General features: G+C 53.9%; 148 protein-coding genes, 7 tRNA genes and 1 riboswitch. Of the genes, 65 read left to right on the top strand and 90 right to left on the bottom strand.

Translation table 11 applies throughout. The features are described from left to right. Nucleotides 1-193: 193 nt before the first annotated feature. The 5 genes from COO92_RS19590 to COO92_RS19570 form a co-directional block, all read right to left on the bottom strand. Nucleotides 194-487 (bottom strand): ETC complex I subunit, encoded by a 294-nt coding sequence (locus COO92_RS19590; protein WP_101304644.1) that lies wholly within the window; start codon nt 485-487, stop codon nt 194-196. A 146-nt stretch (nt 488-633) separates the two neighbouring features. Beyond that, nucleotides 634-710, bottom strand: a tRNA-Pro gene (locus COO92_RS19585). A 147-nt stretch (nt 711-857) separates the two neighbouring features. After that, nucleotides 858-1,304: a DUF192 domain-containing protein gene (locus COO92_RS19580; protein WP_101304643.1), complete on the bottom strand. Its 447-nt coding sequence runs from the start codon at nt 1,302-1,304 to the stop codon at nt 858-860. Next, nucleotides 1,301-2,449 carry an acetoin utilization protein AcuC gene (locus tag COO92_RS19575; protein ID WP_338063626.1) on the bottom strand — a complete coding sequence of 383 codons (1,149 nt, stop codon included), beginning with the start codon at nt 2,447-2,449 and terminating at the stop codon, nt 1,301-1,303. Before COO92_RS19575 ends, COO92_RS19580 begins: the two co-directional genes overlap by 4 nt. An 89-nt stretch (nt 2,450-2,538) precedes the next feature. Continuing rightward, a complete protein-coding gene (locus tag COO92_RS19570; RefSeq protein WP_101304642.1) occupies nt 2,539-3,135 on the bottom strand; it encodes a GNAT family N-acetyltransferase in 597 nt (198 codons plus the stop codon). A 226-nt stretch (nt 3,136-3,361) separates the two neighbouring features. Beyond that, nucleotides 3,362-3,473, top strand: a riboswitch (TPP riboswitch). Between COO92_RS19570 and COO92_RS19565 the strand changes: the two genes are divergently transcribed. From COO92_RS19565 to COO92_RS19545, 5 genes are all read left to right on the top strand, one after another. Then, entirely contained in the window at nt 3,464-4,261 is a 798-nt protein-coding gene (locus tag COO92_RS19565) for an ABC transporter ATP-binding protein (RefSeq protein WP_101304641.1), read from the top strand. It overlaps the preceding riboswitch by 10 nt. Continuing rightward, nucleotides 4,258-5,058 (top strand): ABC transporter permease, encoded by an 801-nt coding sequence (locus COO92_RS19560; protein ID WP_101304640.1) that lies wholly within the window; start codon nt 4,258-4,260, stop codon nt 5,056-5,058. The genes COO92_RS19565 and COO92_RS19560 overlap by 4 nt, the downstream gene beginning before the upstream one ends. An 83-nt stretch (nt 5,059-5,141) precedes the next feature. Then, nucleotides 5,142-6,107: an ABC transporter substrate-binding protein gene (locus COO92_RS19555; RefSeq protein ID WP_101304639.1), complete on the top strand. Its 966-nt coding sequence runs from the start codon at nt 5,142-5,144 to the stop codon at nt 6,105-6,107. 230 nt (nt 6,108-6,337) lie between these two features. Continuing rightward, complete coding sequence (locus tag COO92_RS19550; RefSeq protein ID WP_101304638.1) at nt 6,338-7,390, top strand: MBL fold metallo-hydrolase; 1,053 nt, start codon at nt 6,338-6,340, stop codon at nt 7,388-7,390. Nucleotides 7,391-7,480: 90 nt separating this feature from the next. Next, entirely contained in the window at nt 7,481-8,332 is an 852-nt protein-coding gene (locus COO92_RS19545; protein WP_101304637.1) for an EamA family transporter, read from the top strand. A 9-nt stretch (nt 8,333-8,341) separates the two neighbouring features. Here the strand turns inward: COO92_RS19545 and COO92_RS19540 are convergent, their stop codons facing one another. The 3 genes from COO92_RS19540 to COO92_RS19530 form a co-directional block, all read right to left on the bottom strand. Continuing rightward, a complete protein-coding gene (locus COO92_RS19540; protein ID WP_101304636.1) occupies nt 8,342-9,697 on the bottom strand; it encodes a flavin monoamine oxidase family protein in 1,356 nt (451 codons plus the stop codon). Further along, entirely contained in the window at nt 9,697-10,221 is a 525-nt protein-coding gene (locus COO92_RS19535) for a hypothetical protein (RefSeq protein WP_101304635.1), read from the bottom strand. The genes COO92_RS19540 and COO92_RS19535 overlap by 1 nt, the downstream gene beginning before the upstream one ends. Nucleotides 10,222-10,402: 181 nt before the next feature. Next, the gene (locus tag COO92_RS19530) at nt 10,403-11,716 is read right to left on the bottom strand and encodes an NAD(P)/FAD-dependent oxidoreductase (protein ID WP_101304634.1); all 1,314 of its coding nucleotides are present in this window, start codon (nt 11,714-11,716) and stop codon (nt 10,403-10,405) included. A 102-nt stretch (nt 11,717-11,818) separates the two neighbouring features. Between COO92_RS19530 and COO92_RS19525 the strand changes: the two genes are divergently transcribed. Then, on the top strand, nt 11,819-12,973 hold the full coding sequence (locus COO92_RS19525) for a trans-sulfuration enzyme family protein (RefSeq protein WP_165792408.1): 1,155 nt from the start codon (nt 11,819-11,821) through the stop codon (nt 12,971-12,973). Between the two features lie 31 nt (nt 12,974-13,004). Continuing rightward, nucleotides 13,005-14,093, top strand: coding sequence for a ChaN family lipoprotein (locus tag COO92_RS19520; RefSeq protein ID WP_240626528.1), 1,089 nt, complete (start codon nt 13,005-13,007; stop codon nt 14,091-14,093). Between the two features lie 52 nt (nt 14,094-14,145). On the opposite strand, the gene COO92_RS19515 is transcribed toward COO92_RS19520, so the two are convergent. The 5 genes from COO92_RS19515 to COO92_RS19495 all read right to left on the bottom strand — a co-directional run bounded on the left by COO92_RS19515 (nt 14,146) and on the right by COO92_RS19495 (nt 16,893). Further along, complete coding sequence (locus COO92_RS19515) at nt 14,146-14,688, bottom strand: Panacea domain-containing protein (protein WP_101304633.1); 543 nt, start codon at nt 14,686-14,688, stop codon at nt 14,146-14,148. Nucleotides 14,689-14,813: 125 nt separating this feature from the next. Continuing rightward, a complete protein-coding gene (locus COO92_RS19510; protein ID WP_101304632.1) occupies nt 14,814-15,260 on the bottom strand; it encodes a hypothetical protein in 447 nt (148 codons plus the stop codon). A 116-nt stretch (nt 15,261-15,376) separates the two neighbouring features. Beyond that, nucleotides 15,377-15,904 carry an adenine phosphoribosyltransferase gene (locus COO92_RS19505; RefSeq protein ID WP_022730527.1) on the bottom strand — a complete coding sequence of 176 codons (528 nt, stop codon included), beginning with the start codon at nt 15,902-15,904 and terminating at the stop codon, nt 15,377-15,379. A gap of 167 nt (nt 15,905-16,071) precedes the next feature. Continuing rightward, complete coding sequence (locus tag COO92_RS19500; RefSeq protein WP_022730526.1) at nt 16,072-16,296, bottom strand: hypothetical protein; 225 nt, start codon at nt 16,294-16,296, stop codon at nt 16,072-16,074. 330 nt (nt 16,297-16,626) lie between these two features. Then, a complete protein-coding gene (locus COO92_RS19495; protein WP_022730525.1) occupies nt 16,627-16,893 on the bottom strand; it encodes a hypothetical protein in 267 nt (88 codons plus the stop codon). A 254-nt stretch (nt 16,894-17,147) separates the two neighbouring features. Between COO92_RS19495 and COO92_RS19490 the strand changes: the two genes are divergently transcribed. From COO92_RS19490 to COO92_RS19480, 3 genes are all read left to right on the top strand, one after another. Continuing rightward, complete coding sequence (locus COO92_RS19490) at nt 17,148-18,860, top strand: methyl-accepting chemotaxis protein (RefSeq protein WP_101304631.1); 1,713 nt, start codon at nt 17,148-17,150, stop codon at nt 18,858-18,860. Nucleotides 18,861-19,228: 368 nt separating this feature from the next. Then, nucleotides 19,229-20,023 (top strand): motility protein A, encoded by a 795-nt coding sequence (locus COO92_RS19485; RefSeq protein ID WP_101304630.1) that lies wholly within the window; start codon nt 19,229-19,231, stop codon nt 20,021-20,023. An 11-nt stretch (nt 20,024-20,034) separates the two neighbouring features. Beyond that, a complete protein-coding gene (locus COO92_RS19480) occupies nt 20,035-20,727 on the top strand; it encodes an OmpA/MotB family protein (protein WP_101304629.1) in 693 nt (230 codons plus the stop codon). A gap of 92 nt (nt 20,728-20,819) precedes the next feature. On the opposite strand, the gene COO92_RS19475 is transcribed toward COO92_RS19480, so the two are convergent. The 3 genes from COO92_RS19475 to COO92_RS19465 all read right to left on the bottom strand — a co-directional run bounded on the left by COO92_RS19475 (nt 20,820) and on the right by COO92_RS19465 (nt 24,037). Next, the gene (locus COO92_RS19475) at nt 20,820-21,644 is read right to left on the bottom strand and encodes an MBL fold metallo-hydrolase (RefSeq protein WP_101304628.1); all 825 of its coding nucleotides are present in this window, start codon (nt 21,642-21,644) and stop codon (nt 20,820-20,822) included. 88 nt (nt 21,645-21,732) lie between these two features. Further along, nucleotides 21,733-22,479, bottom strand: coding sequence for an SAM hydrolase/SAM-dependent halogenase family protein (locus tag COO92_RS19470; RefSeq protein ID WP_101304627.1), 747 nt, complete (start codon nt 22,477-22,479; stop codon nt 21,733-21,735). Between the two features lie 151 nt (nt 22,480-22,630). Next, nucleotides 22,631-24,037 carry an SPOR domain-containing protein gene (locus tag COO92_RS19465; RefSeq protein ID WP_101304626.1) on the bottom strand — a complete coding sequence of 469 codons (1,407 nt, stop codon included), beginning with the start codon at nt 24,035-24,037 and terminating at the stop codon, nt 22,631-22,633. 323 nt (nt 24,038-24,360) lie between these two features. Between COO92_RS19465 and COO92_RS19460 the strand changes: the two genes are divergently transcribed. Beyond that, nucleotides 24,361-25,656, top strand: a complete 1,296-nt coding sequence (locus tag COO92_RS19460) for an EAL domain-containing protein (protein ID WP_101304625.1) — start codon at nt 24,361-24,363, stop codon at nt 25,654-25,656. A gap of 162 nt (nt 25,657-25,818) precedes the next feature. After that, nucleotides 25,819-27,186, top strand: coding sequence for a DNA polymerase IV (locus tag COO92_RS19455; protein ID WP_101304624.1), 1,368 nt, complete (start codon nt 25,819-25,821; stop codon nt 27,184-27,186). Nucleotides 27,187-27,284: 98 nt separating this feature from the next. Here the strand turns inward: COO92_RS19455 and COO92_RS19450 are convergent. The 7 genes from COO92_RS19450 to COO92_RS19420 form a co-directional block, all read right to left on the bottom strand. Further along, nucleotides 27,285-27,360 (bottom strand) — tRNA-Glu (locus tag COO92_RS19450). Between the two features lie 38 nt (nt 27,361-27,398). Further along, nucleotides 27,399-27,474 (bottom strand) — tRNA-Glu (locus tag COO92_RS19445). Between the two features lie 31 nt (nt 27,475-27,505). Then, a tRNA-Glu gene (locus COO92_RS19440) sits at nt 27,506-27,581 on the bottom strand. A gap of 233 nt (nt 27,582-27,814) precedes the next feature. Beyond that, the gene (locus tag COO92_RS19435) at nt 27,815-29,071 is read right to left on the bottom strand and encodes an MFS transporter (RefSeq protein ID WP_101304623.1); all 1,257 of its coding nucleotides are present in this window, start codon (nt 29,069-29,071) and stop codon (nt 27,815-27,817) included. Nucleotides 29,072-29,189: 118 nt separating this feature from the next. Then, nucleotides 29,190-30,086 carry a substrate-binding periplasmic protein gene (locus COO92_RS19430; protein WP_101304622.1) on the bottom strand — a complete coding sequence of 299 codons (897 nt, stop codon included), beginning with the start codon at nt 30,084-30,086 and terminating at the stop codon, nt 29,190-29,192. Nucleotides 30,087-30,195: 109 nt separating this feature from the next. Further along, nucleotides 30,196-31,992, bottom strand: a complete 1,797-nt coding sequence (recJ, locus tag COO92_RS19425) for a single-stranded-DNA-specific exonuclease RecJ (RefSeq protein ID WP_101304621.1) — start codon at nt 31,990-31,992, stop codon at nt 30,196-30,198. 111 nt (nt 31,993-32,103) lie between these two features. Further along, complete coding sequence (locus COO92_RS19420; RefSeq protein ID WP_101304620.1) at nt 32,104-32,640, bottom strand: peroxiredoxin; 537 nt, start codon at nt 32,638-32,640, stop codon at nt 32,104-32,106. Nucleotides 32,641-32,840: 200 nt separating this feature from the next. Here COO92_RS19420 and COO92_RS19415 point away from each other — a divergent pair, with 200 nt between their 5' ends. After that, entirely contained in the window at nt 32,841-33,161 is a 321-nt protein-coding gene (locus COO92_RS19415) for a hypothetical protein (RefSeq protein ID WP_240626527.1), read from the top strand. A gap of 142 nt (nt 33,162-33,303) precedes the next feature. On the opposite strand, the gene COO92_RS19410 is transcribed toward COO92_RS19415, so the two are convergent. The 7 genes from COO92_RS19410 to COO92_RS19380 all read right to left on the bottom strand — a co-directional run bounded on the left by COO92_RS19410 (nt 33,304) and on the right by COO92_RS19380 (nt 42,844). Beyond that, nucleotides 33,304-34,191, bottom strand: a complete 888-nt coding sequence (locus COO92_RS19410; RefSeq protein WP_101304619.1) for a hypothetical protein — start codon at nt 34,189-34,191, stop codon at nt 33,304-33,306. Beyond that, nucleotides 34,166-35,692, bottom strand: a complete 1,527-nt coding sequence (locus COO92_RS19405; RefSeq protein ID WP_101304618.1) for an MBOAT family O-acyltransferase — start codon at nt 35,690-35,692, stop codon at nt 34,166-34,168. The genes COO92_RS19410 and COO92_RS19405 overlap by 26 nt, the downstream gene beginning before the upstream one ends. A 137-nt stretch (nt 35,693-35,829) precedes the next feature. Continuing rightward, a complete protein-coding gene (locus tag COO92_RS19400) occupies nt 35,830-37,122 on the bottom strand; it encodes an Hsp70 family protein (protein ID WP_101304617.1) in 1,293 nt (430 codons plus the stop codon). Between the two features lie 144 nt (nt 37,123-37,266). Then, nucleotides 37,267-38,226 carry a class II fructose-bisphosphatase gene (gene glpX / locus COO92_RS19395; protein ID WP_101304616.1) on the bottom strand — a complete coding sequence of 320 codons (960 nt, stop codon included), beginning with the start codon at nt 38,224-38,226 and terminating at the stop codon, nt 37,267-37,269. Between the two features lie 279 nt (nt 38,227-38,505). Further along, nucleotides 38,506-39,810 (bottom strand): homoserine dehydrogenase, encoded by a 1,305-nt coding sequence (locus COO92_RS19390; protein WP_101304615.1) that lies wholly within the window; start codon nt 39,808-39,810, stop codon nt 38,506-38,508. Between the two features lie 125 nt (nt 39,811-39,935). Next, on the bottom strand, nt 39,936-41,177 hold the full coding sequence (locus tag COO92_RS19385; protein WP_022730507.1) for an LL-diaminopimelate aminotransferase: 1,242 nt from the start codon (nt 41,175-41,177) through the stop codon (nt 39,936-39,938). Between the two features lie 308 nt (nt 41,178-41,485). Next, nucleotides 41,486-42,844: an OmpA family protein gene (locus tag COO92_RS19380; protein ID WP_240626526.1), complete on the bottom strand. Its 1,359-nt coding sequence runs from the start codon at nt 42,842-42,844 to the stop codon at nt 41,486-41,488. A 331-nt stretch (nt 42,845-43,175) separates the two neighbouring features. On the opposite strand from COO92_RS19380, the gene COO92_RS19375 reads away from it, so the two are divergent. Further along, the gene (locus tag COO92_RS19375) at nt 43,176-44,978 is read left to right on the top strand and encodes a PHA/PHB synthase family protein (protein ID WP_101304613.1); all 1,803 of its coding nucleotides are present in this window, start codon (nt 43,176-43,178) and stop codon (nt 44,976-44,978) included. 59 nt (nt 44,979-45,037) lie between these two features. Here the strand turns inward: COO92_RS19375 and COO92_RS19370 are convergent, their stop codons facing one another. After that, nucleotides 45,038-45,898, bottom strand: coding sequence for a hypothetical protein (locus COO92_RS19370; protein ID WP_133125086.1), 861 nt, complete (start codon nt 45,896-45,898; stop codon nt 45,038-45,040). 143 nt (nt 45,899-46,041) lie between these two features. Between COO92_RS19370 and COO92_RS19365 the strand changes: the two genes are divergently transcribed. Further along, complete coding sequence (locus COO92_RS19365; protein ID WP_101304611.1) at nt 46,042-46,917, top strand: NAD(P)-dependent oxidoreductase; 876 nt, start codon at nt 46,042-46,044, stop codon at nt 46,915-46,917. A 2-nt stretch (nt 46,918-46,919) separates the two neighbouring features. On the opposite strand, the gene COO92_RS19360 is transcribed toward COO92_RS19365, so the two are convergent. The 4 genes from COO92_RS19360 to COO92_RS19345 all read right to left on the bottom strand — a co-directional run bounded on the left by COO92_RS19360 (nt 46,920) and on the right by COO92_RS19345 (nt 50,960). Continuing rightward, a complete protein-coding gene (locus COO92_RS19360) occupies nt 46,920-48,188 on the bottom strand; it encodes a cytochrome-c peroxidase (RefSeq protein ID WP_240626525.1) in 1,269 nt (422 codons plus the stop codon). Nucleotides 48,189-48,420: 232 nt separating this feature from the next. Further along, on the bottom strand, nt 48,421-49,320 hold the full coding sequence (locus COO92_RS19355; RefSeq protein WP_101304610.1) for a DMT family transporter: 900 nt from the start codon (nt 49,318-49,320) through the stop codon (nt 48,421-48,423). Between the two features lie 173 nt (nt 49,321-49,493). Beyond that, nucleotides 49,494-50,321 (bottom strand): substrate-binding periplasmic protein, encoded by an 828-nt coding sequence (locus COO92_RS19350; RefSeq protein WP_101304609.1) that lies wholly within the window; start codon nt 50,319-50,321, stop codon nt 49,494-49,496. Nucleotides 50,322-50,423: 102 nt separating this feature from the next. Next, a complete protein-coding gene (locus COO92_RS19345; RefSeq protein ID WP_101304657.1) occupies nt 50,424-50,960 on the bottom strand; it encodes a gamma carbonic anhydrase family protein in 537 nt (178 codons plus the stop codon). Between the two features lie 196 nt (nt 50,961-51,156). Here COO92_RS19345 and COO92_RS19340 point away from each other — a divergent pair, with 196 nt between their 5' ends. Continuing rightward, the gene (locus COO92_RS19340) at nt 51,157-52,002 is read left to right on the top strand and encodes a substrate-binding periplasmic protein (protein WP_165792407.1); all 846 of its coding nucleotides are present in this window, start codon (nt 51,157-51,159) and stop codon (nt 52,000-52,002) included. Between the two features lie 57 nt (nt 52,003-52,059). Here COO92_RS19340 and COO92_RS19335 read toward each other — a convergent pair whose 3' ends face one another. Further along, the gene (locus tag COO92_RS19335; RefSeq protein ID WP_101304607.1) at nt 52,060-52,935 is read right to left on the bottom strand and encodes a DMT family transporter; all 876 of its coding nucleotides are present in this window, start codon (nt 52,933-52,935) and stop codon (nt 52,060-52,062) included. Between the two features lie 109 nt (nt 52,936-53,044). On the opposite strand from COO92_RS19335, the gene COO92_RS19330 reads away from it, so the two are divergent. Continuing rightward, on the top strand, nt 53,045-54,448 hold the full coding sequence (locus COO92_RS19330; RefSeq protein ID WP_240626524.1) for an aminotransferase-like domain-containing protein: 1,404 nt from the start codon (nt 53,045-53,047) through the stop codon (nt 54,446-54,448). Nucleotides 54,449-54,522: 74 nt separating this feature from the next. On the opposite strand, the gene argC is transcribed toward COO92_RS19330, so the two are convergent. From argC to COO92_RS19315, 3 genes are all read right to left on the bottom strand, one after another. Beyond that, nucleotides 54,523-55,569 carry an N-acetyl-gamma-glutamyl-phosphate reductase gene (argC, locus tag COO92_RS19325; protein WP_101304606.1) on the bottom strand — a complete coding sequence of 349 codons (1,047 nt, stop codon included), beginning with the start codon at nt 55,567-55,569 and terminating at the stop codon, nt 54,523-54,525. A 156-nt stretch (nt 55,570-55,725) separates the two neighbouring features. Beyond that, nucleotides 55,726-57,009 (bottom strand): hypothetical protein, encoded by a 1,284-nt coding sequence (locus tag COO92_RS19320; RefSeq protein ID WP_240626523.1) that lies wholly within the window; start codon nt 57,007-57,009, stop codon nt 55,726-55,728. A gap of 196 nt (nt 57,010-57,205) precedes the next feature. Further along, nucleotides 57,206-58,141, bottom strand: a complete 936-nt coding sequence (locus COO92_RS19315; RefSeq protein WP_101304605.1) for a LysR substrate-binding domain-containing protein — start codon at nt 58,139-58,141, stop codon at nt 57,206-57,208. 94 nt (nt 58,142-58,235) lie between these two features. Here COO92_RS19315 and COO92_RS19310 point away from each other — a divergent pair, with 94 nt between their 5' ends. Continuing rightward, a complete protein-coding gene (locus COO92_RS19310; protein ID WP_101304604.1) occupies nt 58,236-59,147 on the top strand; it encodes a PhzF family phenazine biosynthesis protein in 912 nt (303 codons plus the stop codon). Nucleotides 59,148-59,238: 91 nt separating this feature from the next. Here COO92_RS19310 and COO92_RS19305 read toward each other — a convergent pair whose 3' ends face one another. Next, nucleotides 59,239-60,144 (bottom strand): GNAT family N-acetyltransferase, encoded by a 906-nt coding sequence (locus COO92_RS19305; protein ID WP_101304603.1) that lies wholly within the window; start codon nt 60,142-60,144, stop codon nt 59,239-59,241. Between the two features lie 379 nt (nt 60,145-60,523). Between COO92_RS19305 and COO92_RS19300 the strand changes: the two genes are divergently transcribed. Then, the gene (locus tag COO92_RS19300; protein WP_101304602.1) at nt 60,524-61,687 is read left to right on the top strand and encodes an alpha-hydroxy acid oxidase; all 1,164 of its coding nucleotides are present in this window, start codon (nt 60,524-60,526) and stop codon (nt 61,685-61,687) included. A gap of 191 nt (nt 61,688-61,878) precedes the next feature. On the opposite strand, the gene rpsI is transcribed toward COO92_RS19300, so the two are convergent. The 5 genes from rpsI to COO92_RS19275 form a co-directional block, all read right to left on the bottom strand. Next, complete coding sequence (gene rpsI / locus COO92_RS19295) at nt 61,879-62,370, bottom strand: 30S ribosomal protein S9 (RefSeq protein WP_022730487.1); 492 nt, start codon at nt 62,368-62,370, stop codon at nt 61,879-61,881. Next, entirely contained in the window at nt 62,370-62,837 is a 468-nt protein-coding gene (gene rplM / locus COO92_RS19290) for a 50S ribosomal protein L13 (RefSeq protein WP_101304601.1), read from the bottom strand. Before rplM ends, rpsI begins: the two co-directional genes overlap by 1 nt. A gap of 161 nt (nt 62,838-62,998) precedes the next feature. After that, complete coding sequence (locus tag COO92_RS19285; RefSeq protein WP_101304600.1) at nt 62,999-63,442, bottom strand: PaaI family thioesterase; 444 nt, start codon at nt 63,440-63,442, stop codon at nt 62,999-63,001. A 149-nt stretch (nt 63,443-63,591) separates the two neighbouring features. Beyond that, a complete protein-coding gene (locus COO92_RS19280; protein ID WP_101304599.1) occupies nt 63,592-63,879 on the bottom strand; it encodes a hypothetical protein in 288 nt (95 codons plus the stop codon). A gap of 335 nt (nt 63,880-64,214) precedes the next feature. Then, a complete protein-coding gene (locus COO92_RS19275) occupies nt 64,215-65,045 on the bottom strand; it encodes a hypothetical protein (protein ID WP_133125085.1) in 831 nt (276 codons plus the stop codon). A 199-nt stretch (nt 65,046-65,244) separates the two neighbouring features. On the opposite strand from COO92_RS19275, the gene COO92_RS19270 reads away from it, so the two are divergent. Together COO92_RS19270 and COO92_RS19265 are read left to right on the top strand one after the other, a co-directional pair. Continuing rightward, a complete protein-coding gene (locus tag COO92_RS19270) occupies nt 65,245-66,039 on the top strand; it encodes an enoyl-CoA hydratase (protein WP_101304597.1) in 795 nt (264 codons plus the stop codon). 65 nt (nt 66,040-66,104) lie between these two features. Then, nucleotides 66,105-66,740 (top strand): LysE family translocator, encoded by a 636-nt coding sequence (locus tag COO92_RS19265; protein WP_101304596.1) that lies wholly within the window; start codon nt 66,105-66,107, stop codon nt 66,738-66,740. Here the strand turns inward: COO92_RS19265 and COO92_RS19260 are convergent. Further along, nucleotides 66,712-67,593 (bottom strand): protein-methionine-sulfoxide reductase heme-binding subunit MsrQ, encoded by an 882-nt coding sequence (locus tag COO92_RS19260; RefSeq protein ID WP_101304654.1) that lies wholly within the window; start codon nt 67,591-67,593, stop codon nt 66,712-66,714. The two genes, COO92_RS19265 and COO92_RS19260, sit on opposite strands and share 29 nt — an antisense overlap. Before the next feature lie 211 nt (nt 67,594-67,804). Here COO92_RS19260 and COO92_RS19255 point away from each other — a divergent pair, with 211 nt between their 5' ends. After that, the gene (locus tag COO92_RS19255; RefSeq protein ID WP_101304595.1) at nt 67,805-68,248 is read left to right on the top strand and encodes a CoA-binding protein; all 444 of its coding nucleotides are present in this window, start codon (nt 67,805-67,807) and stop codon (nt 68,246-68,248) included. 91 nt (nt 68,249-68,339) lie between these two features. Here the strand turns inward: COO92_RS19255 and COO92_RS19250 are convergent, their stop codons facing one another. Continuing rightward, entirely contained in the window at nt 68,340-68,981 is a 642-nt protein-coding gene (locus COO92_RS19250; protein WP_022730478.1) for a hypothetical protein, read from the bottom strand. A 173-nt stretch (nt 68,982-69,154) separates the two neighbouring features. Further along, the gene (locus COO92_RS19245; protein ID WP_101304594.1) at nt 69,155-70,054 is read right to left on the bottom strand and encodes an OmpA family protein; all 900 of its coding nucleotides are present in this window, start codon (nt 70,052-70,054) and stop codon (nt 69,155-69,157) included. A gap of 226 nt (nt 70,055-70,280) precedes the next feature. Here COO92_RS19245 and COO92_RS19240 point away from each other — a divergent pair, with 226 nt between their 5' ends. The 3 genes from COO92_RS19240 (at nt 70,281) to COO92_RS19230 (ending at nt 72,477) form a co-directional block, all read left to right on the top strand. Continuing rightward, complete coding sequence (locus COO92_RS19240; RefSeq protein ID WP_101304593.1) at nt 70,281-71,276, top strand: mechanosensitive ion channel family protein; 996 nt, start codon at nt 70,281-70,283, stop codon at nt 71,274-71,276. A gap of 187 nt (nt 71,277-71,463) precedes the next feature. Beyond that, nucleotides 71,464-72,045 (top strand): DJ-1/PfpI family protein, encoded by a 582-nt coding sequence (locus tag COO92_RS19235; protein WP_022730474.1) that lies wholly within the window; start codon nt 71,464-71,466, stop codon nt 72,043-72,045. Between the two features lie 117 nt (nt 72,046-72,162). After that, nucleotides 72,163-72,477 (top strand): ribbon-helix-helix domain-containing protein, encoded by a 315-nt coding sequence (locus COO92_RS19230; protein ID WP_101304592.1) that lies wholly within the window; start codon nt 72,163-72,165, stop codon nt 72,475-72,477. 25 nt (nt 72,478-72,502) lie between these two features. On the opposite strand, the gene COO92_RS19225 is transcribed toward COO92_RS19230, so the two are convergent. From COO92_RS19225 to pyk, 3 genes are all read right to left on the bottom strand, one after another. Beyond that, entirely contained in the window at nt 72,503-73,453 is a 951-nt protein-coding gene (locus COO92_RS19225; RefSeq protein WP_101304591.1) for a hypothetical protein, read from the bottom strand. Between the two features lie 5 nt (nt 73,454-73,458). Next, complete coding sequence (locus COO92_RS19220) at nt 73,459-74,964, bottom strand: DUF2336 domain-containing protein (RefSeq protein WP_101304590.1); 1,506 nt, start codon at nt 74,962-74,964, stop codon at nt 73,459-73,461. 406 nt (nt 74,965-75,370) lie between these two features. Continuing rightward, entirely contained in the window at nt 75,371-76,786 is a 1,416-nt protein-coding gene (gene pyk / locus COO92_RS19215; protein WP_022730470.1) for a pyruvate kinase, read from the bottom strand. 286 nt (nt 76,787-77,072) lie between these two features. Between pyk and COO92_RS19210 the strand changes: the two genes are divergently transcribed. The 12 genes from COO92_RS19210 to COO92_RS19155 all read left to right on the top strand — a co-directional run bounded on the left by COO92_RS19210 (nt 77,073) and on the right by COO92_RS19155 (nt 86,525). After that, complete coding sequence (locus tag COO92_RS19210) at nt 77,073-77,546, top strand: deoxycytidylate deaminase (protein WP_022730469.1); 474 nt, start codon at nt 77,073-77,075, stop codon at nt 77,544-77,546. Nucleotides 77,547-77,830: 284 nt separating this feature from the next. Further along, complete coding sequence (locus COO92_RS19205; RefSeq protein WP_101304589.1) at nt 77,831-78,319, top strand: response regulator; 489 nt, start codon at nt 77,831-77,833, stop codon at nt 78,317-78,319. Nucleotides 78,320-78,355: 36 nt separating this feature from the next. Continuing rightward, nucleotides 78,356-78,877 carry a transcriptional regulator gene (locus COO92_RS19200; RefSeq protein ID WP_240626522.1) on the top strand — a complete coding sequence of 174 codons (522 nt, stop codon included), beginning with the start codon at nt 78,356-78,358 and terminating at the stop codon, nt 78,875-78,877. A gap of 221 nt (nt 78,878-79,098) precedes the next feature. Beyond that, nucleotides 79,099-79,175, top strand: a tRNA-Asp gene (locus COO92_RS19195). A gap of 368 nt (nt 79,176-79,543) precedes the next feature. Next, nucleotides 79,544-79,620 (top strand) — tRNA-Asp (locus COO92_RS19190). A gap of 183 nt (nt 79,621-79,803) precedes the next feature. Further along, nucleotides 79,804-79,880 (top strand) — tRNA-Asp (locus COO92_RS19185). Nucleotides 79,881-80,244: 364 nt separating this feature from the next. Next, on the top strand, nt 80,245-81,834 hold the full coding sequence (locus COO92_RS19180) for an ABC transporter substrate-binding protein (RefSeq protein WP_101304587.1): 1,590 nt from the start codon (nt 80,245-80,247) through the stop codon (nt 81,832-81,834). Nucleotides 81,835-81,850: 16 nt separating this feature from the next. Further along, nucleotides 81,851-82,918, top strand: a complete 1,068-nt coding sequence (locus COO92_RS19175) for an ABC transporter permease (protein WP_101304586.1) — start codon at nt 81,851-81,853, stop codon at nt 82,916-82,918. Nucleotides 82,919-82,922: 4 nt separating this feature from the next. Continuing rightward, a complete protein-coding gene (gene nikC / locus COO92_RS19170) occupies nt 82,923-83,846 on the top strand; it encodes a nickel transporter permease (RefSeq protein WP_022730464.1) in 924 nt (307 codons plus the stop codon). A 2-nt stretch (nt 83,847-83,848) separates the two neighbouring features. Beyond that, nucleotides 83,849-84,691, top strand: a complete 843-nt coding sequence (locus COO92_RS19165) for an ABC transporter ATP-binding protein (protein WP_101304585.1) — start codon at nt 83,849-83,851, stop codon at nt 84,689-84,691. A gap of 8 nt (nt 84,692-84,699) precedes the next feature. Beyond that, nucleotides 84,700-85,464 (top strand): ABC transporter ATP-binding protein, encoded by a 765-nt coding sequence (locus COO92_RS19160; RefSeq protein ID WP_101304584.1) that lies wholly within the window; start codon nt 84,700-84,702, stop codon nt 85,462-85,464. Nucleotides 85,465-85,475: 11 nt separating this feature from the next. Beyond that, nucleotides 85,476-86,525: a dipeptidase gene (locus COO92_RS19155; RefSeq protein ID WP_101304583.1), complete on the top strand. Its 1,050-nt coding sequence runs from the start codon at nt 85,476-85,478 to the stop codon at nt 86,523-86,525. Nucleotides 86,526-86,573: 48 nt separating this feature from the next. Here the strand turns inward: COO92_RS19155 and COO92_RS19150 are convergent, their stop codons facing one another. Further along, nucleotides 86,574-86,990 carry a hypothetical protein gene (locus COO92_RS19150; RefSeq protein WP_101304582.1) on the bottom strand — a complete coding sequence of 139 codons (417 nt, stop codon included), beginning with the start codon at nt 86,988-86,990 and terminating at the stop codon, nt 86,574-86,576. Between the two features lie 30 nt (nt 86,991-87,020). Beyond that, the gene (locus COO92_RS19145; RefSeq protein ID WP_101304581.1) at nt 87,021-87,446 is read right to left on the bottom strand and encodes an acyl-CoA thioesterase; all 426 of its coding nucleotides are present in this window, start codon (nt 87,444-87,446) and stop codon (nt 87,021-87,023) included. A gap of 315 nt (nt 87,447-87,761) precedes the next feature. On the opposite strand from COO92_RS19145, the gene parE reads away from it, so the two are divergent. The 3 genes from parE (at nt 87,762) to COO92_RS19130 (ending at nt 91,452) form a co-directional block, all read left to right on the top strand. Next, a complete protein-coding gene (gene parE, locus COO92_RS19140; RefSeq protein ID WP_101304580.1) occupies nt 87,762-89,744 on the top strand; it encodes a DNA topoisomerase IV subunit B in 1,983 nt (660 codons plus the stop codon). A gap of 86 nt (nt 89,745-89,830) precedes the next feature. Next, nucleotides 89,831-90,751 (top strand): glutaminase, encoded by a 921-nt coding sequence (locus COO92_RS19135; protein ID WP_101304653.1) that lies wholly within the window; start codon nt 89,831-89,833, stop codon nt 90,749-90,751. A 119-nt stretch (nt 90,752-90,870) separates the two neighbouring features. Then, entirely contained in the window at nt 90,871-91,452 is a 582-nt protein-coding gene (locus COO92_RS19130; protein WP_101304579.1) for a hypothetical protein, read from the top strand. Here COO92_RS19130 and COO92_RS19125 read toward each other — a convergent pair. Further along, on the bottom strand, nt 91,449-92,222 hold the full coding sequence (locus tag COO92_RS19125; protein ID WP_101304578.1) for an alpha/beta fold hydrolase: 774 nt from the start codon (nt 92,220-92,222) through the stop codon (nt 91,449-91,451). The genes COO92_RS19130 and COO92_RS19125 overlap by 4 nt on opposite strands. Further along, nucleotides 92,219-92,779, bottom strand: coding sequence for a hydrolase (locus COO92_RS19120; protein ID WP_101304577.1), 561 nt, complete (start codon nt 92,777-92,779; stop codon nt 92,219-92,221). The genes COO92_RS19125 and COO92_RS19120 overlap by 4 nt, the downstream gene beginning before the upstream one ends. 212 nt (nt 92,780-92,991) lie before the next feature. On the opposite strand from COO92_RS19120, the gene COO92_RS19115 reads away from it, so the two are divergent. Then, a complete protein-coding gene (locus tag COO92_RS19115; RefSeq protein WP_101304576.1) occupies nt 92,992-95,040 on the top strand; it encodes a DEAD/DEAH box helicase in 2,049 nt (682 codons plus the stop codon). Nucleotides 95,041-95,128: 88 nt separating this feature from the next. Here COO92_RS19115 and COO92_RS19110 read toward each other — a convergent pair whose 3' ends face one another. Next, on the bottom strand, nt 95,129-95,575 hold the full coding sequence (locus tag COO92_RS19110; protein ID WP_022730452.1) for an Rrf2 family transcriptional regulator: 447 nt from the start codon (nt 95,573-95,575) through the stop codon (nt 95,129-95,131). A 3-nt stretch (nt 95,576-95,578) separates the two neighbouring features. Beyond that, entirely contained in the window at nt 95,579-96,079 is a 501-nt protein-coding gene (locus tag COO92_RS19105) for a GNAT family N-acetyltransferase (protein WP_022730451.1), read from the bottom strand. Nucleotides 96,080-96,529: 450 nt separating this feature from the next. Between COO92_RS19105 and COO92_RS19100 the strand changes: the two genes are divergently transcribed. Beyond that, nucleotides 96,530-97,009 carry an Lrp/AsnC family transcriptional regulator gene (locus COO92_RS19100; RefSeq protein WP_022730450.1) on the top strand — a complete coding sequence of 160 codons (480 nt, stop codon included), beginning with the start codon at nt 96,530-96,532 and terminating at the stop codon, nt 97,007-97,009. A gap of 59 nt (nt 97,010-97,068) precedes the next feature. Here COO92_RS19100 and COO92_RS19095 read toward each other — a convergent pair whose 3' ends face one another. Then, nucleotides 97,069-98,406, bottom strand: coding sequence for an MATE family efflux transporter (locus COO92_RS19095; RefSeq protein ID WP_101304575.1), 1,338 nt, complete (start codon nt 98,404-98,406; stop codon nt 97,069-97,071). A 543-nt stretch (nt 98,407-98,949) separates the two neighbouring features. Here COO92_RS19095 and COO92_RS19090 point away from each other — a divergent pair. Together COO92_RS19090 and COO92_RS19085 are read left to right on the top strand one after the other, a co-directional pair. Beyond that, nucleotides 98,950-99,648 (top strand): alpha/beta hydrolase, encoded by a 699-nt coding sequence (locus COO92_RS19090; RefSeq protein ID WP_101304574.1) that lies wholly within the window; start codon nt 98,950-98,952, stop codon nt 99,646-99,648. Nucleotides 99,649-99,931: 283 nt separating this feature from the next. Continuing rightward, nucleotides 99,932-101,632, top strand: coding sequence for a methyl-accepting chemotaxis protein (locus tag COO92_RS19085; protein ID WP_101304573.1), 1,701 nt, complete (start codon nt 99,932-99,934; stop codon nt 101,630-101,632). Between the two features lie 91 nt (nt 101,633-101,723). Here the strand turns inward: COO92_RS19085 and COO92_RS19080 are convergent, their stop codons facing one another. The 7 genes from COO92_RS19080 to COO92_RS19050 all read right to left on the bottom strand — a co-directional run bounded on the left by COO92_RS19080 (nt 101,724) and on the right by COO92_RS19050 (nt 105,932). Beyond that, complete coding sequence (locus COO92_RS19080) at nt 101,724-102,311, bottom strand: YceI family protein (RefSeq protein WP_240626521.1); 588 nt, start codon at nt 102,309-102,311, stop codon at nt 101,724-101,726. After that, nucleotides 102,308-102,904, bottom strand: a complete 597-nt coding sequence (locus tag COO92_RS19075; RefSeq protein WP_101304572.1) for a cytochrome b — start codon at nt 102,902-102,904, stop codon at nt 102,308-102,310. The genes COO92_RS19080 and COO92_RS19075 overlap by 4 nt, the downstream gene beginning before the upstream one ends. An 81-nt stretch (nt 102,905-102,985) precedes the next feature. After that, complete coding sequence (locus tag COO92_RS19070; RefSeq protein WP_101304571.1) at nt 102,986-103,579, bottom strand: YceI family protein; 594 nt, start codon at nt 103,577-103,579, stop codon at nt 102,986-102,988. Nucleotides 103,580-104,028: 449 nt separating this feature from the next. Beyond that, nucleotides 104,029-104,481, bottom strand: coding sequence for a DUF2155 domain-containing protein (locus COO92_RS19065; RefSeq protein ID WP_101304570.1), 453 nt, complete (start codon nt 104,479-104,481; stop codon nt 104,029-104,031). Between the two features lie 8 nt (nt 104,482-104,489). Then, nucleotides 104,490-104,798 (bottom strand): hypothetical protein, encoded by a 309-nt coding sequence (locus COO92_RS19060; RefSeq protein ID WP_338063623.1) that lies wholly within the window; start codon nt 104,796-104,798, stop codon nt 104,490-104,492. Nucleotides 104,799-104,979: 181 nt separating this feature from the next. After that, complete coding sequence (gene mlaD, locus COO92_RS19055; RefSeq protein ID WP_022730441.1) at nt 104,980-105,432, bottom strand: outer membrane lipid asymmetry maintenance protein MlaD; 453 nt, start codon at nt 105,430-105,432, stop codon at nt 104,980-104,982. 137 nt (nt 105,433-105,569) lie between these two features. Next, entirely contained in the window at nt 105,570-105,932 is a 363-nt protein-coding gene (locus COO92_RS19050; RefSeq protein WP_022730440.1) for an NADH:ubiquinone oxidoreductase subunit NDUFA12, read from the bottom strand. A 1,018-nt stretch (nt 105,933-106,950) separates the two neighbouring features. On the opposite strand from COO92_RS19050, the gene COO92_RS19045 reads away from it, so the two are divergent. The 6 genes from COO92_RS19045 (at nt 106,951) to COO92_RS19020 (ending at nt 115,314) form a co-directional block, all read left to right on the top strand. Then, the gene (locus COO92_RS19045; protein ID WP_101304569.1) at nt 106,951-110,661 is read left to right on the top strand and encodes a vitamin B12-dependent ribonucleotide reductase; all 3,711 of its coding nucleotides are present in this window, start codon (nt 106,951-106,953) and stop codon (nt 110,659-110,661) included. Between the two features lie 96 nt (nt 110,662-110,757). Next, nucleotides 110,758-111,321 carry an isochorismatase family protein gene (locus tag COO92_RS19040; protein WP_101304568.1) on the top strand — a complete coding sequence of 188 codons (564 nt, stop codon included), beginning with the start codon at nt 110,758-110,760 and terminating at the stop codon, nt 111,319-111,321. A gap of 406 nt (nt 111,322-111,727) precedes the next feature. Then, complete coding sequence (locus tag COO92_RS19035) at nt 111,728-113,494, top strand: autotransporter outer membrane beta-barrel domain-containing protein (RefSeq protein ID WP_165792406.1); 1,767 nt, start codon at nt 111,728-111,730, stop codon at nt 113,492-113,494. A 150-nt stretch (nt 113,495-113,644) separates the two neighbouring features. After that, on the top strand, nt 113,645-113,854 hold the full coding sequence (locus COO92_RS19030; protein ID WP_101304566.1) for a DUF3185 family protein: 210 nt from the start codon (nt 113,645-113,647) through the stop codon (nt 113,852-113,854). Nucleotides 113,855-114,014: 160 nt separating this feature from the next. After that, complete coding sequence (locus tag COO92_RS19025) at nt 114,015-114,839, top strand: DODA-type extradiol aromatic ring-opening family dioxygenase (RefSeq protein WP_101304565.1); 825 nt, start codon at nt 114,015-114,017, stop codon at nt 114,837-114,839. A 52-nt stretch (nt 114,840-114,891) separates the two neighbouring features. Then, a complete protein-coding gene (locus COO92_RS19020) occupies nt 114,892-115,314 on the top strand; it encodes a secondary thiamine-phosphate synthase enzyme YjbQ (RefSeq protein WP_206186443.1) in 423 nt (140 codons plus the stop codon). A 15-nt stretch (nt 115,315-115,329) separates the two neighbouring features. Here COO92_RS19020 and COO92_RS19015 read toward each other — a convergent pair whose 3' ends face one another. The 3 genes from COO92_RS19015 to COO92_RS19005 form a co-directional block, all read right to left on the bottom strand. Beyond that, nucleotides 115,330-115,953, bottom strand: coding sequence for a TetR/AcrR family transcriptional regulator (locus COO92_RS19015; protein ID WP_101304564.1), 624 nt, complete (start codon nt 115,951-115,953; stop codon nt 115,330-115,332). Nucleotides 115,954-116,032: 79 nt separating this feature from the next. Continuing rightward, nucleotides 116,033-117,685 (bottom strand): phosphoethanolamine transferase, encoded by a 1,653-nt coding sequence (locus tag COO92_RS19010; RefSeq protein WP_276307575.1) that lies wholly within the window; start codon nt 117,683-117,685, stop codon nt 116,033-116,035. 351 nt (nt 117,686-118,036) lie between these two features. Further along, nucleotides 118,037-118,936, bottom strand: a complete 900-nt coding sequence (locus tag COO92_RS19005; protein ID WP_101304562.1) for a DMT family transporter — start codon at nt 118,934-118,936, stop codon at nt 118,037-118,039. A 251-nt stretch (nt 118,937-119,187) separates the two neighbouring features. On the opposite strand from COO92_RS19005, the gene COO92_RS19000 reads away from it, so the two are divergent. Further along, nucleotides 119,188-119,655, top strand: coding sequence for a RidA family protein (locus tag COO92_RS19000; protein WP_101304561.1), 468 nt, complete (start codon nt 119,188-119,190; stop codon nt 119,653-119,655). A gap of 137 nt (nt 119,656-119,792) precedes the next feature. Beyond that, entirely contained in the window at nt 119,793-120,758 is a 966-nt protein-coding gene (locus COO92_RS18995) for an NAD-dependent epimerase/dehydratase family protein (protein WP_101304560.1), read from the top strand. Here the strand turns inward: COO92_RS18995 and COO92_RS18990 are convergent. Next, nucleotides 120,742-121,068: a DMT family transporter gene (locus COO92_RS18990; RefSeq protein ID WP_101304559.1), complete on the bottom strand. Its 327-nt coding sequence runs from the start codon at nt 121,066-121,068 to the stop codon at nt 120,742-120,744. The two genes, COO92_RS18995 and COO92_RS18990, sit on opposite strands and share 17 nt — an antisense overlap. A 323-nt stretch (nt 121,069-121,391) precedes the next feature. On the opposite strand from COO92_RS18990, the gene COO92_RS18985 reads away from it, so the two are divergent. Continuing rightward, nucleotides 121,392-122,582, top strand: coding sequence for an FAD-dependent oxidoreductase (locus tag COO92_RS18985; protein WP_101304558.1), 1,191 nt, complete (start codon nt 121,392-121,394; stop codon nt 122,580-122,582). Between the two features lie 99 nt (nt 122,583-122,681). Here the strand turns inward: COO92_RS18985 and COO92_RS18980 are convergent, their stop codons facing one another. From COO92_RS18980 to COO92_RS18945, 8 genes are all read right to left on the bottom strand, one after another. Further along, complete coding sequence (locus COO92_RS18980) at nt 122,682-123,512, bottom strand: phosphodiesterase (RefSeq protein WP_101304557.1); 831 nt, start codon at nt 123,510-123,512, stop codon at nt 122,682-122,684. Nucleotides 123,513-123,532: 20 nt separating this feature from the next. After that, on the bottom strand, nt 123,533-124,630 hold the full coding sequence (locus COO92_RS18975) for an ABC transporter ATP-binding protein (protein ID WP_101304556.1): 1,098 nt from the start codon (nt 124,628-124,630) through the stop codon (nt 123,533-123,535). Then, complete coding sequence (locus COO92_RS18970; protein ID WP_101304650.1) at nt 124,627-125,445, bottom strand: ABC transporter permease; 819 nt, start codon at nt 125,443-125,445, stop codon at nt 124,627-124,629. The genes COO92_RS18975 and COO92_RS18970 overlap by 4 nt, the downstream gene beginning before the upstream one ends. A gap of 2 nt (nt 125,446-125,447) precedes the next feature. Continuing rightward, complete coding sequence (locus COO92_RS18965; RefSeq protein ID WP_101304649.1) at nt 125,448-126,251, bottom strand: ABC transporter permease; 804 nt, start codon at nt 126,249-126,251, stop codon at nt 125,448-125,450. Between the two features lie 105 nt (nt 126,252-126,356). Continuing rightward, nucleotides 126,357-127,361: an ABC transporter substrate-binding protein gene (locus COO92_RS18960; protein ID WP_101304555.1), complete on the bottom strand. Its 1,005-nt coding sequence runs from the start codon at nt 127,359-127,361 to the stop codon at nt 126,357-126,359. A gap of 17 nt (nt 127,362-127,378) precedes the next feature. Next, nucleotides 127,379-128,401, bottom strand: a complete 1,023-nt coding sequence (locus COO92_RS18955; RefSeq protein WP_165792405.1) for a LacI family DNA-binding transcriptional regulator — start codon at nt 128,399-128,401, stop codon at nt 127,379-127,381. A 289-nt stretch (nt 128,402-128,690) separates the two neighbouring features. Continuing rightward, nucleotides 128,691-130,079: an ATP-binding protein gene (locus COO92_RS18950; protein ID WP_240626519.1), complete on the bottom strand. Its 1,389-nt coding sequence runs from the start codon at nt 130,077-130,079 to the stop codon at nt 128,691-128,693. Nucleotides 130,080-130,087: 8 nt separating this feature from the next. Beyond that, the gene (locus tag COO92_RS18945; protein WP_101304552.1) at nt 130,088-130,747 is read right to left on the bottom strand and encodes a response regulator transcription factor; all 660 of its coding nucleotides are present in this window, start codon (nt 130,745-130,747) and stop codon (nt 130,088-130,090) included. A 208-nt stretch (nt 130,748-130,955) separates the two neighbouring features. Between COO92_RS18945 and COO92_RS18940 the strand changes: the two genes are divergently transcribed. Both COO92_RS18940 and COO92_RS18935 read left to right on the top strand, forming a co-directional pair. Beyond that, complete coding sequence (locus COO92_RS18940; protein WP_206186441.1) at nt 130,956-131,264, top strand: PepSY domain-containing protein; 309 nt, start codon at nt 130,956-130,958, stop codon at nt 131,262-131,264. A 127-nt stretch (nt 131,265-131,391) separates the two neighbouring features. Beyond that, the gene (locus tag COO92_RS18935) at nt 131,392-131,928 is read left to right on the top strand and encodes a cytochrome b/b6 domain-containing protein (protein WP_101304551.1); all 537 of its coding nucleotides are present in this window, start codon (nt 131,392-131,394) and stop codon (nt 131,926-131,928) included. Nucleotides 131,929-132,153: 225 nt separating this feature from the next. Here COO92_RS18935 and COO92_RS18930 read toward each other — a convergent pair whose 3' ends face one another. Then, nucleotides 132,154-132,747, bottom strand: coding sequence for a TetR/AcrR family transcriptional regulator (locus COO92_RS18930; protein ID WP_101304550.1), 594 nt, complete (start codon nt 132,745-132,747; stop codon nt 132,154-132,156). 130 nt (nt 132,748-132,877) lie between these two features. Between COO92_RS18930 and COO92_RS18925 the strand changes: the two genes are divergently transcribed. After that, on the top strand, nt 132,878-133,615 hold the full coding sequence (locus COO92_RS18925; protein WP_101304549.1) for an NIPSNAP family protein: 738 nt from the start codon (nt 132,878-132,880) through the stop codon (nt 133,613-133,615). Between the two features lie 176 nt (nt 133,616-133,791). On the opposite strand, the gene COO92_RS18920 is transcribed toward COO92_RS18925, so the two are convergent. Together COO92_RS18920 and COO92_RS18915 are read right to left on the bottom strand one after the other, a co-directional pair. Next, nucleotides 133,792-134,319: a sugar O-acetyltransferase gene (locus tag COO92_RS18920; RefSeq protein WP_276307574.1), complete on the bottom strand. Its 528-nt coding sequence runs from the start codon at nt 134,317-134,319 to the stop codon at nt 133,792-133,794. A gap of 160 nt (nt 134,320-134,479) precedes the next feature. After that, nucleotides 134,480-135,448 carry an alpha/beta hydrolase family protein gene (locus tag COO92_RS18915; RefSeq protein WP_101304547.1) on the bottom strand — a complete coding sequence of 323 codons (969 nt, stop codon included), beginning with the start codon at nt 135,446-135,448 and terminating at the stop codon, nt 134,480-134,482. Nucleotides 135,449-135,653: 205 nt separating this feature from the next. Here COO92_RS18915 and COO92_RS18910 point away from each other — a divergent pair, with 205 nt between their 5' ends. After that, a complete protein-coding gene (locus COO92_RS18910) occupies nt 135,654-136,316 on the top strand; it encodes a TetR/AcrR family transcriptional regulator (RefSeq protein WP_101304546.1) in 663 nt (220 codons plus the stop codon). 15 nt (nt 136,317-136,331) lie between these two features. Here the strand turns inward: COO92_RS18910 and COO92_RS18905 are convergent, their stop codons facing one another. After that, the gene (locus tag COO92_RS18905; RefSeq protein ID WP_101304545.1) at nt 136,332-137,420 is read right to left on the bottom strand and encodes a patatin-like phospholipase family protein; all 1,089 of its coding nucleotides are present in this window, start codon (nt 137,418-137,420) and stop codon (nt 136,332-136,334) included. Nucleotides 137,421-137,902: 482 nt separating this feature from the next. On the opposite strand from COO92_RS18905, the gene COO92_RS18900 reads away from it, so the two are divergent. Continuing rightward, nucleotides 137,903-142,834 carry a DEAD/DEAH box helicase gene (locus tag COO92_RS18900; protein ID WP_101304544.1) on the top strand — a complete coding sequence of 1,644 codons (4,932 nt, stop codon included), beginning with the start codon at nt 137,903-137,905 and terminating at the stop codon, nt 142,832-142,834. A 128-nt stretch (nt 142,835-142,962) separates the two neighbouring features. Here COO92_RS18900 and COO92_RS18895 read toward each other — a convergent pair whose 3' ends face one another. Further along, the gene (locus COO92_RS18895; protein WP_101304543.1) at nt 142,963-144,135 is read right to left on the bottom strand and encodes a LysR family transcriptional regulator; all 1,173 of its coding nucleotides are present in this window, start codon (nt 144,133-144,135) and stop codon (nt 142,963-142,965) included. 529 nt (nt 144,136-144,664) lie between these two features. Between COO92_RS18895 and COO92_RS18890 the strand changes: the two genes are divergently transcribed. Next, on the top strand, nt 144,665-147,718 hold the full coding sequence (locus tag COO92_RS18890) for an FAD-binding and (Fe-S)-binding domain-containing protein (protein WP_101304542.1): 3,054 nt from the start codon (nt 144,665-144,667) through the stop codon (nt 147,716-147,718). 140 nt (nt 147,719-147,858) lie between these two features. On the opposite strand, the gene COO92_RS18885 is transcribed toward COO92_RS18890, so the two are convergent. Continuing rightward, nucleotides 147,859-151,494 carry a YobI family P-loop NTPase gene (locus tag COO92_RS18885; protein WP_206186439.1) on the bottom strand — a complete coding sequence of 1,212 codons (3,636 nt, stop codon included), beginning with the start codon at nt 151,492-151,494 and terminating at the stop codon, nt 147,859-147,861. Between the two features lie 135 nt (nt 151,495-151,629). Beyond that, entirely contained in the window at nt 151,630-152,505 is an 876-nt protein-coding gene (locus COO92_RS18880) for a LysR family transcriptional regulator (protein ID WP_101304541.1), read from the bottom strand. A 126-nt stretch (nt 152,506-152,631) separates the two neighbouring features. On the opposite strand from COO92_RS18880, the gene COO92_RS18875 reads away from it, so the two are divergent. Next, nucleotides 152,632-153,948: an aspartate aminotransferase family protein gene (locus COO92_RS18875; RefSeq protein WP_101304540.1), complete on the top strand. Its 1,317-nt coding sequence runs from the start codon at nt 152,632-152,634 to the stop codon at nt 153,946-153,948. On the opposite strand, the gene COO92_RS18870 is transcribed toward COO92_RS18875, so the two are convergent. Beyond that, nucleotides 153,929-154,189, bottom strand: coding sequence for a SemiSWEET transporter (locus COO92_RS18870; RefSeq protein ID WP_022730396.1), 261 nt, complete (start codon nt 154,187-154,189; stop codon nt 153,929-153,931). The two genes, COO92_RS18875 and COO92_RS18870, sit on opposite strands and share 20 nt — an antisense overlap. Nucleotides 154,190-154,395: 206 nt before the next feature. On the opposite strand from COO92_RS18870, the gene COO92_RS18865 reads away from it, so the two are divergent. The 4 genes from COO92_RS18865 to COO92_RS18850 all read left to right on the top strand — a co-directional run bounded on the left by COO92_RS18865 (nt 154,396) and on the right by COO92_RS18850 (nt 159,845). Beyond that, the gene (locus COO92_RS18865) at nt 154,396-154,704 is read left to right on the top strand and encodes a Dabb family protein (RefSeq protein ID WP_101304646.1); all 309 of its coding nucleotides are present in this window, start codon (nt 154,396-154,398) and stop codon (nt 154,702-154,704) included. Nucleotides 154,705-154,917: 213 nt separating this feature from the next. Beyond that, nucleotides 154,918-155,931: an HlyD family secretion protein gene (locus COO92_RS18860; protein WP_101304539.1), complete on the top strand. Its 1,014-nt coding sequence runs from the start codon at nt 154,918-154,920 to the stop codon at nt 155,929-155,931. Beyond that, nucleotides 155,928-158,696, top strand: coding sequence for a ribosome-associated ATPase/putative transporter RbbA (gene rbbA, locus COO92_RS18855; protein WP_101304538.1), 2,769 nt, complete (start codon nt 155,928-155,930; stop codon nt 158,694-158,696). The genes COO92_RS18860 and rbbA overlap by 4 nt, the downstream gene beginning before the upstream one ends. A 3-nt stretch (nt 158,697-158,699) precedes the next feature. Further along, a complete protein-coding gene (locus tag COO92_RS18850) occupies nt 158,700-159,845 on the top strand; it encodes an ABC transporter permease (RefSeq protein ID WP_206186438.1) in 1,146 nt (381 codons plus the stop codon). Nucleotides 159,846-159,983: 138 nt separating this feature from the next. Here the strand turns inward: COO92_RS18850 and hydA are convergent, their stop codons facing one another. From hydA to COO92_RS18825, 5 genes are all read right to left on the bottom strand, one after another. Continuing rightward, a complete protein-coding gene (gene hydA / locus COO92_RS18845; protein ID WP_101304537.1) occupies nt 159,984-161,387 on the bottom strand; it encodes a dihydropyrimidinase in 1,404 nt (467 codons plus the stop codon). Between the two features lie 18 nt (nt 161,388-161,405). Next, nucleotides 161,406-162,668 carry a cysteine desulfurase-like protein gene (locus tag COO92_RS18840; RefSeq protein ID WP_101304536.1) on the bottom strand — a complete coding sequence of 421 codons (1,263 nt, stop codon included), beginning with the start codon at nt 162,666-162,668 and terminating at the stop codon, nt 161,406-161,408. A gap of 35 nt (nt 162,669-162,703) precedes the next feature. Continuing rightward, on the bottom strand, nt 162,704-163,441 hold the full coding sequence (locus COO92_RS18835) for an amino acid ABC transporter ATP-binding protein (RefSeq protein ID WP_101304535.1): 738 nt from the start codon (nt 163,439-163,441) through the stop codon (nt 162,704-162,706). Next, on the bottom strand, nt 163,441-164,109 hold the full coding sequence (locus COO92_RS18830; protein ID WP_101304534.1) for an amino acid ABC transporter permease: 669 nt from the start codon (nt 164,107-164,109) through the stop codon (nt 163,441-163,443). The genes COO92_RS18835 and COO92_RS18830 overlap by 1 nt, the downstream gene beginning before the upstream one ends. A gap of 79 nt (nt 164,110-164,188) precedes the next feature. After that, entirely contained in the window at nt 164,189-164,986 is a 798-nt protein-coding gene (locus tag COO92_RS18825) for an ABC transporter substrate-binding protein (RefSeq protein ID WP_101304533.1), read from the bottom strand. Nucleotides 164,987-165,161: 175 nt separating this feature from the next. On the opposite strand from COO92_RS18825, the gene COO92_RS18820 reads away from it, so the two are divergent. After that, nucleotides 165,162-165,851: a FadR/GntR family transcriptional regulator gene (locus COO92_RS18820; RefSeq protein WP_101304532.1), complete on the top strand. Its 690-nt coding sequence runs from the start codon at nt 165,162-165,164 to the stop codon at nt 165,849-165,851. The last annotated feature ends 73 nt before the right edge of the window (nt 165,852-165,924 follow it).

Genomic DNA, 165,924 nt, shown 5'->3' with positions numbered 1-165,924 from the left:
TTGCTCTATCCAGTTGAGCTAAGGGACCGCGGTGTGGGGTGGTTGTTGCCCCGGATGGTATTTGAGGGCATGGCATTGGGCGCCTGCCCGTCATTCATTTCAGGGTTTAACGTCCCCTGTCAGACGAAACGGGGCGGAAATCCGCCCCGGTGAATGGTCTTTGACGGTCCGTTATCCAGAAGCCCGCCCGCAATCAGACGACGCGTTTAAACGCGAAGTTATCGGCATAGGCTTTGATCTGGATTTTACGGCGCTTGGGCTGTTCGACATCAGCGATCAGCTTGTGCTTGGCGGCGAAAGCCTGCGCTTCTTCAAGCGTTTCGAAATACATTTTGACCTGACCGCGGGTATCGGTAGAACCGATCCATCCCATCAGCTGATCCGCGACTTTTTTCGCACCCGGTTCAAATTCCATAACCCAGTGCTTGGTCGCAGCCTGACCGGACTGCATGGCGTTCTTGGCAGGTTTGTAAACACGGACCTTCATCGGGACCCTCGTCTTGACCGTCAGGATAAGATGGAGATGGCAGTTAAACGGGTTTCTGTACCCCCTGCTATCACCCCATCTTTTACACCTTTTGCTGCCAATTGGAAATCCCATTGGAACTTCATAAAACAACAAAAGGGGAAAAGTGGTCGGGAAGGCGAGATTCGAACTCGCGACCCCCTGCTCCCAAAGCAGGTACGCTACCAGGCTGCGCTACTCCCCGAACGAGGGAGGGTTTAGCACCACACTTTGATGTGGGCAAGCCCGTATTATCGTTTTTATCGTAAAAACGTACAAAAAACCAAAGCCCGCAGATATCCTCTGCGGGCTTGCTATTGCTGATTGATATATGTCGTCCGAAATCCGGTCTTTAGCGCGGCAGGCCTTCGACCTTCTCGCCGACTTCAAATCCCATCCGGTCGGATGCCCCACCATTCAGCTCCAGCACAAAGCGCACCGGCTTTGGGCCCAGAATGATGGCTTCCGACTGTGGCACGGTGCGTTTTTCAATACCGACAATCGTGCCCTTGGCATCAATGAACAGCATATCGAGCGAGATGAATGTATTTTTCATCCACATCGAAATATCCGCCGCCCGGCCAAAATCAAACAACATGCCTGCGTTATCGGCCATTTCGGTACGATACATCAATCCACGCGATCGCTCATCGGGTGTGATGGCCATTTCCACATTGAAAACTTCGCCATCCACCAAAATGCGGGATCGTTCAAATCCGGTTGCCTTTGCATTCAGTCCGGCAACAACTGCTGCACTGACAAAGCACACAACCAAGACCATTTGAAAAAGCGACTTCATACCCCATACCCTCTTAGTCTTCTAACACGCTCACGGGTGTCCTCCCGGATCGTGCCACCCCGCCACGGATCGCAAAGTGTCGTAAACATCGTGTCGTCGGGCTGTCTTCCACGGCTATGCGTCCATTTTATGACACGCAGGATATTTTCCACTGTGATGGGTAGCACAGCGGGTATTTCGATCCCGTTAATGGTCGCCCACACCCCGGACCAACAGCGCGCCACCCCATACGGACTATATCCTCCGCCGCCAAGGACAAGGCTCCGTGGCGCCAATTTGGTCATCGTGCCAACGACTTCCCAGATCGACTGATTGCCCAACAGCTGCTTTGACAGAGGATCTTCTGCTAATGTATCACACCCACATTGTAAAACAATGGCTTGTGGTGCAAAACTTAATGCAAGAGGAATCAAATATTCATACAGGACATAGCGCATCTCATCATCGTTCATCCCAGCAGGCATCGGAAGGTTACGCGCCATGCCCCCGGCGATGTCATCAATCGCCCCGGTTTTGGGCCACAGGTCTTCCTGATGCATGGAAACCGTGAGAACCCGGTCATCTTCGGCAAAGGCGATCTGCACTCCGTCGCCATGATGGGCATCAATATCGACATACAACACACGATCCAACCCCGAATCGAGCAAAGCATAAATCCCCAGAACCGGATCATTGAAGTAACAAAACCCCGATGCCCGGTCGCGCAATCCATGATGTGTCCCCCCGGCAGGATGATGGACAATGCCCCCTTTCGCGATCATTTTGGCGGCAAGGATCGATGATCCGGCCGCAGTCGCCGGACGCCGGAAAATTTCCGGGTAAATAGGATTGCCGTTTTTGCCCAATCCGAATTTAACCATCATGTCTTCGGGAAGAATCTGATCGCGTTCGGCCTGCATCACCGCACGCACATAATCAGGATCATGAAACCGGGTGAGTTGTTCGGCTGTTGCCACCGGCCCGGTGACATAGCTGCTGCCGTCGACCCAGCCCAGCGCATGCACCATGTCAACAACCAACGACACCCGCGGGATCGCCAATGGATGTTTTGGGCCATAACTCGATCCACGATAAATCTCGGCGGCAATCATGCGCGGCGATGTATCCGGTGTGCGGTAATCAGGTAAGTTTTCAGGAAGCGTCACGGTGGGTTCAGTCAGCCAGGCAGTGTCAGAAGCCCCTAGCATTGCCTGCACATATCGCTCTGCACAAGGACTGTTTAATCAAACGTCCGCTATTTGACATCCCGATGCATGGTGGTTGCTGCCCTGAAACCAAACAGATACCGCAACAGCCCGATATCCTGTGTCCCGGTTGCGCGAAAACCGCATCGTTCATAAAGCGCACGTGCACGCGGATTGATATCAATCACATCAAGACGAACCTGTGATAGCCCGCGTTCCCGCGCCGTGTCGGCCACCGCGGCCAAAAGTGCCGTTCCAACCCCCTGCCCACGTGCAATCGGATCGACAAAAATACCATCCATCAAAAGCGTATTCGCCGCCAGATCGCGTTCAAGCAGATCAAGCAACAGCCCGCGCCACAATCCACCCCACGCACCATACACCGAACAGATATCGGACAAACCACCCCCGACGAAGGCGCCTGCCGTGGTTTTAAATCCGGCGACGCCCAGTAACCCGCCATCCTCACCAATCGCACTGATGGCATGGCTCGACGCCATCACCTGTTTTAAAAACGCCAATGCCTTGTCTTCGGGGTTCATCACATGGGCAAGCTTTTGACGGAACGCTTCCCAGAACAGGGCACAGGCCGCCTCGCGATGTTTATCGGCAATGCCGGGCTGAAGGGTAAATCCCTGATGCTGCATTTTTCTGTTCCACGCGCCTTTCCAACCACACCCAAACAAAAATAGACAACCCGTCTGAAATAACAACCACAGGCTGGGACCCAGCTCACCTTTTCAAATCATCAGACCAATGCATCAACACCCCAAACACAGGGGGAAAACCAAAATTTCACGCCGTGACATGCTAGGGCCCATTGCGATCAATTGTTACAAAACTTGACGCGGGTAAAATGTCTGCGCATAGTCCCGTCATCTCCGGGGGGGCCGATCGTAAATCGGCTGAGAGGTTTGGTGTTGCCAAACGACCCTTTGAACCTGAACCGGTTAAGACCGGCGTAGGAAGGATCGTATGACCGACACAGACATACCGCCACATTCGGCACCCAATCCAACCCAGTTCGATATTGACCTGCGTTCTGCCCGCGTGGCATTTGGCGGCGTTGATATTTTCCATGACCTTGATCTTGGTTTGCCTGCAGGCAGTTTCACCTGCTTGCTTGGGCCAAGTGGTGTGGGCAAAAGCACACTTTTGCGCTTTCTCGCCGATCTGGTCGAAGGCGATGTTAGCGGTAACATCACCTGTTCGGACGGCGTTCCACTTAAGGGGCGCATTGCCTATATGGCGCAGCAGGACTTGCTGTTGCCATGGCGGACGGTGCGCGAAAATGTTGAACTTGGTGCATCCCTTCGCGGGCAACGCCCTGATCATGACAAGGCCGACCGCCTGATTGCCGAGGTCGGGCTGAGCAACGCCGCCCATCTGCGGCCCGCCGAGTTATCGGGCGGCATGAAACAACGCGCCGCCCTTGCCCGCACCCTGATGGAAGACCGTCCGGTTGTTTTGATGGACGAGCCGTTTTCCGCCCTTGATCCGGTCAACCGGTTACGATTGCAAGAACTCGCCGCACGGGTATTGCGCGGCAAAACCGTCCTTCTGGTCACCCATGATCCGCTAGAAGCGCTTCGCCTTGGCGACTTTGTCCATGTTTTGCGCGGAAGCCCGGCCCGCCTGCAAGATGCCATCACCCCGGCTGGTCATAGCCCGCGCGACATCACCGATGCCGATATCTTGCGCCAACAGGCCCAATTGCTGCGCCAACTGGGCACCAATGAAACCGCAGCAGCAGTGCCGGAGAATGCCCAATGAGCACCCCGGTAAAGCGCACCCCACTGTCTGAACGGCGTCTTTTGAAAATTGCCCGCCCGATCATCATCATTGTTGCGCTGATTGCGACATGGCAGTTGACCGTGACCCTGACCGGGGCGCCAAAATATATGCTGCCGACCCCGGTTGATGTCTGGCACACCCTGATCACCCGCTATGCGGTGTTGTTTGATCACGCGCGATATACCATCGCCGAAACCGTGATTGGCCTGTTTGCCGGGGCGACCCTTGGCGCGCTGGCGGCCATTCCGATGGCGCTGTTTACCCCCGTCCGGTTCTGGTTGATGCCGATCTTGCTGGTGTCCCAAGCCATTCCGTTTTTTGCCTTGGCTCCGCTTTTGGTCCTTTGGCTAGGATTTGGCTTGGCATCCAAGATCGCCATGGCTGCGCTTATTATTTTCTTCCCGGTCACCGTCGCCTTCTTTGATGGCTTGGCCCGCACCGAACCCGGCTGGCTTGATCTGGCGCGCACCATGGGCGCCAGCCGGTGGCGGCTTTTGACCCATATTCGTTTGCCGGCCGCCCTGCCCGCATTTGCATCGGGCTTTCGCGTTGCCACCGCCGTAGCCCCGATTGGGGCGGTGATTGGCGAATGGGTCGGATCAAGTCACGGACTGGGATATTTAATGCTGCACGCCAATGCGCGGGTTCAGATTGATATGGTTTTTGCCTGTCTTTTGATCCTGTGCGCCTTTTCGATCACGCAATATTTCATTGTGGATCGCGTGTTGCGTGCCGCCCTGCCCTGGCAACCCGACAGCCTGACGCCGGTTCGATAAACCCCATCCGTCGTGACTGAAAATGGCCGCGACAGCAAAACTCATACAAATACGTAATGGCCCATCACAACAGAGGTTCATCCATGTCACGCCTGAAATCCATGATCAAAGCTGCCACCATTGGCGCAACATTAAGTGCCGCCGTTCTGGGTTCATCCAGCCCGGCCTTTGCGGCGGACAAACTGACCATCCTTCTTGACTGGTTCGTCAATCCCGACCATGCGCCACTAATTGTTGCCAAGGAAAAGGGCTTCTTTGCCAAGCATGATCTTGATGTTGAATTGATCGAGCCAAGTGATCCATCCGCCCCGCCGCGCCTTGTTGCGGCCGGTCAGGGCGATGTTGCCGTTAATTATCAGCCACAGCTTCATGTGCAGGCCGCCCAAGGATTGCCGCTAACCCGGATCGGGACGCTGGTCGCGACCCCGCTTAACAGCCTGATTGTCCTCAAAGACGGCCCGATCAAGGAAATCGCCGATCTTAAGGGCAAGAAAATCGGCTATTCGCTGGCCGGGTTTGAGGATGCGTTGCTCGGCACCATGCTGGGCAATCACGGGGTTTCGATGGATGATGTTGAGTTGATCAATGTGAACTTCTCGCTATCCCCGTCGCTGTATTCCGGGCAGGTCGATGCGATCATTGGCGGCTATCGCAATTTTGAACTGAACCAGATGGAAATTGAAGGCAAGCCGGGCAAGGCATTCTTTGTCGAAGAAGAAGGTGTGCCGCCCTATGACGAGCTGATCCTGACCGTGCGCAATGACAAAACCGATGACCCGCGCTTTGCCCGGATGCTGGCGGCCCTGGAAGAAGGCGTTCAGTACCTGATCAACCATCCCGATGACAGTTGGGATGCCTTTGTTGCCGCCTATCCCAACCTTGATGATGAGCTGAATATCAAGGCATGGGCCGATACACTACCGCGCTTTGCGCTGCGCCCGGCCGCCCTTGATAAAGCGCGCTATGCCTGCTTTGCCGATTACATGGTCAAACAGGGCCTGATTACCGATGCCCCGGCCCTTGAAACCTATGCCACTGTTATTGAGTGATTATCGCCTAACCAAACAGCCCCCCCTGCTTTCGCATTGCTTGTCCCGGTGAATGCGGAGGCACCCCGAAAGGCCGGAACAACTGGACCGTTCCGGCCTTTCTTTGTTTTCCCATGGGCGACACCAACCGTTGAAACCTTGCATCGCATCATCAGACGGTTACCTTATGGTCACCCCATAAAGTGCGAGATCTACAGCAAGCCGTATCAACTCATTGTCAGGACAGCCAAGTGCAAAGCAAAACCAAGCCTGCGCACCACACCGAAACCGGATTTGAAAACCGCCATGCGCTGCCCGATCCGGTAAAACGGTCGTTCTGGCGGTTTTTGAAACGGCGTTATTTTGGTGATGACGAATGGCCCAAAGCCAAACATCAGCACGGCAAAACCCCGGTCGAGGCCCCTGATCATGACGCCATCCAAAATCCTGATCCGACGCGTTTGCAGGTGACATGGATCGGCCATGCCACGGTTCTGGTGCAATATGACGGATTGAATATCCTGACCGATCCGGTTTTTTCCAACCGCGCATCCCCGTTCAAGCGTGTCGGACCAAAACGCTATAGCCAGCCGGGCCTGACGATCGATCAGTTACCCAAGCTTGATCTGGTGTTGCTGTCACACAATCATTACGACCACTTCGATCTTGATAGTTTGGCCAAACTTGGCAACACACCGCGCTATGTCCTGCCGCTTAAAAACGGCATCTTGCTGGAAAAGGCCGGAGTTACGTCTGATCGCTATGATGAACTTGATTGGGATCAGCAACTTTCCCACTCCGGCGTGACGGTCACCCATGTTCCGTCCAACCATTGGTCGAGCCGCACGACCAAGGACCGCAAGGAAATGCTGTGGGGTGGTTACATTCTTGAATTTGCCGATGGCTACCGGTTTTATTTCGTCGGCGACACCGGCTGGAACGAGGCGCTTTTTACCGAGTTGGGGGCACAATATGGCGGTATTGACTTTGGCCTGATCCCGATTGGGGCCTATGACCCGCGTGACTTCATGCGCAATGCGCACTGCAACCCCGAAGAAGCCGTTTCGATCATGCAAGTGATGGGCGTTAAGCAAGCACTTGCCATTCATTGGGGCACGTTTGTCTTGACCGCCGAACCGGTTGATGAACCGCCCGTGCGACTGGCGTCTGCCTGCACAGATGCGGGCATTGGACATGGTGACTTTATTGCCCCGCCGATTGGTGCAACCCGGTTCTTTGACGGTAAATCCGCCGCCCCACAGACAACATCGCAAAAGGTCGAGCCCACAGCGTCCCCGGCATAGCAGCCCCCATCAGATCGGTTTAGTGGTTATTCCGTCCCCGTGCTAAGCATCAGTGATACGTCACAAAACCGTAACACTGGTTGCTTTGCCATGAGCTTGACCGTCTTTCTTGCCGTTATGGGTGCTGCCCTGATGCATGCCGTCTGGAATGCATTGGTCAAGGGTGGCCCGGACAAACTGATGAACATGACCGCGATTGTGCTGGGTCATATTCCAATTGTTCTGATCCTGTTTCCCTTTGTGGACGTTCCCGCACGCGAAAGCTGGCCCTATCTTATTGGCTCGATCGGGCTTCATATCGGCTATCAGCTGTTTTTGATTTTGGCTTATCGCCTTGGTGATCTTAGTCAGGTGTATCCGATTGCGCGCGGCTCCTCACCCCTGATCGTGGCTGCGGTATCGGTTCTTGTGCTCGGTGTGACGCTTCAGGTCAGTGAATGGCTGGCGATTGTTGTCATCGGCTTGGGGATTTTAAGTATGTGCATCGTGCGTCAGGCTGATGGCATGCGCAACCGCAATGCCGCCCTTGCCGCCATTGTAACGGGCTGCTTTATCAGCAGTTATTCGCTGGTCGATGGCACAGGGGCAAGGCTGGCCGGAAGTGCACTTGACTATTATGCTTATCAGACCGTCGGTGACGTTTTGATCTTTGGCCTAATCGCCACGGTTATGCGGCCGCGCATCATTGTTGATATCGCCAAGCGCGGCAAAAGGATCTTCTTTGTTGGCGGCACGGCATCCTTTGTCGCCTATGCCACGGTGATGTGGGCCTTTACGCAAGCACCAATCCCGCTGGTGGTCGCCTTACGCGAAACCGGGATTGTCTTTGCCCTTTTTATCGGCGTGTTTTTCATGGGCGAGAAACTCAATCTTGTGAAAGTTTCCTCCACCATGATGACGCTGGGCGGCGCGATTATCCTGCGTCTGTCCAAAAGCCTTTAATCAGTTTTATCAGCCAAGTGCGGTGTGGATACGGGTTGCCACCAAGTTACCAGTTTCCATCGCACCGGCAACTTGCCCGTACCAACGCGTTGATGCTGCCTCACCTGCGTAGTAAATCCGCCCATGGATGAAGTCCTGCAACGCTTGGCGGCTTTGCCATATTCCGGGGTGTGTCGTCGAATAGGCCCCACCGATAAGAGCATCATCGCACCAGTCAAGGACATAGGCTGTGACCGCGTCAGGTGGATTATAGTGATCGTCGTCGCCATTGTTCAGTCGATTAACCGCACCAAGCAAAACGTTTGCGGCAAGTTGATGATTGGCTGACATCACGCGCGCAGTATCGCCAAATGCGTGCATATAGACCTGTGTGCCCGTCCCATTCTGGGTGATGATAAAATTGCTATACCCAGTTTCAAACGTAACCGTGACTTTCTTGCCCGGTGCCGGATGCGCAACATTGGCCAAGCCGGTCATTGCCATTTTAAGGTAACAGCCAAGCGGATTGGCGCGGAATGGGGCTACGTTCTGAAGAGATAAATCGGCAATAACAAGGTCGTTTTGCCCTGTCTGTTCTGCGCCGGACTTCACCCTGTCAGTTGGAACCGTGACAAGCACCGCGTCATAAAGTTCTGGGTCTTTGTTGAGGGCTTCGACCTTTACCTTGTTGTCGTCGGTATTTTCGATCCTATTGACCTTAACGTTTAAGACAACATTCTGCGCAATCCCTGCGGCCGTCGCCCATTTCACAACCCGGTATCCAAGTGTCTGATCAATCGCATAATCACCGCCTTCGGCATTGGCATTTTCCTGCACTGATCGGACGTGGTTATGAATAGATCCCCATGGCGGGTTGACCTCAACCGCATCGGAAATGACCTGCCAATTAGCAAATTGTTGCTGACGGAACGTTACGTCATCAGGCGTAACTTGCCCCAATCGCATGTCCACATTCCCAAAATAATCGTCGTTTTGCGTACCGTTGAAATTATTACTGACGGCATCAATATTGTTTTCAACTGTTGTGGTTTGTGCTGTTGGTTCTACTGCATCATCAGGCAATGGCGTAACCGCATCATTCTCGTCAAATGGCAAAATAAAAGTTCCGACATTGAAGTCCGCATCGACCGGCTGTTGGTCTATATCAGGATCGACGTGGGCAAAGAGCCACGCGGCAGCATCGGTTGTTGCCTCAATCGCCTCTGCACCCCAATCAAAGGCATTACCGCCAACCATTGTACTATATGTCCGCCCTCCAAGGATCGGGGCTGCTTCATAGATTGTCACATCATGCCCTGTTTCCTTTAATTGGATACCTGCACTTAATCCGGCAACACCAGCCCCGATGATCAAAACTTTTGCCATTAACCTGCCCTCGTAAGCGGCTTTAGGGTGACTTTCGTCTGCGACTGCTTAAGCGTTCCAAGCTCCGCCATGATTGCCTTGCGATAGTCCCCAGCAGCACTTTTGGATGGAGATGGAGATGGAGATGGAGACTGGAGCTTGATAAGTGCATCCACCGTATTCAGGCTTGTCAGGGTTTTCTTCAACAGAACAGAGAATGCCGTACTGACCTCTGTTGAGACTTTTTTCGATGTATTGAGCTGTCCTGTCTTGGCACTCATTTTCGCTTCACTGATATGAAGCTGTCCCAGTCCCGGCGAAATCGCAGCGATGGATTTTTCAATGCTACCCGCCATCGGTGACGTCATGCTCTTTGCCACAAGGACCGCATTCAGTTCCTTTTCCAGGACCATAGCGGTCGTCACCACATCATCGCCTGGCTTTACGTCACTTAAGTCCCGACGCGCCAGAATGGTTTTGCTGACATCGTCAACATTTTGCAATGCAGCCTGAATACTGTTTTGAAGATCGGGATCAAGTGCCATTGCCTGCCTCATTCATGCTTCATCGGGCAGGACCACGGAGCGACCTGCACCTGAATGACGAAAGCAGCAACCGTCTGTGAAAAGACCGGCAACACCCAAAGGCGATGCCGGCCTTAGCCGAAGTATCCTGGGCGGACATAATTGATCAGCTTGCAGGTTGTCTTATTCCAAAGCTCAATTATCAAACCCGCGAGCGTGGCCGCCGAACCGATCCGTCTTCAAACCGTGAAAGTTCCATCCCGGCCAGTGTGATCGATGGTTGTCCGGTGGTGATCCAGTCTGCCAGTACCTTACCCACCACCGGCCCCATGGCAAATCCATGGCCGGAGAAGCCGGTTGCGACAAAGAAATGCTTGGGATTGTCGAACTGATCAATCACCGGCACGGCGTCGGGAGTAACATCAATATCACCGGCCCATGTGTCGACGATGCCGACCTGTTTGATCTGCGGGAAAACCTTTTGCAGGTTGGCCATTGCATTGCTGACCCGCACTTTATAAGGCTCGGCCTGATTGGTGCGCCGTCCGATGGTTGGTTGTTTCGAGGCGTCCGATCCCGGCATGCGATCAACCAGATCGTCAAAGAACCGTTTATTGAGGTGAAACTTGAACGTCGCCCAATTATCAAACAGTCCCGGCGCAAAATCGCGCGCGAATTTAAACCGGCCCAAAGTCAGATCAATATCGGTCATGAATTCATCGGCGATATTCATCGACCCGTCGGTGCGTTGACGGAATGCAAGGCCCGCCGCCAAGGTTCCAGCAGCCGAAATATCGGGTACCGGGGTGGTGCGAATAACTGTCCCGCGCGTAGTTTGCTGGGGCAAACGACGGCCCAGTTTGGCAACGAATTTATGGGTGGCGGCCCCGGCGGCACAGATCACGTATTTGCATTTGATCTCGCCACGTTCAGACACAACCGAACTGATGGCACCACCTTGGGTTTCAATCGAAAGGGCGCCGCATCCCTCGGCGATGACGGCCCCCAGTTCAGATGCCCGTTTGGCAATGGCGGGTGCGGCTTTTTTCGGCTCGGCCTGTCCATCGGACGGGGTATAAATCCCACCCACCCCCGGTGTTGTGATGCCCGGCGTGATTTTCGCGATCCCTTTGGCATCAAGAACCTGTGTCTCAACACCAAATCCCTTGGTGTCTTCGATCCATTGTTCGTACTCGGCCATTTCAGAACCATCACGCGCAACAAAAAGAACCCCGCCCTGCCGCCATTCCAGATCGGCATTCAATTCCTTTTCCAGCCCCTGCCAGATGCGGTTACAGGCCATCATCAATGGCATTTCAACCGGATCACGCCCTTGTTGGCGGACAAACCCCCATGCCCGCCCGGACTGGTGCGATGCAATCGTGTCCTTTTCCAGAAGAACAACCTTCATACCCGCCTTAGTCAGGTAATAGGCACTTGATGCGCCATGAATACCGCCGCCGATCACAACGACGTCACATTCTTTGGGTAAGTCAATTTCAGGGTACTGCGTCATGTGGGGCCTTTTAATCGGGTTTCAGATGGTTTTCGGTTTGGTGTGTGGCGCGAACCAAGTTATGTTGCGCGCCAACAAATCTCAACAAAATCAGGTGCCACCATGTCTGATCAGACAAAAAAACAGTCTCCTGCCACCATCACAGCACAGGCGCTGGGCTGGGTAGATGACGCCACTAAATCTGTCACCCCACCGCTGTATCCGTCGACCACCTTCGAACGGAATACGGACCTGAGTTACCATGACGGGCGGTGCTATACCCGTGCCGACAACCCAACATATGATCAGACAAGTGCGGTTTTAAACGCACTTGAAGGTGGCACTGAAACCCGCCTGTTTGCATCGGGCATGGCAGCCGCCGTTGCAGTATTGCACGCACTTAATCCCGGTGATCATGTTGTTGCCCCCAAGGTCATGTATTGGGCACTGCGCAGCTTTATGCTCGACAGTGGTGTGCGTACTGGACTGACATTTGATTTTGTCGATAACGGCGACACCGCCGATTGGGCCAGGCACATTGTCGCTGGCAAAACCAAAATGGTCTGGCTTGAAACCCCGGCAAATCCAGACTGGCAGATCACCGATATCGCCGCCGTTGCCGAGGTTGCCCATGCGGCTGGCGCGCAGGTCGTGGTTGATAACACGGTGGCCACCCCGCTTTTGACCCGCCCGATTGATTTTGGCGCGGATATCGTCATGCATTCGGCGACCAAATATCTGAACGGTCATAGCGACGTTTTGGCCGGAAGCCTGACCACCGCCAAGGACAGCGAATTCTGGCAACGTGTGTGTAAGCAACACGCATCAGGTGGTGCGGTTCTGGGCGTATTTGAAACGTGGTTGTTGCTGCGCGGCATGCGCACCCTTTCGATCCGGGTCGAACGGGCCTCGGCCAATGCCATGGCGATTGCCAAACATTTTGAAAACCATCCGGAAATCGAACAGATCCAGTATCCCGGCCTTGAAAGCCACATCGGCCATGACATCGCGAAAAAGCAGATGACTGGTGGCTTTGGCGGCATGTTGTCAATCCGGGTAAAGGGCGGCGGCAAACGGGCTGTTGATTTCCACAACCAGTGCAAACTGTTCAAACGCGCCACATCGCTTGGCGGGGTTGAAAGCCTGATTGAACACCGCGCATCTGTCGAAGGCCCAACCAGTCCGGTACCTGATGATCTGTTGCGGCTGTCGGTTGGCATCGAAAACGGCGATGACCTTGTTAACGACATCGAAACAGCTCTGACCTTAAGCAAATAAGCCTTATTGTTCCATCATCGGGGATCTGCCTGTGACGCCATTGCGACTGACAACACCAGCATACAAATTGATATCCTTATGCGGCCCAATTGCCGCACGCCGATTGGGCGTTGTCACTGGAATTGTAACCACCGCAATTTTGCTTAGTCCGACGGTAAAAGCCGATGAAGCCCTTGCGAATGATCCGGCCAAAACAAACGATGTTAGCGCTAACATAGCGGTTACCGATGTCAGCCCGCTTCCCCCGGCACCGGGTTTGATTTTTGATGTTCGGGCCGGGGAATATATCATGCTCGGCGAACTGGTCCGGCGCATTGGCGACGCCAAATATGTCCTGATCGGGGAAAAGCATGACAACCCGATCCACCATCACCATCAGGCTGAACTGATTGATGCGCTGAGCAAATCGGGCAATCGCCATCGTGCGGTCGTTTGGGAAATGTTCACCCGTGATCAGCAGGCTTCCCTTGACCAAAACTGGCACGATTTGACTGTGGCGGATCTCGGTCTGGCCATGACGTGGGAAGATCGCGGCTGGCCATCCTGGCAGGATTACGCCCCGATTGCGCAAGCCGCACGCAACAATGATCTGGCAATGGTGGCGGGCAACCTGCCGGATGATATTTTGCGACCAATGATTGCCGATGGTGTTTCGGCCCTGCCAGATAATTTGGCAAAGGATCTTTCGCTTCCTGATATTCCCGCAGACATTCAGGTTCTGCTTGATCAGGAAATCGCCGAGGGACATTGCGACACGTTGCCAAAATCAATGCTTCCTGCCTTTTCAACCGTGCAATTTGCCCGCGATGCATCGCTTGCGCGTGCGATGTATGATGCAGCGAACAGTGACACCACAGATGGCGCCTATCTGATTGCCGGTGCAATGCATGTCCGCCGTGGCATCGCCGCCCCATGGCATCTACGCCGGTTTGATACGAACCTGACCGATCAGGATATCGCAGTTGTCAGCCTTATCGAGGCCGATGACCCAAGTGACGATCCCAGCAACATTGAAGATTACGCACTACGGTTTGGGCCGTCTGATGCGATTGATTTCATGTGGTTTACCAATGATATTGTGCGCGGAAATCCGTGCGATGACCTTAAAATGGGTCAGTAACGCACAAGATCGAGTTCCCCTCGTCCCGTAGGTTTTAGGACCATCTCACCGACTATTTCAGACGGCGCGGCAACCAGTCCGTTGTCGCGACCGGCTTGCCCTTGTGCGACTGCATGACACGCGGGCGCACGACTTCCTTGGCTTCTGGTGTGGTTGCAGATTTGCGAACCGACGCATAGAAATCGACCAGTTCCTGATAGGGGATGATGGTCCCTGTACCCGCCTTGTAGGCCTTGGTATAGGGCGGATGGTTACAGACCGTCATGCTGAGATGTTCGACCGTGTGGTGGCCAAATTGTGCCCAGATGCTTTCGATGAAATGCGATGTTTTCGGATCAACCGGTTTAAGCCGCACATCGGGGCGGCATTCTTCCATCACGGCATAAAGGTTTGGTTCAACCGGACCGAACTCCTCGGCGACAAAGATGGCGGGCATCAGCATGTTGCCGTGGTAATTCGCCCCGTAATAGGCTTGCGCCAGATACAAAAGCCGGTGCAGCTTTTGCGGCTGCAGATATTCGTTATCATTCAGCGCATGATCGATAAGCCTGAATGCTGCTTCGAAAACCGTATTGAGAACCGGCTTGTTCTTCATGCTGCGTCCGATGGTCTGACTAAGAATTAACGATGGGCAATCATACGGCCTATGGCAGACACCAACAAGCACCCACCAGCCCATTTTTCGAAATTTTGAATGATGATTGTTTTGCCAAACAGCGATCAGACAGACGTATCAAGATGCGTCCCGCGATAGCCCGCACCATGTACCACCGCATTCACCACGGCGTAAAAAGACGTGCCGCTGTTTGACGACAGATCGAACGGAATGCTGGGATCAAGCAGGCTTGCGAAATCAATGTCGCCCTGCGGTTCAATCGCGCCGTCCTTGTCACTGGAACGGCGTGCGGCCGACATGCCGCGTTGTTCTGTGCGTTGGTCTTTTTGCTCGCTAGAATGCCCCTGCCCCGATTGGCGTTTGTTTTTGCCATCGACATAGGCATTGAACAAAATGCCGTCATCGTCGGGGTTATATCCGAAATGCTGAGAAGATTCTTCGACCTGACTGTTGCGGTCAACTGTTGCCACACCGCGCGCGCCAGCAGCCATCAGTCGCCCGTACTGACTGACTTGCGTAACGGCCTGCGGTGTATTTACAGCAACAACCATTTTCCAATCCCTGCCGGCAACCGGCAACGCATTAAACTTTATTCAACTGTAACATTATACCCGAAAACGGTGAGAAACGGCAGAAAAATCGACAAAACGGCCTAATGAGGCCTGTTTTAATCGCCTTCGAATTCAACCAGATGGAATTCATCGACACCACGGTCGCGGATTTTCTGCGCGCCGCCAAGATCGGGCAAATCAATGATAAAGGCGCAACCGGCAACATCACCACCGGCCTTTTCAACCAGATCAATCGCACCCAGAGCCGTCCCACCGGTGGCAATCAGATCATCCATGATCAAAACGCGCTGGCCGGGCTTGATGGAATCCTTATGGATTTCAATCACATCCGAACCATATTCCAGATCATATTCGACACTGATGGTTTCAGCGGGCAGCTTGCCCTTTTTACGCACCGTGACAAACCCGATGCCAAGCGCAACGGCAACTGCCGGACCAATGACAAAGCCACGGGCTTCGATCCCGGCAATCACGTCGATGTTTTTATCCTGATATTCGGCGGCGAAACCGTCGATCACATCACGCAATCCGTCCGCATCGGAAAACAGCGTCGTGATATCGCGGAACATAATTCCCTTTTTCGGATAATCGGGAATGGTACGGATCAACGACTTAATCGACATGGGAAACTCCGCTTAGCAATCAGGCATAAAACGCTTTTTGAGATAAACGACGAACATTGTCGCAGCTTACCCTGCATAAGCATCACTTGATGCCTCAAACCGATTGCCTTGGCAAGGTCGATCACCCTGCCCGCTACTGAATCCGGTCGTTTATGTTTGCCACGTGATCAGGCTGCGTGGGCAATTGCCGTGCGCGGTACAGATGCGTTGGGTCGCGTGACAAAATCATTGGCAAGTTTCTTGCTGATTTCAGCCCGTATACCACGCGAAAGGCCGGTTTCGGCGGCTTGCCGATTGCCCCATACCGCGCGGTAAAGGCGATAGTCATGGTCATTGATCTGACCGAATACTTTTTCGACTTCCATCAGAGTTTGGACATAACTCTTTTTCATGTCAGCCATCCTGTTGCTCGTGCCGTTTCACGAGATATTTCGCGAAACAATGACGGGGCGTTGATGCCGCGTCCTTAGAGCAGCGATATAATCGGTGTTTGGCGGTCTCTCAACGTCAGGACGGTGACAACATCGGGAATATTTTGTGACACCCCGCCTTAATCGCAAAAGCCGCAGCTTTTCGGGCAATGCCGACTATAATATTTCCGTCATTTATCAACCGTTGCGAAACCAAAAACGCCTGTCTTCTCAAACGGAAAACAGGCGCTTCAAACTCTCGCGATATGTTTGGTTTCAGCCGCGCTCACGCATGCCTGACAGGTTTGGCTTTCAGTTCAACTTTTTGGCGGCCTCTGCCTGCTTGGCTTCCTGATCAATCTGCTTTTGCAACGCCTCGCCATATTCGCCGTAAATCCGGCCTTCAAGGGACAGCTCAAGGAACCGGATGTAATCGCGCTCATCTGAAATCTTGGCGCGCGCCACGGCAATCACGTCAAACGGACTGGCAGCATCAAGATCGTATTTCCGGATCAAACCCACCATTTCAGCGGTGATTTGATCGAGTTTTTTGCGCGTATCGCTATATGAAAGCGTCATCAAACAGTCCTGTCTTTCGAATGTATCTCTTGGCGTGGTTATGCCTGTTGATCGTAAAGCTGACAAGCCCCAGCCCGGCCTTTCCTGATCAATGCGCCGATTACCCTGTCTCGTCCCAACGACTTTAACTTGTCTTGACGCACATCAAAGCACGCAGCCCGCGTTCAGACGATGTTCGGTCCAACCATGAACCACAGGAAATCCGCGCGGGGCATCCGCATGGGTTGTCCGTTACCGCCACCCGGGGAAGAAATATGCGCATTCTGTCTGCCTTCAATGCCATGGGCATCCGCAAACGTTTTATGTGGGCGTCTGCGTTCGGTGTGACAACAACTGTGGTCATCGCGCTTTTGATGATGACCATCGTCGAAGAACGCGCCATGGATGCCAAGCTTGATCAACTTAGCCAGAATGAACTGACATCGCTTCATGCCCTGATCGTCAATGTTATGGCGGCCCGCCCCGATGATGTTGATGATATTGGTATTAACGTTTTCAACAACTGGTTTGACAGCCGCAACCAAGATTACCCCGGCGAACTTTGGTCCGCATGGGGGCCAACAACGGTCGCCTATATGCAGGAATATGGTGACAAGCCGATCAAAGCCCCACGGGACGCCATTGATATCGAGGCCATCCAAACCGGTAAAACCATCGGTCGCTATACCGATGATGGGACCTATCGCAAATCCATGCCGATTGTTCTGGGTGTGACCAAGGGGGCGGACCGCGAAGTTTGTTTTAGCTGCCATGGTGCGATGGACGCGCAAAAAGGCGATGTGATCGCAGTCCTGTCGTCCAGCCTGTCTGTGGCCCCGGAACAGGCCAAAACTAACCGCATCCTGATCGGCATCTTGATCGGCGGAATCGCGATTGCGATTGCCACCATCATCGGCATGCGCGTTTTGCTGTCACGTATCGTCACCGGCCCATTGTCCAACCTTGGCACCGATATGACCGCCCTTGCCAATGGCAATACAGACTTTGAAATCAATGCCCTGGCCCGCCGCGATGAAATCGGGCGCATGGCGCAATCGGTTGATGTGTTTCGCACCAACGCCATTGCCAAAAAGCAGATGGAGGCCGAACAACACGCCGCATTCCAACGCCGCGAAGAACGCATGGGCAAGCTCGAACACCATATTGAGAATTTTGATAGTCTGATCGCCAAAATCATCGATGCGGTATCGCATTCAGCAGGTGAAATGCAAACAACGGCGCGTGGTTTGGTGCAGGCCGCCGACCTCGCCAGCAAAAGTGCAACAACCGTCGCCGCCGCGTCCGAAGAAGCCACCGTTAATGTGCGCACTGTATCGAACGCTGCCGATCATTTATCCGCATCAATTTCCGAAATAGGTCAACAGGCTCAGCAATCCAGCCGCGTTGCGCAGGAAGCATCGCGCGAAGCCGAACAATCATCTGCCACAGTTGCGGGGCTGTCGGATGCGGCCAACCGCATTGGTGAAATTGTCGAGTTGATCAGTGACATTGCCGGTCAGACGAACCTTCTTGCCCTGAATGCGACCATTGAGGCCGCGCGTGCTGGCGAAGCTGGCAAGGGGTTCGCAGTTGTCGCCGCTGAGGTCAAAAACCTTGCCAATCAAACCGCGCGGGCGACCGATGACATCTCCGCCCAGATCGCTGCCATTCAGGAAGAAACTGGTAAAACGGTGACCTCTATCAGCGATATCGCCAGTGTGATCACGCGGATTACCGATATGACCAACACCATTTCGGATGCGGTTCAGCAACAGTCCGAAGCAACCGACGAAATTGCACAAAATGTAGAACAGGCGGCCATCGGCACACAGGAGGTCAGCTCCAACATCGAACGTGTTAGTGGCACCGTATCGGAAACCGATCAGGCTGCCCATCTTGTCTTGGCCGTTGCCGACGAACTTGGTGGACTGTCGGTTGATCTGCGCACCGAGGTCGACAAGTTCCTTAGCGACATTCGGGCGTCATAGAGCATTCACAAACCTTGATTAGATAACCTGAAGCCAAAGAAACCTTGTATTTTCCCATCGGCGGGCAAAAATAAAGGGATCGATTTGCGAGCAGATGGGACGCCTCCACTGATCTAAACGTCACGCGATACCTGATCAAACACCTTAAAGGGAGGGACGATCACCGAACAGCTTACTCAATACCCTGAGAACCCCTGCTCCCCTTAGACACCTGATCCTTCAAATCAGGCAATATCTCGCCCCAAGTTTTACCGAATGGCATCCATTGAAACAGCGATGCTAGCGCAAAAGATTTAGACTGTTTATAAAGACTGAAGTCATCGGTTGGGGAATTCCGATGCGTACTTTCTGGGGGAATGAGAGCAACCATGTCGTTTACGACAATTTTGGGCATCATGGTCGGGCTTGGGCTGTTTATCGGATCGATTTTTATTTCGACCGATAACTACCTTGTATTTGTTAGCCTTTCGAGCGCATTGATGGTTATCGGCGGCACACTCGCCGCGACATTTATTGCCTATGAAGCACGCTATGTACTGCTTGCCTTAAAACTGATTTTTAAGATTTTTCGCGCCCCTCAGATGGGCCGTGGGCAACTGACCGGCGAAGTCGGCCGTGTTGTCAAATGGGGATATCTTCTGCAAAAAAAGGGCATCAACGCGCTTGAGCAAGAAGCCGAGCGCGTTGGCAAGGACGAACCTTTTCTTGGCTGGGCAATGGAAGTGGTCATTACCGGCTACGACGGCGATGAAACCGCCGATATGCTCCATAACGCAATTGAAAATGCGTTTAGCCGTAATCTGGTCCCGGTCTCTATCCTTAAAAGCATGGCAGCAGCAGCACCGGCTTTTGGCATGATCGGCACACTGGTGGGTCTTGTCATAATGCTTGATAAAATGGCCGATGATCCGACGTCGCTGGGGGCTGGTTTGGCAATTGCCTTGATCACAACGCTCTATGGCATTGTTGCGGCCCGGTTTTTCTTTATGCCCGCTGCCAGTAAAATTCAGCAGCGCGAAGAAATCATGCGGTTTCGCAATTACCTGATTGCCGAAGGTCTGATCATGCTGGCGGATCGCAAAGGCCCACGCGCCATTCAGGACAAAATGAACTCATTCCTTGATCCTGCGATCCACTTCAACATCGATAAATCTGCGAAATAGGGAATATCGCCATGGCACGCCGCAAACCAGGCATGCAGCGCACCGAGGAAGAAGAGATCAAGGAGGATTGGCTAGTAACCTATGCCGACGCCATTACCCTTTTGATGGCCTTTTTCGTCATGCTGGTCAGCTTTTCCAAAGTCGAAATCCCGATCTTTGAAAAAGTGCAGGCCGGGATTGCCGAACAAATCGGCAAGCGTGAGGTTATCCGCCCGACCGAGGTGCTTGAAACCGATCTGAAAGACGTCGTTTTCAATATGGCGATGGACAGTGATGTCAAGGTGTCCACCGACGATGAAGGCATCCTGATGGAGCTTGGCAGTGGCGCGTTCTTCCAGCCTGGATCGGCCAACCTGACCCGTGATGCGGTCGTGTTCCTCAAAGACACAGGCGACCTGTTAAAGCAGCCGCGCTATTTGGGTTTTCAGATTGAAGTCACCGGCCATACCGACGACAGCCCCATCAACACGGCGCGATTCCCGTCAAATTGGGAACTGGCCGCAGGTCGGGCCATTGCCGTTGTGCGATTTTTGCATGCACTTGGAGTTGATCCCAATCAGAAACGCATGCGCGCGATTTCCTATGGCGACACCAAGCCAAAGCTACCCAACCGCGACGATTTCGGCAACCCGATCGAGGAAAACCGCGAGGCAAATCGCCGCATTGAAATTCGCATCTTCCCGAAATATTCCCGCGTTTTCTAAACACCAAATGCACCAAAGAGTGACCTGACGTTTCATCACGGCAATCACCACATCACGATACGTTACCGTGTCAGAAAACCGGGAAAATTCGCCTATTCGATCCTAAGAACCATTTCATCACGCGCGGCAAAGGAATCCGCCCAGGTTGATCTGGCTTTTTGTTCGATCACGGTCATGGCAGCATCATTATGGTCCGGGTCATGATGGAACAGGGCCAATCGTTTGGCATTGGCCGCCCGGCACAACCGAATACCTTCCTGCCATGTGGAATGCCCCCAACCGACCTTGGCGGGGAATTCTTCGTCGGTATATGTGCTGTCGTAAATCACCAGATCGGCATTTTGAATAAAGTCCAGAATGGCCTGATCGGGTGTATCGGGATCATGTTCGGTATCGGTGACATAGCACACCGAATTACCATCATATTCAACGCGGTAAGCCGTCGCCCCATTCGGGTGGCGCAAGGGTGCCGTTTTCACAACAATGCCTTCGCCCGGATGCAATTGATCACCAACATTGAAATCCTCAAACGTCAGTTTGGATCGCATGGTCGACAAGGGCACAGGAAATGTCGGGTCTGCCATCTGGGCTGAAAACACCCGTTCCACCCCACCCTGATTGGTTAAATGCCCTGCCATCACCTTAAACGACGCATCCGGGTTATAGGCCGGTACAAAGAACGGAAAACCGTTGATGTGATCCCAGTGGGTATGGGTCAAATAGATTGTAGCGTGGGTGATCTTGCGACGGATCATGTCCTTGCCAAGGTTGCGAATGCCGGTTCCGGCATCAAATATCAGAACCTGATTGCCAATCCGCATTTCAAGGCAACTGGTGTTGCCGCCATATACAACATGGTCCGGTGACGGGCACGCAATGCTTCCACGCACCCCCCAAAATTTGACCTCAATCGTCATTCAACGGACCCCGGCTGACTTCTGTTCGCATGATGCGAACCAATGATGAAATACCCTTGAAAGATATCACTTTTCCCAGACAAACCAATCACAGATTGTTGTCATCAAGGCGATGTTTTGCAACCGCCGTTCCGATCACAGCATCAAACTGCTGATCGGCACGGCCGCAATTAACCGCGATTTCACACAGACCGATTGAGTTGCGATAGTGAAATCCTTCTCCCAAGTTCACGTCTGAAAATGTGCGCGCCCCCGAGACAACCTGATTGTTGAGCACCAGTTGATCTGACATTTTTTGCGCCAGTAGTCCGGTCATCAGGTTGCCATATGCATCGACATAGATCACTTCCGCCAGCTCATCAGGCCAGCCTTGCGCCGTAATATTTCGATCTTTGGCCGCCATTGGGTGTGTTTCAAACGACGTATTGGTCGCAATCATCGCCGCGACTGGCGCAAAAATATCACGGCCATGGAAACTGGCCGACGGGTCATCTGGCATCCAGTCAATCGTGCGCATGGAAACGTCTTTGCCGCGACGCATGATGATTTCAAACAGCCCATTGTCCGGCCCGACAAATGACACCCCATCACTTTGCACAACCACCCCTTTTCGCGCACTGCCAACGCCGGGATCAACCACCGCCAGCACCACATCACCGGGTTTGAATTCGCAACAAAGGGCTGCCAGAAGATAACTCGCTGCCTTGGGATTACGATCAGGCGCATCCACCATCAAATCGCACATTGGTACTTTGGGTGCCATACGCATCACGACCGACCGCATGGTGCCGCTATAGGGTCCGTTAATGCCAAAATCGCTAAAGATAAAAATCATCACTTTGCACCGTTTTGGGGACAACTTGCTGATAGTCTTGCACAAACAATAACGTCGGCGGGCTACAAGATCACGAAGGATCAACCCACCGGCGTTATATTGAGTATCTTAGGCTTAAGGCCGTATATCCCAAAACCCTGCTGTGACAGCGTTACTTAACTTCGCAGAACTGACCGCGACGTTTAAGGTCAGCACACAACGATTTTGCAGCACTGTCACTAAGCCCCGTCGCCATCAGGCGATAATATGTGCCTTTGCCGGAAATTTCGGCGCGTGTCACACCATGCTGCAAGGATGCCAGTTCACCATAACGCCCCTTAAGAACTTGCCACCCTCGCTCGGCCTGCTGTTCATTGCGGTACGATGCAAGATGGGCGGAACGCCCGCCACTTGCCATCGGTGCGGTGTCTGGGGCCATTGCGTCAGCATCGCCGGGCTGAACCGCGCGGCTTTCGCCCGTGGCGACACGGCGTACCGGCTCACCGGAGTTCACGCGCATAACATTTGCCTGAGCTGGCTCGATAATCGCAGCCTCGATGGCGTCGCGTTCCCGTTTGAACTCATCGGCGGTCACAAGCTTCATCTGCGACAGGTCTTCGATCCGGGCAATCTGGCGGGCCGCATCCATCAAGCCTTGTGGTGCGGGTGCGGGTGTTGCACGCTGGCGTGGTTGGGCGGGCAACAAGGCATCCAGAATGGCGGTGCGTTCTGCAACATGTTCCTGAACCGTGATCGCACCGATTTGCAAGGCGCGGTTCAGCTGGTTCAACCGTTGTTCGACCTGCGACCCGTCTGGTGGCGGGCTATCAAGAAAGGCTGACGGCACCTGTTGGCTCATTGGCAACAAGGCGCCAAGGTTTGCGGAGCGCCGTGCGGAATATTCTTCGGGTGTGATCAGGCCGGTTGATTGCAGATCGCGCAAAATCCCGAACCGTTTTGCAATGGCTTCATCGCCCGCCGAAAGTGCAGCACCTGCCGGGATGTTCGCCGTCCGTGTCGCGGTCATGCCCGATTTTGCCTGTGGCATGCCATTACCCATGCCAGCCGGTGTATCCATGCCACTGTTCACATTGGACAACCCCGACGGCCCGGTGACAATTTGATCATTAATGCTAAGCGATCCGGGCAATCCGCGCTGCAAACGCATCAGGTTGAATTCGGCCGCATCGCGCAATGGGCGCGGCTGAGTACCGCTTGCCGTACTCATTAAAACGGTGCCGGGCGGGTTCATGGCGACCAATGTGTCATAGCCATCCTTCGCGCGGTCCGGTCGATTGGTATTTTGATAAAGAACCGACCGCCACAGCATCGCGTGACCGTCTTGCGGATTTTTGCGCAATGCCTCGTCAAACAACTTCTCGGCCGAGGCATAGTCGCCACTGGCAAGTTGCTGCAGACCAAGTGCAGTATAATTTTCATCTGCAAACGATGTTGCTTCGTCCCAGAAGTCCTGATCTAGCAGCGGCGCACAGGCCGACACCCATGAAACCATGCCGATTACAGCAAGCCCCTTGCTGATTTTCAGCCAGTTTGCGGTCCGCTTTGCGGATACCTGCATGGCGCCAATCCCCTATAATCTAAAGACAATTCGTAAAACCATACTGCATTCCCACCCGACAATTGGCAAAAAATTAGTATCGATTACCCCATATCACATTGATTTTGCACTCTGCTTGCCAAGAATTCGTTAAAGAAAAAACCGTAACTGTCATTCGGCTCCGACTTGCCCTAGGCAATAGATACTTCATATAAAAGAGACAGGCAGACCGGGGCGTTAACCTGAACTTCAGAAGAATATGATTTGCTCCGGCGTTGCTCGCCATTGTATGGAATGAGCCCATAACGATATAAAACTATTAGTTTCTCTTTCAGGGGTCGCTCGTGATTGAACCGCAGCAATATGGTCAGCAGGCGTTACAGGAATACCTGTTGCTTGATTATGTGCAACGGCTGGAAACCCGAAAATACGGGCATCGCGCGGTACATATCCATATGTCGCGGATGAAACCGTTTCATCGCCGTGACTATCACATCCGCGTTGCGACCAATACCTTTGAAAGCTATGTAAAACTCTATGTCGGGCGTATTTTTGTCCTGACCAACAACGATCTTATTTTCGTGTGGAAAGACAAATCAATCGCCGATGTTGAACCGGCGGTCGATACACTGCGTTATCTGTTCCGCGATGATCCACTGTCACAGGACGACAGCGAAGAAACCGGCTTTTGCACCTGGTACAACCTGAATACCGAGTTTCAGGAATTCCTGCTGCTGTGTCAGCATCTTGATGAACGCGCCAAAAAACTGCAGCAAAACCTCAACATGCGCGCAGCCCAGCAGCGCGACAAGGATGAAACCCTGCAGCCGATTGATGCAGAAAACCTTGCCCAGCTTGAAGAAACCATTCATTCCGCCGACCTTTCGGAACATATCCGTCAGCAACCCGTGTGCGTATTTGCCCATGGCGGGTCCAAGGAACTCCATCCGGTTTTCGATGAATTCTTTGTCTCCATCACCGATTTGCGCAATGCCTTGATGCCAAAGATCGATCTGGCGTCAAATCGCTGGCTGTTTCAGCACATGACCGAAGTCCTTGATAAACGCATGCTCAATTACCTGTGCAAGCGAACATTCAAGACACACGCCAGCTCATTCTCGTTAAACTTGAACCTTGGCACGCTGACGTCCAAGGATTTTGACAAGTTTGATGAAACCGTACGGCGCAAATGGCCGGGCAACGTGATCATCGAACTTAATCAGGTGGACCTGTTTTCCAATCTGGAAACATATCTGAAGGTGCGTGATGATTTTCATGAACGCGGTTATCGGATCCTGATTGATAATCTGACCGTGGAATCGCTGTCCTTTGTTGATCGCAAACGGCTTAAGGCCGATTTCATCAAAGTCGCATGGCGCGAAGAAATGACCGACAACGTCATCCGCAAAAAATACGGCGAGATGGACAATCTGGTGAAAAATTCCGGGCGTGAACGCGTCATCCTGTGTCGGTGCGACAGCCCAACCGCCATCAAGTTCGGTCAGTCACTTGGCATCACGCTGTTCCAGGGACGCTACATTGATCAAATGATCGCCCGTCAGCGCCGCGCAAAACGTGCAGCAAAGGCCGGGCAAAAGCCCGCAGCGGCAAAACCGGCCGCACCAAAACCAACAAGCTGAGAAAGTGCGCGGCCCCCATAAGACCAATGACCAAAGCCGGGCACATCCCCGGCTTTTTCTTTGCCCGACTTGCTGACAACACCTGTCAGCAAACATACAATTCAAACCAGCTTGGCCATTTCTGGACTTGGCAACAAAGGAACAAAAGAAGTACAAATAAGCATGCTCTATGCGCTTTGCACCGATTGCCAGCATAAATGGCGCCTGACCCTTGATCGACCGCTGCCCAAGGGCGGTGCGGGTTCCTATGTTGCCTGCTCATCCTGCGGCGCCAAACGCGCCATTGCGCACGCTGAATTGCCGGATCTTTTTATCGGCCACCTTGATTGCGATGCGTTTTATGCCTCCATCGAAAAACGCGACCGCCCGGAATTGATTGATCAGCCCGTGATCATTGGTGGCGGCCATCGCGGGGTTGTCTCGACCTGTTGTTACGTGGCGCGCAAATATGGTGTCCGGTCTGCCATGCCGGCCTTCAAGGCCCGTGAACTGTGCCCTGATGCGGTGTTTTTACCCCCCGACATGAAGAAATATCAGCGCGAAGGATACCGGGTCCGCGACATGATGCGCGCCCTGACCCCGGACATCGAACCGCTGTCGATTGACGAGGCCTTTCTGGACCTGTCAAACGCCCATGACATGCACGGCAAATCGCCTGCCGAATGCTTGGTCGAACTTCAGGCAAGCGTCCGCCAAGAGATCGGCATTACCGTGTCGGTCGGGCTTTCCTATAACAAATTCCTCGCCAAAATTGCCTCCGACCTCAACAAGCCCTTTGGCTTTTCAATAATAGGTGCGGCTGAGGCGGTTAATTTCCTGGCCGACAAGCCCGTGCGCATGATGTGGGGCGTTGGACCGGCGATGGAACGCAAGCTCCATGACGATGGCATCACCACCATCGGACAGCTTCAGGAACGCGATATCCATGCCCTGCAAGGCCGTTACGGCAGCATTGGCAAACGGCTATATTACTTTTCACGTGGAGAAGACAATCGTCGGGTCGAACAAAGCACGGAACGCAAAAGCCTGTCGTCGGAAACCACCTTTAACGAAGATGTCGCAGGCCTTGATAAATTGACCGAGATCGCCACCCGCCTGACCGCCCGTGTCGCCAGTGATCTGGCGCGTAAGGAAATCGCAGGGCATACCGTGGTACTGAAACTGAAATCATCGGACTTCAAAATCCGCACCCGCAACATGCGCCTGACCTATCCCACTTTACGCGAAGACGTCATTCTCGATACCGCGCTGACGTTGCTGAAAAAGGAAATCGACGGCACGAAGTACCGTTTACTCGGCGTGGGCGTTACCGACCTGTTTGCCGCCGATCAGGCCGACCCGGTCGATTTATTCGCCGAAACGGCAGCCGCCATCGCAACGGACAATGCCACCACAGAGGATCAAAAACCCGACCTGCGCAAAACCATCGAACTCCCCCGCCCGACGGCCGAGCAACTACGTGAAAGCCTGACGCGGCGATATCGCCTGCACAAAAAGAAAATCGTCCGCCAACACCGATTTCGCTTTTAAGGCTTCCGACTTTTTAGGGAGATTGGAAAACAAAAAATGCCCGCCGAACCATCGGACGAGCATTTGCTGGTAACACATTGATCCTGCGATCAGAAAAGTGGCGTCCCCTAGGGGATTCGAACCCCTGTTGCCGCCGTGAAAGGGCAGTGTCCTAGGCCTCTAGACGAAGGGGACGCAGATCGCAAAGCGATTTTATGTGGACTGTGTTTCGGTGGCGTCCCCTAGGGGATTCGAACCCCTGTTGCCGCCGTGAAAGGGCAGTGTCCTAGGCCTCTAGACGAAGGGGACACGGTCACCAAAAACAGTCTGTGTTAACGAGTGGCGTCCCCTAGGGGATTCGAACCCCTGTTGCCGCCGTGAAAGGGCAGTGTCCTAGGCCTCTAGACGAAGGGGACGCAGCGCGTTAACGAGGCCGGTTTTTAGCGATTGGGTCGGGTAAGGTCAAGCGGCTTTTTCGCCCCTGTGACGTTTTTTTTAATCCCTCACCCAAAATAGGGCCATAACCGGCCAAATCCCGGAAAAACCAAGCCTCCTTGTTTAACCGGGTGGTTTATTTCGCGTTTCGTCCTTCCAAATAAGGATTGAAGCATGTTGCGACAACCCAGCCGCATGGACGAACGTTTCGATATTATCCTTTTTTGCGCCGTGCACCGAACCAGAAACAGGTTCCCGCAAGACCAAGACCAATCCCAAGAAAAATAAACATCCAGCGATACCCGTCAGGCGCACCGGCATCGAACCGCCCGATGATCAATCCGGCAATGCCCTGCAGGACAAACAACCCGGCAAAGGTCGCGAGATTGATCGTCGTCAGGGCGCGGCCGATCTGATGTTCCGCAACAGCCTCACGCGAGGCGGCGTAGTTAAGCGTCGCACTGCTGCCAAGGAAACCATGCAGCAAAAGCAACAACGCGGCCACACCAATCCCCACAGGGCCCACAAACGCCTGTAGCAAACATGTCACCGCCCCGACCAGCACCGCAAAGACGATCAAGCCATGTGTCTTGCCCGCCCACTTGCGTGATAATTGCCCATAGGTTGGCGGCCCAAGGATCATACCAATCGTCATGATCAGAAGGATATTCCCAACGCCGACCGGCCCCAGATCAAACACATCATGCAAATAAGGGCCGCCCCAAAGCCCACGCACCGTCAGGATCGTCGGATAGCTGAAAAACGCCACGCCGCACAAAAGCCAGACCTGTCGATTTTTCCAGACCGAAACCATCCCGCGCAGGGCCTCAACAACGGTTTCGCCCTTCTGGTCGGTCTTGGCCCGGCCCGGCGGCGTATCGCGCACCAATAGGAAATCAAGGATCACGGCAAAAACGCTCAATCCCGCCAACCCGTAATAAACCATGCGCCAGCCATGGGTTTCGACCAAGGCGGCCAATGGTGTTGCCGATGCCAGAACGCCGAGCAAACTAAACGACACAATCAGGCCCGATGTGGCCGCAAACTTTTCCGGCGCGACCCAGCGTGCAGCCAGAACAAGGGCAGACATAAATGCCGCCGAGCACCCCAGTCCAATTACCGCCTGCCCGATCATCAATCCGACGACGCTTTGCGCATTGGCAAAAATCAAAACGCCAACCACCGTTGCCAACATCAGGCAACCGTTGGTCAACCGCGGGCCATAACGGTCCAGCATAACGCCAACCGGAATTTGCATCAGGGCAAAGGCAAAATGAAAACTGCCGGAAATCAGACCAAGCTGTTCTGGCGAAACCGTAAGCTCCACGCGCAGCGGTTCTGCGAGGAGTGCCTGAGCGGATCTGAAAAACTGACTGAGTGAAAATGCCAGAAGGATCGGGATCAAAACCGTCAAAAAGGCTTTGAGACCGTGAGAAGAAGATAAGGATGGCGTCGTGGGGTGCTGTGTCATGATGTGTCTGGCATAATCCCATCTTGAGATTACGGCAAGTCTTTGCCGCACAGGGCAAATATGCGCATCACGCTGTTTACAGAACGGATTTTATACCCGGCGGTTTATGGCCCGCCCCTTATTGGCCGGGTGCCAGACTACCCTCAAACAAAGGATGTTGATTTGTGGACACGCCGTATTGCGCCAAAATCCGGTCGAACTGCCCGCTTTCGACAATACGGTCGTACGCTTTTTGCCAGACCTTTACAACGGATGGCGGCGTTTGCTTTGAAAACGCCAGATACAAATCCGCGCTGGCAAAGCCATAAACCATCTGCAACTGGTCGCGCGTCACCGACGTGTCGCCGATCTGGCGGAACAGTTCGATGTCGGAAGACACCAGAAGCGCTATCCGGCCGGATGCAAGCATCAAAACGCCCCCGCGCGGGTTATGAATGGGCTCGAGGTTGTCAAACCCATAGGACCGCAACGCCACCTCGTCTGCACCACCGGCCTGCACCCCGATCCCCTTAGCACTCCGAAGATCATCAATAGAGCGCACCGGGTTGGGTTGGTCCACCAGTTGATAGATCCCCGCATTGGTGCGCACAATCGGCCCCACCCAGGAATACATATCTTCGCGCTGCGGGGTGCGTGTCATGGAGAACACGCCAATATTGGCGTCTTCCTCAAGCCGCAAAATTACGCGTTTCCATGGCAGCACTTCAATATGTCTGCCATAACCGATTTGCCCGGCCATCGCCTGAACCACTTCGGCACCAACACCGCGCAACTGGCCATTTTCAAGGAAATTAAATGGTGGATATTCCTCGGTCAAAAGCGTGACATCAAGCGCATCCACGATATTTGCCGGATCACTGCCATCAATCGACCCGGACTGTGCCCGGCCTGGCAATGCAATGAACAATGCCCCCAGAATCACGGTAAACAGCGCAACAAACCGACAGCACCAGCGACAAGCACGGCCCCCGTCGCCCTGGCGGTTTACAGACGTGCTATCATGTTGCTTTGGCATCACGTGCGGGCCATCACTTCCACCCTAAGGGATAGGTTCACCTTCCCTATTTACCAAGCATTCACCATCAAGGCAACAAAACAGCATATCTACTTGTATAGCATGTAAATTATCCCGGCAGGGAGACATCATCAATCATCAACTGAACACCTTCGCGCCCCTGCCAGCTATCGCGCCGCAAATGCCCAAGGATATGCAACGGACGCCCGCCATGCTTGATAAGCGTCTGGCCCATGTCGTTATCAAGACACCGAAATGCAATGGCCTTAAGCCGCCCCTTGCCGTTCGATCCGGTCAGGATACAGCGCACATGATCAGCCCCGACCACGTCAGCCTTGATCACCCGGCAATCAACAAAGACAAACCGGGGTTCGGCATTGCCCGCCCCAAATGGCCCCAGATTTTCAAGCGCCTCAACCAGATCAAGCGTCGCCCCTGCCGCATGAAGCGCACCATCGACCGTGATGGTCGGGCGAATATCATTTTCGGCAATGATCTTGGCAAAACGTTCTTCAAGGAACGCTTCAAACGCATCGCGCTTTTCAGGATCAAGGGTAAAGCCCGCCGCCATGCCGTGCCCGCCACCATTGATCAGAAGACCCGATTGACGTGCGGCAATGACCGCCGCCCCAAGGTCAATACCACGCACAGATCGCGCCGATCCCTTATAGACCCCATCGACCATCCCCATCACCAGGGATGGTACGTGATAACGGTCCTTAAGCCTGCTTGCGACAATGCCAATCACGCCGGGATGCCAATCTTCGCCGCCGACCAGAACCATTGATCCGACTTTTGACTTTCCTTCGGCGGCACTAATTGCCTGATCAAGGACAATATCCTCAATCGCCTTGCGCTCACGGTTATATTCATCAAGCTTGCGGGCGATATCCTGCGCCTCTGCGGGGTTTTCGCCTGAAAGAAGGGTTGTACCGAGGAAACTTTCGCCAACGCGCCCACCGGCGTTCACACGCGGTCCAAGGACAAAGCCAAGGTGATAGGCACTCGGTGTTTCATTGACCCCGGCGACATCGGCCAGTGCCGTCATACCAACATTGGACCGATGGCGCATGACCTTAAGCCCCTGCGTGACAAAGGCACGGTTAAGCCCGCGCAACGGCACAACATCACACACCGTGCCCAACGCCACCAGATCAAGCCAGCTCCGTAAATCAGGCGCACGAATGCCAGCCTTTTCAAGCCAACCCCGGCTGCGCAATTCGCGCAACATCGCCACACACAGCAAAAACGCCACACCAGCGGCACACAGATTACCAAGACCACTTTCATCATCCAACCGATTTGGATTGACCACCGCCACCGCAGGCGGCAATTCCGGCTCGGCCGCGTGGTGATCGACCACGATGACCTCGATCCCGGCATCCTTGGCTTCTTGCAGCGGGGCATAGGCCGTCACGCCGCAATCTACGGTCAGGATCAGGTTGGCACCGTTGCGCTGCAATTCCAGCAATGCCGGGGCATTGGGGCCGTAGCCCTCTTTCATACGGTCGGGAATATGGACGGGCACATCGGCGCCAAGGGCGCGGAAAAACCGTTTCAGCAACGCGGTACTGGTGGCGCCATCAACGTCATAATCGCCAAAAACGGCAAGCTTCTCGCCCGCTTCAATCGCATCGGCAATACGCGATGCGGCCTTGTCCATATCCTTTAACGAGGATGGATCGGGCATCAAATCGCGTAAAGTTGGCGACAGGAAACTTTTGGCATCATCAAGGCCAATGCCGCGCGATGCCATCACCCGCCCGACAATTTCGGGCACCCCGAACCGCTGGGCAATGGTAATGCCAAGCCGCTCATCCAGATCGCGCTCCCGCCACCATTTTCCGGTCGCGGATCGTTCGATCCCCATAAAAGTCTTTTCAAACGCATGATCTGTCATGCCCATGAAATAGCGCAATCTTGGGTCAGCTTAAACTGGATAATTTTTCGGCTCGTACAGTTCGGCCCAAATAATGGTGAAATCCATCAGCCATCACAATCGCCCGTGCGTCAAAGATCAGGCCGATGGATTGTCCCGGCACCATTTCAAAACGTTGTCGGCATCCTGTGCAGGTTCCGAAACCGGATAGAACACCTTGGTAATTTTGCCATCGTCCAAAACCATCGTCAGACGCTTGAACAGCCGCATACCTTCGACCTCAAAGTCCGGCATTGCCATGGCCTCCTTGAACCGATGATCGGCATCCGACAACAACGCAAACGGCAAATGAAGGCGCTCGCCCGCTTCTTGCTGGTATTGCGTGCTCTGGCTTGAAAGCCCAAACAGGTTGGTGACACCAATGGCTGCGAGTTCTTTGGCGTGATCGCGGAACGAGCAGGATTGCGGCGTGCAGCCCTTGGCGCCGGGAATTTGGTCCCACCCGGCGGGAGACGGCGTTCCCGGCTCAGCGGTACGTGGATAGGCATAGACAACCGTGCGCCCGGAAAGGACGGATAAATCAACCGACTGCCCGTTTGTTGCCGGTAAGGGAAGTGCGGGCACAATTTGCCCGGTTAGCCGTTCAACGACATGCGTGTCACTTTCCATACTCATCGGTCGTTCTCCCTGATCTCAAACGCGGACCTTCGCATGCCGTTGCCGACCGTGTCCGTTACGCATCAAGATAGGTGTGATTGCACACGCTGAAAAGAAAGGGCGATTGCGCATCGTGGAAAACATCACACAGCCCACAACGGATTGCATGCCGTCAAAAGTTGTGCACACTGGCCCCATAACAAAAATGGATACGCGCAATGACCCACAAAAAAGGCCTGAGAATCACCCTGACGATCATCTCCATCCTTGGTGCACTTCTGTCGCTGCCGATGGTGATGATGTCGCCAATGATGTTTGACGCACCGGGATCGGAAAACAATCCGATTACCCAGCTGATGTTTTACAGCCTTCTCGCCTTCCCGGCCCTGTGTCTTATGGGCGGCATTCTGCCATGGATCTTCAAACGCCATGCGATATCGATCTGGCTTTATGCGCTCAGCGGCTTGGCTGTTGGATTATTTTTCGCCGCTGTCGTGCTTTTGCAAATCCAGTGTGGTAGGAATTTTTCGTGTTCATAAAAATCATCAAATTTATCTACAGGTTAAAGAAGAAAACGCAAAAATTTCTTCATTTTCTGCAGTCAGCGCAAGTCAATGGGTCACGGATAAGAAATAATGCTGGCTGGTTAAATCTCCGCTCTCAACGAATTCGCTTCGCCTACTATATATTGCAGCGCTCCTTCACAAAGGCAGTGACCTCGCCTCTAGCAGAGTACGGCACATGATCAGGGTCATCAAAGATTTCATTTGGCAGGATTTCGGATAAGTCTACGTAATGCGCATTCAAGTTTGATGATACCGATTTAAAGAATTTTTCCGCATTTTCAAACCCATCCAACTTCTGTGCGGCGAGAAGGTAGTCATGTGAGACTGGGTATCTCACTAGGCAAACAGCCAGCCCATGTGCTTTCAATGCCTGCACCATTTTTCTGTATTGATCCGCCGCATCAAGATCAAAAATGTTTGGTACGGGCGTATGCAACTGCACCCTTATTGCAATGGTTCGGTTCCAACTATCGGCCTCCTCGTATTGTTCAGTTCGTTCATTTTCCCCGACAAAAAAATGTATTGGTTTTTGCACCAACGTCCAAAAGATCTTTTCCAGATATTGGCGATAACTAGGGTTGAGAATGAACAAACTAACCGAAGGATCTGACCGCAAAGCATCAATCCTGTTTTCTTGTTTTGCTGACAGGCGGTAGAACGAGAAAATTTGTGGATCAGCTGGCAGTATTACCCCTTGTAAACCGCCCCTCTGCAGCCTTAACGATACTTTATCCGAAATGGTTTCAAGGTTGTCAGACGCTTTTCCAAGATTGTCCAACCATGCAACAGAGAGCAAACCGCCCTCTACATGCGAATCTCCAAAAGCAACCCAAGGAGCCGTACCATGGAGGAAACGCTCACGATATTGCTTATCGCCAGCGCTGCCTGATGCCTGGTTACGAAGGAACAACTCCAACCCGAGAAGAATAAAGGCGAGTACTAGGAGCCCCCCCACGAGAACAATCACCAAGTAACGATCAGAATTGAAAGTAGATGAACTCACCAGCTTTTCCCTGCAAACCCAACATCCAAAGATAGGCGCCTAAAACCGCGACGACACATCCCGATGCAATGGAAGGCTTCCAACACATCCAGATGGGAACGGGTTTCGCCCGTTTTTCCAGCACCACGTCATATCGTCCCATGATCTGCTGCGTATTGGGTAGAACCCAGACAAATACCAGCAGCATTCCCAGAGATATTAATTGTGTCAACCCGCCGTAGACAGTAAGAGCAGAGAACGTAACACCAAGGCTTTCAAGCGCGTGCGCAGCAGCACTCGGCAGCAGTGCTTCATAGTGAACCGGCAGAATAATGCCATTCAGCCCAATCATCCCTTTCAGAACCAACACCGAAGCATCCCAAGTTTCCGCACGAAATGGAATCCAAGCAAAAACTACCGCGACAAACGTTATTAGAAACCCAACAAGTTTTGGAAGTATAATAAGTTTCTGCGATCCCCACAGATGGTTTATCAGCAAATATGTGCCGTGCAATCCGCCCCAAAGAACGAATTGCCAGCTGGCACCATGCCAAAGCCCCGCCAAAAGCATCACAATCATAAGATTGACATGTCGGCGCATCTGACCTTTACGGTTTCCACCAAGGGGGATGTAAAGATAGTCTCGCAGGAAACTCGACAACGTAATGTGCCATCGCCGCCAGAATTCAATGATCGAGGTCGCCTTGTAGGGAGAATTGAAATTCTCAGGAAGACGGATGCCCAACATTTTCGACAATCCAATCGCCATATCGGAATAGGACGAAAAATCAAAATAAATCAGCAGGGTAAAGGAGATGGCGCCAACCCAGCTGTCAACCAGACTTGGAGCAACACCATTTGCTGCACCATTAAAAACTGCGTCAGACCAGTAGACAACAATATCAGCAAGAACCAGCTTTTTGAAGAGACCGATCACAAAGATCGTAAACCCTACCGATAGATTTTCAGTAGCGTTAGTCATCTTCTGTGAAAACTGACTAATCAGACTTCTATGATGAACCAATGGCCCCGCAATCAGATGCGGAAAGAAAGTAACGAAAAGAAAATAGGGGGCAAATTTGTCACGAACAGTCTCACCCTTTGCGGCATCAACAATGTATGCAATTTGTAAAAAAGTGAAAAACGATATCCCTAGAGGAAGCTCTAACTGAAGCACAACAGGTTTGGCTGAAAAAGCATCCCCGATAATATCAGCAAAGAACCCCAAATACTTAAACACAACAAGTACCAGAAGGTTTGCCGCCACTCCCAAGAAAAGGAATGCCTTTTTCCGAGAGGCGTCCCGAGATTTAACGAGGAAATTACCCAAGAAATAGTTAGATACGATTGACATAACCAAAAGCGGCACAAAAACCGGGTTCCACCAACCATAGAAAACAAGGGATGCTGCACATAAAAAGTATATGAAAAGGGACTTATCGTCTTTACGCCCGGCCCAAATCGCAATCGCCATAGTTACAGGCATGAACACGTATAAAAACGCCAGTTCATGAAATAGCAAAGTCTCCCCCCCCCCTTAAATCACATGAGCATTCAGTTCACACCAAACCTGCCGTGTGTGTCTTCTAGTTCGAACTTCAAATGTCGAAAATGGCTTAAAGCACAGTTTCGTCCACGTCCATAAATTCGATCACCTTTTCAAACAATCCCCTCATCCGCCGCAATCAGGGCCAAGCCATGGGCGACCGACAGGAACGGCTGGCCGATTTCGATGCGGTCCTTACCAAAGCCATCTTCAAACATTTTGCGCACTGCTGGAACATAGGATGTGCCGCCAGTCATAAACACCTTGGACACGTCACCGGCTTTTAAGCCTGCCTGATCAAGGCAGTGTTTGGCGGCGATCTCAATCTCGGACATGTCTGGCGCAATCGCGGCTTCGAAATCAGCCCGCGTCAGGCGTTCTTCAATTTCCACCCCGCCGTGGGAAAATTGCAGTAAGGCGCTGTCGTTGTCAGACAGCTCAGCCTTGGCTTTCGACACGGTTTGATACAGGTGGAAACCCATTTCTTCTTCAATGATCGCCACCAGATCCTCGATATCATCGGGTTTGGTGGCCGAGCGGACCAGACTTTTGATTTCATTGATGGTTTTGGGCTGGTTCATCATGGCAAGTTCATGCCAGCGTGAAAATGCCGTGTAATATTGGCGCGGCACCGGAAGGGTCGCCCCCATCGATTTATAATCCGAGCCAAAGCCAAGGCGTGGCCAGACAGCCTTTTGGATGATGCGGTAATCAAACCGGTCGCCGGCAACGCCAAGGCCAGTATGCGCCAATGGTTGCACGCCACGCATGCCAAGACCCGGCGTAAAGCGGATCAGCGAAAAGTCACTCGTCCCACCGCCAAAGTCGGCAACCAGAACGGTTTCGGCCTTTTCAAGTTCCCGCCCGTAATAATAGGACGCCGCCAAGGGTTCAAACACCATGGCCTCAACGTCAAACCCGGCCTGTTCATAGGCACTGCGCAGGCGCATTTCGGCAAAATCATTATCCGGGTTACTTCCGGCAAAGGCCACCGGGCGCCCGGAAATCACCCGCTGGCCCAACCAGCCAAGGCTGTGCTGCGCGAAATGATGGATTTGCGTGAGGAACGTCGCGATCAAATCTTCGATCGAATAGGTCGTGCCAAAGATATCCGTGCCGTCAAAATCCTTGGATGCAAGGTATGACTTCATCGACTGGATCAATCGGCAATCGTGACTTTCACGAAGATACTCGGCAATTGCAAACGGGCCCGACCGGCTTTGCATATGGGTTGGTGCGCCCGGCGCGGTCAGTTCCTGTTCTTCCCAGAAATACAGGATGGTGCGGTAGGTATCAAAACTGTTGGCACCCACTTCGAACTTTGCCGATTGCACATTTCCCGCACTGTCGGCCACCGCCAAAACGGAATTGGTCGTCCCAAAATCAAGCGCAATAATTTCCGACATCTGGCGGGCTCCGGCGTTTTTTATGTTTTGAAGGGGCGCAGGATGTAACCCAGACCGCCCTGCCCTGCAAGCGATTAGAATACTGGTATAACGACAAAAGGGAGTGCACCGCACTCCCTTTTGACCATTCCGAAAAGACGGTGCTTATTTGTACCAGATTTTCCGGCTGAAATCGTGGACCGCACGGACATAGCGCACGGTGCCTGACTGGCTGCGCATCACGATGCTTTCGGTTTCCGCACCATTGGCAAAACGGCGTACACCGCGCAACATCGCACCATCGGTAACGCCCGTGGCGGCAAACATCACATTGCCCTTGGCAAGCTCGCCAAGTTTGTATTTGCGATTGAGGTCTTCGATCCCCCATTTTTTCGCACGTGCGATTTCATCGTCATTGCGGAAAACAAGACGGCCCTGGAACTGACCGCCGATACAACGAAGGGCGGCTGCGGCAAGAACGCCTTCTGGCGCGCCACCGGTGCCCATATAAAGATCAATGCCCGATGTTTTCTGCGAGGTTGCGATCACACCGGCAACATCCCCGTCACCGATCAACATGATGCGTGCACCTGCTTCGCGGGTTTTGGCAATGATGTCCTGATGGCGCGGACGATCCAGAATACAAACCACAAGATCAGCAACCGCACAGCCCTTGGCCGCGGCAAGGTTTTTCAGGTTTTCGGCCGGGCTGGCATCAAGATCAACAACATCGTCTGGCAAACCACCGCCAACAGCGATTTTTTCCATGTAGGTATCAGGCGCGTTCAAAAAGCCGCCCTTTTCCGCCATGGCAACAACCGCCAAGGAGTTCGGCCCGCCGGTCGCACAGATGGTCGTGCCCTCAAGCGGATCAAGCGCGATGTCGATTTCCGGACCTTCGCCCGAACCAACTTCTTCGCCAATGAACAGCATCGGGGCTTCGTCGCGTTCACCTTCACCGATGACGACCGTGCCTCTGATGTCCATGCTGTTAAGCGCATTACGCATCGCATCAACAGCCGCCTGATCAGCAGCCTTTTCATCGCCACGTCCCATCAGGCCAGAGCACGCCAGTGCTGCGGCCTCGGTAACCCGGACGGTTTCAAGCGCGAGATTTCGATCCATTTTGTCTTCCTTGTTTCGTGGTGCAGGGTCTGGGGGCCCTGTCTCGTTGTTGTCTTGCTTTATTGTTCTTGTCTTTTCCGCATTCCCCCACCGACCGGGGGTCTAACTGTAAAATCCTACAGTGGCGCGAAACCTTGATCGAAATATGTCTTTCTACAGGTTTTCTGTGACAGTCGCCTCAAGCCACGCGAACCCGCGTGATCATACCAGTCAAACGGCCTGCTGCAACAACGCCCCGCATCTTGACAGGTGCGAGGCGTTTATATCTTGTTTGTTTTATTAAGATGCGAAACTTTCAATCCGCATCAGAACCGGCGGCTGCGAATTGCTTTCAAACGCTGCGATGTCTTCGACCGCCCCCGACATGGCAGCTTCGGTTGTCTCATGCGCAACAATCACGACGGGCACAACACCACCTTCGGTTTCAGCCCGGCCATGCTGGATCATGGATGCCATCGAAACACCGTGCTGGGCAAGGGTTGCGGTCACCTTTGCCATAACCCCGGGACGATCCCAGACCATCAGACGCAGGTAATAGGCACCGACATGCTTTTCGAGTGACGCACGCACGTTTTTCTTAAGCCGTTCAGCGGGAACACCAAATACCGGTGCAGTGCGGCCCGCTGCAATATCGACAATATCGGCAACAACGGCGGATGCGGTCGGGCGTTCACCCGCCCCGCGTCCCTGCAGGACAACCGGGCCAACATAATCGCCTTCAAGCGCGACGGCATTAAACACGCCTTCGACCTTGGAAATCTGTGTTGAACGGTCCACCATTACGGGCGATACGCGCTGCTCAATGCCTTCTGGCGTCTGCTTGGCAATCCCCAGAAGCTTGATGCGGTATCCGAGTTCTTCGGCCAGCTGAATATCAAGCGCCGATACGCTGCGAATGCCTTCAACCGCCACCGCATCGAAATCAACCTCAACCCCGAAGGCGAGGCTCGCCAAAATCGCCAGCTTGTGGGCAGCATCAATGCCATCAACGTCAAAGGTCGGATCAGACTCGGCATAGCCAAGTTTTTGCGCCTCGGCCAGAACGTCGGCAAAATCGCGGCCCTGCTCACGCATGGTGGTCAGGATGAAGTTACAGGTCCCGTTCAGGATGCCGGTGACACGCGAAATGGCGTTACCTGCCAAACCTTCGCGAAGGGCCTTGACCACCGGAATACCGCCCGCAACCGCTGCTTCATAGGCAATGGTGACTTTGTTGGCATCGGCAATCTGGGCCAGCTCCGCACCCTTAAGCGCGATCAACGCCTTATTGGCGGTTACAACATGCTTGCCGTTTTCAAGGGCGGTCTTGCATACGTCATAGGCAATGCCGTCTGATCCACCGATCAGCTCGACCAGAATGTCGACGTCCTTGTCAGCTGCCAGATCACGGGCATCTTCATACCATGTCAGACCGTCAGTTGAAAAACCACGATCGCGAGTTCGATCACGCGCCGATACCGCTGTAACAACAATCTGGCGACCCGAACGGTCGGTCAGAATGTCGCGATGTTCACTCAGCAGTTTAACGGTTCCGGCACCGACCGTACCGAGGCCTGCCACACCGATTTTAACGACGTCTTTCACGATAACTCCTAAGCCCGTGGTTTAATCCGCAGGGACACAAATCGCATCATTTCATGCGTGCTGCATCCTGACAAAGTAACGCCCGGGACATGTCCCGGGCGAAACACAGAATGCTTTATGAGATATCAGACAGATTTCTTCAACAGTTCACGTGCAGAATCTGCATCCGGGCACTTGGAAAAGAACTGTTTGATGTTCCGGTTGGCCTGTCGGATACGGTGTTTGTTTTCCACCAGTGCAATCCGAACATGACGATCGCCATACTCGCCAAAGCCAAGCCCCGGTGCCACCGCAACGCCGGCTTCCTGCAAAAGCAACTTGGAAAAATCAAGTGATCCCAGTTCGGCAAAGGCATCAGGGATCGGTGCCCATGCAAACATAGTGGCCGCCGGGCTTGGGATTTCCCAGCCTGCACTTAATGCACCCTCGATAAAGATATCGCGCCGCTCGCGGTACAGATTGCGGAATTCCTCAACGCAATCCTGCGGGCCATTAAGGGCGGCGGTTGCCGCAACCTGAACAGGGGTAAACGCACCGTAATCCAGATATGACTTAATCCGCGTCAGGGCGTTGATCAGCTTTTTATTACCCGTGGCAAACCCGATGCGCCAGCCCGCCATCGAATAGGTTTTCGATAATGAATAGAATTCAACGGCGATATCCTTGGCCCCCTTGCATTGCAAGATCGAGGGCGGCGGATTGCCATCAAAATAAATCTCGGAATAGGCAATATCAGACAGGACATAGATTTCATGCTTACGGCAGAAATCGACAACTTCCTGATAAAACGCCAGATCAACCACAAGTGACGTTGGGTTGGCCGGAAAGTTCAACACAACCGCACTTGGTTTGGGTACGGAGTGTTTTACCGCCCGGTGCAGCTGTTCCATGAAACTTTCGGTGCTGAATGTGCCCTGATCATCATGGCCAATCGGGATGTGGCGCAATGCGGCACCGGCAATGATAAAACCAAAAGCATGGATCGGATAGGATGGGTTGGGCACCAAAAAGATATCCCCGGGGCTTGTAATCGCAGCCGCCAGATTGGCCAAACCTTCCTTGGAGCCAAGGGTCACGACCGTTTCGGTTTCCGGATCAATATCCACCCCGAAACGACGGCCATAGTAAGCCGCCAATGCTTTGCGAAGGCCAGGAATGCCGCGTGACATGGAATAGCCATGCGTACGCGGGTTCTGAACCGTTTCGACCAGTTTATCGACAATATGCTGTGGGGTGGCCGGGTCCGGGTTGCCCATGCCGAAATCAATAATGTCCTCACCCGCGCGCCGTGCCGCCGCCTTCATCGCATTTACTTCTGCGAATACATAGGGCGGGAGACGTTTTATGCGGTGGAAGTCTTGGGACATTATCCTACATCCTCATCAAATTGGCGATTTTCGAATTTTATGCGAAAAGCACATCCTCGAATTTACGAAAATTGCGTGGAGACACCTAAAAAAGGCGCTTCACAGCGTACAATTCGAAGGATTTACCTTTTCTGGGATAATGACTCAACGAATTAATGCACTTGAACCGTGCTTAAATTCAAAACCGGGCACATCCAGCCCCCTGAAACAACATCAGCGCGGAAAGGCATGCCCTTCCGCGCTGATGATATTCGTTCAGTCGACCCTGCGAACCTCTGTTCGATCAGGTGATACTTTTAAAGTCGCGATCAGTAATCGAGGAAGATTTCCACGCGACGGTTGCCTGCCTCACCGGCCGGAACACCTTCGTAATACCGCGGATCAGCCGAGCCGTCGGCCCCAACAAAGATCGCGCCTGGATTAACGCCGAGTGACAACAGGCGTGACACAACTGCCGACGCACGTTTTTCCGAAACGTGGCGGTTTGCCTGCATATGTTCTTCAAGGCTCATGTTTGCGGTTCGCATTGACGCATGGCCAATCACACGAATGGCGCCGCCAGTCTGCTGCCAGGTAGTGGCAACCTGTTGCAGGACATTGCCATCACTGCCGCCAAGGTTTGATGAACCATGGCCAAACTGGATTTGTGCAATCTGAACACCATTGACAGACGGACCAGCCTGATTGATCGACCGCACGCCAAGGCGGGATGCCAGCATGTCGTTGGTTTCCGACATATCCATTGTCATGGTGTCGCCACCATAAACCGGATCGGAACCGCCAAACTGGCTTTCATCGACAGTGACCGCACCATTGTCAGAATACATCGAATAGTCAAAGTCCTGACCCTGACCAACCGGTGCATACGATGCGGTCGGTTCATTGGCAAACTGGCCCTGACCTTCGGCAAGGCGGCGCTGATACTGATCCATCACCGGATCACCAGACGAAGGTGCGGGTGCGCTTGATTGTTGTGGCGCGGCTGTGTTACCGGCCTCTGCGGCCTGTGCGGCCTCATAGGCGGCCAACTGCTCGGCCTCACGCTCACTGGCGGTTGATGCGCCACCTGCAGCAGCCCCTGCTGCGGCACCGGCCACAACAGCCGGACGATCAGGTGCAGCTTCCGGGGTTGGAATCGGGCCGGAGGTTGGTGACTTTGCCGACCACTCATCGGCGATTTTCGACCCCGACTGTGCCGATGTAACACCACTGGTCGCAGCCGCAGTTGTTTTGGTGGCACTTGTGGTCGTCGCACTGGTCGCATCAGCCATTGCACTGCTGCTCACCGGGGTGGTGGGTGCAGGCTGGATGACGGGTTCAGATGCAGAAACTTCTGGTGCAGACTGTAACGCATTGACCGGATCGGACGTCTGACGACGGCCCCCTTGGGTATATTGCGCATTGGTGCGATCCGCAGCAAGGCCCGCAATCAGGGCATCGCGCTCTTGATCACCGGTCACAATGGGTTTGGCCGGCGTATCTGACAGGCTCGGATATTCGCCGTCTTCACCGGGAATGGCTTCTTCGGACTTGGCGGTTTCATCGCCTTCGCCGTCGAACATGTCACCAACGGATTTGCCCCACTCCACCGGATTGATCGCATCAGGAACCGAAGAACAGGCGCCCAGTGTCATGACCACCGCCAGCGCAGAACCGGTCTGCAGCAATAGCCGCAGCTTCCCCCTTGCAGTCTCCTGCCACGACCACTGCCCTGTCGTCGATTTCAGAACGCCCATTTGTTTTCGCTGCTCCAAACTTTGGTTTGATGACGCCTGCGTTGAATAAGCCTGCAAAACGTCACCTTATAATTCTTGTACTACCCCATACCGGCAAGCTAGGCTAAGACCATGATTAGCTTGTGATCAAGCAGAGTTTCAACCCGGCGCGCCAAATGGATAGCCGGAACATAAAACGTAAAAAGTCTTGCGATATTGCAAAGATGCTTACCACGTTTTTGTGTTACGCCCTATCCATCGCGGTATCATAAGGGAATGCCCCATGAGCGATCAACAGGCCAAAGAAACTGAACTCAATCACCCGGACCCCGAAAAACTGTCAGAAGCAATGGCAGAAATTGCCGAAAGAAGTCAACGACTTGTCGCAGACTTCCTCGCAAAACAGGCTGAAGACCCTGAAATTTCTGATCCTGACCCCCTTAATATCGGCTCGGCCTTTGTCGAATTAACCAGCCAGATCATGCAAAACCCGACCAAATTGGTCGAGGCGCAAATGGATTTGTGGCAGCAATATTATATGCTGTGGCATAACACAACGCTGCGCATGATGGGCGAAGAATCCGAACCTGTGGCGTCACCGCTGCGCGGGGATCGTCGATTCCGTGACGAAGCGTGGGAAAATAATGAAGTCTTTGACTACATCAAACAGTCCTACCTTCTGTCATCGCAATGGATGCAAAATCTTGTCCATGACGTTGACGGTCTGGATGACAAAACAGCCCAGAAGGTCGAGTTTTATACCCGCCAGTTTGCCGATGCGATTTCACCGACCAACTTCCTGATGACCAACCCGGAAGTTCTGCGCACCACCATCGAAAGTGGCGGCGAGAATTTGCTTAAGGGACTGCAAAATCTTCTGGGCGACCTTGAACGTGGCAAGGGCAAACTGCAAATCCGCATGACGGACCTTGATGCGTTCAAGATTGGCGAAAACGTCGCCACCAGCGAAGGATCGGTCGTCGGCAGAACCCCCTTGATGGAATTGCAACAATATACGCCAAGCACCGACAAGGTCGCCAAACGCCCGCTTATGATCGTGCCGCCATGGATCAACAAATATTACATTCTTGATCTGCGCCCGGAAAATTCCTTCATCAAATGGGCTGTCGATCAAGGACACACCGTGTTTGTCCTGTCATGGGTCAACCCCGACAGCGAACTGGCCGAAAAAAGCTTTGAAGATTATGCCAAGGACGGCGTACTTGCGGCTTTGGACATGATTGAGAAAGCAACAGGTGAAAGCGACGTCAACGCGATTGGCTATTGTCTTGGTGGGACGCTGCTAAGCTCCACGCTTGCCTATATGGCCAAAACCGGGGATGACCGGATTAAATCCGCAACATTCTTTACCACCCTGATGGATTTTGAAAAATCGGGTGAACTGTCGGTCTTTGTCGATGATGAACAGATCAAAAGCCTCGAAAACAAGATGTCCAAGGAGGGCTATCTTGATGGGCGGGACATGTCGATGTCGTTTAACATGTTGCGTGCCAATGACCTGATCTGGTCGTTTGTCGTCAACAACTACATGTTGGGCAAAGACCCCTTCCCGTTTGACCTTCTGTATTGGAATTCCGATTCCACCCGCATGCCAAAGGCCATGCACAGTTTTTATATGCGCAATATGTACAATAAAAACCTGCTGCGTGAACCCGGCGGAATTTCAATTCTGGGCGAGCCGATTGACCTGCGCGACATCAAAATCCCGGTCTATTTCCTATCGACCCGCGAAGACCATATCGCCCCGTGGCAGGCAACCTATGCCGGAACGCAGCTTATGTCCGGTCAGGTCAAGTTTGTGCTGTCGGCATCGGGCCATATTGCCGGTGTGGTGAACCCACCTGCGGCCAAGAAATATTGCTATTGGACCTATAACCGCACCCCGGAAAACCCCGACGACTGGATCGCCAAAGCCACCCAGCACGACGGATCATGGTGGACCGACTGGCAAAACTGGATCAGTCGTCGATCGGGTGGCAAAGTCGATGCGCGCAAACCCGGAGACGGCAAGCTCAAGGTCCTTGGCCCGGCACCGGGCGATTACGTCAAAGTGCGCTTGTCTTAAAGCCCACACCCTTTCAGGCACACAAAAAGACGCGCTGTGCTCATAACAGCGCGTCTTTTTCATGGGATCAAATAGGTTTCACACCCTTCAATCGGAAGATCCGTTTCATATATTTGTGCCTTGCGATCAAACCTGAAAACCGCATCAAAACTACATGCAAGGTCAGGCGCACGTACCATTTCCTGCTTGCTCAAAGGCGGTCGGACACTTGAGTCCGTGCCAAGATCAGCGTTTGGCGGGAACCGGCTTGCCCGTGCAACATACTGAAGCGACGGCATGTTGCCTTGCCCCGCGTCATCGCCATCAACCTGCGCGCCAACGTCCGATAGTGGCGTAATGCTGGCTTCAAAATCATATTCATCATGGCAAACCTGATGGCGGTCAATTGCATCCTGTTCGCTAAAGCAGGCCCGGATCATTTTGGACGCTTCCAGTGGCACCGTTGCAACCATGCCAAGTACGGGCGGCGTTCCTGTCGGACTATTTCCCGGCGTCGGGTCCACCCGAATGAGCGACAGCATTGCAACAGATGCGCCACCGCCTGAATATCCAACCGTCGTGGTCGTCACAATTCCCATAAGAAACGCACCACGGCGTTGCGGATCATGAAACCGGTGCGGCCAAATGCCGGTCTTGCGCCAACCGCCATTGCCGTCATGCCGTCTTTTCCCCAGAATGATTTCCTGACGCGTCACCTCTTTGCCGTCGCGCAGGACAAGAAGAAGCGGTGTGTGCCCCTCGCCGGCGTTACTGGGTTTCTGGGCAAGACCAAAACACCAGTCCATCGTCTCGTCGCAATAAAACTGGCCGCTGGGATCTGCCTTTAAGTCGCTTTTCCTAAAATCGGCCGATGCCGCAAATGGCCATAGCGTTACCGCCATCGCGAAAATCATCGAAAAAGAAGTTCTGATACCGGTCACGTCATTTCCCTGTTTTGGACTGCCATCATCACAATCGCCTTTATTCAAGGGCTTGGCATGGTACATTCATGGCAAATTGTGGCATCGCCAATCGCAAGATACCGCGCAAATTGCATAATATAGAATACAGGATAAACCACATCATGACCCAAACGATCGGATTTCTGGGAACTGGCCGCATGGCATCGGCAATGATCATCCGTTCCCTCAAGCAGGGTTATGCTGTTCAAGTCTGGAACCGAAGCACGGCTAAAACTGAACCGCTTGTTGCCTTGGGGGCCAAAGCCTGTGCCACACCGGCCGATGCGGTGCGCAACGCCGATATCGTAATCTCCTTTATGGCCGATGACAGCGGTGCAGAGGCCGTCTGGCTGGGCGTTGACGGTGCACTTTCCGCCATGAAACCCGAAACATTGGCGATTGAATGTTCCACCCTGTCGCATGGCTTCGTCCTGGAACTTTCCGCAAAGATCACAGCAGCAGGCAGCGCCTATATCGACGCGCCCGTAACCGGCGTTCCCGCTGATATCCAGGCAGGCAACACCGTCTTTCTGATCGGGGCGGATAATGCGGTTCTTGATCGCGCCCGACCGTTCATGAATGCCGTTGGTAAACAGATTGTTCATTTCGGCCCGATTGGATCGGGCACGGTGTACAAACTGATGCACAACCTTCTTGGCGCGGTGCATATCGCTGCGGCCGCCGAACTGGTCGCGGTTGCACAGAAGGCTGGTCTGGATGGTGATTTGGTCGCGGAAACATTCGCCAATGGTGCAAACGCCAGCATGTCAGGCAAAATCACGGTTCCCGGCATGGTCAGCGGCAACCATCACGAAGGCATTCATTTCACCACGGGCCTTCGCGCCAAAGATGCAAGCTATGCCATGCAACTGGCAACCGACATGGGAATGTCCCTGCCCGTTGGCCGGGCGGCATCGGATGTCTTTGTAAAGGCGACATCAGACGGATTTGGTGACCTGGCGCAAAGTGCGGTGATTGAGACGCTTAAAACCAATTAAAATCAGTTCTTTGCCGCTTGTTCTTCCTGATCTGCCAGAAGCGGTTCATACCGGGCATCGGTCAGCGTTTTCAAAAACGCGACAAGTGCATTGATGCGTTTGCTATCAAGCGCATCGCCCTGCTCAAGCTCGGTCAGTGAAATCGTATCGACCACTTCCGCATCGCCCCACGGCTTACCCGTTTCGGGGTTGGTCTGGTTGGCTTTCGCGCGGCTATTGTACTTGTTGTAGAACCGCACGACGGTCGAAAGATCGGAAAACACGCCGTTATGCATGTAAGGGCCGGTTACCGCAACATTGCGCAATGACGGGGTTTTGTATTTGCCACGATACCCCGCATCCTCAATCGCCGGGTTATCCAGCAACCCGTTATCGGTAAAAGCAACATCCTTGTCATTGGCGCCGCGTGTGGCAACATTGCGCGGTACGCCGATGTTGTGGAATTCGTAATTGGTGAAGGTTTCACCCTCTGCCGTTGGGCTGGTTTTCAACATGTGGCAGGTATTGCAGTTGGTAAACTGCTGCGAAAAAAACAACACCCGACCGAGCTCCTCCTGCGGCGTCATTTTGTACTCACCGCGCAGGAACCGGTCATATTTGCTGTCGAACGGGGCGAATTCATCGGTTTCCTCAAAGGCTGCTATGGCCTGCGTCATTGCACGATAGGCATCATCATCATCTGACCAGACATCATCGCCAAACAGCGCCTTGAACCCGGCAAAGTAATCTTCATCATCACGCAACCGTGCGATCAGGGTTTGCTTATCGACCATGCCCATTTCAATCGGGTTCAATGGCGGCCCACCGGCCTGCTCGGCCAAATCAGCCGCACGCCCATCCCAGAACTGCCCCCCGACTGCGACACCATCTTCGCGGACATGGAATGTCGGCGAAAACTTCGCATAGGCCGCCATCGGCGCATTCCGGTCGCCAAGGCTTTTGCCGTCATCACCTTGTGAAAACGCGCCGTCCGCCACATCAAAGCGCGGATCGCGAAACGCGGTTGATGGATCGTGACAGGTGGCACAGGCTTGCGTGCGGTTGGCCGAAAGACGGGTATCGAAATAAAGCGCCTCGCCCAATGCCGCCCGGTCTTCAAACGGACTGTCTTGCAGGCTATCGGTGGCTGCGGCAACTTCACGCACAGTCGGGTTGGTCGAAACGCCATGTGCATCGCCAACAAGCTTACGCAAGAAGTCTTGCTGCGTCGTGGTTTCAGAACCCTGCGCGCCACCAGCCATTCCTGCAGCCATCACCATGGCAACGGCCATGATGACCGCACCGGAACGGACAGGTTTGAAACAACGGCATTTTAAAACACGCATGGCGGGCACTTTTAACTTCTGCGAAACAGGGCGAAACAGTACATATCAGCATCGTAAATGATACTCATTTACACCCCAGATTTGCCCCCTGCCTTGATAAAAGTCAATGCATGCATCAACATCTTTCCATGGCAGGATAGCATCAGGCACATGCACCCGACATCAAGGCAGATTGCTTTTATACCGCAACGCGTGGGCGGCGGCGCATCATTGGCAACAGCTGCACACCAACGATTGCGGCCAAAATAACGCCGCAACCGGCATATTCCGCGGGTGCCAAACGTTCACCAAGGAACCACGCGCCCGCAATGGCGGCAAAAACCGCCTCGGCACTCATGATGATGGCGGCATCGGCGGCTTCGGTATAATTCTGGGCCACCGCCTGCAGGGTAAAGGCAATCCCGGCCGACATGATCCCGGCATAGAGGATTTCAAATCCGGCATTATAGATGTCGGCAAAACTGAACGTTTCGGTCATGGCTCCCATCGCCATCCCCAGAATACCGGTAATGAAAAACTGGGTTGCTGCGACCAAGGCCGGGGCGTTGGTACGATTGACCATCACACCGATCAAAACGACCTGTGCCGCCCAGAATACCGCACTGCCCATCACCCAGAAATCGCCCGAACCCAACGCCGAAAGGTTACCCCCGCTCAGCATATACGTGCCCAGAACGCACATCATCCCCCCCGGCCAAACCGACCAGTGCGGACGCGCCCGAAAAACGAAAAAGGCCAAAACCGGCACCATCGGCACATAAAACGCCGTCAGGAATGCCGCATTGGTCACGGTTGTCGAAATAATGCCGATTTGCTGCAGGATGCTGGCCAGATACATCGAAATGCCCGTGGCCACCAATCCAAACACATCAAGACGCGAAAGCGCCCCGCCACTGCGTTTGATTTTGCGCAGATCACGTAACGCAAACGGCAATACCGCCAATGTCCCCAACAGGAACCGCACACCCGTAAAATATTGCGGGCCGATGTTTTCCATACCGGTTTGCTGAACAACAAAGGTTGTGCCCCAGATCAGGGCGACAAAGACAATAACGGCGTTTGCCTGCCAACGAGTCATATCCCGGTTCCGTTTCCTGTGACCGGGCGTGGTGGCGCACGGTAAAGTTATATTATGAAGGGTTGCCGTCTTGCTACCGTATGACCAACCGACAGGCAAGCACATCGTGCCAATCACACCCACAATCGCATAAAACCTGAACATCCATGATCAGAGGCAATTGAGTTCAGCCCCTAGTTTCCCGACATTTCCGTCACCGCATCAATCCCGTAAAGTGCTTTATAGGCCTGCGTTTTAACGGCGGCATCAAGTGCGACATCGATGCGACCAACAAGTTCTTTCGAAACACTTTTTTTCGAATACATCAAATGAATTGGGTCTACGCCGAATTTAAACGGATGGGCCATTATCTGATCGGCAAACCCGACTTGATCCGCATATGCAAGGGTTATCGCAGGACTGCCGACCACCCCATCAATACGTCCATTCAACAGCAGATTAAGTCCGTGTTCGGCTTTGCTGACCTCAATCAGTTGCTTGTCCGCCCCCGGCATTTCCAGAAACGCTGCAAACAACGCGCCGCGATACGCCCCCCGAACATATCCAAGCTTCATATTATACAGAAAAATATCATCGACCGTTTGCAGCGGGAAACGCCCGATATCGCCTTTGCGAATAACCATTCCGGAAACCTCGTTCCGGTAGGGATGCGAAAACCGTGCAAACTCTTCACGCTCCGGGGTGATCGATGCGGACGGCAGAACATCAAGCTCGCCATTTTCAATACCGTGAAGCGCCCTTTTCCAAGGCATGAAGACAAACTCGAACCGACATCCCATTGATGATAAAATCTGGCGAATGAATTTGATATCAGTGCCAGATGGATCGCCATTGGCATTTTTCACACTGAATGGAAAATAGGTTTCCGCCACCCGCACAGTTAACGTTTGCCCACAGGAATCAGCCTGCGCAGGATATGCGGTCTGGGCGGTCGCCACACCACCGATCTGTGCGCCAACCAACAACCATGCGCCAAGCACAATGTGCCAGACAGTTCTCATTCATGTTCCCCTACAACGGCCAATCACACCCCATTTTTGCAGACGTATCACTTTGTTATGCGCGGACGATTTTGACGTTGTTTTCTGGCATGATCGATCATCTCAGTCATCTTGCCCAAGGTCGAGCGGAATAGACACCCGGTATTCCTGTGCAAGATCGGCATACCGATCAGCCGACACCTTAAAGAACTCAATTTCTTCCTGGGTCAGTTCGCGCACCTTACGGGCAGGAACACCAGCCCAAAGTTCACCAGCAGGAATACGTTTTCCCGGCGCCAGCAATGCGTTCGCGCCCAGCATCCCACCCTGCTCAATAACACAGCCATCCATCACGGTTGCCCCCATACCGACAAAGCTTCTGTCTTCAAGCGTGCAGGCATGAATGATTGCGGCATGTCCGATGGTGACATCATCGCCGATATATGTCCCGAATTTTCCCTTGGCGACATGAACCATCGTCAGGTCCTGAATGTTGGTGCGTGATCCAATGCGGATTTCATGCACGTCCCCGCGAATGACGCAGCCAAACCAGATGCCGGTTTCGGCCCCGATCTCCACATCACCAATGATTGTGGCATTGGGCGCAATAAAGGCGGTTTCGTCGATGGTGGGTTTAACCCCGCGATACGATAAACGCATGGTCACACGACCTTTCTTGAAATGGTGTTCGTTTTCAATGACGTTCCGGCTTAAGATCACAACCACACTGCCGTCACATACCTTGATATGCCAGTTTAAATTCTAATATGTGAAGTTGAAAATTTTTCTCTGAAAAATCCAGCACATGCACATTATCAAGACAAAACCTGCGTCATCCCAAATTACCGGAAAAACCGTGATTACAACATTGCGCAGGGCGTGCGCCATTGCCGTGTGCCTGCTGTTTTCCCATGCTGCTCTGGCCGACCACGACAATCAGGCACCTGTATCAGATGAGACAGGAACAATGATTGCCGCCTTTTCGGTATGGGAACCTTTTGCAATAGAAGATGACGACGGCGGGCGTCAGGGCATTGATCTGATGCTACTGCACGAAGTCGCAAACCGGCTCGGGCTGGAACTGAAATCCCAACCCTGCCCTTGGCGCCGATGCCTTAAGATGCTTGAACTTGGCGAGATCGACGTCCTGACAAGCTTTGCCTATTCCGACGAACGGGCGAAATTCGCCCAATATATTTATCCGCCCTATAGCCGGGTAAATCCGGTTTTCTATGTCAACAAGCAAAGCCCGGCATCGATCACGCAATATGCTGATTTGCGCGGACTTGCCATTGGTTCGGTGGTTGACTCGCGCTATTTCGAACCGTTCGATAGCGACACATCTCTTGAAAAATACGAAGCCGGTTCGGAAATCCTGATCCTTAGAATGCTCGAAGTTGGCCGGATCGACACCATCGTTGGGTCGGATGCCAACGCCGATTACCAAATTCGCAAGAACAACATGCAAGACAGCATCATCAAGGCCCCGTTTAGATCAGATGTTCACAATGACATCCACATGGCCCTGTCGCGCAAATCATCCCTGATCGCGCAGCAAGACCGCATCGAAAAAATCATGCGCGATCTGCACAAGGAAGGCTTCATACAGAAAATCCACGAACTCTATTGGCCGGATGTCATCCCGGTTGACCTGCCCCAACTTGACGAATTTCCAGTCACACCGCCGATATCAAGTGAATAAGAAAATATACGCTTCGCCCATGCCCTGGCGGCCAAACGCTTCTGACAACTAAACGCCTTAATGCGCAAATCTCTTTGCCCCGGCAACACAGGCCACCACCCCGACCGTCACGGCAATCATCGCCCAGCCAACCGGCTCCGCTAAAATAAGGGCTGCCAGCATCAAACCAAAAAACGGCTGAAGCAATTGCAATTGTCCGACTGCGGCAATTCCACCAACAGCCAGTCCACGATACCAAAAGAAAAACCCGATCAGCATGCTAAAGACCGAGACATAGCCAAGGCCAAACCAGGCGGGCATGCTGATCTCGGTAGAACTGTCTGGCATCATAACCGCACACAGGATCGCCATGGGAACCAGCGAGATCACCAATGCCCAGCAGATCACCTGCCAGCCACCCAGATGGCGCGACAATTTCCCGCCTTCGGCATAGCCCAGCCCGCAAACAACAATCGCACCCAGCATATAAAGGTCACCGCGCATCGCACCAGCATCACTGCCAATCGCGGCAAACCCGGCGACAAGCGCACTGCCAAGGATCGAAAACAGCCAAAACACCGCACGCGGTCGTTCCCCGCCGCGCAACAAACCAAAGATCGCCGTCGCCAGCGGCAACAACCCGATAAACACAATCGACCGCGCCGATGTAATATGCTCAAGCGCCAATGCCGTTAACAACGGAAAGCCGACCACCACCCCGAATGCCACCACCAAAAGCGATCCCCAGTCGGACCTCTGTGGCCGAGCGGTGCGGGTCATCAGCAAAATCACAAGTGCGATCATCCCGGCGATTGTCGCGCGCGCCACGGTCAGGAAAAGCGGATCAAAATCCATCACTGCAATCCGGGTTGCCGGAAGTGATCCACTAAAAATCAAAATCCCGATCAACCCGCTGAGCCAGCCACCCGTTGTCCGTTCCACTGCAATCGCCATCGTCGCCTCCGCTTGACTTGAAGACGTATCTTTCGCTTGCCTGTCGCGCGACCACCAGACACAATCAAATACAATTATACCAAACTGTATTGGTTACAGGAGCACTACAGTGACACTGGATCGGGCAGAAGCACCAACCGATGGCGGGACACTTGTCGCCCATGTCATGACCACAATCCGCAAGCGCATTGGCACACGCAATCTGTTGTCAGGGGATCGTTTGCCGTCGATCCGGGCCTTTGCCCAGCAAATGGGGGTGTCAAACTCCACCGTGGTCGAAGCATACGACCGGTTGGTCGCAGACGGCATCATTCAGTCACGGCGCGGATCGGGATTTTTTGTCTGTGCCCATACCGCCCCGCTCTCGATCACCCGCATCGGCCCCAAACTGGATCGCGCAATTGATCCGTTCTGGGTCTCACGCCAGTCGCTTGATGCGCGGCCCGACATGCTCAAGCCCGGCTGCGGCTGGCTTCCGGCAAGCTGGATGCCCGAAACATCGATCCGGCGTGCATTGCGCACATTGTCGCGCACCCGCACCGAAACCCTGACCGATTATGGAACGCCGCTCGGCCTTGCCCCGCTCCGTCAGTTGCTGTCACGGCGCATGGCGACATATGGCATTGATACCAGCCCCGATCAGGTCCTTTTGACCGATTCTGGGACACAGGCAATTGATATGCTCTGCCGGTTTCTAATCGAACCGGGCGATACTGTCCTGATTGATGATCCGTGTTATTTCAATTTTCAGGCGCTTTTGCGCGCCCACCGCGCCAATATCGTCGGCGTTCCCTTTACCGCGAATGGCCCCGATGTTGATGCCTTTGACCGCATCGTCAAGGACACAAAACCCCGTCTTTACATCACCAATTCCGGACTTCACAACCCAACCGGCGCATCCCTTTCGCCGATGGTTGCCCATCGCATTTTAAAAACCGTCGAACAGCACGACCTGATTGTGATTGAAGACGACATTTTTGCCGATTTTGAAAACACACCCGCCCCGCGTCTTGCGGCTCTTGGTGGGCTGGACCGGGTTATTCATATCGGCAGCTTTTCCAAAACCCTGTCCGCATCGGTGCGCTGTGGCTATATCGCCGCATCGCCTGACTGGATCGACGGGCTAACCGATCTTAAGATCGCCACCGGATTTTCCAGTGGCAACCTTGCCCCAGAACTGGTTTTGTCGATTTTAAAGGACGGCACCTATCGCAAGCATATGGATGCTTTGCGCACCCGCCTAGCAACGGCCATGACACGGGTGACGTCCCGATTGCAGTCGCTGGGGATCACCCCCGTCTCAACACCCGATGCGGGGATCTTTTTGTGGTGCAAACTGCCCGATGGCATGAATGCCGCCACGCTCGCACGCAATGCTCTTGCCGATGGTGTGGTGCTGGCACCCGGCAATGTTTTTAGCATCTCACAAACCGCCGATGATCTGATGCGGTTTAATGTGGCGCAATGCGACGATCCCAAACTGTTTGAAACCCTCAAACGCGCCATGGGCTAAACCATAAAAAAGCAGGCGCACCCGATGTGGATACGCCTGTTTTTTAATTGTATGAGGAAACCTTTTCCCGCCCCTTACGGGAACAGCGGCTCGATCTCAAGCCCCATGGTTTCGGGCAGGCCCAGCATCACATTCATGTTCTGCACCGCCTGACCAGATGCCCCTTTGACCAGATTATCCTCAACCGCGACAATGATCACGCGGCCCGGCACCCGGTCCTTGACGACGCCCATCAAAACGTAATTCGATCCGCGCACATGACGGGTTTGCGGCGTCACCCCAAATGGCAGGATGCGGACAAACGGCTCGTCGGCATAGCGTTTGGCAAGGGCGGCCTGAATGTCCTCGGCGGTCGTCCCATCGGTCATTTTGACATAGATGGATTCCAAAATACCGCGGCTCATTGGCATCAGATGCGGGGAAAAGTTGACGACTACGTCGCTTCCCGATGCCCATGCAAGCCCCTGCTCAATCTCGGGCGCATGACGATGCCCGCCCGTACCATAGGCATGAATGCCTTCGGTCACTTCGGCAAACAGGGTCATTTCCTTGGGCGAACGACCCGCCCCCGTCACACCGGATTTGGCATCAATGATGATGTCATCGGCATGCACCAACTTGCTTTCCAAAAGCGGGGTTAACGCCAATTGCACCGGGGTTGGATAACAGCCCGGATTGGCCACAACGCGGGCTTTTTTGATCTTTTCACGGTGCAGTTCGGTCAGGCCGTAAACAACCTCTTTCTGCAAATCCTGTGCGGCATGTTCCGCGCCATACCATTCCTGATAGGTCGCCGGATCAAACAAACGGAAATCCGCTGACAGATCGACAACTTTGACGTGATCTGGCAATCCGGCGATCACTTCCTGTGTCGTACCATGGGGCAGCGCACAGAAAATCAGGTCCACGGTTGACCAGTCGGCATCTTCGATCTTGATCATGGTTGGCAGGTTGATATGGGCAAGATGGGGGAAAACTTCCCCGAACGGACGTCCGGCGCGTCGGTCTGCGGTCAGCAATGTGATGATCGAAGCTTCATGGTGCGCAAGAATACGAACCAATTCCGCCCCGGTATATCCGCTGGCACCGAGAATTCCGACCTTGACCTTAACGTCACTCATTTCAAATCTTGCTCCTAAAGGCGTGCCCCAAAGTATATCAGGGCCTTAATAACGAGCGGATGTTGGCAAACAAGCCCCGGAGATGCAAGCATTTAGGCGACAAATATCCCTGACATCCGCGTAACCCTCCATGCAAGAATGACATGGATCACCCGACTATGGACGTCGTGCGCTCCGAACTGTCGATGGACAGGCGCGTTTGTCTTCGGGCAGCACGGTATAGAACTTTTCGATTTTCTCGTATCCCGTCGGGGCAGCAACCGGATAGCTAGCGACTTGGCGTTGATCCGACAGGCCAAAATCACTGGCTTTCAGCCCTGATCGTTGTTGCCACATGCGGCGATGGGCGTCTGATAAAATAACGTCCGGGTCATCAATCAGGAAAATCGCATCGCGCGCCAGCCGGTCATTGTATTTATGATGGGTCGGCAACCACGCGGCCAACTGTTTGCGAAGTTCCCCCGGACTGGGAAGGTTGCGGGTTCGGGTGGCAAAGCTTGTCATGCGATCAACAAGCTGGCTGATATCGCCCGGCGGTACTGATCCATGGGTTGCCCGATCAATGAAAAACGCCAGATCAATTTCAGTTGGATCGCGCTTGATGATCGGGCGGAGTGCCCCGTACAGCTTAAAAAACCGGGCGATTTTGCCGCCATCGGCATTGGCCGCGTCATAGACTTGACGATAGGCACGTTGTACTTCCTCGCGTGCGCCATATTCGGCGAAACGGCGCTTGAAATCTTCACGTTGCGCTGTATCAATCCAGATCGAACACAGGATATCAAAGGCCGCATCGTTATTGCCCAGTGCCAGCCTGTGCATGTCCTCGGTCAGTGGTCCGAATACGGATTGCAGCAACCCCGGATTGGCCCGTTCGGTGGCAAAGATAATCTGCTGTATTTCCGCCCCGGCCCCGGCGGTTGCCCCACGCGGCCCCCATGTCAAATAGGCGCGCGGATCATTTGTATGACAATATGGATCGCCTTCAAGGAACCGCTTGCCGCTGCGCGGGTTTTTCGACTGACAGAAGTTAAACTGGATGACGTCATAATCTGTCCCCTCAAGCGCAAAGGTCAGCTGATTGGCGCGCTCAATCGCATCGGGTGGCGATATGTCGGCGGGCATCAACAACCGCCAAAGCCCGACCGTGATCGCACCATACTGCTCTGCGCCAACAGCGGCCCGCACCGCTGAATTCAGGCAGGGTTGAAGATCAACAATCGCTTGGCGGGTTTTCGCCCCGACAATACCATCAGCCTTGCCATAGACCGCAACAGGACCATCTTTGCACCGCGCGGCTTCGACAAACAGCTTGCGCTGAAACCCCGATACCGACCCATAACGTCCCAGTGTCAGGGCGCGGTTTTCAAACCGATACAACACCTGATCAAGATTGTCCGCCTGCGCTGTACCGGCCCCCGTGACCCAGATCGCAAACATAACCGATCCCGCCAGCACCAAAACATATGTTGGCAGAAACGAAAGGCGACGGGACCAATGTAAAAGATGGTGTTTCAGGACGCCCTCAATCAAGCAGGAAATTTCAGCGCAAAAGCATCATCAAGCTTAACCGGGCTTACCGGCCACGCCAAGCCGTTGCCTCTAACGCAGCAGGTAACTTGTTCGTCTTTAACCGTCAGTCGATTGGTAAGTGCGGACTCGTGATGGATTGAATTTCTGTCTTGATCCACTGATGTAACGTTTCAAACCGGTTTGTTTGCGCAAAACTGGGTGAACAAACCAGCCAATATGCCGATTGCATCCGGACTGCCGGGCCGATTGGCTTAAGGTGCCCCGCCTTGATATCCCCCTCGATCAAAAGGGTTCTTCCCAATCCCACCCCCATGCCGCCGATGGCCGCCTGAAGCATCAAATCGGCGCGATCAAATTGGCCGCCCGGCATGATACTGTCGCGGTCCAACCCGCCATTGGATAGATAGTAATCCCAACTAAATTCCGAGCCATCCATTTCGCCGCGCCGGTCGGCAAGAAAGACTGTATCTGGGTGGCTCAAAAGCGTTTCAGGTGCAGGGTTATGTTCAAGATATTTGGGACTTGCGACAGGCTGCAACCAGCACTGCGCAAGATGAGATGAATGCAAACCGGGATACGGGCCCCGGCCAAACCGGATCGCGGCATCGGCCTCATTTGCCTGAAATTCGATGGCCTGCTCATTGACATCGACCGAAATATTCAGGCCCATTGCCCGGGCATTCGGCAATATCGGGATGAACCATTTCATCGCCAGCGACGACGGCATGGAAAGATGGATTAGGTTGGTCGACTGGACACGATCAAGCTTATCAAGTGCCCGATCCCACCCCGCAACGCTTTCGCGTGCCGCCCCACAAAGGATCCCGCCAATTTCGGTGAGCCGCAGACTGCGTGTGGTGCGATCAAACAGCGTATGACCAAGCGCCTCTTCAAGCGACCTTGCCCGATGGCTCACCGCCGACTGGTCGACGTTCAGTCGCTCAGCCGCCTTGGTGAAACTCATCTCCTCGCCAATGGCGGCCAGCATCGGCGCAGCTTGCATGAGCTTTGCGATGGTTTGTTTTCGATCAACACTCATGAATTCATCTCATGTATTTATGAGTACCCTGCCACAAGATCATACCTTAAACAGGCAATAAAGATAACTTATCTCTGACATTCCGGACAATAACATGAAACAGACTCACGCAAATACACAAACGATCACCGCCCAAGTCGTCAACGCCTTTGTCACCGGCAACGTTGGTGGCAACCCGGCGGCGGTCGTACTCGATGCCGACAATCTGAGCGATGCGGACATGCTGCGAATTGCGGCCAAGGTTGGCCTGTCTGAAACGGCATTTGTTTCGAAATCAAAGACACAGGCCTTTAAGCTTGATTTCTTTACGCCAAATCGCCGCATTGCCCATTGCGGCCACGCGACCATCGCGACCTTTTCCTACCTTGCCAAACTGGGACGCGTTTCCGAGGGGGAAACATCAAAGGAAACCGTTGATGGTCCACGCAAAATCGTCATTAAAAACGGTGCGGCCTATATGGAACAGCTTGGCCCCAGCTACCGCATGCCAAGTGATTGGGCCGACGACGGCGTCACTGCGGCTGACGCTTTGAAATCACTTGGGATTAAGGAACTCGATCTCGCACAAAACGTCAGTCCGGTTCTTGTCAACACCGGCAATAATTTTATCGTCGTTGCCGTGAAAGACGGCGCAACCCTTCGCAACCTGAAACCGGACTTTGACCTTATCTCGGACATCAGTGAGAAACTCGATCTTGTCGGATATTACGTTTTCACAACCGACAGGGACGCAACGGACAAGGATGCCACAACCCGGATGTTCGCCCCGCGCTATGGCATTGAGGAAGAATCCGCAACCGGCATGGCCGCAGGACCGCTCGCCTGTGTCCTGCACGACCATTTAAACATCAACAAAGAAACTCTGGTGATTGAGCAAGGCCGTTTTATGACCCCGGCATCCCCAAGCCTTATTACAGTGGAACTCACCGTTGAAAACGGCAAAATCCTTGGCTTGATGGCCGGTGGTCACGGCAAGGTATCAGAAAGCCTTACCATCGACTTTTAAACAAAACCGCCCCTGCCAGCAGAACAACAATACTGGCAGGGGCGAAATATATTGGCATCGATGTCAAAACGGGCACGACAGCCAACCTTGATCAAAAGGCGAGCTGTGGTTCCAAATGACCGTCAATTTTAACAGGGCATCCAAGCAACGCCAGGCGATAGCGGCCGATTTTGGCAAATCCAAGCGCCTCATAAGCCTTTGCCGCCGCTTCACTGTCGGTTGACAGGATGGCGTGCTTTACCCCGTTGGATCGCGCCGCCAACAGAGTTTTGGCGACCAGAATACGGGCGTAGCCATTGGATCGCTGCTCGACCGGCGTCCAGACAGGACCAACCTGCACCATCTCAGGCAGTTGGGCGTTAAACCCCGAAAGACTAACGGGCTTTCCATCGACAATCAGCCCCCACATGGTGCGCGCATCAAGCGCATGCACCAGTCGCGATGCGATCTTACTGTCAAGCAACGGGGTATCTTGTGCGCCAAGCGCCTCAATCTCGTAGGCGCGCAACCAGCGCAGCAAAGTGCTGCGATCCAGTTTTTCCGCATCGACCATCTGAAACCCATCAGCCCGGACATTTACCGGGACAATCAGATCAGCCAGATCAAGCGCATAGAGCACATCAGATGCATTAATCGCAAAATTCGCATCGCCAAGGCCAAGCTGATCAATCATGTCGGCGGCCTGATCGGCATCACCAAAGATACCCGCCACCGGGTGCGGGATTTCGGAACGGAATGCCTTGGTCAAGGCGTGCGGAATCGTTGCTTTCTCCCCGGCCTGAACAAACACATTGCCATTACCAAACTGCGAAACAATCGCCGAGACGTGTCCCGCTTCGGAAACTTCCCCGAAGTATGTGCCAGAAAGCGGATGACGGCGTCGCTCAATACCCGCAGTTCGCAAATTCCCGCGCAGAACCATGCTGGTCGCTGCATGATTGGCAAGGAAGGCGTTTGCGGCATCAAAATCGGCGTCGTGCAGCTTTCTGTACTGCATATCGGGGGTCCCTTTCTTTGGGGTTCAGGTCGTTGCCAACCTTTGGAATTGGCACAAAAAAAGACCGCTCCATTAGCGGCCCTTCACAAATAACGGGGAAATCCAACAGAGGTTCAAAAGTTATGTTTTGAAAATTCGTCGCATATTTCCCACCATCGGAACTCACCTTAAATTCAGAAATTATCTCTTTGAACTTTTGTTCTTATCACAACCTGCAGAATTTCCGATCCTTGTTTTTAAAATTCTTTCCCAACAAGAACATCGTCCCGTTTCCAACATGCGAAAACGGTCAGCAAGAAGCTGATTTTCAATTCGGTTTGCGATAACCTATGAAACTGGTATTACCATTACCGAGCATATTTTATTCGGAGTTGACCTCATGCCAGTGATTACCTGCGTCGAAGACCTGAAACGTATCTATAAACGGCGCACGCCGCGCATGTTCTACGATTACGCAGAATCCGGAAGCTGGACCGAGCAGACATTCCGTGAAAACACGACTGACTTTCAGGATATTCACCTGCGTCAGCGGGTGGCAATGAATATGGCCGGACGGTCAACCCAAAGCCAGATGATCGGTCAGGATGTCTCTATGCCTGTCGCGCTTGCGCCTGTCGGACTGACCGGAATGCAATGCGCAGACGGCGAGATAAAGGCCGCCCGTGCGGCTGAAAAGTTCGGCGTACCCTACACTTTGTCGACCATGTCGATCTGCTCGATCGAAGATGTCGCCGAACATACGTCCAGTCCATTCTGGCTGCAGGTTTACACGCTCAAAGATGACGACTTCATGAAGCGCCTGTTTGACCGGGCGAAAGCGGCCAAGTGCTCGGCAGCTGTCATCACCGTGGATCTTCAGATGCTGGGACAGCGACACAAGGATTTGAAAAACGGTTTGTCAGCCCCACCCAAATTGACCGCGAAATCCGTCGCGAACATGATGACAAAGGTACAGTGGGGCTTGGGCATGCTTGGCACCAAGCGACGTTTCTTTGGCAATATTGTCGGACACGCCAAGGGCGTTGGCGACCCTTCATCACTGAGCACCTGGACGGCAGAATCTTTCGACCAAGCACTTGACTGGAACCGTATTCGCGAGTTCCGGAAAATGTGGGATGGACCGTTGATCATCAAGGGGATCATTGATCCACGCGATGCGCTGGAGGCGCTGAATGTCGGCGCGGATGCCATCATCGTGTCCAACCATGGCGGGCGCCAGCTGGATGGCGCCTTGTCCTCCATTCGTGCATTGCCGGCCATCATGGATGCGGTCGGCGACAAGATTGAGGTCCATCTCGATAGTGGCATTCGCTCTGGCCAGGATGTTCTAAAGGCGCTCGCCCTGGGGGCAAAGGGCACCTATATCGGCCGAGCATACATCTATGGTCTGGGTGCGATGGGCGAAGCCGGCGTCACCAAGGCGCTCGAGCTCATTCACAAGGAACTTGAGGTTTCCATGGCGCTGTGCGGACATACTGACGTGACCAAGGTCGATCGCGACATTCTGATGGTCCCGCGCGATTTTTCTGACCGCTGGCAGTAACGCAGCAGACACCGTTACGTCTCTCAAAATCAAACAAAAAAGCGGCGTCTTTCACCTGAAAAGACGCCGCTTTTTTATTGGCTTTGCCGACAGGCAAAATCACGCCCGACTGAACACCCACAAACAGAAAAAGCGCCACTCGAAAGTGACGCTTTTCCAATAAAATGTTGGGCGTGCTGCCCGGAAACGAATTAACGTTTCGAGAACTGGAAGCTACGACGCGCTTTTGCACGACCGTATTTTTTACGTTCGACTGCACGTGAGTCACGGGTAAGGAACCCACCAGCTTTAAGCGACGGACGCAGTGCCGGCTCAAAGGAGGTCAGTGCACGTGAGATACCGTGACGAACCGCACCGGCCTGACCAGAAAGGCCACCACCGTTAACGGTGCAAACAACGTCAAACTGATCTTTACGATCGGTGACGGTGAACGGCTGGTTGATCACCATGCGCAGAACCGGACGACCGAAGTAATCTTCGAATTCGCGGCCATTGACGGTGACTTTGCCTGAGCCCGGTTTAATCCAGACACGTGCAATTGCGTTCTTACGACGGCCAGTTGCATAGGAACGGCCCTGTGCGTCGATCTTTGGTTCCGGCAGGGTGCCTTCTGCAGCTGCAGAAACGGTTTCGCCGCCCTGTGCCAGATCCTTGAGATCTTCAAGAGTTTTAGTTTCGGCCATTACTTAGCACTCCGCTTATTCTTTTCGTTCATAGCCGCAACGTCGAGGACTTCCGGCTTCTGAGCGTCATGCGGATGCTCGGTGCCTGCATAGACGTGCAACTTGGAAAGAACCTGGCTGCGCAGCGGGCCACGGGACATCATACGCTCAACAGCTTTGATGATCACGCGTTCCGGATGCTCACCGTTCAGGAGCTTGTCCATGGTGCGTTCTTTGATACCGCCCGGATAACCGGTGTGCCAATAGAACTTCTTGTTCTGAAGTTTACGGCCGGTAAGTTTGATTTTTTCAGCATTGACGATGACGATATGATCGCCACAATCCATGTGCGGGGTAAACATCGCTTTGTGCTTACCACGAAGACGATTGGCAACAACAGCAGCAAGGCGGCCAAGGACGACGTCTTCGGCGTCGACCACGAACCATTTGCGCTCAATGTCGCTCGGTGTCGCAGAGAAGGTTTTCATTATTTCTATACTCGAAAACTGGGTTCCACGGAGGGAATGGTCCCTCGTTGAAAGTCGGCGCATTATGCCAGTATTCAACAGGAAAACAACAGGAATATTTCGTTTTAAATCAATAAGTTAAATAACGAGGTATTATTTTACCACACTATTTTATCCGGTTTTTACGCCGGTGGCATCGCATAGGTGCCAATCACATGCGCGCACAGGCTGTCATCGACAGCAGACCTTATATGGCATTCCGCAATCAAAAGCCGCCTGCCCGCCTTAAGGATTTTGGCTTCGGCAATCAAATCGCCGGGCTTGGCCCCTGACAGGAAATGCACCGTCGCCTCGGTCGTTACCGCCAGATCGGCCTTGGGCACGACCAGCCACGCCACGGCATAAAGCGCAATATCGGCCAGCGCAAAAATCGCCGGGCCGGTCACGACATTGCCCGGACGTAAATACCGTTCGTTAAACGGCAAACGCAACGTGGCGCTATCATCGGTCAACCGTTCAGTGATCACCCCCATGTCCCCGACAAACGGCACTTTTTCACGCATGATGGCATCGAAATCGGCTGGCGTGATACCGGAACCTGCCGGAAAGGTCTGGGTGTGGGTCATTGGATCGTCTCCCTGCTGTGCTGTCTTGTTTGATACAGCATCTTTCATCATCAACCGGAAGACTGACATAACGTTTACGTTAACGTCAATATTTACAGGCACGCATTGCCTAACCTACGACCAAAGCACAACGCCCGCTGGACGGTACATTAATCCATCACAATACGGGCCATATCGGTATAGATCGTGGCAACAACACACAGAATGACAATCGCAACAATTGATGTTGCCCCGATCTTTGGAAGGTTGGCGCGCATCCATTCCCCCACCGATATCGACGGTCCGGTGTTCCGGTTACGCCGAAATCGGGCCCGGATCGGTCCACGCGTAACATCGACCACAGGTTTATCGACTTCATCATTGGATACCCAATGATGGCGGTTTTCGGGAAGATATACCGGACGGCGGTCTTCCTGACCTTTTACATCACTTGTCATAGCGACTTTACAGCGTCACACGCTGCCTCCGAACCAAGGGTTAACTCGCCCCCTCATCCCGGCCAAATTGTTTAGGCGGCCCGGATCACGAATGTTCACACATCCCCGCCCCATAATGTCCCAAGATCGCACGTAGTCTTTTTATATGGCAGGCTTTTCAGATGATCATAGGCCATGCCCCAAACATGCCTGACGTCTGCCACTGATGTTACGGCCCATCGACAACATTGATTGTCCAATGGGTCAACCGCCCATGCCAAATATCTTGCTTCGGCGCGAAACGGTTTAATATTCTATGACTGTATATGGTAATTACGGCAGGCAATGGGCAGTGTTTACTTAGCCAAAATCGCCGAGAACTGATTAAGCGTCAGAACCAGAACATAGCCAATACCAACAGCCGCAACCATATAGGCCGCGATCTTTGGCAGGACCTTGTTCCAGTTGATCGGTGCACCACCAGCAGATTTCCGCTTGGACCGCCGTGTCCCTGATTTGGGTTTTGCCGCACCGGCCCCGGTCATGCCGGGTGTGTTTTTACCCCCATCACGCGCCACCCAACTGGACGAATTATCTGGCAGATCAATGCGTGATTTTGTCTCTTCGGCCGATTTAAGATCATCCACCCGCCCCTTGATCGGGGCATCGTCGCCCCGCATGTGATCAAGCAATGTCGGGCCACCATCCAGACTGTCGATATAATCCTGATAGGCGTTGTTTTCGCTCGCCGTCTGCGCGTTGCCCGCTGTGCCGCCGTTTACGGGTGCCGCCTGATGAAGCTTTTGCGCCACACCACCCTGTACATGAACATGGCGCGATGGTTTGGCTGTTGATGCATTACTGGCGGCTTTGGCCGGTGCAAGCGGTGCGTTGTTCACCTTCGCCAGCGGGGCTGGCTTCGGGCCTGTCATAACATGGCTGTGAACGTCGCGCACTTCATCTGGATCAATTTCAGGGATATCCCCCTCTTCGTCCTCGCTGACTAGGGGTTTGGGCATAAGGTACGCGGGCACGTCGAATCCATTACGCAACAAACGTGCACGGGCGTCTGCACGATACCGTTCAAGATCGCGCTCCATTGCGTCTTTCCGGTCAAACCGCTTGATCGGTGTCGCTGCCACCGGCGCTTTGGGCCTGCGGGTTTCGATAATGGTCTTGGTCGTCACAAAACGACCTGGGGCCCGCCCCGGCTTCCGCATTTGATCTTTGCTCATCCACAACCACTCGCCTGATATGGCAGCAAGCCACCCCAACATGGCGTCCTGCAGGGTTTTATTTTTTTCCTGTTACGTACAATTCTACTACGACAATATGTATAAGAAAATAAGAATTACCGCTTGAGTGCGGTTGATAGGGAGTACACCAATGGTTGATGAACGCATCGAAACGCCACTTGCCACCCGACACGATCAAGACGGTGTTGCCACCGTAACCCTGACCAACCCGGGACGCCGAAACGCACTTTCCTGCGCGATGATGAAATCCTTGCACGATATTTTCGACGCCATCGCCACAGATCGCGATATCCGCTGCGTTATTCTGGCCGCCGAAGGGCCGGTCTTTTGTGCGGGTCATGACTTAAAGGAAATGAACGGGATTTCGGACTGCGACAAACACGCCGCCCTGTTTTCCCAATGCAGTGATTTGATGATGCGGATCGTCACCCTGCCCCAACCGGTCATTGCCAAGGTGCATGGCATGGCAACCGCAGCCGGATGTCAGCTTGTCGCCAGTTGCGACCTTGCGGTTGCCGGCACATCGGCAAAATTCGCCACACCGGGGGTCAATATCGGGCTGTTTTGCTCGACCCCGATGGTCGCCCTTAGCCGCAACATTTCACGTAAACACGCCATGCGCATGTTGCTGACCGGCGATCCGATCAATGCAGAGACCGCCCTTTCCATGGGGCTGGTATCAGACGTCGCCGCGGATGACGATCTTGACGTTGCCACCACAACACTGGCGCGCGGCATTGCTGCACGGTCGGGCATGACGGTTCAAACCGGCAAGCAGGCGTTCTACAAGCAACTCGAAATGCCGCTGTCGGATGCCTATGCCTATGCATCAAGCGTCATGACAGGCAACATGCAAAAACACGATGCGCGCGAAGGAATCGGCGCCTTTGTTGAAAAACGCCATCCGACATGGCGTCATGAATAGCCGGTCCATCATCATCAGATAAGAATATCCAATCTTTCAATATTCCAGCATTGCGGAGTTTCGATATGCCGATTGAAATCTGGCTTGCCTATGTTGTGGCCTGCTCCATTGTTCTGGCCATTCCCGGCCCGACCATCATGCTTGTGGTCAGTTATGCCTTGGGCAAGGGTCGCCAGACGGCATGGGCAACGGTTCCCGGTGTGGCGCTGGGCGACTTAACCGCCATGACCGTATCGCTTGCCGGTGCGGGTGCGCTGCTTGCAACCTCGGCCGATGCTTTTACCGTCCTGAAACTGTGTGGCGCGGGGTATCTGATTTATCTTGGGATAAAGATGTGGCGCGAAAAGCCGGGCGTGCTTGAAGACAACGCCGACGCCAAGCGCAACCGCCCATCACGGATGTTTTTGCAGGCCTATATCGTGACCGCACTCAACCCCAAGGGCATTGTCTTCTTCATCGCCTTTGTGCCGCAGTTCGTCACCGCAAGCAGCCCGGTCTTGCCGCAGTTCATCATCATGACAACAACCTTTGTCATTCTAGCAGCGGTAAATGTAACGATTTGGGCGGTGATGGCATCGGCCTTACGCGAACGGTTTCGCGATCCCGCTGCCATGCGCCGCCTGACCCGCACCGGTGGTGCGGTGATGATCGGGGCAGGTCTTCTAACCGCCCTTACCCGCCGCGCGAGTGCTGCGGCTTAAGCCGCAGACTGGCCATCACATTTGCGATCACAGTACGCGCAGCACCATCGCGTCCAAACTGGCAGACAACGATCATAAAAAGCCCGGTCAGGAAAACAGTCCAGGCCGGGCGCATCGGCCACATCCATTCAAGATTGGCGGCAAACACGCGATCTGCCGGAACACCGGTTGCAAGCGCATACCACGCATATTCAATACCCGCCGTTGCCAATCCGGCCACCACGGATACGGTAAGAAGCGGCATAAAACTGCGCAAGGACCACCCGCGCCAATGCGCAAAGCGATAAAGCATAAGCGCAACAAAGAACCCGGCCATCAGAGTCGCTTCGCTGACGTCGATCTTGGACTGCATAAAGAAATGCAATGCGCCCAAAATGGCAATGCCATAGCTTGCCTTGTGCAGGCGCGACCAGTTGGCGCCAAGCTTGCGCATGGCAGCCTTCGTCGATGTCGCAGCAAGGATCGACAGCCCGACAACCGCAGCAAACCCGATGGTGAGATAAATCCGCAAGAAAATCTCGCTTACGATTTTGCCAAGATCAAGGTTCTGGCTGATCGCATAAAGCGACAGATGAACCATCACATAGACAAATGCCGCAACACCGATCTGACGGCGTACTTGCACCAGCTTTGAAAACCGTGTGATCCGGCGAAGCGGCGTAATCAAGAGTGATATCAACAGTATCCTGATCGTCCAGTCACCGCTTTCAAGGATGGCTTCCTTGACCGGAATGGTCGCACCACCTTCAAGCACAACCGGCCAAAGCAACATGATGCCCGGCACAATCAGGGCCACAAACACTGTAAGCTTAAAGAACGAAAAGCGCCCCGAAGGATCAAGCCAAGGATACATGCAATAGATGTCCGTCAAAATGAACTGATATGCCACACAACCGCTTTTTAGAACGCGCGTCACCTAACTTGCTTTCAACTTTCCGCGAGGCCCCCGCGATCCATGATCACGTCACCGCCCCGAACACCCGTTGTTACCTGCCAGTTGCCAAGCGAAAAATATCATATAACTTCAAAGCAGTGATACATTTAACAAACAGCGGATGTGAGAGATGACCGAATTTTCAAATCCGGATGATGGCGGTGTTAAAACACTGCTATCGAACACAAAAACCATCGCCCTTGTAGGTGCTAGCCCAAAGCCGGAACGCCCGTCCAACGGGGTTTTAAAGTTCCTTCTTGATCGCGGGTATCACGTTATCCCCGTCAACCCCGGGCAGGCCGGACACCAAATTCACGGGCAGACGGTTGTGGCACAGCTTTCAGACATCAATGAACCGGTCGATATGGTCGATATTTTCCGCAACAGTGATGACGCGGCCGGTGTTATCGACGAGGCCATTGCGATTGGAGCCAAATCGGTCTGGATGCAGCTTGGTGTGATCAATGTGCCTGCCGCCGATAAGGCGGTTGATGCGGGACTGGTGACGGTCATGAACCGATGCCCGGCGATTGAAATACCGCGCCTTTTTGCATCCGATTGGCACGTCAGCTAAGCCATATTGCCATAAATCGCAAATCGACAAACAAAAAGGCACCGGGAATTCCGGTGCCTTGTATTTTTGATGTTACCGGTGTCGGTCGGAATTAACCGCGCCCGCATTTCAGCAGCAATTCAGGCATCAAGCCCTGATTGCCCATAAACACAGACTGAACAGCACTTGTAACGGTATAGGTGGTGGTCTGTTCGTCAACCAGCGGGTCATACAGGCCCGATGTCTCAAGAACCAGTGACATCACACCATCACGCTTGATCCGAAGGGCTGCGAAACCATTGGCGTATTCGCTGCGCGCACATTCTTTACCAAGAATCTGATCAAAATTTCCGACCAGCGCATAGCGCGGGTTTTCCATCAGATGGTCGCGTTTGACAACTGATGACGCCTTAAGGCCTACTTTGGGGATGTATTTGCCGAACCGGGTTTGTGACTGAACGATATAGCCATCCGGGAAATAGACCGCGACGTCTTCTGCCAGCAAGATGCGATCACCGATAACCTGACCGGATCGCAGCAATGCCTTGATGCGCTTGCCCGGAATTTCGCCAGAAAATGCGTTAAACCGCAGAAACTTTCCGTCACCGCGCTGATCAGCAAAATATTTCTCAAAGGGCATAACCGGCGTAACGTCAGCAGATTGCGCAACCCGCGGAGAAACAACCGCCATCATCGCCATACCCAACACGGCACAGCATGCACGTCGAGAAAAGACCAACTTCAAGGCCCCCATTATACGTCCCCGCCTTTAGCTCTTTGGTATAAATCTACAGCAGACATTATGCAGATTAGCGCCAATTTCAACTGCAATTACGCCAAAAAGTTTTTGTTTCCCAAAACCACATACAAAAACAACGAGGTGGCACTATGCCACCTCGTTGCCGAAGATTTGGTAAACGTCGTAGATTAGTCGACGGAGATCGTCACACGACGGTTACGAGGCTCACGAACACCATCCGGAGTCGGGATAAGGAGTTCACCCTCACCAACCGCATCGGTGTCAACAGAGTCACCTTTAATGCCGCGACCGGTCAACTCGTTCAGTGCTGCCGAAGCACGACGCTCGGACAGTTTCAAGTTGTAGGCTGCTGCACCGGAAGAATCGGCGTGACCAACAACATTGATGGTGCCCATGCTCTGTGCCCACTGCTCAGCAGCGGCATCAAGAACACGTTCGGAAACCGGCGTAATTGCAACGCTGTCAAAATCGAAGAAGATCGTGAACAGACGGCTTTCTTTCGGCGCGACTGCAGCAACCGGAGTTGCCATTTCTTCTTTACGAAGTTCAGCCATCGCTGCTTCGAAATCTTTCCAGCACTGGCTGATCAGGTCGTTCTGCCAGCCTTCTTCACTTTCTTCGATCCAGCAATCAAAGCGCGCCTGCGCGATTGCTGCGGTCTCAGGTTTTTCTTCGCGTTTGCCATCATCCAAAAGCGCGATCAGCTCATCACGAACTGCACGTTTCTGGGCGATCTCTTCATCAGAGAAACGCCAGTTGGCCGGATCTTCTGGAAGAAGTGTTTCGTTTTCTGCAACTTTGCCTGCTTTCTTGGCAAAGAAATCAGCATCGAAGAAGTCATACCATTCATCAGCTTCACGCTGCGCATAGGCAATGTATTCTGCCTTAAGCGCCTTACCAAAGCTGGTGGACGGCTCTTGACCAGAAATCGCGCTGGAAACAGAGTTACCATAGGTCAGTGGGTTACCACCGTAGGCAACTGCAGTGCCTGAGTTATCGACACTGCTACACGCGCTCAGCATTGCAACACCGCCGAGAGCGAAAAGAACGGAAGAACGAAACTGCATGTCTTACCCCTGTCGTTTAGGTTGTTATTAGATTAGCAATATATCACCAAAGATGGTTATATTATGACGTAAAACGCACGAAAACACGATCTGTTCCATAGCGATAGTTACATTTTGGTGTTCTTGGCTACTTTTCAACAGCCGCTAAACCTGTATTGTTGAGTATCTCATACAGACGTATGAGTAGCAACCAATACAACCATGACACGGAGCGGACGAGGTTCATATGCTTGAAACCGATGTTGCAACGATCACAGAAGCGCTGAAATCCTTCGCTTTGGGCTTCGGCCTGGATATTCTGGGCGCAATCATTCTTCTTATCGTCGGCTGGTGGGTCGCAGGACGTGCCGCTGCACTTGTCCGCCATTCACTTAAAAATGCAAAATTTGTCGACTCAACATTAAAACCACTGGCCGCAAGCATCGCGCGCTACACGGTTTTAATCTTTGTTCTCATCGCCGTTCTGTCGAACTTCGGCGTGCAAACTGCAAGTATCATCGCCGTACTCGGTGCTGCCGGTCTGGCCATTGGCCTCGCCCTGCAAGGGACACTGTCAAATATCGCCGCTGGCGTTATGATCCTTGTGCTGCGCCCACTTAAGGTTGATGAGTTTGTCGAGGCTGGCTCTGTTTCGGGAACCGTTGTTGAAATCACACTGTTTACGACCTTGCTAAAAACGCCGGACGGCGTCTTTATCTCGGCTCCGAATTCGCAGATCTGGAATAGTGCGATCAAAAACTATTCACGCAACCCGACCCGTCGCCTCGATATCAAGGTCGGTATTTCCTATGACGATGACGTCGATGCCGCCCTTGATTTCCTCAAAAACCTTGTCGCATCTGATGCACGCGTTCTCAAGGATCCCGAACCGATGAGCTTCGTCGCCAATCTTGGTGAAAGCTCGGTTGATCTGACCGCACGTGGCTGGGTCGCAACGTCTGAATTCTGGCCAACCTTCTGGGATCTTAGCCGCCGGTCAAAAACCGAACTTGAGGCCGCTGGCTTCTCTATTCCGTTCCCGCAGCGCGACTTGCACATCAAGGAAACGGCAGAAACGGCCAGTGCGGCAAAACCCGCCGCCAAGCCTGCGGCGAAGGCTCCTGCGAAAAAACCGGCACCGCGTTCAAGCGCCAGCACGGCGAAAACCGCAACCAAAACAGCGGCCAAATCGACAACGGCCCGCAAAACAGCAGCTTCGAAAGCAACACCGCCCAAAAGCTGACCTGTCTTTAAAATTTAATACTGAAAAGAGGCCCAACCGGGCCTCTTTTTTTATATCCATCTTTATGCCCGGCACCAGACATGGGCCCCGACATCGGCAAGCCGGGCAACGTAGTATCCCGCTGTTACCCGCACCCGATCAAACAAGCCTATAGTTCAAAGATCAAAAACCCGCGGGAGGATAAAAAATGTCTGCAAAGAAAATTCTGATGATCGTTGGCGACTATGCCGAGGATTACGAAACAATGGTTCCATTCCAGACCCTGTTGGCAGTCGGCCATCACGTTGATACGGTCTGCCCGGATAAAAAGGCTGGCGACAGCATTGCCACTGCCATCCATGACTTTGAAGGCGATCAGACCTACAGCGAAAAACGCGGCCATAACTTTGCACTCAATGCAGATTTCTCTGCGGCGCGTGCGGAAAACTATGACGCGGTCCTGATCCCCGGTGGACGTGCCCCGGAATATCTGCGCCTGAACGAAGATGTCATTCGACTTGTCCGTGATTTTAACGATGCCGACAAACCAATTGCCGCTGTTTGTCATGGCGCGCAACTTCTTGCCGCGGCTGACATCCTTAAAGATCGCCGTGTATCGGCCTACCCGGCCTGTGCACCCGAAGTAAAAATGGCCGGTGGCACCTATGCCGATATCGCCATTGATGACGCCTGTGTTGATGGAAACCTAGTGACCGCACCGGCATGGCCCGCCCATCCTAAATGGATGGCTGCCTTCCTTGTGGTTCTGGGCACCGAAATCAAATTGTGATCGCGTGTCGCCCAATCGCTGATTGCGCTTGGGCGACATTTGCCTGACCATGGCCCTGTAAAAAGAAAAGCTGTCGACCCAAGATAACCGACAGCACTTTCAGGAAAGGCCATCAATATGTGTCAAATATATTCCGGCACCGAACCCGAACTTTACCAATGCGTAAGCCGGTCTATTCGGATGAATGGTGTTGTCACCAGCCTGCGCCTTGAATTGCGCTTCTGGCAAATTCTCGATGAAATCGCCGCAGGCGAAGGATTTAGCACCCCACAGTTTTTGGGTAAAATCCACGACGAAGTCTTCACCCAACGCGGCGATATTCCCAATTTCGCATCCTTGATGCGGGTCATCTGTACGGTATATCTGGAAAAACAGGCTGGACTTCACACTGGCCCACACAACAACGCCGCCGAATCCCGGCTGGTTGGATAAACTGTGTTATTTGGAATAACAGACTCTAGTTCAGCCAGGACGACAATTCGCGTGAACTAAACCCGCCGCTGCTCATCATCGGTGGATTAACCGTGCGTTTTAAGGTCTGTTCTGCGGGTTTGATGATGCTGTTGCGACGGTGAAGGCCTGCCGCAACACCAAAATCAATTTGCGTGCCTGCCGCCATATCCTTGATTGGACGTGACGCTGCATTTATCGGCGTTTTAGGTGCTGGCTGCTTTTGCTTGGCTTCGTAAATCCAGCGCAGTTCCTGCTTTAACGTTTGATACTCCGGGGTATCGGGTGCGGAGTTAACCTCGTTAACAATCTGAAGCTTGACCATCTGCGGGAACTGATCAAGCCGCTCAAGCAGCATGAACTTGACACTTGGCCGCACTGCATCGGATCGCATCAATTTCATCACCAGACGGCGATATATATCGATGCGCAGATTGCCGTTAGATGCCAGTTCAATAAACTCTTCGACAAATTCACGCGCAACCATTTTGCCGTCAAGCAAGGCGCGAAGGTTTTCAGCCATCGCCCGGCGATAGGATTCACGAATTTCGACAACGTGATTGGATGCGCGCGTGCGCACCAGATGAAATGCTTCCGGGCTAAAGGCGTTCTTGGTCAGAAGCTTGGCGCAATCGGCCACCAGTTCGTGTTTGGTGGCATCAGAAACCACTTCAAACACGCCAGTAATCAGTTCTTTGCACTTTGCATGTGGCCCCATACGAATGGCCGCAGCAAGTGCCATCGGGCTTTCAGGATCACGGGTCGCAATCACTGCCAGTGCAATCGGATCATCATATTGCATCAAGGCCAGATCATTGCTCAGCAGGTGTTCAGGCATCAGCAAACGCAGCTGCTTGGCAGCGCCCATCACCGTAAGCGGTTCTCTGCTCTGATAGCTTTCCTTGATGTTGAGCGCGTATTTCAGCCCATCATAGGAAATGCCGTGATTGTTGCTCATGGCATTCAGTCTCCCTTTCGACCCTTGGGCCGACTATCAGAGACCAATCCTTCAATGCCACTTCCCTTGCGGGTCCGGCGGCTTTGTCCGACGTTTTCACGCGGCTTTGCTTCACGCGCGGCTGCATCAGGTTCTTTTTCGACGCGCGGCTTGGACACTGATGGCTTCATATCGTTAAAGAAATCGATATACCAATCCATATCCGTCGTCGCCAGGGCATAGCGCCCACCCGCAGCCGGGCTTTCGATACTGGCTTCCGGAATACCACTGCTAAGCTGCAAGACAACCGCAGACGGTGCGGTCATCCCCGAACGCCATGCCAATGCGGTAATTGCGCGCGCACTGCCTGAATCAAGAATTTTGGATACAACAACCACCGGCAGCTGGGCATAATGCCCCAGCGCCTGAACAACCAGCGCATCCTCGTTGCGCGACAGCGCATCAAGAACATACTGGTCAATTGTCATCTGGGTATTTGATGCGACTTCCTCGCTGTGGTCTTCCATCTGACCATCGGCAACGTCGACCATCATGCCATCGGCCGGATCGTGGGCCGGCATGCGGTTTTCAAACCGCGCCTTTTCGATCCGCTGGCGTACAGATTGGCGCATGGCGCGCGCAACTTCGGTCCGCATACGCCCCTGTTCAACCAATGTGTCAAACAGCGACGCCATGATAAAATGCGCAATCCGGCGTTGTGCCTGCCGCGAAATACGGTTTTGTCCGCCCAACAAATCATTTGCCGGTGCGGCTGGTTTCTTTTCAAGACGCTCGGCGAAATGCGGGGCCAGTGCCACGACATTACGCGGCGTTTCGTCAGATGACAGCAGACGGTTCAAAAGACCGCCCTTCTCTTTTTCGGATTTTTGTTCAATCAGACGCGCCTTTGCGGCGGCTTTCTGCTCGGAACGTGCCCGTTCCGAAGCGGTCTGAACAAATTCACCGCGACCGCGCATGACATCAAGGAAATCCGAATCGCTCAGAAGTTCGATATATTCCCCAATCGATACCCGGCCAATCGCCTGAATATCCTGACGCAGGCGCGTTGCGGCCTGACGGGTCATATAAGGTGTGTGGCCAAGTTCCTGATCAATCAGCGCAATGACCTGCGGGCGATAACAATCGCCCATATTGGCAATGGCCGCCACGAACTCATCAACCATTGTCAATCGTTCGGACGGGCTGACATCGGCAAGATGGCGGCGCAGGCGCCGGGCAACATCCATGCGAACGTCGCTGTCAAAATCCGGTGAGCTGTCTTCATCGTCTTCCGCGTCGGCCATTTCCGATGAAAGGCGCGCAGCATGTTCAAGTGCCGAAAGATTGGGAATATCGTCGGTGGACTGTTTTCGGGGAATCCGGCGCGCCTGTGCGTTGGCCTGATCTGCACCAAAGGCATCAGGTGCAACAGTACGGACCGTTTGTGCAAGGTCACGAAGCTTCGCCGTGGCTTTATCATCAAGCCCCGCGTCACCCGTATTTTTTTGCCGATTGAACATCCAACTCAGCATTGTCGCAGCAATTCCCCTGGTCCCGTGCCTTGCGGCAGGTCGGTGTTAACAAACGCCAACACCCTGATTTTATTATTGTGTCAGCGCAGTTTAAACAGAACTTGGCGCGCTTCACAACCTGACCGATCGTCTATCCTCGGCTCCCCATTTGCAACCATCACATATCATCAGATACATGCCTGATTACCGATCAACTATCGACGGAAAGACTCAAAAAAACATTAACAATACAGAGGCCTATACAACGACAGGCATAAAACCCCACGACCCGCCACGCCAAACCAGTTTTTCCAGCCTGTTTTAGACCACAGCACAACCTCGTCGCCCAAAAGCCAGACAAAGAAAAACGGGCGGCCTTGAAAGCCACCCGTTTTGGTAAATCGGCAAACAAACGTCAAAGACGCCGTTAGCTAACCCATGCAATGCGCAGGATGTTGGTTGCACCGGGCGTCCCAAACGGCACACCTGCGGTAATCACCAACGAATCCCCGACCTTGGCGAATTCTTCGCGCTGGGCAACTTCACATGCAATGCCAACCATTTCTGCGAAGTTCGTCGCATCACGGGTAAACACGGCATGGACACCCCAGCACAACGTCATCCGACGTGCGGTCTGGATTTTCGGCGTCAGGCCCAGAATTGGAACTTCCGGACGCTCACGCGCGGCACGAAGCGACGTCGAACCCGACGTGGTATAGGTCACAACAGCCTTGGCACCAATGGTCCCCGCCACCTGACGGGCAGCAGCACTGATGGCATCCGGGGAATTGTGTTCCGGATCCGGACGATTGGCATCGCGCAAACGATAATAAAGCTCGTCCTCTTCGACCCGGACCATAATACGGTCCATGATCGAAACGGTCTCAAGCGGATATTTACCCACCGCACTTTCCGCAGACAGCATCACCGCATCGGCACCATCATAAATGGCAGTGGCAACGTCGGAGGCTTCGGCACGGGTCGGGGTCGGGTTTGACACCATCGAGTCAAGCATCTGGGTCGCAACAATCACCGGCTTACCGGCTTCGCGGCACGCCTTGATGATGCGTTTCTGCAAGATCGGCACGTCTTCTGGCGGGCATTCGACACCAAGGTCGCCACGCGCAACCATGATGATGTCCGACAGATCAACAATCTCGGCAAGATGCTCAATCGCCTGCGGCTTTTCCAGTTTGGAAACGATGGCCGCACGGCCCTGAATGATTTTGCGGGCTTCGGCAACATCTTCAGGACGCTGAACGAATGACAGCGCAACAAAATCAACGCCCATTTCCAGACCGTAATCAAGATCGATACGGTCTTTTTCGGTCAACGGTGACATCGGCAACATGACGTCGGGCAGGTTAACGCCCTTACGGTTGGACAGCGGCCCACCGGTGATCACGGTACATTCTGCGGATTTGTCATCGCATTTTTCAACACGCATACGCAGCTTGCCATCATCGAGCAAAAGGTTTGCGCCCGGTTTCAGGGCTGCGTAAACCTCGGGATGCGGCAGGGAAACACGCTTTTTGTCACCCGGCTTTTTGTCCATGTCGAATTTGAACGTATCACCAGCCGCAAGCTCGATCTGCTCATCGGCAAAGGTCCCGACGCGAATTTTAGGACCCTGAAGGTCCATCAAAACCCCGATCGGACGGCCGAGTTTGGATTCTACAGCGCGGATTGCTTCGAAACGTTTTTGGTGTTCTGCATGCTCACCATGCGAAAAATTCAGCCGGAAAACATCTACACCTGACTTTACGATCTTCTCCAGCATATCTGGATGAGAGCTCGCTGGCCCCAGGGTTGCGATGATTTTCGCCTTACGTTGACGGCGCATCGGCTAATACCTCTTGTTATTTGGGTTACACATGAGCCCTTCCGCTTCGGCCTGCATCTGCGGCGAGGCGTCAAGGCGTCCTGATCTTTTCTGGGGGTACCCCCTTAATAGTCAATAAGCCCCGCTTTGAACAGGGACTTTTCACTAAATGCCTTTACAAAAATGTGATTTTTCACTGGACAATTACAAGGAGCACCTTCTTAAAAGACCTGATAGCATGCGCAGCGCTGCGTAAATGTGACACGCTGATTAATCTGATACACCTTTGACAACAGGGCCCCTTTTCATGAGCAAATGGCACCATCGCTTTCTTGGTCTTGCGGCACATATCGCAGACTGGTCAAAGGATCGCAGCACGCAGGTTGGTGCGGTTGTCATCGGCCCCAAAAAGGAAATTCGGGCTGTTGGCTATAACGGTTTTCCGCGTGGTGTCGATGACACAGTCGAACGTCGCCATCAACGCCCGGAAAAATACGCTTATACCGAACACGCCGAACGCAACGCCATTTACAATGCCAGTTATACCGGCACATCGCTTGATGGCTGCGCGCTGTATGTGACGCATTTCCCCTGCTGTGACTGCGCACGTGCGATTATTCAGGCGGGCATCGCCGAAGTTTTTGTTGATAAAAGCAAACTGACCGACGATTTTCTTGAACGTTGGGAACAGGATATGAAAATTTCGACCGAAATGTTTGAGGAATCGGGTGTTGCCGTACAGGTCATTGACGAAGAAGGCGCAACCGAACCCCTGAAATAAAACAGCCTCCCCCTTTACTCCGGGAACGACAGCCCAATATGATGGGCTGCTCTCTTGGGCACGAGCAAAAAAACACAAGAAACTGAAACGTCATTTGTTCAATACCTTCAACTGTCTGCGCGTCAGTATTTGTCAGAATTCAGCTCGGTTTTCCGATCTGTTTGCGCTTGCTGGAAACCAGACAAAGGTATAAGGGTTTAAGACCAACAGCACACTAAGGGGTTTGGTGCTGTTTCCCCTGAACACCGACGCATTTCGTGATGATGCTCAGGAAGCAAGGCTGGATGAACGCAAAAATCGACTTTAGTAAAATCAGTTTTCTGATTGTAGACGGGGATAAGATTTCAGCACAGGTTGTGTATGATACCCTCGCATATCTTGGTGCCAGTCATATTCAGCGGGTCAAGACGCCCAATGACGCCTTTGACGTGCTGCGTCGCGAACAGATTGACATTGTTGTCTGCGAATGGCGGCTGCGTGGTATGGACGGGCTGGAATTCCTTGATGTCATGCGCAATTCGACCAACTCACCAAACCGCTTTATCCCCGTGATCATGCTGACCGCACATTCCGAAATGAAGTATGTGACGACAGCACGCGATCTTGGAATTACAGAATTTCTTGCAAAACCCTTCAATGCCAAGGCACTGTATAGTCGCTTGGTTTCGGTCATCGCGCGACCACGACGTTTCATTAATACCGGAACGTATTTTGGTCCCGATCGCCGCCGTCGACAGGTACAATTCGACGGCCCTGACCGAAGGGAACTGTAACGGATGACACATTATGACTGGGGAAGCGGAGCAATCGTGACACCAGAAGAACCGAAGAAAAAGAAAAACGTACAGATCATTCCGGCTCAGACAGACCTGAAGCGGCGTGCTGTGAATTTCGTCAAGGGGTTCGACATTAATTTGTCCCCTGAACAGCTCGAAGAACTCGAAAATGTTGTTCAGCGCAGCACAGAGACCTTTGTGCGCGACGTCGGCAAGGAACTTATGGATTGCCGCAAAATTGTCATCGGCGCGCTGGGCGATAAATCCAGGCGCCCGGAGGCTGTTGCGGCCTGCGGTGACCTTGCCTATTCGGTAAAGGCCCTTGGTGGCACGTTTCAGTATCCCCTGATGACCCAGATTGCAAAATCAATGGAAAGCTTCGTCGCGGACCGCACAACGGCAAACGAAAAACAGCTTCTTGTTTCACAGCTTCATATTGATTCTCTCTATGTCATTCTGGCAAGCCGCGTCACCGGGTTCGGCACAACTGTCGAACAGGCCACCGTTGCCGCCCTGACCAAACTTGCCGAACGCTATGAACTGCCACGCGAATAACGATCCTGCGGACAAAGCCATATTGACCGCCCTGACACGCGATCAATCATCTTACTACACGTTATAAATAATTGTCTGGACTGGCGCACCAGAAACGGCGAAGGCGCATTTCACGGGTCGGGTTAAACTTTTGCGCGATACGGTAAAGAAAATTACTTTTCGCACTCAAAAAGCCCTTGCCACAGCGCACAGCCACTTATATAAACCGCGCCACACACCATGCGGGTGTAGCTCAGTTGGTTAGAGCGCCGGCCTGTCACGCCGGAGGCCGCGAGTTCAAGTCTCGTCACTCGCGCCATTCCCTCCCAATGGGAATGAAACAAAAAAGCACCACGGTTTTACCGCTGGTGCTTTTTTGTTTTTCAATGCCTGACGACGGTTCTTTGCAGTATTGATCACCTTCCGCACCAAATCCCCCTGCGCGCGTTCAAGACGACATCACATATGGTCGATCTTGGCTTTTCATCCCCCGCAATAGCGTCCTTAATCCACGCAATCTGACCGTCAAAAACATACAAAATTCGCCACGCAAGTTTGGCCCATAACACATTGAAACAAAGCAATATTTCCACGAAATCCCGGAACAGGGCCTACAAGGTTCATTTTTTTGCAAAAAAGCCCTTGCCACAGCGCACTGCCGCTTATATAAACCGCGCCACACACCATGCGGGTGTAGCTCAGTTGGTTAGAGCGCCGGCCTGTCACGCCGGAGGCCGCGAGTTCAAGTCTCGTCACTCGCGCCATTCCCTCCCAATGGGAATGAAACAAAAAAGCACCACGGTTTTTCCGCTGGTGCTTTTTTGTTTTTGGCCGATTTCATGCGCCGGTTCACACCAAAAGTGTCGGCATTGTTTTTCTTTGAAATTTCGGCCAGAAAACACTTGCCAGCAGACAGCGGTATTTATATAAACCGCGCCACACACCGCGCGGGTGTAGCTCAGTTGGTTAGAGCGCCGGCCTGTCACGCCGGAGGCCGCGAGTTCAAGTCTCGTCACTCGCGCCACTCTTTTAAAGAGTATGCAAAAGTCGCTTTTCAAAAGCGGCTTTTTTTGTGTCTGAATCCCCTCTTCCCGGCGGCCCTCATTTTTTGCGTCTGTCCTTTACGGGCCCGAACGCCAGAAATTCACAACCGATACGCGAACACATCTGAATTCACACCGCCATTGCGTGGAATTTAGGCAATCCTGACCGTCTGGTCATTGATTAATCGTATAATTTATGCTCAGCTTCGCGGACAACAGACAACGATCTCGCAGGCCGCCCCACTTTCAGGTGATGTGAATTTTTCAGATACAGTTTCATGCTGGTGTCTGAAACACGCATTGCTCAGGCCTGCTGTCCCACAACAACAAAACGGGAGGCGCATCATGCGCAAATTTATTGCAGGGCTGGTCATGGGGACCGCGCTCATAACGACGCCATTGGCAGCACAGGCCGACACGCCGAAAAACGCACTGGTCATGGCCTTCGCCATTGATGACATCATCACACTCGATCCGGCACAGATTTTCGAATTTTCCGGTGCCGAATATGCCGGTAACACCTATGACCGTCTGATCGGGTTCGATAATGATGACGTGTCAAAAATCTATGGCGTTCTGGCCGAAAGCTGGGACGTTTCCGAAGACGGTAAAACCTTCACCTTTAAAATGCGTGATGGCGTTGAATTCGCGTCGGGCAATGACCTGACTGCCGAAGATGCCGCCTTCTCGCTGCAACGTGTGATCCTGCTCGATCAGTCCCCGGCCTTTATTCTTGGTCAGTTCGGCCTTACCCCGGACAACGTCAAAGAAAAAATCCGTGCGACGGACGAGTCGACGCTGGTCATGGAACTCGACAAACCTTATGCGCCAAGCTTCGTTCTGTATTGCCTGACCGCAGGTGTCGGTGCAGTGATCGATAAGGAAGAAGTCCTTGCCCACGAAGTCGACGGCGATCTCGGTCATGAGTGGCTGAAAACCAACTATGCCGGCTCCGGCCCGTTCAAACTGAACAAATGGACCGCGGGTCAAAGCCTGAGCCTGACGGCGAACGAAGATTACTGGGATGGCGCACCTGAAATGAAGCGCGTCATCATCCGTAACGTCAAAGAAGCCGCTTCCCAGCAGCTCCTTCTGGAAAAAGGCGATATTGATATTGCCCGTAACCTCGAAGCAGATCAGTTGGCATCGATCAAGGGTGACGACGACATCAAGTTGATGTCAAAGGGTAAAGGTGCACTTTGGTATCTTGGCCTGTCACAGAAAAACGAATATCTGTCCAATCCGAAGGTCCGCGAAGCCCTGAAATACCTTGTCGATTACACGGGTATTTCTGAAACCATCCTCGCAGGTCGTTCCCAGATCCATCAGGCATTCCTGCCCGAAGGTTTCCTTGGGGCTTATAACGAAAATCCATACAGCCTGAACATCGAAAAAGCCAAGGAACTGTTGGCCGAAGCAGGCCTTCCCGATGGCTTCAGTGTCACCATGGATACCCGTAACACCACCGCAATCATGGCGATGGCACAGTCGATCCAGGCGACCTGGGCGCAGGCGGGCATCAATCTGGAAATCATTCCGGGCGATGGTAAGCAGACCCTGACCAAATACCGCGCGCGTCAGCACGATATCTATATCGGCCGCTGGGGCCCGGATTATCAGGATCCACACACCAATGCATCGACCTTTGCGTGGAACCCGGATAACTCCGACGATGCCACCGCAAAACCGCTGGCATGGCGTAATTCTTGGGACGCTGGCCCGCTGACGGCTGAAACGGATGCCGCCACCCTTGAACGCGATGATGCGAAACGTGCAGCAATGTATGTCGACCTTCAGAAAAAAGTTCTCGAAAGTGGTCCGTTCGTTGTGATGTTCCAGGAAACCGAAATTGCGTCCATGCGCAAGAATGTGAACAACTTCGTCCTCGGTCCGTCGTTCGATAACAACTATTATCGTTTTGTCACCAAAGACTAAGGAGACAACGGTCGTAATGTCCGCTGTTACACGCAAAAACCGGGACGGGCGCACACGCGCCCGTCTCTTTTCCGGCAAGGCAGGAAGCCTCCTGCGCCTTGTTTTTTCGCTGGCCATTACATTCTTCGGTCTGCTTCTGGTCACATTCCTGATTGGCCGCGTTTTGCCAATTGATCCGGTTCTGGCCGCCGTTGGCGACCGTGCTCCGCAAGCCGTCTATGACCGCGTGCGCGAAGAAATGGGCCTTAACCTGCCAATTTGGCAGCAATTCTTTATTTATATTTCCAATATCCTTCAAGGCGATTTCGGTACGTCTGTTTTGACGTCGAACCCGGTCCTTGAAGACATCAAACGCGTTTTCCCAGCCACCCTCGAACTTGCCACCATCGCCACCATTATCGGTGTCATTCTGGGCATCCCGGCGGGTGTTTTTGCCGCAATCAACAAAGGGAAATGGCCTGACCACGTTGTCCGCGTCATTGGCCTTGCTGGCTATTCGATGCCGATCTTCTGGCTCGGCCTGATGGGGCTTCTGGTTTTCTACATGAAACTTGATTGGGTTGCGGGGCCCGGCCGCCTTGATGCGTTCTATGTCGATTTCATCGAACCGACCACCGGTTTGATGCTGGTCGACACCCTGATCGAAGGCGACATGGATTTGTTCTGGAATGCGGTGTCACACATCATTCTGCCCGCCTCCATCCTTGCCTATTTCTCGCTGGCTTATATTGCGCGCATGACCCGATCGTTCATGCTTGAACAGCTCAGTCAGGAATACATTCTGACCGCACGGGTCAAAGGCATCTCCGAACATCGCATTATCTGGCGCCATGCACTGGGCAACGTCATGGTCCCACTGGTCACCGTGATTGCGCTATCCTATGCCAACCTGCTCGAAGGGTCGGTTTTGACCGAAATCATCTTTGCCTGGCCCGGTCTTGGTCTGTACATCACCAATTCACTGCTCAATGCCGATATGAATGCGGTTCTGGGTGGAACTGTTGTCGTGGGGGCCGTCTTTATCAGCGTGAACATGCTGTCTGACGTGCTCTATCGCTTCCTCGACCCACGGGCACGGAGATAACCCCATGACCACACAAATCTCCACTGCAAAACCCGGCCTGAAACAGTGGCTGACATCCGACACCCCGCAATCGCGCTGGCAGGCTAAATGCGGCCGCGCGTGGCTGGGCTGGATCAAGTTTTCCGAAAACAAACTGGCCATGATTGGCCTTTCAGTTGTGGTCGGCCTGATCCTTGTCACAATCTTTGCCCCGCTTCTGGCTCCCTATGACCCCCTTGCCGCAAACCTTGCCAACCGTATTCAGCCGCCCAGTGGCGACCACTGGTTTGGCACCGATCAATTGGGCCGCGATATCCTGTCACGCCTAATTTACGGCGCACAATATACTCTGCTTATCGTTGGGCTGGTCGCCATCACTGCCGCCCCGCTTGGCCTTCTGGTCGGCACCGCTGCGGGCTTCTTTGGTGGCTGGATTGATGCGGTCTTGATGCGCATCACCGACGTTTTTCTGGCATTCCCGAAACTGATTTTGGCCCTGGCCTTTGTTTCTGCCCTCGGACCGGGGATTGAAAACGCCATTCTTGCCATCGCGATTACCGCGTGGCCGCCCTATGCCCGTATTGCACGCGCAGAAACCATCACAGTGCGCAAAGAAGACTATATCGAAGCAGCCCGTCTTCAGGGCACCTCGAACTTTGCCCTGATCATTGGTCACATCACTCCGATGTGCATGAGCTCGCTTGTCGTGCGTGTCACCCTTGATATGGCAGGCATGATCCTGATTGCGGCCGGTCTTGGCTTCCTCGGTCTTGGCGCACAGCCGCCGATGCCTGAATGGGGGGCGATGGTGTCTGATGGGCGTCAGTTCCTGCTTGAACAGTGGTGGGTTGCCACCGTACCGGGGCTTGCCATCTTTGTTGTCAGTCTGGGCTTCAACCTTCTGGGTGATGGCCTGCGCGATGTTCTTGATCCACGCGGAGGGGATTGATCATGAGTTCCGAAACCCTTCTGACCGTCAAAAACCTTGAAGTCACGTTCAACACGCCAAAGGGCAAAGTCCATGCCGTACGCGGTGTGTCGTTTGACCTTGGTCGTGAGCGTCTTGGCATTGTTGGCGAATCCGGGTCTGGTAAATCCCAGACCGGGCGCGCCATCCTTGGGCTGACGGCGGCAAACGGCGCCATAACGGCTGACAAAATGCAGTTTCGCGATGTCGATCTTGCCAACCTGACGCCAAAGCAGTGGCGCAAGGTGCGCGGTGCCCGCATTTCCATGATCATGCAGGACCCGAAATACTCGCTTAATCCTGTCATGACCATTGGCGATCAGATTATCGAGGCCTACCGCGAACACCATAAGGTCAACGCCAAGGAAGCGCGCCTTCGCGCCCTTGAAATGCTCGAGGCGGTCAAAATCCGTGACCCGGAACGCGTGTTCAATTCTTATCCGCACGAAACATCGGGCGGCATGGGACAACGCGTGATGATTGCCATGATGCTGATCCCCGATCCGGAACTGATCATTGCCGATGAACCGACATCGGCCCTTGATGTGACGGTACAGCTTCAGGTCATGGCAATTCTGGATGATCTGGTGCGCGATCGTGGCATGGCACTGATTTTCATCAGCCATGATTTGCAACTGATCTCAAGCTTTTGCGACCGGGTTCTGGTGATGTATCAGGGCCATGTTGTCGAAGAATTGCGGGCATCCGAACTGCACAACGCCAAACACCCCTATACCAAGGGCCTTTTGAACTGCTTGCCGAAAATGGATGGCGATCATTCCGATCTGCCGACCCTTGAACGCGAAGCAAGCTGGGCAGAGGGTTAAAAAACACCATGATCGAGATTTCAAAACTCAACGCCTGGTTCGATGACAATCACGTGCTCAAAGACGTCGATATCAGCGTCCCCGCCAACGGATCATTTGGTCTGGTGGGCGAATCCGGGTCGGGTAAATCGACCGTCCTTCGCACCGTCACCGGCCTTGTCGATGACTGGGAAGGCACCATTACAGTCAAGGGTAAGAAACTTGGCCCCAAACGCGACAAGGATTTCTATCGCCTTGCGCAAATGGTGTTTCAGGACCCGTTCGGATCCCTGCATCCGCGCCACACCATCGACCGTATTCTGACCGAACCGGTCAATATTCACGGTCTGGGCAATTCCGATGCCCGCGTGGTTGAGGCCCTTACGCAGGTCGGGCTCGATAACGCGTTTCGGTTCCGATACCCCCATCAGCTTTCCGGCGGGCAACGTCAGCGTGTGGCGATTGCGCGTGCGCTTATTCTTGAACCGAAAATCCTGCTGCTGGATGAGCCGACATCGGCACTCGATGTGTCTATTCAGGCAGAGGTGCTCAACCTTCTGGGCCGGTTGCGCCGCGACCTTGGCCTGACCTATATCATGGTCAGCCACGATCTCGCCGTGGTGGCACATATGTGTGACGATATCGCCATCATGAACCATGGCCGCATTGTTGAACGGGCCACCGCCGAACAACTTGCCGAAGGCACGCTCGAACACCCCTATTCCCAGCAACTTTATAAGGCCGCTGGCGGATACGACCGTGCGGTTGTCGACACCTTTGTTGATTGGGACTGAACGGAGATACCATGACAAACGCCACCACCAACAGCTTTGCAACGCCCTTCGCCCCCGCAGACAGCAATCTCACCAATTACCAGCGCAAGCATATCCCGGCCTTCACCTGGGATGCGCATGCCTGCCTGCCGCTTGATGAAAAGACACCGATCAATCTGCTTGATACCTATGTCGCAGGCAAGATTGATTATGTCTGCGTCAATGTTGGCATGGATATGAACTCTGTTGCCCATATCCTGCGCGTGATTGCCGCCTTCCGCGCCAAAATCACCGCCCATCCCGACAAATACATGCAGATCGAAAAGTTCGAAGACCTCGCCACCGCCAAATCCAAGGGGCTGCTGGGCGTCGGCTTTGATCTTGAAGGATCGGTGATGCTGCAAGACATGCCCGACATGGTGCCGGTCTTTGCCAAGCTTGGCGTAAAGCAAATCCACTTTGCCTATAACCGCAACAATTCGGTGGCGGGCGGTTGCCACGATGTCGATATGCCGCTGACCGATCTTGGCCGCGAAATGGTCAAATCGGTCAATGCCAGTGGCATGATCATGGATTGTTCGCACACCGGGCGTCAAAGTTCGCTCGATATCATGGCTGTTTCAACCAAGCCCGTCGTGTTTAGCCACGCCAACCCCAAGGTGCTTGGCGGTCATGAACGCTGCATTGATGACGAACAGATCAAGGCCTGCGCCGATACGGGCGGGTTGATTGGCATTTGCGGCTTTCAGCGGTTTATCAAATCGCCCAACGCGCCGGAAGTCCCCGATATGATCAAACATATCGACTATGCGGTGAAACTGGTCGGCATTGACCATGTTGGCATTGGCCTTGATACCATGCCGTCTGTCGCCGGATGTGACGACTTCCCCGACGGTATTGATCGTTCCTATTACTGGCCCGCCCAAAGCGGCTATGGCCCCGGCGCAGGCGGTGCGGCGGTATTTGATCCGCGCAAACTCCCTGCCCTTGCCGATGGCCTGATCGCAACCGGCTATTCGACCGATGACGTCGATAAAATCATGGGTGAAAACTTCATCCGCGTGGCAAAGGCCAGCTGGTAAAACGCATTTACCAAACAGGGGCAGCATACGTTCAGCCGATGTTGCCCCTTACGGTGCTGTTGCAACATCGCCGATCTTCTCGGGCAGATCGATGGCAATCTCCTGACCGCCAAACCCATGCACCAAATCACGTGCGCGCACTGTCACCGATGTTATGCCGTTGGGGATCCCCACACCGGATAACGACCGGGTAAAGGGCTGCTCATTGACATGCGGGTGGGCCAGAATACGTTCGCCAAGCACCGCACCATCTGGCCCGATCACCTGCCACGCATCGGCATAATGATCCCAGCCCGTATCGGCATGCGAAACCGTGACAGAAAACCGGTATGTCGCATCGCTGCTTTTGCGGGCTTCAACGCCAACAACATCGGCCTGCCCGGCATAACTGGGCGTCGGGGCAACAAAAGCCCAGCCCAACAAACCAAACACCGTCCACAGGACTGCTTTACTGTGGTTCATCATGGCCGGGCTCCTTTGAAATACTGACCTGCTTTAGACCGCCACTTCATCCTTGCGCACCGGGCGCGGGCGGCCTTCGGCATCGATGGCGACGAAGGTAAAGGTCGCCTCGGTTACCTTGATGCGCGGCGGCTGATTGCGACGCAGCACCCATGCTTCAAGATGCAGCACCACCGAAGACGTCCCAATCCGTTCGATGTCGCCATAAACACAGACCGTATCCCCGACATAGACCGGGCGCAGGAAGGTCATGCCATCGACGGAAACAGTGGCAATACGCCCCTCGGCAATCTGGCTGGCCAGAACACCCCCGGCAATATCCATCTGCGACATCAGCCAGCCGCCGAAAATATCCCCACTGGGGTTGGTGTCGGCGGGCATCGCAAGCGTTCGGGTACACAGATCACCGCGCGGCATCGTGTGTTCAGGCATTTGTGTGTTCTCGTTTTCTGTCGCCATCAGGCTAACTCCTGTTAGGGGTACGTTGCTCTTGCGCACCAATTTTTTTATTGGACCTCCCGGTCACGGTTTTCTGCGCCATGCCGCATAAATTTTGGTCCCCACTCAAGACCACCGCTTGCATTGGACTTAAAAACACATTTTTATGGGTTCGATCTACCGACATATGGTACTCGTTTAGCGCCGAGGTATCCAACCTTAGAGTCCAACCAAAAGCGCCACCATGGAATTTTTGTTTGGGCTCGTGAATATCGATCAACAGATATGCGTTGCTGAGCCTTGTTTTAACACAAAGAAGAAGTGCGTTCCGGGGACATGACCGACCTATTTGAAGACTCAAACCAGTCAACAGACAATGCCTATTCCGCCAAAGACATCGAAGTTCTCGAAGGGCTAGAACCCGTTCGACGCCGCCCCGGTATGTATATCGGGGGCACGGATGATGCAGCCTTGCACCATCTGGTGGCCGAGATTCTCGATAACTCCATGGATGAAGCGGTCGCAGGCCATGCTGACTGGATCGAACTGGAACTGAGAACGGACAACACCGTTCTCGTCCGCGATAACGGGCGTGGTATTCCAACCGACCCGCATCCGAAGTTCCCTGACAAATCCGCCCTTGAAGTCATCCTGACCACCCTGCACTCAGGGGGTAAATTCTCGGGCAAGGCCTATGAAACATCGGGCGGTTTGCACGGTGTTGGTATGTCTGTGGTGAACGCCCTGACCGACATGTTCCGGGTTGAAGTTGCGCGTGACCGCAAACTGGTGTTTCAGGAATATTCCAAGGGCACCCCGCTGGGTCCGTTGCAGGACGGCGGTGCGGTCAGCAACCGACGCGGCACCACGGTCATCTTCCGCCCGGATCCGGAAATTTTTGGATCGCGCTTAAAGCTTAAAGCCGCGACAATTTTCCGCATGGCCCGCTCCAAGGCCTATCTCTACAAGGGTGTTGAAATCCGCTGGTCGGTTGATCCGTCATTGCTGACCAGTGACGACCCGACCCCGCAGCAAGAAGTCCTGAAATTCCCCAACGGCATCCTCGATTATCTTGAGATGACGCTAAAGGGGCGCGACCTTGTCACAGAACGTCCGTTCGCGGGCGAAGCCAAATTCTCCGACAGTGCCGGGCGCGTGGAATGGGCGATTGGCTGGCCCGAAACCGGCGAAGGCTATTTCCATTCCTATTGTAATACCGTCCCAACCCCGCTTGGTGGCACGCACGAAGCTGGTTTTCGCTATGCGCTGACCAAGGCAATCAAATCCTATGGCGACATGGTCGGTCAGAAAAAGGCATCGGCGATTACCGCCGAAGACGTCTTTGGTGGAGGCTGTGTAATGCTGTCGGTGTTCCTGCCTGATCCGCAATTCCAGGGCCAGACCAAGGAAAAACTGGGCACACAGGGTGCGACCAAACTGGTTGAAACCGCAGTACGTGACCATTTTGACCATTGGCTGACCGGGGATACCGAAAACGCCAAGCGTCTGCTTGAAAGCATCATCCTGCGCGCCGAAGAACGTCAGCGCCGCAAGGAAAAAAAGGAAACCAAACGTCAGTCGGCCACCCGCCGCCTGCGTCTTCCGGGCAAACTTTCTGATTGTTCGCGGTCTATCGCGGCCGGCACTGAAATCTTCCTGGTCGAGGGTGACTCGGCAGGTGGCTCAGCCAAGCAGGGCCGTGACCGTGAGACGCAGGCTGTCTTGCCGCTGCGTGGTAAGATCCTCAACGTGGCCTCGGCGACCTATGAAAAGATGATGGCCAATCAGGAAATCAAGGACATGATCGAAGCCTTTGGCTGCGGTTCAGGGAAGGATTTCCGCTTGGCGGACCTGCGTTATGAGCGCGTGATCATCATGACCGATGCGGACGTCGATGGCGCGCATATCGCATCCCTTCTGATGACCTTCTTCTATCAGGAAATGCCAGGCCTTATCGAAAACGGCAACCTGTATCTTGCCATGCCACCGCTCTATCGCCTGACACAGGGGGGTAAATCGATCTATGCGATGGATGATGCCGAAAAGGAAGTCATCCTGCATGGGGAGTTCAAAAACCCCGCCAAGGTCGAGATTTCCCGATTTAAGGGTCTGGGTGAAATGCCTCCGCAGCAGCTTCGTGAAACCACGATGGCACCTAAAAAACGCACCCTTCTGCGCGTAACCCTGCCCGATGCGGCCCTTCCCGATGAACAGGGTCAGACCAAGGACCTTGTCAATCGTCTGATGGGCAAAAAACCAGAACTGCGTTTCCAGTTCATTCAGGAACACGCCCGTTTCGTCGAAGACATCGACGTCTGATCAGAAATTTATGTTCATGAAAAACCCGGCCATGTGTGCCGGGTTTTTTGTCCATTTCCCCGTTCGCAACCAAACAGGATCGCATAATGTCGCACGATTATGCCGCCATCCTCGAACAGATTGCCGACCATGTTGCCACAGAAGACTTTGGTGACGCGCGCAAGGCTGATTACATCCCCGCCCTGTCGAACGTTCCTGACGATCACTTTGCCATGGTGATTTGTGGCACTGACGGACAGGAATTTACCATCGGTCAGGCAGACCAGTCGTTTTCAATCCAGAGCATTTCAAAAATGTTCGCCCTTGTGCTGGCACAGCGCGCCCATGGCGACCAACTCTGGCAGGCCGTGCGCCGTGAACCATCCGGGTCGGCGTTTAATTCCCTGATCCTGCTTGAACAGGAAAATGGCATTCCGCGTAATCCGTTTATCAATGCCGGGGCCATTCGGGTCGCCGACCTGATCACATCGCGTTACGCCAATCCGGATCGCTCGGTTGCGGAATTTCTCGGACAACTCTGTGGTAATCCCGATATCCGGGTCGATAACACTGTGTATCTGTCGGAAGATCAGCACGGAGACCGCAACCGCGCGATTGCCTATCTGATGAAAAGTTTTGGCAAACTCGACAACCCGGTCGAAGACGTGGTGCGTGCCTATTTCAAACAATGCTCGGTCGCAATGACCGCGCGCGAAATGGCGCGGGCGTCTTTCTTCCTTGCCAACAAGGGTGTGGGCATTGATGGCCAAACGGTCATTGCCCCCGAAGAAACCAGACGCATCAATGCCCTGATGCTAACATGTGGTATGTATGACGGGGTTGGCGATTTCGCCTTTACGGTCGGCATCCCCGCCAAAAGCGGGGTTGGCGGCGGGATCATCGGGATTGTACCGGGCGAATTTTCCGTCTGTGTCTGGTCGCCACGCCTTGATGGACGGGGCAATTCCGCAGCAGGCATACGCGCGCTTGAAATGCTGATCCGCGCCATTGGCCGGTCGGTTTTCTGATCACACCCTAACAGGTGCTTTTAAGGCTCTATTTCCATTGGTGCGACACGTCAATTTTGCAATAAATTGCCCACAATTGACGTGTAAGATACGCAAAACTGCCAAGAAGGAGGTCCCAAGTGACCACACGAAAACTGCGCAAATTATCCTCTATCGCGGCTTTGGGTGCGTTATCGGCGCTGACCGGGTGCGGGGCGGCTTTGGTTGAGGCCCCTTATTACAACGTCAGCGAAGTTCAAAGCTTCAAGGTCGCAGGTGCCCCAAGTCAGATCATGATGCTTGATATTGTTGATGCCAATGACACCCTGGATAATCAGACATGGGCCGATGCCCTCTCCAATCACGGCTACCCGCCGCGCCTGAATTTCGTCACCGATGCGACGGACATTTCCGATACACAAACGATCAAGCCCGAAAACCGTCTTGTGGTCGTGGTAAACCCGACCCAGACCACCATGCGTGGCACGCTGTGCACAGACCCGCAATCAGCCAAAAGCGACGGTACCTCTGATCGGGTAATTGTCCGGTTCGGATTTTGTGCCGGTGACGATATCATCTCGGAAACACGGGCGCGCTTGGTCCGCGACAAATTTGAACAACAAGTGATCAATAGCGCGGACACAATTAGTTATCAGCTGTTCCCACGTAACTTGAACAAAAACGATGATAAAAACTGCTCAGGCATGATGCCGATCTGCTAACGCCTCAAAAGCGCAATCAAGTCATCGGCAAACGGCACGGGCGCCTCAAGTGGTACATAATGCCCTGCCCCCGGCACAACGGCAAACGACGCCCCGGTGATGGCATCGGCCATCTCACGATGGCTTTCGGGGCTGATCACACGGTCAGCCTCGCCAACCATCACACTGCACGGGATGTTGATATCGACCAGAACCGCCGTGCTGTCGGGTCGCTCGGCCACGGCCTTGCTTTGGCATTTAAAGACATCCGGGCCGCAGTCATCGGCCATCGCGGTCAAAAGCCTGACCAAACCGGCATCCTTGCGGTTATCGGGATGGATCAAATCATCCAGCATGGCGTCATTCACCCCCTTAAACGGGGTATTTTCCGCCACCAGATGCGCGAGCAACATGCGCCGTCGCCGGATTTTAGGTGGGTCTTCAGTCGCGCGGGTATTGACCAGCATAAGGTGACTGACCCGTTCAGGGGCGCGGCGCAGAATGTCAAACGCGACATATCCGCCCATCGACATACCCACAAGTGCAAAACGATCCGGGGCGCGATCAAGGACGGCTGTTGCCATATCGCCCACGCTGTCTTGATCAAACAATTCGCAAAATACCGGTTCAATCAAATGCCCGGCATCACCGCACCCATTGGCCAACACATCTATGGTCGGTTGCCACATCCGTTGATCGGCCAGCATGCCCGATAAAAACACAACGGACACGCGATCAAATGATCCGTGCCCGTCTAGTTCTATTGCGGAACGTAAAGTATCGGCTGTCATTTAATCAGCGCGCTCAGTTCCTTGAATTCCGGGGTTCCCGCGACACGCAGCCATTCAAACATCACACTTTCGCGCGTCACGATCTTCGCCCCGGCATCGCGCATGCGTTCAATCGCAAAAATCTTGTCGTGCATGCTACGTGATGTCACCGCATCGGCGACAAGATAAACCTCACGCCCGCGCTCAATCAATTCCATCACGGTTTGCAATACGCATACGTGGGTTTCCATACCCACCACAACCACCTGATCGCGGCCGGTGTTTTCTTCGATCTTGTCGATAAAGCCATCTGCTGGCACAGCCGAAAACGCGACTTTGGAAATCACATTTCCACCCTCAGGCCCATCGCCGTTTTGCGCGACAAGCTCAAGGATTTCGAGTGCTGTATGTCCCAACCCCTTGGGATATTGTTCTGTCACCAGTACGGGAACGCCAAGCCGGTTGGCACATTTGACAAGAAAGCAGCAATTTGCCACCGTTTGATCCGGTTCCTGACACGCAGGATAGAGTTTCTCCTGCACATCGATTATAAGCAAACTTGCGCGCGTGGCATCCATCAGCACGGCATTTCTCCCCTGTTCATTCTCTGTTGTGTCAGGTTACGCTGCCAAACTGTTGCGAACAAGCCTCTCGACAGTCCCAAAATCGGTTTTCAACACGTTTTTTGCGGCGTTTTTCTTGACTTAATTCGGTCTTCGCTTTACGACCCAAACAGCTTTTATAGCACTTCCTTAACTTCAACGCATATCATTGCGGGAAAACGAACCATATGAATTTCGCCGATCTCGGTCTGAGCGAAGATATCCTCAAAGCCGTCGCAGACGCTGGCTACGACACCCCGACCCCCATTCAGGCACAAGCAATTCCGTCGGTGCTTATGGCACGTGACATTCTGGGCTGTGCACAAACCGGGACGGGTAAGACAGCAGGCTTCACCCTGCCGATGCTTGATATTCTGCATCACGGGCGCGCACGCATGCGGATGCCACGGTCGATCATTCTCGAACCGACCCGCGAACTTGCGACCCAGGTTGCAGCAAACTTCGACACCTATGGCAAATACATGTCGCTGTCGAAGGCTCTGATCATCGGCGGTGAATCCGCATCTGAACAAGGCAAAATCCTGGAAAAAGGCGCAGATGTCATCATCGCGACGCCAGGACGCCTGATCGATACGTTTGAGCGCGGCAAACTGCTTCTGTCTGATTGCAAACTTCTCGTGATCGACGAAGCCGACCGTATGCTCGACATGGGCTTCATTCCCGACATCGAAAAAATCGTCAACATGCTGCCAAAACAGCGTCAGACGCTTTTCTTCTCGGCGACCATGCCCAAGGAAATCCGACGCCTTGCGGACAAATTCCTGTCCAATCCAAAGGAAATCACCGTCTCCCCGCCCTCGACCATGGCGACCACTGTGGAACACAAGCTTCTTGTTCTTGACGACATGGACAAGCGCGAAGCCCTGCGCCACCTGATCCGTCAGGAAGACGTCAGAAACGCTTTTGTGTTCTGTAACCGCAAAAAAGACGTTGATATCCTGTTCAAATCGCTGACCAAGCACGGCTTTAACGCCGGGCGTATGCACGGTGATCTGGCACAAAGTGAACGGACCGAAACGCTCGCCAAATTCAAAACCGGCGAAATCACGCTTCTGGTCTGTTCCGACGTTGCCGCACGTGGGATTGACGTTGCCGATGTGTCGCACGTCTTTAACTTTGACGTGCCATTCAACGCCGAAGATTACGTCCACCGTACCGGTCGTACCGGCCGCGCAGGACGTGCGGGCAAGGCATATACCCTTGCCGTGCCAGAAGACGGCAAACTGGTCGCAGCAATCAACAAATCCATCAATCTGGACATCCCACTGACCGAGATTGAAGGCATCGAAACGCTTGAGCTGGACTTTACCGGCAAGAAACGCCGGAACAAGAAAAGCCGCAAACCGGCTGGCCGCGACGATAAACCATCGCGCGACAACCGACCGGGACGCTCGGCGCGTCCTGATAACCGTTCGGACAATCGCTCTGACAACCGGTCTGATGCGCAATCTGCTGGGAATGCTGGCAAGTCAGACACCAAGTCTGATGCACCAACCCCGCAGACACAGACCGCACAGCCCGCAGCAGCCCCCGCACAGGCCCAACCTGCTGCACCGGCCAAGGCCAAAGAAGCCGAAACCCGCAAACCTGCACAGCGGGATGCAAGGCCGAATAACGACCGTTACGAACGCAATGATCGGAACGACCGTAATAATGATCGCAACGATCGTCAGAACCGCAACAACAACCGTCGTGATCGGGATGACCGCGATGACAAACCGGTTCTCGGCCTTGGTGATCATGTTCCGGCCTTCTTGCTGACCCCGGTTCCGGCTTCAAGCCTTGCACGCGGCAAGAATGACATCGACGACGAACCGCAAAAAACAACTGCGGCCCGTAAACCGGCGGCAAAATCACCGCGTGCGGCCAAAACCACACGGGCGAAAACCCCGCGTCGTCCTGCCCGAAAAAAGGCTGACGACACTGGCACCGATACCGCCCCGGAAACTTCAGCTTCGGCAACACCGGCGACTACAGCACCCGTTGCGTCCAACGCATCGGACGCCCCGGCACATGATACCCCGGCACAGGACGCAAAACCGGCTCAGGCCGACGCCCCTGTTCAGGATCAGGCCGCTGCTGCTGAAAAGCCAAAGGCCGAAGCCAAGAAACCACGCGCCCCGCGCCGTCCACGCAAGAAACCAGCCCCCAAGGCTGCTGCGTCCGACAGCGCCGAAGGCGATCAATCCGCACCGGCATCATCTGGCGAAAGCTAAGCCAAGCGGATCAGCCCAATACGAAAAAGGCCGTCAGAACATTCTGACGGCCTTTTTGTTTGTCTGAATTTTGGTGCCTGTCCGGGGTTTAAACCGCGCGGAACAAACCAGTCGATGATGGTTTTTCCGGGCGTCGCTTGCGCATGAGTTTCAGCATGGTCTCAAGCGTAATCGACAGCAACGTCGCATGGGTGATTTCTTCGATTTCATCCATCACCTGCGACAAGGCCGCACCGGCATTGGTTTGCTGCACAATGCTGTTTGATGGACCAGTCCCGACCTCTTCAAACAGCTGCACCACATCCAAAAGCGTCGTGCGCTTGGCATTGCCACAGAAACGATATCCACCCCCGGCACCACGCACCGATTCAACCAAGCCCGCCCGGCCGAGATCACGCAGGACCTTGGCAAGATGGTTGGTGGAAATGTTGTAACGCTCGGCGATTTCCGATGCCGAAAGCTGCCGGTCGGTATCCTCGGCCAGCTCCAGAACCGCATACAGGGCAAACAGGGTTGCCTTTTGCAAAGACATCATGGCTTAAGCCCCCTCTTCCATATCGGTTTCAAGCTGGATAAACGGGCCAGCCATCATGCCCTGTGATCGGAAGAACGACATAAGATCGGTGGCATCGCGCGGGATCATGGTGCGCACTTTGGTCACGCCGGCCTTGCGGAAGCAGCGGCACATTTCATCATACAGAATGGTCCCGATCCCGCCCATGCGCAAATCCGGTTCGACACTGACCGTGCCAACCCAGCCACATGGCACCGAATTAAACTCCCACGACCGCACTTCACCGAAAATACAGCCAAGCAACGTGCCGTTTTCTTCTGCAATCAGGAAAAACCGGGAATCCTTGCGGTTGCCATAGCGGGTAAACAAATCGTCCCAATACTCGGGCTTGCGCAAACCTGTTGTCCGATCATCAAGATCAACAACATTTGGCAGGTCCCCCTGAACCGCCGGACGGATATTGATTTTATGCTCGCCAATCGTGACCAGGTTATATCCCGGTGTGTTTTGCGCAGCGTCCACCATGTGTGCCTTTCTATAACGCGGCTGGATCAACCAACCTCTCCCAGTCCCCGACAGGAGATTAACCGCATTCAAAATAAGTAAATTGGTACGATTATACTACACTGTCAAAACGCGTTACGGCAATGATAAGTTCCGCTGCGGGTGCGAGGAAACGGCGTCAAAGCAAAGCTTTCCAAGCAATTGAAGGACATAGCGATATTCCCATCCCCGTGCAAGCGCAAAGCAGTGTTATACGGTGTTGGGCCGCCACCTTATATTCACAGTTTAACAAGGTGAAAAATAACATCTGTTACCATGCAACGATTGACAGAAACGCGAAGTCATGGCTTATCGCGCAGCAGAAAACACGTACAGGCGGATTAAATTTTGGCAAGATTTACCCCCTGAAACCAGATATGTGCGGGCGGCTTTTACCCCCGCCTTTTATCGACCAAAGGAGTGTGGCACGCCATGGCGCGCAACGGATTCGACGCAATTGATCGCAAAATTCTTCGTGAAATTCAGGAAGACGGGCGGATTTCGATGGTCGAACTGGCTGATAAGGTTGGCCTGTCCGTCTCCCCATGCCTGCGACGCCTGCGCAAGCTCGAAGAAAGCGGCGTCATTCGCAAATATGTCGCCCTGCTCGATCCGTCGCATTTGCATCTGGGCGTGAACGTCTTTGTCACGGTGTCTTTGACCCAGCATGACGAACCATCTCTACGCCGGTTTGAAACCGCTGTTCAGGAACACCACGAAATTGTCGATTGCTATGCCATGGTCGGCAATCAGGATTACATGATGCGCATCATCGTGCCTGACCCGGCGTCTTATCAGCGCTTCCTGTCCGACGTCATGATGAAGCTCCCCGGTGTCGCCAACATGAAATCAAGCTTCACCCTGCATGAAGTCAAAAACAGCACCAAGCTTCCGGTCGCCGAAACCGACTGATTGCAGCACATCTGCCATCGCCCTCAAGACCAAGAGCAATACGGCGGCACGTTACCACCCTACCCAACCGCTTTCCGACGATCCGGGATGATGGTCGGAAACAGCAGCGCCAGCGTCACCCCGCGCAGCAGGAAGAACGCGTTAAACGCGGCCCACAGCATATGATTGCTGCCTGTCTCAACCGCCCACCAGGCAAACAGCCCATAAATCGCCACCGACAGCAACATCATGTTGCGCCACTGCTTGGTCTGCATGGCACCTAAAAACACGCCATCAAACTGAAATCCAAGCACACCGGTAATCGGCAATATCACCGCCCAGACCAGATACTCATAAGACGCGGCCCGCACTTCGGGAATGCTGGTCAGCCCATCAATGATCCACGGGCCCGCTGCGGCAAACAGGGCCGCCATAACAACCGCCGAGATGATCGACCAGATCGTTGTTTTGCGCACCGCCCACAGAAACTGTTTGCGCCGTTCCGCACCGTAAGCCTGCCCAACAAGCGTTTCTGCCGCATGGGCAAAACCATCAAGCGCAAATGATCCGAACATCAAAAAGTTCTGCAATACCGCGTTCGCGGCCAATGTCACCTCGCCAAACCGCGCGCTGAAACTGGTAAACAGCGCAAAGGCCGATGTCAGGGCAAGGGTGCGGACAAAAATATCACCATTGATTTTCATCAGTTTCGATAACTGTGCCCGATCCAGAATCCCAATGCCGCGCCATGTCCCACCAAGGCGCTTAAGATGCGGCTGCATCAAAAACCATCCCAATACGACACCGGAATAATCGGCAATCACCGTTGCCCCGGCCACCCCGCGCACATCCCAGCCAAACCCTTGGACGAACAGGATATCAAGGATGATGTTGATCGAATTCAGGACCACCTGAAAGATAAACACCGCCCGGCTGTCGCGCATCGCAAGCAACCAGCCCAGCATACAGTATTGCATCAGGGTCGCCGGCGATGCCCAGATCCGTACGGCAAAGTAATCGCGTGCGGATGCCTCAACTGCCGGACTTGGTGCGATCAACGACATCGCAAGTTCAATGATCGGGTATTGCAACACCATGACCGCAAGACCGGCCACAACCGCGATAAAGGCCGCACGGGCAAAAACCGCACGCACCCCATTGGCATCACGCCGCCCATGGGCCTGTGCGGCAAGGCCCGTGGTCGCCATGCGCAGGAACCCGAACCCCCAAAACACATAGGAAAAGATCAGCGCCCCAACCGCAACTGCCCCGATATAATGCGGGCTATCAAGATGACCGACGACAGCAGTATCGACAGCACCAAGCAACGGAACGGTGGCATTGGACAGGATAATCGGCAAGGTCAACGTCAGAACACGTCGATCCCCCTTGCCGAACCAGCGGCGCGTACGGTTCATCAGGGCCTCAAAATTTTATTCTTCGTGTGGGGCGGTCTGGCGGGACCGGACGATTTCTTGTGGCACAGAAAAGCGCGCGGCAAAAGACAGGTTTTAAACGTGGAATACCTCAAAAAATCCACACCGTTGAATTTCTGCCTTCCTCATGCCTACTCAGTCGAGGATTTTCGATTTCATTTTTGGTAATTTTTGAACCACTTTTGAAATACCAGATACAGCTAACCCCTTGAATATATCTGTAATACTTTGTTTTATATAAGATAAATTTGCATTCTGGGTTTATTGCGCTGCGGCCCATTTCACCCCTGAAAAACTATACCACGGCATAGGACGACCACACGTCAACCGGCCAAAACGGCGTACAATTGCAAAATTGGTCTTACGTAATCCAATCCATCCACACTTTTATCCACAGGCTGGCGGGATATATTTCATCCTGCACCGCAACGGTAAATCGATTAGCTGTCGTGCGGTGCAAAAAACACTGGTCGTCCAATCCATGGGTTGCTAAGCAGGGGCACAGGAATATTCAGGGAAGTCATAATGAGCACCGAAACATTATTGTCCGGTCCGACGTTGCCAGCAGCATCGGGCACCACCAAAAGCGTCGTCATCCTGCTGCATGGCTATGGCGCAGATGGCAATGACCTGATTGGTCTGGCCCCGCATCTGGCCCGCAAGCTTCCCGATACGGCATTTTATTCGCCAAATGCCCCCTACCCGTGCGAGATGTCACCATTTGGCCGCCAGTGGTTCAGCCTTGCCGAATATGATCCGGAATTTCTGCGCCGTGCGCCTGAAACCATGTCCGGCGCGCTTAAGGCCATGGCACAGGGTGCCGCCAAAAGTGCCGCCTATGTCGATGACTTTATCGACCATGTGATGAAAACCCACGGCGTGACCGCAGACCGCGTTGCCCTGCTTGGATTCTCGCAAGGCACAATGATGGCGTTTCAATCGGCCCCGCGTCGCCAAGATCAGATCGCAGGTGTAATCGGATTTTCCGGCGCACTTCTGGGCGAAGATGCCTTTGCCGCCGAAATCAAATCGCGTCCGCCGATGGTACTGGTCCATGGCACCGCCGATCCGGTTGTCCCGATCGAGGCATCCCGCCTTGCCAAGGAAACGCTTAGTGCGAACGGCATTGATGTTGCCCTGCATGAACGCGCAGGCCTGCAACATGGCATCGACGAAGAAGGCATCATGCTCGCATCAAAGTTTCTGAAAACACATTTCGGCTGACAGATTTTCGATACCGGGACATAAACCGGCATCCAACTGTCTTCTCGCTGCATTGACCAAAACGCCCGTCATCACGTTGATGTCAGGCGTTTTTTTGTCTCAAATTCACATCAAGCTCCTCTACCTCACATTGAAAGTTGCATTCTACGGCACCACCTGCGTTAAATACTACGCTTTGGTATAGCTTCTATACCAACACGTAGTAATCTCTTTCTATGGCTTTCATCATGAGCTGGGTCGCGAACCGCAATCACCCTAGCCTCTGTGCGGAGGAAAAGTCCGAATGCTGCAAAAAATAAAAATCGGTCGCAAGATCACCCTGATTTCCCTTATTGCTCTGATTGGCCTTATCGCGATTACGACCTTCGATATGATGAGCCTTCGTAGCTCCCTCCTCGAAGATCGTAAGGAAAAAATCCGCGCGGCGACCGAATTTGTCGTGTCTCTGGCCGATGAATATCAGGCCAAGGTCACCTCAAAGGAAATGGATCAACAAACTGCGATTGATGCTTTTTACAAGGTCGTCTCCGGCGGGAAATATGATGGCGGGATCGGCTACTTCTTTGCCCTGTCCAAAGACAACGTGATGGTCATGCATGGGGCCAATGCCGGTCTTGTCGGCAAGGACATGGGCGGCGTACAGGATCCCAACGGGGCCTATTTCATCCGCGATCTTATCACGGTCGGCAGTAAACCAGGCGGCGGCTTTTCGTCCTATTACTGGCCCAAACCCGGTGAACCCAAAGAATTGACATTCGAAAAACTCTCCTACTCGCATCTTCTGCCGTGGGGAGCTGTGATTGGCACCGGCATCTATATTGATGATGTTGATACGATCTTCTGGGAAAATGCGACAAAATCACTCGCAATCAGCGCCTTGATTATCGTGATCATTGCTTTGGTCGGCGTTGGCATTGGCCGCAACATTACAACAGGCTTGCGCAAACTGTCTGAACGCATGGCCCAAATTGCCGATGGCAATCTTGACGGACATATCGAAGGTCAGGAACGCGGCGACGAAGTCGGTGACATGGCCAAAACGGTTGTTGCCTTCCGCGAACAGGCCAAGCAAAACCGTGATCTTCAAGGCCGCCAGAAACAGCTTGAATCGGATGCGGACGATAAACGGCGTTCAGGTGTTCTGGAACTGGCCAACAGCCTCGAACAGCGTGTCAAAGGTCTGATCCGGTCGATTTCTGCATCGATCAACGAAATGAAGCAGGCAACCGCAAACATGCAGGAAGCCAGCAACACCAACAGCTCTCTCTCAGCTGCGGTCGCCTCGGCCACGACCCAGACATCGACGAATGTTCAAACCGTCTCATCCGCAACCGAAGAACTCACCGCATCATCTGATGAAATTGCCCATCAGATCGCCCAGTCGGCCGACATTGCCAATCAGGCCAATGAACAGGCAACCCGCACCAACCAAACCGTAACCGGCCTTGCCGACGCGGCACAGAAAATTGGCGATGTGGCAAAACTGATTGGCGACATTGCCGAACAGACCAACCTTCTGGCCCTGAACGCCACGATTGAGGCCGCCCGTGCCGGTGATGCTGGCAAGGGCTTTGCCGTGGTCGCATCTGAGGTCAAAAACCTCGCCAATCAGACCGCCAAGGCGACCGAGGAAATCAATCAGCAAATTCTCTCGGTGCAAAATGAAACCGGCGAAGCGGTTGAAGCCATCCGCCTGATTTCCGAAACCATCGCCAAGGTCGCCGACAGCTCAACCGCGATTGCCGCTGCCGTCGAAGAACAGCACGCTGCGATTGGCGAAATTTCGCGCAACGTGCAACAGGCCGCCGACGGCACCAGCGAAGTGTCCCAGCGGATTGAAACGGTCAATGAAAATGCCGGGCGCGTATCGTCAGGCACCAGCCAACTGGCCCAGTCGGCGGAAAAACTGGTCGATGAAGCCCGATCCCTTGACGAGGCGGTCGAAACCTTCCTTGCCGATTTGCGCGAAAGTGCGACCAAGTAATCTTCGCACGGCCCCACACAAAAAAGAAAAGCAGCCGTCATCTGATGGCTGCTTTTTTCATGCGCGTCTGGTGCGTCAGAACAAGTGACGCTTAGGAACGCGTCGCATTGATTGTAATGACAATCGTCACATCGTCGCCAACCTGCGATGTATCGGTCCACTGCCCCTGCCCGACGCCAAAATCTGTGCGCTTGATCGTAACCGATCCTATTGCAGCAGCCTGGTCGCCATCAATCGCCAATTCAAACGGCAACGTCACCTCGCGGGTAACATCCCGAATGGTCAGATCGGCAACCGCCTGATAGGTGCCCGGTGAAACCTCGCTAAACGATTTGGTTTCAAACTTTGCCGTCGGCCACTGGGCGGCATCAAACCAGTCGGGCGACACAATCTGGCTGTCGCGATCCCCGTTCTGGGTATCGACCGATGCAATATCGATCACAACCTTGACCGACGATCCAGAAAGATCATCAGGCGAAAACACGATATCGGCGTTAAACGCATCAAACCGGCCCTCGAAATCCGCGCCAAGCTGGGTGCCGACAAAGCCGAACTCGCTGTCGTCCTGCGTAACGGACCATGCATCTGCGGCCATCGCCGGGCTCGCAATGGAACTGCCAAGGACAAAGGATGCGGCGATCAAACTGCTGGCAATGCGCGATGTAATGTTCAAATTCAAAGCGAAGATTCCTTCTGCTTGTGTGCTGATGGTCGCGATGACGCATCTGATCCCGATCCGGGCAGCATGCGGCGCAAGGTCGCGTCACGGTCTATAAAATGATGTTTCAGGGCGGCGGCAATATGGGTTCCGACCAGAACCACAATCGTCCATGACAGCGCCCAATGCACAGTTCTCAAGGTTTCAAACAGTTCCTTGTCCGGATCAACAAGGTTCGGCAAGGTAAACAGTCCAAACACACTGACCGGGAAATTTGCCGCCGATGACATCATCCAGCCACTCAGCGGCATGGCAATCATCACACCATAAAGCCCCAGATGGCCAAGCTTGGCGGCACCGCGTTCAAGTTTGTGCGGGCTCAAGGCTTCGGGTGTCGGCTCACACAGCCGCCAGACAATGCGCAAGATCGTCAATGTCAGGATCGTCACCCCCAACGACTTATGCCGCGACATCCATTCAAGTTTTGCCATGCCCAGCGGCAGGAAATCCATATACCAGCCAATGGTAAAGGCGCTCAAAATCAAAAGCGCCATGACCCAATGCAGGCTTTTGGTCGCGAACCCAAATCCGTTTTTATGACTTTTGATCGCCATGGCAACCGTCCTTACACCCGTCAGACAAAAGATGGCAGGCGATACCCTAAGGACCGCACTGCCATCCATAACGTCTTGAAATTACTTCTGCTTAAGGAACTCAGACGAAATCTGAAGGTTGACTTCCGGGGACACAGCCGGAACAAGATATTCCATGCCATAATCCGTACGCGTTACCGTCCCGGTGGCCGCAAAACCAAGAACCTGGTCGCCGGTCATTGGATGGTCGCCTTCGCCGGTCAACGTCACATCAAGAACAAGCGGCTTGCTCTGCCCAAGGAAGCTCAGATCACCGGTAATTTTCGCGGTGTTATCGCCAGTCACTTCAACCGAAGTGCTGGTGAAGGTCGCGGTCGGATGATTTTCAACATCAAAGAAATCAGCCGATTTCATATGGGTATCAAGCGCCTCAACACCACTGTCGATCTTGGTCAGATCAAGCGTAATCACAGCCGAAGATGCCGCCAGATCGTCGCGATCAAGTGTCAGTTCACCCGATGCGCCGCCAAAACGGCCCTGATAATTGGAAAAACCAAGATGGTTGACGATGAAGATCACGCTGGTGTGGGTCGGATCCATTTTATAGGTATCAGCAGCCTGTGCAGAAAAAGCCGCACCAGAAAGACCCGCTGCGATGGTCAGCGCAAGACCAGCCTTTTTAATCGAATTAAACATTGTCACTTCCCTCATGTGAATGACACGGCGCGCCTGAACGGCACCGCGAATTAAGTGGGTGCACAGTGACAGCCTCGCGCGTGGCCCTCAAGCCAGTGCAGCGGCAACATTCTTATTCTATTTTGGAAACAATAAAAGATATCCCAGCCTTATTTCTGCCAGATTGCGAACGGTCATATGTAACCATGTGACGCTATTACAGATCATAATTCCGGACAAAAAACACACCTACCCCATTGTTTCTAAATGTTTTTTGGCGGGAATACCCCGTCCACTGTCAACAAATGCCCAATGTTTTTCAGTCTCGCGCATCTATGGTTTCGCCGCTGGGCATCTATGGCGGTCCACAAACACGATACAATCGGCCCAAATGACAAACCCCCGATGCACTGTCCGCATCAGGGGTCCTGTCGTTCAAACGCATAAAATGCGGGAAGTTTTAAGGGCGACTAATTGCCGTCAGGTGCCGGCTGAGCCTGCGGGGTTTGGTTCGCCGCATCTTCCGGGTTCAGGCATTCTTTCAGCCAGACGTCATAAACCGGATGCTCAAGCCCCGACAATCCGGGACTGGATGCAAACATCCAGCCGGAAAACAGCTCGTCGCGGCTTTCGCGGCCATCTTCATGAACGTCACTGATTTTCAAGAATCCGGCACTTTCAGGAAGCTCTTCGGGCGGCGTGCGATAGCAGGCATCAACCGTAATCTGCAAGGTGCCAAATTTTGCCATCTGCCCGACCGGTACATCAAATGTCGAAATGCGCGCGGTGATTTTATCAAGCCCCTGAAGCTGGGCAACCGGGGCGGGGCGATAATCAAGTGCCGCAGTGGCAACTGTGATGGTGGCGGCTCCGATCAGTGCACATGTCGAAAAAACAGCGGCAATCGCAAAAGATCGTTTCATCGTGTCATTCAGTCCTGTTTATCGCTTTGGTCACTTTGAGTAGTCTTGGCATCGCGCGCATCATTGCCGTTGGTAGTGTCAGCCGCGCTGTCGGACCCATAAGGATTGTGCATTTCGGCCACCAGATCGCGCATCACGGCGCGAAACTGTTCTTCGTCACAGCCCATCAAAAGCGCATCTTCAAGCGCATCCTGCATGATTTCGCGCAACTCGCCGAAATTATCATTCAGAACCTTGATCTTTTCCACGCACGACAATGGCGACCCATCCGGGGCCTGCCATGTTGGAAAATGTTGCAACGCGTCGGTCTTCTTCATCAACCGCTCCGATGATTTTGACGTGGGTCCTTCAGATAGAATCCTCAGATGGGCCAATAGACCCAAATCCGCAATTCCTTACCTGAAAAATCCAAATCACAACCTTGCTGGAAAAACCGGCAAAATAATGGCCGCCCGCACCCTTGCGCCCCCGGCGTCAGAAACACGTGCGACGGCGACGTTATTTGTCGCTGCTGGTCGATGAATAAATCACCTGACCAATCAGGTCTTCAAGGTTGACCGATCCTTGGGTGTATTCGATTTCACCACCGGCTTCGATCATGTCAATGTCTCCGCCCGGTTCAAGGGCCACGAACTTGCCCCCCAACAACCCGTCAGACGCAATTTTTGCCGAACTATCAAGTGGCAGGGACAAGTCCGCGCGCACCGACATTTTAACAACCGCCATAAAGCTATCAGGATTAAGGTCCTGCGCGGTGACCGTCCCGACCTTCACCCCCGAAATACGCACATCATTGCCGACACTCAAACCGTCAATCCGGCTAAAGTTGGCCGAGATTTCATACCCTTCCACCGTCCCGATTCCGGCACGTGAATAGGAGTACGCTGCAAATCCGACGGCAACGGCAATTACCGCAGCACCCGCAAGGCTTTCGACCAGTCTATTGCTCATAGGCCCTATCCGTTATGTATCTCTTTGATACGTATATTGTCTTGCGTCCGCACAAATTACAACCGCGCAAAACGCTCATAAAACACAAACGGGCGCGAGTTTCCCCGCGCCCGCCTGAAAAAACAGTTTATGGCCGATCAGCCTTCCGGCGACCAGGCCTGATAATCACCGGTTGCCTTGGCGCGCTGACCACCCTGATATTCATGGCCTGCCGGACGATAGGCATGCTTGGTCCCGGTCAGGTTCGGCAGATGTTCTTTCTGCCAGTCATAACGATCCTCAGCCTTGTCTGACAGCGGCGCATCAACAGTGTAATGCAGCCAGGCATGCCATTCAGCCGGAACCTTGGACCCTTCGACAATACCTTTATAGACCACCCAGCGACGGGTGCGACGGCCTTTGGCCGCTTTCTTTTCGGTATAATAGATATTGCCGAAACGGTCTTCGCCAACGCGCTTGCCAAACAGCGCAGTATAAATACGGGTGCCGACGGTGGCCATGTTGGGTCTCTCTCCAGATCTGGTTTGTCCGCCAAACGCGGCGCACGACACATACGCGGGGGTGCCCTGCGATCAACAAGGCTCTTATATGTCGTGATGTTCGGGCAAAGTCAATGTTTCAGGCAGGCAACACACCCCCATCACACCGCCTCATAACGGCACCTCAACCCAAACCGGAAACACCATCCGCCCGCGCTGACATTTATCGGTTCACGGCCAAGCCGCCTCATATCGCGTTATTCAACCGATTTGACGCCGCGAAACGCCCGTAATCCGGGCTTATCCGCACGGGAACCAATGTCACTATGCATTGACGGCAAACAACCCACAACTGCTTGTGGGGCGACGACTCATTGATCTGCATATGGTGTGGGGCTTTGTCCACCTGCTTATCCACAATATATCGTGCCCGTCCCCTGACATATCACTCGGGATACGACCAGATTTTTCACCGTAACAAAACAAACACTTTTATAGATATATCAACATGTTATATGTCGAAATCACGAAGACATTTACCGCAAACCAATAAGTTTTCAGCTTCGCACTGGAAATGCACCGCAATCAGGGGTAGCTTAGCTCCAGCTTGTGGCGGATCATCTCGTCTCGCCACTACATGTAGTCCGAGTCTTTCGACCGGCCTACAAAGCAGCTGCCACCAAAAGCGCAGTTTTCCGGGCCTCCCGGCCTGATTCAGAGATTATTAACGAGAATCCCCCGAGCATCAAATCAGCGAGACACCAACTGACCCACAACATGTTGTGATAAAAGTTGATGTCAACCACAAAGTTTAGTGGACTGAGGCCAGATTATGGCTTTATAGTTCCGCCCACGGACCGGATGGTTCCAAGGGGGGACCACACCACCAAATACAGAATTGCCGTTGATCCCGATAAGGTCAAAAAAAAGGACCAAAGGGGCAGCGTTTAGCCATTGAGCAAACTATATAGAATCAGGCAATGCCGGCGCATGTCCAGAGTAGCGCTGCGTTCATGTCTGATCAAAACCGGAGCAGACCATGCGGATTACCAGAAAGTGCACACAGGAAGGCGTTAGCCCATACGCCGACATCGATTTTCGCAAATCGTCCTGCGTTATCAAAAACCCCGACGGGTCGGTTGTTTTTGAAATGAAAGACATCGACGTTCCGGCGACCTGGTCACAGGTCGCAAGTGACGTTCTGGCACAGAAATACTTCCGCAAGGCAGGTGTTCCGGTTGCCCTCAAACCGGTTAAAGAAAAAGACGTTCCAAGCTGGCTGTGGCGTCAGGCACCTGATGTCGCCAAGCTCGACAAAATGCCGACTGAAAAACGCTACATCAGCGAAACCAGCGCAACCCAGGTTTTTGACCGCCTTGCGGGCACCTGGACCTATTGGGGCTGGAAAGGCGGTTACTTTGACGCCGAAGACGATGCGCAGGCCTTCTTTGATGAAATGCGCTATCAGCTCTCCCACCAGATGGGCGCACCGAACTCTCCGCAGTGGTTCAACACCGGTCTGCATTGGGCTTATGGGATTGATGGCCCGGCACAGGGTCACTCCTATGTTGATTTCAAAACCGGCGAACTGACCAAATCGGCCAGTGCGTATGAACATCCGCAGCCGCACGCCTGCTTCATTCAGTCTGTTTCCGATGACCTCGTCAACGAAGGCGGCATCATGGATCTCTGGACTCGTGAAGCCCGCCTGTTCAAATTTGGCTCAGGCACCGGGTCGAACTTCTCGAACGTTCGTGGCGGCGGCGAAAGCCTGTCGGGCGGCGGTCGTTCTTCGGGCCTGATGAGCTTCCTTAAAATCGGTGACCGCGCTGCTGGTGCGATCAAATCGGGTGGCACCACGCGCCGTGCGGCCAAAATGGTCGTGGTCAACATTGATCACCCCGATATCGAAGAATACATCGACTGGAAAGTCGTCGAGGAACAGAAAGTTGCCGCCCTCGTTGCCGGTTCCAAACTGGCCGAGAAACACCTCACCGCCGTGCTTGCAGCCTGCAACAACTGGGATGGTGCGGCGGACTCCGATGATCGTTTCGCCCCGCGTAAAAACCCGCAGCTCAAAGAAGCTGTGCTGTCTGCACGCGCTGTCATGATCCCGGATTCCTATATCAACAAGATCATCGAATTCGCCCGTCAGGGCTTCACCGAGATCAGCTTCAAAACCTATGACACCGATTGGGACTCCGAGGCTTACCTGACCGTTTCGGGCCAGAACTCGAACAACTCTGTCCGTGTTTCCAATGAATTCCTTCAGGCTGTTCTTGATAACGGCGACTGGGAACTGATCCGTCGTACCGATGGCAAAGTAGCCAAGACCCTGCCCGCACGTGAATTGTGGGACAAAGTCGGCGAAGCCGCATGGGCCTGCGCTGATCCGGGGATCCAGTACGACAGCACGATCAACGAATGGCACACCTGCCCGAATTCGGGTCGCATCAATGCGTCCAACCCGTGCTCGGAATACATGTTCCTTGATGACACGGCGTGTAACCTTGCATCGCTCAACCTGATGAACTTCCGTTCAGATGACGGTGGCGTTGATATCGAGGCTTACGAGCATGCGGTGCGTCTGTGGACCGTGGTTCTGGAAATCTCGGTTCTGATGGCACAATTCCCGTCAGATCGTATTGCCGAACTGTCCTATCGCTACCGTACCCTTGGTCTTGGCTATGCCAACATCGGCGGCCTGCTGATGAGCATGGGCATTTCATATGACAGCGACGAAGGCCGTGCGATTGGCGCGTCCCTGACCGCGATCATGTGCGGTATTTCCTATGCCACCTCGGCCGAAATGGCCGGTGAACAGGGTGCGTTCCCGGGTTATGGCGACAACGCCAACGAAATGCTGCGCGTTATGCGCAACCATCGCCGCGCTGCATACGGCGAACAGGACGGATACGAAGGCCTCGCCATCAATCCGGTTCCGTTGGTTGCCGCCGACAGCCCCTATGCCGATCTTCCGGTTGCCGCCCGTGCGGCATGGGACAAGGCGCTTGAGCTTGGCGAAAAGCATGGCTACCGCAATGCGCAGACCACCGTTATTGCCCCAACCGGCACCATCGGTCTGGTCATGGATTGCGACACCACCGGGATCGAGCCGGACTTCGCACTGGTGAAATTCAAGAAACTCGCCGGTGGCGGCTACTTCAAAATCATCAACCGCACCGTTCCGGTTGCTTTGGCAACGCTCGGCTATACCGAAAACCAGATCCGCGACATTGAAAAATATGCCGTTGGTCATGGCACCTTGGTCGGCTCGCCGTCCATCACCCATGATGATCTCAAGGCCAAAGGCTTTGACGATGATGCGATTGCCAAGGTTGAAGGTGCGCTGAAAAACGCCTTTGATGTTAAATTCGTGTTTAACAAATACACCTTTGGCGATGACTTCTGCATCAATCAGCTCGGCCTCGATGCCAAACAGATCAACAGCATGGACTTTGACATGCTCGCCGCCCTTGGCTTTGATCGCAAACAGATCGAACTGGCCAACACCTATGTCTGTGGTGCGATGACGCTTGAACAGGCCCCGCATCTGCGTGACGAAGACCTGTCGGTCTTTGATTGTGCAAATCCGTGTGGCCGTATCGGCAAACGTTATCTGTCGGCTGAAAGCCACATCCGCATGATGGCCGCAGCTCAGCCGTTCATCTCGGGTGCGATTTCCAAAACCATCAACATGCCAAGCAGCGCCAACATTCAGGATTGCAAAGACGCTTACATGCTGTCCTGGCGTCTTGGGGTGAAAGCAAACGCGCTTTATCGTGATGGCTCGAAACTCAGCCAGCCGCTGAGCTCCGCCCTCGTCGAAGAAGACGATTACGCTGATCAGCCAACCGCCACCAAGGCGACCGCAGCATCGCAGCAGATTGTCGAAAAAATCATCGAACGCGTCATCCGTGGCGACCGTCGTTCCCTTCCGGGCCGCCGCAAAGGCTACACCCAGAAGGCCACCGTTGGCGGTCACAAGGTTTACCTGCGTACCGGTGAATATGAAGACGGCAAACTTGGTGAAATCTTCATCGACATGCACAAGGAAGGTGCCGCCTTCCGCTCGTTGATGAACAACTTCGCGATTGCCGTTTCCATCGGCCTTCAGTATGGCGTACCGCTTGAGGAATACGTCGAAGCCTTCACCTTCACCCGCTTTGAGCCGTCGGGCATGGTGTCGGGCAACGATGCGATCAAGATGTCGACCTCGATCCTTGATTACATGTTCCGCGAACTGGCGATTTCCTATCTTGGTCGTAATGACCTCGCCCATGTTCAGCCGTCCGACATCTTGCCCGACGCGGTTGGCGAAGGTGTGGCCGAAGGCGATCTTGGCGAAGCCGCCAAGAAATCCGAAGATCAGGCGATTGAAACCATCCGTAAAGTCGCATCTTCCGGCTTCGTGCGTCGCAACCTTTATGTTGTCGATGGCGGTGCCCAAACCGAAGAACGCGTTGTCGAAGTCAAATCGACCGGCACGGACGGCCACAGCCACAGCCACGAGACAACCGCAAGTGCCGCAACCACAACCGCCACACCATCAGCACCGCAAAGCAACGCGATCCTGACGGCGGGCGAAGAAGTCTCGGCCAAGGTTGATGCCAAAATGGACCAGATCCGCGAAGCCCGAATGAAGGGTTACGAGGGCGATGGTTGCCCTGATTGCGGCAACTTTACCCTGGTCCGCAACGGTACCTGTCTTAAATGCGACTCTTGTGGTGCGACCACCGGTTGTTCCTAAGGGTCTAGACCCGAACGACGTCTGATTTAATCAGCACACCGGCCGGGATTAATTTCCCGGCCGGTTTTGTTTTGGTCCCCTACAAGGATTTTCCACATGCCCGCCTTTGGCAACGACACCGCCCTGATCGTCCTTGATGTGCAAAAGGCCATCGACGATCCGAAATGGAACAGCAAAAACAATCCCGGTTATGCAGATGTAATTGCAAAACTGCTGACCGAGTTTCGGGCAAAGAACCTGCCGGTGATCCATGTCCGCCACGAAGAAGCCAACCCGGCCTCAACCTTTTACGCAAACGGCCCCGGCCAACCGTTCAAGGATGAAGCCCAGCCCATCGACAACGAAACCGTAATTGCCAAACACCAAAACTGTGCTTTTGTCGGGACTTCGCTTGAAACACATCTGCGCGACCGTGGCATCAAACGTCTGGTCTTCACCGGTGTGGTCATTCACAACTCGATGGATATCACCATCCGCATGGCCCATTGCCTTGGTTTTGAAAACTGGCTGGTGCTTGACGCCACGACGGCCATTGATGTCACCGATACCAATGGCAAGACCTTCCCATCACAGGATGTGTTTGATCTTTATGCCGCTGTTCTTGCTTCAGAATATTGTGTACTGACTCGTAGTCAAGATGTGATCAACGCCTCGTCATAAACGACATTTACCCTGACCAGGTCGCACTTCAGACAACGCTCACTATCCACATTGCGCACCAAATATCCAATTTGCGCAAAAAAACGACATTCACCTGCCCGGTCCTGCGGGTTTACCCTTGATACCAATCGACTTTCCGGTGAACTTATACTCAACCGCACAAGGTCGGGTGCCAGTGATGGTGACTGATTTATGTGATTGATTTTTAACAAAAAATATCACCTTACGCGCAGGTATATTTTTTCGTTTTAAATCCACCTGAACGCGCACCTACTTTTTTCAAAAGCCATTGTCACCTATCCAGTCACTGGCCTTTAAGGATGATAATAGGCCTATGATTGACCTAGACGTTAGGCTCAAACAGCAACAATCTGCTTGTTCCTGTCTCACCGCTTGCAAGTTTCTGTTGAAAAAGGCGCTTTATGCGCTGGCGCTGACCGGGCTGTCGCTGCCCTTTGCCAACAGTGCCTTTGCGCTAAGCGCTGGCTGTAACAGCCTAAACAGTTTCTCTGGAACCTCGGATGGCGTGCAGTTCTCCAGCGCCTTTAGTGCGAACGAGATCGCCAAGATTACCTTCACACATGACAACCCCGCTGGGACAATCAACTATACCTTTACCTATACGGACAATATTAACGCCGGCAACAATCAGACGATCACGAGCGGCAGTTCTGAAAAAGGTGATACCATCACCCTGTCCTTCGAAATCCCAGAAGATACAACAAACGGCGTCCTTTTCTTTCAAGGCGTCGGCGCGACATATACCATGACAGGCGCATGTAGTCTTAAAGCAACCCCGTCATCGACATCCTCTACAAGCACCTCCTCCGCCGTTGTCAATGCTGTCTCACGCTCCCAGACCACCGTCATTCAGCAAAATATCGGGGCACGTATCGCATCGGCAAACGGCAATAGCACGAACACGGGTTTGGACAATTCCGGCATAGGCGGCCCCGGCACGGCCCAGACCGAGCCCGAGAATACCAATCTTGTCGGCATGTCCCCCAAAAACCGCACAAACAGCATCACCGACCGCAATGATGCGCTGCGCCGCATGGCGATGATGGGCAGTTTTGACAGTTCCACCGGCCAGGGCATGCAGATGCTCGGTCTTGGCCCGACCGATCAAGGTGACGTCGGCGGTGCCAGCGGCATTGATGGCCGTTCGGCCTTTGCCACCACCACACCCTTTACCGTTTGGGGCCATGGTTCCTTTACCTCGGTTGAGAGTGACTATGTCAATGGTGGTACGGACAATCGTTATGACGGCGATGTCTGGGGCTACAATGTCGGGCTGGATTACCGATTTGCCGATGCGCTGATTGCGGGCGTATCGCTTGGTTATAACGATACCGACCTGACCACCGCCTTTAACAGTGGCAGCTATCAGGAAACCGGCTGGGTCGCATCGCCCTATATCATTTACCGTCCACTTGAAAACCTGACCATCGCGGGCGAAGCTGGATATGGCATGGGCAACATTGATGTCACCCGCGACAACAATGCGGTATCGGGCACCACAGACTCCGACATGTGGTATGCCGCCCTGACCACATCCTATCGGGTTCAGCCACTTGACACGCGGCCACTGTCCCTGACCCCGTCTCTGGCCTTCATGGCTGCACGCAAAACCGTCGATGGCTATAACGAAAGTGACGGCACAACCAACGCCACCACCCGGTCCAACACCCGTCAAATCAAACCGGCCATCGAGGCCGCCTATGATTTCACGCCCACCCAAAGCCTGATCGTAACGCCATTCCTTGAAACCGGGCTGATCTATGATTTCACCGACGAAATCAACGATGACAAAACCGCGTTCAACATCGGCGCAGGTGTGCGCCTGTCTGATGCCATGACCGGTTTGAATGCAGCCCTTGAAGGCAACTATCTCGCCGGGCGTGCTGATTACACCGAATACACCATCGGCGGCACCATCACCTATGGCTTTGCGCTTTCCGATGATCAGGGGCGTGAATTGGGCATCCTCACCCCGTTTTTCACCAGCAACCTTAACGAATACGGCAATCAGCGCATGCGAACCGGATTTGGCTTTGATACCGGTCAATTCACCAGCCAGCTTGCCCTGAGCCACATGATGGCTATTGCCAATGACAATAATGACGACACCGACAGCAGCGCAGTTGAAATCACCATGTCGATGCCGTTCTGAGGTTTCAGCCAGACCGCAATCGGCCCTGACCAGACAAGATGTTTTTCCTTTGCCTTGGAACAACCTTAATCAAGCCGCGTTATCGTTTCTGTTCAATATGTTCAAAAGCATTCTTTTAGAAACAAAACATACAAGACAGGAGCAATCATCATGTCCATGGGTCGTATTCTTGGCGTTGTCATTCTGGTGATCGGCGTTGCCCTTCTGGTGACCGGCTATAATGCATCGGAAAGTGCTGTTGACCAGATTTCCGAAACACTGGTTGGTCGCTATACCGATGAAACCATCTGGTATCTGATTGCCGGGATTGCCGGTGTTGTCGGTGGCATGCTGCTGATGCTGTTTGGCCGCAAACGCTAAACCAATCTTTCTCAACATCTGTTGCCGGTGCAAAGCGCGATATTAACAAAGCGCCCCTTCACACAAGCATCGGCAACAGACTGTTGACGAACCGCATCTGGTCATCGCCGTCCCTTAGGATCATATTGACATCAAATGATGTCATAGACCGAGGTGCCCGATGACCAACGCATCCCTTTCCCCAAATACCGCCCAAAGCTTCGCACCGATTTTTATCTCGCATGGCTCCCCCATGCTGGTCGCGCGCCAAAGCACCCCGGCATTTGATTTCTTTGCCAAGGAACTCGATGCTCATTTTGACGGAGTGCGGGCCATCCTGATGGTTTCTGCCCATTGGCAAACCGACGTCCCCACCATCTCGACCGCGAAAACGCAGGACACCATTCACGACTTTTATGGTTTTCCCCAGCCGCTTTATGATCTGCGCTATGACGTATCCGGTGCACCCGCACTTGCCCGCGAAATCGCCGATCTGATCGGGGCCAAAACCGATGATGCGCGCGGTCTTGATCACGGGGCGTGGATGCCCATGATCCTTGCCCGTCCAACGGCCGATATTCCGGTGTTTCAGTTATCCATGCTCACCCACGGCAGCCCGGCGGATCATTACGAACTGGGCCAAAAACTGCGCAGGCTTCGTGATTTAGGGGTTCTTGTGATCGGCAGTGGTGCCATGACCCATAATCTTCGCGCGCTTGATCGCAACGAAGGCCCGATTGAGCCATGGGCACAGGACTTCACCAACTGGATGGTTGATAAGGTCAAAACCCACGATATCAATGCCCTGCTTGATTACCGTGCACAGGCGCCGCATGCGATCAAGGCCCACCCCGAAGACGACCACCTGATGCCGTTTTACGTCGCCCTTGGTGCTGCGACGGACGGTTACACACCTGACCTGATCCATGACAGCTATGAATTTGGCAACCTTGCCATGACGGCGTTACGCTTCTACGATCAGGACAACGCCAAAGCCGCTGCCTGACCGGACGCCAAAACCAAAGTCCCGTCCGGTGGTGCAAACCGGACGGGATGCCATGCTGTCACAAGACCAGACCACCCTTGAAATTCGCACCAATGGTCAGGGCCTGATTGAAATCACCGATATGGTTCAATCCTGGATCGGGCAAACCGGCATCAGTACGGGTCAGTTAACGGCATTTGTCCGCCATACCTCGGCCAGCCTGACGATACAGGAAAATGCCGATCCGGATGTGCGTCTTGATCTTGAAACGTTTTTTGCCCAATTGGTGCAGGAAAACCCCAGCCTCTATCGCCATACCTGCGAAGGGCCCGACGACATGCCCGCCCACATCAAATCAAGTCTGACCGATGTGTCGCTAACCATTCCGGTCGCTGATAGCTTTGCCATGCTGGGCACATGGCAGGGGATTTACCTGTTTGAGCATCGCCGCGCCGCACATCGGCGGAACGTCGTGCTGCATCTGATCGGCGAATAACAACGGCCATTGGTGTTATTCCGCCGCAAGAACCGGCTCACAGATCCAAAGCCCCGCCACCTGCGCCTCAAGCAATTCACGCAAGGTCGCGCACATGTCTTCGCAATCAAAACTTTGCAGGCTGATGTGCTGATGAATGGTGAATAAAAACAGCGCCATGATCGTCTTGCGAATCACGTTGACCGGGATGTCGGGGTTAAGTTCCCCGTCAAGCTGCGCATCCTCAATCAGGGCTGTGACCGCACACAAAAGCCCGCTTCCCTGCATCATGTCCTGCACCGCCCCTTTGCGCGGCGTAAACACAACCTGCTGCAAGATCACCTGCCAAAGCCCCGGCTGAAAGGCAATCTGGGCAAAGCGGTACGACGCAATATGCATCAGCTTGTCGACAAAGCACCAATCGGGCTCCATCGTATGAAGCCCCCGTTCAATCGCCTCGGCCAGATGCTCGCCAAGGCTGGCGACAACCAGTTCTTCCTTGCTCGGAAAATGGCTGAAAATCGTGCCCTCGGCGACCCCGGCCTGCGCGGCGATGGCGCGGGTGGAGGCCTTTTCAAAACCGAACTGGTTAAAACAACTCCGCGCCGCCTCAAGAATTTTCTGGCGGGTTTCTCCACGCTGCTTGATCCGTAAATTCATCGGCCACCCCGGTTATATGAGCAAACTCACTGAGCACACTCAACTAACCGGGATCACCTGCATCTGTCAAGGATCGATGCTATTGCACCTTGAGGCCATCATCGGCTTGCAGCTCCGCGTCCAGATCCGCGCGATAAATGCTGTCTTCACAACCGCCAAAGATATCAAGCTTTGGCTGATAGACATTGCTTTGAACCCGCATCACGCCAAGCACGGTGGAAAACAGATTGTCATGTGAAAAGCTGCCGTTTTTGGCCGCTGCGTCAAGGCAATCGGGTTGGACATTGCGCGCCGCGGCAAATCCCGGTGACATCCATGTAAACATCGGCACATGGGTCTGCTCGTCGGGGGCAAACATATAGGGTGCACCATGCAGATATATGCCACTTTCCCCCAATGATTCCCCGTGGTCTGACACATACAGCAACACGGTATTGAACCGATCCTGATAATCGGCCAACCGTTTGATCAGTTTCGCAATCACAAAATCGGTATAGCGGATTGTATTGTCATAGGTATTGATCAGTTCTTCCTGCGTGCAATTCTCGATATCGCTGCGCTGGCAATCGGGCGTAAAGAATCGATGCTCATCCGGATAGCGTTTGAAATAAGTCGGCCCGTGGCTGCCCATCACATGAAACGCCACCAACCGGTCGCCCGAAAGACGGGCAATTTCCTGATCGAGCCCCTCAAGCATCACCTCGTCACGGCAACTGCCATCGGCACAATAGTCGGGGAAATCATCAGGGTTAATGTCAACATGGTTGGTGCGGTCACACACCCCCTTGCATCCCTCGTCATTTTCCTTCCACAGCACCGATACGCCTGCCTTGACCAGAACATCCATCAGGCTTTCGCTATGGCGCGCGACGTCACCATCATAACTGTCATGCCCCATGGTCGAAAACATGCAGGGCACCGATACCGCCGTTGCCGTCCCGCACGACCGCACATTTTGAAAGGCCAGAACACCGGGAATTTTGCCGGTAAATGCCGATGTCGGCCGCCCATACCCATTGGCCTGCACACTTTGCGCCCGGGCTGTTTCCCCGATCACCAGAAACATCAATGTCGGCTTGCCATTGGCGACATTAACAACCTGATGGGCATCATCGCCCACGGTGCGAAACGCCATCGACGATGAAATATACCGCCGCTTGGTATATTGAATGGCCCCGGTAAAGTAATTCACCGGCGAAACTTCCTTGCCCAGAACCTTGTTGTTGCGACCGACCGATGCGTAATCCTTGAAATAAAGCCCGGCAAGCCCACCCAGAAAGACAAACGGGATCAGCATCATCGCAACCCGCTGCAAAACCCCGCGCACAATCGTCGCCGGGTAGCGGATCGGCATCAAAATCAGGATCACAACCGGCACAAGACCGCTTACAACAAACCACAGGACCGACTGCATATTCAGATATGAAAATGCCTCGGTGGTGTTGGTTTCGACAATGTTTTCAATCATGCTGCGGTCAAACACGATGCCGTATTTCACCATGGCATAATTTGAAAGTGCACCCGTGATCAGCAAAAGTGCAAAAAACGGCTTAAGCAGATATTTGAACGAAAACGGCGTGAAAAGAATAATCGACCCCAACAGCAACACAAACGGCGCGCTGATCGCAAAGCCGGGATCATAATCAACAAGCCCGCCCAGAATGCTGTAAAAATGCCCCAGCACTTTCCAGTTCAGGCCCAGCGCAAAATAAAGCGCCATCGCAACAATCACCCACCGGTAATCAATACCTGCCCACCGTGATGATACATTCCGTTTATCTTGGGATGAGGACCTGACAGGTAAACCGAACGGCACATTGGATCGGGGCATTGATACTCGCAAAATCTGGCGGACAACATGCCCCGCGCACGCCGTTGATGCTGTCACAAACATTGCACGAGCGGACCTAGGGCAACCGGCTCATCGAACCGGCCCCAAATCCTTATCGCCCCAACCTGACAGTAACCTGAACCCGCCCCACCCAAACCAACCTGCCCAAAAGCCAAAAGGCGGCGTCAGATGTGACACCGCCTTTTGCATTGCTTCGATAAAGTCTGTTGTCTGGCTTGCCTGTGCTGGCCCCTATTGGGCAGGCGTCGCGCGCAGCCTCCTGCCCGCCCGCATGCCCAGAATGCTATGCACAACAAGGGTCGTGATCACCACGGCCCCACAGATCAATGTCGTGCTGCTGGGCACTTCATGGATCACCACCCACACCAGAAACGATCCAAGGATCGCTTCATTGAGCATAATAAGCCCGACTTCGGCGGCCGGAATTTTGCGCGCCCCTGCTGAAATAAACAGGAAAGATACCGGCAACACCCAAAAACCCAATGTCAAAAGCCACAGCCAGTCAAGCCCATAGACCTCAGTCGGCTGCGCGCCGGGAACCATGGCAAGGGTCGCCATACAGGCACCAAACAGCATCGCCTTGACCGCATCAATTTCCGCACGCGCGCCAAGGACATTGAAAAACCCTGCCATGCAAAAGGCCGCACATAGCGCCAAAAGGTCGCCAAGCGCATTTTCACCGCCAAATCCGGCGCCGACAATCCCAACCAGCGCGACGACCACCACCACCGACGCCACCCATGTGCGCATCGGCTGGGCGCGTTTAAATACAAACACCCCCATCAACCCAGCCAGAAGCGGGGTTGCCGAAATGATCACCAACGTATTGGCCGCATCGGTATTGCGCACCGACAGGATGAAAAGCGCGCAGGTGCCGCCATAAAACATCCCGGTCAGAAGTTCGTACTTCCCCGGCAACACCGATGCCACGACACTGTCGCCGCGCCGTGCGCCCCGCCAAAGCGCGATCAACAGCAACGCCGTTGTCAAAAAGGCCAGCCGCCAGAATGTCGCTGTGATGTCGTCGGCCTTGATCAGACGGATCAACATCGCATCCGGCGAAATAATCAGAACCCCCAACAGGGCCAACCACCCGCCATGCAAATTATTCAACCGATCCCCAAATGACATGAATGCCGCCTTTTTTACGTGAGTGTTTTTGCCAGAACCGACATTCGGAACGCATAATATTCAGCATACAGTTGTGGAGGGCTTTGGCATCGATGGCAAATTCAAATTTCTCAATAATCTGAAAACCCTGCTCAGCCCTCCTCATCGGCCAAACACAGCACCGGACAAAAGAAACTGTTTTGTTCGAACGTCAAGATCGCTAAGTTTGCCGCAACATTCTTCGTCCCCACAGTAAAGAAGGACCCATCCTCATGGCTGGAAAAATTGACGCCCATCTTGCCGATCTTGGCATCACTCTTCCGACCGCCACCGCCCCGGTTGCCAATTACGTGCCCTATGTTATTGCGGGCAACCTTGTCCATATCTCGGGCCAGATCACCATGGAAAATGGCGAACTGAAGTTTGTCGGCAAACTCGGTAAGGATTATCAGGTCGAAGACGGCCAAAAAGCCGCCCGCCTCTGTGCGCTGAACTTGGTCGCACAGCTGAAATCCGCCATCGGTGATCTTGATAAAGTCACCCGCGTTGTCAAACTCAACGCCTTTGTGAATTCCGATCCGGCCTTCACCGATCAACCCAAAGTCGTCAACGGCGCGTCCGACACCATGGTCGAAATCTTTGGCGATGCTGGCAAACATGCCCGCTCAGCGGTTGGTGTTGCGTCCCTGCCGCTTGGTGTGGCCGTCGAAATCGACGGGATTTTCGAAGTCGCCAACTGATCCTGATCAGCACCTCCACATCAAAGCCGGGCAATCGCCCGGCTTTTTCATGCCCATTCATCGCAAAGCCCGCTTGACCCCAACCGTGGTTGAGGTCTGATAAATCGCGCATCACATCCCAAAAAGGAAAACCAACGATGCGCATTTTTATCACCGGCGGCACCGGCCTGATTGGATCGGCGATTGTTAAAAACCTGATCGCCTATGATCATCAGATCATCGCCCTCGCCCGGTCCGATGTCAGCAAGAACAAACTGATCTCAGCCGGGGCAACCCCAATCCCCGGTGACATCACCCAACCCCAAAAATGGTGCGCGGATTTACCCGATATCGACGCGGCCATTCACACCGCCTGTGATTTTTCCGATGCCATGGCGCAAATGGATGCAACACTTCTGGATCACTTGATCCCGGCCCTTACACGTCCAAAGCAACATCACTCCGGTCCGGTGCGGTTTATCTATACCGGCGGCAACTGGATGTATCCCCAAACCAACGCGATCCCGACCTCACCCGGCGTCATGACCGCCGTTGATGAAACCACCCCCTTTGACCCCTTGCCGGAATTTCTATGGGGGTTAACCGGCATCAAACGGGTTCTGTCGACCGCCAATCTTGCGGGCATCGTCATTCACCCATCCTGCGTTTATGACACCGGGGATAAGGGCCAAAGCGGAATACTTGCCCGCGATATCGAAACCGCCCAAACCGACAACCGCGTCACCCTTGTCGGTGGCGATGATATCTATCAACCCATGGTCCATGCCGATGATATCGCAGACCTTTACCGTCTGGCTCTTGAACACGCCAAACCCGGCGAAAGCTATATCGGATCGGCGATCAATGATGTCTCAACCCGTGAGGTCGCCGACCTGATCGCCACACATTTCGGATCGGAAAACTGTCAGATTGACACCATCAGCACGGCTGACGCCATGGCACGCTATGGCAACTGGGCCCGCGGCCTTGCCCATAATCAAAAGCTCAGCAGTGCCAAGGCCATGCAAGACCTTGGCTGGTCACCGCGCCATACCGATTTTGCCGCCGACATGGCACGTCATGCAAAAACCATTGCTAGATTGGGGCCTAACTCTCGCTGCTGATCGCCTTAAGGCCCACAACGCCGCCAATAATCATCAGAAGGAAAACACCCTTCATCACGGTCATCGGTTCCTTGAAAAATACCAAACCAATCACCGCAATCGCCGCGGTGCCAAGCCCGGCCCAAACCGCATAGGCCGTGCCAATCGGAATAACGCGCAAGGTTAAAGACAACACCCAGAAACTCAGGCCATAGACAACAAGTGTGATGACCGAAAACCGCCAATCGGTAAATCCGTTGGAGAATTTAAGCGACACTGTCCCGACAACTTCAAGACTGATCGCAATAAACAGATAAACCCAGGCAATCATGACAAAATCCTATGGTGGCATATGCGCAAAAACACGCGCATCGCGGGGCGAACCATCCCAAAATGGCCGATACGGCACCATGACGCAATCCCCGCATCCGCATAGCCACTGCCCGTTACAGGCATAATGCCCGCGCCCGATGTTCATCCCCGTGCTCATGCCCCGCACTGCACACGATCCGCACACGATCTGCATCAATCCAATTGCCCAAATCACCGCGTATAACCACCACCACGTATAACCATTGCGTCCATCGGGCCAAACGGGCACATTGCCCCAAATGACAGCATGCGCGTGACGGCAATTGACGAGGAAAAACGACAATGATCAAAACCGATATTCTGATCGCAGGCGGCGGCATCGCGGGCATGAGTGCGGCAGCACGGCTTGCGGCCGACGGACATTCGATCATCATTGTCGATCCGGCCCCGGCTGATATCGGCGAAGGATCCGATTTACGCACCACCGCCTTTTTGGAGCCGGGCATCGCCACCCTGAAAAAGGCCGGTGTCTGGGATGCGATCAAACCAACCGGGGCCGAGCTTCGCGTCATGCGCATTGTCGATGCCGGCGGCGAAACCCGCACCCCGCGCGAAACCGCCGACTTTGACGGGGCCGAAACCACGCAAGGTTTCTTTGGCTGGAACGTCTCAAACAAGGCCGCGCGCGTTGCCCTGATGGCAAAGCTCGCAACCCTTGAAAACGTCGATTTCCGCTTTGCCACCACCGTCACCGGCTTCACCGGCACCGCGCGCGCAGGGCTCATCGAACTGTCTGACGGCGAAACGGTGGAGGCCAAATTGGTCATCGCCGCGGATGGCCGCAATTCATCGCTCCGTGACATGGCGGGCATCACGCACAAACGCTGGGCCTATGATCAAAGTGCGATGGTGTTTGTCGTCACCCACGACCAACCGCACGATAACATCTCAACCGAAATTCACCGCACCGGCGGACCACTGACCCTCGTTCCCATGCCTGATCTTGATGGCAAACCCTGTTCATCGGTGGTCTGGATGACCCCGGCCAAACGCGCCGATGAATTAAATGCGCTAACCGACGACGCTTTGTCGGACGCTATCACCCACGACACCATGAACCTGTTTGGACCGCTTACCGTCGCAAGCCCGCGCGCGGTCTTTCCAATGATTTCACAAGTCCCCGGCCGCCTGATATCTGCGCGCCTCGCCCTGATCGCCGAGGCCGCCCACGTCGTCCCACCAATCGGCGCGCAAGGGTTAAACATGAGCCTGCATGACATCGAAACGCTGGCCGAATTAATCGCCCGCGCCAAACACAATGATGAAGACATCGGTGCCACCAGCCTGCTCAAATCCTACGAACGCAAACAACTGCCCAAAACACTCGCCCGTGTCGGCGGCATTGATTTGCTTAATCGCGCATCCATGTTCGAACCCAAAACACTACGCGACCTGCGCTATGCGGGCCTGACCGCGATCAACCGCATCGGCCCGCTTCGCAAACTCGCCATCAAGGTCGGGGTTGGGAAATAACCCACGCGCCACACACAACCAACTGACCCAAATCCGTCATTCCCGCGAAGAGCCTGTGCCCGCGAAGGCGTGGTACGGGAATCCATGGCGCGGTGTGATTTAGACAATCAACTTGCCATCCGCCCCAAAAAACGGATGCGGTCCGTCAAACCGATCAATATAGGCCAGATGCGTCATAAGGCTTTTCTGGTCCGTATCCCAAACATACAGATGCATCGCAGGCGGCTCCATCACAAAGGCCGATGGTCCATCCTCGCGCAGATCAAGTGCCACCTGATGGGCAACCGACGGCCCAATGATCAACGGCACCCCGGCCCAGATCGTATGGATCGGGCGATGCACATGACCGCATAAAACCGCCTGAACTTTATCGCGATGGTCTGACACAATCGCCGCAAGTTCGTCTGCTCCGGTCTCAAGCTTCTGCGCATCCATATGGGCAATACCGGTCACAATCGGCGGATGATGCATGAAAATCACCGATGGTTTTTGATCCCCATCGGCCAAAACGCTGCGCAACCATTTAAGTTGCTCGGCTTGCAAAACCCCACCCGGTTTGCCTTCATCAAGCGTATCAAGCGCGATCAGGCGCAAGTCAAAGTCATCGACAACGTAATTGACGAAATCGCGTCCCGGCGCAACCGGCGTCGCATCGGCAAAGGCCGCCCGCAGCGGCCCGCGCCGGTCATGATTTCCCGGCACCATGAAATACGGGATGGTCAAACTTTTCAGGATTTCCGCCACCAACGCATATTCATCCGGGGTGCCCAGATCACCGATGTCGCCGGTAAACAAAACAACGTCCGGGCGCGGCATCATCGCCTCGACATGGGCGACTGCGTTTTCAAGTGCGCGTGCGGTATCCACCTTGCGATAGGCAAGCCTGCGACCCGCACCAACATGCAGGTCGGTCAATTGTGCAATCAGCATCTTTTTCGTGTCTTTCTTGATTATCTTGCCTGCGAAACGGCTGTTGTGCTGTCGCCTCTGGCGGGGAAAACGGTCAATCGATCCGGATTGATCTGGCAATGCACATCCGCCCCGGCGGTAATGATGTCGTCGGCATGGGTATCAATCATCACCGCATGCATTCCAATCCCAGATACGGTTAACCGCAACCGTTCACCCAAATACGAAACGGCTTCGACCCGGCCGGTGAAATGCGCATGTGCCGCATCACAGGTCGAAAGCCCGTCGGCACGGAAAAACAGCTCAACCGGTCCCTGATCAATGATCGCCCCGTGGCGCGGATCAAACGCATCGACCGCATCAAAAACATGGTTTCCGATATGCAATCGTCCGTCGCGCATCTGCCCGTCAAGCAGATTGGCCGCCCCGACAAAATCGGCAACAAACGGGTTTTGCGGCTTGCAGTAAATCTCGCGCGGGGTGCCGATCTGGGCAATTTCACCCTTTTGCATCACCACAATCCGGTCCCCCAGCGCCATGGCTTCTTCCTGATCATGCGTCACATAAACCGCCGTAATACCCAACTTGCGCAACAGGGCATTAATCTCGGTACGAAGACGCACTCGCAACTTCGCATCAAGGGCGGTTAACGGCTCATCAAGCAACAAGACACGCGGCTGCACCGCGATTGCCCGTGCAAGGGCGACACGCTGTCGCTGCCCACCCGAAAGCTGATCAATCGCCCGATCGGCAAGCATTTCGATATGCATCATCTCCAGCATCGCCTTGACCCGTGCATCGCTTTCCTCACGCGATACCCCATGCACCTTCAGGCCATAGGCCACATTCTGTGCCACGGTCATATTGGGAAACAGTGCATAGGACTGAAACACCATACCGACCCGGCGCTTTTCGATGGATTGATGGGTGACATCATCGCCATCAAACGTAATCACCCCGCCTTTATCTGGGAATTCCAACCCGGCAATCATGCGTAATATGGTCGTCTTGCCACAGCCCGACGGGCCCAGCAAAACAATGGTTTCCCCACCCTCAATCGTCAAATCGAACGGTGCCAGCGCGCGCGTGCCATCGGTAAAGGTTTTCGCACAATCGCGAAGCTTGATCTGTGTTGTCATAATGTGTCCTCCGCCGTCTCGATGCGCTTGGACACACGCTTGCCGCGATCGGCAAGGGTCTGCATCGCAATCAGCAACGGCATAATCAGTACAAAGAAAATCAGGGTATAGGCACTGCCGATCTCAAGACGCATCGACGCATAGGCATCGGCAAGCCCGACCGGCAAAGTTTTGGTCAGCGGCGTATGAAGCATCCACGTCAGATTGAATTCACCAATCGACAAGGTCACCACCATCAACGCACCAGCCAGAATGCCCGGCTTGGCATTGGGCACAATCACGGTAAAGAACCGCCGCCAGAACCCGGCACCAAGGCTGGCCGCCCCTTCTTCAAGCATCTTCATATCCATCGCCGACATCACAGCGGCAACAGATCGCACCATGAAGGGCAATGTAAACAACACATGCCCGGTCAGAATGAAAAGCCAGCTCGACCGGTATCCACTCACCCCGCCATAGGTAATCAAAAGGGCTAACGCCAATGCCAATCCCGGGATCGCCACCGGCAGGGTCAGCAATTCCTCAAACAACCGCGTCAGCCGACCGGGCCGACGCACCAACACATACGCCAAAGGCACCCCGGTCACCAACGTCACCGCCAGACACACCAGCGCAATCCAAAGCGACAAAAGGATACTGGCGGTATAAAGGTCCCAGACCTCGATGATCCAGCGAAACGTCAATCCCGATGACAGCCCCTGAAACACATTGACCGTCACCCCGGCCAAGGCCGACATCACAACCGGCACCACGATAAACAGGCACAACACAATCGTCAGGCCAAGCTGGCTGTAAAACTTCCAATCACGGCGCATGGTCATGCCCCTCCACGTGGCGCAACATCGGCGGAACTTCCGACAAAGCAGCGCACCGCAAACAAAACCGCCCACGTCATCGCACCCAACGCAATACTGAGGGCTGCGGCCACCGCCACATTGGCATTACGGGTAAACTCGGTATAAATCACCATCGGCAGGACATCGATGTCGGTGGCCAGTGTAAAGGCCGTGCCAAACGCCCCCATCGCCGTGGCAAAGCAAATCGCCCCTGATGAAATAAGACCGGGCATCAATCCGGGCAGGATCACATCCTTGACCACCCGCCATGTCGGCGCGCCAAGCGACCGCGCGGCTTCTTCAAGCTGCGGATCAAGCTTTTCGGCCGATGCCATCACCGCCAAAATCACCCGTGGGATCGAAAAATACAGATAGCCAATAAACAGCCCGCTGATTTCATAGGCAAAGACAAATTTCTCGCCAAAAATCGCATCACTGATGCTGCCAATAACCCCTTGCCGTCCGGCCAGCATGATCACCATGAAACCAACCACCGTGCCCGGAAAGGACAACGGCAATGTCAAAAGCGCGGTCAGCACGTTGCGCCCGGCAAACCGGTTGCGCACCAAGAACAACCCGCACACCGCACACAGCACAAGCGCGGTCAATGTCACGCCGGCCGACATCACAAGTGTCTGGACCAAACTGGCAAAATACCGCGCGTTGGTCAGGATCACGAAATAGGTCGCCCAGCCATCCGGCCCATCTGCCACCCGCATCGCCACAAGTGCGAGCGGGATTAGGAAAAACGCCGCAACGATAATAATGCCCGGCATCATCAGCATGGCCAAAATCGCCGGGCTCCCGACACCGGGTGTGGCCTGGCGCGAAAACCCAAATGGGAAAGAAGGGCGCGAACGCCCCTCTTTAATGTTGTGAGCCCAAGACACTTAGCGCACCTCAGACAGATAACGGTCGCCAAAGCCCGACTGAACGTCCGCCATTTTGGCGTAATCAACCGGCTGCGAACGTGCATAGTCATCCGCTGGCAGGAATTTCTCGGAGGCTTCTTCCGACATCGCCGATGCGATCACCGGACGCAGGAAGGCATTCGCCCAATGGGCCTGACCTTCGTCTGACATCACGTAATCCAGAACCTTTTTGCCATTGTCGGCATGCGGACCATTTTTGGTCAGGCTCATGACATAGGGAACAGCAACCGTACCTTCGGTCGGAATGACAAAGGCGACATTCGCTTCATCTTTGTACTTCGCACGGTAGGCATTGAAATCGTAATCAATCAGGATCGGAATTTCACCCGACAGAACACGCGCATAGGCGGTCTGTTTTGGCACAATCGGGTCGTTTTCCTTGAGTTTTTTGAAAAACTCGATACCCGGCGTGAAATCATCAAGCGTTCCGCCCATCGCACGGTTGATCGCAACCGCACCAGCGTAACCGACAAACGCACTCGACGGGTCAAGATAGCCCACCATGCCTTTGTATTCCGGCTTCAAAAGGTCCGACCAGCTTTGCGGAACAGCCGCACCGTCAAGGGCTTCGGTATTAACAAACAGGCCAATCGTGCCCGAATGAATGGCAAACCATGCGCCTTCGGGATCTTTCAAACCATCGGGGATTTTATCGAAATTGGCCGGTTTATAATTGGCAACAACGTCTTCCTGTTTGGCTTTGATGCCAAATGACACACCGTAATAGGCGACATCGGCAACCGGATTGTCTTTTTCCGCCAAAAGCTGCGACAGCGTCTGGCCAGAGTTTTTGTTATCCTGCGGCACGGTGATATCAAGATCGCGCGCAATGTTCTTAAGCTGTCCACCCCAATCGGCCCATTCCGGCGGGCAGTTATAACAAATCGCGACATCATCGGCGAACGCGGGCTGCGCGGCGACAACCGCAAACGCAGCACCCAATACAAGTTGTTTGAAACGCACTTTTAATCTTCCTATACTCAGGTTGATGAACGGCGCCGGAATGGTCCAATGGACTCCCCGTCGCTTAGATGATGAGGCAGCAACAAACTCTGTGGGTTTGCCTGCCCCTTGATCAGGCCACGCAGGAATGCAAGCGCCTGCTGGCCCATCTCTTGGGTGGGTTGAACCGCCGAACACAGTTTTGGCGTGATCAGCCCACCCACAGAAATTCCGTCAATACCGCCCACCGAAACATCATCGGGGACGGACAATCCATGCGACCGGCACGCACTGATGGCGGCAATCGCCAACATGTCGGTCGAACAGACAAGCCCGGTGACCGCGGGTTCACCGCACAGTAAATCTTCAAGCTGGTCTTTAAGGTCGGCTTCGCCGAATTTCACCTGCACAAGATGCGGGTTTTCAAGGCCGGCGGCCTGCAACGCCTGACAAAACCCGTCATAGCGCTGGCGCGATCTGTCTGAACTTTCAAACCGCCCGGCCACCATCGCAAGCGAGGTATGCCCCTTGGCAATCATTGCATTGGTAATGTCAAAGGCCGACCGGGCGTTATCAACGCTAATGGCCGCAACATCCCCTCGGCTGGGTTGATTAAACAGCAACACAAACGGAATGTTTTCCGCCTGCAACAAATCAACAACCGGGTTGTTGTCGGCATTGGCCAACGTCAAAATCAGCCCGTCGACGCGATTGTTCAAAAGCGTGGATACCGCCGCCATCTCACGTTCGGGATCATATTCCGATGACATCAAAATAACCGTCAGGCCGCAGGCATGGGCTTCCTGTTCAATCCCCTGCACAGAGGTTGCAAAAACCGGATTGGCAAGGGTCGGCACCAACACACCGACCGTGCGGGTCTGGGTCATCTTTAACCGCCGCCCATTGATGTTGGGCCGGTATTTCAAATACGCCATCGCCGCCGTCACAATCCGGGCTGTTTCGGCCGGGACGTCGTCGGGGAAATTGATCACCCGCGAGACGGTCGCGATGGACAAACCTGATTTACGCGCAACATCGCGCATGGTGGGCTTCGATGACATACTCAGCAACTCCTGTAACGCCCCCACCATAGCGACGTTACAAGTCAGTCTGATAACGCATTTGTTTCTGTTTTATGAAGGTTTGAAACGTTTACATTGGCGCAAATCAGCCACTTTCCTGTTTGGCCCAAAATGCCGGACTCACCCGTTTTTGCAGGCCTCCCTCGCCAACATATGCCCACCTGCGCGGGCATGACGGGTAAAAGAACACCCAAATCGACGTCACTCCTGCGCAGGCGGGAATCCATGGCGCGGCACCCTCTCCCTATCTGGGAAAGCACGCCCCCGCTTAACTCTGATGCAGCCAAAGCTCCGCCATAAAGCCATCCACATGATCCGGGCGCGGTGACGATAACGTCAGCTTTCCACCGGTATTTTGCATGATGGTTTCGACAATCGAAAGACCAAGCCCCGCCCCGCGTGCCTTGGTCTGGGCGCGTTTGAACCGTGCGGTAAGCTCGGTCATATCACGCGGGTCAACAACATCGCCGCCATTGCTCACCCGGATGACGTTGCTGCCCTTTATCTCGATCACCACCGGCTGGTTTTCATCGCCATGTTTAAGCGCATTTTCAATCAGATTGCGCAGGCAGATCGCAAAGGCATCGACATCAATATTGGCGTTGAGCGCCGCGGCATTTTTGCCATCCCATTCGATGCGCCCCGCCCCGTCTGACACCCGTTCAAGATCATCAATCACAAGCCCCAATGTCGTGCCAAGCTTCTGATTTTTCCCCGTCGGGCTGGTGCCTACCCCGGCCTCTGCACGGGCAAGCTGAAGCAGCTTTTCCGACAACCTTGATAGGCGTTTTAACGATTCTTCGGTCTGCTGCGCACGTTTAAGCCCCGGATGATCGGCCGGAAGCTCCAGCAAAAGCCGCTGCGTCTGCGCCAGGGCGGCTGCAATTGGCGTGCGCAATTCATGGGCACTGTGGGCAGTAAAGGTCCGCTCGGCACGCAATGCCGCATCAAGCTTTTCCATCAACCGGTTAACCGCGGTAATCATGGTGTGGATTTCATCGGGCGCGTCATCTTGCTCAATCGGCGCAAGATTGCCTTCGCTGCGCGCCTCAATATCATCGCGCACGCGGCGTACGGGTTGCAATCCCTGGCGCACGGCAAAAATAATGCCGATGATCACGGCGGGAATAAGCACAATGATCGGCAAAAACTGCGCGCTGACACTGGCAATCAGCGCCTCGCGCCGATGGCTAAGCGGTTCGGCAATCTGAATGATCCGCGCCCCGTCCTTGACCACGGCGGAATAAATCCGAAAATGATCGTCGGTATAAAACCCTTCAAGCAACGGGGCGGAAAACGGTTCTTCCTCCGCATTGGCAGACCGCAGCAAAAGCCGCCCGGACACATCGCGCACCTGATACATCAGGTAATCGGCCCCGATTTCATCATCGCCTTCGCCGCGATCCCCGGTTTTGTTTTCGCCCTGTTCGGGGCTTTCGACCACCACGGTTGCCGTGTCTCTGCCATGATGTTTGAGGTAATCATCCATCAACGGGGCATAGCGATACGCCGATTTGACAAGGCTGCTGTCAAAAACTTCCTGCATCTCGTGATACATCGTAAAATCGGCCAGAAGCGACCCGGCGATCCAGAAAACACCAACCATCACCGTCAGGCGTTTGGTCAGGGCAAATTGCAGGCTTTTGGTCGAAAACATCCGCATTCTCATCCCCCCACCCGATAGCCAACACCGCGCACGGTTTTAATCACATCGCGGCCCAGTTTGCGCCGCAGGCGACTGACATAGACCTCAACCGTATTGCTTTCGATCTCCGCGCCAAATTCATACAGCGCCTCTTCAAGCTGGCGTTTGGAGAGTGTCTGTCCGGGGCGACGCACCATCTGATCGAGCAACGCCCATTCGCGCGATGTCAAATCAATCTGCGCGCCGTTAATCAGGACCACCCGCCCGGCGAGATCCACCTCCACCCCACCGGCAAGTGCGACAAACGGGTTGGGATTGCCGCTATAACGCCGTGCGACCGCCGATAACCGTGCGGATAACTCATTTAAATCAAACGGCTTGACCAGATAATCATCCGCCCCGGCATTCAGCCCCTCAATCCGGTCGGAAATCTGGTCTTGCGCGGTCAGGATGATGCACGGCATGGCCGATCCATTGCGCCGCAAAACCCGCAACAAATCAATCCCGCGCCCATCGGGCAGGTTAAGGTCAAGCAACAGCACATCATAATTGGTCCCGCGGATCATGATTTCCGCGTCACCAATGCTTTCGGTGTGATCGACCGCCTCGCCTGCGGCCAGCAAATGATCGCGGACCGCCTCGGCCAGCATGACCTCGTCTTCCACCAGAAGAATGCGCAAAACTTACCCCCACCTGCATGTCATCAATCTGCATGTCATCAATGTGACCCGCCTGACTATCGACACTTCCTGACAGCCACCTGAACGCACGGCTCCCCACCCTTCAGGCAGGCGTCAGGAAACCCCGCCATTCTTTGCCTCGCTGGACGCAGATGGCGTCGCTTGAGTGTGTCTTTTTCGTCTTTGATCTTTATGAAGGAACTGCGCTGTGAAAAGAACTGTTTTCCCATCCGCCGCCAAAAGCCTTATCGCCATGACCCTGCTTGCCGGGGCATCTTTGGCCGTCCTCGTCCCCCCGGCCCGCGCCGATGATGACATGTGCAACGTGCCCAAGGCCGACTGGCAGACCAAAGAAGCGCTGAGTGCAAAACTCACCGCCGAAGGCTGGGACGTCCGCAAGGTCAAGGTCGAAGACGGCTGTTTTGAAGTCTATGCCATCGATGCGGCGGGCAAAAAGGTCGAAGCCTATTTCAATCCGGCAACCCTTGATGCCGTCAAGATCAAACAGGAAGACTAACCGCCGCCGTTAAGCTGATTTTTGGCGGGCCAATGCCCACTCTGGCAGATGCCCGCCAAAACCTTCTGTCGGCCACCACACTGACCAACCCCCAACACTAAGCAGCCCCGAACAAGGAAAGCACATCATGTCATCGGTAAAAGTATGGGACCCGTTTGTCCGTCTGTTTCACTGGGGCCTGGCCGCAAGTTTCGCCGTCGCCTGGATCACGGCGGATGACTGGGACACCCTGCATCACTGGGCGGGCTATGCCGCCGCCGCCCTGATTGGCCTGCGTCTTGTCTGGGGATTAATCGGCCCGCGCTATGCCCGCTTTACCCAGTTCATCAAAAGCCCGGCCGCCACCATCGGCTATCTGTCCGACATCATCCGGGGTCGCGAACGCCGCTATATCGGTCATAACCCGGCGGGCGCTGCGATGGTAATGGTCTTGATCGTCGCCATGCTGGGCTGTGCCTTTACCGGCTGGCTTTACACCACCGATGCCTTTTGGGGATCGGACTGGGTCGAGGAAACCCACGAAACTCTCGCCAATGGTTTGCTGATCCTCGTTCTGGTCCATATCGGCGGCGTGTTGCTGGCCAGCCTGCGCCATCATGAAAATCTGGTGCGTGCGATGATCACCGGCAAAAAACGCCGCGCGCTTTCTGACGACATCGGCTAACGCCAACACGACCCTTTAGCCGACCTCCCTCAACATCCGGCTCCCTCAACACCTGTCCCAAACTTGCAACCGCGCCCTCACGGGTTCGGTTGCTTTTTTTGGGCCGCGCTTTGGGGGCAGGGCCGATTAACTTGGTTGGAATGGCAGACCCGAAAAGTGATGATGACACCGCTGCCGAAGCCCGCTGCCGCGAACGCACTTGATCCCTGATCCACACGCAACGCCTCACGGAATAATCTGATCTAGCATATCCCGGCAATCGCGAAGCGGCCTCACATCCTGTCGACTTTTGGCCATCGCCATCGCCCCGGAATAGGCCGCAATCACAAACCCGGCCAGACTGTCGGCTTTTTCTGCATCTTCCAAGCATCCCGTACCGGCCAATTCCACGCCAAGAGCCCCTTGCCAGCGATCAAAAATCGCCGCACAGGCTGTCTGAAAATCCCCATCCCCACCCGAAAGCTCCAGCGCCAGATTGTTAAGCGGACATCCTGTTACCCTGCCCCTGCCCTCAAGTTCAGTGATAATCGCCGTCATCACCGCGAGAATTCCGGCCTTGGCCGTAACCGCCTTTTGCACCGGCACGATCCAGCTTTGCGCCACCGCCCCGGCAACCCGCGCCTCCAGAACTGCAAGGCCAAGCTGCTTCTTGCTTGGAAAATGATGCGAGAACGCTCCGCCGCTGACCCCGGCCAGATCACGGATTTCGGTCATCGCGGTCGCGTGATAGCCGCGCGCAACAAAGGCCACAAACGCGGCATCAAGAATACGGTTGCGCATGCCTTCCGGGTCATTGCTGCGTAAACGTTGCGGGCTCATGGGCTTTCTCCTGACAGATTTGGGCATATCCCTGCCCTGTCTTATCCTATCGCAGCTTGACAAAACAGGACAAACATCCTGTTAATATAAACAGGTCATTCATCCTGTTTTAACAGTCAAGGTTCCAACCATGCCCCGCACCATGCATACCGACATCATCGAACTGCGCCGCTACCGCCTCAAGCCCGGCACCCGCCAAACCCTGATCGATCTGTTTGATCGTGAATTTATTGAAAGTCAGGAGGAATGCGGCATGTCAGTGATCGGCCAATTCCGCGATCTTGACGATGCCGACAGCTTCGCCTGGTTGCGTGGCTTTGCCGATATGGAGACGCGTGCGGCTGCATTGGGCACATTTTACACCGGCCCTGTCTGGGCCCGTCACTGCGACACTGCCAATGGCACAATGGTCAATTCCGATAATGTGCTGTTGCTACGTCCGACAAGCTCCGCCACCGGGCTAGCCACCCCGGCTCATCCCCGCCCGGCTGGCGTCAACACAGCATCGCCACACAGCCTGATCGAAGCAAATATCTGCTCACTCGCACCGGGCAAGGCATCCGGGTTTGCCGCCTTCTTCGCCGAAAAACTGCGCCCGGTTATGCAGGCATGCGGGGCCGATATTCTTGCTGAACTGATCACCGAAACCGCCGACAACAGCTTTCCGCGCCTGCCGGTCCGTGACGGTGAAACTGTCTTTGTCTGGCTGTCATGCTTTAACAATGCATCAGATTACGCCACCTTCACCGATCGCCTGGCCTGCCACCCGGATTGGCAACATGGCCTTGCCGCCGAATTCGATCAATGGCTATGGCGCCCCCGCGAAACCCTGCGCCTTGCCCCGACAACGCGCTCACATGTGCGCTAGACGGCGAACATCCAAATTGCACCAAAAACACAACCGGACAAGATAGGGCAAAATAGGCCAAAATAGGCCCCACTACCGCAAAAGTAACGGACGGGGAAAGCCATCCCCGTCCCCCCTCATGCATGCATCGGTGCAAACCGGGTCCTTTGTGCCGCAATCTTCCCAAAGGACGACAATCAGCCCATCACCCGCGCCGGATTCCCCACCACCGTCACCCCGGCGGGGACGTCCTTGGTCACCACCGATCCGGCACCAACAATGGCATTATCACCAATCGTGATGCCGGGCAGGATAATTGCCGCGCCGCCGATCCAGACGTTTTTGCCAATCGTCACCGGCATCGCGCGTTCAAGGTTCTGCTGACGAAGTTCTGGGTCCTTATGATGGTCCGCACAGTAAATCTGCACATTGGGGCCCAGCATCGCATAATCACCAATCGTCACCGGCGCACTATCAAGAACAACACACCCGGCATTGAGAAACACCGCCTTGCCAAGCGTGATATTCACCCCGTATGCGCAATGAAATGGCGCCTCGATCCGCGCATCCCCGGCACAGGCGGCAAACAGTGCGCGCAACTTTTCCCCGATATTGCCACGCACATCGGGCGGGGTCGTGCTGTGTTCAAACGCCGCCGCACGCGCTGCTGTGCGCAATGCTTCAAGTTCTGGGTCAAGGCAGGAATACCAATCGCCAGACTTCATTTTTTCTAACGCACTCAAAGGCATGGTGATCCGTGGTGTTGTTTGGGGTCAGTATCCTAAGACATCAACACGTTACGTCGGATTACACGCCTGCGCAATCACCACCGCATCGCACCCAAACAGGTTGCGGAGCACCATGCTTTGCTGCGCTACTGCTGCGCTATTTGGCCGTCACATGCGCAAGATCCCCGGCATGGGTCGCCAACCCGTCGCACGCCCGTGCCCATGATCTATCGCCATCATAAAGGGCGGACCGGACATAGGCCCACGTCATGCGCTGCGTAATTGCCAAACGATCCGGGTCCTCGTCATCGGTTTCCTTGGCATCATATCCGGCAATCCCGCCAAGCCCGTGTTTGCCCCCGACAAGGGTCAACAAGGCATCACTGCCCGGCGCATGGTAAAACGGATCGGTATGCCATGCCGCCCCGCGCGTGGTCAGATGCGGGTTCACATCACTGTCCCCTGCCACCACCAAAGTCCGGGTGGTCAAATGGGCAAAATCCGGATTAAGTGCTGTATAATTCTCACGTGCATGGGGACTTAAACTATCCCCCCCATTGCCCGGTGCCGCCAACAACACACCGACTTTGATGCGCGGTTCAATGAGGTTCACATCCCTAGCATCCGGGTCTTTTATGTCGGTCAACCGCGCACCGAGCAACATGCCCACCGTCTGCCCGCCAAGCGAATGGCCGACCGCCGCGATCCTGTCATGGTCAAGCCGCCCGTCAAGCACCGGACTTGCCGCCTCGATGTCTTTGAGGTGATCAAGGATCAGCTTGAAATCCTCCACCCGCGACCGCCAGAAAAACGGCGCACCGGGCGCATCCATGTCAAACCCGGCAACCTTCGAATTGCCATGTGTTGGCTGGATCACGACAAAGCCATGCTCGGCATAAAAATTGGCCAGCGGCCCGTAACCGTCCTTTGACGGGATATAAAGCGACGGTCCATGCCCGTGCGACAACAAAATAATCGGTAAATTCCGACCCTGCATCGGGGCGGTAATCCGCATTTCGATCGGCTTGGGCCGGTCTGCGGCATCAAGCATCACCGGGGTGATCGAAATGGTTGAAACCGGTTCATCCATCGGAATATGCCGCGCCGTAGTGATCAACTTGTTCATGCTCGGTCTCCTTGAAACTGGTTGGCGAAGCTAAAGATTTCGCCTATATATCGTGAAACGGAACAATGATCCGCACCACAAATGGAACATCGTTCCGCTTACGCAAACCAGATACGGAACATTGTTCCGTTTATCAAGGGCAAATGTGACCGGGCGGTTCCCGTATCACAGCAAAAGACCGATTTTAGGGTTGGAAAACAACGCGATGGCCAAAGAAACCCCGACCGAAAAAAAAGTCGCCACCGCCACGAGCACGACCCGCTCGACCAATACCACCGCCACAAAAGCACCGCGCACCACGCGCGCCCCCCGTGCCGATGCCCTGCGCAACGAAGACGCGCTGCTCGAAGCCGCCAAGGTGGTTTTTGCCAATATCGGGGTTGATGCACCGGTGCGTGAAATTGCCGCCCAGGCCGGGGTGGGTGTTGGCACGCTGTATCGCCGTTTTCCCACCCGCAGCGACCTTGTCGTCGGGGTATTCAAACGCGAAGTCGATGCCTGTGCTGCCGAGGCGCCCAAACTGGCCACCGCCCACCCACCGGGCGAGGCGCTGTCACGCTGGCTCAAACGCTATTGCCAGTTCATTGTCACCAAAAAGGGATTGGCCTCCGCCCTGCATTCGGGCGATCCGGCCTTTGACGCCCTGCCCGCCTATTTCCGAAGCAACTTTGAACCGGCCCTGACCGATTTGCTGGCCGCTGCTGCCAAGGCCGGTGAAGCCCGGCACGATGTGGACGCCTATGACCTGCTGCGCGCGATTGGCAACCTTGCCAGCACGGGTGGGAAGGACGGCCCCGATGGCATGGAACATACCTATCGCATGCTTGATCTGATGATTGACGGGTTGCGCTTTGGCACGCCGCGCTAAGCGCTCTCGCCTATCTTACCCGTAATCGGGCGCAAACAGATCAAGATCAAGCGTCGGCTTCACCCCGATGTCGCGGCGATGCTTTTTCAAAAACGCACTGGCGGCATCGCGCCCGGTATCACGCAGCTTGGTCATAAAGCTCCATTGCGCATTCATTTTTGACGATTGATCAAATTCAAGCATCGCCTCGCTGGCGATACAATGCATCCGCATAGCACCCCACTTGCTGGCTTCGCACGCATGATCGGGTGCATCATTGCGCAGGATCGAAATCAACCGCAGCTCCTTCATCAGGCTGCTGTTAAACGACACTTCATTGAGCCGGTTGGAAATATCGCGTGACGTTTTGGGAACGCCGGGTCGCTTGACCGGATTGATCTGAACCAGAACCGTATCATCCGATCCGCATTCGCGCACCAGCGGCCCCAAACTGGGGTTGCCGCTATAGCCCCCATCCCAATAGGGCACGCCATCAATCTCGATCGCCTTGTAAATGGTAGGCAAACAGGCCGATGCCAACAACACATCAACGGTGATGTCGGGATTGCGAAACACCCGGCCCTGCCCGGTTTCGACATTGGTCGCGGTGACAAACAATTTCGCCGGGCTGTGATTAAGCGCGGCAAAATCGACAACCCCCTCAAGGATCGCGGTTAGCGGATTATCGCCAAGCGGATTAAGGTCATAGGGCGAAAACATCTTCGCACTCATATCCATCCACATATAGGCAAATGAGTTTTCAAGCGACCAGTTGCCAAACAGGATATCCATCGGGCTGCGTTGAAGCGGGCTGAACCGCGCCGCTTCCGACACATTTTCCCAAAAGGTCTCAAGGTCTTCACGCGCCGCCTTATGCCCACCCTTGGCCAGACCCGACGCCATCACCGCCGCATTCATCGCACCCGCTGACGTCCCCGAAATCGCCTCAATGACGATTTCCTCATCCTCAAGCAACCGATCCAGAACGCCCCACGTAAACGCCCCGTGCGACCCGCCGCCCTGAAGCGCCAGACTGATGTTCTTTTGCGCCTTCTTGCCCGCGGCGGTTTTCTGCGCCGCCACCGGTTTCTTCGCCACCCCGGATTTCTTCACAGCTTCGCTCATGCCAACTCCTGCATCACATCATCCTGCCATCATGCCATTGTGCCATTGTGCCATTGTGCCATTGTGCCATTGTGCCATCATGCGGGCAGCACCCATCCCTGATGATATGTCGCATAATCACGGATTTACCAGACGTGATGGTTTTAATGCACCGCCAAGCGATCAAGACGATAGACCGGTATCCCCGCCCTATCCCCGTCAGCGCCCGTCATGTTACCCCGCGCCCTCCCCGTCACCCCCGCTCGCCCCGTCACCCGCGCTATCCCCGTCACCCCCGCGAAGGCGGGGGTCCATCGCACCCCAAACGCCGCCAAGCCCGCACTACATAAAACATCGCAAAACGATCTCATCGTGCGAAACACAGTTGCCCCGAACCATCCCCATCGGATACCTTGCTGCAATCAAAAACACACACGCACAAATGGTCGCGTTACCCAAAAAACACCGTTTAATAGGGTATCGATTGCCTTGGGGATTTCAGAATGAACGACGCCTTGCACAGCCTGCTTTCTCATTACCGCGAGAATGCGAAAACCGAACGCGAAAAAGGCACGTACTTTGAAAACCTGATCAAGGCTTATCTTCTCAATGATCCCTTGCAACAGGATCAATATAGCGACGCCTGGACCTATGCCGATTGGGCCGAACAACATGGCTGGAATGCGCGCGACACCGGTATTGATCTGGTTGCGAAACTGCGCCACGAAGAAGGCTATTGCGCCATTCAGTGCAAATTCTACGCCGAGGACCACCGCATCCAGAAAGGCGATATTGACCGTTTCTTTAGCGTATCGGGCAAGGAACCGATCAAGCGCCGACTGATCGTCGATAGCACGCGCATGCCGTGGGGGCCGAACGCAGAAGCCACGATCAAGGATCAGACGATCCCGGTCAACCGAATAGATCTAGAAGCCTTGGAAAACAGCCCGATCAATTGGGCTATGTTTGCCCGGACGGGTGAAGTCATCCTGCCTGAAAAGAGGCCCCTTCGCGACTATCAGCAAACCGTTCTCCAAGCGGTACAGAAAGGTTTTGCCGAACATGACCGCGGCAAAATTATTATGGCTTGTGGCACCGGTAAAACCTTCACCAGCCTGCGCATCGCCGAAGACCGTGCAGGCAAGGGAAAAACCGTTCTGTATCTGGTGCCATCCCTTGCGCTAATGTCGCAAACCGTCACCGAATGGGCCAATGATGCCCTAACCCCGATCCATGCCTTTGCCGCCTGCTCTGATAGTCAGGTCGGCAAACGCCGGATTGGTAATGCCGACGCAGTTGCCGATGTCGATATTCACGATCTGGCATTCCCCGCGACGACAAACCCGCAAAAAATTGCGCAAAACGTCATCCATCGTCACGATGATGACCACATGACCGTGGTGTTTTCCACCTATCAATCCATTCAGGTCATCTCGGACGCGCAGCAAAAACACGGCCTGCCGGAATTTGACCTGATCATCTGTGATGAGGCCCACCGCACCACAGGCGTCACCCTTGCCAACGAAGACGACTCAAACTTCGTCAAGGTGCATGATCAATCAGTCATTGCCGGTAAAAAACGCCTGTATATGACGGCCACCCCGCGCATCTTTAACGACAATGTCAAAGCCAAAGCCGATGAAAAGGATGCCATCCTGTGTTCAATGGATGATAAAAGTCTGTTTGGACCGGTATTTGATTATATTTCTTTTGACTGGGCTGTCCGAAATCATTACCTGACCGATTACAAGGTCATTGTCCTTGCGGTGGATGAAGGCGTGGTCAATGCAGGAACCCAACGCCGCCTTTCCGATGAAACAAACAGCCTGAAGCTTGATGACGCCACCAAAATCATTGGCTGTTATAAGGCCCTGACCAAGGAAACCCTGCGCAAGGATGTCGGAACTGACATCAACCCGATGCGCCGCGCACTCGCCTTCTGCCAAAGCATCAAGTCTTCCGAAACAGTCTGCAATGAATTCGAAGCCGTCATTGACGAATATCTTGATGCAATCGGGGACGAGGACGAAGACCTCGCAGGTAGCCCGCGCCTGCGCTGCGAACTTTCCCATGTCGATGGCACCTTTAATGCCAAATCACGTACCGAACGCCTCAATTGGCTAAAATCCGACGCGGGCGACGATACCTGCCGCATCCTAAGCAACGCCCGCTGCCTGTCCGAAGGGGTCGATGTCCCCGCCCTTGATGCCATCATGTTCATGCATCCGCGCAAAAGCCAGATTGACGTCATTCAATCGGTCGGTCGCGTCATGCGCAAGGCACAGGGCAAAAACATGGGCTATGTCATTTTGCCCGTCGCCATCCCTGCGGGCACCAGCGCAGAACAGGCCTTGAATGACAATGAACGCTACAAAGTTATCTGGCAGATCCTCAATGCGCTCCGCGCCCATGATGAACGCTTTGATGCCGTGATCAACCGCGCATCCCTTGGCGAAGACATCAGCGACAAAATCGAAATCACCGCCATCGTCAAAGACCTGCCCACCCGCACCCAACCGGCAAAACAAGCCGCCAATATCGGCGAAGGCAACGGCCATACCGAAAATGACGGCGATACCGCTGAACTTGAAATTCCCACCACACCGTCGCAGGGCGAACTTGACCTGTTCATTGACGAATTTTCCAAGGCCGTTCTGGCCCGCATCGTCAAAAAATGCGGCACTCGTGATTATTGGGAAAACTGGGCAACCGACATCGCCAAAATCGCCCAGACCCATATCACCCGCATCAAAACCACCATCGCTGATCCGGGTGGCAAGGCCCGCATCGAATTTGATAAATTCCTCGCCGAATTGCGCGATGACCTGAATGACAGCATCACCGAAGACGAAGCGGTCGAAATGCTCGCCCAGCACGTCATTACCCGCCCGGTGTTTGAAACCCTGTTCGAAGGCCACGCCTTCACCCGCGAAAACCCGATTTCAAAGGCAATCCAGTCGATCCTTGATGTGCTAGATGAACACAATCTGGAAAAAGAAAGCAAAACGCTTGAAAAATTCTATGACAGTGTGAAAAACCGCGCACAGGGCATCGCCACCTCAAACGGCAAACAATCCCTTGTCGTCGAACTCTATGACAAATTCTTCCGCAATGCCTTCCCGCGCATGACCGAACGCCTTGGCATCGTCTATACCCCGGTCGAAGTCGTCGATTTCATCATCCATTCCGTCAATGACGTCCTGAAATCCGAATTTGATCAAACACTGGGAAGCAAGGGTGTTCACATCATCGATCCCTTCACCGGCACCGGCACCTTCATCACCCGCCTGCTGCAATCTGGCCTGATTGCCCCCGAAGACCTCGAACATAAATTCCGCCATGAGATCCATGCCAACGAAATCGTCCTGCTGGCCTATTACATCGCCGCCATCAACATTGAATCCGTCTTCCATGACGTCTCAAACCGCGATGATTACATACCGTTTGAAGGCATCTGCCTGACCGATACCTTCCAGATGTATGAAACCGACGATCTGATTTCGGCCTACATGCCCGACAATTCGGAACGGCGAAAACGTCAAAAAGAAACAGATATCAAGGTCATCATCGGCAACCCGCCCTATTCGGCGGGGCAGGGCAGCGCCAATGATAATAACGCCAACATTAAATATAAAACTCTAGATGAGGGCATTCGCGATACCTACGCCGCCCATTCCGATGCGACACTCAAAAACGCCCTTTACGACAGCTATATCCGCGCCATCCGCTGGGGCAGCGACCGTTTGAAAGACAAAGGCGGAGTCATGGCCTATGTCACCAATGCAGGCTGGATTGACGGCAACGCCATGGATGGATTGCGTAAATGCCTCAAGGAAGAATTCACCAGCCTCTATATTTTCCATTTGCGGGGCAACCAACGCACATCCGGCGAACTGTCACGCCGGGAAGGCGGCAAAATCTTTGGCTCTGGCAGTCGTTCACCAATCGCCATTACCCTCTTCGTCAAAAACCCCAATGCCACAGAACACGGCAAAATCTGGTTCCATGACATCGGCGATTACCTGACGCGCGACGAAAAACTCGCCAAAATCCAAAATTTCGGAAGTATATCCGCACTCAAATCGGCCAATGCCTTCGAGGAAATCCTCCCGGATGACCACAACGACTGGCTTAACCAGCGTGACGGTAGCTTTGACCAGTTCATCAAGACTGGGGACAAAAAAGACAAAAGTGCTCTGGTTCTATTTGCAAACTATTCGGCGGGACTTAAAACGAACAGAGATGCATGGTGCTATAACTATTCAGTATCTCTACTTGAAAACAATATGAACAGAACAATCTCTTTCTATAATTCCGAAGTCGAGCGATTCGCGAAACACTTTCAAGAGCATGGCAAGGTGGATGGTAAGTCTTTTATCGATACAAACCCTTCCAAAATTAGTTGGGACTTTGCTCAAGTGGTTGGCGTAGAGAGAGGCACCAAAATTTCTTTCGATCCAAACTCTATATTCAAGGGCATCTATCGTCCGTTTACCGCCCAGTTCTGTTACTTTAATAGGAACTTTAATAATCGCGTTTACCAAATGCCATCGATTTTCCCGGAGCAAGTTTCACGAAATTTAGCAATATCTGTATCTGGAGTGGGAGCAAAAGCTTTCACCAGCTTACTTGTAAATAGTCTCCCCTGTCTTGATATGGTTGAAAAAGGCCAATGCTTCCCTCTCAAACTTTATCAAAAGAATGAACCACAAAAAGGTGAGTTGTTTGGCCGTGATCCAAGCGTAAATGACTATCGCATCAAAGATGGCATCACCGATGACGGCTTGGCGCATTTCAAGGCGGCCTATCCGAATGAGGATATCAGCAAGGAAGACATCTTCTATTATGTCTATGGCCTGCTGCATTCCGAGGACTATCGCGCACGCTATGCTGATAACCTGTCCAAGGAATTGCCGCGCATTCCATGTGTGAAAAAGGCAGTGGATTTCTGGGCCTTTAGCAAGGCTGGCAGGGATTTGGGCGATTTGCATGTCAATTACGAAACGGTTGATCCCTACCCGGTCACCTATAAGCAGGGCGATGCTCGCACATGGGTAATTGACGATGCAGAGGCCTTCTATCGCGTTGAAAAGATGAAATTTGGTGGCAAGGCAAGCGCCAAGGACAAGACCACCATCATCTATAACCCGCGCATTACCCTTCAGGACGTCCCGCTTGAGGCTTATGACTATGTGGTCAATGGCAAACCGGCGATTGAATGGGTGATGGAACGCCAATGTGTCAAAACCGACAAGGCGAGTGGCATTGTCAATGATGCCAACCTTTATGCGATTGAAACGGTCGGCGATCCGGCCTATCCGCTTAAATTGTTGGAACGGGTGATTACGGTATCACTTGAAACCATGAAAATCGTCCGTTCGCTGCCTGCCCTTGATATTGACGTTCCGGACGCGAAAAAACCGACACAGCATTAATCGAAAACGCGGGGGAACCAAAAAACATATGTGTTCCCCCGCGTTTATGGATGCCCGCCTACGCGGACATGACGAGCGGGTGGAAAAACCGCGATCACTCTGCCCCTATTGCCAACATTCCCCAAAACCTACCCCCACTCAATCGCCGCCGGTAAATCCAGTTTCGGCGCCTGATCCATCACCATCGCCAAGAAAATCCGCGCAATCGGCGACAGGCTTTTGCTCTGGCGCGTAATCACGCCAATCGGGCGGTGGCGTGTGGGATGGCTCAGTGGCACGAAGGTCAGTTTGGCGTCTGCCGTTTGGTCCGAAACTCCGCTTGCAATGCGCGCGGCCAATTCCGGCAGCACGGTAATCCCCACCCCCTCGGCCACCATCGCGGCCAGCGTGATGGTGTTGGATGTTTCGACCACCGGGCGCAATCCCGCCACCAGATCGGCCGCTGCATTTATCGCCGTGTCGGCCCCCGGCTTTGCCGCCGATTTTGCCGCCGATGACCCGCTTTTGGCCGCCTCTGCCATGGCGCGTTCGGCCCGCGCGGCACTGTCCATCACCGCCTGTGCCGCCCCGATGCCAAGGGCGGCGGCCTTTGCCACCGATGCACTGACCGGCATGGTCGGTAAGATGGCCGGTGTAGTAGATGTGGTTGATGTGGTGGCCCCAAATCCCTGATCGGCCATCATCGCGCGTGTGCCTGATTCCGGGCCCAGCCCGACAAACGGCTGATCAATAAGGTCCGACCACGCGATTTCAGATTGCCCGGCAAATTCATGATCGGCCCGGCACAAAACGCCAAACCGGTCGGAAAACAGCGGACTGAACGCGATATCGGGCAAATCCTGCCATTCCCCGGCGATGCCAAAATCAACCACCCCATTGGCCACCGCTTCATGCACTTCCCCGGCATTCATTTCATCAAGCCGCAATCGCGCATCGGGATGTGCTGCGACAAAATGGCGGATCACGCCGGGCAAAATGCGGGTTAGAACCGACGGGGCCGCCGCAATGCGAATTTTCCCGCCAATCCCGCGCGACAGCGCATCAAGATCACCAAGTGCTTCTTCAAAATCGCCCAGCAACCGGCGCGCAATCGGCAAAAACCGCTCCCCGGTCACAGTCAACGAAACATGCCGCGTCGTGCGATCAAAAAGCGCGGCCCCCGTCACATCCTCAAACTGGCGAATGGTCGCGGTAATCGCGGGCGATCCCAGCCCAAGGGCGGCGGCCGCCGCACTAAACGATCCCTGCTCGGCGACCGCAACAAACACGCGCATATGGCGGATATTAAGTGATGACAGCATGGTTTTCGATGTCCGTTCCAGTAAATGTGCGCCTGCCCAAAAAGACCATAGCGCCCAATCCCGATACGGGCAAAAGGCTTCTTGCGTGTTTTACATCGCCAACCGTGTTTCGTGACATCGAGTGAATGCGACAAATGCCGGTTTTGCCATCCCCCATTCTTGCCATGCGGCACGGTCGGGGGCTCTGCCTGCTCAAATTGCTGGAAAAATGCGGAAATATATTTGTATGAGGATTTAATTTATCGCGGTTTTCCGCCATTGGTGCCCGCACCCCCTGGCCTTTTGGCCCTGAAAAGGCTTGCAACGCTATTGATGGGTCCGCCAATCATCAGACTATTACAATAATCGTCCTTCACCCCGATTTCCGCGAAAAGGCCGGATGGGGCATCGCGGGGCTGTTTTGCCGGGTCGATTATTCACTAAAAATGAATAATCAGTCAGAATTTTCGATTTGTGTATTTAATCATCCTCCGGTCAAATAGGGTAAAAGCACCCCAAACAACCGATCAATTCGGATGAGAGAGACCCAATGCCTGCTTCGCCCGCCCGCAGCTTTACCCGCTTTAACCGCCTGCCGGTTCTGACCCCGGATCGGTCGCTCGATCACCTGACGCTCAGTTTCCTTAAGGCATTGGAATCAGAAGGTAAATTCACCGGCGAAATCCATGCGGACTTCCCCACCCGCCTGATCAATGCCACCGATAACAGTGTGTATCAGGTGATGCCGACCGCGGTGTTGCAGCCAAAATCGCGCGATGACATCAATATCGTCATGGAAATGGCCGGGCGCGAAGAATTTAACGAGGTCAAAATCACCCCGCGCGGCGGTGGCACGGGCACCAATGGCCAGTCACTGAACAACACCATCACCCTTGATACATCCAAACATCTCAATAAGATACGGGATTTTGATGCCGAAACTGGACTGGTGAAAGTTGAGCCGGGCGTGGTGCTCGATCAGCTTAATGCGTGGCTCAAACCCCACGGGTTTTTCTTCCCGCCTGCGGTCTCCACCGCCAGCCGGGCGACCATCGGCGGCATGATCGGATCGGACAGCTCAGGCAAAGGATCGCGGATTTACGGCAAAACCAGCCACTATATCCATGACATGACCACGGTCCTGATCGATGGCACGGATTTCACAACACCGGCGCTAAGTGCTTCTGATGCCAAGGAAATTATGGCGCGCGAGGATCGTGTTGGCGCGCTTTATCGCATGGTCCATGACGAAATTTTCCCACGGCGTGATCAGATCAAGGCCATTTTTCCGGAAATGAACCGCGGGCTTACCGGCTATAACCTTAAAGAATCCGTTTCCGATCAAGGGGATATGAACTTAAGCTTCCTGATCGCCGGGGCCGAAGGCAGCCTTGGCATGGTCAAGGACATCACGCTGCGCGTCATCCCATTGCCAAAGCACAAGGCGGTCTCTGTCGTCCGCTACGCCAGCTTTGACGCGGCTTTGCGCCATGTTGGCACGTTGGTGCAATTTGATCCCGTCGCGATTGAAAGCATCGATGACAAGGTTATGAAGCTGGCCGAGCAGGATGAAAGCTGGCACATGCTGGGCAAATTGCTGGGCACAGATACCGGCACGGTGCAGACACGCGGCTTCAATGTTGTTGAATTCATTGGCGAAAGTGCCGATGAGGTCGCCGCCAAGCAGGCCGAACTGGCCGCCCATCTTGCCGCCAATCCGAGCGCTGAACACGCCCCGATTGGCTGGGTACAGGCCACCGATCCGGCCCAAATTGCCGCCATCTGGTCGATCCGCGCCAAATCTGTTGGGTTGCTTGGCAATCTTGAGGGCAAACGCCGTGCGACCCCGTTTGTCGAAGATACTGCTGTGCCCCCCGAAAATCTGGCCGATTTTATCGCAGAATTCCGCGCTTTACTCGATGCCGAGGGGCTTGATTACGGTATGTTTGGCCATGTCGATGTTGGCTGCCTGCATGTGCGCCCGTTGCTTGATATGTGCGATGAAGAGGACGAAGCACGTTTGCGGCGCGTGTCGGATGCGGTTGCTGATTTGACCAAGCGTTATAACGGCCTGATCTGGGGCGAACATGGCAAGGGTTTTCGCGGTGAATATTCGCCGATTTATTTCGGGCCGGAGCTTTATGATAGCCTGCGCCGCATCAAGGAAGCCTTTGATCCGGAAGGACAATTAAACCCCGGTAAGATCGCATCACCGTACTCAAAAAACATCCCCATCACCGCGATTGATGACGCCCCGATGCGCGGCCAGTATGACCGCCAGATCGAAGAAAAACTCCGCGATGAGTACCTTAATGCGACGCGGTGTAACGGCAATGGGGCGTGCTTTAACTGGGATTTGATGGACCCGATGTGCCCGTCCTATAAGGTCACACGCAACCGCATTCATTCGCCCAAGGGCCGGGCTGGCATGGTCCGCGAATGGATCCGGCAATTATCAGTCGGCACCGATCCAATGAACCAGGATTTGGCGGTAATCAACGCGCGCGATTTTTCCCATGATGTCTATGAGGCAATGGCAGGTTGCCTGTCGTGCAAGGCCTGTGCCGGACAATGTCCGGTCAAGGTCGATATCCCGGAAATGAAATCGCGGTTTTTAGAAGCCTATCACACGCGTTACAAACGCCCGGTCAAGGATTACGTGATCGCCAGTCTGGAGGCGCTTGCCCCCATGATGGCCGTGGCCCCCGGCCTGTTTAACGCCCTGCAATCGATCCCGCCGATGCCGTGGATTTTCAAACGCTTGATCGGCCTGACCGACTTGCCGAAGCTTGATCGCAAAGGCCTTAAATCGGCTTTGCGCAAACGCGGCATTGCCCGGTTCAAACAAACCGATCTGGATGCACTCACGCCCGCGCAAAAAGCCAAAGCCGTCATCATCGTGCAGGATTGCTTCACCACGCATTACGATACCGACGTGCTGCTCGCCCATGTGGACCTTCTGCAAACCCTTGGATATCAAGTCTTTGTCCCGCCCTACCGCGCCAATGGCAAGGCGATGCATGTCAAAGGGTTCTTGAAAAAATTCGATTATCTGGCCCAGCAAAACGACATTGTGTACGGCAAAATTGCGGCGTCCGGCGTTGCCATGATCGGGATCGAGGCCAGTGTCACCCTGACCTACCGACAGGAATACACACAACGCTTGCACGACCGCCCGGACTACCGCGTGCACCTGTTCCATGAATGGTTATCGGCCGAAATCACCGAGGGCCGCGTCACCCCGCCCAAAATGGATAACGGCGTTAACATCAATGCCCCGGCAAGCCTGTTCCCCCATTGCACGGAAAAAACATCAATCCCCGATGTCGGCGTAAAATGGCAAAACATCTTTGCCGCCTTTGGCCTTACGCTCACCACCGAAAAGACCGGCTGCTGCGGCATGGCGGGCGTCTACGGCCACGAAACCCGCCATCAGGAAACCTCACGCGAGCTTTACGATATGAGCTGGAAAAAGAAGGTCGATGCCACGGGTACGCAAAACATGCTCGTCACCGGCTTTTCGTGTCGCTGTCAGGTCAAACGCTACGAAGGCGCAAAACCGCAGCATCCGGTGGAGTATCTGGCGAAGCTGATCATTAACTGATCCAGCACATCACCATCCAGTCACAACAATGACGACCGGAGCAAACTGCACCGACCGTTTTGATATCTGACAAATCAAGCGCCGATACCTCAACACCCGATGCAAAACAGAATTTTGCTGTGCTCAAGAACCACAATTGTTCATCGTCTATAATTGTTAACGTATATTCTCTGACCGAAGAATGAGTCACTCCAAGAAGAGATGATTTTACGCTTAGCAAGCCATTCCACCAACTCAACATTGGCTTCCGTTTTTGTTAACGTTGGTCGCTTGTATCCCGGCTCGAAGTCAGGAAAGGGTACTGGCATTTGTTGTAGCGTCTGCCTGATTTGATCGTTGGATAGAATTTTATGACATTTATTGAAGAGTGAGACCTGTACTTCGATCGGCTTTGAATTGATGATCGCAGCTTGAGCAGCCTCTCCTGTCAATTGAGTGATATCGGCGTCAGTACGATGAAACAGCCTTCCTATGAGAGCGGCGCGGGACGGCAAGTCGGTAATCAACGTCAAGTCCATCTCTTTAATGATTTTTAGCTTTTGATTGTCAGGAATATCGGAATTCAACAACTCCTCACGGAAGTCATCATTAAGCGAGACTTGATCCTTGCTCTCAAAGTAGGCGTCGATATTTTTCGCTGTGAACAACACCTGATACTCGGGGAACCCCGCCAAATGGGCAAAGGCCGACTCGGAAAAGGTGATTTTCTCTTCTTCAATGAGTATAAGCAATTTTCCCGGATCAATATCGGCTGGAAACTGCTGGAACTGCGAAGGAATCGTTCGGACATAATCTCTGTATATACCCTCTTCCAATTCGTTGTTATTGATCAAGAATTGGCACAACGGTAACGTGGACTCATCTTCATCAATGATGACTGTAGAAAGCTCGGCTTGGGTATCATCTATTTGAAGGAAACCCGAAAGAGTTTCTGAATCAAAAGTCTCGCTGGCACCAAACGCGAGGCAGTTGTCCCATGATGCTTCAATCTTTTGCAACTTGAATATCGGTTTATGAAATCGTGGCGGAACGTCATCAAGTGAGGGTAGTTTTGCCGATTGTTTTTCGAGGAAAGCTTCAAGATATTCACCTTCGATCTCCTTGCAATTGAGCACCTTGATGATCGTTAAAACGTCCTCTTCGGTATTGTTTTCAAGCGCGAGAAGAATGCTCTTTAGATAGTGTTCGAAGTCGTCTTCAACCTTGGTGATCAAGGCCGTGCTACCGCTGTTTAATACGGTCGAGTAATGTTTGACTTCCAGCTCGTCCGCAGAGGGCAAATCAAATACATCTCGAAAGATAAATTCGATGTTTTGGATGGAAACTTTATAGAGCCCTTCATCAGCTAGTAGCCGAACTATTGCCGGATATGACTTGATAGTCTTTAACTCTTGTGTTTCGAGAGGAAGCAGCTTGAGACGCTCAGGCTCGAAATCAACTCCCAATGCCAGAACCTCAGACAAATGTGTCGAGATGAACTCCGATATTTGGTCATCTTTTTGATGCAACGATTTGAGATGTTCTTCGGGTAGATGGGCAATAAGCCTTGCAACATGAGTGATGTTATCTGAGCTATCAAGTACGGCTGAGACGAAGCCGGGCCATTTATCGAGCAGTGCGGATGTCAGCTCCGAAATACGCTTTCCCCTCTCATAATAGGTTGGGAAAAAGGCCTCACATGCGTCAAAATTTGAAGACATGAATTCCAATAACCGTGTGATCTGCTGATCATACTCGTTTGGGTTACTCAACATACAGTCAACAAGAATCACATTGAGAATAAAATGCTGTCCGAAGTCATCGTCGCGCATGGCAGCGATGACTTCCTTCGGATTGTCGATTTGAAAATCTGGCTCGGGATTATTGAAAGCCCGGATTTGGATCAGAAACTTGTTGTCATTAGGTGAGAGGCGACCGGAATGGAAAAGAGACGTGTATTGATAATAAGTGTCATCCAAAAACCCTTCAAAAACCAAAAACTTGATAAGTTCCCTGCTCTCACCAAAGGCCTCAAATAGCTCCTCGGTGCCCTCTGTGTCGGTTCGAATAAGTTCATTGAATTTTGTCATTCGAAGAGTCGAAATTTTGGCTCGTAGTTCCCTGATGTCCTTCGAAGCACTATTTCTGAACTCGTCAGATTTGTGTTCGACCTCTTGTTTTCGTTGTTGGTAGGTTTTGTCCGCGTTGACCTCATTTTGTAAGGCAACGAGATCTAAGAACTGAAAATGGTTATGACGTGAGCGGTATCTGGCTTGTTGTTTTTCAAATATCTGGTCAAAACCTTTTTGTTTCCAAAGAGACGGCATCGGATCGATCCAGCTTCCATTGATTTCAAGCGACGCGTAGCCTTGTGGAATCTTGTCTATCAAAGTCATCGCGTAAATCTTGCGGAGTTCTTCCAAATTGGAGAACACTTGCTGTTCAGCGTCTCTCATCTGCCGCTCAAGTTCTAATATCCGTGACCTGTAGACATGTTCAGCATTGGCAATCAGCGCATCATGCCTGCTGAGTATCTCGGCAAGCTTCCCTTTTTCCCGGTGCAGTTCTTCGAAGTCACTTGGCAACACGTTCTTATAAATCAGAATGGCAAGGAGCTTGTTCGGATCGAGAATGTTCTCCTTATCCGTATCCAGGTTTTTGAGGTAGATCGTATATTCATTAAAGATATTCTGTATCAACCGCAGGTCATTAAGATAGCGCGAAACTTCCCTAACAAACTGCTGGTTCGGACGCTGCTCCAGAGACAAGCGCTTGCCTTGTTCAATGATTTTGTCAATTGAGTTGGAGCTGTTAATGATCGGTATGACGGGAACAATGAACTCGAAGAACTTGGTTCGATCCGTGTTCACAAACATGTTGTCCCTAAGCGCATAGAGAAAACGTATCTGTCTTTTGACTCCCGCATTGGCGTTGATCAGACTGTTGATCTCACGCAAGGTCACAAAAATATCGGGGTTATTGAAACGATCCAAATCTTCAATCACGACCAATTCATACTTCGTGGACTGGAAGAAATATATGATCTCGTCCAGATGGCGATTGAGAATGGACTCTTCGTGGGCGGCCTCTGGCTTTATCTCTATATCCTTGAGCGAGATGCTTTTTAACGAGACGCCAAGACTCTTGATGTAAATCTGATGCAGTATTTGCCAGACAAACAAAAATCCTAAGGCGACGCAGCCAACATTGAACCAATTAGTCTGATTGATTGACCGATAAAACAAACTATCAAAGATCGAAGTTTGCTTCTGAATCAGGTACCAACAGGCCAACAGCCCCAGGACGATAAACAGTGCGACAAACTGTGACCACCATTTCCTCGGCGACCGAATTCTCTTAAACCTTGATAGTGGAAGGCTGTGAGCATCCGCACCATAAAGCATCTGCTGCAAGATGCTTCGCTCTATCTCCTGCTTGCTAACTTTTCCTTTGTCGGAATCGCTTTTGTTTTCTGTCATCTTACCGTCGACAGGTCCCGCTTCCGGTAAAAATGCAGCCAACGAGATTTGCAACACTTTGTCTTTAGAGAACCTGTCGTTTTCATACCTTTTGAGAAAGGTTTTTATGATGCTACTTTTTCCCGAACCATACGGTCCGGTAAGAGCAATATTGAACACATTTGGGTTCTCGGTCGCTTCGAACAGCGCGTCGGAATATATTCCAGAAGGGTCGGCTTTGTCTGTGGGAGCAAGATCGACATATTCAAAATGATCTTGGCCGGAATTGCTACTCGAGCGAGCAAGAGGCGCCTGCGAATTTTCAAGTTTTTCTAACATAACCCACGACAAGCTCTGTTTAAATTAAGTTTGTTCTTATTTTGTACCATTCATTACAACTATCTCAAATACTGGAATCTGAAATTTCCGCAATTTATGGTGGTCAATGCACATCTGAGAACGGGTCAGAATTGCTCACAAAAACGGCAGCAACTTCCCAATGTGATCGCCAAAGGCGTTGATGGCCGGGCTTTTGGGTCCTTCGCCCGTCGCGACTTTAAGGCCCAGTTTGGGCAAGGGCGGCAACGGGGATTTGAGGATGAAAAGGTCGGTGGGGACCGCCTTTTGCATCATGACACTGATGGCAAGCCCGGAACGCGCAACCGCGATCAGGCCCGCAAGGCTGTTGCTGGCATAGGATATTTTATAGGGCATGTGGGCTGCATCCATGGCATCGCAGGCGGCCTTGTGATCAAGCGCGTTTGAGGCGGCAAGGGCGAGCGGGATGGGGGTGGTTGGGCCATGTGTGCCCATGCCGAAATCATGGAGCTCCAACGTTGGTTTGCTGCCGACCCAGGCCAGTTGTTCGGTCCGCGCGATATCGGTTGCGGTAGGGTCGGCAACAGAGACCAGTGCCATGTCGATCTGGCGTGCATGCAGCAATCGGTGCAGGTCCGGTGTCGGGGCCGAGACGACCTTGATTTCGATGTCGGGGTAGATCGTCCCGAAGCTTTTGAGCAAGGCCGGGAAAAAGGCGATCAGGTAATCTTCGGGGCAGCCAAAAGTGATCGCACCGCGCAGTCCCTGATCGGAAAAGGCCGAAAGGGCTTCGTCCTGTAGTTTTAAAATCCGTTCGGCATAGCCCAGAAACCGTTCGCCATGCCCGGTCAGATGCACGCCACTGCCGCTTCGGTGAAACAGGCTTTGGCCAAGGGTTTCTTCCAACCGCTGAATTTGCATGGTGACGGTCGATTGGGTGCGCCCGACCTGAATGGCGGTCGCACTGAGCGTGCCCGAATGGGCCGCGCGGACAAAGGTGGTCAGCAGTTTGAGGTCAAGGGGCGTTTGCATGGTTAGCGTTTCTGACTATCAATTTTTCCAATACCAGAATGCCATAACTATCAATTTTACGCAGAAATCACCAGCCGATAAGATCGACTGCATTGAACGCAACATGCATCTTGCCGGGAGCCCCCAATGTCAAACAACACCGATCCGAAATTCTGGAATGCCGCGAAAAACAATCTGATCCGTTATGGCAGCCCGTTTGATCCGGCGATTATCGAGCGTGCGAAGGGATCGTTTGTGTATGACGCCGACGGGCGGGCGATCCTTGATTTTACATCCGGGCAAATGTCGGCGGTTTTGGGCCACGGGCACCCGCGCATTGTTGAAACCGTGCAAAGACAGGTTGAAACGGTCGCCCATCTGTTTAGCAGCATGCTGACCCGTCCGGTGGTTGATCTGGCGCAACGGTTGGCGGAACTGGCACCGGGATTGGAAAAGGTGTTGTTGCTGTCGACCGGGGCGGAAAGCAATGAGGCCGCCATTCGCATGGCCAAGCTTGTGACCGGCAAGCATGAGGTCGTGGCGTTTTCCAAAAGCTGGCACGGGATGACCGGGGTGGCGGCATCGGCAACCTATAGTGCCGGGCGTAAGGGATATGGCCCGGCTGCCGTTGGGTCCTTTGCCATTCCGGCCCCCAATGCGTTTCGCCCGCGGTTTAAACATGCCGATGGGTCGCTTGATTGGCAGACGGAGCTTGATGATGCCTTTGAGCTGGTGGACAACCAGTCGACCGGCAATCTTGCCGCCTTTGTCGCCGAGCCGATTTTATCAAGTGGCGGGATTTTGGAGCTGCCCAAAGGGTATCTGGCAGCACTTAAGAAGAAATGCGAAGAACGCGGGATGCTTTTGATTTTGGATGAAGCGCAAACCGGGATTGGCCGCACCGGCCATATGTTTGCGTTTCAGCGTGACGGGGTGACACCCGATATCCTGACATTGTCCAAAACCATCGGGGCGGGTTTGCCGTTATCGGCCGTGATGACCACGCCGGCCATCGAAGAAGCCGCACATGAGAAAGGCTTTTTGTTTTACACCACCCATGTGTCCGACCCCCTGCCCGCGGCTGTCGGTTTAACCGTGCTGGACGTTGTGCGCGATGAAAATCTGGTCGCGCGGGCCGGTCAGATGGGCGCGCAGCTTTTTGACGGGCTATCACAACTTAAGGATCAATATGACTGTGTCGGCGATGTGCGCGGGCGCGGGTTGCTTTTGGGGATGGAAATCATCAAGCCAACCGGCAACCGCGAACCCGATCACGACATGGGGGCTGCGATCATGGCCGAGGCGTTTAAACGCGGGCTTAGCATGAACATCGTCAAGATGCCGGGCATGGGCGGGGTGTTTCGCATTGCCCCGCCGCTTACGATCAGTAGCGATGAACTTGATCAGGGTGTGTCGATTATTGGGGACGCGATCAAGGCCGTTTCTAGCCGTGCCGCAACTTGAAGAACAGGATGGTGCCCGCCAAAAGGATGGTCACGGCATTGGAAATGATCACCGGCCAGTCACCGCGCAACAAGCCATAAATCAGCCACAGCAGAACGCCGCTGCACAGCACGAGAAACATCACAAGCGAGATATCGGCGGTTGATCGGGTGCGCCATGTCCGGATGACCTGAGGCAGGAAGGCAATCGTGGTCAGCGTACCGGCAAGCATTCCAAGTGCGGTTTCAAACGTCAGCAGCATGTGGGGCCTCCTGCCGGGGACGGGTTGGGCCACGGTGTCGCCCGTGGTGTTCATGGATATCGGGAACACTGAATGCATTCAACACGACTGGTCGAAAACTGCAAGCCCGATTAAATGCCCGATGGAACGTACCGTGCCAGCCAACATTGACAGCACGGCTCGATTAAAGGAAACATCGGGTGTTATGCTTTGCAAAGGAACCGCCGATGATCCGTCATATTGTCTTGATCAAATTCAAATCCGGCATTGACCAGAATGTCATCGACAGCCTGTTTGATGCGCTGGCCGACCTTGGCCGGGAAATTTCCGGAATGCGGGGCTTTGACGGCGGCGTTTCGGTCAGCCCGGAAAACCTTGAACAAGGGTTCCGCCACGGGTTTTGCATTGATTTTGATCATGAAGCCGCCCGCGATGCCTATTTAGCACATCCTACCCATCAGGCGCTTGGAGCCGAACTGGTCAAGGCCGCCGAGGGTGAAATTTCAGGGCTGATGGTGTTTGATTTGGCGATGTGATCATTCACGCCCCGGATCCGTCGTTTTTGCGTTCCACCCAATGTCCGCTGCGCCGAATTAACAACGCGATTGTTCAAGATCAAAGATTGCTTTTCACCCGCCACCTAGGATCATTCCATAAATTGTTGCGTTGCATCGTAAAGTGAACTCTGGTCAGATTGCGCGACCAGTGGTTGTTTTACTGTTGCATTGCCCCTGTCTTTGGAGAGTGGAATGAAAAGCCTGCGTGGTGTGTTGATCGTCCTTGTCGTGATCGTTGTCGCTGCCGGTGGCGGTTACACGTACTGGCAATCACAACAATCCGAGCTTCCGGGGTATATCGCGTCTGGCAACGGCCGGATTGAGGCTGAGGAAATTCGGGTGGCAACCAAATATGCCGGACGGGTGGACGCGGTTTTGGTTGATGAAGGCGACAGTGTGACTGCCGGTCAGGTTCTGGCACACATGGATACCGCCGAGCTTATGGCCAGCAAGGCCAAGGCCGCCGCCGAAGTCGCCAGTGCCAAGCAGGGCATTGCAGAAGCCAAGGCCGAAATTGTTCAACGCGAAAGCGAGCTTTCGTTTAGCAACCAGCAACTGACCCGGGCCAATGAGCTTGTCAAAAACAACAATATCTCGCGCGAACAGGTCGATCAGCGCCGGGCCAACCGGGATGTCGCACGTGCGGCGCTGAGCGCATCACAATCGCGCCTGACCAGTGCCGAACGCAATGTCGAGGCTGCCGAGGCCGAACAGCGCCGCATTCAGGTTCAGATTGACGATTCTGTCCTGCGTGCACCGCGTGACGGGCGCGTTCAGTATCGGCTTGCCGAACCGGGCGAGGTTTTGGCAGGCGGCGGCCCGGTCATCACGATGATTGATCTGACCGATGTTTATATGAATGTGTTTTTACCCACCCGTCAGGCCGGATTGGCCTTTGTCGGCAATGAGGCGCGTATTGTGCTGGATGCCGCGCCGGAATTTGTCATCCCGGCCAGAGTATCGTTCGTCGCCGATGATGCCCAGTTCACCCCGCGTGAGGTCGAAACAAAATCAGAACGCGATAAATTGATGTTTCGCGTCACGGTGCGTATTGACCGTGCATTGCTTGCCGAACACATCAAACGGGTAAAAACCGGCCTGCCCGGCGAAACCTATATCATGTTGGCCGACCACAATGACTGGCCACAAAACTTGATGCCAAACCTGCCCGATGACGCCGCCTTACGCCGGAGCCTGCAGGAATGAGCCATTCGACCGGTTCCAAGGTGCCTCTGGCCGTGCGGCTGTGCGATGTCAGCCATCGCTATGGCAAGGTCCGCGCGGTTGATCAGATCAGCCTTGAGATCCCCGCCGGGCAAACCGTCGGATTCATTGGCCCGGACGGGGTGGGTAAATCCACTGCCCTTGCGCTGATTTCAGGCGCGCGGAAAGGACAGGACGGGGTGATTGAAACCCTTGGCGGGTCGATGGCGGAAGCCACGCATCGCAACAGTGTGCTGCCCAAAATTGCCTATATGCCGCAGGGGCTTGGCAAGAACCTGTATATGGATCTGACGGTCCGCGAGAACCTTGAGTTTTTTGGCCGCTTGTTTGGGCAGGGCAAACGCGAACGCGATGCACGGATCACCCGGCTGGTCAAGGCCACCGGCCTGTCGCTGTTTACCGAGCGCCCGGCCAGCAAGCTTTCGGGCGGTATGAAACAGAAGCTCGGCCTGTGTTGTGCGTTGATCCATGATCCGGAAATCCTGATTTTGGATGAGCCGACAACAGGGGTCGATCCGTTATCACGGCGACAGTTCTGGCAGCTGATTGATACCATCCAGACATCGCAAACCAAGATGACGGTTCTGGTGGCAACCGCCTATATGGATGAAGCCGCACGGTTTGATCATTTGGTGGCAATGAATGATGGGAAGATCCTTGCAACCGGGACCGCCGAGGCATTGTTGTCGCAAACCGAAACCGACACCCTTGAAGCCGCCTTTGTTGCACTGTTACCCAAAGACCAGCGGCACGGACATCACGCGTTACAAATCCCGCCGCGCACGGTTCATGGGGATATACCGGCCATCGTTGCGGAAAACCTGACCCAGCGGTTCGGCAATTTTATCGCCGTGGACAATGTCAGCTTTCGCATTGAAAAAGGCGAGATTTTCGGGTTTCTCGGCTCCAACGGGTGTGGCAAGACCACCACCATGAAAATGCTGACCGGGCTTTTGGCCGCAACCGAGGGCACGGCAGAACTGTTTGGCAAACCGGTGGACGGGCAGGATATCGAGTTGCGCCGGCGGGTTGGTTATATGAGCCAAGCCTTTTCGTTATATTCTGAACTGACGGTTTTGCAGAACCTTGAACTGCATGCCCGGCTGTTTCACTTACCCGCCAAAGACATCACCCCGCGCATAGATGCCTTATCCGAACGGTTTGGATTGGTCCAATATCATGCGGAATTGGCCGAACAGCTTCCGCTTGGTGTGCGACAGCGCCTGTCATTGGCCGTCGCCATCATTCACAGCCCGGAAATCCTGATTTTGGATGAACCGACATCGGGCGTTGACCCGGTGGCGCGCGACGGGTTCTGGGAATTATTGGTCGAGCTTTCGCGCGATCAGGGGGTGACGATTTTTATCTCCACCCATTTCATGAATGAAGCCGAACGGTGTGATCGCATTTCCTTGATGCATGCCGGTAAGGTTTTAGTCAGTGACACCCCTGCTGCGATCACGGAACAACGGGGCTGCGACACACTTGAAGAAGCCTTTATTAGCCATCTGGAAGAAGCCAGTGGAGAGGGCGACGAGGATGATACGGATAGCGATCCCCTTTCCACCCTGTCGGCAGATGAAACAAGCGTGGAAGGCTGGCAGCCTGCCACGGCATCGTTGTTTAGTTTTCGGCGATTGTGGGCCTATTCCCTACGTGAAACGATGGAGCTTGTGCGCGATCCGATCCGGTTAATGTTCGCCCTGATCGGGACCGCTATCCTGATGCCGGTATTTGGCTATGGGATTACGTTTGATGTTGAAAACCTGACCTATGCGGTGCTTGACCGTGACCAGACACCGGAAAGCCGGACCTATATCGAAAATCTGGCCGGATCGCGGTATTTCGAAGAACAGCCGCCACTGATCAGCAATCACGATCTTGAGGCACGGTTGCTGTCGGGCGACATTGCGTTGGCAATTGAAATTCCACCGGGATTTGGCCGCGATGTCGGCCGCGGTGCCAGCCCGGAAATTGCCGCGACCATTGATGGCACCATGCCGTTTCGTGCCGAAACCATCCATGGGTATGTCGAAGGGATTCACAATCGATACCTTACCGAACATAGCAAACGTGACGTGGGAAACGCCAATCAGGCCCAGCCGATGCAGATTGAAGCGCGGTATCGCTATAATCAGGACTTCAAAAGCATCTTTTCGATGGTGCCCTCGGTGATTGCGCTTCTTTTGATGTTTATCCCTGCGGTTTTGATGGCAGTCGGGGTGGTGCGTGAAAAGGAACTGGGATCGATCACCAATCTTTATGTCACACCGGTATCGCGGCTTGAATTCCTGTTGGGCAAGCAATTGCCTTATGTCGGGTTGGGAATGGTCAATTTTGTCTTGATGACCGCGATGGCACTGTTCTGGTTTGGCGTGCCGATCCGGGGCAATGAATTTACCCTGTTGCTGGGGGCTGTGTTGTTTGTATTTGCCACCACCGGGTTAGGGCTTTTGATTTCATCGTTCACCAGCACGCAGATCGCCGCCCTTTTTGGCACAGCAATTATCACCATGGTGCCATCGGTGATGTTTTCCGGGATGATGCAGCCTGTGTCATCGCTTGAAGGCGCGCCAGAGGTTTTGTCGGTCATTATTCCGACATCGCATTTCATGTCGATCAGTGTCGGCGCCTTCACCAAGGGGCTTGGCTTTGCCGCGCTGTACCCCGAACTGCTGCATCTTGCGCTATTTTTCCCGGTTCTGACCGTGCTTTCGATGCTGCTTCTTAAAAAGCAGGAGGCGTAAGGCATGCTGGGCAGAAAGATCAGCAATATTTACCGCCTTGGCATCAAGGAGCTTTATAGCCTCAAGCGCGATGTGGTTTTGATCATCCTGATATTCTGGGCGTTTACCTTTGCGATTTATAACGCCGCCACCGGGTTCTCGCATGATTTGCACAACGCCTCGATCGCCATTGCCGACCAAGATGGATCGGCCTTGTCGCTTCGGATTTCCGATGCATTCCTTGCGCCTTTTTTCCAGGATCCGGTCCGGATCGCCGAACGTGACATTGACGGGGTCATGGACAGTGGTGCCTTTACCTTTGTTCTGGTGATCCCACCCGATTTTGAAAAGGACGTGGTCGCCGGACACAAGCCCGAAGTGCAGTTGAACATTGATGCCACCGCAATGATGCAGGCGGGGATCGGTCAGGGCTATGTCAGCAATATCGTCGCGCAGGAAGTTGCAACATGGCTTGGCGGCAAGTCATCCTATGCCGGGGCCAAAAATCAGGATACTGCGGCCAAGATCGTTACGCGCTATGCCTATAACCAGAACGCGACGAGTTCATGGTTTACCAGCACGATGGAAATCATCAATGCGATCACGATGCTGTCGATCATTTTATCGGGCGCGGCCCTCATTCGCGAACGCGAACATGGCACGATTGAACATTTGTTGGTGATGCCGCTTGATCCGTTTGAAATCATGATGGCAAAGGTCTGGGCCAATGGGCTGGTAATTTTGATCGCCAGCATGGTGTCACTGATTTTTGTGGTCGAACTGATCTTGGGGGTGCCAGTGATCGGCTCCAAAGTTCTGTTTATGGCCGGCGTCACGCTATATCTGTTTTTTGCCACTGCCCTTGGCATTTTTCTGGCGACCTTGACCCGCTCCATGCCGCAATTCGGGTTGCTGTTTATTTTGGTGGTATTGCCACTTCGGATGCTGTCGGGCGGCAGCACGCCAATTGAAAGCATGCCGGAGACGCTTCAGAGCATCATGGAGTTCTCGCCCTCGACGCATTTCGTAAAATATGCTCAGGCGATCCTGTTTCGCGGCGCCGGGATTGACGTGGTGTGGCCGGAATTCCTATTGGTGTTTGCTATCGCCACCGGGTTCTTTGCGTTTAGTGCGATGCGTTTTCGCAAAAGCATCGCCAAGATGCGTTAAAGAGCTTTGTATTTCGGGCTCCAAGTTAACGTCGATCACTTTGGCGTTCGTTTTTGAAGAAATATCCCAAGAACATATAAAAAGCGCAGCATTTCAGTCCCAAAGAACCAAAATGCTGCGCAAAATGTGATGTCTTGATCAGGCCGTCAAAGATGACTTTTGACGCGCCAAATATTTGCCATAGCCCTTTTCACCCGAAAGTTCACCATCCTTAACCACGGTTTTACCACGCACCATTGTGTGAACTGGCCAGCCGGTTACTTCCAGCCCCTCATACGGGGTGTAGTCGCAGCCCTGTGCGAGCAAATCATTGGTGATGGTAACGTTCTTTTCCGGGTCCCAAAGCGCGATATCGGCATCCGAGCCAATCGCAATCGTGCCCTTTTGCGGATACATGCCATACAGCTTGGCATGGTTGGTCGCGGTCAGGGCAACGAAGCGGTTGAGGTCAATGCGGCCTTTTTTTACCCCTTCGGAAAACAGGATTGGCAGGCGGGTTGCCACACCGGGAATGCCATTGGGGATCCAGCGGAAGCTTTTCTTACCCTTTTCAATCAATTTGCCCTCGGGGTCGTCAAAGCGAAACGGGCAGTGATCGGATGAGAACAGATCAAACACGCCACGTTGCAGACCATCCCAACAGGCATCCTGACTTTCCTTATCGCGTGGCGGCGGGGAGCAGACAAATTTCGCGCCCTCCATCTCGTTCTGATCAAGATCGTCCGCCGTCAGCATCAGATATTGCGGGCATGTTTCGCCAATAACCTTGCTGCCACGCACGCGGGCGCGTTCGATTTCTTCCATCGCCTCACGGTTCGACACATGGACGATGACAATCGGGGTATCGACAATTTCCGCCAGCGACAACGCACGGTGGGTGGCTTCGCGTTCGGCGGCAATCGGGCGGGTTGTCGCGTGGGACTTGGCGGAAAATTCGCCATTGGCTTCGTGCTGCCCGATCAGAAACCGAATGGCGTCTTCGTTTTCACAATGCACCATGACAAGCGCGCCCGTATTTTTGGCCGCATCAAGCGTGTTGAGGATTTCATCATCGCGTAGACGCAGGTTTTCATAGGTCATGAAAACCTTAAACGAGGTATAGCCATCCTCGACCAATGCCGGGAGTTCCTGGCCCAACACAGCCGGGGTTGGGTCGGTGACGATCATGTGAAACGCCACATCGATGTGACATTCGCCGTCTGCCTTGTCGTGATAGACCTTAAGCGAGTGACGCAGGCTGTCGCCCTTTTCCTGCATGCAGAAGCTCAGGATCGAGGTATTGCCACCCATCGCGGCGGATCGGGTGCCACTTTCAAAATCATCGGCCATGACGATGCCATCGCCAGACGGCTGGGCAATATGCACGTGGCTGTCGATCCCGCCGGGCATGACATAAAGCCCGGTGGCATCAATGATGTCGGCACTGTCGGTCAGGTCATTGGCCAGTGCCGCAATTTTACCACCGATGATGCCGACATCGGCAACGAAGGTGTCGCTGGCGGTAACGATGGTGCCATTTTTGATAATGCGGTCAAACTGCATGTTTGCTTCCTTCTGGCCCTAAGCGCTGAGTTTGGCTGACGGATCGTCAAACATCTTATCGAAGGCTGCGGTCAGTTTATCGACTTCTTCAAGCGTATTGTAATGCACCATGGCGACGCGGACCAAACCACCATTGCCGGTGACTTCAAGGTACTCGGCCAAACGGCGCGAATGGAAATCCCCAAAACGGATGGCGATTTTTGACTGATCGATATAGCGGCAGACCTTATCAGCATCCAGCCCATCAAAGCGGAAACTGATGGTCGGAATGCGCGTGCCGTCTTTGTTGTCGGCATGACCAACGATGGTGCAGTTATTGCGCCCGCGCAAATAGGTCAGAAGCCGATCACACAGGGCATCTTCCTGTTGCGCAATAGCCTCAAAGGCGGCAACAATTTTGGCGCGCACCGATCCGGTTTCACCCGCCATTTCACCAAGCGTTTGCAGATAATCGACAATGCCGCAAGTGGCATAGGCCAGTTCATAGTTCGGATTGCCCGGCTCCAGCTTGCCGGGGACTTTATCCTTGCCATAGAAATAGTGATACAGCGTGTCGAGTTCGAGCAGGCAGTCATATTTGCCGTACATCATCGCGTAATGCGGACCATAGGTCTTATACAAGCTAAAGACATAGTAATCGGCATCAAAGGCCTGCACATCAATCGCGCGGTGCGGCGCATAGGCCACCGCATCGACACAGAGACGCGCCCCGCGTGCATGGACAAAATCGGCAATTTCGCGGATCGGATTGATCGAGCCCAGAATGTTGGACACATGGGTGACACAGACAAGCTTGGTACGGTCGGTCATCAGCGGTTCAAGATCAGCCAGATCAAGCTTCATCTGATCGCGATCGAGTGGCCAGAACTTGATCTTGATCCCGGCATCCTGCAGGCGATCCCACGGGCCAATGTTGGATTCATGGTCGGCAATGGTGACGATGATTTCATCGCCCTTGGAAAGCTGGCTGGTCATGGCCTTTGCCAGATTTTGCAACAACGCCGTGGTCGAACTGCCAAAGACGATTTCTTCGGGGCGGCTGGCATTGACCAGATGCATCGCACTGGTGCGTGCTTCCAGCAGGGCGGCGGCGGCACTTTGTGACACATCGTACGATCCGCCAATCTGCACGTTCTTTTCATACAAAAACGTATTGATGCGATCGACAGCAGGTTTCAGGATTTGCGAGCCACCGGCATTGTCAAAAAACGTCCATCCGTTCGACAAGGCGGGAAACTGGCTGCGGACAAAGTCCATATCAAGCGACTTGGTTGGGGCCATTGGGGCATTCCTCCGAAAAGCGTCTCATTTTGTTTTTAATGGTCAAGAACGGCGTGCAGGAAACTGCGCGTGCGCTCTTCCTTGGGATTGTCAAAAATTTCGGCGGGTGGTCCGGCTTCGATCACGTTGCCGCCATCCATAAAGATCACCCGGTCGGCGACCTGACGGGCAAAGCCCATTTCATGGGTGACGATGACCATTGTGACCCCGGTTCCAGCCAACTTTTTCATCACATCAAGCACCTCGCCGACCATTTCCGGATCAAGGGCGGATGTGGGTTCGTCAAACAGCAGAACCTTGGGCTCCATCGCAAGGGCCCGGGCAATCGCCACGCGTTGTTGTTGCCCGCCAGACAGGTTTTCGGGGTATTTGTCGGCCTGCTCGGAAATGCCAACACGGTCGAGCAAAACGCGTGCGCGGGCTTCGGCATCCTTGACGCTGCTGTGGCGGACCCGCATCGGGGCCAGCATCACATTGCGCAGTACCGTCATATGGGGAAACAGATTGAACGACTGAAACACCATACCGACTTCGGCGCGAACAGCAGCCAGGGCCCTGCCCGGCACCACGGCAATCCCATCCACCGCGATTTCACTTTCATCATCGAAGGCTTCGAGCCGGTTGATGCAGCGGATCAGGGTGGATTTTCCCGACCCGGACGGGCCGATGACGCAGACAACTTCGCCCTGGGCAATTTCAAGGTCGATGCCGTGCAGGACCTGAAATTCGCCATAGGACTTTTTGAGGTTATGGATATTGATCTGAGCAGACATTAGCGCCCCCTGCTGTAGCGTTTTTCAAGCCGGGCAACGACATAGACCATCGGCCACAGCAGGATCAGGTAAATAAGTGCCGCCCCAATCAAGGGCGTCGGGTTGGCCGACAAGGCCTGCGCCTGTGTTGCCTGTTTAAGCAAATCGGGCATAGCAACAACCGATGCCAATGCGGTGTCTTTCATGACATTGATGCAATTGTTGGTCAGCGGCGGAATGACGATGCGAATGGCCTGGGGCAGGATCACATCAACCATCGTGTGACGGTTGGAAAGACCAAGTGCGGCCGAGGCTTCGAACTGGCCATGGGGAATGGCTTCGATGCCCGCACGGAAAATTTCGGCCGTGTAGGCAGCAGAGACCAGTGTTAAGGCGGTGACTGCGGACAAAAAGGGTGAGAGGCGAATGCCGACAAACGGCAACGCGTAATAGACAACAATCAGCAGCACCAAAAGCGGGATCGAGCGGAAGATATCGATATAACCGCGCACAAGCACCTGAATGATCGTCGGGGCATAGAGACGCGTAATGGCCAGAAAAAGACCACCGATCAGGCCACAGATGATGCTTGTGATGCCAATTTGAACCGTCACCAACAGGCCGCTTAGAAGCTGCGGCAGACTGTTCAGCAGGACGGGCATGTTAAAAAAGGTCGAAAATAAATCCATAACACCACCGATAAAATATGCGCCGACGGTGAACGGCTATTCACCGTCGGCATAGGTCTGAAGGATCAAGGCGCGGCGATTATTTAATCGACGGCATGTCCATCACAGCAACGGTTGAGGTGGTGTCTTCGGGTTTTGCGCCGAACCAGCTTTCATGCAAGGCAGCGATGAAGCCTTCTTTTTTAAGGTCGGTGAGGATCGCGTTTACTTCGGTTGCAAGCGGGGCATCCTTGTTAAACATGATCGAGTATTTTTCACCGGTGGTGATACGTTCGACCACTTTGAGGTTCGGCTTGTCTTTGACGTAATACAGCAGGGCTGGAATGTCGCTGATGTAGCCGTCGATACGACCGGCGACCAGATCAAGCATGGCTGGTGACAGGCCTTCGTAGCGGCGAATTTCACCAAGGGAGTATTCGCCCGTGTGTTCACCCGCCCACATGTCACCGGTCGAGCCGGTATCAACACCAACGACCTTGCCGTTCATATCGCCCAGACCGGAAATGCCGCTTTCGGTGGTGGCGGTCAGTGACTGGTCACTGTCGTAATAGGGCTGTGCAAAGGTAACAGACTCAAGACGCTTGTCGGTGATGGTGATCGACGATACCGCCATATCAATCCGGCCCGACTGAACAGCCGGGAACAGACCATTGAACGGAATGTTGACGAATTCAACCGATTTGCCCAGACGTTTGGCGACTTCGTTGACGAGGTCAACTTCGAAACCAACGACATTGCCATTGGCATCCTGGAATTCCCACGGAACGTTGCCGATGTTTGCCCCAACCGTCAGGTCAGCTGCGTTTGCGGACGACAGCGACGAGAGTGCGAGCACCCCACCAACGACTGAAGACGTCAGAAAAGTAAGAAATTTCATGATGATTTCCTTGTGTTTTTAGCCATCCCTGAATAGTACTGGTCTAACTGGTCAGACCAGTCTGACCAAACAAACATATTTGAATGTCCCATGCAAGATTGTTTGTGCAAAAATGAGTCATATGCGCTTTTATGGCGCCAGTTGGATAAAAAATAAGCAACGAGGAATAGCAGGAATGTTCAACCGTACACTTCTGCCGCAAACGGTAGCGCGCCAAATTCAGGAAATGATCCAGAACGGATCCCTGAAACCCGGGGACAAAATTCCGTCCCAACGCGAATTCGCACAGAAGTTCGGTATCTCACGCGCCTCCCTGCGCGAGGCCCTGCTGACCCTTGAGACGCTCGGCATGATCAAGACCGAGGCCGGGCGCGGCACATTCGTCACAGACCCCGACAGTCGCACACCGGGCGACATGGCGCCGTGGCGTTATTCCGAAAGCCATACGGTGTTTGACGTGTTTCAGACCCGTATGATCCTTGAAGGTGAAATTGCCGCCCTTGCCTGTCATCGCCTTACGGCCGGTCAGCTTGAACATATGGCAGATGCGACCGATCAGATGGAAAAAGGCTGGGCCGCACAGGATTTGATTTCCAACGTCGATGCGGATCTGGAATTTCACAACACGATTGTTCAGGCGTGTAGCAACAGCATGCTGCGCGACCTTTATAAAACCGTGCGCGATCAGATCACCGAAACCCAGCGCCAACCAATCCCGATCACCGACCCGGAACGGATGCGCGCATCCATCGGCGAACATCGGCGCATCATCAAGGCCCTGTCGGATGGGGATGCCAATGCCGCACGCGAAGAGATGCAAAACCACATCCGAAACACCGCACGCTGCGCAGGTCTTAAGGCATAACCCCCTTAAGACATCGTCGCAGGAAATTTGCCCCAGACACACAAAACCCCGCGCGGTGAACCGGCGGGGCGGG

Origin of the sequence: Thalassospira lohafexi, from assembly GCF_002844275.1 — a bacterium.
Classification (GTDB): domain Bacteria; phylum Pseudomonadota; class Alphaproteobacteria; order Rhodospirillales; family Thalassospiraceae; genus Thalassospira; species Thalassospira lohafexi.
The sequence above is the reverse complement of the archived record's forward strand: the minus strand, read 5'-3'. Positions and strand labels throughout refer to the sequence as shown.

What these genes read in the sequence shown, in the direction of transcription:
- COO92_RS19590 (WP_101304644.1), bottom strand. Translation starts at nt 487, where the DNA reads ATGAAGGTCCGTGTTTACAAACCTGCCAAGAACGCCATGCAGTCCGGT.
- COO92_RS19580 (WP_101304643.1), bottom strand. Translation starts at nt 1,304, where the DNA reads ATGAAGTCGCTTTTTCAAATGGTCTTGGTTGTGTGCTTTGTCAGTGCA.
- COO92_RS19570 (WP_101304642.1), bottom strand. Translation starts at nt 3,135, where the DNA reads ATGCAGCATCAGGGATTTACCCTTCAGCCCGGCATTGCCGATAAACAT.
- COO92_RS19565 (WP_101304641.1), top strand. Translation starts at nt 3,464, where the DNA reads ATGACCGACACAGACATACCGCCACATTCGGCACCCAATCCAACCCAG.
- COO92_RS19560 (WP_101304640.1), top strand. Translation starts at nt 4,258, where the DNA reads ATGAGCACCCCGGTAAAGCGCACCCCACTGTCTGAACGGCGTCTTTTG.
- COO92_RS19555 (WP_101304639.1), top strand. Translation starts at nt 5,142, where the DNA reads ATGTCACGCCTGAAATCCATGATCAAAGCTGCCACCATTGGCGCAACA.
- COO92_RS19545 (WP_101304637.1), top strand. Translation starts at nt 7,481, where the DNA reads ATGAGCTTGACCGTCTTTCTTGCCGTTATGGGTGCTGCCCTGATGCAT.
- COO92_RS19540 (WP_101304636.1), bottom strand. Translation starts at nt 9,697, where the DNA reads ATGGCAAAAGTTTTGATCATCGGGGCTGGTGTTGCCGGATTAAGTGCA.
- COO92_RS19535 (WP_101304635.1), bottom strand. Translation starts at nt 10,221, where the DNA reads ATGGCACTTGATCCCGATCTTCAAAACAGTATTCAGGCTGCATTGCAA.
- COO92_RS19530 (WP_101304634.1), bottom strand. Translation starts at nt 11,716, where the DNA reads ATGACGCAGTACCCTGAAATTGACTTACCCAAAGAATGTGACGTCGTT.
- COO92_RS19525 (WP_165792408.1), top strand. Translation starts at nt 11,819, where the DNA reads ATGTCTGATCAGACAAAAAAACAGTCTCCTGCCACCATCACAGCACAG.
- COO92_RS19515 (WP_101304633.1), bottom strand. Translation starts at nt 14,688, where the DNA reads ATGAAGAACAAGCCGGTTCTCAATACGGTTTTCGAAGCAGCATTCAGG.
- COO92_RS19510 (WP_101304632.1), bottom strand. Translation starts at nt 15,260, where the DNA reads ATGGTTGTTGCTGTAAATACACCGCAGGCCGTTACGCAAGTCAGTCAG.
- COO92_RS19505 (WP_022730527.1), bottom strand. Translation starts at nt 15,904, where the DNA reads ATGTCGATTAAGTCGTTGATCCGTACCATTCCCGATTATCCGAAAAAG.
- COO92_RS19500 (WP_022730526.1), bottom strand. Translation starts at nt 16,296, where the DNA reads ATGAAAAAGAGTTATGTCCAAACTCTGATGGAAGTCGAAAAAGTATTC.
- COO92_RS19495 (WP_022730525.1), bottom strand. Translation starts at nt 16,893, where the DNA reads ATGACGCTTTCATATAGCGATACGCGCAAAAAACTCGATCAAATCACC.
- COO92_RS19490 (WP_101304631.1), top strand. Translation starts at nt 17,148, where the DNA reads ATGCGCATTCTGTCTGCCTTCAATGCCATGGGCATCCGCAAACGTTTT.
- COO92_RS19485 (WP_101304630.1), top strand. Translation starts at nt 19,229, where the DNA reads ATGTCGTTTACGACAATTTTGGGCATCATGGTCGGGCTTGGGCTGTTT.
- COO92_RS19480 (WP_101304629.1), top strand. Translation starts at nt 20,035, where the DNA reads ATGGCACGCCGCAAACCAGGCATGCAGCGCACCGAGGAAGAAGAGATC.
- COO92_RS19475 (WP_101304628.1), bottom strand. Translation starts at nt 21,644, where the DNA reads ATGACGATTGAGGTCAAATTTTGGGGGGTGCGTGGAAGCATTGCGTGC.
- COO92_RS19470 (WP_101304627.1), bottom strand. Translation starts at nt 22,479, where the DNA reads ATGATTTTTATCTTTAGCGATTTTGGCATTAACGGACCCTATAGCGGC.
- COO92_RS19465 (WP_101304626.1), bottom strand. Translation starts at nt 24,037, where the DNA reads ATGCAGGTATCCGCAAAGCGGACCGCAAACTGGCTGAAAATCAGCAAG.
- COO92_RS19455 (WP_101304624.1), top strand. Translation starts at nt 25,819, where the DNA reads ATGCTCTATGCGCTTTGCACCGATTGCCAGCATAAATGGCGCCTGACC.
- COO92_RS19435 (WP_101304623.1), bottom strand. Translation starts at nt 29,071, where the DNA reads ATGACACAGCACCCCACGACGCCATCCTTATCTTCTTCTCACGGTCTC.
- COO92_RS19430 (WP_101304622.1), bottom strand. Translation starts at nt 30,086, where the DNA reads ATGCCAAAGCAACATGATAGCACGTCTGTAAACCGCCAGGGCGACGGG.
- recJ (WP_101304621.1), bottom strand. Translation starts at nt 31,992, where the DNA reads ATGGGCATGACAGATCATGCGTTTGAAAAGACTTTTATGGGGATCGAA.
- COO92_RS19420 (WP_101304620.1), bottom strand. Translation starts at nt 32,640, where the DNA reads ATGAGTATGGAAAGTGACACGCATGTCGTTGAACGGCTAACCGGGCAA.
- COO92_RS19415 (WP_240626527.1), top strand. Translation starts at nt 32,841, where the DNA reads ATGACCCACAAAAAAGGCCTGAGAATCACCCTGACGATCATCTCCATC.
- COO92_RS19400 (WP_101304617.1), bottom strand. Translation starts at nt 37,122, where the DNA reads ATGTCGGAAATTATTGCGCTTGATTTTGGGACGACCAATTCCGTTTTG.
- glpX (WP_101304616.1), bottom strand. Translation starts at nt 38,226, where the DNA reads ATGGATCGAAATCTCGCGCTTGAAACCGTCCGGGTTACCGAGGCCGCA.
- COO92_RS19385 (WP_022730507.1), bottom strand. Translation starts at nt 41,177, where the DNA reads ATGTCCCAAGACTTCCACCGCATAAAACGTCTCCCGCCCTATGTATTC.
- COO92_RS19375 (WP_101304613.1), top strand. Translation starts at nt 43,176, where the DNA reads ATGAGCGATCAACAGGCCAAAGAAACTGAACTCAATCACCCGGACCCC.
- COO92_RS19365 (WP_101304611.1), top strand. Translation starts at nt 46,042, where the DNA reads ATGACCCAAACGATCGGATTTCTGGGAACTGGCCGCATGGCATCGGCA.
- COO92_RS19360 (WP_240626525.1), bottom strand. Translation starts at nt 48,188, where the DNA reads ATGGCCGTTGCCATGGTGATGGCTGCAGGAATGGCTGGTGGCGCGCAG.
- COO92_RS19355 (WP_101304610.1), bottom strand. Translation starts at nt 49,320, where the DNA reads ATGACTCGTTGGCAGGCAAACGCCGTTATTGTCTTTGTCGCCCTGATC.
- COO92_RS19350 (WP_101304609.1), bottom strand. Translation starts at nt 50,321, where the DNA reads ATGAGAACTGTCTGGCACATTGTGCTTGGCGCATGGTTGTTGGTTGGC.
- COO92_RS19345 (WP_101304657.1), bottom strand. Translation starts at nt 50,960, where the DNA reads ATGCGTTTATCGTATCGCGGGGTTAAACCCACCATCGACGAAACCGCC.
- COO92_RS19335 (WP_101304607.1), bottom strand. Translation starts at nt 52,935, where the DNA reads ATGGCGATTGCAGTGGAACGGACAACGGGTGGCTGGCTCAGCGGGTTG.
- argC (WP_101304606.1), bottom strand. Translation starts at nt 55,569, where the DNA reads ATGAGTGACGTTAAGGTCAAGGTCGGAATTCTCGGTGCCAGCGGATAT.
- COO92_RS19320 (WP_240626523.1), bottom strand. Translation starts at nt 57,009, where the DNA reads ATGTTTGCGATCTGGGTCACGGGGGCCGGTACAGCGCAGGCGGACAAT.
- COO92_RS19315 (WP_101304605.1), bottom strand. Translation starts at nt 58,141, where the DNA reads ATGAGTGTTGATCGAAAACAAACCATCGCAAAGCTCATGCAAGCTGCG.
- COO92_RS19310 (WP_101304604.1), top strand. Translation starts at nt 58,236, where the DNA reads ATGAAACAGACTCACGCAAATACACAAACGATCACCGCCCAAGTCGTC.
- COO92_RS19305 (WP_101304603.1), bottom strand. Translation starts at nt 60,144, where the DNA reads ATGCAGTACAGAAAGCTGCACGACGCCGATTTTGATGCCGCAAACGCC.
- COO92_RS19300 (WP_101304602.1), top strand. Translation starts at nt 60,524, where the DNA reads ATGCCAGTGATTACCTGCGTCGAAGACCTGAAACGTATCTATAAACGG.
- rpsI (WP_022730487.1), bottom strand. Translation starts at nt 62,370, where the DNA reads ATGGCCGAAACTAAAACTCTTGAAGATCTCAAGGATCTGGCACAGGGC.
- rplM (WP_101304601.1), bottom strand. Translation starts at nt 62,837, where the DNA reads ATGAAAACCTTCTCTGCGACACCGAGCGACATTGAGCGCAAATGGTTC.
- COO92_RS19285 (WP_101304600.1), bottom strand. Translation starts at nt 63,442, where the DNA reads ATGACCCACACCCAGACCTTTCCGGCAGGTTCCGGTATCACGCCAGCC.
- COO92_RS19280 (WP_101304599.1), bottom strand. Translation starts at nt 63,879, where the DNA reads ATGACAAGTGATGTAAAAGGTCAGGAAGACCGCCGTCCGGTATATCTT.
- COO92_RS19270 (WP_101304597.1), top strand. Translation starts at nt 65,245, where the DNA reads ATGGTTGATGAACGCATCGAAACGCCACTTGCCACCCGACACGATCAA.
- COO92_RS19265 (WP_101304596.1), top strand. Translation starts at nt 66,105, where the DNA reads ATGCCGATTGAAATCTGGCTTGCCTATGTTGTGGCCTGCTCCATTGTT.
- COO92_RS19260 (WP_101304654.1), bottom strand. Translation starts at nt 67,593, where the DNA reads ATGTATCCTTGGCTTGATCCTTCGGGGCGCTTTTCGTTCTTTAAGCTT.
- COO92_RS19255 (WP_101304595.1), top strand. Translation starts at nt 67,805, where the DNA reads ATGACCGAATTTTCAAATCCGGATGATGGCGGTGTTAAAACACTGCTA.
- COO92_RS19250 (WP_022730478.1), bottom strand. Translation starts at nt 68,981, where the DNA reads ATGGGGGCCTTGAAGTTGGTCTTTTCTCGACGTGCATGCTGTGCCGTG.
- COO92_RS19245 (WP_101304594.1), bottom strand. Translation starts at nt 70,054, where the DNA reads ATGCAGTTTCGTTCTTCCGTTCTTTTCGCTCTCGGCGGTGTTGCAATG.
- COO92_RS19240 (WP_101304593.1), top strand. Translation starts at nt 70,281, where the DNA reads ATGCTTGAAACCGATGTTGCAACGATCACAGAAGCGCTGAAATCCTTC.
- COO92_RS19235 (WP_022730474.1), top strand. Translation starts at nt 71,464, where the DNA reads ATGTCTGCAAAGAAAATTCTGATGATCGTTGGCGACTATGCCGAGGAT.
- COO92_RS19230 (WP_101304592.1), top strand. Translation starts at nt 72,163, where the DNA reads ATGTGTCAAATATATTCCGGCACCGAACCCGAACTTTACCAATGCGTA.
- COO92_RS19225 (WP_101304591.1), bottom strand. Translation starts at nt 73,453, where the DNA reads ATGAGCAACAATCACGGCATTTCCTATGATGGGCTGAAATACGCGCTC.
- COO92_RS19220 (WP_101304590.1), bottom strand. Translation starts at nt 74,964, where the DNA reads ATGCTGAGTTGGATGTTCAATCGGCAAAAAAATACGGGTGACGCGGGG.
- pyk (WP_022730470.1), bottom strand. Translation starts at nt 76,786, where the DNA reads ATGCGCCGTCAACGTAAGGCGAAAATCATCGCAACCCTGGGGCCAGCG.
- COO92_RS19210 (WP_022730469.1), top strand. Translation starts at nt 77,073, where the DNA reads ATGAGCAAATGGCACCATCGCTTTCTTGGTCTTGCGGCACATATCGCA.
- COO92_RS19205 (WP_101304589.1), top strand. Translation starts at nt 77,831, where the DNA reads ATGAACGCAAAAATCGACTTTAGTAAAATCAGTTTTCTGATTGTAGAC.
- COO92_RS19180 (WP_101304587.1), top strand. Translation starts at nt 80,245, where the DNA reads ATGCGCAAATTTATTGCAGGGCTGGTCATGGGGACCGCGCTCATAACG.
- COO92_RS19175 (WP_101304586.1), top strand. Translation starts at nt 81,851, where the DNA reads ATGTCCGCTGTTACACGCAAAAACCGGGACGGGCGCACACGCGCCCGT.
- nikC (WP_022730464.1), top strand. Translation starts at nt 82,923, where the DNA reads ATGACCACACAAATCTCCACTGCAAAACCCGGCCTGAAACAGTGGCTG.
- COO92_RS19165 (WP_101304585.1), top strand. Translation starts at nt 83,849, where the DNA reads ATGAGTTCCGAAACCCTTCTGACCGTCAAAAACCTTGAAGTCACGTTC.
- COO92_RS19160 (WP_101304584.1), top strand. Translation starts at nt 84,700, where the DNA reads ATGATCGAGATTTCAAAACTCAACGCCTGGTTCGATGACAATCACGTG.
- COO92_RS19155 (WP_101304583.1), top strand. Translation starts at nt 85,476, where the DNA reads ATGACAAACGCCACCACCAACAGCTTTGCAACGCCCTTCGCCCCCGCA.
- COO92_RS19150 (WP_101304582.1), bottom strand. Translation starts at nt 86,990, where the DNA reads ATGATGAACCACAGTAAAGCAGTCCTGTGGACGGTGTTTGGTTTGTTG.
- COO92_RS19145 (WP_101304581.1), bottom strand. Translation starts at nt 87,446, where the DNA reads ATGGCGACAGAAAACGAGAACACACAAATGCCTGAACACACGATGCCG.
- parE (WP_101304580.1), top strand. Translation starts at nt 87,762, where the DNA reads ATGACCGACCTATTTGAAGACTCAAACCAGTCAACAGACAATGCCTAT.
- COO92_RS19135 (WP_101304653.1), top strand. Translation starts at nt 89,831, where the DNA reads ATGTCGCACGATTATGCCGCCATCCTCGAACAGATTGCCGACCATGTT.
- COO92_RS19125 (WP_101304578.1), bottom strand. Translation starts at nt 92,222, where the DNA reads ATGACAGCCGATACTTTACGTTCCGCAATAGAACTAGACGGGCACGGA.
- COO92_RS19120 (WP_101304577.1), bottom strand. Translation starts at nt 92,779, where the DNA reads ATGGATGCCACGCGCGCAAGTTTGCTTATAATCGATGTGCAGGAGAAA.
- COO92_RS19115 (WP_101304576.1), top strand. Translation starts at nt 92,992, where the DNA reads ATGAATTTCGCCGATCTCGGTCTGAGCGAAGATATCCTCAAAGCCGTC.
- COO92_RS19110 (WP_022730452.1), bottom strand. Translation starts at nt 95,575, where the DNA reads ATGATGTCTTTGCAAAAGGCAACCCTGTTTGCCCTGTATGCGGTTCTG.
- COO92_RS19105 (WP_022730451.1), bottom strand. Translation starts at nt 96,079, where the DNA reads ATGGTGGACGCTGCGCAAAACACACCGGGATATAACCTGGTCACGATT.
- COO92_RS19100 (WP_022730450.1), top strand. Translation starts at nt 96,530, where the DNA reads ATGGCGCGCAACGGATTCGACGCAATTGATCGCAAAATTCTTCGTGAA.
- COO92_RS19095 (WP_101304575.1), bottom strand. Translation starts at nt 98,406, where the DNA reads ATGAACCGTACGCGCCGCTGGTTCGGCAAGGGGGATCGACGTGTTCTG.
- COO92_RS19090 (WP_101304574.1), top strand. Translation starts at nt 98,950, where the DNA reads ATGAGCACCGAAACATTATTGTCCGGTCCGACGTTGCCAGCAGCATCG.
- COO92_RS19085 (WP_101304573.1), top strand. Translation starts at nt 99,932, where the DNA reads ATGCTGCAAAAAATAAAAATCGGTCGCAAGATCACCCTGATTTCCCTT.
- COO92_RS19075 (WP_101304572.1), bottom strand. Translation starts at nt 102,904, where the DNA reads ATGGCGATCAAAAGTCATAAAAACGGATTTGGGTTCGCGACCAAAAGC.
- COO92_RS19070 (WP_101304571.1), bottom strand. Translation starts at nt 103,579, where the DNA reads ATGTTTAATTCGATTAAAAAGGCTGGTCTTGCGCTGACCATCGCAGCG.
- COO92_RS19065 (WP_101304570.1), bottom strand. Translation starts at nt 104,481, where the DNA reads ATGAAACGATCTTTTGCGATTGCCGCTGTTTTTTCGACATGTGCACTG.
- COO92_RS19060 (WP_338063623.1), bottom strand. Translation starts at nt 104,798, where the DNA reads ATGAAGAAGACCGACGCGTTGCAACATTTTCCAACATGGCAGGCCCCG.
- mlaD (WP_022730441.1), bottom strand. Translation starts at nt 105,432, where the DNA reads ATGAGCAATAGACTGGTCGAAAGCCTTGCGGGTGCTGCGGTAATTGCC.
- COO92_RS19050 (WP_022730440.1), bottom strand. Translation starts at nt 105,932, where the DNA reads ATGGCCACCGTCGGCACCCGTATTTATACTGCGCTGTTTGGCAAGCGC.
- COO92_RS19045 (WP_101304569.1), top strand. Translation starts at nt 106,951, where the DNA reads ATGCGGATTACCAGAAAGTGCACACAGGAAGGCGTTAGCCCATACGCC.
- COO92_RS19040 (WP_101304568.1), top strand. Translation starts at nt 110,758, where the DNA reads ATGCCCGCCTTTGGCAACGACACCGCCCTGATCGTCCTTGATGTGCAA.
- COO92_RS19030 (WP_101304566.1), top strand. Translation starts at nt 113,645, where the DNA reads ATGTCCATGGGTCGTATTCTTGGCGTTGTCATTCTGGTGATCGGCGTT.
- COO92_RS19025 (WP_101304565.1), top strand. Translation starts at nt 114,015, where the DNA reads ATGACCAACGCATCCCTTTCCCCAAATACCGCCCAAAGCTTCGCACCG.
- COO92_RS19020 (WP_206186443.1), top strand. Translation starts at nt 114,892, where the DNA reads ATGCTGTCACAAGACCAGACCACCCTTGAAATTCGCACCAATGGTCAG.
- COO92_RS19015 (WP_101304564.1), bottom strand. Translation starts at nt 115,953, where the DNA reads ATGAATTTACGGATCAAGCAGCGTGGAGAAACCCGCCAGAAAATTCTT.
- COO92_RS19005 (WP_101304562.1), bottom strand. Translation starts at nt 118,936, where the DNA reads ATGTCATTTGGGGATCGGTTGAATAATTTGCATGGCGGGTGGTTGGCC.
- COO92_RS19000 (WP_101304561.1), top strand. Translation starts at nt 119,188, where the DNA reads ATGGCTGGAAAAATTGACGCCCATCTTGCCGATCTTGGCATCACTCTT.
- COO92_RS18995 (WP_101304560.1), top strand. Translation starts at nt 119,793, where the DNA reads ATGCGCATTTTTATCACCGGCGGCACCGGCCTGATTGGATCGGCGATT.
- COO92_RS18990 (WP_101304559.1), bottom strand. Translation starts at nt 121,068, where the DNA reads ATGATTGCCTGGGTTTATCTGTTTATTGCGATCAGTCTTGAAGTTGTC.
- COO92_RS18985 (WP_101304558.1), top strand. Translation starts at nt 121,392, where the DNA reads ATGATCAAAACCGATATTCTGATCGCAGGCGGCGGCATCGCGGGCATG.
- COO92_RS18980 (WP_101304557.1), bottom strand. Translation starts at nt 123,512, where the DNA reads ATGCTGATTGCACAATTGACCGACCTGCATGTTGGTGCGGGTCGCAGG.
- COO92_RS18975 (WP_101304556.1), bottom strand. Translation starts at nt 124,630, where the DNA reads ATGACAACACAGATCAAGCTTCGCGATTGTGCGAAAACCTTTACCGAT.
- COO92_RS18970 (WP_101304650.1), bottom strand. Translation starts at nt 125,445, where the DNA reads ATGCGCCGTGATTGGAAGTTTTACAGCCAGCTTGGCCTGACGATTGTG.
- COO92_RS18965 (WP_101304649.1), bottom strand. Translation starts at nt 126,251, where the DNA reads ATGCTGATGATGCCGGGCATTATTATCGTTGCGGCGTTTTTCCTAATC.
- COO92_RS18955 (WP_165792405.1), bottom strand. Translation starts at nt 128,401, where the DNA reads ATGTCATCGAAGCCCACCATGCGCGATGTTGCGCGTAAATCAGGTTTG.
- COO92_RS18950 (WP_240626519.1), bottom strand. Translation starts at nt 130,079, where the DNA reads ATGTTTTCGACCAAAAGCCTGCAATTTGCCCTGACCAAACGCCTGACG.
- COO92_RS18935 (WP_101304551.1), top strand. Translation starts at nt 131,392, where the DNA reads ATGTCATCGGTAAAAGTATGGGACCCGTTTGTCCGTCTGTTTCACTGG.
- COO92_RS18930 (WP_101304550.1), bottom strand. Translation starts at nt 132,747, where the DNA reads ATGAGCCCGCAACGTTTACGCAGCAATGACCCGGAAGGCATGCGCAAC.
- COO92_RS18925 (WP_101304549.1), top strand. Translation starts at nt 132,878, where the DNA reads ATGCCCCGCACCATGCATACCGACATCATCGAACTGCGCCGCTACCGC.
- COO92_RS18920 (WP_276307574.1), bottom strand. Translation starts at nt 134,319, where the DNA reads ATGAAGTCTGGCGATTGGTATTCCTGCCTTGACCCAGAACTTGAAGCA.
- COO92_RS18915 (WP_101304547.1), bottom strand. Translation starts at nt 135,448, where the DNA reads ATGAACAAGTTGATCACTACGGCGCGGCATATTCCGATGGATGAACCG.
- COO92_RS18910 (WP_101304546.1), top strand. Translation starts at nt 135,654, where the DNA reads ATGGCCAAAGAAACCCCGACCGAAAAAAAAGTCGCCACCGCCACGAGC.
- COO92_RS18905 (WP_101304545.1), bottom strand. Translation starts at nt 137,420, where the DNA reads ATGAGCGAAGCTGTGAAGAAATCCGGGGTGGCGAAGAAACCGGTGGCG.
- COO92_RS18900 (WP_101304544.1), top strand. Translation starts at nt 137,903, where the DNA reads ATGAACGACGCCTTGCACAGCCTGCTTTCTCATTACCGCGAGAATGCG.
- COO92_RS18895 (WP_101304543.1), bottom strand. Translation starts at nt 144,135, where the DNA reads ATGCTGTCATCACTTAATATCCGCCATATGCGCGTGTTTGTTGCGGTC.
- COO92_RS18890 (WP_101304542.1), top strand. Translation starts at nt 144,665, where the DNA reads ATGCCTGCTTCGCCCGCCCGCAGCTTTACCCGCTTTAACCGCCTGCCG.
- COO92_RS18885 (WP_206186439.1), bottom strand. Translation starts at nt 151,494, where the DNA reads ATGTTAGAAAAACTTGAAAATTCGCAGGCGCCTCTTGCTCGCTCGAGT.
- COO92_RS18880 (WP_101304541.1), bottom strand. Translation starts at nt 152,505, where the DNA reads ATGCAAACGCCCCTTGACCTCAAACTGCTGACCACCTTTGTCCGCGCG.
- COO92_RS18875 (WP_101304540.1), top strand. Translation starts at nt 152,632, where the DNA reads ATGTCAAACAACACCGATCCGAAATTCTGGAATGCCGCGAAAAACAAT.
- COO92_RS18870 (WP_022730396.1), bottom strand. Translation starts at nt 154,189, where the DNA reads ATGCTGCTGACGTTTGAAACCGCACTTGGAATGCTTGCCGGTACGCTG.
- COO92_RS18865 (WP_101304646.1), top strand. Translation starts at nt 154,396, where the DNA reads ATGATCCGTCATATTGTCTTGATCAAATTCAAATCCGGCATTGACCAG.
- COO92_RS18860 (WP_101304539.1), top strand. Translation starts at nt 154,918, where the DNA reads ATGAAAAGCCTGCGTGGTGTGTTGATCGTCCTTGTCGTGATCGTTGTC.
- rbbA (WP_101304538.1), top strand. Translation starts at nt 155,928, where the DNA reads ATGAGCCATTCGACCGGTTCCAAGGTGCCTCTGGCCGTGCGGCTGTGC.
- COO92_RS18850 (WP_206186438.1), top strand. Translation starts at nt 158,700, where the DNA reads ATGCTGGGCAGAAAGATCAGCAATATTTACCGCCTTGGCATCAAGGAG.
- hydA (WP_101304537.1), bottom strand. Translation starts at nt 161,387, where the DNA reads ATGCAGTTTGACCGCATTATCAAAAATGGCACCATCGTTACCGCCAGC.
- COO92_RS18840 (WP_101304536.1), bottom strand. Translation starts at nt 162,668, where the DNA reads ATGGCCCCAACCAAGTCGCTTGATATGGACTTTGTCCGCAGCCAGTTT.
- COO92_RS18835 (WP_101304535.1), bottom strand. Translation starts at nt 163,441, where the DNA reads ATGTCTGCTCAGATCAATATCCATAACCTCAAAAAGTCCTATGGCGAA.
- COO92_RS18830 (WP_101304534.1), bottom strand. Translation starts at nt 164,109, where the DNA reads ATGGATTTATTTTCGACCTTTTTTAACATGCCCGTCCTGCTGAACAGT.
- COO92_RS18825 (WP_101304533.1), bottom strand. Translation starts at nt 164,986, where the DNA reads ATGAAATTTCTTACTTTTCTGACGTCTTCAGTCGTTGGTGGGGTGCTC.
- COO92_RS18820 (WP_101304532.1), top strand. Translation starts at nt 165,162, where the DNA reads ATGTTCAACCGTACACTTCTGCCGCAAACGGTAGCGCGCCAAATTCAG.